Annotated in this window: 187 protein-coding genes and 8 tRNA genes (1 of these 195 cut by a window edge); 110 read left to right on the plus strand and 85 right to left on the minus strand. The window is 36.4% G+C overall.

What is annotated here, in order from left to right:
- The 13 genes from ACHZAX_RS18140 to ACHZAX_RS18200 form a co-directional block, all read right to left on the minus strand.
- A protein-coding gene (locus ACHZAX_RS18140; protein WP_320020071.1) for a pectinesterase family protein crosses the window boundary here: on the minus strand, positions 1 to 796 show its 5' portion. It extends 158 nt beyond the left edge of the window; the window shows 796 of its 954 coding nt (coding positions 1-796); the start codon lies at positions 794 to 796; the stop codon falls past the left edge of the window.
- Entirely contained in the window at positions 793 to 1,779 is a 987-nt protein-coding gene (locus tag ACHZAX_RS18145) for a pectinesterase family protein (protein ID WP_320020072.1), read from the minus strand. Before ACHZAX_RS18145 ends, ACHZAX_RS18140 begins: the two co-directional genes overlap by 4 nt.
- A gap of 412 nt (positions 1,780 to 2,191) precedes the next feature.
- Complete coding sequence (locus ACHZAX_RS18150) at positions 2,192 to 3,883, minus strand: pectate lyase (protein ID WP_320020073.1); 1,692 nt, start codon at positions 3,881 to 3,883, stop codon at positions 2,192 to 2,194.
- Between the two features lie 271 nt (positions 3,884 to 4,154).
- Positions 4,155 to 5,777, minus strand: coding sequence for a DUF4957 domain-containing protein (locus tag ACHZAX_RS18155; RefSeq protein ID WP_320020074.1), 1,623 nt, complete (start codon positions 5,775 to 5,777; stop codon positions 4,155 to 4,157).
- A gap of 172 nt (positions 5,778 to 5,949) precedes the next feature.
- Complete coding sequence (locus ACHZAX_RS18160) at positions 5,950 to 7,902, minus strand: RagB/SusD family nutrient uptake outer membrane protein (RefSeq protein ID WP_320020075.1); 1,953 nt, start codon at positions 7,900 to 7,902, stop codon at positions 5,950 to 5,952.
- Positions 7,903 to 7,933: 31 nt separating this feature from the next.
- Positions 7,934 to 11,218 (minus strand): SusC/RagA family TonB-linked outer membrane protein, encoded by a 3,285-nt coding sequence (locus ACHZAX_RS18165; protein WP_320020076.1) that lies wholly within the window; start codon positions 11,216 to 11,218, stop codon positions 7,934 to 7,936.
- A 21-nt stretch (positions 11,219 to 11,239) separates the two neighbouring features.
- On the minus strand, positions 11,240 to 11,626 hold the full coding sequence (locus ACHZAX_RS18170; RefSeq protein ID WP_320020077.1) for a glycoside hydrolase family 88 protein: 387 nt from the start codon (positions 11,624 to 11,626) through the stop codon (positions 11,240 to 11,242).
- Positions 11,610 to 12,440, minus strand: a complete 831-nt coding sequence (locus ACHZAX_RS18175; RefSeq protein ID WP_320020078.1) for a glycoside hydrolase family 88/105 protein — start codon at positions 12,438 to 12,440, stop codon at positions 11,610 to 11,612. Before ACHZAX_RS18175 ends, ACHZAX_RS18170 begins: the two co-directional genes overlap by 17 nt.
- A 550-nt stretch (positions 12,441 to 12,990) precedes the next feature.
- On the minus strand, positions 12,991 to 17,016 hold the full coding sequence (locus ACHZAX_RS18180; protein ID WP_320020079.1) for a hybrid sensor histidine kinase/response regulator transcription factor: 4,026 nt from the start codon (positions 17,014 to 17,016) through the stop codon (positions 12,991 to 12,993).
- Between the two features lie 540 nt (positions 17,017 to 17,556).
- Positions 17,557 to 18,357: a hypothetical protein gene (locus ACHZAX_RS18185; protein ID WP_101310240.1), complete on the minus strand. Its 801-nt coding sequence runs from the start codon at positions 18,355 to 18,357 to the stop codon at positions 17,557 to 17,559.
- A gap of 1 nt (position 18,358) precedes the next feature.
- The gene (locus ACHZAX_RS18190) at positions 18,359 to 19,078 is read right to left on the minus strand and encodes a L,D-transpeptidase (protein WP_320020080.1); all 720 of its coding nucleotides are present in this window, start codon (positions 19,076 to 19,078) and stop codon (positions 18,359 to 18,361) included.
- Between the two features lie 9 nt (positions 19,079 to 19,087).
- The gene (locus ACHZAX_RS18195) at positions 19,088 to 20,206 is read right to left on the minus strand and encodes a L,D-transpeptidase family protein (RefSeq protein WP_320020081.1); all 1,119 of its coding nucleotides are present in this window, start codon (positions 20,204 to 20,206) and stop codon (positions 19,088 to 19,090) included.
- Between the two features lie 76 nt (positions 20,207 to 20,282).
- Positions 20,283 to 20,882: a hypothetical protein gene (locus ACHZAX_RS18200; protein ID WP_101310243.1), complete on the minus strand. Its 600-nt coding sequence runs from the start codon at positions 20,880 to 20,882 to the stop codon at positions 20,283 to 20,285.
- Positions 20,883 to 21,067: 185 nt separating this feature from the next.
- On the opposite strand from ACHZAX_RS18200, the gene ACHZAX_RS18205 reads away from it, so the two are divergent.
- On the plus strand, positions 21,068 to 21,637 hold the full coding sequence (locus ACHZAX_RS18205) for an RNA polymerase sigma factor (RefSeq protein WP_320020082.1): 570 nt from the start codon (positions 21,068 to 21,070) through the stop codon (positions 21,635 to 21,637).
- 63 nt (positions 21,638 to 21,700) lie between these two features.
- Entirely contained in the window at positions 21,701 to 22,108 is a 408-nt protein-coding gene (locus ACHZAX_RS18210) for a hypothetical protein (protein ID WP_320020083.1), read from the plus strand.
- Positions 22,109 to 22,175: 67 nt separating this feature from the next.
- Here the strand turns inward: ACHZAX_RS18210 and ACHZAX_RS18215 are convergent, their stop codons facing one another.
- Positions 22,176 to 24,398 carry an APC family permease gene (locus ACHZAX_RS18215; protein ID WP_320020084.1) on the minus strand — a complete coding sequence of 741 codons (2,223 nt, stop codon included), beginning with the start codon at positions 24,396 to 24,398 and terminating at the stop codon, positions 22,176 to 22,178.
- 200 nt (positions 24,399 to 24,598) lie between these two features.
- Here ACHZAX_RS18215 and ACHZAX_RS18220 point away from each other — a divergent pair, with 200 nt between their 5' ends.
- The 3 genes from ACHZAX_RS18220 (at position 24,599) to ACHZAX_RS18230 (ending at position 28,864) form a co-directional block, all read left to right on the plus strand.
- Entirely contained in the window at positions 24,599 to 25,423 is an 825-nt protein-coding gene (locus ACHZAX_RS18220) for an oxidoreductase (protein WP_320020085.1), read from the plus strand.
- Between the two features lie 130 nt (positions 25,424 to 25,553).
- Complete coding sequence (locus ACHZAX_RS18225; protein WP_320020086.1) at positions 25,554 to 26,624, plus strand: lysylphosphatidylglycerol synthase transmembrane domain-containing protein; 1,071 nt, start codon at positions 25,554 to 25,556, stop codon at positions 26,622 to 26,624.
- Positions 26,625 to 26,989: 365 nt separating this feature from the next.
- Positions 26,990 to 28,864, plus strand: coding sequence for a DUF4114 domain-containing protein (locus ACHZAX_RS18230; protein WP_101310249.1), 1,875 nt, complete (start codon positions 26,990 to 26,992; stop codon positions 28,862 to 28,864).
- 50 nt (positions 28,865 to 28,914) lie between these two features.
- Here ACHZAX_RS18230 and ACHZAX_RS18235 read toward each other — a convergent pair whose 3' ends face one another.
- The 5 genes from ACHZAX_RS18235 to ACHZAX_RS18255 all read right to left on the minus strand — a co-directional run bounded on the left by ACHZAX_RS18235 (position 28,915) and on the right by ACHZAX_RS18255 (position 38,433).
- A complete protein-coding gene (locus ACHZAX_RS18235) occupies positions 28,915 to 29,892 on the minus strand; it encodes a hypothetical protein (protein WP_320020087.1) in 978 nt (325 codons plus the stop codon).
- 91 nt (positions 29,893 to 29,983) lie between these two features.
- Positions 29,984 to 31,255, minus strand: coding sequence for a phosphoribosylamine--glycine ligase (gene purD / locus ACHZAX_RS18240; RefSeq protein WP_320020088.1), 1,272 nt, complete (start codon positions 31,253 to 31,255; stop codon positions 29,984 to 29,986).
- 158 nt (positions 31,256 to 31,413) lie between these two features.
- Positions 31,414 to 32,034, minus strand: coding sequence for a polysaccharide deacetylase family protein (locus tag ACHZAX_RS18245; RefSeq protein ID WP_101310252.1), 621 nt, complete (start codon positions 32,032 to 32,034; stop codon positions 31,414 to 31,416).
- A complete protein-coding gene (locus ACHZAX_RS18250; RefSeq protein ID WP_320020089.1) occupies positions 32,031 to 35,093 on the minus strand; it encodes a glycosyltransferase family 117 protein in 3,063 nt (1,020 codons plus the stop codon). Before ACHZAX_RS18250 ends, ACHZAX_RS18245 begins: the two co-directional genes overlap by 4 nt.
- Before the next feature lie 271 nt (positions 35,094 to 35,364).
- Positions 35,365 to 38,433: a glycosyltransferase family 117 protein gene (locus tag ACHZAX_RS18255; RefSeq protein WP_320020090.1), complete on the minus strand. Its 3,069-nt coding sequence runs from the start codon at positions 38,431 to 38,433 to the stop codon at positions 35,365 to 35,367.
- 171 nt (positions 38,434 to 38,604) lie between these two features.
- Here ACHZAX_RS18255 and ACHZAX_RS18260 point away from each other — a divergent pair.
- Positions 38,605 to 38,675 (plus strand) — tRNA-Gln (locus ACHZAX_RS18260).
- Positions 38,676 to 38,729: 54 nt separating this feature from the next.
- Here ACHZAX_RS18260 and ACHZAX_RS18265 read toward each other — a convergent pair.
- Complete coding sequence (locus ACHZAX_RS18265; protein WP_101310255.1) at positions 38,730 to 39,101, minus strand: hypothetical protein; 372 nt, start codon at positions 39,099 to 39,101, stop codon at positions 38,730 to 38,732.
- Between the two features lie 156 nt (positions 39,102 to 39,257).
- Between ACHZAX_RS18265 and ACHZAX_RS18270 the strand changes: the two genes are divergently transcribed.
- A tRNA-Gln gene (locus ACHZAX_RS18270) sits at positions 39,258 to 39,328 on the plus strand.
- 32 nt (positions 39,329 to 39,360) lie between these two features.
- On the opposite strand, the gene ACHZAX_RS18275 is transcribed toward ACHZAX_RS18270, so the two are convergent.
- Positions 39,361 to 39,633, minus strand: a complete 273-nt coding sequence (locus ACHZAX_RS18275; RefSeq protein ID WP_101310256.1) for an acylphosphatase — start codon at positions 39,631 to 39,633, stop codon at positions 39,361 to 39,363.
- A 236-nt stretch (positions 39,634 to 39,869) separates the two neighbouring features.
- On the opposite strand from ACHZAX_RS18275, the gene ACHZAX_RS18280 reads away from it, so the two are divergent.
- Positions 39,870 to 40,748: a radical SAM protein gene (locus tag ACHZAX_RS18280; RefSeq protein ID WP_320020091.1), complete on the plus strand. Its 879-nt coding sequence runs from the start codon at positions 39,870 to 39,872 to the stop codon at positions 40,746 to 40,748.
- A gap of 200 nt (positions 40,749 to 40,948) precedes the next feature.
- Here ACHZAX_RS18280 and ACHZAX_RS18285 read toward each other — a convergent pair whose 3' ends face one another.
- From ACHZAX_RS18285 to ACHZAX_RS18295, 3 genes are all read right to left on the minus strand, one after another.
- A complete protein-coding gene (locus ACHZAX_RS18285) occupies positions 40,949 to 41,101 on the minus strand; it encodes a hypothetical protein (protein ID WP_156195472.1) in 153 nt (50 codons plus the stop codon).
- A 162-nt stretch (positions 41,102 to 41,263) separates the two neighbouring features.
- The gene (locus tag ACHZAX_RS18290; RefSeq protein ID WP_143470910.1) at positions 41,264 to 41,788 is read right to left on the minus strand and encodes a hypothetical protein; all 525 of its coding nucleotides are present in this window, start codon (positions 41,786 to 41,788) and stop codon (positions 41,264 to 41,266) included.
- Between the two features lie 49 nt (positions 41,789 to 41,837).
- Positions 41,838 to 43,184, minus strand: a complete 1,347-nt coding sequence (locus ACHZAX_RS18295; RefSeq protein WP_320020092.1) for a deoxyguanosinetriphosphate triphosphohydrolase — start codon at positions 43,182 to 43,184, stop codon at positions 41,838 to 41,840.
- Between the two features lie 417 nt (positions 43,185 to 43,601).
- Here ACHZAX_RS18295 and ACHZAX_RS18300 point away from each other — a divergent pair, with 417 nt between their 5' ends.
- The 9 genes from ACHZAX_RS18300 to ACHZAX_RS18340 all read left to right on the plus strand — a co-directional run bounded on the left by ACHZAX_RS18300 (position 43,602) and on the right by ACHZAX_RS18340 (position 53,302).
- Positions 43,602 to 44,318 carry an ABC transporter ATP-binding protein gene (locus tag ACHZAX_RS18300; protein WP_324292982.1) on the plus strand — a complete coding sequence of 239 codons (717 nt, stop codon included), beginning with the start codon at positions 43,602 to 43,604 and terminating at the stop codon, positions 44,316 to 44,318.
- Between the two features lie 36 nt (positions 44,319 to 44,354).
- A complete protein-coding gene (locus tag ACHZAX_RS18305; protein ID WP_101310261.1) occupies positions 44,355 to 45,608 on the plus strand; it encodes an ABC transporter permease in 1,254 nt (417 codons plus the stop codon).
- Between the two features lie 27 nt (positions 45,609 to 45,635).
- Positions 45,636 to 46,886: an ABC transporter permease gene (locus ACHZAX_RS18310; RefSeq protein WP_320020093.1), complete on the plus strand. Its 1,251-nt coding sequence runs from the start codon at positions 45,636 to 45,638 to the stop codon at positions 46,884 to 46,886.
- Positions 46,887 to 46,921: 35 nt separating this feature from the next.
- Entirely contained in the window at positions 46,922 to 48,040 is a 1,119-nt protein-coding gene (locus tag ACHZAX_RS18315; RefSeq protein ID WP_101310263.1) for an efflux RND transporter periplasmic adaptor subunit, read from the plus strand.
- A gap of 108 nt (positions 48,041 to 48,148) precedes the next feature.
- Positions 48,149 to 49,510: a TolC family protein gene (locus tag ACHZAX_RS18320; RefSeq protein WP_320020094.1), complete on the plus strand. Its 1,362-nt coding sequence runs from the start codon at positions 48,149 to 48,151 to the stop codon at positions 49,508 to 49,510.
- Between the two features lie 227 nt (positions 49,511 to 49,737).
- A complete protein-coding gene (gene tsaB / locus ACHZAX_RS18325; protein WP_101310265.1) occupies positions 49,738 to 50,451 on the plus strand; it encodes a tRNA (adenosine(37)-N6)-threonylcarbamoyltransferase complex dimerization subunit type 1 TsaB in 714 nt (237 codons plus the stop codon).
- Between the two features lie 18 nt (positions 50,452 to 50,469).
- Positions 50,470 to 51,237 (plus strand): DUF3108 domain-containing protein, encoded by a 768-nt coding sequence (locus tag ACHZAX_RS18330; protein WP_101310266.1) that lies wholly within the window; start codon positions 50,470 to 50,472, stop codon positions 51,235 to 51,237.
- Between the two features lie 145 nt (positions 51,238 to 51,382).
- A complete protein-coding gene (gene efp / locus ACHZAX_RS18335; protein ID WP_101310267.1) occupies positions 51,383 to 51,952 on the plus strand; it encodes an elongation factor P in 570 nt (189 codons plus the stop codon).
- Between the two features lie 120 nt (positions 51,953 to 52,072).
- Positions 52,073 to 53,302, plus strand: a complete 1,230-nt coding sequence (locus ACHZAX_RS18340) for a GAF domain-containing SpoIIE family protein phosphatase (RefSeq protein ID WP_320020095.1) — start codon at positions 52,073 to 52,075, stop codon at positions 53,300 to 53,302.
- Positions 53,303 to 53,348: 46 nt separating this feature from the next.
- Here the strand turns inward: ACHZAX_RS18340 and ACHZAX_RS18345 are convergent, their stop codons facing one another.
- The 4 genes from ACHZAX_RS18345 to ACHZAX_RS18360 all read right to left on the minus strand — a co-directional run bounded on the left by ACHZAX_RS18345 (position 53,349) and on the right by ACHZAX_RS18360 (position 56,819).
- Positions 53,349 to 53,795, minus strand: coding sequence for a DUF4625 domain-containing protein (locus tag ACHZAX_RS18345; protein ID WP_320020096.1), 447 nt, complete (start codon positions 53,793 to 53,795; stop codon positions 53,349 to 53,351).
- Positions 53,796 to 53,856: 61 nt separating this feature from the next.
- The gene (tyrS, locus tag ACHZAX_RS18350) at positions 53,857 to 55,149 is read right to left on the minus strand and encodes a tyrosine--tRNA ligase (protein WP_101310270.1); all 1,293 of its coding nucleotides are present in this window, start codon (positions 55,147 to 55,149) and stop codon (positions 53,857 to 53,859) included.
- A 99-nt stretch (positions 55,150 to 55,248) separates the two neighbouring features.
- Positions 55,249 to 56,277, minus strand: a complete 1,029-nt coding sequence (locus tag ACHZAX_RS18355) for a DUF3667 domain-containing protein (RefSeq protein ID WP_101310271.1) — start codon at positions 56,275 to 56,277, stop codon at positions 55,249 to 55,251.
- On the minus strand, positions 56,277 to 56,819 hold the full coding sequence (locus ACHZAX_RS18360; RefSeq protein WP_320020097.1) for a CvpA family protein: 543 nt from the start codon (positions 56,817 to 56,819) through the stop codon (positions 56,277 to 56,279). Before ACHZAX_RS18360 ends, ACHZAX_RS18355 begins: the two co-directional genes overlap by 1 nt.
- Before the next feature lie 134 nt (positions 56,820 to 56,953).
- Between ACHZAX_RS18360 and ACHZAX_RS18365 the strand changes: the two genes are divergently transcribed.
- The 4 genes from ACHZAX_RS18365 to ACHZAX_RS18380 all read left to right on the plus strand — a co-directional run bounded on the left by ACHZAX_RS18365 (position 56,954) and on the right by ACHZAX_RS18380 (position 60,650).
- A complete protein-coding gene (locus ACHZAX_RS18365; RefSeq protein ID WP_320020098.1) occupies positions 56,954 to 58,465 on the plus strand; it encodes a GH3 auxin-responsive promoter family protein in 1,512 nt (503 codons plus the stop codon).
- Positions 58,466 to 58,471: 6 nt separating this feature from the next.
- Complete coding sequence (locus ACHZAX_RS18370; protein WP_320020099.1) at positions 58,472 to 59,242, plus strand: hypothetical protein; 771 nt, start codon at positions 58,472 to 58,474, stop codon at positions 59,240 to 59,242.
- Between the two features lie 98 nt (positions 59,243 to 59,340).
- Complete coding sequence (locus ACHZAX_RS18375; protein WP_320020100.1) at positions 59,341 to 59,955, plus strand: deoxynucleoside kinase; 615 nt, start codon at positions 59,341 to 59,343, stop codon at positions 59,953 to 59,955.
- A gap of 80 nt (positions 59,956 to 60,035) precedes the next feature.
- On the plus strand, positions 60,036 to 60,650 hold the full coding sequence (locus tag ACHZAX_RS18380) for a deoxynucleoside kinase (RefSeq protein WP_101310276.1): 615 nt from the start codon (positions 60,036 to 60,038) through the stop codon (positions 60,648 to 60,650).
- Here ACHZAX_RS18380 and ACHZAX_RS18385 read toward each other — a convergent pair.
- Together ACHZAX_RS18385 and kbl are read right to left on the minus strand one after the other, a co-directional pair.
- On the minus strand, positions 60,647 to 61,306 hold the full coding sequence (locus ACHZAX_RS18385) for an outer membrane beta-barrel protein (protein WP_320020101.1): 660 nt from the start codon (positions 61,304 to 61,306) through the stop codon (positions 60,647 to 60,649). The genes ACHZAX_RS18380 and ACHZAX_RS18385 overlap by 4 nt on opposite strands.
- A gap of 86 nt (positions 61,307 to 61,392) precedes the next feature.
- Positions 61,393 to 62,583 (minus strand): glycine C-acetyltransferase, encoded by a 1,191-nt coding sequence (gene kbl / locus ACHZAX_RS18390; RefSeq protein WP_320020102.1) that lies wholly within the window; start codon positions 62,581 to 62,583, stop codon positions 61,393 to 61,395.
- A gap of 371 nt (positions 62,584 to 62,954) precedes the next feature.
- On the opposite strand from kbl, the gene ACHZAX_RS18395 reads away from it, so the two are divergent.
- The 8 genes from ACHZAX_RS18395 to ACHZAX_RS18430 all read left to right on the plus strand — a co-directional run bounded on the left by ACHZAX_RS18395 (position 62,955) and on the right by ACHZAX_RS18430 (position 66,284).
- Positions 62,955 to 63,028: transfer RNA gene (locus ACHZAX_RS18395), tRNA-Asn, on the plus strand.
- Between the two features lie 46 nt (positions 63,029 to 63,074).
- Positions 63,075 to 63,148: transfer RNA gene (locus ACHZAX_RS18400), tRNA-Asn, on the plus strand.
- A gap of 47 nt (positions 63,149 to 63,195) precedes the next feature.
- Positions 63,196 to 63,278, plus strand: a tRNA-Asn gene (locus tag ACHZAX_RS18405).
- A gap of 47 nt (positions 63,279 to 63,325) precedes the next feature.
- Positions 63,326 to 63,408 (plus strand) — tRNA-Asn (locus ACHZAX_RS18410).
- Positions 63,409 to 63,454: 46 nt separating this feature from the next.
- Positions 63,455 to 63,528: transfer RNA gene (locus ACHZAX_RS18415), tRNA-Asn, on the plus strand.
- Between the two features lie 96 nt (positions 63,529 to 63,624).
- Complete coding sequence (locus ACHZAX_RS18420; protein ID WP_101310279.1) at positions 63,625 to 63,927, plus strand: GIY-YIG nuclease family protein; 303 nt, start codon at positions 63,625 to 63,627, stop codon at positions 63,925 to 63,927.
- Between the two features lie 139 nt (positions 63,928 to 64,066).
- Complete coding sequence (locus tag ACHZAX_RS18425; RefSeq protein WP_320020103.1) at positions 64,067 to 64,810, plus strand: phosphatase PAP2 family protein; 744 nt, start codon at positions 64,067 to 64,069, stop codon at positions 64,808 to 64,810.
- A gap of 34 nt (positions 64,811 to 64,844) precedes the next feature.
- Entirely contained in the window at positions 64,845 to 66,284 is a 1,440-nt protein-coding gene (locus tag ACHZAX_RS18430) for an MFS transporter (protein WP_320020104.1), read from the plus strand.
- A gap of 31 nt (positions 66,285 to 66,315) precedes the next feature.
- Here ACHZAX_RS18430 and ACHZAX_RS18435 read toward each other — a convergent pair whose 3' ends face one another.
- The gene (locus tag ACHZAX_RS18435) at positions 66,316 to 66,477 is read right to left on the minus strand and encodes a hypothetical protein (RefSeq protein ID WP_320020105.1); all 162 of its coding nucleotides are present in this window, start codon (positions 66,475 to 66,477) and stop codon (positions 66,316 to 66,318) included.
- Between the two features lie 53 nt (positions 66,478 to 66,530).
- Between ACHZAX_RS18435 and ACHZAX_RS18440 the strand changes: the two genes are divergently transcribed.
- Positions 66,531 to 68,273: an endonuclease gene (locus ACHZAX_RS18440; RefSeq protein ID WP_320020106.1), complete on the plus strand. Its 1,743-nt coding sequence runs from the start codon at positions 66,531 to 66,533 to the stop codon at positions 68,271 to 68,273.
- 271 nt (positions 68,274 to 68,544) lie between these two features.
- Here the strand turns inward: ACHZAX_RS18440 and ACHZAX_RS18445 are convergent, their stop codons facing one another.
- The 3 genes from ACHZAX_RS18445 to ACHZAX_RS18455 all read right to left on the minus strand — a co-directional run bounded on the left by ACHZAX_RS18445 (position 68,545) and on the right by ACHZAX_RS18455 (position 73,455).
- Positions 68,545 to 69,258 (minus strand): DNA-binding domain-containing protein, encoded by a 714-nt coding sequence (locus ACHZAX_RS18445; protein WP_124993571.1) that lies wholly within the window; start codon positions 69,256 to 69,258, stop codon positions 68,545 to 68,547.
- A gap of 211 nt (positions 69,259 to 69,469) precedes the next feature.
- Positions 69,470 to 70,819: a hypothetical protein gene (locus tag ACHZAX_RS18450; protein WP_320020107.1), complete on the minus strand. Its 1,350-nt coding sequence runs from the start codon at positions 70,817 to 70,819 to the stop codon at positions 69,470 to 69,472.
- Positions 70,820 to 70,872: 53 nt separating this feature from the next.
- Entirely contained in the window at positions 70,873 to 73,455 is a 2,583-nt protein-coding gene (locus tag ACHZAX_RS18455) for a TonB-dependent receptor (protein ID WP_320020108.1), read from the minus strand.
- A 756-nt stretch (positions 73,456 to 74,211) separates the two neighbouring features.
- On the opposite strand from ACHZAX_RS18455, the gene typA reads away from it, so the two are divergent.
- Complete coding sequence (typA, locus tag ACHZAX_RS18460; protein WP_101310287.1) at positions 74,212 to 76,008, plus strand: translational GTPase TypA; 1,797 nt, start codon at positions 74,212 to 74,214, stop codon at positions 76,006 to 76,008.
- A 207-nt stretch (positions 76,009 to 76,215) separates the two neighbouring features.
- Here the strand turns inward: typA and ACHZAX_RS18465 are convergent, their stop codons facing one another.
- Positions 76,216 to 76,443, minus strand: a complete 228-nt coding sequence (locus tag ACHZAX_RS18465) for a ferredoxin (RefSeq protein WP_394698293.1) — start codon at positions 76,441 to 76,443, stop codon at positions 76,216 to 76,218.
- Positions 76,444 to 76,660: 217 nt separating this feature from the next.
- On the opposite strand from ACHZAX_RS18465, the gene ACHZAX_RS18470 reads away from it, so the two are divergent.
- From ACHZAX_RS18470 to ACHZAX_RS18495, 6 genes are all read left to right on the plus strand, one after another.
- Entirely contained in the window at positions 76,661 to 77,074 is a 414-nt protein-coding gene (locus ACHZAX_RS18470; RefSeq protein WP_320020109.1) for a hypothetical protein, read from the plus strand.
- Between the two features lie 12 nt (positions 77,075 to 77,086).
- Positions 77,087 to 77,410, plus strand: coding sequence for a PadR family transcriptional regulator (locus tag ACHZAX_RS18475; RefSeq protein ID WP_101310290.1), 324 nt, complete (start codon positions 77,087 to 77,089; stop codon positions 77,408 to 77,410).
- 21 nt (positions 77,411 to 77,431) lie between these two features.
- Positions 77,432 to 79,027, plus strand: a complete 1,596-nt coding sequence (locus ACHZAX_RS18480) for a PspC domain-containing protein (RefSeq protein ID WP_320020110.1) — start codon at positions 77,432 to 77,434, stop codon at positions 79,025 to 79,027.
- Positions 79,028 to 79,104: 77 nt separating this feature from the next.
- Positions 79,105 to 79,605 (plus strand): DUF4252 domain-containing protein, encoded by a 501-nt coding sequence (locus tag ACHZAX_RS18485; RefSeq protein WP_320020111.1) that lies wholly within the window; start codon positions 79,105 to 79,107, stop codon positions 79,603 to 79,605.
- Positions 79,606 to 79,629: 24 nt separating this feature from the next.
- Complete coding sequence (locus ACHZAX_RS18490; protein WP_124993579.1) at positions 79,630 to 79,827, plus strand: PspC domain-containing protein; 198 nt, start codon at positions 79,630 to 79,632, stop codon at positions 79,825 to 79,827.
- Positions 79,828 to 80,049: 222 nt separating this feature from the next.
- The gene (locus tag ACHZAX_RS18495) at positions 80,050 to 81,192 is read left to right on the plus strand and encodes a hypothetical protein (protein WP_320020112.1); all 1,143 of its coding nucleotides are present in this window, start codon (positions 80,050 to 80,052) and stop codon (positions 81,190 to 81,192) included.
- On the opposite strand, the gene ACHZAX_RS18500 is transcribed toward ACHZAX_RS18495, so the two are convergent.
- Positions 81,189 to 81,713, minus strand: coding sequence for a DNA-3-methyladenine glycosylase (locus tag ACHZAX_RS18500; RefSeq protein WP_101310295.1), 525 nt, complete (start codon positions 81,711 to 81,713; stop codon positions 81,189 to 81,191). The two genes, ACHZAX_RS18495 and ACHZAX_RS18500, sit on opposite strands and share 4 nt — an antisense overlap.
- Before the next feature lie 404 nt (positions 81,714 to 82,117).
- On the opposite strand from ACHZAX_RS18500, the gene rplM reads away from it, so the two are divergent.
- From rplM to frr, 6 genes are all read left to right on the plus strand, one after another.
- Positions 82,118 to 82,573 (plus strand): 50S ribosomal protein L13, encoded by a 456-nt coding sequence (rplM, locus tag ACHZAX_RS18505; RefSeq protein WP_101310297.1) that lies wholly within the window; start codon positions 82,118 to 82,120, stop codon positions 82,571 to 82,573.
- A 6-nt stretch (positions 82,574 to 82,579) separates the two neighbouring features.
- Complete coding sequence (gene rpsI / locus ACHZAX_RS18510) at positions 82,580 to 82,966, plus strand: 30S ribosomal protein S9 (RefSeq protein WP_101310298.1); 387 nt, start codon at positions 82,580 to 82,582, stop codon at positions 82,964 to 82,966.
- 101 nt (positions 82,967 to 83,067) lie between these two features.
- Entirely contained in the window at positions 83,068 to 83,946 is an 879-nt protein-coding gene (rpsB, locus tag ACHZAX_RS18515; RefSeq protein WP_101310299.1) for a 30S ribosomal protein S2, read from the plus strand.
- 26 nt (positions 83,947 to 83,972) lie between these two features.
- Complete coding sequence (gene tsf, locus ACHZAX_RS18520; RefSeq protein WP_101310300.1) at positions 83,973 to 84,797, plus strand: translation elongation factor Ts; 825 nt, start codon at positions 83,973 to 83,975, stop codon at positions 84,795 to 84,797.
- 99 nt (positions 84,798 to 84,896) lie between these two features.
- The gene (gene pyrH / locus ACHZAX_RS18525) at positions 84,897 to 85,607 is read left to right on the plus strand and encodes a UMP kinase (RefSeq protein ID WP_101310301.1); all 711 of its coding nucleotides are present in this window, start codon (positions 84,897 to 84,899) and stop codon (positions 85,605 to 85,607) included.
- Positions 85,608 to 85,740: 133 nt separating this feature from the next.
- On the plus strand, positions 85,741 to 86,304 hold the full coding sequence (frr, locus tag ACHZAX_RS18530) for a ribosome recycling factor (protein ID WP_101310302.1): 564 nt from the start codon (positions 85,741 to 85,743) through the stop codon (positions 86,302 to 86,304).
- 43 nt (positions 86,305 to 86,347) lie between these two features.
- Here the strand turns inward: frr and ACHZAX_RS18535 are convergent, their stop codons facing one another.
- Entirely contained in the window at positions 86,348 to 87,136 is a 789-nt protein-coding gene (locus ACHZAX_RS18535; RefSeq protein WP_320020113.1) for a BtpA/SgcQ family protein, read from the minus strand.
- A gap of 53 nt (positions 87,137 to 87,189) precedes the next feature.
- Positions 87,190 to 88,074: an OmpA family protein gene (locus ACHZAX_RS18540; protein ID WP_180327312.1), complete on the minus strand. Its 885-nt coding sequence runs from the start codon at positions 88,072 to 88,074 to the stop codon at positions 87,190 to 87,192.
- A gap of 350 nt (positions 88,075 to 88,424) precedes the next feature.
- On the opposite strand from ACHZAX_RS18540, the gene dxs reads away from it, so the two are divergent.
- Positions 88,425 to 90,338 carry a 1-deoxy-D-xylulose-5-phosphate synthase gene (gene dxs / locus ACHZAX_RS18545; RefSeq protein ID WP_320020114.1) on the plus strand — a complete coding sequence of 638 codons (1,914 nt, stop codon included), beginning with the start codon at positions 88,425 to 88,427 and terminating at the stop codon, positions 90,336 to 90,338.
- Here dxs and ACHZAX_RS18550 read toward each other — a convergent pair.
- Entirely contained in the window at positions 90,335 to 90,601 is a 267-nt protein-coding gene (locus tag ACHZAX_RS18550) for a hypothetical protein (protein WP_320020115.1), read from the minus strand. The two genes, dxs and ACHZAX_RS18550, sit on opposite strands and share 4 nt — an antisense overlap.
- 346 nt (positions 90,602 to 90,947) lie before the next feature.
- Between ACHZAX_RS18550 and ACHZAX_RS18555 the strand changes: the two genes are divergently transcribed.
- A complete protein-coding gene (locus tag ACHZAX_RS18555) occupies positions 90,948 to 92,600 on the plus strand; it encodes a SulP family inorganic anion transporter (RefSeq protein WP_320020116.1) in 1,653 nt (550 codons plus the stop codon).
- A gap of 133 nt (positions 92,601 to 92,733) precedes the next feature.
- On the opposite strand, the gene ACHZAX_RS18560 is transcribed toward ACHZAX_RS18555, so the two are convergent.
- Complete coding sequence (locus tag ACHZAX_RS18560) at positions 92,734 to 93,930, minus strand: C1 family peptidase (RefSeq protein WP_320020117.1); 1,197 nt, start codon at positions 93,928 to 93,930, stop codon at positions 92,734 to 92,736.
- A 178-nt stretch (positions 93,931 to 94,108) separates the two neighbouring features.
- Here ACHZAX_RS18560 and ACHZAX_RS18565 point away from each other — a divergent pair, with 178 nt between their 5' ends.
- The gene (locus ACHZAX_RS18565) at positions 94,109 to 95,749 is read left to right on the plus strand and encodes a dipeptidyl-peptidase 3 family protein (protein ID WP_320020118.1); all 1,641 of its coding nucleotides are present in this window, start codon (positions 94,109 to 94,111) and stop codon (positions 95,747 to 95,749) included.
- Positions 95,750 to 95,939: 190 nt separating this feature from the next.
- Here the strand turns inward: ACHZAX_RS18565 and ACHZAX_RS18570 are convergent, their stop codons facing one another.
- On the minus strand, positions 95,940 to 98,186 hold the full coding sequence (locus ACHZAX_RS18570; protein WP_320020119.1) for a nitric-oxide reductase large subunit: 2,247 nt from the start codon (positions 98,184 to 98,186) through the stop codon (positions 95,940 to 95,942).
- 138 nt (positions 98,187 to 98,324) lie between these two features.
- On the opposite strand from ACHZAX_RS18570, the gene ric reads away from it, so the two are divergent.
- Together ric and ACHZAX_RS18580 are read left to right on the plus strand one after the other, a co-directional pair.
- Complete coding sequence (gene ric / locus ACHZAX_RS18575) at positions 98,325 to 99,050, plus strand: iron-sulfur cluster repair di-iron protein (protein WP_320020120.1); 726 nt, start codon at positions 98,325 to 98,327, stop codon at positions 99,048 to 99,050.
- Positions 99,051 to 99,071: 21 nt separating this feature from the next.
- Positions 99,072 to 99,512 carry an RrF2 family transcriptional regulator gene (locus ACHZAX_RS18580; RefSeq protein WP_101310309.1) on the plus strand — a complete coding sequence of 147 codons (441 nt, stop codon included), beginning with the start codon at positions 99,072 to 99,074 and terminating at the stop codon, positions 99,510 to 99,512.
- A gap of 39 nt (positions 99,513 to 99,551) precedes the next feature.
- Here ACHZAX_RS18580 and ACHZAX_RS18585 read toward each other — a convergent pair whose 3' ends face one another.
- Positions 99,552 to 99,980, minus strand: coding sequence for a hypothetical protein (locus tag ACHZAX_RS18585; protein ID WP_320020121.1), 429 nt, complete (start codon positions 99,978 to 99,980; stop codon positions 99,552 to 99,554).
- The gene (locus tag ACHZAX_RS18590; RefSeq protein WP_320020122.1) at positions 99,956 to 100,276 is read right to left on the minus strand and encodes a hypothetical protein; all 321 of its coding nucleotides are present in this window, start codon (positions 100,274 to 100,276) and stop codon (positions 99,956 to 99,958) included. The genes ACHZAX_RS18585 and ACHZAX_RS18590 overlap by 25 nt, the downstream gene beginning before the upstream one ends.
- Before the next feature lie 233 nt (positions 100,277 to 100,509).
- On the opposite strand from ACHZAX_RS18590, the gene ACHZAX_RS18595 reads away from it, so the two are divergent.
- The 14 genes from ACHZAX_RS18595 to fabF all read left to right on the plus strand — a co-directional run bounded on the left by ACHZAX_RS18595 (position 100,510) and on the right by fabF (position 115,638).
- On the plus strand, positions 100,510 to 101,091 hold the full coding sequence (locus tag ACHZAX_RS18595) for a rubredoxin-like domain-containing protein (RefSeq protein WP_320020123.1): 582 nt from the start codon (positions 100,510 to 100,512) through the stop codon (positions 101,089 to 101,091).
- Between the two features lie 94 nt (positions 101,092 to 101,185).
- Complete coding sequence (locus ACHZAX_RS18600; protein WP_320020124.1) at positions 101,186 to 103,930, plus strand: sensor histidine kinase; 2,745 nt, start codon at positions 101,186 to 101,188, stop codon at positions 103,928 to 103,930.
- A gap of 11 nt (positions 103,931 to 103,941) precedes the next feature.
- Positions 103,942 to 104,586, plus strand: coding sequence for a response regulator transcription factor (locus ACHZAX_RS18605; protein ID WP_101310313.1), 645 nt, complete (start codon positions 103,942 to 103,944; stop codon positions 104,584 to 104,586).
- 98 nt (positions 104,587 to 104,684) lie between these two features.
- Positions 104,685 to 107,162: a helix-turn-helix domain-containing protein gene (locus tag ACHZAX_RS18610; protein WP_320020125.1), complete on the plus strand. Its 2,478-nt coding sequence runs from the start codon at positions 104,685 to 104,687 to the stop codon at positions 107,160 to 107,162.
- A 277-nt stretch (positions 107,163 to 107,439) separates the two neighbouring features.
- The gene (locus ACHZAX_RS18615) at positions 107,440 to 107,886 is read left to right on the plus strand and encodes a MarR family winged helix-turn-helix transcriptional regulator (RefSeq protein ID WP_320020126.1); all 447 of its coding nucleotides are present in this window, start codon (positions 107,440 to 107,442) and stop codon (positions 107,884 to 107,886) included.
- Positions 107,887 to 107,891: 5 nt separating this feature from the next.
- Complete coding sequence (locus tag ACHZAX_RS18620; protein ID WP_320020127.1) at positions 107,892 to 108,401, plus strand: hypothetical protein; 510 nt, start codon at positions 107,892 to 107,894, stop codon at positions 108,399 to 108,401.
- A gap of 453 nt (positions 108,402 to 108,854) precedes the next feature.
- Positions 108,855 to 109,049 (plus strand): DUF1289 domain-containing protein, encoded by a 195-nt coding sequence (locus ACHZAX_RS18625; RefSeq protein ID WP_320020128.1) that lies wholly within the window; start codon positions 108,855 to 108,857, stop codon positions 109,047 to 109,049.
- A 199-nt stretch (positions 109,050 to 109,248) separates the two neighbouring features.
- On the plus strand, positions 109,249 to 109,536 hold the full coding sequence (locus tag ACHZAX_RS18630; RefSeq protein WP_320020129.1) for a hypothetical protein: 288 nt from the start codon (positions 109,249 to 109,251) through the stop codon (positions 109,534 to 109,536).
- A gap of 225 nt (positions 109,537 to 109,761) precedes the next feature.
- The gene (locus tag ACHZAX_RS18635; RefSeq protein ID WP_320020130.1) at positions 109,762 to 110,379 is read left to right on the plus strand and encodes a Crp/Fnr family transcriptional regulator; all 618 of its coding nucleotides are present in this window, start codon (positions 109,762 to 109,764) and stop codon (positions 110,377 to 110,379) included.
- A 66-nt stretch (positions 110,380 to 110,445) separates the two neighbouring features.
- Positions 110,446 to 111,108 carry a hypothetical protein gene (locus ACHZAX_RS18640; RefSeq protein WP_320020131.1) on the plus strand — a complete coding sequence of 221 codons (663 nt, stop codon included), beginning with the start codon at positions 110,446 to 110,448 and terminating at the stop codon, positions 111,106 to 111,108.
- Between the two features lie 109 nt (positions 111,109 to 111,217).
- Positions 111,218 to 112,315, plus strand: a complete 1,098-nt coding sequence (locus tag ACHZAX_RS18645) for an IS4 family transposase (RefSeq protein ID WP_320017662.1) — start codon at positions 111,218 to 111,220, stop codon at positions 112,313 to 112,315.
- Positions 112,306 to 113,013 carry a T9SS type A sorting domain-containing protein gene (locus tag ACHZAX_RS18650; protein ID WP_320020132.1) on the plus strand — a complete coding sequence of 236 codons (708 nt, stop codon included), beginning with the start codon at positions 112,306 to 112,308 and terminating at the stop codon, positions 113,011 to 113,013. The genes ACHZAX_RS18645 and ACHZAX_RS18650 overlap by 10 nt, the downstream gene beginning before the upstream one ends.
- A gap of 823 nt (positions 113,014 to 113,836) precedes the next feature.
- Complete coding sequence (locus ACHZAX_RS18655; RefSeq protein WP_320020431.1) at positions 113,837 to 114,391, plus strand: TetR/AcrR family transcriptional regulator; 555 nt, start codon at positions 113,837 to 113,839, stop codon at positions 114,389 to 114,391.
- Between the two features lie 26 nt (positions 114,392 to 114,417).
- Entirely contained in the window at positions 114,418 to 115,638 is a 1,221-nt protein-coding gene (gene fabF, locus ACHZAX_RS18660; RefSeq protein ID WP_462677417.1) for a beta-ketoacyl-ACP synthase II, read from the plus strand.
- Positions 115,639 to 115,920: 282 nt separating this feature from the next.
- Here fabF and ACHZAX_RS18665 read toward each other — a convergent pair whose 3' ends face one another.
- Positions 115,921 to 116,058, minus strand: coding sequence for a hypothetical protein (locus ACHZAX_RS18665; protein ID WP_320020134.1), 138 nt, complete (start codon positions 116,056 to 116,058; stop codon positions 115,921 to 115,923).
- 259 nt (positions 116,059 to 116,317) lie between these two features.
- On the opposite strand from ACHZAX_RS18665, the gene ACHZAX_RS18670 reads away from it, so the two are divergent.
- Complete coding sequence (locus ACHZAX_RS18670; protein WP_320020135.1) at positions 116,318 to 117,253, plus strand: proline dehydrogenase family protein; 936 nt, start codon at positions 116,318 to 116,320, stop codon at positions 117,251 to 117,253.
- Between the two features lie 170 nt (positions 117,254 to 117,423).
- Here ACHZAX_RS18670 and lhgO read toward each other — a convergent pair whose 3' ends face one another.
- The gene (lhgO, locus tag ACHZAX_RS18675; RefSeq protein ID WP_320020136.1) at positions 117,424 to 118,623 is read right to left on the minus strand and encodes an L-2-hydroxyglutarate oxidase; all 1,200 of its coding nucleotides are present in this window, start codon (positions 118,621 to 118,623) and stop codon (positions 117,424 to 117,426) included.
- 420 nt (positions 118,624 to 119,043) lie between these two features.
- Between lhgO and ACHZAX_RS18680 the strand changes: the two genes are divergently transcribed.
- The 3 genes from ACHZAX_RS18680 (at position 119,044) to ACHZAX_RS18690 (ending at position 122,538) form a co-directional block, all read left to right on the plus strand.
- Positions 119,044 to 119,979: a hypothetical protein gene (locus tag ACHZAX_RS18680; RefSeq protein ID WP_320020137.1), complete on the plus strand. Its 936-nt coding sequence runs from the start codon at positions 119,044 to 119,046 to the stop codon at positions 119,977 to 119,979.
- A 204-nt stretch (positions 119,980 to 120,183) separates the two neighbouring features.
- The gene (locus tag ACHZAX_RS18685) at positions 120,184 to 121,452 is read left to right on the plus strand and encodes a pepsin/retropepsin-like aspartic protease family protein (protein ID WP_320020138.1); all 1,269 of its coding nucleotides are present in this window, start codon (positions 120,184 to 120,186) and stop codon (positions 121,450 to 121,452) included.
- Between the two features lie 378 nt (positions 121,453 to 121,830).
- Positions 121,831 to 122,538, plus strand: a complete 708-nt coding sequence (locus ACHZAX_RS18690; RefSeq protein ID WP_320020139.1) for a DUF5715 family protein — start codon at positions 121,831 to 121,833, stop codon at positions 122,536 to 122,538.
- Positions 122,539 to 122,598: 60 nt separating this feature from the next.
- On the opposite strand, the gene hemN is transcribed toward ACHZAX_RS18690, so the two are convergent.
- On the minus strand, positions 122,599 to 123,963 hold the full coding sequence (gene hemN, locus ACHZAX_RS18695; protein WP_320020140.1) for an oxygen-independent coproporphyrinogen III oxidase: 1,365 nt from the start codon (positions 123,961 to 123,963) through the stop codon (positions 122,599 to 122,601).
- 521 nt (positions 123,964 to 124,484) lie between these two features.
- Between hemN and buk the strand changes: the two genes are divergently transcribed.
- Together buk and ACHZAX_RS18705 are read left to right on the plus strand one after the other, a co-directional pair.
- A complete protein-coding gene (buk, locus tag ACHZAX_RS18700; protein WP_320020141.1) occupies positions 124,485 to 125,618 on the plus strand; it encodes a butyrate kinase in 1,134 nt (377 codons plus the stop codon).
- A gap of 160 nt (positions 125,619 to 125,778) precedes the next feature.
- Positions 125,779 to 128,559 (plus strand): PAS domain S-box protein, encoded by a 2,781-nt coding sequence (locus ACHZAX_RS18705; RefSeq protein WP_320020142.1) that lies wholly within the window; start codon positions 125,779 to 125,781, stop codon positions 128,557 to 128,559.
- On the opposite strand, the gene ACHZAX_RS18710 is transcribed toward ACHZAX_RS18705, so the two are convergent.
- Positions 128,556 to 129,308, minus strand: a complete 753-nt coding sequence (locus ACHZAX_RS18710) for a lysophospholipid acyltransferase family protein (protein ID WP_320020143.1) — start codon at positions 129,306 to 129,308, stop codon at positions 128,556 to 128,558. The genes ACHZAX_RS18705 and ACHZAX_RS18710 overlap by 4 nt on opposite strands.
- A 704-nt stretch (positions 129,309 to 130,012) precedes the next feature.
- Between ACHZAX_RS18710 and ACHZAX_RS18715 the strand changes: the two genes are divergently transcribed.
- A complete protein-coding gene (locus ACHZAX_RS18715) occupies positions 130,013 to 130,471 on the plus strand; it encodes a hypothetical protein (protein ID WP_320020144.1) in 459 nt (152 codons plus the stop codon).
- A gap of 197 nt (positions 130,472 to 130,668) precedes the next feature.
- Here ACHZAX_RS18715 and trpS read toward each other — a convergent pair whose 3' ends face one another.
- On the minus strand, positions 130,669 to 131,658 hold the full coding sequence (trpS, locus tag ACHZAX_RS18720; protein ID WP_320020145.1) for a tryptophan--tRNA ligase: 990 nt from the start codon (positions 131,656 to 131,658) through the stop codon (positions 130,669 to 130,671).
- A gap of 155 nt (positions 131,659 to 131,813) precedes the next feature.
- Complete coding sequence (locus ACHZAX_RS18725; RefSeq protein WP_320020146.1) at positions 131,814 to 132,260, minus strand: YqaA family protein; 447 nt, start codon at positions 132,258 to 132,260, stop codon at positions 131,814 to 131,816.
- A gap of 166 nt (positions 132,261 to 132,426) precedes the next feature.
- Between ACHZAX_RS18725 and rbfA the strand changes: the two genes are divergently transcribed.
- The 4 genes from rbfA to ACHZAX_RS18745 all read left to right on the plus strand — a co-directional run bounded on the left by rbfA (position 132,427) and on the right by ACHZAX_RS18745 (position 135,455).
- Positions 132,427 to 132,762 carry a 30S ribosome-binding factor RbfA gene (gene rbfA, locus ACHZAX_RS18730; RefSeq protein ID WP_101311699.1) on the plus strand — a complete coding sequence of 112 codons (336 nt, stop codon included), beginning with the start codon at positions 132,427 to 132,429 and terminating at the stop codon, positions 132,760 to 132,762.
- Positions 132,763 to 132,808: 46 nt separating this feature from the next.
- Positions 132,809 to 134,026, plus strand: a complete 1,218-nt coding sequence (locus ACHZAX_RS18735) for an FtsX-like permease family protein (protein ID WP_101311700.1) — start codon at positions 132,809 to 132,811, stop codon at positions 134,024 to 134,026.
- Between the two features lie 97 nt (positions 134,027 to 134,123).
- Positions 134,124 to 134,798 (plus strand): hypothetical protein, encoded by a 675-nt coding sequence (locus ACHZAX_RS18740; RefSeq protein ID WP_320020147.1) that lies wholly within the window; start codon positions 134,124 to 134,126, stop codon positions 134,796 to 134,798.
- A 9-nt stretch (positions 134,799 to 134,807) separates the two neighbouring features.
- Positions 134,808 to 135,455, plus strand: coding sequence for a hypothetical protein (locus ACHZAX_RS18745; protein WP_101311702.1), 648 nt, complete (start codon positions 134,808 to 134,810; stop codon positions 135,453 to 135,455).
- A 24-nt stretch (positions 135,456 to 135,479) separates the two neighbouring features.
- Here the strand turns inward: ACHZAX_RS18745 and dusB are convergent, their stop codons facing one another.
- Positions 135,480 to 136,475, minus strand: a complete 996-nt coding sequence (gene dusB / locus ACHZAX_RS18750; protein WP_101311706.1) for a tRNA dihydrouridine synthase DusB — start codon at positions 136,473 to 136,475, stop codon at positions 135,480 to 135,482.
- A 266-nt stretch (positions 136,476 to 136,741) separates the two neighbouring features.
- On the opposite strand from dusB, the gene ACHZAX_RS18755 reads away from it, so the two are divergent.
- Positions 136,742 to 137,668 carry a CPBP family intramembrane glutamic endopeptidase gene (locus ACHZAX_RS18755; RefSeq protein WP_320020148.1) on the plus strand — a complete coding sequence of 309 codons (927 nt, stop codon included), beginning with the start codon at positions 136,742 to 136,744 and terminating at the stop codon, positions 137,666 to 137,668.
- On the opposite strand, the gene ACHZAX_RS18760 is transcribed toward ACHZAX_RS18755, so the two are convergent.
- Positions 137,627 to 138,391 carry a hypothetical protein gene (locus tag ACHZAX_RS18760; RefSeq protein ID WP_320020149.1) on the minus strand — a complete coding sequence of 255 codons (765 nt, stop codon included), beginning with the start codon at positions 138,389 to 138,391 and terminating at the stop codon, positions 137,627 to 137,629. The two genes, ACHZAX_RS18755 and ACHZAX_RS18760, sit on opposite strands and share 42 nt — an antisense overlap.
- Before the next feature lie 221 nt (positions 138,392 to 138,612).
- Here ACHZAX_RS18760 and ACHZAX_RS18765 point away from each other — a divergent pair, with 221 nt between their 5' ends.
- From ACHZAX_RS18765 to ACHZAX_RS18795, 7 genes are all read left to right on the plus strand, one after another.
- Complete coding sequence (locus ACHZAX_RS18765; RefSeq protein WP_320020150.1) at positions 138,613 to 139,419, plus strand: energy transducer TonB; 807 nt, start codon at positions 138,613 to 138,615, stop codon at positions 139,417 to 139,419.
- Positions 139,420 to 139,458: 39 nt separating this feature from the next.
- Positions 139,459 to 140,928: a hypothetical protein gene (locus ACHZAX_RS18770; protein WP_320020151.1), complete on the plus strand. Its 1,470-nt coding sequence runs from the start codon at positions 139,459 to 139,461 to the stop codon at positions 140,926 to 140,928.
- A gap of 213 nt (positions 140,929 to 141,141) precedes the next feature.
- Entirely contained in the window at positions 141,142 to 141,273 is a 132-nt protein-coding gene (locus tag ACHZAX_RS18775) for a hypothetical protein (protein ID WP_281256460.1), read from the plus strand.
- Between the two features lie 271 nt (positions 141,274 to 141,544).
- Complete coding sequence (locus ACHZAX_RS18780; protein WP_320020152.1) at positions 141,545 to 142,285, plus strand: DUF6261 family protein; 741 nt, start codon at positions 141,545 to 141,547, stop codon at positions 142,283 to 142,285.
- A gap of 70 nt (positions 142,286 to 142,355) precedes the next feature.
- Positions 142,356 to 142,919, plus strand: a complete 564-nt coding sequence (locus ACHZAX_RS18785) for a uracil-DNA glycosylase (protein ID WP_320020153.1) — start codon at positions 142,356 to 142,358, stop codon at positions 142,917 to 142,919.
- 347 nt (positions 142,920 to 143,266) lie between these two features.
- Positions 143,267 to 144,379, plus strand: coding sequence for a hypothetical protein (locus tag ACHZAX_RS18790; RefSeq protein ID WP_320020154.1), 1,113 nt, complete (start codon positions 143,267 to 143,269; stop codon positions 144,377 to 144,379).
- 73 nt (positions 144,380 to 144,452) lie between these two features.
- Positions 144,453 to 144,893: a septal ring lytic transglycosylase RlpA family protein gene (locus tag ACHZAX_RS18795; RefSeq protein ID WP_320020155.1), complete on the plus strand. Its 441-nt coding sequence runs from the start codon at positions 144,453 to 144,455 to the stop codon at positions 144,891 to 144,893.
- A 1,053-nt stretch (positions 144,894 to 145,946) separates the two neighbouring features.
- On the opposite strand, the gene ACHZAX_RS18800 is transcribed toward ACHZAX_RS18795, so the two are convergent.
- From ACHZAX_RS18800 to ACHZAX_RS18815, 4 genes are all read right to left on the minus strand, one after another.
- Positions 145,947 to 146,708, minus strand: coding sequence for a succinate dehydrogenase/fumarate reductase iron-sulfur subunit (locus ACHZAX_RS18800; protein WP_101309702.1), 762 nt, complete (start codon positions 146,706 to 146,708; stop codon positions 145,947 to 145,949).
- Positions 146,709 to 146,767: 59 nt separating this feature from the next.
- On the minus strand, positions 146,768 to 147,118 hold the full coding sequence (locus tag ACHZAX_RS18805) for a four helix bundle protein (protein ID WP_320020156.1): 351 nt from the start codon (positions 147,116 to 147,118) through the stop codon (positions 146,768 to 146,770).
- A gap of 71 nt (positions 147,119 to 147,189) precedes the next feature.
- Complete coding sequence (locus tag ACHZAX_RS18810; protein WP_101309704.1) at positions 147,190 to 149,130, minus strand: fumarate reductase/succinate dehydrogenase flavoprotein subunit; 1,941 nt, start codon at positions 149,128 to 149,130, stop codon at positions 147,190 to 147,192.
- Between the two features lie 22 nt (positions 149,131 to 149,152).
- A complete protein-coding gene (locus ACHZAX_RS18815) occupies positions 149,153 to 149,809 on the minus strand; it encodes a succinate dehydrogenase cytochrome b subunit (RefSeq protein ID WP_101309705.1) in 657 nt (218 codons plus the stop codon).
- A gap of 448 nt (positions 149,810 to 150,257) precedes the next feature.
- Here ACHZAX_RS18815 and ACHZAX_RS18820 point away from each other — a divergent pair, with 448 nt between their 5' ends.
- Complete coding sequence (locus ACHZAX_RS18820; protein WP_320020157.1) at positions 150,258 to 151,049, plus strand: alpha/beta fold hydrolase; 792 nt, start codon at positions 150,258 to 150,260, stop codon at positions 151,047 to 151,049.
- Between the two features lie 160 nt (positions 151,050 to 151,209).
- On the opposite strand, the gene ACHZAX_RS18825 is transcribed toward ACHZAX_RS18820, so the two are convergent.
- The 5 genes from ACHZAX_RS18825 to ACHZAX_RS18845 form a co-directional block, all read right to left on the minus strand.
- On the minus strand, positions 151,210 to 151,788 hold the full coding sequence (locus tag ACHZAX_RS18825) for an outer membrane beta-barrel protein (RefSeq protein WP_101309707.1): 579 nt from the start codon (positions 151,786 to 151,788) through the stop codon (positions 151,210 to 151,212).
- Positions 151,789 to 152,020: 232 nt separating this feature from the next.
- A complete protein-coding gene (locus ACHZAX_RS18830) occupies positions 152,021 to 153,760 on the minus strand; it encodes a bifunctional metallophosphatase/5'-nucleotidase (protein ID WP_320020158.1) in 1,740 nt (579 codons plus the stop codon).
- Positions 153,761 to 153,879: 119 nt separating this feature from the next.
- Positions 153,880 to 154,752, minus strand: coding sequence for a hypothetical protein (locus tag ACHZAX_RS18835; protein ID WP_320020159.1), 873 nt, complete (start codon positions 154,750 to 154,752; stop codon positions 153,880 to 153,882).
- Positions 154,753 to 154,939: 187 nt separating this feature from the next.
- Positions 154,940 to 156,544 (minus strand): S41 family peptidase, encoded by a 1,605-nt coding sequence (locus ACHZAX_RS18840; RefSeq protein ID WP_320020160.1) that lies wholly within the window; start codon positions 156,542 to 156,544, stop codon positions 154,940 to 154,942.
- Between the two features lie 10 nt (positions 156,545 to 156,554).
- Positions 156,555 to 157,010: a dCMP deaminase family protein gene (locus tag ACHZAX_RS18845; protein ID WP_320020161.1), complete on the minus strand. Its 456-nt coding sequence runs from the start codon at positions 157,008 to 157,010 to the stop codon at positions 156,555 to 156,557.
- A 449-nt stretch (positions 157,011 to 157,459) separates the two neighbouring features.
- On the opposite strand from ACHZAX_RS18845, the gene ACHZAX_RS18850 reads away from it, so the two are divergent.
- Both ACHZAX_RS18850 and ACHZAX_RS18855 read left to right on the plus strand, forming a co-directional pair.
- A complete protein-coding gene (locus tag ACHZAX_RS18850) occupies positions 157,460 to 159,466 on the plus strand; it encodes a gliding motility-associated C-terminal domain-containing protein (protein WP_320020162.1) in 2,007 nt (668 codons plus the stop codon).
- Positions 159,467 to 159,484: 18 nt separating this feature from the next.
- A complete protein-coding gene (locus tag ACHZAX_RS18855; RefSeq protein ID WP_320020163.1) occupies positions 159,485 to 161,062 on the plus strand; it encodes a PorP/SprF family type IX secretion system membrane protein in 1,578 nt (525 codons plus the stop codon).
- Between the two features lie 120 nt (positions 161,063 to 161,182).
- Here the strand turns inward: ACHZAX_RS18855 and ACHZAX_RS18860 are convergent, their stop codons facing one another.
- Complete coding sequence (locus tag ACHZAX_RS18860) at positions 161,183 to 161,629, minus strand: hypothetical protein (protein WP_101309713.1); 447 nt, start codon at positions 161,627 to 161,629, stop codon at positions 161,183 to 161,185.
- Between the two features lie 573 nt (positions 161,630 to 162,202).
- Positions 162,203 to 163,318, minus strand: coding sequence for a glycoside hydrolase family 130 protein (locus ACHZAX_RS18865; RefSeq protein WP_320020164.1), 1,116 nt, complete (start codon positions 163,316 to 163,318; stop codon positions 162,203 to 162,205).
- A 196-nt stretch (positions 163,319 to 163,514) separates the two neighbouring features.
- Between ACHZAX_RS18865 and ACHZAX_RS18870 the strand changes: the two genes are divergently transcribed.
- Positions 163,515 to 167,654: a hybrid sensor histidine kinase/response regulator transcription factor gene (locus ACHZAX_RS18870; protein ID WP_320020165.1), complete on the plus strand. Its 4,140-nt coding sequence runs from the start codon at positions 163,515 to 163,517 to the stop codon at positions 167,652 to 167,654.
- Between the two features lie 81 nt (positions 167,655 to 167,735).
- Here ACHZAX_RS18870 and ACHZAX_RS18875 read toward each other — a convergent pair whose 3' ends face one another.
- From ACHZAX_RS18875 to ACHZAX_RS18900, 6 genes are all read right to left on the minus strand, one after another.
- Positions 167,736 to 169,208: a RagB/SusD family nutrient uptake outer membrane protein gene (locus ACHZAX_RS18875; protein ID WP_320020166.1), complete on the minus strand. Its 1,473-nt coding sequence runs from the start codon at positions 169,206 to 169,208 to the stop codon at positions 167,736 to 167,738.
- Between the two features lie 18 nt (positions 169,209 to 169,226).
- Positions 169,227 to 172,286, minus strand: a complete 3,060-nt coding sequence (locus tag ACHZAX_RS18880; RefSeq protein WP_320020167.1) for a SusC/RagA family TonB-linked outer membrane protein — start codon at positions 172,284 to 172,286, stop codon at positions 169,227 to 169,229.
- Between the two features lie 247 nt (positions 172,287 to 172,533).
- The gene (locus ACHZAX_RS18885; protein ID WP_320020168.1) at positions 172,534 to 174,249 is read right to left on the minus strand and encodes a hypothetical protein; all 1,716 of its coding nucleotides are present in this window, start codon (positions 174,247 to 174,249) and stop codon (positions 172,534 to 172,536) included.
- 161 nt (positions 174,250 to 174,410) lie between these two features.
- Positions 174,411 to 175,742: an MFS transporter gene (locus ACHZAX_RS18890; protein ID WP_320020169.1), complete on the minus strand. Its 1,332-nt coding sequence runs from the start codon at positions 175,740 to 175,742 to the stop codon at positions 174,411 to 174,413.
- Positions 175,743 to 175,745: 3 nt separating this feature from the next.
- A complete protein-coding gene (locus ACHZAX_RS18895; protein WP_320020170.1) occupies positions 175,746 to 176,792 on the minus strand; it encodes a glycoside hydrolase family 130 protein in 1,047 nt (348 codons plus the stop codon).
- Positions 176,793 to 177,196: 404 nt separating this feature from the next.
- The gene (locus ACHZAX_RS18900) at positions 177,197 to 177,997 is read right to left on the minus strand and encodes an AraC family transcriptional regulator (RefSeq protein WP_320020171.1); all 801 of its coding nucleotides are present in this window, start codon (positions 177,995 to 177,997) and stop codon (positions 177,197 to 177,199) included.
- Positions 177,998 to 178,097: 100 nt separating this feature from the next.
- On the opposite strand from ACHZAX_RS18900, the gene ACHZAX_RS18905 reads away from it, so the two are divergent.
- From ACHZAX_RS18905 to ACHZAX_RS18915, 3 genes are read left to right on the plus strand one after another with little or no spacing between them, the layout of a single operon-like run.
- Complete coding sequence (locus ACHZAX_RS18905) at positions 178,098 to 179,432, plus strand: TolC family protein (protein ID WP_320020172.1); 1,335 nt, start codon at positions 178,098 to 178,100, stop codon at positions 179,430 to 179,432.
- Entirely contained in the window at positions 179,432 to 180,493 is a 1,062-nt protein-coding gene (locus tag ACHZAX_RS18910; protein WP_320020173.1) for an HlyD family secretion protein, read from the plus strand. The genes ACHZAX_RS18905 and ACHZAX_RS18910 overlap by 1 nt, the downstream gene beginning before the upstream one ends.
- A 3-nt stretch (positions 180,494 to 180,496) precedes the next feature.
- The gene (locus ACHZAX_RS18915; RefSeq protein WP_320020174.1) at positions 180,497 to 182,098 is read left to right on the plus strand and encodes a hypothetical protein; all 1,602 of its coding nucleotides are present in this window, start codon (positions 180,497 to 180,499) and stop codon (positions 182,096 to 182,098) included.
- 543 nt (positions 182,099 to 182,641) lie between these two features.
- On the opposite strand, the gene ACHZAX_RS18920 is transcribed toward ACHZAX_RS18915, so the two are convergent.
- The 3 genes from ACHZAX_RS18920 to ACHZAX_RS18930 form a co-directional block, all read right to left on the minus strand.
- Positions 182,642 to 183,880, minus strand: a complete 1,239-nt coding sequence (locus ACHZAX_RS18920) for a type II toxin-antitoxin system HipA family toxin (protein ID WP_320020175.1) — start codon at positions 183,878 to 183,880, stop codon at positions 182,642 to 182,644.
- Positions 183,881 to 183,883: 3 nt separating this feature from the next.
- Complete coding sequence (locus ACHZAX_RS18925) at positions 183,884 to 184,162, minus strand: helix-turn-helix domain-containing protein (RefSeq protein WP_320020176.1); 279 nt, start codon at positions 184,160 to 184,162, stop codon at positions 183,884 to 183,886.
- A gap of 144 nt (positions 184,163 to 184,306) precedes the next feature.
- Positions 184,307 to 184,388, minus strand: a tRNA-Leu gene (locus ACHZAX_RS18930).
- A 373-nt stretch (positions 184,389 to 184,761) separates the two neighbouring features.
- Here ACHZAX_RS18930 and ACHZAX_RS18935 point away from each other — a divergent pair.
- The 5 genes from ACHZAX_RS18935 to ACHZAX_RS18955 all read left to right on the plus strand — a co-directional run bounded on the left by ACHZAX_RS18935 (position 184,762) and on the right by ACHZAX_RS18955 (position 194,146).
- A complete protein-coding gene (locus ACHZAX_RS18935; protein ID WP_320020177.1) occupies positions 184,762 to 185,754 on the plus strand; it encodes a dihydroorotate dehydrogenase-like protein in 993 nt (330 codons plus the stop codon).
- Positions 185,755 to 186,061: 307 nt separating this feature from the next.
- A complete protein-coding gene (gene amaB, locus ACHZAX_RS18940) occupies positions 186,062 to 187,594 on the plus strand; it encodes an L-piperidine-6-carboxylate dehydrogenase (RefSeq protein ID WP_320020178.1) in 1,533 nt (510 codons plus the stop codon).
- A 454-nt stretch (positions 187,595 to 188,048) separates the two neighbouring features.
- Positions 188,049 to 190,811, plus strand: a complete 2,763-nt coding sequence (locus tag ACHZAX_RS18945; protein ID WP_320020179.1) for a hypothetical protein — start codon at positions 188,049 to 188,051, stop codon at positions 190,809 to 190,811.
- A 170-nt stretch (positions 190,812 to 190,981) separates the two neighbouring features.
- Positions 190,982 to 192,655: a hypothetical protein gene (locus ACHZAX_RS18950; protein WP_320020180.1), complete on the plus strand. Its 1,674-nt coding sequence runs from the start codon at positions 190,982 to 190,984 to the stop codon at positions 192,653 to 192,655.
- Between the two features lie 18 nt (positions 192,656 to 192,673).
- Positions 192,674 to 194,146: a DUF5723 family protein gene (locus tag ACHZAX_RS18955; RefSeq protein ID WP_320020181.1), complete on the plus strand. Its 1,473-nt coding sequence runs from the start codon at positions 192,674 to 192,676 to the stop codon at positions 194,144 to 194,146.
- Positions 194,147 to 195,106: 960 nt separating this feature from the next.
- On the opposite strand, the gene ACHZAX_RS18960 is transcribed toward ACHZAX_RS18955, so the two are convergent.
- On the minus strand, positions 195,107 to 195,547 hold the full coding sequence (locus ACHZAX_RS18960; RefSeq protein ID WP_320020182.1) for a hypothetical protein: 441 nt from the start codon (positions 195,545 to 195,547) through the stop codon (positions 195,107 to 195,109).
- Between the two features lie 993 nt (positions 195,548 to 196,540).
- Positions 196,541 to 197,551 (minus strand): hypothetical protein, encoded by a 1,011-nt coding sequence (locus tag ACHZAX_RS18965; RefSeq protein ID WP_320020184.1) that lies wholly within the window; start codon positions 197,549 to 197,551, stop codon positions 196,541 to 196,543.
- 316 nt (positions 197,552 to 197,867) lie between these two features.
- Here ACHZAX_RS18965 and ACHZAX_RS18970 point away from each other — a divergent pair, with 316 nt between their 5' ends.
- Positions 197,868 to 198,116, plus strand: coding sequence for a DUF4834 family protein (locus ACHZAX_RS18970; RefSeq protein WP_101309736.1), 249 nt, complete (start codon positions 197,868 to 197,870; stop codon positions 198,114 to 198,116).
- A 216-nt stretch (positions 198,117 to 198,332) separates the two neighbouring features.
- The gene (locus ACHZAX_RS18975; protein WP_320020185.1) at positions 198,333 to 199,886 is read left to right on the plus strand and encodes a glycine--tRNA ligase; all 1,554 of its coding nucleotides are present in this window, start codon (positions 198,333 to 198,335) and stop codon (positions 199,884 to 199,886) included.
- A 178-nt stretch (positions 199,887 to 200,064) separates the two neighbouring features.
- On the opposite strand, the gene ACHZAX_RS18980 is transcribed toward ACHZAX_RS18975, so the two are convergent.
- Both ACHZAX_RS18980 and ACHZAX_RS18985 read right to left on the minus strand, forming a co-directional pair.
- Complete coding sequence (locus ACHZAX_RS18980) at positions 200,065 to 200,871, minus strand: hypothetical protein (RefSeq protein ID WP_320020186.1); 807 nt, start codon at positions 200,869 to 200,871, stop codon at positions 200,065 to 200,067.
- 10 nt (positions 200,872 to 200,881) lie between these two features.
- A complete protein-coding gene (locus ACHZAX_RS18985; RefSeq protein WP_394698294.1) occupies positions 200,882 to 201,454 on the minus strand; it encodes a hypothetical protein in 573 nt (190 codons plus the stop codon).
- 433 nt (positions 201,455 to 201,887) lie between these two features.
- Here ACHZAX_RS18985 and ACHZAX_RS18990 point away from each other — a divergent pair, with 433 nt between their 5' ends.
- Genes ACHZAX_RS18990 through ACHZAX_RS19005 form a run of 4 tightly spaced genes read left to right on the plus strand, consistent with a single transcriptional unit; the run spans position 201,888 to position 207,359 of the window.
- On the plus strand, positions 201,888 to 204,500 hold the full coding sequence (locus ACHZAX_RS18990; RefSeq protein WP_320020188.1) for a YfhO family protein: 2,613 nt from the start codon (positions 201,888 to 201,890) through the stop codon (positions 204,498 to 204,500).
- A gap of 1 nt (position 204,501) precedes the next feature.
- Positions 204,502 to 205,725, plus strand: a complete 1,224-nt coding sequence (locus ACHZAX_RS18995; RefSeq protein ID WP_320020189.1) for a CDP-glycerol glycerophosphotransferase family protein — start codon at positions 204,502 to 204,504, stop codon at positions 205,723 to 205,725.
- On the plus strand, positions 205,725 to 206,960 hold the full coding sequence (locus ACHZAX_RS19000) for a CDP-glycerol glycerophosphotransferase family protein (RefSeq protein WP_320020190.1): 1,236 nt from the start codon (positions 205,725 to 205,727) through the stop codon (positions 206,958 to 206,960). Before ACHZAX_RS18995 ends, ACHZAX_RS19000 begins: the two co-directional genes overlap by 1 nt.
- A gap of 9 nt (positions 206,961 to 206,969) precedes the next feature.
- Entirely contained in the window at positions 206,970 to 207,359 is a 390-nt protein-coding gene (locus ACHZAX_RS19005) for an adenylyltransferase/cytidyltransferase family protein (protein ID WP_101309747.1), read from the plus strand.
- Positions 207,360 to 207,390: 31 nt separating this feature from the next.
- Here the strand turns inward: ACHZAX_RS19005 and ACHZAX_RS19010 are convergent, their stop codons facing one another.
- Complete coding sequence (locus ACHZAX_RS19010; RefSeq protein WP_320020191.1) at positions 207,391 to 208,863, minus strand: oligosaccharide flippase family protein; 1,473 nt, start codon at positions 208,861 to 208,863, stop codon at positions 207,391 to 207,393.
- A gap of 189 nt (positions 208,864 to 209,052) precedes the next feature.
- Between ACHZAX_RS19010 and ACHZAX_RS19015 the strand changes: the two genes are divergently transcribed.
- From ACHZAX_RS19015 to queA, 5 genes are all read left to right on the plus strand, one after another.
- A complete protein-coding gene (locus ACHZAX_RS19015) occupies positions 209,053 to 209,925 on the plus strand; it encodes a cell division protein FtsX (protein WP_101309749.1) in 873 nt (290 codons plus the stop codon).
- A 131-nt stretch (positions 209,926 to 210,056) separates the two neighbouring features.
- Positions 210,057 to 210,299 (plus strand): DUF3098 domain-containing protein, encoded by a 243-nt coding sequence (locus ACHZAX_RS19020; protein WP_101309750.1) that lies wholly within the window; start codon positions 210,057 to 210,059, stop codon positions 210,297 to 210,299.
- 58 nt (positions 210,300 to 210,357) lie between these two features.
- On the plus strand, positions 210,358 to 211,146 hold the full coding sequence (locus ACHZAX_RS19025; protein ID WP_320020192.1) for an undecaprenyl-diphosphate phosphatase: 789 nt from the start codon (positions 210,358 to 210,360) through the stop codon (positions 211,144 to 211,146).
- 37 nt (positions 211,147 to 211,183) lie between these two features.
- Positions 211,184 to 211,888, plus strand: coding sequence for a tRNA pseudouridine(55) synthase TruB (gene truB, locus ACHZAX_RS19030; RefSeq protein WP_101309752.1), 705 nt, complete (start codon positions 211,184 to 211,186; stop codon positions 211,886 to 211,888).
- Between the two features lie 81 nt (positions 211,889 to 211,969).
- Entirely contained in the window at positions 211,970 to 213,019 is a 1,050-nt protein-coding gene (queA, locus tag ACHZAX_RS19035) for a tRNA preQ1(34) S-adenosylmethionine ribosyltransferase-isomerase QueA (protein ID WP_320020193.1), read from the plus strand.
- Between the two features lie 115 nt (positions 213,020 to 213,134).
- On the opposite strand, the gene ACHZAX_RS19040 is transcribed toward queA, so the two are convergent.
- Positions 213,135 to 213,566: a globin domain-containing protein gene (locus tag ACHZAX_RS19040; RefSeq protein WP_101309754.1), complete on the minus strand. Its 432-nt coding sequence runs from the start codon at positions 213,564 to 213,566 to the stop codon at positions 213,135 to 213,137.
- 241 nt (positions 213,567 to 213,807) lie between these two features.
- Between ACHZAX_RS19040 and ACHZAX_RS19045 the strand changes: the two genes are divergently transcribed.
- The gene (locus ACHZAX_RS19045; RefSeq protein ID WP_320020194.1) at positions 213,808 to 214,503 is read left to right on the plus strand and encodes a TapB family protein; all 696 of its coding nucleotides are present in this window, start codon (positions 213,808 to 213,810) and stop codon (positions 214,501 to 214,503) included.
- 75 nt (positions 214,504 to 214,578) lie between these two features.
- Here the strand turns inward: ACHZAX_RS19045 and ACHZAX_RS19050 are convergent, their stop codons facing one another.
- Complete coding sequence (locus ACHZAX_RS19050) at positions 214,579 to 215,523, minus strand: NAD(P)-dependent oxidoreductase (RefSeq protein ID WP_320020195.1); 945 nt, start codon at positions 215,521 to 215,523, stop codon at positions 214,579 to 214,581.
- 359 nt (positions 215,524 to 215,882) lie between these two features.
- On the opposite strand from ACHZAX_RS19050, the gene ACHZAX_RS19055 reads away from it, so the two are divergent.
- Positions 215,883 to 217,106: a class 1 isoprenoid biosynthesis enzyme gene (locus tag ACHZAX_RS19055; protein ID WP_320020196.1), complete on the plus strand. Its 1,224-nt coding sequence runs from the start codon at positions 215,883 to 215,885 to the stop codon at positions 217,104 to 217,106.
- 53 nt (positions 217,107 to 217,159) lie between these two features.
- Here ACHZAX_RS19055 and ACHZAX_RS19060 read toward each other — a convergent pair whose 3' ends face one another.
- From ACHZAX_RS19060 to ACHZAX_RS19080, 5 genes are all read right to left on the minus strand, one after another.
- On the minus strand, positions 217,160 to 217,672 hold the full coding sequence (locus ACHZAX_RS19060) for a MarR family winged helix-turn-helix transcriptional regulator (protein ID WP_101309758.1): 513 nt from the start codon (positions 217,670 to 217,672) through the stop codon (positions 217,160 to 217,162).
- Positions 217,673 to 217,817: 145 nt separating this feature from the next.
- Complete coding sequence (locus ACHZAX_RS19065; RefSeq protein WP_101309759.1) at positions 217,818 to 218,918, minus strand: alanine racemase; 1,101 nt, start codon at positions 218,916 to 218,918, stop codon at positions 217,818 to 217,820.
- Between the two features lie 12 nt (positions 218,919 to 218,930).
- The gene (gene alr / locus ACHZAX_RS19070) at positions 218,931 to 220,082 is read right to left on the minus strand and encodes an alanine racemase (protein ID WP_320020197.1); all 1,152 of its coding nucleotides are present in this window, start codon (positions 220,080 to 220,082) and stop codon (positions 218,931 to 218,933) included.
- Between the two features lie 2 nt (positions 220,083 to 220,084).
- Entirely contained in the window at positions 220,085 to 221,209 is a 1,125-nt protein-coding gene (locus tag ACHZAX_RS19075) for an amidohydrolase (protein ID WP_320020198.1), read from the minus strand.
- A gap of 62 nt (positions 221,210 to 221,271) precedes the next feature.
- Positions 221,272 to 221,712, minus strand: coding sequence for a GNAT family N-acetyltransferase (locus tag ACHZAX_RS19080; protein ID WP_101309762.1), 441 nt, complete (start codon positions 221,710 to 221,712; stop codon positions 221,272 to 221,274).
- Positions 221,713 to 222,224: 512 nt separating this feature from the next.
- On the opposite strand from ACHZAX_RS19080, the gene ACHZAX_RS19085 reads away from it, so the two are divergent.
- Entirely contained in the window at positions 222,225 to 222,485 is a 261-nt protein-coding gene (locus ACHZAX_RS19085) for a cysteine-rich small domain-containing protein (protein ID WP_101309804.1), read from the plus strand.
- A gap of 46 nt (positions 222,486 to 222,531) precedes the next feature.
- On the opposite strand, the gene ACHZAX_RS19090 is transcribed toward ACHZAX_RS19085, so the two are convergent.
- Positions 222,532 to 223,740, minus strand: coding sequence for a winged helix-turn-helix domain-containing protein (locus ACHZAX_RS19090; protein WP_320020199.1), 1,209 nt, complete (start codon positions 223,738 to 223,740; stop codon positions 222,532 to 222,534).
- Between the two features lie 361 nt (positions 223,741 to 224,101).
- Here ACHZAX_RS19090 and ACHZAX_RS19095 point away from each other — a divergent pair, with 361 nt between their 5' ends.
- The 3 genes from ACHZAX_RS19095 (at position 224,102) to ACHZAX_RS19105 (ending at position 228,339) form a co-directional block, all read left to right on the plus strand.
- The gene (locus ACHZAX_RS19095; RefSeq protein ID WP_320020200.1) at positions 224,102 to 226,369 is read left to right on the plus strand and encodes a glycosyltransferase family 4 protein; all 2,268 of its coding nucleotides are present in this window, start codon (positions 224,102 to 224,104) and stop codon (positions 226,367 to 226,369) included.
- Positions 226,370 to 226,453: 84 nt separating this feature from the next.
- A complete protein-coding gene (locus tag ACHZAX_RS19100) occupies positions 226,454 to 226,642 on the plus strand; it encodes a hypothetical protein (RefSeq protein WP_218973076.1) in 189 nt (62 codons plus the stop codon).
- A gap of 209 nt (positions 226,643 to 226,851) precedes the next feature.
- The gene (locus ACHZAX_RS19105; RefSeq protein ID WP_320020201.1) at positions 226,852 to 228,339 is read left to right on the plus strand and encodes a glycoside hydrolase family 130 protein; all 1,488 of its coding nucleotides are present in this window, start codon (positions 226,852 to 226,854) and stop codon (positions 228,337 to 228,339) included.
- Between the two features lie 742 nt (positions 228,340 to 229,081).
- Here the strand turns inward: ACHZAX_RS19105 and ACHZAX_RS19110 are convergent.
- Entirely contained in the window at positions 229,082 to 230,251 is a 1,170-nt protein-coding gene (locus tag ACHZAX_RS19110; RefSeq protein WP_320020202.1) for a hypothetical protein, read from the minus strand.
- Between the last annotated feature and the right edge of the window lie 435 nt (positions 230,252 to 230,686).

A 230,686-nucleotide genomic window follows, 5' to 3' on the forward strand; every position in this document is an offset into this window, starting at 1 on the left:
CAGGCTTCGACCAGTTGTGCCATCCTTCAGGGCGAATATGTGCACCCAACTCACAATTCAAGAAAACCACATTTGCGTAATCACGCCAAGGTCTTCCTAAAAATACCTTAGAAATTTCGGGCGTTGCTTCTATTTTGCAATTCATAAATACGTATCCAAACTCACTCTCTTTTGGTGTTGATGCCGCAGTGATATAAGAATTTTTTTTACATAGAATTACACAATCCTGAAAGACAGCTGTTGACGAGCCAAAAATAAAATCGGTTGTTCCTTCTATATAACATTCCTGAAAATACTGACGGCTATTTTTTCCTGAGGCATAAACAGTGTCCTGATTTCCCAAAATCCGGCATTTTTTAAACGAACAGCCATCTCCTTCTACATGCAAAGCTACTGCTTGTCCTTGCATACCTTCCGAATTTTCAATCGTTAAGTTTTCAACACAAATATTATTTCCTAAAATCTGCATGGTAAAAGATGTAAATGTATTGATATCGCCTTTCCCAGAATAATCATCCCAGGTTATGATCGTTTTTGCAACGTCTTCGCCCACAAAATGAATATTCTCCTTATCTACAGGAACAACAAGCTTTTCTTTATAGATTCCTGATTTAATAAAAATAAGCTTTGTTTCCTCAGATGACCTTACGGCATTAATTGCTTCCTGAATACTTTTGTAATCACCTGATCCATCTGCTGCAACTACAATCTGATTTTCTATTGCTGATGAACAGGAAAAAAGAATTGTACTCCCCAATAAATAAAGGAGTATGAGTATGTTTAATTTTTTTCTCATGGTGTTTGAATGTTTGCGGCTGATTCAGGAATCCAGCCATTAAAAATATTTTCCAATGTATAAGTTTCTCTTTCTTCTTTTGTTAATTGATGCGACCATGAAACTCTATTCGCAGATTTGGCTCCTGAACCCGTATTTTTATATTCTGAATAATTAACAGTTCGTTCAGCATCTTTTTTATTCCAATTGTGCCAACCTTCGGCTTTAATAACCTCTCCTAATTCGCAGTTTATAAATGCGGTTTTAGCATATGGCCTCCACGGACGTCCTAAATAAACCGATCCAGCAGGAGCATTTCCTGTGATCTTACAGTTGATAAACACAAAACCAAAAGGTGTTTTTTCCAAGGTAGAAGCCGCTGTTACGTAACCTGGCCCTTTGCAGAAGATCTCGCATTTTTCAAAAACCGCTGTCGACCATCCAAAAATAAAATCAACTGTTCCCTCGATAAAGCAGTTTTTGTAATATTGACGACTATTTTCGCCATGAGGATAAAGAGTATCCTGATTTCCTAAAAAACGACAGTTGTTAAAAAAAATACGATCGCCCTCAATACGCACAGCAACTGCCTGCCCAACCGGCCCTGAGGAATTCTCGAAAGTAATATTCTCTGCTTTAAAATCATCTCCGAAAATGTAAAATCCGGAAGAGCCTGTTGTTCCTTTTTCTTCTCCGAAACAATTTTTCTTCGATGCATAATCATCAAAAGTAATTATCGTATTCTCCAAACTCTCACCAATAAATAAAACCTGATTTTTAGAAGCAGGAAGAATCAATTTTTCCTTGTAAACTCCATTTTTGATATAAATAGAAGTCCTGTTTTTTCTGAAGTCAGGAACCGCATTAATCGCATCCTGAATGCATGTAAAGTCTCCGTCACCATCCTTGGACACAATAAAATCGTAATTTGAACCTGTATTTCCTTTTGAAAATTGACTAAAACAGGTAATAAAAACAATAAGAATAAGATATTTCCATTTCATACACATTAATTTTATTTTCAACATACATCTATATTTTTACAACACACTTAACAACATCCTGACTCAGGTTAATGATTACATTTGATCCGTTCACTCCAATTCTCAATTCTACAATCCAGGTATTACGAAACACATCTCATCCGGATCGTAAAGTAATAGTTGCTGCTTCAGGCAATAAAATTAAAGCAACAGATGAAGTTAACTGCCTTTACTATTCCCAAAGAAGACAGTCTGTATTCCCTGACAGGAAATTATTTCCCAAACAAGAGGGGTATTCTTCCCAAAGACTGCAAAAAATAAAATTCAAAAAAGCACAATATACTACTATAGAGATGCTTATAAAGGCAAAACGCTGAATATTCTTCTTCCAATTCACTTTTCAAAACTCTCTGTTTTTAGTGATATAGTATAGCTATTCAGCGATAACTTTTGTGCATTTAACTTCTTTTTCAGAAACAGCTCTTACAATATAAAAGCCATGCTTGATTGTAAAATTAATGTCACTATTTATTTGCAGCTGTTTTACAAGTACCCCTTTTATATCAAAAACAGAAACATTAGTACTCAAATCAATACCTTTTATATAAATTCTGTGCCTTCCCCCAAATATTTGTATTTTCGGTTGTTGAATTTCACCCACCTCAGTAACTACATCAACAACTGCATCTTTGTTTTGGTTATTAACAATGTCTGAAACTAAACTATTAAGATAGGTTTCCAGGTTAGAATATTCGGCATCTACAGTCGTCTGCAGGGCATCATCAGCATTATTGCTGTTCAATCCATTATTTTTCTCCCAACTATCTGGCATGCCATCTTCATCAGTATCTACAGGCGCTTCTGCCGACATCAGATTCGGCCAACCACCAACGGCACTTTGTGTATCAATAATACCATTTGTACTCCCATTCCCTCCATCCATAACTGAGGCTGTTCCGTTTCGTACATCATCAATAATTCTTTTATCAACGGCATCTCTCATCAGGCTGGCACCTGCGTAGTCTAATACCCTTTTATAAGCTTCATCTGCGGTATGGGTAGTAATTTCGCCAGAATCGAATGATATATTTGCTTTAATTGCGTCTTTTTCTTCGTCAGACAAACTGCCATACTTACTGGCAAATTGATTATAAACACCATATGTCCAATTGTCTTCTGATGCTTCTTCCACCCCTTCAATAATATTTCCATCGATATAAAAATGCCCCCAAATATCATAAATTTCAGAAGTGTTGTTTTTTGTGTATTTATCAATTGATACAATACGTGTTGATTTTGATGATGAGGTTGCTAAACCCGGTTTGTAATAACAATTTACAATATTCACATTCATACCTTCTCCACCATAACAGCTGTTTCCACCCCAGTTATAAATTACATTATTCCGCAAATCAACCAAATCGATTAATGCGAATTTATCTCCGGCATATTCCCCTAAGCGGGGATTTCGGCTATCGTGATCTGCAAGAAGATTGTGGTGAAAAGAAGCATTTTTACCTCCCCAAACTCCCCCGTATCCATGAGCTCCTTTTTCATGTACCGAATTGCGAAGACTTTCAGAGATAATACTCCATTGCAACGTGAAATTTTCATTTGCGTAAAAGGAAACACATTCATCTGTAGACCAACTCATAGAACAATGGTCTACAATAATATTTTCACGAAAACGACCTCCCAAAACATCATTTTCTTGTTTGGCAGCATCTCCCATGCGGAATCTCATAAAACGGATAATCACATTATCACAGGAAATAATTACTGGATAATCTCTTAGGCAAATGCCATCGCCCGGAGCTGTTTGTCCTGCTATGGTAATATTGTTGCTGGTTATTTTTAGATTGGATTTCAACTGGATTGTTCCGGAAATTTTAAATAATATAATTCTGGCACCAGTTTGATTTATTGCATAGCGCAATGACCCTTTTTGATCATTATCACTCAAATTAGTTACATAAATCACCTTTCCACCACGGCCTCCTGTAACATATTTCCCATGTCCTTCAGCACCAGGAAAAGCTGGCAATTCACTCCTTTGTGCCAATGCACTACACATAACTGTAAACAGTATAAATATAGTATTGAATAATTTCATCTTCTTATTCATATTTTAATTCTATTAGAAAATAAATAGTTCAAACAATACCAAATTAACATTAAAACATAGCCTGCGAAATGTTTCTCTTCAACTGTATCTCAGTTAAAAAAGATGCAAGCTAAATTGGCTGTGCTTACCTTTTTTACCTCGATCTACTAAAAATTAATTCATTTTGAGTAAAATCTCTTTTTAAATTAAACAGGTATAATTTTAATGAAAAAAAATATTGCAAAGAATACTGGTTCTTCTTTGCAATATTTTATTGTAGATTAATTGATGTTTACCACCAACGAGAATCACCAACTTTATCTTTCAAACGATCATCAGAAAAAGAAAAGTCATTATTATCCGGGTCAGCAAAAACAGAATAAATGTCACCACTTAACTGATTTATGTCCATTGGTGCAACTACTGTAACAGCACCTGCCTCATCAGTAACGAAAGTCCATACCAAATCACTTGTTCTATAATTATCTTTTATAGTAACGCTTGCAGCACTGCTTCGATAACCATTAATCATGTCGGTATTCCATCCCATTCCAAATAATGATTTGGTAATTGAAAAACCATTTTCCAATAATTGCCCTTTAAGATCGAATAAATAATAATTGCTCGTACCAGGAACAAAACATGCTGTGAGGTTTTTAATGGTAAATGATTTTAAAGTAGGAGCCTTAGTTGCCTCAACAAACTTTTGTGCATGTGTTATTGTTGAGTTTGTAATACGAATATCTTCTATTACCGCTGAACTGTTATCTTGTTTTATCACACCGTAACCTCCAATGGAATCTATAAGGCAATTGTTCATTGTAATTGCACTAATTGTTGCCGCAGTTTTAATTCGTATTACTCCACGTTTGTATCTTATTTCACAGTCTTCAAATGTAAGTGAATCAACAGCAGCTCCCGAATTTGAAACATTAAATATATATGTGCCACCAAAATTACTGTCAGTAGTTTTTGGTTTATCCGGATGGTCGGTGAATGAAATACCTTCAAAATACAATTTCTGAATATTTGCCGCTCCATCAACATCGAAGTTACCCGATACTGCAATAACAGCTTTCCCATTCAAGCTGTATCCTGTAACAATACTAACATTGGATGACAATGTTGGTCCGGTTAATTCGTAAGTCATTCCTCCTGCCAATACAAGTGTTACACCATTTGGATGATCGATCGCTAACTGATCAAAATATTCCTGAGATAATAAAGAATAACTTTCTTCTTCACTATAACTTCTAAGATCAATTACATCTCCTTCAAAAGTTTGTGCTGGCATAGTAGTAAAACTTTTTTTTCCCAAATAATTTCCCTCACTATATGCTTTTACAACGTAAGATGATTCTTCCACCAAATTCTTAATTATTCTCTCTTTCTTTTCATTCTCACTATCTGTTAAAGCAACTGTTGTTATAAGGGTATCATTTTTAAACAACCTCAAACTATCGTAAACAACACTCTCCCATGAAACCCGAACCTGATTATCGATTACATCGCTGGATGAAATTGAGTTGAGTTGAGTTGGATAATCTGAAGTCGTAATAACTTTATTTACGTAAGGTCTCGACTCCAGCGTTTCTCCAACTGATTTAATCTGCAGGTAATAATCTGTATCATATTCCAAATTTTCAAAAATATAAAAAGAGGTATCGGTAGTTACTTCCTGTACAAATGTTTTTAAAGAATCATCGGAAATTTTCAGTTCATAATATTCTACATTTTCGTATTGATCCCATTCTGCTTTAATCCATGTTCCACCATAACTGGTTTCACTAATAGTTGGGCGAAATAAGCGGTCTGCAACAGCTAAATCGTCATCGTCCTGACATGCGGAAAAAATAACGATAAATAACATTGCTACCAATAAAGGCAATTTCATTTTGAGGTTATTATATTTCATTTGTTTGCAATTTTTATTTATAATAAACATATAAAACAAGCCATAAGAGTCTATTCTTTGTGCAGGAAAGTATCCCTTACAACACGTTTCATATAACCAGATTTTAAATTTATATTATGGGATTATTATTCTTAAATAATCCATTTGATACTATAATTCACTCTTATAGCTTTTATAAATCAAGTCCATATCCATTATTATCTAAATACATACTGGCACTAATGGTTGTTGTTGAAATTGGGAGTAAATAAGGTACTGCAGAAATACCGCTATCATCAGTATATCCCCGCCAGCATCTGGTTGTATAATCAGCACTTTCATAAATACGTTCGCCAGTTTCTAAATTATCAGTGTAACTATATAATGATTTTGCCCAGTTTGTTGATGCATAAGCATTCTCATTTCCATCATTCTCAAGATCATCTTCATCCACTGTTGTTTCAGGAATTTCTTCAGGCACATATTTGGTATTTAAAAACCGAATTGCACCATTTGTTTTCTGATAATATAATTTAGCTGCATAATCAACATATTGTGCAACATCAGGATCTGAGAGATCCAGTTCATAAGCTGCTTTCCCAATATTGTTTAATGTGTTTTTAGTTTCAATAATTTTCCTCCCGTAAATATTCCATCTTACCAAGTCAAATTTACGCAAACACTCTCCACCAAACTCCCATGCACGTTCGTTAACAATAGCATCAAAAAAATCTTCTTTTGAAGAAAGACCGGAAATATAGGTATCAACTTTTGTACTGTAATCTTCTTCTGCAAATGCTCGTTTCCGCACTCTTGCCAAAGCATTTTTCGCAAGTGAATTAGGGCCATTCAACTCATTTTCAGCTTCAGACAACATCAGAAGAATATCAGAATACCGCATTAAAGGCCAATTAATTCCTGTTCCTTTAGAAGACTCGGATCCCGGATCGATTGTTAGCCATAAACGATTCCATTTTCCCGTTGATAAACTGGTAATATTTGACACATATTCATCATTATCATCTTTGTAATAAACTTTTGAAACAGTCACGTCTCTTCTACTGTCTTTATCATCAAATGAAAAATAGTAAGTTGGTGTCAGGTTTACCTGAATTGTTGATTTCCCTTTAGAACCTCCGGTAACAGTTGTTCCAATACACCAACCAACATCGCCTCCATTTTCTGCTAAATTTGCAACCTCATATAGAACATCATCGTTAACAGGCTTTTTAAATACACATTCATTATAAAACACCTCTTTAAAGCTAGGATTTAGCGAACGATCCTTTAAGCCAATTAATTTCTGGCAATAATCAGAAGCAAGCTGATAATACTCATCGGAAGTTCTTGCAATTTTCTTTACACCATCAATAGTATACGTCACAGCCAAACTATCATTAGCTGCAACAGGAAGGTATTCATCAGCTTTTTTCATGACTCCTTCTTTTGTCATCCCATAACCAGCTCGAAACAAAGCCAAACGGGAAATCATCCCCATGACAAATTCCCGATTCATACGTTCAATTCCATCGGCATATTCATCGGCAAAATACATTTCTCCTTCACAATCTACTAAATCTTGAATGCACCCGGTATAAATGTAATTCTTATCTGTTTTAGGAATATCTAATTTCAGACCTGCTTTTGCGGCATAAGTAAAATATGGAACATCACCCCAAAAATTAGTAAGAAGAAAATAGCGATATGCTCGTAAACAATATGCTTCTCCCAACATCATTTTCATATCCTTATCCTCTGCGATACTGCTTGATTTAATTCCCTCGATACATTGGTTTGCTCTATCAATCGCCAGATAATTATTCTGCCAAGCTTTATTGATATCACCAAAACCAGTTAAATTGCTTCCCTGCAAAGACCAAATATCCCGGCGTGAGCCATCTGGGTTTGCAGATGGCTGTATTGCTTCAACATCTGAATTTTGCATCCATACGCATGACATCCGTGAAGAATAGGGATCCTGAGCAAAAAGAGAATATACGCCAAGAAGCGCTTTTTTTGTGTCTGCTGTATTTGAAAATACATAATCTGCATCAAAAGAAGATGGAGACTCGACTTCTAGATGGTCTTCGCATGATGACATTAAAATCACCATCAAATAGAAGATTGGTATAATATATTTTTTCATTTTTTCTGCTTTTGTTTTAGTTCACTAAAATTTAGAATGTAACATTAACACCAAATGTCCAGGATAAACTCTTTGGATACGATGAATAATCTACTCCTGGAGTAAGCCCTGATGTAGAAGAACTGCGCACCGGAGAGCTAACTTCCGGATCATATCCTGTATAATTGGTCCACGTCCACAGGTTATTCACAGTACAGTAGACTCTAAATCTGCTGCAGGAAACTCTTTGGCTTATTGCTTCGGGAAGTGTATATCCTAATGTAATATTTTGTAAACGCAGAAAAGAACCATCTTCAACTGCCCATGAATGTGGTAAAACTACAGCGTTGCCAAAAGAGTATGGAGACCATAATTCTTTCTTATTATTCCCCTCATTCATTGTTTTTAATGTTTGCAAATCAGTAACTACTTCCCCTGTTTCGCGATTCAGATAAGAGTAACTGTTTTCTGCATCCATTATGGCTAAGAGATTCGCATCATTTGTACGATATTTTTGTGTTGATGCAATTTTATTGGCATTGTAAATATCATTACCGTATACGAAACTAAACATCACAGAAGCATCAAACCCATGATACATTGCATTCATACTAAATCCGCCTGTAAAATCAGGATTTGTATTTCCAATAACTTTTCGATCTTCTCTATCTACAGTTCCTGAATTATCAAGATCTTTTAATTTTATGGTTCCAGGTCTAACACCTATAACACCCCCCAGTAAGCCAGTGCCGGCAACACCATCTTTTAGTACATATTGTTCAGAAGATTCATCATAGCTTTCAAAATCATCAGTTGTATAATATCCATCAGTAACCCATCCATAAATAAGACCTACCGGTTCTCCTACTTTTACTCTGTAATCATCATTACCTTTATTATCTGTTCCTGCCCAACCCGAACTGTAAACCTGCTCACTAATTCCATCAGCCAATTTGTCAACATTCGATTTATTGAATCCAATATTAAAGTTTGTAGACAGGGTGAAATCTTTTTTATTTATAATAGTAGCATTAAGCGACAACTCTATTCCTTTATTGGATATGGCTCCTACGTTCTCTACAGTTGTTTCATAACCGGGCGCTACAATAGATCTCTCTATTAAAAGATCCTTAGAAGAATTATTATAAGCTTCCAGTGTTCCTGAAAGTTTCTCATTAAAAAACCCAAAATCCAAACCAATATTGCGTGTTACAGTCGTCTCCCATTTTAGATTAGGATTGGCTAATTGCTTATTTTTTGCACCGTAATAGCCTGAGAATTTATCACCTATACCGTAAGCTTTTGAATCTTGAATGCTATAATTTTGTTTGTACATGGTACTCTTAATCCGGTTGTTTCCTACTTCTCCGTAACTTACTCTCAGTTTTAGATTTGATAACCAGTTTTCAGTAGACTCCATAAAAGGCTCCTGCGTAATACGCCATGCAAAAGCTGCTGCTGGAAAAATCCCCCAATGATTTTTCGATGGAAATTTAGACGAACCATCTGCCCGCGCAGTTAATGTCAGCAAGTATTTTTCATTATAATTATACCCAATACGACCAAAGAATGATTCCAAATTATCATTATCATAAACCGCACTTGTTACTTTTGGTATTCCTTCTCCCAAACCCAGGTTGGCAAATATTTTATCTGGAGTTAGGTCTGTACTATAACCAGTAGCATAAATATTACTTTCATCACCTTGCCCCGACACAAGCTCCTGCCCAAGCATTATATTGAAATTATGAAGTGTGCTAATATTAAAATTATATGCAAGCGTTTGCACTTCACGGTAATTTTTAGCTGTGCTTTTTGTCCAGTCTACTAAAGGTTTACCTCCAACATAAGAAGCATTACTTGTATATTGTCCCCAATAGTTTTGTGTTTCGTTAAAACCAATTGTATATCCACCATCTAAACGATAAGTAAGCCCTTTTACAATCTCCCAGGTTAATCCTCCTGTAAAACTGTATTTTTTATTATATTTCCTTTTCCAGTACTGAGCTGCTCGTTCTGACAGTGTCAAATTACTTTTAATCCATTCACTATATTCATCATCTGTTAATGTACCTGGATTAATCTGAATAAATTCCTGCAATCCATTAACAGGACCTTTTGTAACTGCATCGGATGTACGAACCTTATAAGAACCACCTGATGTTCCTGAACCATTTGTTCTGCCATCAGAAACACGTACATTAGCATCAAACTTCAAGTTCTCAGCTAATTTATGGTTTACCTTTAAATTAAGATAATATCGTGTATAATCATTATCCTTCATTAAGCCACCATCATGATTATAGGAAGTACTTAACGAAAACTTCGTTTTTTCATTTCCTCCGGTGATAGAAATGTTATGTTGTTGTGAAAGAACATCAGCCCCAAACATATCATCTTGCCAATTTGTTCCTTTCTGAAACTTATAAAGATCCAAATCATCGAAAACCCCGAATTTGTTTTCGAAATTTTTCAAATCGTCTTCTCCTCCCAACGCGGCCAGTTCATAATTCCTCATCGCGTACTCATATGGATCCAAAACATCCAGCCTGTTGCGAAGCTTTTTTGTTTGGAAAAAACCATTGTAAGAAACCTGAGTTTTTCCTGCTTTTGCACTTTTGGTTGTAATAATCACAACTCCATTTGCTCCTTGCGAACCATAAATTGCAGTAGATGAAGCATCTTTTAAGACATCAATGGTTTCAATATCATTTGAAGATACATCACTCATACTTGATACCGGAAAACCATCCACAATATAAAGCGGCGAATTATCCCCAGTAACAGAACCTCCTCCACGAACTCTAATAATCATCTCAGCATCAGGAGATCCGTCTGCAGTTGTGATTTGTACTCCGGCCAATCTACCTGTTAAAGCTTGAGCTACACTGCTAACCGGAATGTTAGCCAATGCTTTTCCTTGTACTGATGATACAGCCCCTGTTAAGTCTCTCTTCTTAACTGTACCGTAACCAATAGCAACAACTTCGTCCAGCTGTTCTGAATCTACCTCCAGAGATACATTAAGTATGCGTTTCCCTTTCAAAGGAATTTCCTGTGATTCATACCCTATGAATGAAAAAACGAGGATTGCTTCTGATGATGCCTCTAATTTATATGCCCCATCAATATTCGTAATCGTTCCAATTGTAGTTCCCTTCACAAAAACATTAGTTCCTGGAATACTTTCCTTCGTTTGGGCATCAATTACTTTACCACTAACAGTAATGTCCTGAGCGAACACACTGGAAGTGCTACAAAATAATAAAACAAGAACTCCTATGCGAAAACAAATCGGACATAGTTGTTTTTGTTTTACTTTAGAAAAGTTTGTCATAGTTTTTAATTTAGATTTTTATTAGTTATTCATTTCTATACTTGCCAGAATAAAAGGGCCAATTCCTTTAGGATCATTATCCCGGACAGGTTCTTTAATATAATAATCATAAGATCCATCCCGGTATGGAGTTCCACCCAAACCAGCTACCGAGCAAACACTCGTAATACTGATGGTTTCATCAACATTTTCTTTAATGAAATTTTTCAATATGCCATCGTATCCTTTTTCAGCAACCAAACGGTATCTTTTATCGATATAATTTAAGCGAGAAGCTTTTAATAACGAATACACAAACATACACGAGCAAGAGGATTCCAAATAGTTACCTTCCTTATTCCCTAAATCTAAGACCTGATACCAAAGCCCTGTTTTTGGATTCTGAACTTCTTCAATTCCTGCTGCCACCTGCTTTACAATCCCTATTAATTCTTCTCTTTTTCGGATGATTTTCAGGAATAAAATCAAGAATATCAACCACTGCCATAGCATACCATCCCATAGCACGGCCCCAGAAATGAAGAGAACAACCATTCTCAGGATTAGCCCAAGCTTGCTCTTTACTTTCATCCCATCCATGATAGTTCAATCCCACCTCAGAATTATATGTGTGTTTATGAACAACTACAAATTGATTAATAACATCGTCGAAAGCTTCAGGCTCATTAAATTCAGATCCAAATCGAGCATAAAAAGGCTCCCCCATATACAAACCATCCAACCACATTTGGTGTGCATATCTCTTCTTATGCCAAAATCCTCCTTCGGTAGTTCTTGGATGATCGTTCAATTGATCACGAAGTATGAAAATGGCTTTCTTATAACGATCATCGTGAGTATTCTGATAAAGATCAAACAAGAAGTTACCCGAATTCACATTATCAATATTAAAATCACTCCTTTTGTACCCTTTAATCTCGCCATTGGCATTAATAAATTGATCAGCATAAGATTTTGCATAATCGTAATATTTAATTTCGCCGGTTTGTTTCCACAATTCAACCATCGACTTCGCAACAAGACCGGCAGTATAGCCCCATTTTCCTTTGGGGTTAAAATCAACGGTTGAAGAGTTAGGGAAGTGAATCATTTCTGAATCTGCCATTCGAACAGCCAGATGCAAACCTTTGCATTCCACGTCTGATTTAATTGTTCTTTTGCAAGAAATACACTGACTATATCCAATCCCAACAATAACTATAAGTAGGATTTTTCTATTCATTTTAAACACATTTATAACCTATTCTAATTAAAATAAACAAAATGAGGTTTCAACTATAGTAAATGCAATTCACAAGAACCATCAATTACCTGTTCCATGCATTATGAAAATATTCCTCAGGAATATTAAAACCTTCAATTTTACAATCAGCTAAATTATGGTAAAATAATGAACTGTTAGCCTTAATTATTCCCAAAGAAGATAGTCTGGATTCCCTTGGGGGTAAATATTTCCCAAAAAAGAGGGGCATTTTTCCCGAAAAAAATCACAAACGCACCCAAACACTAGAAATACAAGCGATTAACAAATAAATAAAAAAGGGAATTTTAAGAAAGGTGAAACGAAAAGGAGAAGAAATCAGCCCTAATATTTTTTACTTAAAACCAATTAAGTACAAAAAAGTACACATCGCAACAAGTCATCAACCTTTTTTCTTAGGGCTAATAAGGAATTGAACTAAAAGCAAATTACTAGAACAAGATCATATACTTCAACAAACTATTGATTTGCAATTATGATTGAAATAAAGTTTTTACAACTAATTTAAACTTCATTTTTTCTGTTTGTACTCTGTTGCATTCATACCATACATTTGCCGGAAACATTTTCGGAAGTGTGACAAATCTTTAAACCCAACAGCATAAGCAATTTCACTAATACTCATGCTTTCCTGCTCTAACAACTGCGAAGCTCTTTTTAAGCGAATACTGCGAATGAATTCTTTTACAGTCATATCTGTTAAAGCATCAAGCTTACGATAAAGCTGCATTCTACTCACACCTACTTCCCGGGAAAATCGTTCAATATCGAGATCCGTATCTGCAATATTGTTTTCCACGACCTCTACCGCTTTTTGCAAGAATTTTTCATCGGGCGAAGAAATAATAATATTTTTCGGCAGCAATACCATTTCGTTCGAAAATTTTTCTTTTAACGAATCCCGAATTAACAACATATTGTCAATCTTGGTCTGTAAAACAGCAAGATCGAAGGGTTTTGTAATGTAATCGTCAGCACCACATAATAAACCTTTTATTTCGGATTCTTTTGAATGAAGAGCCGTCAAAAATAACACCGGAATATGTGATGTGCGTTCATCTTTTTTTACTCTTTTACAAAACTCGTAACCATCCACATCGGGCATTAATACATCACTAATAATAATATCAGGAATATTAATAAGCGCCAGTTTCCACCCTTCTTTACCATCATTCGCTTCCAAAACCTGATATTTTGAAGTGAAATGACTTTTAATTATCGCTCTAACATCAAGATTATCCTCAACAATCAGCATAATTTTTGAATGAAAAGAATTTTTCGTCCCGCCCTTTTCTTTAACAAACTTTGCATTTGGTTCGATTGATGGAATTGCTGTTTTATTTCCCGAAACAACTTCAGAGACTTCTTTTTCATAGGGAATCCGGATTGTAAATTTACTCCCTTTTCCGGGTTTACTCACAACAAAAATTTCACCTTTATGTAGCTTAACCAATTCTTTTACAAACGCTAAACCAATACCTGTACCTGTTTGCACATCTTCTTTATTGGCCTGAAAGAACCGATTAAATATTTTAGGAACATTTATCTCAGATATTCCTTGTCCAGTATCACGAACGACTATTTCTATAAATTCTCCGTCAGTATTCTCTTCGTTCGTATCAAAAACCAAGGAAAGATTGACAGTAATTTCCTCTTCTTTTTCTGTAAATTTAAATGCATTGGAAAGTAAATTATTCAATATCTTTTCAATTTTGTCAGCATCAAACCGAGTCACTAACCTCTCCTTCAAAGTATTGAATCTTAAATCTATTCCTTTCTCCGCAGCATAGCTTTCAAAAGATTGTACAACACCCGAAATAAACCTTACAATATCTCCCTCCGCAAGTTCCAATTTTAAATTGCCTGATTCTAATTTTCTAAAATCTAATAATTGACTTATCAAACGATCGAGCTTTGTTGTATTGCGATACATAACATCCAAATACGAATTTACTTCATGAGGAGGCATTTTTTGAGAAATCAATTTCTCCAAAGGAGTTAGTATTAGTGTTAAAGGGGTTCGTATTTCATGCGATATATTTGTAAAAAACTTTAATTTTAACGTATCAAGTTCATGAAGTTTTCGGGCTTTCATTCGCTCCAAAACCAATTCATTTTTCATTTTTCCCCGATAAATAAAAAATTGAATCAGAAAGTATATTACTGTTCCTAAAATAATTAACCCAATAAAACGAAACCACAATGTTTTCCAGAATGGAGGAAGTATCGTTATCAAAAATCTCAGTTCATTATTATTTTCAGGATTCCCTATAACAACTCTTTTAATATGCAGAACATAATCACCTGGATTTAAATTAGTATAAGTTGCTGTTCTGTCTGCGCTAGGTTCATTCCAACCTTTATCAAACCCCTCCAAATAATAACTATATAAATTGCTGGTACTTTTAATGTAGTTAAGAGCAGCAAATTCAAGAGTGAAAACATTCTGGTCGTAATTTAACACCAAATGATTGGTTTCCGAAATGCTTTTTTTCAGAACAGAGTTCTTACCTGAACCAATTCCAATTTTTTTATTAAAAATTCTTAATTCAGTAAGTACCAAAGGAACTTGATTCTCTTCGCATTTAACTTCAGAAGGATCAAAAATAGTAAAGCCTGAAATACTGCAAAAAAGCAAATCACCTTTACTTGATTTATAAGCTGCTCCGTAAGTAAATTGATTATTCCCAAGACCATCGTGACTTGTAAAATTACAGAATGTATTACTTTCCACATTAAATTTTGACAAACCATTGGATGTACTTATCCATAAAAAATGCTTGCCGTCCTCTAAAATACGTAAGGCCTGATTATTGGCTAATCCATCAGTTTTATTATAATACTTAACAGGTCCGTTTAAATCTGAATACTGAACAATCCCCTTGTCAAGTGTTGCAATCCAACATCTACCTTGAGTATCTTCTGTAAATGATCTGGAATGCTCTTTGAAACGTGTTATTTTTTTTGTCCTTTGATTGTGTACAATAATTTCATCAGAAGTACCCAACCAAATATTATTCTGTGAGTCCATATCAACCCAGGTAACAAGTTTCTGCCCAGCCAACTGCGGATAATGAATAAATTCTTTTGTTTTAGAATCGAACCGATCGATTCCTAATGAAGTACACACCCAAACATCTCCTTCTCTATCAAGAAGAAGATCCCATACTCTATTATCTGCCAAAGTGCGGGAATCAAAAGGATCATTTATATAGTGTTTAATTTTGTTTGTTTTAAGATTTAAAACATCTATTCCTCCCCCAAAGGTTCCAATCCAAAGATTTCCTTCCTGATCTTCCTGAAACGCTTTAATGCAATTTTTCGAAATAGAATTTGGATTAGCAGCATCTGCTTTTAAGTAGGTATATGATTTGGTTTCAGGATGATAAATATTTACACCTCCATCTTCTGTCCCAAGCCAGATATTATTCTCATCATCCACCCACAAGGCATAAACGAAACTACTGTTTAGGTATTTATTATCTGAGAGATGTGCTTTAAAATTATGAAAGACTTGTTTGTTTTTTGCCAATAGGTTTAAACCTCCGCGTGTACCAATCCATGCTTCACCTTGTTTATCATGTATAATATCAAGCACCGAATTGTTGATTAAGCTGCTAGGTTCACGATCATCATTCCGGTAAAAATCTGACGTAGCTTTTGTTTTATTGTATAGATATAAACCTCCACGCGTGCCAATCCAATAATTACCAAAAGCTCCAACTGAAATAGTACGCACTGTTTCTGTCCGTTCAATAGATGGATTCAAAATCACCGGCTTTACCGACATAGAAACAGGATCGACGATAAAAGCCCCGTTGAAATAGGTGCCAATCCACATACTTCCATCCAAATCGAGGAAAATCTCCCAAATCTCATCTGTATCACCATTTTCAAATGGCAAATCAACATGATCCACTTTTTTACTTTCAGTATCAATAATAAAAACACCATTATTAGTCCCGGCCCATAAGCGCCCCAAATTATCAAACTGAAGAACACGAACAAATTCCCCATTAAATTCGTTGGTGGCATCATCATTTCCCAAGGATACAACACTGACTGTTCCCAAGGAATCGATCTTTAAAATATTAGTATTCGTTCCCAACCAGATATTTCCCGCATCATCTTCCCGAATATCATTTACTGAGACATCTTTTGATTTTAACAGTGGGTTATTGTTATAGGGATGATGAAAAAGTTCTAATTCCCTATCGAATACATTTAATCCCCCGTTTTCTGTTCCAACCAGTAAATTTCCTTTCCGGTCTTCAAAAATTACCCGAACCAGTATTCCGCTTAGGCTCAAGCTATCTTCAGGCGAGTTCAGGTAATTAACAAAACGATACCCATCAAAACGACTCAGCCCCTGACTGGTACCAAACCACATCCACCCTTTTTGATCTTGATGAATACATTGAATTTGATTACTTGGAAATCCATCATCCTGAGAAAAACTATCGAAGCTCATTTCATTCTGAGCCGACACACTCAAAATAAACAGAGACAATATTATTTGTAGATATAAAAACTTCAATCCTATTTTTTTAATTCAACTTACTGTAGAAAATAGTTGTAAACCACGGATTTCCTTCAACTTAATTTCCGATTTAAAACCAAAGACAAATATCATATAAAAAACATCTTGGACAAAATGTATATAATGAATTATTGATAATATTGTTTTACGCCCAAAATTCTAATCTTGCTTCCATTTTGAAAAGAATAAATTAATCCTATGCCACAAATACTTTAGTAACCAGAGCGATACATTATTTCACTTTCTCCATAACACCAAAACAACAAAGCTATAACGCACAACAATTAAGCATATTAGATGTTTACGTAAAATTTTCAGCTTAAAAATACCGGTTAAGTTGTTTAACCTTAATTAACATCTTTTAGCATTTTCAATCCAGATAGTTTTCATAAGTTTGTACTATCCTTTCCGAGAGGATTAGGTTTTCATAGATTAAAATGGGTTAGATTAAAGTCCGGGGTGGTTCCCGGACTTTTTATTTTATATGAATTGCTCACAAATAAAAAACCGGCTATTCTACAACCGGCTCTTACTTAGCTACAATCTGATACCTACAAAAGGTTTTGCAGGCAATGCACGGTATATGGCTTTGGCCTCCGATTCTGAGATCACCAATCGAATTACGGGATAATATTCAGGCACTTTAAACCTAATGGTCTCCTTTAAATTTTTAAGACTATTCATATCCTCCTTAAACCAAAACTTTCTTCCGATCCACCAATCCGATCGGGAATATTGATCGCTTCCTTCAATTTTCAGAACAATTTCCTTATCCAGCGTAAGCATCCAATGTACGACTTCTGGTTTTAATGATTCAATTTTTACATTTGAAGCCTGAGCTTCTGTTGTATCTTTGGGTGCTTTTTTCACGATAACTGGAGCCTTGCTAATTGTCGACAAATAGCTCTTCACCCGTGATTGCGTACCAAACAAATGCTGGTAGGTTGCCGGTTTTAACTGATAAAAAAATTGATCAACTTCAAAATCTGTAATTTTAGTTGATTTTATAACAACTCCTTTCAGTTCCAACTGAAGAATGCTGTCTTTCAGATTTACGGACAGACTGATTGAATCGGCTTTCGACATTTGGAAACGAGTTTCCAGAAATACTTTTTTCTTAAATAAATCTGCAAGCACCGAATCCATGTGCCTTTCGTTTATCGGCAACAATGCTGCATCAATTTGTTGATCAAACATTTTCATTTTTTGCCTTACAGCCATCACTGAAAAAACTCCGTATTGCAAAGCGATTCCAATAATTACAAGCAAAATACTATAAGTGATGTAATTCCTGAATAAATGAAAACTTCTGGAATTGTAATTTCTTTCCTTACTCATATTAGTAGATAAAAACCTTTGCCCCAATTGGCAAAGATTGATAAACAGTCTTTAAATCGTCATCGTTCATTCGAATACATCCATGAGTAACAGGCTGTCCTAAAAACCTTTTATAAAGTGTACCATGAATCAAATATCCCTTACCCAGACTAAGTGCATAGTCACCCAAAACACCATACTCAAAACGGGATGATGAATTGGAGCCAGGAATTGGTAAGCCTTCCTCAACAAAAGCCCAATCGGGTTTTCGCCAAACGGGTGACGTGATTTTCCCTTGAATGGAAAACACACCTTTGGGAGTTTGAAATATCCAGTTCTTATTATCTTCTGCCTCGAGTTTAATGTAACTGCCTGTAGAACACAAACCGTCCCGAATAAGAGCTTTATTTCTATAAAGAGAAAATGTATTATCAGAGGTATTTACAATTAAATAAGCACCTCCGGGAGTTAATCGATCCATCTTTTTTTGTGCTTGCGCGATTCCTGCCTCCAATTCTTTCCCGAACTTACTGTTATTCTCATTCTCCTGAATTGCACTTATAGTCTTCTCAAATATGAAAGGCCTGTTTTCCAAATAAGGTACTCCAACTAAAATAAACAGAATAATAAACCAAAAAATAACCGGCATTAAGAGCCAAAAAATAAACTTGATCAGCTTACTTTTTTTGCCAGAATATGTATTATTCAATTCTCCTTGTAAATTGCTTTCATCATTTATCATGATTCTTCCTTAATTTTTTCCGCAAATCTCGTTTAAAGGCTCTAACGACCCAACAATAATTACTGATATTCCAGTATCTATAAGACAAAACAGAACGTCCATATCTTTGTTTTTTAAGGCAATACAACCATCTGTCCAATCAATTCCTTTTCCCCCAAGACCATGAATTTCAATTAAATTCCCGATGTGAGTCCGAAAAGGCAGAGCACCCTTTTTCTTTTCAGAATCAAAGCGTTGTTTGTCTTCCTCGTTTGGATAATTAATTAAAAGTGCCCTATAGAATTTTGTGCGCGATCCTTCTTTTTTTTGAATGACCCTGTACATTCCTTCCGGAGTAGCTTTATCACCCTTTTGTCGTTTATCTCCCATCCAATTCACACCCAGCTCTGCCTTAAAGCTTCTAAGGATTTTCCCATTCTGATAAACAAACAACTGATGAGCCATCTTATCCACCAAAATAATTTTATGTCCGCTCTTTGATAAGCGTATTGCATCGGCTCCCATTTTTTCCCAATGTGGATAATCTGAAAACCATTCTTTCAAAATCTGTTCTGCCTTATCATTTGAAGAATTTAGCAAACCGTCAGCTTCTTTATAACTTACAAATGCTTCATTATACCGTTCACTATCGTAGGCAATTTTTGCCTCGCTAAGCTTCATCACACCTAAATTATGTGCTTTACTTACAGTCTTAGATAAAGGTATCTGCTTATAAATACGATTGTAAAGCAATATTTTTCCCTCCAGATCCTCAATACCGCGCTTAGCAATAACATTTGTATTTTTAATCTGCTGCAGAGAATTCTGTTCTGCATGAATTGCTTTTGCTATCGTTAAATTAACGAAGCTCAACACCTCCCTATAGTCTCTTCTTGGGAAAAATCGCTCGTTCTGAGCAGTCCATGAGCTCATGGCTGAATCGTATAACTGCTTTGCCTCTTTATACAAAGGTTTTGCGTACTCCTCGGCCCCTGCTTTCTGAGCTGAATTAATTGCCTCCCGGGCAAGTTTCAATTCAGTTTGAGGAGACTTCGGCTTCAACCAAATAAGCACTATGCCTAAAACAAACAATAAGCCAACTACCGCAATAACAATCCTAATAAAAGGCTTGTTCTTCCCTTTCCCCATACTCTAAGCGTTTATAAAAAATCCCTGAAGAAGACTCTTCAGGGAAATAGTATTTGATTATAAATTATACTTGATACTATTTTCTTTTATTTTTGGCATATTTTGCAATCACCTCGTTTAATTCGGTATTAATTTCCAATGCTTTTTCTTTTGCAGCTTTAACCTTATCCAAGGCAGCAATAAGTTGATCTTGAGACACAAGACCTGCAACGTCGATTAAAGAAGCTTCGATTAAGCTGATATCACCTTTGATTGCTTCCAATGCAGCAACACCTTCTTTTCCTTTTGGTGCTTGAGTTGTTAATTCCTTGTTTTGCATTACAATTGAATCAACTTCTGCCTGAAGGCTTTCAATCTCTAATTTCACCTCTTCTTTTCGAGCTTCAGCATTATCTTTAACTTCTACAGCCATTGCATTTACAACAACTAATTGAGCTTTCACCTGGTCGAAATTTTTAAAAAATTTGGCATTTTGAACTTCAACATTCTCGTTTACCGATCTCATTGAATCCTGAAGTGCTGCAAAATCTTCTGCAACGTAAACATTAGCTCCTACAGATTTAGCAACTTCGATTGCAGCATTTGCACCATCTATTTCTACTTGTGGTACTTTTCCACAGCTGCTAAATAATACAGTAGTACCTACTGCCAATACGAACAACAACTTTTTTTTCATCTTTAAATTAGTAAAATTTATTTTTCTTGTTTTTATTTCAATTTCAATGACTATTTTCGTTTGAGTAATTTAAATCACGATTGAAATTTCCATTTAGACGAAAGATTTTAACGAAGTAACGCTGAAGAATAAAAAAATATTGAAAAAAAAACACCACAACCGAATCAAACTATCAACACTCTGATATGCAGAGAGAAAACTACAGCAAGACCAGCGACGAAGAACTTATTCGTATGATCATTCATGAGAACAAAACAAGCCTTTTTGAACTTCTGTATCATCGGTACTTCAATAAAGTAATGGACAAATGTTACAGTTTCATTAAAGACAAACAACAGGCTGAAGATTTCGCCAACGATATTTTGTCTAAAGCCTACGAAAAACTGTCTGGCTTTAAAGGAAATTCGTCCTTTTCATCGTGGCTGTACTCCATTACCTATAATTACTCTATTGACTACCTGAGGCTAAAGAAAAAACTACATTATCCAAACTGGAACAAACGGAATGAAATACCTGATATAGTAGACGAATCTGAAACAGATCTGGAAGATTTCAATTACGAAAATCTGTTGGCAATTTTGGAGATGATTCACCCGGAAGAAAAAGCCTTGCTGTTAATGAAATATCAGGACAATCTTTCTGGAAAACTAATTGGCCAAACTCTGAGAATAACCGAAGATGCGGTGAAAATGAGACTTAAACGAGCAAGAACAAGAGTTATCTATCTTTATAAAAAAACATATCCTAAAGAATAGAAAATTGCGTTACTATTTTGGCAGTTCCCGTCAAAATGGGACGATTGAACTAACAGTAAAAAAATGGATTTCAAAAATTTATTTCGCAAAATATTTAATGATTCGCAGGAATCAGTGACCCCGCAGACCATAATTGACACCTTCAATAATCAATTCGATTCACCATTAAATACCGAATGGCATAAAACAGATCAATTTTACGAGGCTATTTTCTACAAAAACGAATTGGAACATATTGCCGTTTATCGTGCAAACGGAACGTATGTATGTCTGAAAATCAATCTTCAGCTGGAGTCGATTCCTGATGCTATTTATCAGGCAACTAAATCACACGGCGAGGTTATGAATGCAATTAAAATTAATTATGCGGACTTGCAAAATTTTGAAATTATTGTTCGTGACCAAAACCTTATCCGCTACTCTTTACTACTGGATGCTCAGGGAGAAATACTGGATAAAAAAATTGTTTAGCCCCAAACAACTTAGTTTTAATTCCTCTAAGCAAGAATATTTTCCAATATCATTGTTTGTTTTCTTGCTACTCGATAAGCTTTCGACTATTTGCATTGATAAAAAGAATATTCCCAAGTTTGTCGTATCCCTTAAAAAGTTCCGCCTTCTCGTGCTTAAGCGATTCACCTCTAAATCCAATTATTGTTATGCCTGCGTCGGCCGACCGCTGATTAATAACTTCTTTCGATGATACATTTTCCTGCTCATGGATGATTTCAATATTAGAGGTTGTAATCGGTAGTCGGCCCGAAACTACCAAATCATCCAATTGCTTTCTGGTTTCTTCAGCCTGCTCCTTTTTACAGATGTTAAATATCTTAATATCCGCCTTTTTCCAATCAGAATGACCTGCAATAATGAAACTGAGCAGAATCATTAAATTCGCATTATAAGTATCCGAAGATTTAATCCAGACATGGATATTGCTCTTGAAATTTAATGTCCGCGAAGAACTTCCCAAAATACAGAAATCAAAATTACCTGCACGCGCCAGCGAATAATTATCAATGATCAAATTCAAACGATCAGGATTTCCCTTATCATACTCGAATATCACCATATTATTTTCCATTCCTGCAACACCAGGCAACTGAATTGCTTGTGCAATAGCCGAAGTATAGGATGGAGAGATGATGGTATCAACGTAAACGTGATTCTCTATTTTATCAAAACTTTTAATTAACCGATCCAATTCTTCTTTTGATTGCTGATAAGTAGCTTTTGAATAATATCCCTCAATTCTATGTAAATACGTTCCAAACCCATATTTGTAGGATATCCAGTTCAAAAGTTTAAAAGCGGTATCTCTCTCAAAAGATTCTTTCGAAATACAAATAGCACTTGGTCTCCATTCCCGGGCTTTTCCTTTTCCTGTTTTCTGCAAAAATACCTGCATGTTTCTGTTTAGCTGATAAAGAGCATTTAGAAAGATTGACTCTATTCCATTCCTGTTTTTATGATATCGGTTAATGAACAAATAAATTATCGACATAACCACTACGGCGGCAAAAGCATATAAAAAGCTAATCTTAAACATCACCCAAACCGAGGTTATAAATCCAATAAGAGATAATACCCACTTTGATTTAAAGGAAGGACGATAACTTGGCGATGACCCAAAATGATTTAAAAAAGATATCAGACACAAAGATCCATAGGTTACCATAAAAAACATAGAAATAATTTGTGCTACCGCATTCACATCACCTAAAACAACAAACACCATTGCAATTATGCATGTAATTAATGACGCATTTATGGGTTCATTATCAGATTTCCGGCCTTTTGCCAACCATCTGTTTACCTTTTTGGAGGGAAAAGAACGATCGGCCGATAGTGCCTGAAGAGTTCGTGGAGCAACCATTACTGAACCCAGCGCTGATGAAATTGTTGAAGCCGCAAGCCCTAAAGGAATCACCAGACTTCCTCCAATGGCAATTTTTGCCATTATCAGCTGATTTTCCATCAAATCGGCACTACTAACCGAAAATGCCAGCTTGTAAACTACAAAAAAGTAAACAATCATTCCCAATAACGTTGCAGTGCTGGTACCTAAAGGAATTGATTTAGATGGATTTTTAAGATCTCCCGACAGACCAACACCAGCAGTCATTCCTGTAAAGGCAGGAAATATAATTGCAAATACAATAAAAAACTGATCTGCATTTCTAAATTCTGCATTCATTAAACCAAAGTCTGAAACGGATGCATGATCGGTTGAACCGAGGAAAAACAGTACAAGTGAAACCATTAAAACAGCAACTACAAAATACAAAGCCTTTACCCCCAGATTGGCTCCTTTTTTCAGAATCAATATCGATAAAAAGAGCATTGCAGGAACACTAACTATCTGACGCGGAAACTCATACCCATAGGTACTGAAAGCCAAATTAAATAATGGTTCGAAGGCCTCAGTAAAAGCAATTACGTAAAATGCAACACTTATTGCCTGAGAAAAAAACAAGGCAATACCAATAGTCGCACCAATATTTAAACCAAACGAACGTGAAATAATAAAATACTCTCCACCACCTTCAACACGCTTATTTGTCGCCAGTTCAGAAATAGCCATAGCCGTTGGTATCGTAACCAAATGCCCTAAAAGAATAATTAAAATTACTCCCCAAAAACCCAAACTCCCAACCGCAAAACCAAAGCGGAGAAATAAAATTGCACCTAAAATGGTAGAAATTGCAGTAAAAAAGACAGGTGCTGTCCCAAATTTTTTATCAGAAGTAGTTGTGGGCATAGATTCGGTTGTAAAAGTTTGTGTACTAAAAATAGCAAAAAACTACCACTATAAATGTGTATAGTAAGCTGATAAAAGAAATAAAGTTAAGATCTTAGGAGGTATCGCACCTATCCCATTGAAATAAACTCAGATTCTATGTATCTTCTGATATTTATAATGATGCATTATAAACATTAACAGGCATACGATTCATTTTCATGAAAGAAAAAATTGTTTTAATCACTGGAGCTTATTCGGGAATAGGTAAAGCTTCCGCCTTACTTTTTCTTAAAAAAGGATACACCGTATATGCAACAGCTCCTTCAACCATTGCTATGATAGATTTGGAGAAAAAAGGGGCACGAATTTTACAGATGGACGTCACTAACTCTGAAAATTGCAGGCAAGTTGTAAATCGCATCTATAAAGAATCCAAACGCATTGATATTTTAGTGAATAATGCAGGATTTGGTCTTTACGGTGCAATTGAAGATGTTTCGCCGGAGGATGCCCGCCAACAATTCGAGGTTAATCTTTTCGGTTTGGTACAATTAACTCAGATGGTTCTGCCCATAATGAGAGCAAATTGTGAAGGGAAAATTATTAACATTAGCTCCATTCTTGGCAGAATGACACTCCCAATGGGCGGATGGTATCATGCTTCAAAATATGCATTGGAAGGAATTTCTGATTGCCTGCGCCAAGAAGTAAAATCATTTGGAATAAAAGTAATCCTAATTAATCCCGGTGTTATTGAATCAGATTGGGCAAATATCGCCTTATCTAAGGCGAAAGAAAATTCAAAGAATTCAGTTTATGGCACAATGACTATCCAACTTGAAAATCTTCTTATAAAATCGAGGAAAATTCAAGTAAAAGCAGAAAAAGCTGCAGAAGTAATTGTGAAAGCAAGCCTCTCAAACAATCCAAAAATAAGATATATTGTACCAACACATGCAAAACTAATTTGGTTCCTCAGGAAACTAATCAGTGAAAAGAGTTTTGATTATTTTAAGGAAAAACTATTTAAATTTCATTCATAAAATGGAATCTAAATGATCCTAATTTAAAATTTCTTCATTTCAATTTTAGAGTATTTTAACAAAATCTTAATTAAAATTTGATCAAACAAACTCTTTAAATCCGTAAGTTTAACATCCTTAAGTGTTAAAAATGAACAAAAACCAACCTGACAGTCAAAAAAAATTACTTAACGGGGTTCGCCCTGGAAGAATTGTATATCCAATTCTGATTGGCGTTGCTGTTGTTGTTTACATGTTGATGAATGAGGTTGATGGCGAAACTCTTTCCTCAATTGAATTTTCGTGGTATTCGTTTTTTTGGCTTTGTGTTGCATTAATCATGATGATTGTCCGCGATTTAGGTTACATGGCTCGTTTGCGGATCCTTACCGACAATACATTTTCATGGATCAAAGCTTTTCGTATTATTATGCTGTGGGAATTTACATCGGCAATAACTCCTTCTGCAATAGGAGGAACATCCGTTGCAATTCTATATCTTAATAAAGAAGGCTTAAAAGTCGGAAAAAGTTCGGCAGTAGTAATGTCCACTTCTTTTCTCGACGAACTGTATTTTATTCTCATGTTCCCAATCCTTATCTTGTTTCTGGATATCAACCAATTATTCATGATGGATATTCAGGAACATTCTATTTGGCTGGATTCTCTTTTATATTTTGCTTTAGTTGGTTACCTTGTAAAAACGGGTTATTTTATTGTTTTAACTTATGGATTATTTTGGAACCCAAGAGGATTAAAGTGGTTGCTGCTTTGGATATTCAAACTTCCGGTTCTTAGAAAATGGAAACAAGGAGCAAATCAGGCTGGCACCGACATAATTGAAAGTTCCAAAGAACTGCGAAGAAAACCGTTCTGGTTTTGGTTTAAAGCATTCATGGCAACTTTTTTTTCCTGGACAGCCAGATATTGGGTCGTAAATGTGATTCTTCTTGCATTCATGTTTCAAGGATACAGCTTTACAGAGCATATCATGATATTTGCAAGGCAATTAGTTATGTGGATCATGATGCTTGTCAGTCCGACTCCTGGCGGAAGTGGATTTTCGGAATGGGTATTCACAAAATATCTAGGTGAATTTCTTCCATCGGTAGGAGTCGCGGCAGCCATGGCATTAATTTGGCGGCTAATTTCATACTATCCCTATCTCCTAATTGGAGTCTTTATTCTTCCTAAATGGATCAAAAAACATTTTAAAAAATAAATACCACACATATTTCAACATGTTTTTGCATTCGAAATAACTTCGGAGAATATCAAATCAAACAGATAACAATAAACCGCAAATTATCGTATAACCCGTATTAATTAACGCGAAAAACAAGAATTACCCAACATTTTAAAGGGATTCAGACAGTATTCATCTACTGATCGAACACAGATAGAATCGTGATTATCAATTGATAGAACATCATCCTGAACAAGTTTTTATAATTATTCACCAATGAAAAGAAGCAGTTCATCAAATCTTTAGGTCGCTTAACAATAATTAAACTTATCATTTAAAACAAACAACGTAACTTGCAACAGTAAACTAAATTTGCAATTCAGTAAAAATAAAAAATACTTATGAGAAAATATCTACTAGTAATGATTGGGCTTTTCATAATTGTTTCTTCTTGCTCGGACAATAATGATGACAATCAGCAAACCGATCAAAAGAAAACAATTCAAGAAGGCATTTCTATCAACAATAACCCTGCGGATCTTTCCAGTAGGGTTAAAACAATGAATGATTTAGTTATTATCAACAATCTTCCAGCTGGAACTACAAAAGAAGGAACAACGGAAATTGAAATTGATTTGACTAAAAATTATGCTTTTAAACTAAAAGCTGAAGTTGAAGCACCTAAAGTAAAAGGTGAAGCAGTTCAGGCTACTCACGTCAAAATTATCGACAACATGGCATTTGTTTCCTACAATACAAAGGGAAGTAAATATAGTGGTGGTGTTGAATTATTTGACATTTCAGATCAAGACAATCCAGTATTACAAGCTCAGGCGTTATTTCCTGATGTTGACGTTAGTGCCGTTGACTATTATGACGGAGTAATTTATCTGGCAGGTGCAGTAGATCCGGAAAGTGCTGGTTATGTTCTTGCATCTCCTGCTGTTTTAATTAGTTTGGAGTTAAGTAATTCTAAAAAAATCATGTCTGTTTCAGGACTGGTTGATCTTCCTTCTTATGTTGCTACAGATGTTGAAATTGATGAAAATTACATTTATGCCACTAGTGGATCTGATGGAAAATTAAGCATTCTTAAACGCAGCGACTACTCTTTAGTAACTGGAATTGATATTAATGATGCCAGATCATTAAGTAGTAATGCTGAAAATATTTATGTGTTGAATGCAACCAATGAAAAAATACAGTCTTTCAAAAAAGCTGATTTTACAGAATTAGAGGCAATTGAGGTTCAAGGACCAATAACAGACGAGTCAAAAACTGAAATTGATGTTACCGACAACTATATTCTTGCTGCATTAAACGTATCAGGATTAGATATTCGTAATTTGGACGGAAGTCTAAAAGAACGTTTCAATCGCCCTGAAACTCCTGAAGGTGGTCTTGAGGAGGATTACGTAACCAATTCGGTATGCTTAAATGAAGAACTATTGCTGATTGGTAACGGTGGTGCTGGTGTATACGTTGGTGCAATGATTCCTGAAAATGATAATAATGTTACTCTGTTGGGAAGTATGGATTTTGGTTCATCGGTAAATTTTGTTGAATCGAGAGGAAACTACATTTTTGTTGCTGCCGGAACCGGCGGACTTAAAATTATTACCATCGAAATGGACGAAGGGGTTCCGGATGATATCATTCAAACAAAACCTTGCGAAACACTTGTTGAAAATATTAAAGCAATGTTCCTTGAAAATAAGGATAACCGCGCAGCGAATTCTGAATTATTCTCAGATGAAAACAACTTGATTCTAAAATTAACCGAAGAATCTCCTGTTTATTTAACTTTCGTTGATGAAGGCGCTGGATGGAAAAATTCATTGGCATACTACACCTATAATAGTGAAAATCCACCTGCAAGTGCTGACGAAATAGAGCTTCATATGCTTTTCCCTAATGTTTCAAAAGAAGGTGAAGGAGGAGGATTAAAAACTGGTGATCGTGTTCAGTTAGGTGATGCTCCTTTTGCACAAAACACAGTAATTGGATTTTGTCTAATCGCCCAAGGTTGGAAAAACGGTGCTACCGTTGATGGTGTTTATCGTCATTATACCAACATTGAATGGAACAAAGACGCAACACAACAACATGTATTGTTCAAAGAGAAAAACTGTAAAGATATTGTATTGTGTTTCGAAGATATTCAACTACCTGGTGGAGACAAAGATTTTAACGACATTATTTTCACAGTTAATGATAACAAGGAAGATGCTAATATAGCAACAGCCTTCGACATGACTAATATTGTAGAAAAATAAAATCGAACTTAATTATATGGAGTGCCATTTCTTAGGAGATGGCACTTTTTTTATCCAATAAAGTGGATGAGAATACTTGAGATCACAAGAATATAAAACAAAAACTCTCCAATCCAAGAGTGTTTTTGAAATACAAAATAGTGGCTTGCAATGTAGGTTACCGGAATAATACTGATAAAGTACTGTTCAACACCAGCCCCTTTAAAAAATACAAAGCTAAAAGCCGAAACAAGAAAGAAACTCAACAAAATAATAAAATATTTACGCGAACTAATTTTTTTCTCCTCATAAACATTCAGCATGTACAAAGAAGAGAGAATAACCAAAAAGCCAAGTATTCCCCAGTATGAATATTGGAAAACTGATACAATTCCCAAACTATTTTTAGATGAAAAGAGATTCCTAATTGTATTTAAGAGTTCAGCCAAATTATCGTTCCAAATGTACCAAACAACAACTAAAAAAACAGGGACTATAAAGCCTGTTAATCCTGCCAGAATTTCTTTACCGCGCAAATATCCTAAAACTGCAAGAGCCATCCAAAACCAAAAGATATATACTCCTGCAAACAAATAGAACAAACTTGCCAAACCTACTAAAAATCCGGCATCAAAAGAGTTCGAAAGGGTTGCTGTTCCCTGATAAATTTTAAATACCCGATCTACAGACAGAAATAATAAAAATGCGGCAAATAGTGAAGGATGCATGCCTCCTAATGAGACAGTTCCCGTGGCAATAAGAGCAAATACGAATGCAGGTAAATCTGTTCGTTGCCGAATAAAAATATACTGCTCATTTAAGCGCACCATTCCGTAAGCGATCAATATTAAAAGCAGGCAGGCAATTAAACTTAGAACGAAATTATTACCTCCCGTAAGAAATAACAACAATTCATACAATGGCATTTGGTTCTGTCCAGCCGTTAAGGATTCCGAATGCAGTAACGTACCCATCCAAAGCAATACGATAACAACCGGCATTAGTATCAGTAAAATGGAATGGCGTCCTTTAATTGTCTTTAAGAGCATGAATTTAAGCTTTTAGCGAACCAGAAGTGCAAAATAACAACTACCACTCAATTTTCAAATAAAAAAAAGAGCAGTAGTTTTTATAAATCAATTACTTTAAATCGAAACCAATATCTTTTCTGTAATATTTCCCTTCAAAATTAATCAGTTCAGCATTTCTAAAGGATTTATCCAAGGCCGACTGCATCGTATCACCGTATGAGCTTACCGAAATAACACGCCCCCCGTTAGTTACAACATCATTACCCGAAAAAGTTGTTCCCGCATGAAATACAATACTTCCTTCTACCTCATCTAATTTAGTAATGGTTTTGCCTTTTTCATACGCTTCCGGGTAACCTCCCGCAACTAACATTACAGTAGTTACCGTTCTGTCATCCATCTCAAAAGGAGCTTTATCCAATTCCTGCTTCGAAACGGCTTCCATCAATTCCAGTAAATCTGATTTGATTCTTGGAATGATTACCTCCGTTTCCGGATCGCCCATTCGAACATTGTATTCAATAACATAAGGATCGCCTCCAATGTTCATCAATCCAATGAAAATAAAACCTTTGTAAGGAATATTATCTTTCTGAAGACCTTCAATTGTTGGAACAATCACGCGATCTTCTACTTTTTGCATGAAATCCGCAGTTGCAAAAGGAACCGGAGAAATTGCACCCATACCACCTGTATTTAAACCGGTATCTCCTACTCCAATTCGCTTATAATCTTTTGCCTCGGCAAGTGTTTTATAATTTTTGCCATCGGTTAATACAAAAACTGACAACTCAATACCTGCCAAAAACTCTTCAATAACAACAGTACTGCTTGCGTCACCAAACATTCCACCGATCATCTCTTTTAGAGATTGTTTTGCCTCCTCTAAGTCAGAAATAATTAAAACACCTTTTCCTGCAGCAAGACCGTCTGCTTTTAAAACGTATGGAGCTTTTAAGCTTTCCAGAAAAGTTAATCCTTCTTCTAAATTTTCAGAGGTGATACTTTTATATTTTGCGGTAGGAATATTATGCCGGAACATAAATTCCTTTGAAAAATCTTTGCTTCCTTCTAATTGAGCACCTGATTTTTCAGGACCAATGACTGGAATGCTCTTGATAGCCTCATCGGCAAGAAAGAAATCGTGAATTCCATTTACCAACGGATCTTCCGGACCAACAACAACCATGTTAATTCCTTTTTCAAGAACAAAATCTTTTATTTTTGCAAAATCGTTAGGATTAATATCTATGTTTTCTGCAATTGCAGCAGTTCCGGCATTTCCCGGAGCAACATACAATTTTTCCAATTTTTCACTTTTAACAAATTTCCATGCAAATGCATGTTCACGGCCTCCGGAACCCAAAAGAAGTACTTTCATCTAATAGTATTAATTAGCAACCACTCCCAATTTGCTGTCTGCAAACGGGAATTATCAAATGGTTTTGGTTATAAAATGGTATTAATAGTTTGATCGAGAGCAAATTTACGTATTCAATTGCAGTTTACCTGATGGAAAAGAAATGTTTTTTTGATTTCTTATTGGCAAACATCAAACTCGTAACCCTGAAGCTTTAATTCATCGATCAGCCGAGGTACTGTAAAACGCATATTCACCTCCGATTTCTGATGATTGTGGAACAATATTATGGATCCCGGACGAACCGTTTTAAGAACATCTTTCAAACACTCTTCGGGAGTTATATCCTTCCGGTAATCCCCACTCAAAACATCCCACATAACAATCTTATACTCTGGTAGTAAATGTTTTGCCTGAGATCGTTTTATTTGGCCGTAAGGTGGCCGAAATAATTTTGAATTAATTAAATCGGAAGCCATTATTACATTCTCAAGATATAGTTGTGTATCAACAGACCAACCTTTTAAGTGATTGTAAGTGTGATTTCCAACAGCGTGACCTGAAGACAGAATTTTCTGAAACAGCTCAGGATATTTATGCACATTCTCACCTACGCAAAAAAAAGTAGCTTTTACACTCTTCTCCTTCAGCATATTCAATGTCCACAAAGTAGATTCCGGAATAGGTCCGTCATCAAATGTCAGATAAACCTTTTTTGCTCCCGAATTATATCGCCAAATAAAGTCCGGAAATAAGATTTTAAATATCCCCGGCGCTCTCATCCATCTCAACTTCATCATCCCTTTTTATAGCTTTCTAATAATCTTTTAAATTCCAATTCAATTTTCCGATTCAATTCCTTTTGATTGTACTGGTTTGTAATGCGGTACAATTCCTGCAATAAAGCCAGATCCCTACTCCTTAACCGAGGAAATTCCGAAGTTGAAACCGGAGTTAGAGTCATATAATAATCTAATTCCTGTACCAATCGATCCGATATGGTTTGAATCATCTGATTGCCTTTTTCATCCTCCGCTGCACGATAGTAGGACTGAGCCATAAGAATGGCTAAATAATCAAAGGGTACCTTCTCATTAGGCACCAGCTCAACACATTTATCAAGTACCTGAACAGCAGAATCTCTTTTTCCCTCATCCAGTAAACTTTCTGACAGCCTCAGAAAATTATTTCTCATGTTGGTACACAAACGGGAAGTTGTTTCATCAATATAAACATCCGGATGGTTCATATTTCCCCATTTGAACTTATTCATCAGATTGGTATACATTACATCCGTATTTACACCCCCAATCTGCATTTCCTCATTTTCAAATTTGATCGGTACCAGTCGATAAGCAAAACCTTCCAAACGAAAATAGTCTTCTAAGCCATAATATCCGCTTGACGGCACTGTTATGGAAAAATAAACAGGTCGTTTCCAATTGTTTTGCACCAGCATATCATAAAGAATTAAACCACCTTTATCTATATAGTTTGTTTTCACTTCCCATTCCATTTGATTCACAATTTTTGCAGAATCTTTTTCGGAAAGAGTATTGGTCTTTACGACTTGCTCCTTATCAATTACAAGGCGAAATTTATTTGCCGGGAAATGATCAATCCGCTCATCGTATCCGTATATTTTTTTGGTACTTTCCTTTTCACTCGCAACATATTCTATCGCGTCTTTCAGATCCAATCCTCCGTTTTTCTCAACGTAAGCCTTCAAACGCGGATCATCAAGAACATAAACCACATCTCGTTTCCCCATCAGGTATTTATCCTGAGTAAGAGATATTGGTAACGGATCTGAGTCGTAGTTTTTTTGCTTCATCTGATCGATGTACCAATCGGTTGACAGATAACTTAAATTACAAACGCGAACATCGGTTCGAATACCCTCTACCTCCTGCAAATACCACAATGGGAAAGTATCATTATCGCCCATGGTAAATAAGATTGCGTTTGGCTCGCAGGAATTCAGATAATCGTAAGCCAAATCCCTTGCCACATATCGATCTGACCGATCATGATCGTCCCAATTTTGTTGCACCAACAAAGCGGGAACTGCCAAAAAGCAAAGCGTGAATGCTACAGGAATAGCGACCTTATCTTTTCGAAGCAATTTTTTAGAAACCTGCAGTACTGCAAGAAATCCCAAACCGATCCAAACAGCAAAGGCATAAAATGATCCCACATAGGCATAATCCCTTTCCCGAGGCTGCAATGGAGGCTGATTCAGATAGACCACAATAGCCAAACCCGTCAGTAAAAACAGCAGAAAAACCACATAAAAATCCTTTTTCCCCTGATTACTTTTTCGGTACTGATAAAGTAATCCTGCCAAGCCTAGCAAAAGCGGTAAAAAGTAGTATGTATTGTTTCCCTTATTTTTAGTCATGTGCTCAGGCCTCAGACTCTGATCACCCAAACGATAATTATCTAAGAATGGTATTCCGGAAATCCAGTTTCCATCAACAACACCACTATAGGATTGCCGGTCGGATTGCCGACCGGAAAAATTCCACATAAAGTAGCGGATGTACATGTAATTAACCTGATAACTAATAAAGAAGTCCAGATTCTGCACAAAGCTCGGTTTTGTTTTCTGATCAGCCTTGAGTCCTGTCCACTTGGCATATTCTTCGGGGTTCCTACCTGTCATTCCCTTTGTATACATTCTGGGAAACACTGTTTTGTGAGAACTGCTATAGTTTGGTTTCTTTGGCGTGTAAGAAACTACATATTTCCCGTCCTTTTTAATGTAAACATCTTTGCCATCTACATAACTCTCCTTTTCATCATACGGAGCATTAAAATATTCGCCGTACAACAAAGGATTATCGCCATACTGCTCTCTGTTTAAATAATAAAGTAAAGAAAACAGATCCTCAGGATTATTCTGATCCAAACCAGGATTTGCCGCCGAACGAATCATGATAAGCGAATAGGACGAATATCCAATTAGAACAACGGTTAGTGCAGTAAGTAATGTATTCAAGACCACTTTACCATGAGAAATTGTATATCGAATACCGAATACAAGGCCTGAAATCAGCAGAATAATAAATACATATGCGCCTGAATTAAAAGGCAAACCAATTACATTTACAAAGAACAAATCAAAAACAAAAGCAAGTTTTACAACACCTGGAATGATTACATACATTGCACCACCCAAAAGAAGCAAAGCAACACCCAAAGCTTTTAAAACTCCATTTCTGCTTGGTTCGTACTTCTTAAAATAGTAAACCATTACAATGGCCGGAATTGCCAATAAATTCAGAAGATGAACACCAATAGACAAACCCATTAGGTAAGCAATCAAAATCAACCATCTGTTTGCATAAGCCTTGCCTTCTTCGTTTTCCCATTTTAAAACGCACCAGAAAACAACTGCCGTAAACAGCGAAGATGTAGCATAAACTTCTCCTTCGACAGCTGAAAACCAAAATGTATCGGTAAAAGCATAAGCCATGGCTCCAATAAATCCGCTGCCAATAATTGTCCATATCTGAGATTCTGATATTTTATCTCCTGCAACAACCAACTTTTTAGCCAAATGGGTGATTGTCCAGAATAAAAACAGAATGGTAAAAGCACTTGCCAAACCAGACATGGAATTTATCATGAGAGCCACATTTTCGGTACCCGAAGCAAACATAGAGAAAAAACGAGCCAACAGCAGAAAAAACGGAGCTCCCGGAGCGTGTCCAATTTCTAATTTATAAGCAGAAGTTATAAATTCTCCGCAATCCCAAAAACTAACTGTAGGTTCAAGAGTTAAAAAATAGACAACTGCAGCTATTGCAAATGATATCCATCCGACAATAATATTTGTTTTTTGGTACTTACTCATATATTATCAAAATAAAGGTTAGATTTTATGGTACAGACAGCGAAGTTACCACTTTTGGCAAAAAGAATTGATTTGTATTATGTGAAAAAACCTTAACAGACTTTCCATATTTCAAGACCAATATAACCATCATTATTCTTTTTTGCAGATGAACTCTTTGCATTAGTTTGTAGAAAGATGAATTACTTTGATTTAGGAAATCAAAAAAAAGACATAAAAGAAATGGCTGTCTCTACATAAAGACAGCCATTTAAAGTATATTATAAATCTTTTACTCCCCTGAAGCAGATTTAAATAGCAGTTCGAATTTTAATTGCAAATCTTCCCTCAACTTAGTTTGCTCACCCATATCAGCTAAACCTAAAAGCATCTGCACAACCCGCACTTCACGCTCCTGTTCTGATCTAAAAGCATTTGAATATTGAGGATCCAAACTTAAGAAGTAATTCATTTTGTCGTATGATTGTTGTGCCACCTCCATCAATAAAGCATTTGCTTTATCTACTGCATTTGCTCTGTAATACTCCTGAATAAATCCAATCAGTGTATTATCAACCGGTATTTTATTGGTTGGCAGTTCTTCCATACATCTATCCAAAATATCAATGGCTTTTTCTTTCTTTCCCTCGTCATTTAAAGCACTGGCCAATCGGCTGTAATTTGCTCTGAATGACATGATATTCACAGTTAATATATGAAATTGATCAACATATACATCCGGATCTTTTATCCCGCCAAAAGTGAATTTATTCATGTAATTATCATACAATAATTCTGTATTCACATGGCCAATACCATTTCGCTCCGGTTTTGTTTCAATTGGAACCAAACGATAGGCAGCACCTTCCAACTGAAAATATTTCTCTAAGCCAAGAAAGCTTTCAGTCCCCATTCCTACAGAAAAATAAACAGGGCGTTCCCAATTGTTATTTGCAATGATATCATAAACCATAATGTCATTTTTATACAAATAACTTCTTTTGATCTTCCACTCTAACTTGTCTACAATTAAATGAGCATCTTCGGGCTGAACAGTACCATTTGCAAGCACCTTAGCCGAATCAACAGGAATATAAACGTTTCTCCCAGGGAAATAATTAAGTTTTTTACCCGATTGGGTTTCTACTTTTGCAGCATCATTATCGCTTCCTACGAATTTTATCATCTCACTCAAAAGCTCTTGTCCTTTCAATCGCTCAACAACAGGAACCTGATCGCGAATACCTGGTTCCACTTTATCCGCGGTAAGCGACATAGGAATCAAATCTGAATCGTAGGCTTTTCGTCTCATCTGATTGATGTACCAATCGCCGGCAAGTAAACTCAAATTTACAATCCGGATATCTCTTCGAATCCCTTCCACTTCCTGCGCATACCAAAGCGGGAAAGTATCGTTATCGCCATAGGTAAATAAAATAGCATCAGGTGCACAAGAATTTAGATAATCTTTTGCATAGGCCAAAGTAGCATGTCTTCCCGAACGATCGTGATCATCGAAATTCTGCTGAGCCAATAATCCGGGAACGGCAATTAAACAAACAGCAGTAACTGCTCCTGCGGTAACAACAGATGGTCCTTTTTTACTCAACCATTGATACAAACCCATTACTCCAAAACCTATCCAAATGGCAAACGCGTAGAATGAACCGGCATATGCATAATCACGTTCACGTGGTTGATAAGGTGATTGATTCAGGTAAACAACAATTGCCAAACCCGTAAAAATAAAAAGCAACATCACCACAAAGAAATCCTGTTTGCCTTTTTTGCTCGATTTATAATGATAGAACAAACCTATTAAACCAAGTATAAAAGGTAAAAAGAAGTAAGTATTTCTTGATTTTTTATTTGCCATTTCAGGATATAACTTATCCTGATTTCCAATTTTCATTTCATCGATAAAAGGAATCCCCGAAATCCAGTTTCCATTCAGGATATCACCATGCCCCTGAATATCGTTCTGACGGCCTACAAAATTCCACATAAAATACCGCCAATACATGTGATTCACCTGATAGGTCAAGAAAAACCTAAGATTTGATCCAAAACTTGGTTTGTAAAGAGTCTCATCGCCAACCTGAATTGGATTGTTCTTTTTTACATCTCCCCAGTATTCATATTCATGAACATGATTTGCCCGGGAACTATACATTCTTGGAAATAAGGTATTGAAACGCGAATCGAATTTATATTTCTGTTTGTGCGATGCAATAACATACTTATCTTTATTGTTTTTATCCTTTTTTTGAATGTAAACAGGACTGGTTTCAATCAGGTCAACTGCAGGAGCATTGTAATACTCTCCGTACACAAGAGGTCTGTCGCCGTATTGCTCCCGATTCAAATAGGAAAGCAAAGCAAATACGTTATCCGGATTATTTTCATCCATTGGGGGATTAGCCGAAGAGCGGATCACGATCATGGCAAAAGAAGAATAGCCAATCATGATCACCACAAAAGCTGTTACAATCGTATTCAAAACCACCATTCCACGTTTAATGGAGAAGTTGATCAACCAAACTACAAGAGCAATAAGTGATGCTGCATAAAAAATTACACCAGTGTTGTAAGGCAAACCAAATTGATTTACAAATAACAACTCGAACCATGATGCAATAGTAATTACGCCAGGAATAACCCCATACATAACCACTCCCAAAATAAGAACCGAAAGTAAAAATGCTCCTATTATTCCATTTCGGGTAGGTGTATATTTTTTAAAATAGTAAACAAATATAATTGCAGGAATAGCCAAAAGATTCAGCAGGTGAACACCGATCGACAATCCCATTAAATACGCAATTAAAATAATCCATCGGTTTGCATACTTCTCATCTGCAACATTTTCCCATTTCAGAATTGCCCAAAAAACAACTGCCGTAAACAGTGATGACAAAGCATATACTTCCCCTTCAACAGCCGAAAACCAGAATGTATCAGAAAAAGTATAAGCTAGCGCTCCCACCATTCCGGTTCCCATTACGGCAATTAAATTTCCTTTTGAGATTTCACCATTAGTTATCACCAGTTTTTTGGCAAGATGTGTAATTGTCCAAAACAAAAATAGGATTGTGAAAGCCGAAGCTAAAGCCGACATGGAATTCACTAACAGGGCTACTTGAGATGGATTGGGTGCGAAAAGAGAGAAAAACCTCGCCATAATCATGAACAAAGGTGCTCCCGGCGGATGTCCAACCTCTAATCCGTAGGCGGTAGTAATAAATTCTCCACAATCCCACAAACTGGCTGTAGGCTCAATAGTAAACAAGTAGGTAAGTACAGCAATGACAAAAGCCATCCAGCCTAACACATTATTAACCACATTGTAATTAGATTTCATCTTGTGTGTATTTTTGTTTATTATATTCGATATGCAGGATAATATTTTGAACGAAAATAGTCAATTTTAATAGTTCCCCCGAATTCTATCTGAAAATTTTACACTTTTTGTTTGAGCAAATAAAAAAAGTATTACATTTGCAGAGTTCTTTGCAAAAAGGACAATTATGATTGACCCGTGGTGTAATGGTAACACACCTGGTTTTGGTCCAGGCATTTAAGGTTCGAGTCCTTACGGGTCAACAATAAAAAAGCTTCGAAATATTTCGAAGCTTTTTTTTATTTTATCCTTTATGTTTATTTTTCAACAATCCTCTCAAACTTAAAGCTACCCGAAATTCCCTGATCATCTAAACTATCTCCCTCAATTGTTGTCTCATTAATCAACATGCCATCCCAGGAATCCAATTCGTAGCAAATATCAAAATCGGAGTGAATAACATCATATTCTATAGCTTTTAGCTGAATTCGATTAAGATTTATCTCTCCTTCCAATTTTTCCTGGATCATGAACGTCTCCTCATCCTCTACATTTTCAGAAAAAATGATTTTACCACTCAATTTTCTCCCGTTTTGAGTCAATAAAAGCTCTCCTTTAGCGCTTCCATAACCGTAATCTTCCTCGTAAAGCCACTTTCCTGTTAATGATTCTATTTTTTTTTGCTCCATATTTTCTACCCTTTCAAATTGACAATCAGAATAATTACAAATATATAACAACAACAACGAATAAAAGTCTGCAATATTTTTGCATTTTTTGGTTTTGCCTAACAAATATTTCTACTATATTTGCACCGTCTTAGTCAGATATGACTGAACGGGAATTGACCCGTGGTGTAATGGTAACACACCTGGTTTTGGTCCAGGCATTTAAGGTTCGAGTCCTTACGGGTCAACACAAGCTTCTGATTTTATCAGAAGCTTTTTTTTATTTTATGACGAAATCAGTAAAATCCTGATCCGGCAAATTACAAATAAAAACATCCTTCACTTTGGCCCAATCAGGTCCCTTTCTGCACCACTCACAAAATAGTTCAACTCCCAAATTTGTTCCAATAATTTCAGCATAAACCGTACCATCCGGCTGATTTCTGACGAACCCCTTAACACCAAAACGCTTTGCAGCCTCTTTGGCATGATACCGAAATCCAACATTCTGTACCCTACCTGACACTTTTATGCTTACCGATCTCCCTTCCATTTTGCTGCGATTTAAATGCAATATAGAATTTTAAATGATGAATTAAGAGTTAAAAATTAATAATTAAAACACTCCTCAGTCTATCATCTCCGGTAAAAAGGGAGAATTTCATTCAAAAATTTTAAGTCTTGCTTGATATTTCTACTTGGCCCCTTTTACTTTATCCTTAAACCTTGTTACTTCTTCCTCGACACTTGGAACTTGATACTTGATACTTCTTTTTCTACTTTTGCACCATGATCAATTATCACGAACCGTTATTTAGACCGCCAAGCGAGGCTCACTCCCTAATTATCCAGGCAACATTAGGTTGTGCATGGAACAAATGTGCTTTTTGCGAAATGTATACCAGTAAACAATTTCAGGCTCGCAAAGAGGAAGATATTTTTGCTGATATCCAGAGCATGTCTCCCTATTCAAATCATTACCGTAAGGTATTTTTGGCAGATGGAAACGCTATGGTACTTTCTTTCGATAAACTTTCGCGGATATTGGATCAGCTAAATGCAACTTTTCCCCGACTAACTCGTGTTTCGGCCTATGCAATACCAAAAGACATAGAAGCAAAAACAGATAAAGAACTTCAAATTCTTGCTGAAAAAGGACTAAAACTACTTTATGTTGGTATAGAATCAGGAGATGATGAGCTTTTGAAGGCAATTGATAAAGGTGAAAATTTTGAAAGCACGAGTCACGCCCTGCAGCGGGCCCGAAAAGCTGGCATTAAACTTTCGGTGATGATACTAAATGGTTTGGGTGGTAAAAAGTATTCTCGGCAACATGCCCTTAACTCAGCCAAAGTCGTGAACAAAATTCAGCCGGAATTTCTCTCTACTCTTGTTCTTAGTTACCCATTCGGAGAAGAACATTTTATGAAAAAATTCAAGGGTGAATTTATTCCTCTCAATACTGTTGAGCTGATTGCAGAAATGAAAGTATTTATCGGGAATCTGGAATTAAATCAGTCTATTTTTCGAAGCGATCATGCTTCCAATTATTTGATTCTGCGCGGAAACTTCCCCCGCGACAAGCAGGAAATGCTGAATCGTATTAATGGTGTTTTGGATGATCCGGCCAACGCACAATTGAGACCGGAATGGATGAGGGGATTGTAATTCTCCTCAATTTGCCTCGTAATCAGACTATTAAAAGCCTAAGAGAATTAATAAAGCTTGTAGAAATCAATTTCGTTTTACTTATTAGTTCAGTAATATATTTTAAGGGAACTAAAAAGGTTTATAAATGCACACAGAAATACCTTATAAAACACTCTTGCTGTGTTTTATAAAAGAAAGAGTTGGCAATAATTCAAAGATTACTTTATCACCATATAATTCTTCTTATTCTGCAATCTGCCCCAGTCTTTAGTATTCATCGACTGAATCATTTTTGTTGTTAAATCAACCACAACAAAATCCTCATCTCTCGAGAAAGAAAACAACTCTTTAATCATTCTTAAAATCTTCATGCCCCTAATTTTTTTTGTTTTTCTGATATTCTAAATTTAAGAGGATTAAAGGATAAATTCAAGGCATTCTGGTACGATTTAATAATTACGTAATATAGGTTTTTAAAAGCGTATTTTCAGTTCACACTTGCGTAATGTGAAATTACAATCTGATTCGTTTTACTAATCTTTAAACTCTACGGTATCAAAAAAGAGATTCTTTTTATCAACTAAAAATTGCTTCATTCTTGAAGGACCTCCAATTGCAATCTGATAAATAAACTTCCCACGAAAGAAAAATCGTTTGTAATAGGTATACTCATGTTCACCAACCAATTGTGTATAAACAATTTCTTTCCCCAGCATTTTCTGATACGCTACAGAGTTTTCCGAAATTAAAATCGCATTTCCGGTTACCAAACTCCCCTCTTTCATTTCCTGATAATATTCCGAGGGATCGGAATACGTAAAATCCAAACCTACCTCTGAAAAATCGGAGGCTACAACACCAAAAACCGTTGCCGCATCTTTATAACTAAAAACCTCTATTTTTATTCCATTCAGCTCCTTATCCTGAATAATCGGATTTTCGGGTAATTCAAAGCTAATCTTTGATTTTTCCGATCCGGATCTTACCCAATCGTTTTGTGCGTATACAGCAGGTGCTGCAAGATTAAGCAACACTAGTAAAACAACTATTTTTCTCATTTGATACATTTAAATCGAATTTAGAATCTCAATTTTGCAGATAAATTCATTAATTAATTCCGGGCAGTTCTATTCCTTTTATAGTTCTGTACAAATCCAAAGCAAAAACATCTGTCATTCCAGAAATAAAATCAAGAACAGACATAATTTTCTCGTAATCAGATTCGCCGTTTACATTATACTGCTCAGGAATTAATGACAGCAGGTTTCTGGAATAAAAATTTTCTGGTTCCAAAACGGCAGTAACAAACTCATCAAGCAAAGTTCCTAAAATTTTGTAACCGGCAAGTTCTATTTCCACAACCGAACGATGACGATAGATTCGTGAAACAGCAACCTGAGTGCATTTTTTATAGGCAAACAGCAAAATTTCATTGATCTCTTTAATTAAGCTTGATTGAAATTTACCTTCCATTATTAACTCATAATGATCAACAAACACACCTACACATTCCGAAATTAATTTCCCAATAACTCCTGCCCGTATGTATGCAATTTGCTCATTAATATCGGTAACCTCCTTACAAGTTTCATCAATTCGGTTCAGAATAGTTTTGTCCTTGTCCGGATGGTAAAAACTCAACAACAAATCCTTGGTTTCTTCGGTGCTTAGTATCTTTAGCTTATGAGCATCTTCAATATCCATAATTTGATAGCAAATATCATCAGCAGCCTCAACCAAGTAAACCAATGGGAAACGGGCAAATATTCCTGATGACAATTCAGGAATCCCCAGCTCTTGGGCAATCACAAGGTAATCTGCCTTTTCAGCTTGAAAAAAACCATATTTTTTTTTCTTTACTACCTCAATCTTATTACTTTCCCAGGGATATTTAATAATAGATGCAATACTCGAATAAGTTAAAGCAAACCCGCCGTTTCTTCTTCCGTGAAATGCATGAGTCAACAATCGAAGAGCATTTGCATTTCCTTCAAAGTTGGTCAAATCACACCATTCCTCCTTCGTGAATCTGCCTTGCAGTTCTTTCCCTTTTCCATCCGAGAAAAAATGAGATAATGCCTTCTCACCCGAATGCCCAAATGGTGGATTGCCCAAATCGTGAGCCAAACAAGCTCCGGCAACAATACTCCCAATTTCTTTAATTAATTGAGAATCATCAACCAAACCAAGCTGAATAAGATTGTCGGCAAGTGCATTTCCCAGTGATCGTCCTACGCTGGAAACCTCAAGGCTGTGAGTTAAGCGGTTGTGTACAAAAATACTTCCGGGCAACGGAAATACCTGTGTTTTATTCTGTAAGCGACGAAAAGGAGATGAAAATATTAATCGATCATAATCGCGCTGAAACTGAGATCTGATATCTTTCTGCTGAACAGAAGAAAATTGGTCTTCCTGACCAAACCTTTTTGCTGATAGTAAGCTATTCCACTTCATTTTTTCAATTTATAGAACCTAAAATTACACTAATATTTGGCTTTGCTCTTATCCCTTGGTATTTATTCACATTTATTAAGACAACGCACACTAAATTACTCACATAATACCAAAATTACCGTACATTATCGTACACTCAATGTAATATAAGTGGACACAAAACACAAAATTCTGCAAACCATTTTGCATGTAAAAAGCTAAATATCAGAATAATTAACCCTATGGCACGCCAATTGATAAACTAACAATAATTTGAGGTGAATATTTTCTTTGGTTATTTTATCGATTAAAACAAGACATTATCAGTTATAATTGCTGGTTTGTCGATAGGTAAACATGTTTGTCTAATTTTGTTTGCAATAAAATGTAATAACATTAATATTGTATACAGATTTATTTTTAATACCAATAGCTATTATGATTCGATTACAAAACATTCACAAATCGTATATTACCGGTACTAATAAACTTCACGTTTTAAAGGGGATCGATTTGCATATAAAAGAAGGCGAATTAGTTTCCATAATGGGGTCGTCAGGATCAGGTAAATCTACACTTCTTAATATACTTGGCCTTTTAGACAATCATGATGAAGGAGTTTACACTCTTAATCAGGAAGAAATAAAAGCCATGAGTGAAACAAAAGCTGCAAAGCTTCGAAACAATCTACTCGGTTTTGTATTCCAGTCCTTTAACCTGATCTCTTTTAAAAATGCGATGGAAAATGTGGCACTTCCATTGTATTATCAAAAGGTTGCCAGAAAAAAGAGGAATAAAACAGCTTTGGAGTATCTGGATAAAATGGGACTAAAAGATTGGGCTGAGCACATGCCAAATGAGCTTTCAGGTGGTCAGAAGCAAAGAGTTGCAATAGCCCGGTCAATAATCACGCAACCAAAAATTATTTTAGCAGACGAACCAACTGGTGCATTAGATTCTGCAACCTCCGTTGAAGTTATGAATCTTTTAAAAGAAATTAATCAATCCGGTATCACAGTTATTATCGTAACACACGAAAATGATATCGCCCATATGACAGACCGGATTATTAATCTAAAAGATGGTAGAATCGAATCCATTATTGAGAATAATAAAATCAATAGTAAGGAAACTATCAAAATTCCTCAGGAATAAACAAACTATCTAAACCTAAACACCTGGAATAAAGCTATGTTCGACAGAGATAAATGGCAGGAAATATTTAGTACCATTAGTAAAAATAAAACCAGAACCGTTCTGACCGGTTTTTCGGTAGCAACAGGAATTTTCATGTTGATTTTTCTTTTGGGTGCAGGACGAGGTCTTAGAAATGGAATGACTTCAGTTTTTGCACAAGATGCAACCAACAGCATGCAAATATATGGTGGCAGAACAACCAAAGCATACAAAGGAACTCCCGAAGGAAAACGAATTCAAATGGTTAATGAAGACTATCTTGGGTTTAAAAAATCAATTGAAAAATTGGATGTAATTTCTGCAATGTCTTACATTCCCGGAGCTGAAATAATATCCTATAAAAACAATTACGGAAATTTTAATGTATCTCCTGTTCATGAAACTTATAAAGAGATTAAAAATTTTGAAATACTTGAAGGACGGTTTCTAAATGAAAAGGACATTAAGGAAAACCGAAAAGTTGTTGCCATTCAGGATGTTGTTAAGGAGGTTCTCTTCCCTAAAGAAACGGCTATTAATAAATTAATTAATATCAACAACATCAAATTTAAGGTAGTTGGTGTTTTTAATCAGCCAAGTTTCGATGATAATTCCAGAGAAATTTACATCCCGATTACTGTTGCTCAAAATATTTTTAACAACAACGATCACCTTCAAAGAATATCCTTTACACTAAACGATATTTCAGTAGATGAGAGTAAAAAAGTTGAGCAATTTATTACTTATCAAATGGCTAAACGACATGAATTTAGTCCCGAAGATAAGAATGCTCTTTGGATACAGAACAACATCGAAAATTCGCAGCAATTTGCTGGTCTTTTTAGTGCAATTGAAATGTTTGTGTGGATTATTGGAATTTTCACTATTGCATTAGGAGTAATTGGTGTTTTTAATATTATGATGATTGTTGTTAAGGAAAGAACCAAGGAAATTGGAATTCGAAAAGCAATTGGGGCTTCTCCAAGCTCTGTAGTTGGACTGATATTAATGGAAGCAATATTTATAACAGCAGCCTCGGGATATGTTGGACTAATTGCCGGGGTGGGCTTACTTGAAGTAATCACCAAATTTGACCTTATTAACAAAATATACCCACCTGCAGCAATTTACTTTTTAAATCCACAGGTTGATTTAGGAATAGCTATAGGTGCAACCATTGTTTTGGTTGTAACCGGTGCTCTTGCGGGTTTTTTCCCGGCAAGAAAAGCCGCTTCAATCAGACCCATTGAAGCTTTAAGAGACGAATAATAAACCAGACTAATAAACGATCAGCTAATGTTCGATTTGGATAAATGGCAGGAAATTACTGCCGCACTAAAAAAGAATAAACTACGGACCATACTTACCGGTCTCGGGGTAATGTTTGGAATCTTAATTCTGGTAACCTTACTGGGTATTGGAAGAGGTTTTCAAAATAATATACAATCCTCATTAGGTAATTTCGCAACAAATTCAACAGTTTTTTGGGTAGAAAAAACTACCAAAGCTTACAAAGGTTTGCCACGAAACAGATCGTATCTGTTTACCAATGATGATCTGGAAGTACTTAAAAGATCGATACCTGAATTACAGGATATTGCTCCTGATATAAATGGATGGAGCGGAAATGCCACCAACAATACATTTCGGGAAGATAAAAAAGGAAATTTCAGAATCAAAGGGACTTCACCGGAAATGAACAATGTAAATCCGGTTGAAGTTACTGCCGGTCGTTTTATCAATCAGAATGATTTAAAAGAATTTCGAAAGGTAATTACAATTGGACCAAGAGTTCAGGAACTAATGTTCGAAAAAGATGAAGATCCAATTGGTCAGTACCTTAAAGTAAATGGAATTTATTTTAGAATTATTGGTACAATTAAACCATTAAGTAGAAATATGGGAATGCGCGATGACGTACTTCAAATGCCATTTACTACGTTGCAGCAATTGTATAACCAAGGAGACAAATTCCGTGTCTTCTTAGCAACGGCTAAGGTTGGAGAATCGGTAGCCGACTTGGAAGACAAAATATTTGAAATTCTGGCCAGAAGGCATTCCATTCATCCTGATGACAGACAAGCCATTGGTAATTTTAATATCGCCAAGATGTTCAACAAAATATTTGGCCTTTTTAACAGCATTGGATTCTTATTTTGGGTAATAGGCTTTGGAGTTCTTCTAACCGGTATTATTGGAGTTAGCAATATTATGCATGTAGTTGTAAAAGAAAGAACAAAAGAATTGGGAATTAAACGTGCCATTGGTGCACGTCCTCGTGAAGTTGTTGGTCAAATCATAAATGAAGCCGTTTTCCTTACCACCTTTGCGGGATTCTGGGGACTGGTTTTAGGTGTTTTAATTGTAGAAGGAATCGGTAAAATGACAGAAGGTGATCCTAATCCACAAATTTTAAATCCTTATGTTGATATAAATGTTGCATTTATAGCACTCGGTGTTTTGGTTTTATTTGGTGTTTTGGCTGGACTGCTTCCAGCACAAAGAGCCATCAGAATTAAACCCGTAGATGCATTGAGATACGAATAAAAAAAATAATTCATAATCCGAAAATAATACTAGTCATGAAAAAAGTTTTTAGAATTGTATTGGTTGTATTTTTTATCCTCCTTTTTGTAGGAACCATTGTATTCCTATATCAAAAGTCGCAGGATAAACCTGTGGTTTACAACACAAAATCACCTGAAATAACAGATATTATTAAAAAGACGGTTGCAACCGGATCTGTTGTTCCAAGAAAAGAAATCGCAATTAAACCTCAGGGAGTTTCCGGAATTATTGAAACTTTATATGTTGAGGCTGGGGATATGCTAAAAAAAGGTGATCCTATTGCTAAAATAAAGATCATTCCTGATATGATTAATTTGAATAGTGCTGAATCGAGAGTAAAAGTAGCCCAAATTAATTACGAGGATAAAGAAATTAACTACAACCGGGATAAGGCTTTGTTTGACAAAAAAGTTATTTCAGAATCTGATTTCCAAAAGACACAATTGTCTTTCCGAAATTCTACAGAAGAGTTGCAATCAGCAAAAGATAATCTGCAGTTGATTAAAGAAGGTGTAACTAAAAGCTCTGCAAAAGCTACAAATACCATTATTCGTTCAACAATTGAAGGAATGATACTTGATATTCCGGTAAAAGAAGGAAATTCAGTAATTCAAAGCAATACTTTTAATGATGGAACCACAGTTGCTATTGTTGCTGACATGGGTGAAATGATTTTTCAAGGTAAAGTTGATGAAACAGAAGTTGGAAAGATTGTTCAGGGAATGAACCTTGAATTAACCATTGGTGCAATTGAAGATGTGAAGTTTGACGCTCATCTGGAATACATATCTCCAAAAGGTGTGGAAGAGAATGGCGCCATTCAATTCGAAATAAAAGCCTCTGTTAAGCTTAAAAAAGACTTCTTTATTCGTTCGGGATACAGTGCTAATGCTGAAATTGTGCTTGATAAAAGAGAAAAAGTATTGGCTGTAAACGAAAGTCTTTTAGAGTTTAAAAATGATTCAACTTTTGTAGAGGTAGAAACTTCTGAGCAAAAGTTTGAAAAGAGATTTATTAAAACTGGTCTTTCGGATGGTATCAACATAGAAGTTTTAGAAGGTATTACAAAAGACGATAAGCTTAAAGGAGAAAAAAGGAAAAAAATTGAAGAAATAAAAGAGAAGAAAGACTAGGAAAAACTTCCATTGAGGTGGAAAGGTTAAATAAGCATCATTAATTTATCCTTGTTAAATTAATGACGAAAGAACTAGTTTTATCGGATCAAAAAAATACATACACACATGAAAAAAATATTATTACTTGTCCTTGTTTTTGCCTTTTCCTTTTCTGGTATTTATGCTCAGGAATTATGGAATTTGGAGAGATGCATAACACATGCAAAGGAACACAATATCAACCTTAAGTTACAAAAACTGGATGCTGACGTTCAGGCAAACAATACCAGGCAATCAAAATTGGATCTTTTACCAGACTTAAATGGTAATACAGGATACAACTTTAACTATGGACGTTCGTTAAGCGCTGACAATACCTATGTAAACGAAAACAGTCAAACTGGTTCTCTTGGCCTTTCATCCAGAGTTACTCTATTCAGTGGTTTTCAAAAATGGAATTCAGTTAAACAAAACGAATTGGATCTTAAAGCAAATTTGCAGGATGTTGAAAAAGCAAAAGAAGATCTAGCATTGAATATAACATCCTACTATTTAGATATTTTATTTAAAAAAGAACTTCTTCAGGTAGCACAAGAACAATTAAAAGTTACTGAGCTTCAGATTAAAAGAACAGAAGTTTTGGTAGAAGCAGGAACTTTACCAAAAGGAACTTTGATGGAACAAAAAGCTCAGGCCGCACGCGAAGATCTTGCTGTAGTTAATGCGCAAAATTCTCTTGATATCGCTTTGCTCGATTTGGCGCAGTTATTGGACTTAGAAGACACGAAAAATTTTGATATCCAGACACCTGAACTACCTGTTTTAAATGCAACCAAATCAATGGTTGATCCTGAATCAGTTTTTATTAATGCATTAACCTTCCGTCCGGAAATGAAAGCGGCACAATACCGTTTGGAAAGTTCTGAGAAAGGTTTGATTATTGCTAAAGGTCAACGTACTCCAACTTTATCTATGTCGGGATCATGGAATTCGGGTTATCGCAGAAATCAACCTGAATATGGATTCGCCACAGACGGAAGCCCTATTGTTATCAGAAAAGAAATGAAATTGAATGATCAATTAAGATTGTTTGAATCTAAAAGCTTTGGTTTCAATTTAAGCATTCCAATTTTTAATGGAGGAGTTGTTAACCGAAACATTAGTAACGCAAAAATCAATATTGATCGTTATCGCTTAAATATGGACAACTCTAAAAATGTCCTGCGAAAAGAAATTGAACAAGCACATGCCAATGCCAAGGCTGCCATGAAAAAGTTTTTCTCTAGTGAAACTGCAGTTTCTTCAACCGAAGAAGCCTTCCGTTACACCGAAGAAAAATTCAATCTTGGCTTGGTTAATTCTGTGGATTACAATCAGGAAAAAAACAATCTTTTCAAATCTAAATCAGATTTACTGCAAGCGAAATACGAATACATATTCCGCACCAAAATTCTTGATTTCTATAATGGCATCGAAATAAATTTATAATCAAGTTTCAAATTCAAAAAAGCTCTCAGCCCATTTCGGGTTGAGAGTTTTTTTTATCAAGTAAGTGTTTCCTTCCAATTATTTGTCTTAGTAATAGAACCGTTTTAAAACCATATCATTTACCCATTTTAATAAATTTGGATAGTGAACTGGTCATATATTTGAACTGTTATCGTTCACAATTAGTATTTTATCCTTTATTTTGCATTGATTTTAAATTTTATCAAATGGCATTACTATTACATATAGAGACATCAACAGCGGTTTGTTCTGTTGCATTAGGAAAAGATGGTGATTTACTGGCTCTTAAGGAAACAAAAGAAGGAATGAAACACGCAACTCACCTAACCATTTTTATTCAAAACATTTTAAAGGAGAATAATTTAACTCCAACCGATTTAGACGGTGTTGTAATTAGTATGGGCCCTGGATCGTATACTGGCTTACGCATTGGTGTATCAACAGCGAAAGGGATTTGTTACGGAGCTAACCTGCCTCTAATCTCAATAAATACTTTGCAGGCAATGACAAAGCCATTACTTGAAAATAAAGATATTACGTCTCTATTGACTAATCCTGAAAAAGCCTATTACTGTCCGATGATTGATGCAAGAAGGATGGAAGTTTACACTGCCTTTTTCAATAGCAAAAATGAATTGGCCGGAGATATTTCTGCTGATATTATTGATGAAAACTCCTACTCGAAAGAACTTTCGGAAAGAGAAATTATTTTCTTTGGTGATGGCTCTTCAAAATGCAAGGAAGTAATCAAAAGTAAAAATGGCATCTTTCTTGATAATATAACACCATCGGCAGTAGGAATGATAGAACTGGCTGAAATAAAATTTCAGAATCAGGAATTTGAAGATGTGGCTTATTTTGAGCCCTTTTATCTGAAAGATTTTGTTGCAACTACTCCTAAAAAGAATATCTTTAATTAAGAATCAACAATAATCCATATGTATAAATTATCTCTTAGCATTCTTCTAATTTTTCTAAGCCATACACTTTTATTGGCCGATTCTCCTATTAAGAATACCGAAAAAGGGGAAAATCTAAGATATGTTATACATTATGGAATTATTCGAGGTGGAAAAGCAAGCCTAAAAATCAGAAGTGAAAAAATAGATGGCAAAGATCTGTATCATGCAACTCTAACTGGGAAAACCATCGGATTATTCAATTCGCTTTATAAAGTAAAAGATACATACGAGAGTTTTATTAATACAGAAACCCTGTTGCCTGAAAAAGCAATTCGAGATATTCGCGAAGGAAATTACAAAAGATATACTGAAATTGTTTTTAACCGGGAAAAGAATGAAGTGAACTCCACACGTTCCGGAATTCATAAAGTACCGGAAGGAACACATGATATTTTATCGGCTTTTTACTTTGCAAGAGCCAATCATTTCAATTCAAATTTAAAAGTTGGAGAAGTCGTGAAAATCCAAACTCATTTCTCCGATGAATTGTTTCTTCTTCAATTCCGATTTATGGGATATGAAACAATTAACAGCAAAATTGGAGATGTGAACTGTTATAAATTTATACCAATTGTAGCAACAGGTAGAGCATTTAAAGATGAAGATGATATGACCATCTGGATATCTGCTGATGCAAACCGGATTCCGGTTCGCGTACAATTCGATCTTTTTATCGGTTCATTGCGCTGTGATTTGATTAATTTTTCAGATTTTTCCTATGACTCCCTCTTGGATAACGACTAATTTTTTACCATTTCAAGGGTATCTATTTCAAACAAAGCCTCATAATATTTCAGAATATTAATTGTTTACCCTATTTTTGCAAAACTCAAAAAGAGACGAAGCTTTTCTTTTCTTAGAAATGATTATTAAAAATTAATATTATATCATGGCATCTACTACAGATTTTAAAAATGGAATGTGTATCCACTATAAAGGAGATTTATATACAATTGTACAATTCCAACACGTAAAACCAGGTAAAGGTCCAGCCTTTGTTAGAACAAAACTTAAAAATGTTAAAACAGGTAAAGTTATTGACAATACTTTTAACTCTGGTGTGAAAATTGACATCGCCCGTATCGAGAGACGTCCGCATCAATTCCTTTATAAAGATGATATGGGATATAATTTGATGCACACCGAAACATACGAACAAATTGTTTTACCTGAAGAATTGTTTAATGCCGCTGACCTTTTAAAAGAAGGTGAAATGGTTGAGGCGGTTTTCCACGCCGACACAGAAACTCCATTGTATGTCGATCTTCCTGCTCATGTTGTTATGGAAGTTACTTACACAGAACCTGGTTTAAGAGGCGATAGTTCATCGACCTCATCGCTAAAAGCAGCAACTGTAGAAAGTGGTGCTACCATAATGGTACCTTTATTTATCAACACAGGCGATTTAATTAAAATTGACACACGTGACCACTCTTATTCAGAGCGTGTAAAAGCATAATTTTTATAAACTCATCATCAAAAAAGGATTCTTTATGGAATCCTTTTTTTTTTTCATATTTCCGATTGACTGATGATTTGATATTTCTTAAATTAGCATGGAACATAAACCCTCCCTATCGTGATCAAGCAACAATCTGTTAACAGCAAATTTAAGCTCAACCTAATCCTTAAAATTACTCAGGCGATTAATGAAAACTTATCAATTGATGAGCTTTTGCAGCAGTATAAGCATATTTTATTTAATGATCTTAAGATTGGGAAAATTGCAGTTTACAAATTTAGTTCCCGCTGGGAAAAATTATTGGTATCCGGTATTTCAAAAGAATGCATTGATAAGATTAAAATTGGAAAACACCTAAGCAGTATTTCTGAAATTACTTATGTATCACGAGATTTACCCGAAGTGTTCTGGTCTTTTGATTTTATTATTCCGGTCATCCACAAAAATTCAGTACTTGCATACATCCTAATTGGTGATATCGATGAAGAAATGGAAGGAATGAGCCCGGCAATCAGACACCTTAGCTTCATACAAACCATTTCCAATATTATCATTGTGGCCATGGAGAACAAACGTCTGTACAAACAATTATTGATTCAGGAAGCTTTTAAGAAGGAAATGGAATTGGCTTCAAAAATCCAAAACCTTCTCATTCCCAATCAAAGCTCACTGCCACAAAATCAATATATTTCTACCTGCGGATATTATCAGCCACACTTTGAAATTGGCGGCGATTATTACGATTTTATCAACTTTAACGATCAGGAGTTAGGATTTTGTATTGGTGATGTTTCAGGAAAAGGAATTCCGGCAGCCTTAATCATGTCTAATTTTCAAGCTACATTACGGGCGCTTTTCAGGCCTGAAACACCGCTGGATGAACTCATGGTTCAATTGAACCAAAAAGTATGCGACAACTCAAGCAGTGAGAAATTCCTGACCTTTTTTATTGGGATTTACAATTACACCACCAGAAAGCTGAAATATGTGAATGCCAGTCATCACCCTCCACTTCTTTACAATTTTGTAAATGGAGAAACTACCTTACTAAAAAAAGGATGTATTGGTTTGGGTATGCTTAATGAGATCCCAGCCATATCAATTGGAGAAATTACAATTAATGAGCATTCAAAGCTGCTTTGCTATACCGATGGATTAATAGAACTCGAAAGAGATGATCAAATGGAGGTAGGCGTTCAGTTCCTAACCAAAACGTTCGCAACACAAAAAAATATCTCAGATACCTTTACAGATCTGATACATCACATCGACATCGGAAAAAAGAACAAGGCCGTAATAGACGATATCTCTTTGTTCGGCATCGAGTTCAAAACTACACAAATGTAAAAAGGAACGGCTGATGCCGTTCCTTTTTTATTTAAATAAGATTTCCTTATTGTATTTCGAAAGCGACATCTTTTGAGACTGATTTTCCAGCAGTATCTTTAACTATTACAGAAAATTTGTAGGCTCCGGGCTTTGTATTATCAGGAGTTGCAATACTAAAGCTAATTAGTTTTGATGCACCAGAAATAGGAGGTACCGCATTTCCAGCCGCGTCAGTATCCGAAAGACTATTAAAACTAAACTCTTCAACAGTTTTTGCAGACTTAACTCCAGTATACGATACCGTTACAGTATAAGATGCTAATGCAACATTATCCGTGGCAGTAAAGTTGACACTTAAATTTGAACCTGCTGTAACTACTGTGCTTGTTGTTGGGCTAGCAATTGTAACTGTAGGATCAACAGTATCTTCTTTGTCATCACCACCACTACTGCCACAACTCATCATACCTATTGAGAAAAGAACGATAAGGGCATACTTTAAGAATTTCATATAATCTGATTTTAGTTTGTGATTTAGTTTTATCTAATAAAAATAGTTGATAGCTAGCAAACTAGCAAGCAACTACAAGGAAATAATTCTTTTTACCTTTTTGAACCAAAAAATATTTATCTGCAATTAAATGTTCTTTTGTAATTAACATCTCCGGATTATCTACTTTTTCCTTATTAATACTGATTGCATTGCCTTTAAAAAGTCGTCTTAATTCTCCTTTCGATGGAAATACATCTGTTTTAACAGCCAATAATTCTAAAATATCAATGCCATTGTCAAATTCAGATTTGCTAACAGTAAACTGAGGTACTCCTTCAAAAACAGATAAGAATGTCTCTTCATCCAATTTTTTCAAAACATCAGCTGTGGCTTTTCCAAATAAAATTTGAGATGCTTCAACTGCTGTATTGTAATCTTCTTCGGAGTGGATCATGATAGTTACCTCTTTAGCCAACCGTTGCTGCAATTTTCTCATATGAGGAGCTTCCTGATGTTCTTCTATCAGAGCAAAAATTTCTTCTTTCGGAAGAAGTGTGAATATTTTAAGGTATTTCGCGGCATCTTCATCAGAGGTATTCAGCCAAAATTGGTAGAATTTATAAGGCGAAGTACGTTTAGGATCTAACCAAATATTTCCTGATTCTGTTTTTCCAAACTTTCCACCATCTGCTTTAGTAATCAGCGGACAAGTTATCGCAAAAGCAGTACCACTTTCTTTTCGGCGAATTAATTCTGTTCCGGTAGTAATGTTTCCCCACTGATCGGAACCACCCATCTGCAATTTGCAGTTCTTAGTTCGGTAAAGTTCCAAAAAGTCAGTTCCCTGCACTAATTGGTAAGTAAATTCGGTAAAAGACATTCCTGATTTAGAATCAGCACTTAATCTTTTCTTTACAGAATCCTTACTCATCATGTAATTCACAGTAAGGTGTTTGCCAATATCACGAATAAAATCAAGAAAGGTAAAGTCCTTCATCCAATCGTAATTGTTCACCATTTCGGCAGCATTTACGGCGTCTGAATCGAAATCCATGAACTTGGAAAGTTGCGCACGCAAACATTCCTGATTGTGACGAAGAGTTTTTTCATCCAGTAAATTTCTTTCCTGAGATTTACCAGAAGGATCTCCGATCATGCCGGTTGCTCCTCCTACCAATACAATTGGCTTGTGTCCCGATACCTGAAAATGTTTTAACATCATTACACCAACAAGGTGTCCGATGTGCAGTGAATCTGCCGTAGGATCAATTCCTACATAAGCTGATGTTAGTTCTTTTGCAAGTTGTTCTTCTATTCCAGGCATCATATCGTGAATCATGCCCCGCCACTGGAGTTCCTCAATAAAATTCATTTGTTCTGTATTTAATTTCCTGATAGGAATCTAATTATCAATTTTCTATTTGAATGGCAAAGATAAGAATTTTACCATTTTATTATGCTGTAATTTTTTCTATTCAACAACTAGTGAAATCAAGCTGTATAAAATCCCCGATATCAGTAAAATATTATAGATAAAAGAAAGCATAAAAAATTTCACAATTGTTTTTATCCATGATTGCTGATAATAAAATTTCAAGGCCAGAAAAAGTTGTATGGGAATCAATAAATACAAATAAAAAGCAAACTGATGAACAAATTCTAATTTCGTCATTATCAACAGTTCACTAACAATCACAATCACAAAAATAAAAGAATGAAAATTAAGTGATATTAATAAATGTTCTAACAAATAATGCTTTCTTCGGATGTAGAACAGTGCCAAAAACAAAGCAAATACCGGAAGTATAATCAGCAAAGTTTGTGATAACTTTTTAAAGACATTATCCATCATCAAGGTAGGATTTAACTTCCACATGTCAATCACACGTTTTACATCTGAATTTCCGAACTTGTTATTCTTCCCTCCCTTTCCGCCAAAAGTAATTGATTGCGCCGTTTGTGCAGTATCCTGACTAATATTTAAGTTAAACAATCCTTTTTTTAATTTTGAATTGGTCAAAGAATCTGACTCCAAGCTATCTACCTGGTTTTTATTTTCATCAACCATATCCTCGAAATAGGATAATACATCAACATCTTTTCCTTCCTCTGTTGTAAAAGTAAAGTTTTTTTCTGCCTGGGTTTCGGGCATGTGATTATGGGAAAGCAGTAAAAATGCAAAAAAAGTAAGAAATAGATACAGTCGAAAAGGTGGCGTATATCTGGCTCTTTTCCCTCTCATAAACTCTTTGGTAAGATAACCAGGCCGAACAAACAGAGGCACTATCGTATGAAGAAATTTATTATCAAGCGATAGAGCATCTCCAAGGGATTCGGACAAGACACTAAAAAAAGGTCTGTGAAAATCTTTTACCGACTGACCACAATTGGAACAAAAACTACCATTAACCGGATGTTCGCAATTGGCACAAAACCCCTCAAAATGAAAAACTTTCCTTTTGGGAAGTTTTTGGATGCATTTCTTAATTATTTCTTTCATCAGACTTCAAGAGGGAGTTCTTTTTTCACTTTTTCCTTAATCTTTTCTTTCGTATCACTAAAATCTGAATCAAACAATTCAAACATCTTTTCCGAAACAGTTGTCATTGGCTTATATAAGTAGCTTCCATCTTTTTTTTCATCTGAAATAAATTCAAATTTCCGATCTAAATAATCAACAAAATATACAATAATACCGATTATAATAATGCCCTTCATTAAACCAAATACCATTCCCAAAATTCGGTTAAACATCCCTAAAGCAACAGCTTCAACAAGTGAATTGAGAAGCTTGCCAATGATATGAACAATAATTACAATGACAATAAATGTGATTCCAAATGAAATGTATCCCATATATTCGGAGTCGTAATTAAAACGATCCCTTATGAATTGCGCTGTAAAATCGGAGAAATGAATGGCTCCATAGATCCCTAATACTAAAGCAATCAAGGTAGCAATTTCAAAGATGAAACCATTCTTAAAACCTTTAACCATTACCCAAAGCAATGGAATACCTATCAATATATCGAGAATATTCATTTGTAATGCGTTTCTAATTTGACAATGATCACCAAATATAAGTAAAAACCAACATAACCTGAGCATAATATTTAGATAAGAAACAAGACCTCAATTAAAATTTCTTTATATTTAAATCAGTAAACTATTCAAATATGGCTTTAATAAACTCTCTTGTTAGTTGGCTGAATACGAAAAGATTCTCTCAGATCGATTTTTTTAAAAATCATCCGATTGAAACTCAGAAAGAAACCCTTACGCAATTAATCGAACAAGCTTCGAATACTGAATGGGGAAAAAAGTATGACTTTAAAAGTATTCGCACACTTTCTGAATTTAAAGATAGATTGCCGGTTCAAACCTATGAAGATATTGAACCTTACATTAACAGACTTAGGAATGGTGAGCAAAATATTTTTTGGCCTTCCGAAATAAAATGGTTTGCCAAATCGTCAGGCACCACCAATTCGAAAAGCAAATTTATTCCGGTAAGTAAAGAAGCTTTGGAAGACTGTCACTTTCGAGGAGGAAAAGACATTTTAGCCATCTATACTTCTCTGTTCCCCGAAACCGGTATTTTTAAAGGGAAAGGATTAACACTTGGTGGAAGTCATCAGATTAACAATATCAAAAATGATTCTTATTATGGTGATTTGTCAGCTATTCTAATTCAAAATCTTCCATTTTGGGCTGATTTTATAAGAACACCTGATACATCTATCGTATTAATGGATGAGTGGGAAGAAAAACTGAATAAAATGACAGAAGCAACACTGAATGAGAATGTAACCAGTTTATCTGGTGTACCTTCCTGGTTTTTGGTTCTGTTAAAACATATTTTAAATGCTTCAGGCAAAAACAACATTCACGAAATATGGCCTAATCTTGAACTTTTTGTTCATGGAGGTGTTAGTTTCGACCCTTACCGTGAACAATTTAAAGGATTGTTACCATCTCAAAATATGAACTATCTGGAGACCTATAACGCCTCCGAAGGTTTTTTCGGAATTCAGGATAATCCTTTAGATGATTCACTGCTTTTGATGTTGGATTACGGTATTTATTATGAATTTATTCCTATTGAATGTTTGGCCAATGATCATCCAGGAGCCATCAGTCTGGAAGAGGTAAAACTTCATACAAACTACGCAATCGTTATTACAACCAACGGAGGATTGTGGCGTTATCAAATTGGAGACACCATCCGGTTTACATCAAAAGCCCCGTTTAAATTTAAGATTTCGGGCAGAACCAAACTATTCATCAATGCCTTTGGTGAGGAATTAATTATTGACAATGCCGAAAAGGCAATTCAAACAGCCTGCGTAAAAACCAATTCAATCATTAAAGAGTATACAGCCGCTCCTGTGTTTATGGCATCGAATCAAAAAGGGGCTCACCAATGGTTAATTGAATTTGAAAAAGCACCCGGCAACATTGACGAATTCAATTTCATATTAGACAATGCCTTAATGAGTGCAAACTCTGATTATGAGGCAAAAAGATACAAAAACATTACCCTTGAGAAACCACACATTACCATCGCTAAACCTGGTTTATTTTATCAGTGGCTGAAAGAAAAAGGAAAATTGGGCGGTCAGAATAAAGTGCCCCGACTTTCAAATAATCGTGATTTAATTGAGGAACTACTACAAAAAAACAACTAATCATTTATGCTGCAATTCCTTCTTTGGATATCTCTTTTGTTTCCATCTCAAAATAATGTTCAGATCAATCAGGTTCATGATTTTATTTCGGTTGATCACCTGGGCAATATATTTGTCGTGAATAAGTCCGAACTAATGGAATTCAATTCGAAGGGAGAGAAATTGGCCGTTTTCTCTAATTCCATGCTGGGTTCTATCTGTCATATTGATGTCTCGAACCCCCTTCGAATACTGATTTTTTACAATGATTTTAATCAAATATTATTTCTGGACCGTAATCTGGCAGAAATTGGCGGCGAAATTGATTTATTTGAATTTTCGGATAACGAAACCGAATTGGTTTGCACTTCTGCAAATGGCGGGTTTTGGATGTATAACTCAAATGACAATCAGGCAATTCATATTTCGGACATTGGCAAAATAATAAATCAAAGCAGCTTACTGAACTCCTTTTATCAGGATTGTATTCCTGATAAAATGCTGGAATACAACAACGATTTGTACCTCCTTTATCCGAAAATGGGAATTCTGAATCTGGATCGGAACGGCCAATTCAAGAAAAAAATTCCACAACCGGGCATCAAAAACTTCCAAATATCCAAGAACACACTTCTATACACAACTGAATCAGGAATTTATTCCTTTCAGCCAATGTCCAGAGAAGACAAATTAATTTTCAGTTTAGAAGATTTAAAAGATTCTCAACTTATCATCCGAAACAACAATTTGTATGTTTCTAATAAAAAATCAATATCAATTAAAGCATTAACCCTCTGATTAAAAACAGACTGCAGCTTATTGGTATTTTTTCCAATTGAATTCCTGAAAAATATTCTTAATTTTAGTTGCCTTTTTTACACAAAGTAAACATAAATATGCACATTGCTGTTGCAGGAAATATTGGAGCTGGTAAAACTACACTAGCGGGATTATTAGCTAAACACTACGGATGGGAAGCTCATTTCGAAGATGTTGATGAAAATCCATATTTAAATGATTTTTACGATGATATGAAGCGATGGTCGTTTGCTCTTCAGATTCATTTTTTAAATAGTCGTTTCAATCAGGTTTTGGCCTTACGCAAATCCGGGAAAGACATCATTCAGGACAGAACCATCTACGAGGATGCCTATATTTTCGCTCCTAATCTGGAATCGATGAGTTTAATGCCCAGAAGAGATTTTGACAACTATCTGTCTCTTTTCAATATCATGAGTTCATTAATTCAGCCACCGGATCTGCTTATTTATTTGCGTGCAAGCATTCCTACGCTGGTAAGTCATATTCAGGAGCGTGGCCGTAATTATGAGGAAACCATTCGCTTAGACTATCTGAAGCGTTTAAACGAGCGTTATGAGGCATGGATATCGGGCTATGCAAATGGCAAGCTTCTGATTATTGATGTGGACAACATTAATTTCCTGAAAAACCCTAAAGACTTAAGTGAAGTAATCAACAAAATTGATGCTCAGCTAAACGGACTCTTTTAAATTATAAATGATGAATTATCAATTTATGAGTTCATATCCGTAATTGTTAATTCTTAATTCATAACTCATAATTACTAAACATGCATATCGCAATAGCTGGAAACATTGGCTCCGGTAAAACTACCCTTACCGAACTGCTTGCAAAACAATATGGCTGGGAGGCTCATTATGAAGATGTAGATGAAAATCCTTATTTAAATGATTTTTACGACGACATGAAACGATGGTCGTTCAATCTTCAAATCTATTTTTTAAAAAGTCGGTTCAACCAAATTATGGAAATCCGTAAAGCGGGAAAAAATGTAATTCAGGATCGTACCATTTATGAAGATGCCATGATTTTTGCTCCTAATTTATTTGATATGGGTTTGATGTCGCAACGCGATTTTAAAAATTACAACAACCTGTTCGAATTAATGGGATCAATGGTTCAAGCTCCTGATCTGCTAATCTATTTGCGGTCGTCTGTTCCTACATTGGTGAATCAAATTCAGAAAAGAGGCCGCGATTACGAAGAAACCATCCGTCTGGATTACTTAAAAAACCTGAACACCAGATACGAAACATGGATTCAGAATTACAATCGTGGCAAACTATTGATTGTTGATGCCGACAATATTGATTTTCTGGATAATCCTGAAGATTTAAACAACATTATGGATAAGGTAGAGGCTCAAATTCACGGATTGTTTTAAAAACGGTAAAACAATCCGATTGATAATTCTGGAAGAGAGATCTTATCAAATCCAAGAAAATATTGATACGGATCTCCATTTTCATCTTTTGCAGTTACAGTTTCCGGGAAATCCGGAATATAAGTGTATCTCAAATTCATATCAAAACTCCAATCCTCGGAAAGATGATACAAAAAGCCAATAATTGGTGTTAAGCCAACTTTGTTTTCTTTAATTGTTCTCTTCTGATTTAAGTTCCCAACCGATGTCGAAATAAAGCTAATGCTGTTTTGATAATGGAAATAACCAAAAGCAAGCGATGTGTACGGTCGAAAATCCCGATCCCAACTATCAAAAAAATATGATCCTTTAAACTGTACCGATGCAATATTGTAATTCACATCGTAGTTTCCAAAATGATTGCCATTCCAAAAATTATCCTGTCCTAATATACTGTAAGCAATCTCGGCACCTACGCCTATTTTTTTATTCAGCATCATCTGACCGGTTACCCTAAATGCTGGTCCTCCTTTTGCTTGATCTCCAAAATCACCCAAAGGATACTGATAGCCTGCTGAAGCCCCTACTAACAATTCCTTTTCCTTGTAATATTGAGCTTTCCCTGCAAAACAAATACCAATTGCCAAAAGGGAAAATATAATAGATTTAAACCTCATCAATTCTATTTTTTTAATTTATCAGCCACTAAAATACAAAAAAATGGGAACCAAATTGGCTCCCATTTCCTTATCTTAAATTGAATTTACTCAATTACTTTTAATTCTTTTCCAATTTTAATGAAAGCAGCCAAAGCTTTATCCAAATGCTCTTTTGTGTGCGCAGCAGAAAGTTGAATTCTTATTCTTGCTTGTCCTTTCGCTACAACCGGATAATAAAATCCGATCACATAAATACCTTCTTCCAATAATTTAGCTGCAAATTGTTGCGACAGTACTGCATCGTACAACATCAAAGCATTAATAGCCGACTCGGATGGTTTTACATCAAAACCTGCAGCCAATAATCTTTCCCTGAAATATTTAGAATTTGAAATTACCTTATCACGCAATTCTGTAGATTCGGTTAACATTTCGAATACTGCTAAAGAAGCTCCTACAATTACAGGAGAAAGCGAGTTCGAGAATAAATACGGACGGGATCTTTGACGTAAAAGATCGATAATTTCTGCTTTACCAGTTGTAAATCCGCCTAAAGCTCCACCCAATGCTTTTCCTAATGTACTTGTGATAATATCAACACGATCCATACAATTATGGTATTCGTGAGTTCCCCGGCCGGTATCACCAATAAAACCGGAAGCATGACTATCATCAACCATTACTAATGCATTGTACTTATCCGCCAAATCACAAATTTCATTCAATTTCGCAATATCTCCGTCCATTGAGAAAACTCCGTCGGTAACAATTATACGAAAACGCTGCGCCTGAGAGATCTTTAACTGAGCCTCCAAATCTTCCATATCAGCATGCTTGTAACGATATCTGGCCGCTTTACACAAACGAACCCCGTCAATAATCGAAGCATGATTCAACTCATCAGAAATAATCGCATCTTCCTTGTCGAATAATGGTTCAAAAACACCGCCGTTTGCATCAAAAGCTGCTGCGTACAATATAGTATCTTCAGTTCCGAAGAAAGCCGCAACCTTTTCTTCCAATTCTTTATGAATATCGGTTGTACCACAAATAAAACGAACAGACGACATTCCATATCCATGCGATTTTAACGCTTTTGAAGCTCCCTCCATAACCCGGGGATTGGAAGACAAACCTAAATAGTTATTCGCACAAAAATTTAATACTGTTTTACCTGTATTTACTTTAATTTCTGCACCTTGTGGGGTTGTTATAACTCTTTCGTTTTTATACAAGCCGGCATCTTTAATAGACTGAATTTCCTCTGCCAAGTAATCTTTGAATTTTCCGTACATGAGTGTTTGTTGTTTATATGTGTTAGGTGTTTAATATGTTCCTAAATTCCAAGCCAAAATTACAATAAAATTTCGCTTCTGAGTTTTTCAAAAACTGTTTTTTTGTTGCTGCTTATTATCCAATTCCGTTTTTAACCAAATAATTTTCCTTTCAGACCAACTCATCCTGCAAAACTCAATCCTTGAAAAACAATCATATAGCCATTACGTACAGATAGCAACAAGTCAAATTCAGATTAAAAAATCATTTTTTTGAAAAAATATTCCGGCAGATGTTGTATTATTGAACAAATCCTATTAGTTTTGCATCGCAATTTTCCTCCAGAATGTACGTCATTCGTGCAACTCAGAAGAAAATTTGGAAGTTATACTCCTTCTTAGCTCAGTTGGTTAGAGCATCTGACTGTTAATCAGAGGGTCCTAGGTTCAAGTCCTAGAGAGGGAGCAAAAAAAGCAAGCTAAATGCTTTCAAAACAATTTTAGCAGAGTATTCCTTCTTAGCTCAGTTGGTTAGAGCATCTGACTGTTAATCAGAGGGTCCTAGGTTCAAGTCCTAGAGAGGGAGCAAAAAAAGCAAGCTAAATGCTTTCAAAAACAATTTTAGCAGAGTATTCCTTCTTAGCTCAGTTGGTTAGAGCATCTGACTGTTAATCAGTCCCGACGAGTCGGGATAGGTTCAAGTCCTGGAGAGGGAGCAAAAAAAAGCAAGCTAAATGCTTTCAAAACAATTTTAGCAGAGTATTCCTTCTTAGCTCAGTTGGTTAGAGCATCTGACTGTTAATCAGTCCCGACGAGTCGGGATAGGTTCAAGTCCTGGAGAGGGAACAAAAAAAGCAAGCTAAATGCTTTCAAAACAATTTTAGCAGAGTATTCCTTCTTAGCTCAGTTGGTTAGAGCATCTGACTGTTAATCAGAGGGTCCTAGGTTCAAGTCCTAGAGAGGGAGCCGAAAGCCATCCATTGCGGGTGGCTTTTTTCGTATCCTTAATTTTTCTTCCCTGCAAAAGTGACTCCAGATCCAAAATTTCCTTAATTTAGTTATATGTTTTTCATATATATTTTATACTCTCCTTCATCAGACAAATACTATCTAGGATATACCGAAGATGTTTCCAAGCGGATTTTCATGCATAACAACCCCATACGAACAAGTTACACTTCTAAACACAGACCATGGATTCTTAAAAAAGCATTTAAAGTTGGTAACAACAAAACTCTTGCTTTAAAAATTGAACGAAAAATTAAGAAAATGAAAAGCCGAAAATATCTCGAACAATTACTGGATCCGCAGATAGGCGAACAAATGTTTGGTGATCTTTTAATATCATCAACACCTGACTGTTAATCAGTCCCGACGAGTCGGGATAGGTTCAAGTCCTGGAGAGGGAGCAGAAAGCCATCCATTGCGGGTGGCTTTTTCTTTTTTTAGGTACTCCGATCCAAAATTTTCATCTATTTTTGTTGGAATTGAAAAATTCTACGCTTTGAAACACTATTCATTACCGATATGTCTTTTTTTGATCCTGCTTTTAAGTATCCCAATTTATGGATATGCTCAGGTAAAAATTGATACAACAGTTACATTTCCTAAAACCCGGCTAAATCCTGGATTAGGCAAAAAGGTTTTTAATAAAGAAAATCTATTGGTGTTTGGTGGATTATTAGGCACCTCATTTTTACTCGACGAATGGGCGAACAAGCGCTTAAAATTAAATCAAAATTCCTTTTTAGATTCCTACACCAATATCTTTAATGAATTTGGTGAGAAGAAATACATTGCACCTGCCACATTTGCGACCTGGATTATTGGCACAGCAATTAAGGATGAAAGGCTGTCAACTACTGCGCTCAACTCGGGAAAAGCTTTAATCACTGCTGCAATTTTAACCGAAGGTACAAAAATAATAGCCGGTCGATCCAGACCATCATTAAACAGAGGAAATATGCATTTTGATGCTTTTGGAGGAACCAGCAACGAAACAAAATCATTCCCTTCCGGACACGCTTTTGTATCCTGGGCAGTATTCACTCCTTTCGCCGAAGAATACAGCAAATGGATTTACGTGATTCCAGCCTCCGTGAGCTTTGCAAGAATGTACCGGAACAAGCATTGGTTTTCCGATGTTGTTTTAGGAGGAGGAATTGGCTATTTTGCAGGCCTTTATTTTCACAAAAGAAAAAACCAATCTGTCATTTTCGACGGAAATGGAATTGTAATCAAATTTTAACCAAACAAATTTATACAACCCAAAACCCAATATTATGAGCTTAACAAGTGTCTTTAAAAAATTCCCGAAAACCTTTTGGGTTGCAAACTCCATAGAACTATTCGAAAGATGGGCATGGTATGGTTTTTTCATGCTTTTTGCAAATTACCTTACCGGATCAACCGACATCGGCGCACTGGGATTATCTCAGGCTGAAAAAGGAACTATTATGGGGGTGGGAACAGGAATTCTTTACTTCCTTCCTGTAATTACAGGTGCAATTGCCGATAAATACGGATACAAGCTGGTTTTAGGTATTTCGTTTGTTATTTACAGCACTGCATTTATAGCGCTTCCACTTTTTGATACATTTGCCGGAGTATTTGCCATGTACCTTTACTTAGCATTGGGTGCCGCACTTTTCAAACCAATTATTTCAGCGACGGTTGCAAAAACTACCAACGAAGAAACCTCATCGATTGGCTTTGGAATTTTTTATATGATGGTTAACATTGGCGCATTTATTGGGCCATTAGTTACTCTTGCTTACAAAGACAGTGGATACACAACTGTTTTTTACATATCTGCTGGTATCATTTTAATCAATTTTATTTTAATATTATTCTACAAAGAACCCGAGCGTGAAGTTAAAAATGAATCCATTGGAGCTGCAATCGCTACTGTATTCAGCAATATCGGCAAAGCTCTCAGCGATATTAAATTCGTAATTTTCCTTCTTTTGGTTGCTGCATTTTGGAGTATGTACTATCAACTATTCTTCACACTGCCAGTATTTATTGCCCAATGGGTAGATACTTCAAGCGTTTATCACTTCTTCGAAAGTTTTATACCTGCTGTAACAGAAACTTATGGCACGAATGGACAAATAGATGCAGAATTCATCACGAATTTCGATGCCATGTTTATTATCATCTTCCAAATTGTCATCTCTACAATCGTGATGAGATGGAAGCCTCTGCAGGCAATGATGGGCGGAATCCTTATCTGTACAATTGGAATGGGACTCACCCTACTTACACAAAACGTTCTTTTCGTGATTCTTGCAATCTTCATCTTCTCGGTTGGAGAAATGGCCAGTTCGCCAAAAATCACAGAATACATTGGAAGAATAGCTCCTAAAGATAAAGTTGGACTTTACATGGGTTGTTCATTCTTACCAGTATTTGCGGGCAGTACTTTAGGTGGTGTTATATCAGGAAATGTATATGGAAACATGTCCGACAAAGTAACTTTACTAATTCGTGAAGTTGCTGCAAGAGGGCTGCAAATTCCTGAAATATCGAAGGATTTTAGTGCAACTGATTATTTCAACAAAGCAGGTGAACTTATGGGAATGGATCAAAATCAGCTCACTCAATATCTTTGGAATACTTATAACCCTTCAAATATATGGTATGTGATACTGGCTATCGGATTTTTCTCTGTTATCGCTCTCTATTTTTACGATAGATTACTGCTGAACAAGAAAGCATAATAGATCACAATTAAGGTCATCATATTGCTGATTACAAAACAACAAATCCCACTCCGGTGGGATTTTTTTTGTCTTCTTCATCAAAACTATTGAGATTAGCAAGGACTTCTGCATTATATTTTTTAATTTGCAGACGAAATAAATCAACAAATAAAGTCACTTTTTGCTGATTTATTCGTACTAAAAAAACCACTCAACCATTTTTATGCTACCCAACCAAATTAATAACATGTTAAGGCATATTATATGATAAGAACTCTACACGTAAAAATTTTATTTTTCCTCTCTGTTTTTGTTGCTTTTGCAGTTGCAGCAACAGCTCAGATTTCTATTGAAGAATACTACCAAAACGCTGCCGGAAAAACAGGTGGTGAATTGAAGACTGCATTGCATTCAATTATTAGAAATCACACCGAACTGCCCTATACAACTAAAGATGCCGGTGACCAATACAATGTTTGGGAAGCGCTTAAGATTACTGATGAAGATCCAAATAATACAGACAATGTACTTCTAATTTATACCGGAAGAAGTGAAGTGAAAACAAGACAAGATGATGGAGTAAGTAATGATCCTGATTCATGGAACAGAGAACACATCTGGGCAAAATCTCACGGGGACTTTGGAACCGATCGGGGTGCAGGAACCGATATTCACCATCTTAGAGCCTGCGACCGAAGTGTAAATACAGATCGAAGCAATAAGTTTTTTGACAATGGTGGAACAGCTCATTCTGAAGCTGCAGAATGTAAATTTGACGGAGACTCCTGGGAACCCCGCGATGCTGTGAAAGGCGACATAGCCCGAATGATATTATACATGGCTGTGTGTTACGAAGGAGAAAATGGTGATCCTGATTTGGAAATGACCAATGACATGACTTACAGCATGGATAATTACTCTGCTCCTTTCTTTGGCAAACTATCCACCTTATTAGTCTGGAATACACAGGATCCGGTTGACGATACAGAAAAAGAAAGAAACGAAAAAGTTTATACGATTCAAGGCAATAGAAATCCATTTATTGATCATCCCGAATGGGCTGACGAAGTTTGGCCACCCGATACAGATAGCCCTGCTATCGCCGAACTATCTCCTGTTAATGAGTCTTCTGGAGTTTCTTTAACAACAAATCTCATTATCAAATTTAATGAAGATATAAAAGAAGGGACAGGCAGTGTAACTATCAAAAGATACAATGACGAAACAATTTTTGAAACACTAACGATTCCAAGTGCCAGATTAACTTATTCAGGCAACCAGCTGTTAATAAACTCTGAAGCTAAATACGAAGAAGGAGTTAGATACTATGTTGTAATTGAGAACGGTGTAATTACAGATGCTTCCTCGAATTCTTTTGATGGAATTTCGGATAAAACGGTATGGAATTTCACTGCAACCTACACTCCTCCTGCAATTACCGGATTTACTCCGGCTGACGACAGCGAAAATGTTCCCGTAAGCACTGATCTGGAAATTACTTTTGATAAAAATGTACAAGCTGGAAATGGTAAAATTTATATTAAAACCAATGGCACTGCAGTAGAGGAAATATTTGCTTCAGATGCATCTGTCACTTATAGTGGGACTCAAGTAAGTATTGATTTATCCGATGATCTGGAAACAGGAACCGAATATTACATTAACATTGATAATAATGCATTTGTAAGTTCAAACAGCATAGCTTTTGCAGGTATCAGTTCCATTACAGACTGGTCTTTCACTACCGAAAACCCTACCGGAATTGATGATTTACATACCGATGGAATTCCATCATTCTACCCGAACCCAGCCGTGAATGAAATCCGGTTGAAAAATATGGATGATGTGGAATCGATGTATATTTCGAACTTAACCGGGCGAAATATCATGGAAATAAAATCTCCTGATACAAGAATATTCATTAGTAAATTGCCAAAAGGGATGTATTTTGTGACCTTTGTTACTTTCGACGGAAAACGAATTACCAAAAAATTACTAAAACAATAAGTTGTAAAATTCTAATTAATTAAGACTGTTCTCGTATGGAACAGTCTTTTTTTTTTGGGTAGAGGACTCTAAATATCTTTAAGATCCGAAACAACCACCCCTCCTGATGGCGAACCGCCACCTGTACAGGTGGGAGACCACCACTCTCATACGTGGAAGGTCACCACCTGTACACATGGCAGACTACCACAACGAAAGGTTTGAGTTAGTCATCAATAAAAATCCGGACAGATGGTTCTGTCCGGATAAAATGTATTCAATCTCAGTTGGTCTATTCTACAATCAGAACATGCTCAAAGGGTGTAGTTCTGGGCTCTTTTAGGGTAGAGTTATTAGATGAATATTGTGTCACAATCTCTAAAATGTAATTACCTGCCGGCAGATCAGGAAGCATTACCATCAATTGTTTTGGCTCATTGGTTACGATTTGTTCACATTTGCAACGCGTATTGGTACCCTGATCTACCAGATAAACACCTACACCAGAATCGTCTCCTGCAATCTTAATTCTGTTTCCTTTAATAACAATTACATTATTGGGCGTAATCGTGCTATCCTCTGCTTTAGTTAAATTGTCGATTACTTTCCCGATAACGGGCTCGGTAGTGGCTGCTCCAATAATCTCTACTTGTGTTTTCTTTAACTCTTCGCGCAAAGCAGTACTGCTGGTAAAAGATGCTGTAATGCGGTGCTCATTAGGATCGAAACGATCTGTTGCTCCGTGAAAAGCACCATTTATACCAATATGGCTGTAACATACGCCTGTATTAATGCTATATCCCTCAACCAATTTAGAGACTTTAATCCGGTCGCTTCGATCGAGGATATTTAAAATGGTTTCCTTTTGGTATTCGGTGCCTTCCTTTATCATAGCATCGGCGATATCGTTATTGCGGAGTGTACCCTGAGGCTTAACTTTTCCGTAGAAATCATTGGGGTCGGGAGTCAACAGGTTATCGTATAACCATACATTTACTTTACTCATAATAATGTGATTTAATTAATATAATTAACAAGTTAAAAGTTCCGATTCTTCTTAAACAAAACCAAGACAGGAACAGTTAAATTATTATGTTATTGAACACCTATATCAGTCCTCCAATCAAAACATGTACTCTGCATACAATCTAAGCAATGGAGATAAAAAAAACCCGAATCCAATGGATTCGGGCCTTCTATTTATATTTGTATACTCTTTATTTAAGAGTCGGTCCTTCAACATACTCAAACTCTGGACTTGGGCCTGATTTGGTACATTTAAAAGTGATTGTATAGTCAACCATAGAACTTACATATCCTGCAAAGGTAATTATGTAGTTCACATCTACACCATCAACCTGAGCAACTGCACTAGGAAATTTTAAAGGAAGATAAACCGCAACACCTGCTTTAACGGCATCCTGCCATGTATCAAATTTTGTTGCTTCAAACTTTCCATCAGCAATAGCGAACTCCTTATAATGCGCATCAACGCCAAAATATGACTCACCGGTACCATAGGTATTGATATAATCGCCCTCAATGTTGTTTTTCACATAATCAACAATCATTTGATAATCTTCTTCTCCCATAGTATACAATACTGAAGGATCGAATACCCACCCGGCAGTAGATCTAACATACTGATCTGTTTTTGCGATTGTTGATTGATATTCTAACCAAATACCATCGGTTAAAGTATATTCTTTAGCCCTCGTTTCGGTAACGCCACCACCTGCATAGTATTTGTAAAGTAAAGCAAACTTGTCTCCGTTACTAGCATATGGAAACTTAACACCAAGGAAAATTGATAGATAATTTTCAGGAACAATAGAACTTGAAAAATTATTGTATTGACCAGGTTGGCTAGAACCCGTTCCCATAGCATCATAATCATCTGAAGTTAATTCATACAGCTCAACATCATCAGGAATTGATGGAGCAACCTTATTAGATTTCGCCCAAACAGAACCGTCAAATGTCCAAAACTCAGTAACCATAGAAGTTGTTGAACCATTGTAAAATTTGTAGGTTACTGCTAACTCGTCACCATCTGCAGCGGCAGGATATTTTGCCAATAAGAAATCCGGCAAATAATCCGAAGCTTTAACTGTAGCATCAAAATTATTGTACTTACCAGGCTCCCCTGCAGCAGTTCCCATACTGTCATAATCTGCTGTAGTCAGTGTATAAGAATCAATAGCTGCTAGCACTTCCAGATAATCAAGGTAATCATTCAAATAATCAATACCTCCACGATAATAATCATAGGTTACCTTAATGGTTGAAGGCACATCTAAAGTAGGGTATTTATCATTTAAGAATGCAGGTAAAAATTCTGTAGCAACAATATCTTCAGAGAAATTATTGTACTTCCCAGGTTGACCGCTTTCTTTACCCATTGAATCGTAATCATCGGATGTTAGAGTGTATGACGTATCAATTACAAATTGAAACCCGTCATGTTTATCCAGCTGATCGTAGAATTCGTTATTAACTTCACAAGATGCTAATAATCCCAATCCACAAAATGCAATAAATGCATATAATATATTAGAAAATTTCATATCTAAATTTTTTAAATTTTAACGATTAGTTTATAAGTACAAATCTGAAATCATTAGAATTTCACTTGCAGACCAGCAGACCAAGTCCTGCCAAATCCATAAAATACAGTTACTTTTTCCCAATCATCATTATTTCCATAAGCATCTGCAATATAAGTCTGATTCAATAAGTTCATTACTTTAGCCGTAGCAATTGCAGTAAAAGGTCCAACTTTAAAGGTATATTTTAAATTTGCATCTACTACCCCATAATCAGGAACTTCCCAACTATCAGATCCATTAATACTGTTGAAATCAGGCTTCGCAAATAAACGTGCGTAATAGTTGTAATCAGCACCTACTTTTAAATCTTTGGTTAAGTAGTAATCAACTCCTAATGCCGCGGTTGTTTGTGCAGCATCCCCTACGTGTACACCACCAATATTCGCAACAATCTTTCTTTGATCCGGAGAGCCAACAGGAACAGCTTTTCCCTTACTGTCAACTGGTTGTCCTGTTTTATCATAAACTAAAGCTTCTGCATCATCCTGCCATTTCCAACTTCCCAGAGAAAACATTCCTGTAATAGTTAATCCCTTAGCCGGTTTGGCTTTAACATCAAGTTCAATTCCTTCGTGAATGGCATTCGCTCCTGTAACGTTGTAACTACCTAAATCAGGATTTTGCTTATCAATAGCTCCAGTAATAGGTTTATTTTTCCATTCGGTATGGTAAACATTCAAGTTTGCAGATACAATTGATGTTTTAAAACCATAACCCAACTCCAAAGAGTAAATCTCTTGATTCACGGCATCTTCATTCGCAACATTACTTACATCTTTAGCAGTAAACACATCGCTGAAAAACGGAGCACGGGAAATTACACCCAAATTCACAAAGACATTCTGATACTCATCCAGATTATAGTTCGCTCCCCCTTTAACACTACCACCTAAGAAATTATAACCTGAAGACATTACGTCATTATAATAAAAATGACCTTTACGTTTGTAATTGGTATTGGTTCCTGCAATAGCTATAAAAGAACTTAAGTTCCCTGTTGTGTATTCTAACTGACTGAAAAAACCTAAGGACTTGGTTATACCATCGTAATCACGACTAATCACATCATCCTCTTTAAGTTTTTCATTGTTATCCAACACCTTAGATTTTTCTCTCTCCGGGTCAATAAAAAATTGTCCTCCCATCAAATTCACAACGGTACGATTATGGAATCCAATATAGTAGCGACCATCAACCCCGAAAGTTAAATTCAGCTTATCACTTAAATCCTTAGTTAAAGTAGATAACAAACCATACCATTGGTGATCATTGTTTGAACTCGCAATAATCGCCTGAGATCCATTTATATTAGCTGCATTATCACGCTGAATAGCACCATAATCACGATAACCATCTATAGTTCTGTCCTCATCATTTGAACCATACAAGCGAGAAGATTCATTTCCTTTAGCTGTCCAACCTCCACCTGATGAGATCGATCCGTAAAGAGCTGTTGATAGAGATGTTGTTTCATTAATTGTCCAATAATGGTTTAACGAAACCTGAGGTTTGTGGTAAAAGTTATGAGATGTATTCATCTCCTGCCCATTACTGTCAAACCCATAAGCAGCATTAAACTTGTATCCATCTCTATAATCTCTCCATTCTGCAATAGTACGAGCATCATATGTACTACGTTGATCGTGCCATTGAGGAGCACCAAATGCAGTAAAAGACAGTTGATGTTTATCATTAATTCTTTTGGAAACATTTAAGAAATAAGAGTATCCTTCAAATCCGGTTCCTAAAATATATCCATCACCCGCTGTTTTTGAGCCAGAAAAGGTGATCGCATACCCATTATCCATTAAACCTGTTGAAAGGGTAACTGATTTCTTTTGATATCCACTATTTCCAACACCAGAAAATACAGATCCACCTTTTTCCATATCTGTAGTTTTAGTAAGAATATTGATAGATCCTCCTACAGATGGCGAAGAAATTTTTCCAGCACCTAAACCACGTTGTGTTTGCATTGTACGGGTAACATCAGAAAGTCCGGCCCAATTAGACCAATAAATTCCTCCCCATTCCATATCATTAACCGGGATACCATTAATCATTACCGCGATATTACTTGATTCAAAACCGCGCATATTAATACGGGAATCACCAAATCCTCCTCCTTGCTTGGTTACATAAACCCCTGGAGTTGATTTCAATATTTCAGGAAATTCTTGGGTTCCCAACTTTTCCTGAATAATCTCAGGCGAAATAGTAGAAACAGCAACCGGTGTTTTACGTTGAATTGCCACCGAAGCCATAACACTAACTTCTTTCAATCCAACAGCATCAGATTCCAACTTAATAGTCCCTAAATCCTGAGCACCTTTTAAGGCAATTTCTTTGTCAAGAAATCCCACGAAACTTACAACAAGCTTTGTCGCTCCTTTTGGCAATTCAAAAGCAAACGAGCCATCAAAACCTGAAACGGTACCGGAAGTTGTTCCGGCAACAACAATAGAAGCACCCGGCAAACTTTCGTTGGTACTACCATCCACGACTACACCTTTTACGGTGGTTTGAGCAATAGCTGCAATGGACAACATCATAATTGCTGCCATTGTCAAAATACTTCTCATAGCATTTTTCATAAAACAATTTGTTAGGTTAGTAATTGTGTGGCAATGTCGCCACAAAATCATCTCACATTTCCCGGAGAAAAGGATCACAAAAATGGTTGCTTTTTAACTATTTAACAAAAAATCGACGGACTAATAATACCCGTTCGTCTTCCTTTTTTAGCTCTTCATCGAAAAAGTTCATTTCAAACCTGAAACAGGGACAGTTTTTCAACAATCACGCAAAAAAAAGAACAAAAGTTTTAACCAAAAAGGTCAGTTAAAAAATGGATACGGAAGATAATATTTTTCTTTCGAAATCCATAATCGCAAAACTAACCAAAAACTTAGTTTAAACCTTATTTTAATATCCTGATAAAAAAGTTATTATTTACAATTTAGAATATATAAGGACTGTAAAGTTTTTACACAGATACTATACTTGCTACTTATTTCTATTCTAAATTAGATAATCACTAAATATCGTTGACGTCACAAAGAAACAATTTCATCTGCAACGGTCTGTTAATTTAACATTAAAAAAAAGGAAAGAATTAAATTAATATCTAAAACAAAATTAAATCTGCCTGAAAAGAAAATTTTCAAAAATAAAGCGTACTTTTGCAGCCGCATTTTGAGCACCGCAATCGATTCACTCACAACAATTTCAACGAATGTGATGATTAGATGAATGATCAATTTGACTAGTACAATAAAAAGAAAGAGAATACAGTATCCCATTTCATTAGCTTTCAGCGGATATTTTTTCTCAAATTAATAAAATACAAGATGAGGAAATTGAGAAACATTGCGATTATCGCCCACGTTGACCATGGAAAAACCACTTTGGTTGACAAAATGATAATGCATAGTAACATTTTTAGAAAAAATGAGAACCCAGGTGATTTAATCCTTGATAATAACGACCTGGAAAGAGAGAGAGGAATCACCATCTTGTCGAAGAACGTTTCTCTTGAATACAATGGTGTAAAGATTAATATCATAGACACTCCCGGTCACTCGGATTTTGGTGGAGAAGTTGAGCGTGTTTTGAATATGGCTGATGGTGTATTACTACTAGTAGACGCCTTTGAAGGAACTATGCCTCAAACTCGTTTTGTACTGCAAAAAGCGTTAGCTCTAGGTCTTAAACCTGTTGTGGTTGTTAATAAAGTTGACAAACCAAACTGCAGACCTGAAGAAGTTCAGGAGCAGGTTTTCGAATTGATGTTTAATTTAGAGGCTACTGAAGAGCAATTGGATTTCCCAACCATCTACGGCTCGGCCAAACAAGGCTGGATGTCGAAAGACTGGCAAAAGCCAACAACCGATATTACAGCAATTTTAGATGCGGTAATCGAGTTCATCCCTGAACCAAAAACCATTAACGGTACGCCACAAATGCTTATCACATCTCTTGACTACTCGGCTTATGTTGGACGTATCGCCGTAGGGCGCGTTCACCGGGGAGAAATTCGTGAAGGAATGGATGTTAGTTTGGTTAAACCTGATGGAAGCATCAAAAAACAACGCATTAAAGAATTGCATATCTTTACTGGTCTGGGCAAAGAAAGAGTTCAATCTGTTGCCTCAGGAGAAATATGTGCTTTAGTAGGTATTGAGGGTTTTGATATTGGAGATTCTATTTGTAGTGTTGAAAACCCGGAACCTCTAAAACCAATTGCCATTGATGAACCTACAATGAGTATGTTATTTACGATCAACAATTCTCCTTTTTATGGAAAAGATGGTAAATTCGTTACTTCCCGTCACTTAATTGACCGGCTAAATAAAGAATTGGAAAAGAATTTAGCCCTTAGAGTTGAAAAAACTGATTCTGCTGATTCATATATTGTATACGGACGTGGTGTTCTTCACTTGTCTGTACTGATCGAAACTATGCGTCGTGAAGGATACGAGATTCAAGTTGGTCAGCCACAGGTTATCATCAAAGAAATTGGTGGTGAAAAATGTGAGCCAGTTGAGTTCCTATTCATAGATCTTCCGGAAGATGTTTCAGGAAAAGCAATTGAGATCGTAACTCAACGTAAAGGAGAAATGCTGACTATGGAACGTAAGGCGGATCGTATTCACCTTGAATTCCATATCCCATCAAGAGGTATTATTGGTTTAAGAAATCAACTGCTGACTGCTACTGCCGGAGAAGCGGTAATTTCTCATCGTTTCCTGGAATACCAACCACACAAAGGCACTATTCCCGGACGTATTAACGGTTCATTAATTGCTATGGAAACCGGATTGACTTTTGCTTACGCTTTAAACAAATTACAAGATCGTGGTACATTTTTCGTTGCCCCAACGGTTGAGATTTATGAGGGTCAGGTAATTGGAGAAAACAATCGTGCCGGCGACCTGGTTATTAACGTTACTAAAACTAAGAAGCTAACCAATATGCGTACTTCTGGTACTGATGACAAGGTAAGATTATCTCCTCCAATCACTCACTCTCTTGAAGAAGCATTGGAATACATACAAGGTGACGAGTATGTTGAGGTTACTCCTAACTCAATCCGTTTAAGAAAAATACTTCTTAAAGAAACCGATCGTAAAAGATCAGGCAAATAAATTTTGAATTTCATGTGACTGCAATTAATTAAAGATGTCACATGGAACTCGCCAAATAGTCATTCTATTGTGTGAGAATTTTTTCTCATGGCTCGTTTCAACTGAAATTTAAAAACGCAATATTTTAAAAGAGCGATTTCCTTGTTGGGAAATCGCTCTTTTTACATTCTAAATACCAGGTTCTCCCCTGTTAATTCCATTATTACATCAATTGGTTTCCAACCGAATACATTTGCCTGGACAAATATCGGCCGCTTTCCTATTTTTCTGAACCTCATCATTAAAAATTTCTAATTCGTAACAATCTCTCTTCCTTATCGAACCAATTAGGTCACACCTGCCATCTTCAGAGCACATCTCCCAAAATTCAGGTGCTGCTCCTACACAATAAGCACAACCTATACACCTATCTCTAAAATGCTTTATTCTTGTCATTTTTTTAATAACGCCCCCTGCTTAATATTGATTTTTTTAGAATCTTCAAATATAAGACAATTTTAAATTAAATTTATATTGCTCATTTACAACCGCTTAGATATTTTATTGAAATATTTTTAGTACTATGCTTTGCATATTACCTTTTTTTGTACGTATATTTGTATAACAAGCTTGCGTGCTTGTAATAGTAGTATACGATATAAATACAATCACCATGAACAAGAGAAACAATTCACTATGCAAACTCAGCCTGATTCTAATTGTTCTATTTTCGTGGACAACAGAATCCAATGCTCAATTTGTTTCTACTGCGAAACAATCGAAAATACTATCTCCTATTGTGAAAATTATATCTGATGCAATTTTAGGATGTGAATCAAAAATCGACGGAGAAAAAAGCTATTTCAACTCAAGCCTTTTCTTTTTTGAAGAAAATATACAAGTATGTAAAGATATTTTAGCCGGCAATAGTGACAGCACTGACACTGTAAATATTTCATCTCAAACGAGAGAACAGATCCTAATTGAAAAAGATACTGTTCTAACAAAGGAGGAAACGAAGGTAGTTGAGAAGAAAAAACACAAAAGCATCTGGAACAATCCGGGAAACACAAAATCAAGAATTTAATTTATTCCAACCATGAAGATCGAAAATACTAAAGCCCAAATGCGAAAAGGAGTGCTGGAATATTGTATTCTATCCATTTTATCAAGAAATGATGCTTACGCTTCAGATATAATCAAGGAGCTAAAAGAGGCAAAAATGATTGTTGTGGAAGGAACATTATATCCACTTCTAACCCGATTAAAAAACGACGGACTGCTAAGTTACCGTTGGGAGGAATCAACTCAAGGTCCACCTCGGAAATACTATACAATTGCCGAACTTGGAAGTGGATTTCTTAAAGAATTGGATCAATCCTGGCAAGATTTAGTTGATGCTGTAAACACAATTAAAAAGTAAGACCCTTAAACCGATATACAAATGAAAAAGACATTAACAATTAATATAAGCGGAAGTATTTTCCATATCGATGAGGATGCTTTTGAAAAACTACAGGCTTACTTACGTACTATCAATTCCCACTATGGTCCGAGCGAAGAAGGCCGGGAAATCATATCTGATATTGAAGCTCGAATTTCAGAAATTTTCCATGAAAAACTGAGCACAAAAGATCAGGTGGTAAATGTTGATATGATCGAAGAAACCATATCGATTATGGGGAAACCCGAAGAAATATTTGCTATCGACGAGGAAAGTATTGAAGACGAGTCGAATCAGGAAACTGACACAAAACAAACTTCCGAAAAGAAAAAGCGCAGATTATTCCGCGATCCCGACCATAGAGTTTTGGGTGGTGTCGCAAGTGGTTTAGCTGCTTACTTTGGAATTGATGTGGTTGTAATCCGTCTCCTTTTTGCACTTTTCTTTTTCCTGGGATATGGATTTTCATTTCTTCTTTACGTGATTTTATGGATTGCTGTTCCTAAAGCAATCACCACAACCCAAAAATTGGAAATGAAGGGGAAAAAAGTCAATATTTCGAATATCGAAGAAACCATTAAAGATGAATACAAGGAAGTTAAGGAAAGCTTCGAGAAAATAAGAGATAAAAACGGACCACAAGTTCGGGATGGTTTCGACAGAGTAATTGATTTTCTGGGCACAGCACTTCGACTCATCCTTAAAGTGATTATTATTTTGCTTGGTATTGGATTCGTATTTGCAGGATTTGTTACCCTTATCAGCTTTATTGGCTCAATGATTTTTGTAAATAGCTTTTTTGGTCCATTTTCTGATTTCCATTTTCCCGGCACAGTACTTCCACACCTATTTCTTGACGGAAGCAGTATCACTCTATTCACAATTGGCGTAATTGTGGTGATTGGAATCCCATTACTCCTTCTGATTTTTGCAGGATTAAAACTCTTGTTCAATTTCAAAACCAACAATAAAATAATAGGATTCTCAGCACTTGCATTTTGGATACTGGGAATTATTCTTTTGGTTAGTCTAAGTTTTTCTCAAATAAAGGGATACATGCAAAGCAGCACCCGTTATTCAGAAAACATTGAAATACAGCCTACCCAAACAGATACACTATATTTAAAATCAACTGACAATATCGATTTTGACTGGCATAATGGACACATCGGTCTGGACAATATAAAAATCATAGTCAAAGATGATAAGGAAATTATAGTTGGAGAACCTACTCTTGATATCGAAAAGAGCAATAGCGGCAAATTTGAAATTAAATTGAAAAAGAAATCCAGAGGAAGGTCAAACGAACAGGCAAGTGAAAATGCTGAAAGCATTGAATACAACTGGAAACAAACTGATTCCCTAATTGTCTTCAATCAATTTTTCACACTACCAACAGATAGTAAATGGAGAAATCAAAAACTACACATTACAATTAAGGTGCCCGAAGGAAAAGTGATTTATCTGGACAAGTCGATGCGAAAAATCATTCACGACATTGATAATGTAGATAATGCATGGGACTACGACATGCTTGACAAGATGTGGATCATGAAAAAAGAAGGTCTAAGCAAATTAAAATATCATAACAAATAAATCCATGCTTTACACCGGCTCCTTTTTCAACACACGCTTTGCCGGTGTAAACATGGTAAACTAAAAAATAAAATATCATGAAGAAATTAGTAGTAATAATTGCCGCAATAGTATTTCCAATCCTGATGCAAGCTCAAACCAAAGGTGAGCAAATACATGCTAAATATTCAAATTTAGATGGTTTTAGCAGTTTTAGTTTTGCAGGTAGTTTCCTAAAAAACCTCGACTTTGATGTTGATGAAGACGAATTGGAGAAAAATATCACCGGAGAATGTAAAAACATCAAATTCCTAACTTTTAAACATGTAAACGGAGACGAAACCAAATTCAAAAAGATTGTCTCTTCACAACTATCAAAAGGAAATGCCTATAAAGAAGTATTAACTGACAGGGATGATAAAAATTCTGATGATGTTCATTTCTTCGCAAAAGGAAATGGGAAAAAATTTAGTGAATTTCATGTCTTGCACTATAATGAAAACAGAACTTCATTGGTTTCCTTTTTTGGAGATTTTCGTGTTGACGAATTAAAAACCCTATCGCATTTTACGTTTGATGACGAAGATGAAGAGCAGTAGTAATAAAACCAAAAATCCAGAAATATGAAACGCTTAATAAGATCAAAGGAGAAAAAAATAGCTGGTGTTTGCGGAGGTATTTCTCAATACATAAATCCGGAACTCGACCCAATAATTATAAGAACTGCGTGGCTGATACTAACTTTATTCAATCCACTAATGCTTCTTGCATACTTTATATTAGCTTTGGTTTTGCCTGATTCTTCATACGAAACAGCATAAAACAGCACATAACCATATAGTCTGATTTGAATGCAATATTTATCCCAAATTTGGTTCTAAAGGTATTTAGTCTTTTTCACCGAAAAACAACCAAAGCATTCATTAAATTAGGGTTTCTCTTCAATCAGAGAAACCCTTTTTCTAAATAAAAAATAATTATTTACCTCTTCTTTTAAAATATTTCTTCAGATAATTGTACATTGGCTACCGTAAAATTAAAATATGGCTAGACTCTCTACACAGGTATTCATCATATTATTATTGCTGTTGACAAGTCAATATTCATCATTGGCACAAGATTTCAACACGCCGTTTTTACATTATAAAGAATTTCAAACAGCTGACAGCAATAAATTATTTTTAAGATTTGAGAATTTCAATTTTGTAAAAAACAATGAGTATTCCGGCACTTTTTCTAATGGAACAACCTGGATCGGCTACTCAGCAGCACCAAAATTGGTTTATTATCCATCTTCTAAAATTCGAATTGAAGCTGGAGTGCGGTTTCAGCAATATTCAGGACGAACAAACTTTAATGAAACACAAGCAATATTCTCTGTAAACTATCAAGCCTCAAGCAAAGTCAATTTAATTTTAGGAGGCTTAAACCAAAACAACAACCATATGCTTTCGGAGCCCATGTTCGAACCGGAAAAGTTTTTTACGGATAAAGCAGAAAGTGGAATTCAACTTTTGTATCATACAAAACGATTAAAACTTGACACATGGATTAATTGGGAACAATTCATCTTAAAAGGGGATCCTTTTCAGGAAAAATTCACTTTCGGAATTTCAAGCAGCTATCAGTTAAATAATACATCTTCACAAAACAGACTGTCCATTCCGGTTCAGGTTCTTTTCGCACACAGAGGCGGTGAAATTGACTCTTCTGACGAATCCGTTCAAACCATTGGCAACTTTTCATCCGGCCTTGATTTTTTAAGAAAAGTTGAAAATTCCAGATTTACTTCATGGTATATCCGAGCTTTAGCATATTACGTCAGCGACAACTCCTCTGTTAGCGAATTCCTTTTTAATAAAGGACATGCTTTTTACCCGCAGATAGGCATTAACACGAAACATTCTCAATTTAGACTAGGATATTGGTATGCGTATCATTTCATTGCCTCAAGAGGTTCAGAATTATTTCAATCAATATCCTATAGCAAACCCGGTTCATATCAAAACAGAAGAGAACTTGTTACATTTAAGTATTTCTATGAGCGGAAAATAAGTAAAGGGATCCATTTCGGAGGAAAAATAGATCTTTATTACAATCCAACAGATTCAAACGCGAATTACGCCACAGCAATCTATCTAAGAATCAATGGAGATTTCTTTCTAAGAAAAATTAGCTGGAATTAAAGCTTTGCTTTCTCAATTTTATAACGATACAACTTGTTTTTCCATATATCACCCGCATATTCCACATTAATTCTGGGATGAAGGGTATAATTGCATAACATGCCATCATCTTCCACCCAAATTCGATTCGAGCTCTCCAGATTCTCTCCATAAAAACTCTTATCCAATTTTAATTGCTGTCCGATTCTGCCTGGCCCATCAATTCCTTCAACACCACGAACTAATATTGCCTGAGCTTGATCCTTTTTACCGGTTACAATATTCAGCAGCCAATACATCCCGTAAATTAAATAAACATAGACGCAACCACCGCAAGAATACATAACCTCTGTTCTTTTGGTACGCCCTTTTGATGCGTGAGATGCCAAATCCATCTCCCCCACGTACATTTCAATTTCCGTTATTCGAAACCGTTCTTCTTTCATTGCATCAAATTTTCTAACAATAATTTTTCCGACCAACTGATGGGCAACAATATGGATATCCTTCAGAAAAAAATCTCTTTTTAATCGAACACTCATTCGTTTCAATATTTTTAATTACCAAATGTAAAACTCCTTAGTTCCTGCATATCAAATCTTCCAATTGCATTTCTTTCTAAAAAAATACTAAAAAGAGACTTCAAAAATAAATTTATTTCATACTTTTGCAGAGAAATTGTGACGATGGGCTTACTTACCAGGACTCCCGCCCCCAACAACTTGATTCTACTACCCTTAGCAAGTAAAGGATTCATTATTGGGAAATATATCAATTTGATTTTTTGACAGACTTAACTCCTCCACATTACCCGATTATCCACATCAGGTTAAGTTCTTCATCAATAAATCGTTAAAAAAATTGGTGTATTTATAGGATTCTTGTACTTTTGCAAGCCAAATTGGAATAATTGTATTAAAAGTATTATTTATTAAAAGTTTTTAACGTGGATACATTAAGTTACAAAACAGTTTCTGCAAACAAAGCAACTGCTACTAAAGAGTGGATTGTTATTGATGCAGCAGACCAAGTGTTAGGTAGACTTAGCTCTAAAGTAGCAAAGCTGATTAGAGGTAAATACAAACCTAATTACACTCCTCATGTTGACTGTGGAGACAACGTGATTATTATCAATGCTGAGAAAATACGTATGACTGGAAATAAAATGACAGACAGAAAGTATTTTTCTTACACCGGACACCCAGGTGGACAAAGAATTAAAACTCCAGCTGATCTTATGGCGAAACACCCAGAAAGATTAATTGAGAAGGCTGTAAAAGGTATGCTTCCAAAAAATCGTTTAGGAAGAACTCTTTACTCAAACCTATATGTAGTTGTAGGTTCTGAGCACAAACACGAAGCTCAGCAGCCAAAGAAATTAGATTTAAACACAATTAAATAAGTAGGTATGGAAGTTATTAATGCTATTGGACGTAGAAAAGCAGCTGTTGCCCGTGTATACGTTAGCGAAGGTAAAGGTCAGATTACCATCAACAAAAAAGAGCTTAAAGAGTACTTTACTACCGGAACTCTGCAGTACATCGTAAAGCAACCTTTAAACCTTTTAGAGGTAGCCGATAAATACGACATCAAAGTAAATCTTGATGGTGGTGGAGTTACAGGTCAAGCAGAAGCTCTTCGTTTGGCAATCTCCAGAGCACTTGTTAAAATTGATGCAGAATCAAAATCAGCACTAAGAACTGCAGGTTTCATGACTCGCGATCCTCGTGAGGTTGAACGTAAAAAACCAGGTCAACCTAAAGCACGTAAGAAATTTCAATTTAGCAAGCGTTAGAATTTTTGTGGCAAGTTTAGTATCTAAATTGGTAAGACTTCGATTTTCGAACTACTTAGCAATTGCCATAAAACGAATGTAAACGATTAAAAAAAACAAAAATGTCAAATACAACATTTGAAGAATTATTAGAAGCAGGTTGCCACTTTGGTCACTTGACTAGAAAATGGAATCCAAAAATGGCTCCTTATATTTTCATGGAGCGCAATGGAATTCACATTATCGACTTGCACAAAACAGCTGTAAAGCTGGATGATGCCGCCGCAGCATTGAAACAAATCGCTAAATCAGGAAGAAAAATTCTTTTTGTTGCTACTAAAAAGCAAGCAAAATCAATCGTTTCTGAAAAAGTAGCAGCAGTAAATATGCCATATGTAACTGAGCGTTGGCCAGGTGGTATGTTAACTAACTTCCCTACTATCAGAAAGGCTGTTAAGAAAATGTCTACCATTGACAAAATGGAAGGTGACGGAACTCTTAACCACCTGTCTAAAAGAGAAAGACTACAAGTATCTCGTCAAAGAGCTAAGTTGGAAAAAAACTTAGGTAGTATTGTTGATCTGACCAGATTACCGGCAGCTCTATTTGTAGTTGATGTAATGAAAGAATATATCGCTGTTAAAGAAGCAAACCGTTTGGGTATTCCTGTTTTCGCAATGGTTGATACAAACTCAAGCCCTGATGGTATTGATTTCGTAGTTCCTTGTAATGATGACGCTTCCAGCTCTGTTTCTATCATTCTTGACATTGTAACCGCCTCTATTAAAGAAGGTTTATCGGAAAGAAAAGTAGAAAAAGATACTGAATCGACTGAAAAGAAAGCTTCTAAGCCAAAAAAAGCTAAGAAAGCAGATGCTCCTGTAGAAGAAGCACCAGTTGCTGAAGTTGCTCCGGCTGTAGAAGTAGCACCAGAAGCACCAGTTGCAGAAACAACTCCAGAAGCTCCAGCTACTGAAGAAGAAAAGAATGATAAGGAATAATTAACTAACAAAAAATTAGATATATCATGTCTATTAAAGCAGCAGACGTAGCCAAATTGCGCAAAGCAACTGGCGCAGGAATGATGGATTGTAAAAATGCTCTTACTGAAGCTGAAGGGGATTTTGACGCAGCGGTAAGCATTATTCGTAAAAAAGGAATGGCGATTGCTAACAAACGTGCCGACAGAGAAGCAACTGAAGGTGTTGTATTAGCAAAAGTTTCTGAAGATAAGAAAAGTGGTGTAATGATCACTCTAAACTGTGAAACTGACTTCGTTGCGAAGAATGATAGTTTCGTAGAATTTGCAACTAAAATTCTTGATTTAGCATTGGCAAACATGCCTGCAGATCTTGAAGCTTTGAAAGCTTTAGAGCTTGAAGGAAGAAAAGTTGAAGAACACGTTACTGAGCAAACCGGTGTTATCGGTGAGAAAATCGATTTAAGTTTCTTTGGTAAAATGGAAGCAGAATATTCTGTTGCCTATATTCATGCAGGAAACAAATTATCTACTATGATTGGTTTTAACAAATCAATGGATGAGCAAATGGCCAGAGACGTTGCTATGCAAGCTGCAGCTATGGCTCCAATTAGTATTGATAAGGATGATGTTGCTGCTGATGTAGTTGCTAAAGAACTTGAAATCGCAAAAGAAAAAGCTCGTTTAGAAGGAAAACCTGAGGCTATGCTTGATAAAATTGCAGAAGGCCGATTGGTTAAATTCTTTAAAGAATCAACATTATTGAACCAGGACTTTGTTAAAAACAACAAGCAAACTGTTAAGCAGTATCTTGCTGAATCTGACAAAGATTTAACTGTGACTAAAATGATGCGTTTCACATTAAATGCTTAATACAATTATTATTACATATAAAAAGAGTTCCTTTCCGGAACTCTTTTTTTTTATCTTATCGTAGAATTTTCTCAACTTTGGGTATAAAAATCTGAAAGAATGGTTAAATACAAACGTGTACTACTGAAATTAAGCGGCGAATCTTTAATGGGTGATCAACAATATGGAATTGATTCACAAAGATTAAACGACTATGCCGAACAAATTAAAGAAATAACAGATCTTGGTGTTCAAGTTGGAATCGTAATTGGCGGCGGTAATATTTTTCGCGGATTAAGCGGTGCTGCTAAAGGTTTCGACCGTGTTAAAGGCGATTCGATGGGAATGCTTGCTACCGTAATTAACAGCCTTGCACTTAACTCAGCATTGGAAGCCATTCAATGTAAATCACGGGTTTTAACAGCCATTCGAATGGAGCCAATTGGTGAATTCTATTCGAAACAAAAAGCGGTAGACTACCTTTCTGAAGGTTGTGTTACGATCTTCTCTGCCGGAACAGGAAATCCATATTTTACAACAGATACTGGTTCTTCGCTTCGTGGAATTGAAATAGAAGCTGATGTAATGCTTAAGGGAACCCGCGTTGACGGCATATATACTGCTGATCCTGAAAAAGACAGTAGCGCTGTAAAATTTGAAACCATTACTTTCGATGAAATCTACAACAAAGATTTGAGAGTTATGGATTTAACGGCAACAACAATGTGTAAAGAAAACAATTTACCAATAATTGTTTTTGATATGGATACAAAAGGAAATTTAAAGCAAGTGATTGAAGGTGAAAATATTGGGACATTAGTTCACAATTAACAGCCACAAGCTCTTTACTACTGATACATTTTAGTTTTAGTAAAAAAGGACTATCTTTATTTGATTATAGATTTTTGCTATTTTTGTAAACACTATACATTGATCAATAAAAACATATAAAAATCTTTCTCCGATGACTGAAGAAGTTCAAATGTATCTGGATGATACGCAGGAAAAGATGGAAGCTGCTGTTGACCATCTTGAAAAAGAATTAGTGAAAATTCGTGCTGGAAGAGCAAATCCAAGCATGTTGAATGGTGTGATGGTGGATTACTACGGAAACATGACTCCACTGGCTCAGGTTGCCAATCTAAGTGTACCCGATCCAAGAACTATTGCAATTCAACCATGGGAAAAACCAATGATTGTACAGATTGAAAAAGCGATTATGAATTCCAATTTGGGTTTTAACCCGGATAATAATGGAGAATTAATCCGTATTCATATTCCTCCTTTGACCGAAGAACGCAGAAATGACTTGGTTAAACAAGCTAAATCGGAATGCGAACATGCAAAAGTAAGCATCCGAAATGCCAGAAGAGATACCAATGTTGAATTAAAAAAACTGGTAAAAGATGGTTTATCAGAAGACATCGAAAAAGATGCAGAAGCTTTTGTTCAAAAGCTTACCGACAAATTCAGCAAGAAAATTGATGACTTGCTGGTTGAAAAAGAGAAAGATATCATGACCATATAATAATTGAAAAAAGCTGCCGGTTGGCAGCTTTTTTTTACAATTATTAGTTTCTTAATTTCTTAACTATCTGCATAAACATTTTCAATCGCTCATCAGAAATTTCATTCTCCCAATATCCATCTTCCTTAAAGTGTGAACCAACTATAAAAGCAGAAGCATAATCCCAATACTCCGAAAGATTCTCAGCAGTAATACCTGATCCAATTAATACTGGAATATGAATTTTATCCTTCAGACTTTTTAATTCGTGCAAATAAACAGTTTTCCCAGTTGAAGAGCCCGTAATAATAACTCCATCACTTAAGAAAAATTCGGCAGCCTCCGCTGTTTCTGCAATATCAACATCCGCAGTAATGGCATGTGAGCTGTGCTTCTTTTTAATGTCTGTAAACACAAAAACATTTTCTGCTCCAATTGCTTTTCGATAACGCATCAGCTCCCCGGCACAAGAATCTATATAACCCTCGTCGGCAAGATGCCCAAATACAAAACCTTCCGCACGGATAAATTGAAAATTAGCCGCTTTTGCCACCGCCAGAGCTTCTTTATTCGCTCCTGCCAATATTTGAATTCCTAAAGGTAATTTTACTGCATCACGCACTGCTTTTGCAACAACTGCCATAGCTGCTGTTATTTCCGGCCCTACCGAACCTTTTAGGTAGGGAACGTCGTGCATGTTTTCTATCATAACTGCATCCAAACCGGCTGTTTCATACTGCCTGGCTTCTTTTACAGCAAGTTCACAAATCTTTGCCAAGGAATATTTATTCTTCGGCGTTCCAGGCAATGCCTGAATATGCACCATTCCTATGATGGATTTATTAAGCTTCATATTTTAAGGATTTGAGATATCTAAATTAAGATATGAGATCATTAAAACACTATTTAGTTACTTTCAAGAATCTTAAACAACTCATCCAATTTTGGGGTGAGAATGATCTCAGTTCTACGATTTTTACTACGACCTTCGGCGGTTGCATTAGTACCAATCGGCACGTATTTACTTCTACCTGCAACGGTAAGTCTTTCAGCATCAATTCCAGTATTTAAAATTAATATCCGAACAATAGATGTTGCTCTTTTCACACTTAAATCCCAGTTGTCTTTTAACTCACCACTGCCCTTGTAAGGAACATTGTCGGTATGTCCTTCAATCATTACATTAATATCTTTGTTTTGAGCCAATACACCTGCCAAATGCCCTAATGCTTCCACACCTCTTTGATCCACCTGATAACTTCCAGATTTAAAAAGGAGTTTTTCATCCATAGAGACATAAACCTTTCCATTTTTGGTAGTGATCGACAAACCATTGCCGTCAAATCCGGTAAGGGCATTCATTACCTTTTGTTTTAAAGCCTTTACGGCCTCATCTTTTCTGTTTAAAGCCGATTCCAACTCCTGCAATCGCTTATCTCTCCGATTCAATTCAGCCTGTAAAGTATCGAGGGTTCGTTTGCGGGCATCCATTTCTTTTTCCAAAGAAAGAACTTCATCTTCACGCAGTCTCAATTCATTTTGAGCCTTTTTAATCTGACCTAATAAAGCTTTGGTTTCCTTTTCGTTGCCTGCCTGCATTCCTGCCAATTGATTTAGTAAATCCTGATTGCTCTTTTCTATTCTGCTTAATCGTTCCCGTGCAGACTGAAGATGTCGTGATATTTGCAATGTATCGGCAAGAATATTTTTATATTTTTCATCCAAAACCTCAAGTTTTCCACTCAATTCATTATTCAATTCGCTTAGCGTAAGATTTTTTTCCTTTTCCATCTCCAATTCGTCCTGGCAGTTTTGCTGCTTAGATTGGAGCTCTTGAAATTGTCTTGTAGGAACACAAGAAAAGCATAGAAAAACTGATGCTAAAATAAATACCAGCTGACTCGTTTTTTTGAACATGTTTAAATTGTACTTTTGTTAGTATTGAAACTTGCAATTACACAAGCAAATATAAGAATCTGACATGGTATCGTCATCACCAGACAGAAGAATACTTTAGTTTTTATTATTATCTTCGTCAATATTTTTCTTCCAGAATAATCTGTTTATCCGCTATCAGTTGAAAAAAATGATTGGGAAACAAATTCTTATTCTGTTAAACGATTAAAAAGGGGATTTCGTACATGGCTAAGTCTGAAAAAGAATTTTTAGATAAAATCAATTTTCCATCTGATCTGAAAAAGGTATCTGAAGACGACCTTATTCAGGTTTGTGAAGAATTGCGCCAGGAAATTATTGAAGAAGTTTCATGTAATCCAGGGCATTTTGGTGCCAGTTTGGGTGTGGTAGAACTTACCGTTGCACTTCACTACGTACTAAATACTCCCTACGACAACCTGATTTGGGATGTAGGCCATCAGGCATACGGACATAAAATTCTTACCGGAAGAAAAGATATTTTTCATACGAACAGAAAATACAAAGGAATAAGTGGTTTCCCTAACAGAAACGAAAGCGAATACGATGCTTTTACTGTTGGACACTCCTCTACTTCTATATCCGCAGCCTTGGGAATGGCTACTGCGGCTCAATTAAGCGGAGAGACCGATCGAAAAACAGTTGCCGTAATTGGTGATGGATCGATGACTGCCGGTTTGGCCTTTGAAGGACTAAACAATGCTGCCAACAACAATGCTGATTTACTGGTTATCCTAAACGATAACAATATGGCTATCGATCCTAATGTTGGAGGTTTGAACAACTACTTGCTGGATATTACCACTTCGCAGACCTATAACAAAGTAAAGAATGATATTTGGCGGTTTCTGGGGAAATTAAACCGGTTAAATCCAAACACTCAAAAAATATTTCAGAAAGTAGAACAAGGAATCAAAACCATTCTGCTAAAACAAAGTAATATTTTTGAGGCTTTTAACTTTAGATATTTTGGACCTGTTGATGGTCATGATGTGAATCACATGGTAAAAGTTTTGAGTGATTTACAAAAAATTTCAGGCCCAAAGCTTTTGCATGTTATTACAAAAAAAGGAAAAGGCTTTAAACTGGCCGAACAGAATCAGACTTACTGGCACGCTCCAGGAATGTTCGACAAGGTAACAGGTGAAATTTTACAACCTGAATCAACGAGTCCGCAAGCACCAAAATTCCAAGAAGTTTTTGGCAATACTTTGGTTGAACTGGCCGAAATGAATGATAAAATTGTTGGTATTACACCAGCAATGCCAACAGGCAGTTCATTAAATATCATGATGGAAAAAATGCCCGATCGTGCATTTGATGTTGGGATTGCGGAACAGCACGCCGTTACTTTCTCGGGAGGATTGGCTGCAAAAGGCAAATTACCATTCTGTGCCATTTACTCATCATTTATGCAAAGAGCTTACGATCAGGTGATTCATGATGTAGCTCTGCAAAATGTAAATGTTGTTTTCTGTCTGGATCGTGGTGGTGTTGTTGGTGCCGATGGTGCAACTCATCATGGTGTTTACGATCTTGCATTTTTCAGATGCATTCCAAATATGATAATTGCTTCTCCTCTTGATGCTGTTGAGTTGAGAAATTTGATGTTTACTGCCCAACAAGAAAATATGGGTCCTTTTTCCATTCGTTACCCACGCGGTAAAGGTCGTATTCTTGACTGGCAAAAACCTTTTGAGATTCTTCCTGTTGGCAAAGGCCAAAAGTTGAAAGACGGAAAAGATCTTGCAATATTATCGATTGGTGCCATTGGTGTGGAAGCTGTGGATGCCATTGAAGAACTGGAAAAAGACGGCTACTCGATTGCCCATTACGACATGCGTTATCTGAAACCTATTGATACCGAATTGCTGCATGAAGTTCTTGGAAAACACGATCAGGTTATCACTCTTGAAGATGGTTGTATTATTGGCGGATTAGGTTCAGCAGTCATCGAGTTTGCGAATGACAATCATTATCAGGCCAGGGTAAAACGATTGGGTGTACCCGATAAATGGGTAGAACAAGGTACTCAGCAGGAATTGTATCGTGAATGTGGATACGACAAATTGGGAATCATAGAATCGGCAACCGCAATTTTAGCCAAAACAGAAGGTTAAGGATTATCTCTGTATCCATCAGAATAAGGATCAAGCCCTTCGAAATCTCCTGTAAAAGAATCAATTCGGGACTGAAGTTCCTGATTCATTTTAATTAGATAGATTGTGTCTTCGGTACGCAACTCCACAACATTTATTTTATCACCATTTGGTTTCGTAATGCTGATCAAGTCATCTTCATAAATTCCATCGGGAAAGGTTTTTATCAGACGTTGAATCAACTCAATACCAATGCTTTTAAAGTCCTTAATTACTCTTTTCATCACACACTGATTAATAATCGATATCAATCTTTTTTCACATTCCCCTAAAACTGGTTCGGGCAGATAAGAGTTTCAAACAAGATCATTCTTTCTTTATTGTTACTGATCTCAATTTAAGGAATTTAAGAGAATGAAAAAAAATATTCTCCCATATGGACTCTATTTATATTTTCAATTTAATGGTGCAAAATTGAAAATAAGAAGGAAATCAAGCTTTCCGAAACATCTTAAGCTGCACATAAATCGTTTTCGCTCAAATAAAAGTGAATTCTATACACCAATACCAGCATTCCTAAATATTAAAAGCCTAGTTTTGCCGACTTATTCAAAATTTTGATGATTACATATGGTAGATTTTTTTAGAAAGAAAGCAGCAAATTCAAAAGATGATATATTATCCGGATTAACCGTAGCTCTTGCGTTGGTACCAGAAGCGGTTGCCTTTGCCTTTGTGGCTGGTGTTGATCCTTTAGTTGGACTTTACGCCGCCTTTATGGTTGGTTTAATTACTTCTGTTTTTGGTGGTCGCCCGGGAATGATATCCGGAGCTACAGGTGCCATGGCAGTTGTTTTGGTCAGCCTTGTAAAAGAAGGAAATGATCTGGGAATGGCGATGGCTAATCCCGTTCAGGATATGGGTTTGAACTATTTGTTCGCAACAATAATTCTGGCAGGTGTTCTACAATTTTTAGCCGGTGTTTTCAAGTTTGGTAAATTCGTCAGACTCATTCCCCACCCTGTTATGATGGGGTTTGTAAATGGTTTGGCAATTGTTATTTTTATGTCGCAGCTAGGAATGTTTCCACAGGTAATTAATTGGGATGCAATTTCTTTCTCAGACTACACCCTACATATAAACCGTGAAGCTTTTTGGGTAGCAGATAAAGTTCTATATCCGATGGTTGGTTTGGTTATTCTCACCATGAGTATCATGTATCTTCTTCCAAAGATTACAAGTAAAATACCTGCAGCCCTTGTTGCTATTTTAACTGTATCGGCCATTGTGATATTTGGGAATCTTGATGTCAGCACTGTTGGATCCTTTATTCGGGATGGCGGCGGTACTGGTCTTAAAGGTGGCTTGCCTTCTTTCCAGAGCCAATTGTTTGCAATGGTTCCTTTCAACTGGACTACCGTTGCATTTATTCTTCCTTATGCGGTAATTTTAGCTGCCATTGGTCTTATTGAGTCGCTAATGACTTTGAATTTACTGGATGAAATTACCAACAGCCGTGGAAACGGGAACCGCGAATGTATGGCTCAGGGAGCTGCAAATATCGTTACCGGATTTTTCGGTGGAATGGGTGGATGCGCCATGATTGGTCAATCGCTGATTAATGTAAAATCGGGCGGACGAGGTAGACTATCGGGTATTATTGCGGCATCTACCTTATTGGTATTTATTCTTTTTGCCTCTCCTTATATCGAAATGGTGCCAATCGCTGCACTTGTTGGAGTAATGTTTATGGTGGTTATCGGAACATTTGCCTGGTCAACCTTTAATGTATTACTTAAAATACCAAAAGCCGATGCCTTTGTATTGGTTCTTGTATCCGGACTAACCGTTATCTTCGATCTTGCCATTGCGGTACTGGTTGGTGTTATCGTAAGTGCCCTTGCCTTTTCCTGGGAAAATGCCCGTAGAATCCGTGCAAGAAGATCGTTTCGGGAAGATGGTACTAAAATATATGAAATCTGGGGACCTCTGTTTTTTGGTTCCATTACCACCTTCAATAACAAATTTGATGTCGAAAATGATCCTGAATCGGTAGAAATTGATTTTATCGAATCGCGTGTAGCCGACCATTCGGGAATTGAAGCAATCAGCAATTTGGTTCAGAAGTATGAAAATGCAGGAAAAACCATTAAATTGAAACACTTAAGTGAAGACTGTATTACTTTACTGCAACGTGCCGATGATCACTTTAGAACCGTTATTTTGAGAGATATTGATGATCCGAGATACTATGTAGTGACCGATAAAGCGAAAATTGGATAAGCTCAAAAGACATTTGTGATGGAAATTTGTTTCCATTGCTTTTTTTTCACCTCCTTCCCATGTGGGAGGAGGTGTTTTGCGTAAAAAAAGGCTTGAATTTTCATCCAAGCCCACTTCGTTTAGTATTTGGATTTTATTTCAATCCCAATTTCCTGGCAATCTCGGCAGGAATCGCATCTTTATGCAATAGTAAACCAACGGTTTTGTACTGTACAAATGCCTTCGATGCATAAAAATATCCATCGTAAGGATTGTTGTCGGTTCCCCACGAGTTTTTGATCAGGTAATACCTGTTGCCGTTTTGATCTTTCGCAGTACCCACCATGTGCATCAAATGATCTTCGGTCGATTCGTAATCATCAAACGCAATTTGACGCATTTCCTGAGTTATTTCTTTTTCTTTCACAGGATATTCTGTTCCGTATGCCGCTTTCTGATCCTTGCTCATTTTCTCCCATTTGGAGATTTCGGCATTGTCCATGCTTTTTTCTTCGGTTTCGGGAACTACAGCCACACCTTTACGATATGCAAATCCATCTTCACTAACATCGCTTCCCCAGGCAAGACTGTATCCATTCTCAATGGCATTATCAACAACCTGCATCATTTCATCCATTGGTAAATTGTACACCTTCCCCAACGACCAGTTATCCGGTCCTTCGAAAATAAAGCTTTCGTAAAACGGATGATGTGTATAGGAAGTAATTGTTACGTAATCGTCCATATTAAGGCCTTGCGCTTTTGCGAAAGACTTTGGCGTGTATTCTTTAGTATTGTAAATAAAAGTCTCAGGAATCTCTCCTAAATAAGCATCCAGAATTCCATCAAACCCTTTCATCCAAACCGGAGTAATTTTTTTGTTCTTATTTTTTACAACAGCATCAACATATGCTTTTAAAACCTCATCCATCTCACCATGTACGGGCATTGTTTCATCAAAAGTATTTCCTGAGTAAGCCGATTGCGGAATCAGACCATATTTCTTCACCACATTTAAAGCATCCCAGCCTTCAGCACCGGAAGAAAAACTTTTCATCCCGTGAAAACGGACATAATCTGCTGCACGCAAATGATAGTTGCGGTTCACAATAAACATCTCCGAAAGATCCAATTCTCCTTTTCCCAACCGAATAATTTCCGATTCCAAAAATGAAATGCTTGCAAAAGACCAACAAGTTCCGGATCGGTACTGATTTTTCACCGGTGTTGCTTTCAATTGCTTTTCGATAGTAAACTGATAGCTTTTCTTTACCTCTTCCTTTTTTTTAGCAGAAGATGTTTGAAACAGGCCAAATACAAGAATGGCCGCAATTAAAAATCTGTTCTTCATTTTTATAATTGTTAGGTTGTTTAAGTTAATTATTATCAGGTAAATCTTGATAAAACAATTCTTTGCTGTATTTTTGATTATTAACAAAAAGATCATGCAATGTAAAAATAATTCAACAATTTTATTGTTGAAAAAATCAAAACCAAACAACATTTTCTAACTTAAATATCACACAAAAATGAAAAAAATCGCTTCAATTACACTGTTGCTGGCCATTAGTATAGGCTTTGTTGCTTGTAATGAGAAACCAGCCAAAAAAACTGAGGTTTCTCCAATACAAAAATTAGCAGATCAGTACGCTGAATTTGAACTTACAACAGACATCAGTAAACTGACCAAAAACGAAAAACAAATGCTTCCTGTTTTAATGGAAGCTGCTGATATTATGGAAGAGTTATTCTGGAAAGATGCAATTGGAGACAAAGCAGAATTTTTAGGAACGCTTACTGATCCTGCAGCTGTTGCTTATTCAAAAATAAATTACGGCCCTTGGGATCGTCTGAACGACAACCTGCCTTTTATAGACGGATTTGGAGTAAAACCTAAAGGTGCAAACTTCTATCCATGCGACATGACTCAAGAAGAATTTGATGCCATTCCGGACGAAATGAAAACCGATTGGTATACAAAAATTGAACGTGACGAGAGCGGAGAACTGAAAGTAGTTCCTTATCATGTTGTTTACAAAGAACAAATTAAAAAAGCTGCTGATTTGTTACTAAAAGCTTCTGAATTGGCTGAAGATGCTGGTCTGAAAAAATATCTTGAGCTACGTTCTACGGCTCTTCTTACTGATGATTATCTGGCTTCTGATTTGGCTTGGATGGATATGAAAACCAACACTCTGGATTTTGTTGTTGGTCCTATCGAAACCTACGAAGATGCTCTTTACGGATACAAAGCTTCTCATTCGGGTCAGATTTTGGTGAAAGACAAAGTTTGGAGCGAAAAATTATCAAAATTCGCTTCATTACTGCCCCGCCTGCAGAAAGGTCTTCCTGTTCCTGCCGAGTACAAAGCAGAAAAAGCGAACGCCAACGCGGATATGAATGTTTACGATGTGATTTACTATGCCGGCGATTGCAACGCGGGCAGCAAGAACATTGCTATTAACCTGCCAAACGATCCTCGTGTTCACGCTCAAAAAGGATCAAGAAAACTGCAGTTAAAAAATGCAATGAAGGCTAAATTCGATAAAATTTTAGTTCCTATTTCTGATTTACTAATGGACGAAAGTCAACGCAGGAATGTAACTTTTGATGCTTTCTTCGAGAATGTAATGTTTCACGAAGTAGCTCACGGTTTGGGTATTAAATACACTTTAAAAGATCATGAAAGCGTCCGCAAAGCATTGAAGGATACTTATACCTCTATTGAAGAAGGAAAAGCAGATATTCTTGGTTTGTACATGATTACACAAATGGCTGAATGGGGCGAACTGGATGCCGATAAACTGATGGATAACTATGTTACTTTTATGGCCGGTATTTTCCGTTCGGTACGTTTTGGTGCTGCCAGTGCTCACGGAAAAGCGAATATGATTCGTTTCTATTTCTTCGAAGAGCAAGGTGCCTTTACAAGAAATGCAGAAACAGGAACTTACAAAGTTGATTTCGGGAAAATGAAAGCCGCTATGAATGAATTGGGAAAACAAATTCTAATTGTTCAGGGTGATGGTGACTATGAAGCAGCAAAACAAATGATTGCCGAAAGAGGTTTTATTCGTGAAGATCTTCAGAAAGATTTAGATCGTATTAACAGTGCCGGTATTCCAAAAGATGTTGTATTTAAGCAGGGAATGAACGTATTGGGATTGTAAAAAAACAGTATCAAGTAGTGAGTAATTAGTATTGAGACTATTTACAGCTACGAAAAAATAAAAAAGGAGGCAGAATCAAATTGATTCTGCTTTTTTTGTTTTCATTGTTTAATCCTGAATTGAAGAGCAAAAAAAATCGCCTCAAAAGAGGCGATTTAAGGTGTGTTAATCCCTGTTGGTAAACTATTTATTATTTTTTCTTTTCTATGGTCCAGCCAAACTTCAAGCCAAAAATATGATAGGCCAGCACAAACATTCCGGCAGCAAATATCGTATCCCCAAATACCCGCATCCATTTTAGCGTAGATATATAATCCTGCTGCATAAATTCAGCAGAACGTGCATACCACAGTCCGACTTTTACACTTGCCCAAGTCTGTGCCAAACCAATTGGCAGTACACTAATTAAAACCATTAGCAACAGACCAATATTAATCGACCAGAAAGCAAATTTAATCGGACCGTCTTTCCATTTTACTGTCAGGTCCATATCGCGCAACACGAACAGCATCAGGCCAATTCCAAGAAATCCATACACGCCAAACAATGCCGTGTGACCGTGAACTGCTGTTGTATTCAATCCTTGCATGTAATAAAGTGCGACGGGAGGATTAATTAAAAATCCAAAAATTCCAGCTCCCAGAAAATTCCAAAAAGCAACCGCCACAAAGCAGTAAATCGGCCATTTATAGTCTTCGATCCATTTGCCGGATTTTGTTAAATTAATGTTATGGTAAGCCTCAAATCCCATGAATACCAGCGGGACAACTTCCAAAGCACTAAAACTTGCTCCTAAAGCCAATACTGCTACCGGTGTTCCCGAAAAATAAAGGTGATGGAAAGTTCCTAAAATACCGCCACTCAAGAAAATAATGGTTGAAAATATAACCGTTGTTGTTGCAATTTGTGCTCCAAGCAATTTCATTCTTACAAATAGAAAAGCAATAATCACAGTGGCAAATACTTCAAAGAAGCCTTCTACCCAAAGGTGAACAACCCACCATCTCCAATACTCGGCTATGGCTAAGTGAGTTTGTTGTCCCCACATTAATCCTGCTCCATAAAAAGAAGCAATTGCCAAGGAAGCAATCAAAAACATAATCAGAAGATTTCTATTTTCGGTACGCGCCCGTAAGGCAGGAAGCAATGCTCTGGCCATTAAACCCAGCCAGATAAATAAGCCTGCAAATAAAAAGATTTGCCAGAACCGGCCCAAATCAACATACTCGTATCCTTGGTGACCAAACCAGAAATTTTCTGCATAACCTAACTTTTGCATGATTCCCATCCATTGACCAACAATTGATCCCACAACAATAACCAAAAGAGAAAGGAACAATACATTAACACCTAACTTTTGATATTTAGGCTCTTTGCCTGCAATTGCCGGGGCAAAGAATAATCCTGTTGCCAACCATGAAGTGGCAATCCAGAAAATACCAATTTGAACATGCCAGGTTCTGGTAACGGAATACGGCAGCCATTGATCCAAAGGAATTCCATAGAATGCACTGCCTTCTACGCCGTAGTGAGCCGTTATTACCCCAGCCGTTATCTGAACTAACATTAAGAGGGTAACGACCCAAAAATATTTTAAAGTTGCCTTCATCGATGGAAACATTTTGCTTCCCATTACTGGATTTTCAAGGGGCATATCATTGTGTTCCTCCTTACCTCTATTACTAGCATAAAACCAACCCATCCAGCCAATTCCTGCCAAAAGAATAATAACACTGAATCCTGTCCACAACAGCAAGGAACTCGTAGGCCTGTTCCCAACCAATTCTTCAGCCGGCCAATTGTTTGTATATGTAATTTCCTGACCAGGACGATTTGTTACTGTTGCCCATGTAGCCCAAAAGAAAAAGGCATTCATCTTATCCATTCTCTCCTGATCCTTAACTGTATTAACAGGAATAGCATATGCTTCGCGCAGATGAGCTTGCGCTTCTCCGTCCATAAATACGCCGGTAAAATGGTCTCCAATTGCTTTGAAAGCCTTTGCTCTTAAATCTGATATGACAAGATTGCTTGAGCCAACATCATATGTATTGGTACGCATTTCTTTTTGTAAACGGGCCTCCAACATTCCTTTCTGCTCATTATTCAAGTCCTTGTAATCGTGGTCAAATTCAGCATTTCCCCAATAATCAAGCAAAAACACTGCCTCGCGGTGCAACCAATCAGCCGTCCAGTCGGGAGCTTGGTATGCTCCATGACCCCAAATTGAACCAACTTCTTGTCCACCTATTGATTGCCAAACATTTTGACCATCCTTAATGTCCTGACCACTCACAATTACTTCTCCCGAAGTAGTGATAATTTGATCTGGAATGGGTGGCTTTTCACGATAAATTTCGCGCCCAAAATAAAGAAGAACTGCAAATGACAAAACCATCACCGCAATAAATCCATACCATAATCTCTTGGTTTTCATACGATCTAAATTTTAATGGATATTTTACTCTTTTATTCTTTTGTTGCAAAAATAAAAATAAAATTCTATTTTTGGCGATCAGAAGATCTTTTTATCCTCTTATTTAAAAATTTATTCAATTACTTAATTTGGAATGCCATGATTAGTCAGGAAACACATATTGGAGATATTGTAAGGAGTCATTTTCAGACAGTTAAAATATTCGATGATCATCAAATTGATTTTTGTTGTGGTGGAAAACAGAGTATATTGGAAGCATGTATAAAGAGATCTATTGATCCGAACAAGGTGATTCAACAACTTGAAGAGGCCATTAAAGAACCTGCAAACACGCCGGAATTTGATAAGATGCCACTTGCAAAACTAATTCTCTATATTAAAGAGAATCATCACGCTTATGTTCGCGAACAAATACCAATACTTTCTAAGTTTTTAAATAAAATAGAACAAGTTCACGGGAGCAAGCATCCCGAAATTGAAGTGGTCAACGCTCATTTTAAAGAATCGGTGAAACAACTGACCGAGCACATGGGAAAAGAAGAAACAGAACTATTTCCACTCATTGAAAAATTATTAAAATTAAAAAATGGTAGGCAATCAGACTCTTCTTCACATAAAATTACAGCCGAAAAATCCATCTCTCTATTAATTCAGGAACATGAAAATGAGGGAGCCAGATTCGAAGAAATTTCGCGGCTAACACTTAATTATCAGCCTCCAAAAGGAGCTTGTAATACTTTTTGTGCGACATATGAAAGTCTCCTGGCTTTTGAAAAAGATTTGCACAGACATGTTCATTTGGAAAACAACATCCTGTTTCCAAAGGCAATCAAATTAGAACAGGATATAAGGAAAATTGATTAATTTGCATTTCAAAAAATAGATATGCTCTCAAAAACTGCCGAATATGCAATTCGTGCACTGGTTTATGTCCAGTTGCAAAACTGGGAAGAAAAACGTCCGGGATTTAAGGAAATAGCAAAAAATATAGAATCACCTGAACATTTCACTGCAAAAATATTGCAGGTACTAACACGCTTCGATCTAATAAAAAGCTTGAAAGGAAGAAATGGCGGGTTTTTCTTTGATAAAGAGCATGAAGATCTTCAACTCTATAAAATTATTACAGCAATTGATGGAGAAAAATCTTTTATCAGCTGTAATTTTGGTTTTAAGGGTTGTGATCATGAAAACAAATGCCCTTTGCATGATGATTTTTCAGAATTAAGAAAAAATTATACTGTTCTTGTAAAAAAGCGAACCATACAAAGTCTTGCAAAAAAAATCCTAAGCGGAGAAGCTGTACTAACACAGAAACTGCAGTAAAATAGGCAGGATTCTATATAATCCAGCCTCTTTCATTATTTAGGATTTTGATGTCTCTGCTACTTGCAAAATTAGCTTTGGATCAATGCCGTTGGCAATGAGTTCTTTTTCCATTTCGAGCTTTAAATCTTCCTGTAAGGGAATTAATTTTTTATTGATGTACTGATTGAATTCATACATTCTAACCCAATAATTTATAACTCTTTTGTCTGAAGGATTATTTCTCAGAAGAAGGTAATTACTATAGGGCATTTCAAAGAAGTTCTCACAATATTTTATCGAAAGAGGCATGATATAGTTATCTCCAAACTCAGATTGACTCTCTCGTTGACGATTCAACTGATTTAATCCGGATTCATAATATTCAAACAATTTAATTTTTAAACGGCTATTTTTCATTAATGCTATCCCCTGATGTTTAAAACTCTCGTAGGCTCCAATATTCATAGACATAGAAGAACGTCCCATTGTAATTTATCCTTCAGATCAGATTGATTCACTGGTTGGATTGTTGTAAGACAGCTATCTAAGTATTTTAAAGAACGTAAAAATGATTTTTCTGTTGTTATTATATTCTTTTGGATGTCATTATAATCCTCTGTTACATCAACATACAGATCACTAATTAACTCCAATTCCAATTGTTTTAATTTTCTTTCTTCATTCCAGTTATTGAATTGCATCGAGAAGGTAATCCCAATAAAGATCATAAATAATTCAAATAGTTTCGAACTCTTCAGAAAACGCGTTAGTAGGTTTTTCATATAATGGGCTGGTTTGTTTATGATTTTAACCAAAAATAATCAAACCAAATTTTATGGACAATAGTATTGTTTATTAGTATTTATTTTTAGTGCAAATAGATGCAAAGTATTTTTTATGGTTTTATAATATACTGTAACTTGTTGCAAAAACAATCATGAAACGTCCATAATTAAAGCTTCCTGTACACTGGGAAATAACTGTATGGATTCATAAAGACAAAAACTTTAAAATTATGAAAGAATTGGTACGTTGTCGTCCTTGCGGATATGTAATGGAAAAAGACAAATTAAACGGTGTTTGTCCGGCCTGCGGCTTGCCCGACAAGGTATTCGAATCCTATCGGGAACGGGTATCACCAAATCGGCTTTTCATCCTAAATCTGGATTTACATCCCATTGCAATTCACATCTCCCAAACTTTTATCGCACTTATTCCTCTTCTGCTGGCAATTCTATGGTTGTTTCCCGGCTGCTATCCCGAAAAAGTCCGCATCATTGCTGAATTTTTAATCCTCTTTTTACCTCTTGCTCTGATGCTGGCCTTTGTCACAGGAATTATCGATGGAATTACCCGGTTTAAAAGTCTGAAACCTCCGCTGTTAAGAAATAAAATCATTTACAGTGTACTCCTGCTGCTTACATCAGGAATATTGCTGTTTACAATGAAGCACTCGCAAGCTCTTCTCCTTTTACTTCTGGTTAGTCTGATTGGGCTTGGGTTTGCTGTTGCTCTGGGCTTAATCGGAAAAAGCCTGCTAAATGTAATATTACCAGGAAAATACCCTCAGAAGAAAACACAAAAAAATCAGGTTTAGGGACTAAAATTGGGTATTTTACAACATAGCATATCATATTTAGCCTTTGTATCTTACCCTTCCTTTGAAACTGACCCGATATAACCATTTTATGATGGAGAAGTATAAACTGAATATGAGTAATAGAAGTAACCTTCGTTGGAAGACTCTCCTTCTGATTTTTTTCGTTTTCCTTTTTGCATTTCAGACTTCTGCAAGAAAACAAAGAGTACTTGTTTTGCATTCTTACCATCAGGGATTGAATTGGACCGATAATGTAAGTGCCGGGATACAATCTGTTTTGGGTCGTGAAGACGATGTTGAGCTGATGTTTGAATACATGGATACAAAACGGAATTCAAATCCAGAATATCTGAAAGAATTCGCGAATCTTTATGGCCTCAAGCATCTAAAAAATAAATTTGATGCCATCATTGTTTCTGACAACAATGCCTTGGATTTTGTAAGAGATTATTATACTGATTTCTTTAAAAACACACCAATAATTTTCTGTTCTATCAATCAATTCTCCGATCAGCTGGTGAAAGGGATCGAACACATTTCGGGTGTTACCGAAGAAATTGACTCCAGAAAAACAATTGAAGTTGCCTTGCGTTTGCATCCTAAGGCAACAAAATTAGTTGTGATTAACGACAATCAGACTCAATCGGCAATCTTGAACAGAAATAACATTAAATCTTTTTGGCCTGACTTACATACCGATGTTGAACTTGTTTTTTTGGAGAATTTACTCATTGATGAACTGGTTGATCAGGTTAAACACCTTGACCCCAACAGCATTATTTACCTCCTGAATTTTAGCCGCGATAAAGAAGGCAATTTTATTTCCTATCAGGAAAATATTGAAATTATACGAGAGGCAACAAAATTACCAATCTATAGCAGTTGGGAATTCTATTTTAACGAGGGTATTGTTGGAGGAATGCTCACAAGCGGATATAAAGAAGGAGAATTAGCCGCTAAAATTGCTCTTCAGGTATTGAATGGGAAAGAGATCAATAAAATTCCAATTGTACAATCAGGATACAACAATTTCAAATTCGATTTTGAACAAATGAAACGTTTTGGGATTCTCCCCAAACAACTTCCAAAAGGCAGTATCATCAGCAATCAACCACCTCCTATTGTTCCCCAGTACCAAACATCACTATTTGTAATCATTATATTCGGCTTAATCATTGCAATCATTTTACGGTATTCGAAATTGAAAAGGGAGCAGAATGAAAAGAAACTGATTCAGGAAAATGAAGAATTGGACCGAAGAGTAGCCGACAGAACAAAAGAAGTTGTGTTTGCGAACGAAAAACTGGAGCTGCAAACCGAACAAATTATCAAGCAAAATCAGGAGCTGGAGGATCACCGGCACAATCTTCTGGAACTGGTTAAAGTACGTACCGAAAATTTAGAAGAAGCAAATCTGGAATTGAAAAGCAGCCGGGACAGGCTTCTTCGAATGCTGGATGCAAATTCGGATGGTGTTTGGGAGCATAATTTCGCAAACGATCAAACCTACATTAGTAAGATCATCTGGGATAAACTGGGTTATAAATCTGTCACCATTTCAAACACAAAAGATCTTCTCTGCAAAATTATTCATCCGGAGGATTTAATCATCATCAAACAAAAACACCGGCAAAACAAATTGGGCTATAGCGCATTGTTTATTGTCGAATTCAGAATTTTCACAAGCACTAAAGACTGGATGTGGTTCAAAGCTAAAGGACAAATTCTTGATTATGACCAAAATGGAAAACCTTTAAATATTGTTGGTACACTTATTAATATCACCCAACGAAAAGAAGCCGAAGAAACAATAAAAAGCGAAGAACGAAAGTTGAGAGTATCAGAAAAAAGATGGCGTTCCTTAATTGAGCAGGCATCAGATGGAATATTAATTTACAATACTGACGGCCATATTCTGGATGCCAACTCAGCTGCCTGCAATTGGCTGGGCTATTCTGCTGACGAAATCCTAACACTAAATTACAGCGAAATAGATTCCATGCACAGCAGTTCCGAACTTCATACTTATTGGAGAAAATTAAATGCCTCCTACCCTTCTCTTTCTTTTGAGTCGGTGCAAAAAAGAAAAGACGGCAGCAGCTTTCCTGTCGAAATTCACTTAAGCTTAATTGAACTGGAAGACAGTAAACTGATTTTATCTTTGATAAATGATATTAGTGAACGCCAGAAGACCGAACGAAAAATTCTAAATGCAGTAATCAACACAGAAGAAAGTGAACGAAAACGATTCGCTACCGATTTGCATGATTCTATTGGGCCACTGCTTTCCAGCATCAACCTGTATCTGTCATCCATAAATAAATTTGAATCGGAAGCAGAGAAAAAGAACATTATAAAAGCTTCTGTTGAAGCGGTAAATGAAGCCTTGGTAAGCATCAAAGAAATTTCGAACAACCTGAGCCCGCATATTTTGAACGATTTCGGATTGGAAAAAGCCATCCGTTCTTTTACCAACAAAATCAATTTATCGCAGGCCATCAGCATTAGTTTTTATGCTGAAAATATGAACGAGAGAATCAACCATCAGGTTGAAGTCGTTATTTTTAGGGTAGTAAGCGAATTAATTAACAATACAATTAAACACGCTAAGGCAACAAATATTGAAATAAACTTGTCAAGAGAAGAAAATTTAGTTTCTCTTATTTATATTGACGACGGAATTGGTTTTGATGCCAAGGAGATCAATGCCGGAACATCAGCGGGAATGGGATTGTATAATGTATTTAGCAGGATTAAGTCGTTAAATGGTTCGCACAAAATAAAAAGCCACCCAAAACGTGGCGGCATGATGGCAGTAGTAGAAATTAATCTGTAAAATTAAAGAGCATGAGTGAGTACAGGGTAATGATTGTAGACGACCACAAAATGTTTAGAAGTGGATTGCGGTTTCTTTTGAATAGTGTTCCCAACATCAACATTGTAGGGGAAGCTTCGAACGGAAAAGAATTTCTTGAAATGGCAGATACTATTCCAATCGACATTGCCTTAATGGACATTAACATGCCGGAAATGAATGGAATTGAAGCCACACGAATAGCTCTTGAAAAATTTCCTGACATGAAAATAATTGTTCTGTCCATGCATGGAGAAGAGGAATACTACGATCAGATGTTAGATGCCGGCGTTAAAGGTTTCCTACTTAAAAACTCCGATGCCGATGAACTGATATCAGCACTTGAGGCAGTTATGGCTGGGAAAAGTTACTTCTCTCAAGAACTTTTGGTTGATATTCTTGATCAGAAAAGACTGCACAAATTAAGAACTGAAACCGTAAAATTATCCCAACGGGAATTGGAAGTTTTAAAACTAATTTGTGATGGATGCAGCAATGCTGAAATTGCTGAGGTATTATTTATCAGCCAAAGAACGGTTGACCGCCACCGATCTAACTTACTGAGTAAAACTGCTTGTAAAAATTCAACTTCACTGGTAATGTATGCAGTAAAAAACAGAATTATTGAAATAAGTTAACCGCCAGATAGTATAATTATCGGATCTTACATAAATTTCCATTCGTATCCCGTTAACATTTCGTATTTTTAGTTTCTCAAAAAACAGATGTTTACAAAATGGAAAGCAATTCACAACTGGATCTGGCTCACAAGTTTGTACGATTCACAAACACTACAATTTTTTTAACGGGTAAAGCCGGTACCGGAAAAACTACCTTTTTGCGCCAGTTAAAAGAGGAACTGCCCAAACGAATGGTGGTTGTTGCACCCACCGGTGTGGCGGCCATTAATGCAGGTGGTGTAACCATTCATTCCTTTTTTCAGCTGCCTTTTGGCCCCATAATGCCAGGGCAAATCCTAAACGAAGATAAAAACCCCAAAACCGAATCCAATTCGCCCATCCGGAAATACCGAAAAGAAAAAATCGATATTATAAAATCTCTCGACCTGCTGATTATTGATGAAATTAGTATGGTTCGCGCCGATTTGCTGGATGGCATTGATGAAGTGCTTCGCAAATTTAAAAACAGAAATCTGCCTTTTGGTGGTGTTCAGGTTTTAATGATCGGCGATTTGCAGCAATTGCCTCCTGTGGTAAAAAATGAAGAATGGAGTCTGCTTCGGAATCATTACGAAACACCTTTCTTTTTTAGCAGTCGTGCATTTCTGCAATCGCAGCACATTAGTATCGAACTCACACATGTTTACCGTCAAAAAGACGAAAGCTTCATTAAAATTCTGAATGAAATAAGGAACAACCAACTCTCGCAGGAATCCTATACCGAATTGGAAAAGAGATATTTGCCCGATTTTAAACCTACCGACAAGGATGGTTATATCACTTTAACAACACACAATGCCCGAGCTCAGAAAATAAACGAAGAAAAACTAAAGCAGCTAAAGGGAAAACCGCAGCAATTTATGGCGAACATTACAGGCATATTTCCCGAATACTCCTTTCCTACCGAAGAGCAGCTGCAGCTTAAAACAGGTGCACAGGTGATGTTTGTAAAAAACGACAGCTCGCCCGAAAAGCTCTATTTTAACGGCAAAATAGGAACGGTTACCGGTTTTGGCGATGATGTAATTCATGTAAAATGTGAGACAGACAATTTCGAAATTGATGTGTATCCCGAAGACTGGCACAACATCAATTACAGCATCAACCCGGAAAGCAAAGAAATTGAAGAAACAATTTCGGGTGGTTTTTCGCAGTTCCCATTGAAGCTGGCCTGGGCAATTACCATTCATAAAAGTCAGGGACTGACTTTTGAAAGAGCGGTAATTGATGCCAATGCAGCCTTTGCACACGGACAGGTTTACGTGGCCTTGAGTCGATGCAAGTCGCTGGAAGGATTGGTTCTTAAATCAACGTTAAGTAAATCGGGAATCATCTGCGACAACGCCGTATCTAAATTCACTCAAAATATGGAAGCCAATCCTCCGGGGGAAGAAAATCTGGAGAATTCCATTCGTAAATATCAGTTTCAGCTTCTCGAAGAACTGTTTTCTTTTCATGATATCTACCGAATCTGCAATTACTGCAACAAGCATTTGCAGGAAAACAGAAACAGTATTCAGGGCAATTTAGCTGATAAAATGAATGCTGCCCTTCCATTTCTTGGCCCTGAAATTCTGGTGGTTGGTGAAAAATTTATTCCATCGGTAAAACGGTATTGTACCGATAATCAGAACCTGCATGAAAACAAAGAGGCGCAGGAAAGAATCAGCAAAGCTTCGGCCTATTTCGTGGGAAAACTGGAGGAACACCTGCAATCCATTCTGAAAGATTTTAGTTTCGATACCGATAATCAAAGTATAAAGAAAGTAATTGAGGGGCATTTGAAACAGTTGAATGAAAAGCTAAGCGTTAAGCTTGTTAGTTTAAAATCGTGTTTGAAAAAATTCGATACTGCCAACTACCAAACTGTGCGTGCCAAAGCTCATTTCGAAAAACAAAACTTCCGTTTAAAGAGCCCTAAGGAAGTGGTTGATGAGAATGTAAAACATCCCAATTTGTTTCGAACACTAAAGAAATGGAGAAAGAATATGGCCGATAAAATAAACGCTCCGGTTTATTACATCGCCTCGCAGCAAAGTCTGGTTGATATTGCCAATAATCTGCCCTACACTACAGATCAATTAAAGGATGTGAAAGGCTTTGGAAAGAAGAAAATTGAACATTACGGCGCAGATGTAATCAAAATGGTTACAGAATACCGCCAGGGGCAAAATCTGGGTCTGTTGAATTTCACATCGGCTGAACCAAAAAAAATAATAAAACCCGGTAACAAACAAGATACGAAAGAGATAAGTCTGGAATTGTATAAAGATGGCCGAACAGTGCGTGAAATTTCGGCTTTCAGAGATCTTACCGTTGCAACAATAGATAAACACCTGGCGCATTACGTTGGCTTGGGAATGCTGCCTCTCGATAAATTTGTGGAGAAAAAAAAGATCAAAAAAATTAAAAAACAACTTGAAAGAGAGGATGTTGAAAGCCTGAATGAATGCAAACAAGAACTTGGTTCTGATTACTCCTACTCCGAAATACGATACGTTCAGGCTTATCTGAAAAATGCAAATACAAAATAAATCAATAACTTTTTAAGTTTAATTAACTTTAATTCAATCCTTTTTGCATTCCTATGCCCTACATTTGTAGTGTACAAAACAGAAAATGTTTTTTCATATAGATTAGATTTAGGTTAGTAATTAGGGTTAGAGAAAATCCCGGACTTCGCGGTTCGGGATTTTTCTTTGACCCTATCCGACTCCTACCATTCCTAACATTTAAAATGGAACAAATTCTCACACAAAATACTTGTCGTGACAATTAATTTATATATTTGTCATGACAAATACATTTGCTATGAACAAAATAGACTTAGAAAAATCTGTTAACCACCATATTGCCATTGGCGCAATCATGATAAAGAGAGTCTTCTTTAAAATATTAAGCCGAAACAAACTCAGTATTACCCCTGAACAATGGACTATTTTATATCATTTGACAGAATCGGATGGGATGACAATAGGTGAATTAAGCGAACTCACATACAAAGATTTCGCCAATATGAGCAGAATGACTCAAAAGCTTGAAGCTGCAGGTTTTGTAGAAAAACGAAGAGATGATATTGACAAAAGAATATTCAAACTTTTCATTACTCCTGAAGGCAAAGATTTAACCAAACAACTTCATCAATGTGCCTTTGAATCAACCAGTATTGCTTTAGAAGGAATTGATGATTCAACGAAAAAGATAATGATAGAAAATCTTAAAAAAATCATTCTAAACACAGATAAATTTCTAAAGTAAAGAATATGCAGCAATTATCAATCACCCAAAAGAAATGGCTTAAATCTATTCATCTTTTAGCCGCAGGAATATGGGTAACAACCGGATTAACCATGTTCCTTTTACATTTTATGCGCAAAGAATTACAAACCGGAGATCAATTGCATTTAATCAATAAAATCATCCATTTTATTGATATGAAGATTCTGGTTCCATCAGCAATCGTAAGCTTACTTACCGGATGGATTTATTCCCAATTTACAAAATGGGGCTACTTTCAACACGGCTGGTTGATATTTAAATGGATAATCACTTTGCTGATAATCATACTGGGTACTCTATATTCCGGTCCATGGATTGCCGAAATGGTGAGAATATCAGGTGAGCTTGGCCTGACTGCGCTTAGCAATACCGAATACCAATGGTATGATAAATCGCAAACATTAATGGGCATTTGCATGAATGGCACACTGATTCTTACCATTTTTATTTCAGTGTTTAAACCGGGGAAATCAAAAAAGAAAATAAACAAATGAATTTTTAAGCTTCCTTAACTTTAATTCAATCCTTTTAGCATTCCTACACACTACATTTGTAATGTAGAAAACAGATAATTTTTTTTCATAGATTAGATTTAGGTTAGTAATTAGGGTTAGAGAAAATCCCGGACTTCGCAGTTCGGGATTTTTCATTTGATAAAAATTCACAGATTTCCACGAAGTAAAATCATCTGCAGAAATCATAAAAAATCACAATCATCTTTGTCTCCATTTTGAAAAACAGATAACTTTATCTTTATTTGTATTCAATTTAAATAGCATGTGCGATTTTTACTTTCTTTTTGGATGAATCGCATTCCAAATTTATATTTCCTGCTGTTTTAAATAGCTTTTAGCCAAGGGCTATTAGCTAAAAACTTCTAATTTTTGGTATGGAAGTTTATTAAACAAGTAATAGTTATTAAATAACAATAAATTGATTTAACGAATATGGAAGATATACAATCACCATGCATTAGCATTTGCCGGCAAGACAGCAACGGCGTGTGCTTTGGATGCAGAAGAACAACTGAAGAAATAGGAAACTGGTCGCTGTACACCAACCAAGAAAAAGAAGAGGTAATTAAAAAAGCTGCCAACCGGCGAAATGCTCCCGACACAGCGACAGGAACTTTTTTCAGATAAAAAGATTACAGCCAAATTGAAATAACAATTCAAGAAACATATCGGAAATATCCCGGGCTTCTGCCCTGGATTTTTTCTTTACAAACACCCCATAAAAGCAATAAAAGAAGCTGGATTTAACAAAATCTGATATTTTCAGAAAACCACAGCAGGTTTCGATGTAAACCACGTGTGGTTTCATCCAAAAGCACGTGTGGTTTTGAGTAATACCATAGCAGGTTTTGACGAAAAGCACAGCAGGTTTCGAGTAAAACCACAGCTGCATGCTAAAAGCGTGAAGAAAGATTTGGCTTCAGCCAGTAGGTTGAAGAGAGAAAGCATTAAAGAAATCAACGAAAACTTGGTGGGCTATATAAATACCATGGCAAAAGTAAATCCAGCTACCTACGAAGCTACTGCCAAAACCATTGCCGAATTAATCGATAAAAACAACGAATTGGTAAAACGCCGCCGCAAAACAAAGGAGGCAGATACCGAATTGGTGTAAAAACCACCTGCTAAGGGTTTCACAAGTTGTGAAACCTTTTGTTTTTGAATAAAAGCCTCAAACACCTGCAAACAAGACCTTTCTTTACTATTTATACTGATACCGGATAAGCGGGACTGGTTTCTGTTTTTATTTTATGCTTACTTTTAAGGGGCGACAGTAAAAAACAAATGGATAAAACACTTTTACGTGTGCTTCATGCACCAAAAGAGAATTATAGAAAGTATGAATAACCTAAGTTCACATGATATTGAATTATTGCATGCATTTTTTAAGCCGGCCAGCCATCTTACCGATGAAACATTTGAGGAAATGAGTAAATATTTTACAAAATACTCTTACAAAAAAGGAGAATCCATTTTGAAAATCGGAGAGCTTGAAACTAAGGCCAGTATTGTGTTAAAGGGTGTCGTACACCAATATATTTTTGACGAAGGTGAGTCTAAGACCATAAATATTACACCAAAAGGATTGAGTTTTAATAGTCTTAAAAGTTACATTGACGGATCGCCATCACTTGAAGTGCATGAAGCTATAACCGATCTGGAAATTGTCTCTATTGACAAGCGTGATTTAGAAATTCTGACAAAAAACAGCCATGAATTCAGTTATCTCATGTTTAAAGTATATGAAAGAATTCTTCTCGATCGCGAAAATAGAATGATTGTGTTACAATATCGAAACCCGTCAAAACGCTTCTCACTTTTTCATGAAATAGTAGAAAGGGCTAACTGGATTCTGAAAGATACACCAGATAAATACATAGCCAGCTACTTAAATATGACACCACAACAATACAGTAAGGAAAAGAATATTTTTTTTAGAAACAAAAAATCGGAATAAGTTATCCTGAGGCAACTTCACTTCGTACAACATTCTATTATTTTGTGAATGCATAAAAATATTAGAATGAAAAGACAGTATTTATTTTTAATTATTATTTCTTGTTTCGGTTTATCAGCTTTAGGGCAAGAAATGCCTAATTCAGTGTTAAATCAATATTCAATTCAAGAGTTTGGAGAGTTCTATAATCCTACAAGTAGAGTCGGTCGACAAAACTTAAAAACAAACCATCTCTATAAAGAAAAATTAGATAGTATTATTGAGTACAATTACGATGAAGGGACAGGCACGTGGAATAAGAAATTCATAAAAACGACTTATGTATACGATGAAAATTTCAATCAGATATTATGGGTTTACTCGGCTTGGAATGCTGGTGACAGCAATTGGACAAACCTCATAAAAGAGGAATCGCAATACGATGAGATAGGAAACAGTGTGGTGAATACCCAATTTATTTGGTCAAATGACCACTGGAAGGAAGAAAGAAAATGGGTCTATTCGTACAACCAAAACAATGAATTGATTCAGAAGATCAGTTATCAATGGAAATATGATTTAGAAGATTGGTTATTAACAGAAAGATGTGATTATAGTTATAATGCTCAAGGAAAACCTTTAACAGACAGTTTATATTGGTGGTATGCCAATTCGCAGGAATGGAAATTACAAGAGAAGGTTGATTACGAGTATATAAATGACAAAGAACTACATTATATTTTTTCTTAGTACATGACAATAATACAAATCATTGATTTTCAACAAAATAAGCCTCTGTATATTTAGATAAGACGTTGATTTTCATTATCTTAGAAGAATAATACCACTCATTTTTCTAATGAAGAAAATCAACGTCGAGAATAAAAGTAAGGAATTCATATCAATATTGAATACCCATTTTGAAGGAAAAGTTAATTTATCACGTCTGAAATTTATTTCCATGTTTGTGTTTGCCCTATGCAAAGTCCAGACTGTAGGTTTCGAAAAATTAGCTAACGCATTTGATAGTAAGGCTCAGGCAGAATCATGTTTAAGGCGTGTTCAACGTTTTATCGCGCAGTTCATGTTAGATTCTGATTTGGTTGCAAAACTCATTTTTGGATTATTACCCCAAAAAGAAAACTTGAGACTTAGTATTGACAGAACAAATTGGAAATTTGGGAAAACTAATATCAATATCTTCATGCTTGGTGTAACTTATAAAGGAGTGGCTTTCCCTCTGCTGTTTTCTATGCTGGATAAACGTGGCAATTCCAATTGCCGGGAGAGAATTGATTTAGTGAACCGATTCATACGGCTTTTCGGAACGGAATGTATTGACTGTTTGATGGCTGACCGTGAATTTGTTGGAGATAAATGGATCGAATATCTAAATGAAAATCGTATTCGATATTATATCCGAATCAGGAATAATTTCAAAATTTACGTGCCTCATAAAAATGAGGAAATTAAAGCAGCATGGTTGTTTAAATCGCTTAAGTTTGGGGAGTTTGTTCATTATAAACGAATTGTTAGAATGGGATCACAGCTTTGCTATATCTCTGGATGTAAACAAAAAGGCAAAAAAAAAGATGAAGAATTATTGATGATCGTATCGTTCAATAAACCAGAGCAGGCTCAAATAAATTATAAAGAGCGTTGGCAAATAGAAACTTGCTTCAGAGCAATGAAATCAAGTGGCTTTGACATTGAGAAAACACATTTACAAGCCATTGATCGAATTGAGAAACTGACTCTTCTTGTTATGATAGCTTTCGTCTGGTGTTATAAAATCGGAATATTCATACATGAAAATGTGAAGAAAATTAAAATAAAAAAACATGGACGAAAAGCTAAAAGTATATTCAAATGTGGATTATCTTATATTGCAAACGTCTTGTTAAATTCAGAAAATCAGAACAATATAAATGTGTTCAAGTTTTTGTCATGTACTTAGATATTTTTTATTCAAATTGGGATAGCAATGCAAATCAGTGGATACCGAGCAAAAAAAAATGGTACTTATATGATTTGCAATGGCGCTTAATCAATTTATCAAGCTACGAATGGGACATTTCAAGTGAAGATAATTGGAAATTGACAAATAGAAAGGGGTATAGTTATGATGACGATGATTATTTGAAAAAATATGCTAATGTGGTTATTAAACCTCGTAAGGAGGATGGCTTTCTTCAACATGAGATTATGTGGGAAACATATGAATTCGATTTTTCTTTAATGTTTAGTGATATTTTATTGCCTAATTATTTCAATCATCAGGAGTTAAAGTTTCATCATAAGCTTTTAAATACAAGCCTAAGCCAATACAATTATGATACAAAACAAGAAGAACAATACAGAGAGATGGAATTTTATTATTCCCCAATAGTTGTAACAGGAATCGAAAGTCATGACATTTTATCGGAAAACATAAGCATATATCCGAATCCAGCTAAGGAAAGCATACACATAAATTACCCAAGTGAATTTATCCAGGCATTGTTTGAATTATATGATATTAACGGAAAAAAAATAATCTCGTCGACCATAAATAAAGATGAAAGTATAGATATAAGAGCATTAATAAAAGGGGTTTATATTTATCGCATTAAGTTTGATCAATATGAAAACGTAGGCAAGTTAATCAAAGAATAAGCCTTTTTTAGCAACTATTACTGCTTGTCCTATATCAGCTTCTACCACTTATACCTATTAATTGTAGCAGGTTGACAGCCATATAACACAAAAAACAGTGGAAGTAAAATTAGCCACAGTGCTTTTAATAAAGCAAAAATGAAAGTCACTATTGCAATTCACCAACCAAGAATCTCTATAAATTTATCAATCTTATATTTGCAAGAGATCGAGATAATATAGCACGAAAGCACAGTCGAGTAAGCCAGGGGAATTTGACTTCGTCGATTTTCAATTCACCCCTGACTTCTCACAGAACCGTATCCTGAAAAAAATCGGGACAGGCCGCAAATCTCTCAATTCCTGCGGCTCTTATTATGCAGTCAATTCAATTTTAGGTTAACTGATAGCCTAATGCCCAATGATAAAATAGATTGGGATAACATAAACCAGCTTGTGACTTACTAATGCTTCTGAGAGTCACCCCAATGCATAAGGGACTTGCACCCTCTGGGAAAAAAATCGCCCATCAAATAATCTTTGTTTATGCTAAATTTGTATATTTAACATTTTAACGACCTTTCTGTGGGTGTGGTCATGCTCATGCAGGGCACACACAATGTGTATAATTCATAAGGGTTTCAGTGGAATTCGAAGGCTTGTAGCCCGCTTCGTCCTTTAGTGTCCGTGATAGGAAATCGCCCGCAATCCCTTACCGGCCATATTGTCAAACGTTACCTGTAGCTTTAAAACGTATTCGAGAAAAACAAAATTTATTTTTCCGTTTGAAAATTTGCCTATCAATTAATAGGTAAGTATATTTGCAAACAAAACACAATTGATAATGTCAAAACGAGAAGAAATTATCCAGCTTGCAGATAGCTTAATAAAACAAAAAGGCTACAATGCTTTTAGCTTCTATGAAATTTCAGATAAAGTCGGAATAAAAACCGCTTCTATTCATTACCATTTTCCAACAAAATCAGATTTAGGAGTTGCGGTAATTGAGCTGTACATTGCAAATCTCAATGGATTAAATGAAAGCCTTAGACGAAAATCTCCGATAGAAAAACTCGACAAATTCTTTTCCATTTATTCTAACATACAAAAAGAAAAAAAAGTGTGTTTAATCGGCTCATTGGCAACCGATTTCAACACATTAGACTGTAAAGTACAAGATAAATTAAAAGAATTTACAGCGTTGATGTTGGATTGGGTAAGCGGATTTTTAGTAGATGGAAGAAATGAAAATTTCTTTGTATTTGAAGGAGAACCGAGAAATAAAGCATTGGTGATTATTTCCAATATGCTTGCCATTGTACAACTTACACGACTTACAAATGACAATAATTTTGAAGTTGTGAAAACAGCAATTAAAAACGATTTGTTAAGAAAATAGATATGAAGAGAGTAGTTATAACTGGAATGGGAGCTTTAACTCCTATAGGCAACAACTTAGATGATTTTTGGCAATCGCTTGTCAATGGAGTGAGCGGAGCAGCACCCATTACAAAATTTGACACATCAAAATTCAAAACAAAATTTGCCTGCGAGCTCAAAAACTTTGATCCTTTAGATTTTATTCCAAAAGCAGAAGCACGTAAATATGACCTGTTTACACAATATGCATTGATTGCCGTAGAAGAAGCCATAAAAAACAGCAATATAAATTTCGACATCTTGAACAAAAACCGAATTGGTGTTATTTGGGGCTCGGGAAACGGTGGTATTGGTACATTTCAACAACAAGTAACCGAATTTGTACAAGGAGACGGTACACCACGGTTTAATCCTTTCTTTATTCCCAAAATGATTGTAGATATCGCTTCTGGTATTATTTCAATAAGATACGGACTTCGGGGTATAAATTTTACAACTGTTTCGGCTTGCGCTACTTCCAATACTGCAATAATTGACGCTTTTAATTACATCAGGTGGGGCAAAGCAGATATGATAATCACAGGTGGTTCAGAAGCACCAATAACAGAAAGTAGTGTTGGTGGTTTTAATGCATCTAAAGCATTATCAACACTCAATGAAATCCCTCAAATAGCTTCAAGACCTTTTGATATAAATAGGGACGGTTTTGTAATGGGCGAAGGTGCGGGAGCAATTATTTTAGAAGATTTGGAAAGCGCAAAAAAACGGGGTGCAACTATTATTGCAGAAATAGTTGGTGGTGGTATGGCTGCAGACGCATATCATTTGACAAGTACACACCCAGAAGGAGAAGGCGCATATTTGGGAATGCTTGCGGCTTTGAAAGATGCATATATTCCTGCCGAATACATTGACTATTTGAATGCTCACGCCACATCTACACCGTCAGGCGACATGAGTGAAATGAAAGCAGTAGAAAGAGTTTTTGGGAGACAAAGTAAGCTAAATATTAGTGCAACTAAGTCAATGACAGGACATTTACTGGGAGCGGCGGGAGCCGTAGAAGCGATTACCTGCATAAAGGCTATTCAAAACAATGTTGTTCCGCCAACAATTAATGCAGTCGACATCGAACCTGAATTTAAAGATAGTTTTAATCTAACATTAGGATCGGCACAAAAAAGACAAATAAATTATGCTATGAGTAACACCTTTGGATTTGGTGGACATATAGCTACAACAATTTTTAAAAAGTACTCTGAATAAAAAGGCAGCAAGGTGACGGTCTATTGACCGCCACTGTGCCTCTCACACCAGATACTTCGCAAGCTCAGCATAAACCAAGCGGGTTTACTCATAACATAATTTCGCAATAAGGTATTCATTAAGACTTCGCCGTACGTATACGTTTCCGAAGAATCGGGATTAAGTTATGGGAAATAAAGAATCACATCTATTTGGCGTGATTTGTTTGTCAATGTCGAGCATCGATTCATAACCGCGTTTTTCCAAACGTTTAAGGCCAATGGTTGTTCTCAGAATTAGACTTTATTCACCATGTGTGTTCTTTCTGGCGTTCATGGTGGCTTCGCCGTAGCCCAACCACCTGCTCGAGGCCTCGGGACTAATGCTTTCAGGAGTCAACTCAGTGCATAAGGGACTTGCACCCTCTGGGCTTTCTTTCATAAAAATTAACTACATAAAAGAACTTTTACTAAATTTATCATTCAAGGCACACACAAAAAATAAAGGGCATAGGCTGTCAGCATGAATTCGGGAGTTTAGCACATTAAATAAAATTGCCGAAACTTTTGTATCGGTTTGTGAAAAGAATAAATTATAACCAAAACAAAAGCTTCGGCTAAGTGGAATTTTAGAGGTTTGGTTTTTCAAATCAGCCCACGCCTCTTATTATCAACGTTAGGCATTATTGAAAGGAAAGTTTATGGACGAATTATTATTAATGGGATCTGGTGCTTTAAAAAAAATAGCTCTTGATAAGAATGCAAAAGAGTATCTTTTGAACAACAAACCCTTATATCAAATTTTGAGAAAAGCGGCAAATCGATATATAGGTGGTGAAACATTGGAAGAAACGATTCCAAAAGTTTTAAAAGAAAATAACAATGGATTCAAGTGTTCCATAGAATTTATGGGAGAGAATATTAAAACAGAAGATGAAGTTAATCAAGCTACTCAAGAGTTTATAAGAATTGTGCAAGGAATTAGAACGCAAAATCTGAATTCAACAATCTCCTTAGATTTATCACATATTGGTTTAGCTATTTCATCAGATCTTTGTCTAAATAAATTGTACCAAATATGCGAAGCTGCTCAGAATGATATCGAAATTATTATCAGTGCAGAAGGGGTTGAAAGAACTGATATGGTGATAGAAACTTATAAAAAAGCTTCCAAAAAGCACCCTAATTTAGCGATTACACTACAAGCTTATTTATACAGATCAAAAGATGATTTTCAAGACTTAATCCGAGAGGACGGACGGATTAGAATCGTCAAAGGTGCCTTCTATACTCCGGAAGGACATTCGATTCCAAGAGGAAAAAAGCTAGATGACAGATATTTGGACTATGTTGACCAGCTTTTATCTAAGAACCATAAATGCTCTATAGCTACGCATCATCACGAAATCCAACAAGAAGCAAAAATATTGATAGATAAGTATAATCCAGATAACGAATTATATGAATTTGAGAGTCTGTATGGAATCCAAACAGAACAACTTGTCAAATTGAAAAAAGAGGGCTATATGACGAAATTGTATTTTGTATATGGTCATGAATGGTATTTATACTTATGCAATAGAATAGCTGAATATCCTCTAAATATATTTAGAGCACTTACTGATATCGTTGAATAAACGATACCAGTCGAGTAAGCCAGGGGAAAAAGAGGTATTCGAGCGAGTACGGAAGACGAAAACACACAAAAAATAATAATGAAACCGAAACATCTGTTGTTCAAGGAATAAAGATTTTTCGGCAAGCTCAAAATGACCATGAATTTTACTCTTTGGACAGCCTCATTTTTTTACGCCAGTTTTTCGCTGATGATGTAACGGGCAAAGGCAAAACTACAGGTAAAAGCGGGCGAAACCGCATTCAGAATGTGCAGTGAATGTTCATCACCTTCGAGCAGAAAATCCATCTCCAGTTTCAGGGTTTCGGTGTTCAGCAGTTGAGCCCTGATGCCTGGAGCCAGCCATTCGTTGAAAGCATTTGCTTTGCAGTTGTGCGTGAGATCTTTGGCCAGACCAACGAAATGCTTTCGGTTGTATTTTCTGATTTCGTGGATGGCCAGTTTTCTGAAATTGAACGAATTGAACAGGAACAATTTGGCTTCGTAGTAAAGTATTTGCAGGAACTCTCCCCATTTGAAACCTTCGAAACCGCTGTAGTTTTCCCTCCAAAAGGCTGGGATGGAAGTTGGACCCAAATTCACCCGGTTGTGTACGCTAAGGGTGTAGTGTACTCCCAAAAAGGGATTCAGTAGATTTGGTACCGGATAGATGTGAGTTTGGCAGGGCAAATCGTTTCCGTTGTATTGCAGATAAATTCCCTTAAATGGGATGATCACCCGATGTTTTGAAAAGCCAAAATCGCGGGCAATTTTATCGGCATACAAACCCGCTGCGTTGATGAGTCGTTTCGCCTGGTAGGCCGAACGATTGGTAAGGATCAAATCGCCTTTGCGCCTCAGGTATCGCACAGCAAAATGAATGCGCACCCCTTTCTTCTGCAGCACCTCGCTCAGCTTTTCGCACACCAAAGCCGGATCAACGCTCGCGGTGGAGGGCGAATAGAGTGCTTGTTTGTGCGTTTTTGCATTGGGCTCAATGCGTGCAAGTTCATCGGTACCGATCAAGCTGACCTCCACACCATTTCTTTTTCCGCGCCGCTCCAGCTCGCGCAAACCTTCCAGTTCAGCCTCATTTGCCACAACCACAACTTTTCCGCAGAGTTTCACAGCAATCTCATGCTCCCTGCAAAATTCCTTCATCAGGCGATTGCCCTCCACGCACAGGCGGGCTTTCAGGGAATCGGAAGAGTAGTAGAACCCGGCATGCAACACCCCGCTGTTGCGTCCACTTGCATGGCAGGCCACCCGGTCTTCCTTCTCGATGAGGACAATGTGTTTTTTGGGAAAGCGGTTTGTTAGCTCGTAAGCCAGGCTTAATCCGACGATTCCGGCACCTATGATCAGGTAGTCGCAAACAATGGGTTCTTTCATGACAAGTTTTTTTCGATTCGCGAATGATTCCATCAAGTTAAGTCAATCCTGACAGTTCGCGAAACAATTTTTGCAAAGAAAATCAACAGAAGCAACCCATGGGATTATTTTCCCGGTGAATTGAAGCTAAGTCCGGGTTAAAAGCTTCCGATAGCTAATGCTTCCGGGAGTCACCCCAGTGGATAAGGGACTTGCACCCTCCGGACTTTCTTTTACAAAACTTAACATTATAAAAGAACTTTTATTAAATTTATCATTCAAGGCACACACAATAAATATAGGTCATTTGGCGGATAGTGCTAAATTTGAAAATGAATACATTTAATAAAACATATAGCGGTTTGATACTATGGAGCTTTGAAATGCCAAACACCCCATATTTGAGCCGTTGTGTGTAAAACAAAAAAGGAAATAACAATAATGAAGTATTTATCGAAAAAAATATTTGTCTACATATTGTTGATAATTGCGCTATCAATAATTCTTCCTTCAATAAAAATATTAGAACAGATGATTTCTAATGGAAATTATAGATTTGAGCAGTATTGGGAAGAACTTAAACGGTTTGATTTTAGGATTGGGGCTCTTTATGCGTTCATTTCTATATCTATAACGATTATACTTGAAAGATTTAATGGACATAACTTCTTCAAGACTCCTATAAATTCAGGAATAAATATTGGAAAGAGTAAATACGATTACTGGCACTTAGCAAAAAAAGCAAATAAACAAATTATTTTATGTGGTCAAAACCATTACTATCTTTCAATTAAAAAGATTAATGAGTTTACAGAATCAATAAAAGAACTCCAAAGTAAAGAAGTTGAAGTTATCATGCTGATGGACGATGTGAGATTTATTGAAACATCTATAGCATGGCTTACGGTTAATGCTCCTAATTTCAATTATTTAAAGAATTATAAAGCTTTTGACAAAGAAAAACTAAAGCAAAATGAATATTTTAATCAACTAATTAAAGCGACTAGTAATCTCTATGAACTTCAAAGTAAGTGTCCAAATTTTAAGGTGTTGACTAAACCCCATGTTCCGATAAGTATGACTTTTGTTGACCCAGAAGAACATGATGGTTTCATTGTCATCCCACAAAACTTTTTTAATTATAAACACATTAATAGACCATATTTCCTTGTTCATAAAAAATGGTCTAAAGAGGTTTTTGATAGTTACTGGGATATTTTTAGCCAAGATGTAAACTTGGAAGAAACTTTACCAATTATTACAGAAAAGAAGACGGACAATGGTAAACTTATATCATTTGGTAAAGATCTAAGTATAATTATAGGACCAGATGATAATATAATAGATGATATTATTTTTAAAGGAAATGACTTGTGAAAAATGAAGTTCTACACATAGTCGAGTAAGCTAGGGGAATTTCACCCCTAACTTCTCACAGAACCGTATCCCGAAAAAAATCGGGACAGGCAGCAAATCTCTCAATTCATACGGCTCTTATTATGCAGTCAATTCAATATTAGGTCAACTGATAATCCAATGTCCAATGATAAAATAAATTGGGATAACAAATAAAATGACGAAATGAAACAATTAAAAGAAATCTCAATCCTATTATGGATTTTATTGAGCTTAAATGCTTGTGTTAGAAATAATGAAACTGTATTTAATGAGATTTATGAATTAACTGAGCAAAATAATTTTTTCAAAGCCAAAAAACAGTTTGAATTAAACAAAAATGCTTTGTCAAAGCCTTATCAAAAATTTATAACAGCAGTTTTAGACAACGCTTTTAACAAACTTGGAGCATCAGAACAAACTATTGACGATTTAATAAAAATTGAGAATTCTATTCCAGATTCACTTCAATTTAAATTGTACGAAACAAAGTACGACAATGCCTTGAAACTATATAATTATAAGGAAGCAAGAAATACGGTTCTAACCATATTGAATGAATATAAAAAGTATTTAGACAATGAGAAAACAGACGACTATGAAAATAGTCTTAAAATATGGACTGCACTAGAAAACGCTCCCGTACAAAAAGTTGATGTTAAAAAAATGACAAACATTAAAATGGAGAAAGATATTGCAGGCTTGAATACGTTAAAAATGTTTGCTGATAACGATTCTCTTAATTTTATTTTTGATACAGGAGCTAATTTATCAACCACATCTCTGTCGATTGCAAAACAGCTAAATATGAATATAATTCCTGTTGATATAAAAGTCGGGACAATCACAGGAGATGAAGTTTTGGCAAAGCTAGCCATATGTAACAAGTTAAGCATGGGAAATATTGACCTATTTAATGTAATTTTTCTGGTTTTACCAGATGAAGCACTTTCTTTCCCAAAAATTAATTATCAGATATATGGTATATTGGGTTTTCCTGTGATTGAAGCTCTAAAGGAAATCAGGATAACCCCAAAGGGCGACTTTATCGTTCCACTTGTAGAGTCCACATCTTCAGAATGTTCTAATATGGCAATGAAAGGATTAAATCCATTAATCTATATCAACGACAAACATTTTACCTTTGATACAGGTGCTGACCAAACCATTTTATATCAAAGATTTTATACGGAGAATCAAAAGGAAATAGATGAAAATTACCAACCTGAAAAAATCAGTTTTGGAGGTGCAGGCGGAAGAAAGGAATTTGACGGGTACAGTATTGATTACACCTTAAATATTGGAGGAGAGCAAGTAAAACTTGAGAATATAAATTTGTTAAAAGAAATGATAAAAGAAAATGAAACTGTTTATGGAAATATTGGACAGGACTTGATTCAAAAATTTGACACAATGATTATTAATTTTGACAAGATGCTTATCAGATTTGAATAAGTACCGCTAAGCCATTAGGTTATAGTCTATCGGAAAAGCTCTCACATCAACCAGCGTAAGAGTAACGTACTGATCGGTTCGTTAGCCCAGGGGAATAAAGAATCACGTCTAACAGGCGTGATTTGTTTGTAAATGTCAGGCGTAGATTCATAATCGCGTTTATTCAATCTTTCAAGAGTAATAGTAGTTCCCAAAAGGAACTATCCACAACAAGTGCAACTCCTGAAAACTGTCCTTTTCCCTAAACATTAAAAGTTAAACACATAAACCTTCATTAAAAAAATAGTCGGCTTATGGTACTTATAAAACAAAATAAAGGACAGTCCGTAAATTAAATAAAGTTTGTTTTTTTTAGCTTTGTGAGCGTAAAACCAAGAGATGACTAAAAGAAAATTAAAACCTAAAGTTCCTAAAGCACTGCTGCTTGCTGTGCTGGCGACAGGCATTATATTGTTACTGTTTATTGCCAAAAGCTTAAGCCCTAAAGGCAAAACGGAGGCTCAGGTATCTGTTCCAGTGCTAACAAAAAATGAAAGCAGAGCCTTGCGTCGCTATAACAATACATACCATCTTGATCTGGCTCAGGAAAAGGGATTGGAAAAACCTTTAATTTCGAAAGCCGAATACAAAGAAAACCCTGACGATTTTGGGGATCGATATGATCTCGAAAAAATAAACGATAACGAATTCTATGAAATACCCCATTTAACTAATTCACTACCTTACCTGCAGGAACCTGCCGTGGAATTCTTAGACCTGCTTGGCAAAAGGTTTTGCGGCCAACTCGAAGAATTGGGAATGAGAAAATACCGGTTTTCGGTTACCTCCATATTACGCACCCTTGCAGATCAAAAATCGCTGCGTAGAAGCAATGTAAATGCTACGCCAAATAAATCATCGCATTATTACGGCCGAACCTTTGATATTTCACAAACACGTTTTTTTGAGAGAGGGAATAGTAAACCCGTTTATTCCTACCGCCTTCGAAATGTATTACTGCGTGTATTAATTAAAATGCAGGATGAAGGTAAATGCTACGTTCTTTTGGAAGGTCAAACAAAGTGCATTCATATCACGGTAAAGTAAACCCATAAAAAAATCCGGTAGTCAGAAATGAGTACCGGATTTTTTTATTCTATTCCTATTCTATATCGACTTCGAAAACATGTTGTCTCCGCCACTTTTGGCAGCACGCAGTTTGTTATCGAAGAGCCTGGCAATATTTCTCAAAAAAATCATCCCTAAATCCGTAACTACTAATTTCTCATCGTTCCAGATAATAATTCCCTCATCGGCTAAAACCTGCAGTTCTTCATTAATACTTGCGGGCAAATAAGCTTTTAAATCATCTGTAAAAAACAATTCGCGACGACAGGTAATATCCAATATTGCACGCTTTACAATCACATCCTCATCGCTTAAGAAGTATCCCTTTTCCAAATCAAGCTCATTCTTCACAGAAGCCTCTTCGTAAGCCTTAATCAGCTTTACATTTTGTGCATAGGCATATTTAGCATCTGATATGGAAGAAGCTCCCAAACCAATCAGCAACTCGGTGTGCGAAGTATTGTATCCCATAAAATTACGGTGCAATCGCTTGGCTTCGCGGGCAATATACAATTCGTCGTGAGGCAATGAAAAATGATCCATTCCCACATCGCTGTAACCCAGTTCAGCCAGTTTCTCATTTCCCAAATCGTACAAAGCACGTTTTTCGGCACTATCCGGAATATCGGCATCGGTAAAAATACGCTGTCCTTTTGTTTTCCATGGCACATGAGCGTATGAATAGTAAGCAATCCGATCGGGCTTCAGCTCCGCTACCTTCTCAAAAGTATCACTCACCGAAGTCAATTTCTGCTTAGGCAGTCCGTAAATTAAATCGAAGTTTACCGAATGATATCCTATCTCGCGTGCAGCTAAAGTTACTTCCTTAACGGTTTCGAAACTTTGCGGGCGATTAATTACCCGTTGTACCTCGGGATCGAAATCCTGAACCCCAAAGCTCACTCTTCGAAATCCAACATCATACAAAGCCTGCAAATGCTCACGAGTGGTATTATTCGGATGCCCCTCAAAGCTAAATTCATGTTCAGGATGTAGTTTTGCATTCTTTTTCAGGCCAATAATTAACTTTTGCAGATTTTCAGGATTGAAAAAAGTTGGCGTCCCACCTCCCAAATGAAGCTCGCGAATAATTGGCTGCTCCTGAAAAGTATTCAGATAAATTTGCCATTCCTTCAATAAAGCATCTATGTATTGATCTTCTACCCCGTGATTACGGGTAATCACTTTTGTGCAGGCACAATAAGTACAAAGCTTTTCACAGTAAGGCAAATGAACGTAAATACTAATTCCTTTCGAAGCATTCGACTCATCAAAAGTCCTTTTCACAACTTTTAGCCAATCTCCCGCTTCCGGGCGCTGATCTCCCCAAAAAGGAACAGTAGGGTAACTTGTGTACCGAGGCACCGGCACATTATATTTTTCAATTAATAATTCTCTGTCCATAACTAAACCATCTTTCGGATTAATACCATACAAATATATCTTTTTTTATAAGATAACGCTCCCGAAGGCCTTTACAAATGCATGAAAGCTTTGTAATTATGCGAGTTGATCGATTTTTATCGTGTTTCGGATATGGAAGCATTTATCCTTAAAAAATCCATTGATTTCAGTTGCCATTCCATCAAACAAGTCTGATTTTTGTATAAAAACCAATCTGCTAAAGCAATGAAAAAAGAACTTCAAGAAGAATTTACCGAAAAATAGGCGAAATATTTCGGAAGCGAAACCGAAATGCCTATCTGCTTTTGGTACAGCAATGAAAAGGTTCAGGATCAGGAAATAGTTGCCAAATCGTGAAACTGTATCATTGCCCTTATGCACAAAATTCAAAAATATGATACAGAATATGGACGAAAGTTTTTTGACTACTGAGGATTGGATGAAGGTAAAAAAAACGAATTTAAGGCAAAATAAGCTTATTGACTACAATTTAAGTTCCGAAAAATACTTTGCATGATTTCATGATTAAGTTTCTTTTCGTACTTTCAGTAATTACATCTTACACTCAACTCTCCTACTCTATGAATCCAAAGGAAATTGTCATCGTAATCAACCCGGGATCAACATCTACTAAAATCGCATTATACAACAGATCAGAGCTTGTTAATGAACATATTATCCGCCATTCGCAAAAGGAGCTCGATCAATTTCATAAAGTTACCGATCAGTTTGAATACCGCTACCAAATGGTAGAAGCCGGATTGGATCAAATGTTATCAGAAAAGGATGCAATTGTGATTGGCATAGTAGGTCGGGGCGGCATTGTAAAACCTCTTGAAGGCGGCACTTACAAAATCAGCAACAAGTTCCTTGAAGACGCAAGAACAGGTAGTTATGGCGATCATGCCTCGAATTTGGGAAGTATGCTTGCCAATAAACTGGCTAAACATTTTAATCTTGATGAGAGTTTTACTGTTGATCCTGTTTCTGCCGGCAACATCTGGGAAAAAGCACGTATATCAGGTGTACCGGGCATTGAACGAAACCGAAGAGGGCATCCTTTAAATATGAAAATGACTGCCCGCAAAATTGCAAAACAACAAAATATCCCTTTCGAAAAGGCCAAATATGTAATTGCTCATTTGGGTGGCGGAATTTCCATTGCAGCAGTTGACGGCGGCAAAATTGTAGATGTAAACGATGCCTTGATGGGAATGGGGCCTTTTTCGCCTAACCGGGCCGGAGCTTTGCCTACTCGTGGTGTAATGGATTTGTGTTACTCCATGCCTCGAAAAGATGTTGAAACACTGCTAAGTAAAAATAGTGGACTAAAAGCTTACTTAGGTGTTGATGATTTACGTGATGTTTTCAAATTAATTGATGAAGGCAATGAAAAAGCACAACTGGTTTACGATGCTTTTGTTTATCAAATAGCCAAAGAGATTGGTGCTTACCATGTTGCTCTAAAATGCAAAGCGAATGGAGTTATCATAACTGGTGGGATAGCCTATTCGGAGCGCTTTATTTCTGATTTAAAAGAATATGTTTCAGACCTTACTAATTTCTTTGTTTATCCGGGAGAAAACGAAATGGAAGCTCTGGCCGAAGGTGCTTTTCGGGTAATCGACGGAATAGAGTTAGCCTTGAAATATTAATACCGCAATGTCGCTTTACTTAATAGGCTTCTTTTATGTATGATCAGCTCTGCATAACAAAAAGTCAATTGCATTGAATGCAATTAAATAAGCTGGAAGGCAACAGATTAGCAGGGTATTTTTTGTATATTAGTAAGGATTCAACCAAAATAATTGTGCAATGACCATCCCCAACCAAAAGCACGCCAATTTATACCGATCCTTAGTCCTTAATTCAGGAGACGCAATGTATTTGTTCAATCTTGATGGAAAGTTGGTTGAGGTAAACAAACAGGCTTGTGCTAATTTGGGATACACAAGAGAAGAGCTTCTTGCTCTATCTTTATATGATGTTGATGCTGAGCACAAAACCAAAGAAAACCTTCTCGAATTTTTCTCAATCCCAGATCGTGAAAAACACTGCAAACTAACTACTTCTCACAAACGAAAAGATGGTTCAACATTTCCGGTTGAAGTTAGTATCTCTTTGTTAAATGAAAACGGAGACAAACTTATACTTGGTATTTCCAGGGATATATCTGAACATGTTGAGGCGAAACAAAATCTTTTCTCCTATATTGATACACTTGAGAAAATACATCAGATTACCCTTATTTCAGAAAATATTGAAAAAATGATTTCCGATGTACTGAATGTAGTGCAGGAAGTATTTAACACAGACCGAACTTTTTTTATTTCTTCTGACAAAACAAAGAATAGTTTTCAGTTTCCACCTCTTGAAATTGTAAAAACCGGTGCATCATATATTTCAATATTTGATGAAAACGAGATAGCAAAAAATTACCGACAAGAACTTCTTGAAAAAAGAAAATATCCCGGCAATGATACTTTCACCTCAGCTTATTTTAAATCAGAAAAAAACAAATCTTATATTGATGAGCTTCATATTAAATCGGAAATGATTACTGCCATAACAATTACAAATAACACTAATTATTTAATGGGGGTTCATCAGTGTACAAAAATACGGGAGTGGACTCAACTTGAGAAAAAATTATTTATTGAAATCAGCAGACGATTAGGGGATACAATAAATCGCTTGCATTATTATCACAACTTAAAGCAAAGTGAGAAAAAATACAAAACCCTTTTCGAAAATGCGCCTCTTTCCTACCACTCTTTAAACAGCGATGGCAATATAGTTGATGTTAATAATACCTGGTTAAAGTTTTTAGGCTACAAAAAGAAAGATGTAATTGGCAAGAACTACGGTGATTTCCTTCATCCTGATTGGAAACATGTTTTTGATACAAATTTTCCGAAATTTAAGGCTTGTGGTTATGTGAATGATGTTCATTTTAAAATCAGACATCAAAAAGGGCACTACAAATACATCTCTCTGCAGGGTTGCACAGGTTGTCACCCTGATGGGACATTTAAAAAAACATATTGTGTATTTCAAGACATTACTTCGAGAAAAAAAGCGGAAGATGAACTAAAAGAGAGTGAAGAAAGATACAGACTGTTAATGGAACAATCTCCATTTACTGTGGAAGTATACGATTTAAATGGATTGCAAATTTCTGTTAATAAAGCATACGAGGAACTTTGGCAATTCCCTAAAAAAATAACTTTATTCAAATTTAATATTCTTAAAAGTCCTCAGGTTCGCTCATCAGGCATGTTAAACTATATCAAGCGTGCTTATGCCGGAGAAACACTGGATATTCCTGATTATCAGTTTAAATCAGAAATTGAAGCAGGTTCTGTTTATAAAAGCCAAAGTCGCTGGCTAAGAACCCGTGTGTATCCTATAAAAAATGAATTTGAGAAAGTCACCCACATTGTATTGGTTCATCGGGACATAACCGATCAAAAGGAAGCACAAAAGGCATTAAGAAAGAGTGAAAGTCAATTTAAAACTTTTGTTCAGCGGGTTCCAATACCTCTTAGTCTTGTAAACATCACAAGCGGTAAAATTAAATATCTGAACGATCGTTTTTTTAATACTTTCGGCTATACTCTGGAAGATATTTCTCATCTGGATGATTGGTGGCAATTGGCGTATCCTGATCCTAAATACAGGGAATGGGTAATGGACAACTGGGAAAAAGCCGTTGACTATGGAATAAAACATGAAACGGACATTATTCCGGATATATACAATATAACCTGTAAGGATGGAAGCAGAAAGCAAATTTTAATATCCGGAATTGTATTGGGTGATGACTTCCTTGCAAATTTTATCGATTTAACTGCACAAAAAAGCATAGAAAACGAGCTGATTGCTGCTAAAGAAAAAGCGGAAGAAAGCGAGAAATTGAAAACCGCGTTTCTAGCCAATATGAGTCATGAGATCCGGACTCCAATGAATGGCATCCTTGGGTTTGCCGATTTGTTAAGCACACCAAAATTAAGTGACGAAAAACGCGAAAAATATATTAAAATAATATCGCAGAGCGGCGAGCGAATGCTTGCAACAATCAATGCTATTATTGAAATTTCGAAAATTGAAACCAATCAAATAGTTAAATGCATCTCGCAAGTTAATGTAACAGAATTACTCAAAAATCAACTGCTTTTCTTCGTGCCCGAGGCTGATAAGAAAGAAATTAAGCTAAGAGTCAAATCAATACTGCCGGTTCAAGAATCTCTTATCTTTACTGATCACACAATGTTGACCTCCATTCTTACCAACTTAATTAATAATGCCATAAAATATACAAATTACGGTTCAATTACATTTGGCTGCACAAAAAAGAACGATTTACTCGAGTTCTCTGTAAAAGATACCGGAATCGGAATACCACAAAACGTACAAAAAAGCATCTTTGAACGATTCACTCGGGTAGATCATGAAAACACAAAAGCAATTGAAGGATCTGGTCTTGGCTTATCAATAACCAAAGCTTACGTAGAATTACTCGGTGGCAAGATATGGATAGAATCGAAAGTAGGTATTGGTTCTCAGTTCTTTTTCACGATTCCTATTAAAGGTTAAATACCGTATTTTTCCTGCAAAGGCTTATTAATTACATTCCGAAGTTTTTCCGATAATGCTTCGGCATCTTGTTTGGTTAATCCTGTAGTTGGAATTAGCGGATGAATAATTACCTCTGCAATACCAGGACTCGCATTGCCTTTAAACATAGTTCCCCGTTGTAATCTTTTCCAATTGGTAGTTTGCGTAATTGGCAATATCGGAATCCCCGTTTGAATGGCGATGGACACAGCCCCAGGTTTAAATTCTCCCAAATTAGGAGCATTTTGAGGAATCGTTCCTTCAGGCAAAATTACCAATGGATAGCCCTCCGCAATTACATCCATCATTTTCTTGAAACTTTTTAGCGCTCCCAAACGATTGTGTCTGTCTACCAAAATATTCATCCCTGAAGTATAAAAAATGTGAAACAAAGGCCATTTTTCAATCTCTTTTTTACCTGTAAACACAAAGTGCTGATCGAAAATAATATACAATGTTGCAGGATCGATAAAAGAGCTGTGATTGGAGCAGATTAGAAATGGCTGACCGGTAATTATATTCTCTCTTCCCTTCACCCGAAGAAATATTCCTGATCCGTAAAGCCAGACCTTTGCATATACTTTTATTACCTTAAAAGCCCTTGGGAAACGTTCTTTTTTGGATAACAAATACTTAAATACCGGATAAAAAAGCAATAATGTTATTACAAAATAAAGAAAGAAATACAGTTTGTATAAGAATCTGATTGGAAATATCAATATATTCATTTTAAAAATCGAAGTTTGATTGTAATTACACACATTAATCAGGCAAAATTACTTGAATGTATCTAGTAACCCAAAAATTCTGCCTACTGTTTAATGAAGCAAAATTAAGCTTTATTATCTTGAATCGCTAAAACAGTATTAAATTCTAAGTTATTTCATTCTTTTTAAGAAATACAGTTTCGTTAATCCACTAAATTCCAGCCCTGTTTTAGTTTGGCACTAAACCTCCTATTTATATTCGCTATTCTGCCAATATCAATCAAAATGATCAAAAATCTAAAATTTCGCATGATGTCCGAATTTAAAAGGCGAACGGATACTAAAGAATTTTAGGCATATGCAAACGCATATAAATAGCGCTCTCTGAAAAACAATAATTTCATAATCATAAAAAATTACATCTGCCCAGTTCCAGAAAATTAAATCTGTGATATATTTCACATAAAAATTAAGCTTTACCTATAAACCTATTTTCAAATGTCCCGTAACACGGAACTCATGCAATACCATAAAATTAAAATAACCTGCATACCCATTATCAATAGAAGGCAAAACAATTTTCCACTTATTAAGAATAACAAAATAACTAATTAACTTATTACTGATGAAAAAAAACACTTGGTCTTATAATCATTTGCACCCTCTTTACTGGAATAGCACAGGCACAATATGGCTATGACTCTTTTAGATCTTTTCGTATTGATATGGGAGCAACTTTTGCAAATCCCGGGGGCAATGAACTTGATGCTGGTATCGGGTTTTATGTAAATCCAAAATTTCACATGGATGACAACCTGCTGTTAGGTATAAAATATGAACGTACTGCGATAGGTGCTGCCAATGATGATTTTCTGGATGTATCAGCAATAAACTGCTATGCGTCAACTATAGACTACTATGTAAGCACCAGTAATTTACGCCCTTTTGCCGGTGTAGATATTGGAATTTATGAGTTAGGATCCATTAGCAAAACAATAATGAGCAATACTACGGAAATTGAGCTGGGGTCGAAGTTTGGAATTGCACCAAAAATTGGTGTTAGTTTTGGACATTTGGATTTGACTCTGCAGTACAACATGATTTTTGACCAGAACGAACGTTTTAACGATTTCAACCACACATCTATTAAACTGGGATTCCACCTTGGCGGTGGTGAAAATTAAAATTTAGATGTACATGCCAGCGCGTTAGAGTCCCTAATAGCTATCGGGAGAAGTGATACTCCACAGCTTTCTGTTTGCGAAGCAATAAAATTAGCGAGGAGTAAAAACGGAAAGCCCGCCCTAAAGAGAAACGCCCTGGAAAAGAAATGCCACTCCTTACGGAATGGCATTTTTTTATATCTGTATAATCGTACTTTTTAGAATTTACGGAAACCAATTAACCTGCGAACCTCTTCAAGAGTTTTAGCCGCGCTTTCGCGGGCTTTTTCTGCTCCTTGCTGAGTTACTTTCCTTAGGTAAGCATCATCCTGAGAGATATCCAGAAAACGCTCTCTGATTGGCGCTGTAAAGTTGATGATATCTTCGGCCAACTGCTTTTTTAAATCGCCGTAACGAATCTCACAATTGTTGTATTTATCGTTAAAAAAATCGTAAGTATCTTTGGTCGAAACCACATCCATTAGGGTAAATAAGTTTTGAATTGCTTCCGGTTTTTCCTGATTCCTAGCCGTTGGCCCACTATCCGAAACTGCTTTCATTACCTTTTTACGAATCTCTTTAGGATCTTCGACCAGACCGATTGCATTCCCTTCCGATTTTCCCATTTTCCCGGATCCATCCAATCCAGGAATTTTCACAAATTCTCCGGTGAACGAATAAGGCTGAGGAATTGGAAAGGTTTCTTCGCCATATGTGTTATTGAATCTTTTTGCAAATTTACGGGCCATCTCCAAATTCTGCTCCTGATCTTTCCCCACCGGTACTCTTTGAGCTTTGTGAATTAAAATATCTGCCGCCATTAAAACCGGATAGGTTAACAAACCGGCATTCACATTCTCAGGGCTTTTACGTGCTTTATCTTTAAAAGAAGTGGTTCGTTCCAATTCTCCCAGATATGCATTCATGTTCATCAGCAAATACAGCTCAGGAATTTCAGGAATATCACTCTGCACATAAATAGTTGCCTTTTCAGGATCGATTCCGCAAGCTAAATATTCAGCCAATACGCTTCTAACATTTGAGTGAAGATCAGCAGGAGTAGGATGTGTAGTCAAGGAATGCCAGTCAGCTATAAAGAAAAAACAATTGTTATCGTTCTGCATTTGAACAAAATTCTTTATCGCTCCGAAATAGTTCCCCAGGTGTAAATTTCCTGTAGATCGAATTCCACTAACTACTGTATTCATGATCTGATTTTATTAATAGCCCAAGCATTGAGCCGTTTATATTTAAAAAAATTATCCAGCAAAATTATGAAACGAATCGAACAAAAAAAATATTGAAGGCCTGAAAATAGTGGTAATCTGCTAATATGAAGAAGATTTGTTCTTATTTGTCTTGCTTAGGCATTAATTATTTGCAGTGTAATCCACGCCCAGACTATGTACCTGCACAATTTCCCGGCGGCCATAAAAAGGGCGACCCAAACAGGCTTACTTCTCAATAAGCCCAATCCCAAAGGAATAATATCTCCAACAAAAGGCAGGAAAGCAAAAAAGGCCAGTGCGCTTCCTTTATTCTGAAGAAACAGTTTAGTTTTTTCGGCCTTCGCCTGATTTATGCGAAGAAATTTTTCGATCCATTCCCACTTTCCCAAATAACCCAAATAGTAGGTTAACATTCCTCCCAGCCAATTCCCAAGGCTGGCAACAGCAATGGTTACAGATATATCGTAACCAGAATAAACAAAAAGGCTTAAAATTGCTTCGGAACTAAACGGCAATATAGTAGCTGCCAAAAAACTGGCCACAAACAATCCCCAATATCCATATTCAAACAAATCTGCCATAAGGCGCAAAGGTAGCTATTCAATTATAAATTAAGAATGATGAATTAATAATAGAGGAAAGTGCACTAATTTAATTCCATCCACATTTTACTATTCAAGACTTTTACTACTTTCCCACTCTTCCAGACTTTTATTCTATCTTTGTAAAAAAATTAGAACATTATTTATGGAAACTACAAGACAAAGCAAAGTTTCAAGATTGCTGCTAAAGGATTTAAGTGAGATATTTCAGATGGAATCGAGAAATCTTTTTGGTGGTAAAATGATTTCGGTTACTACTGTTCGTATTAGTCCGGATTTAGGACTTGCAAAAGTATATCTTAGCATTTTCCCTTCGAGTGAAACTGAAGAGACGATGAAATTAATTAAGATGAATACGAAGAATGTTCGCAGAATTCTTGGAAATAAGGTTGGGAAACAACTTAGAATAGTTCCTGAATTGGCATTTTTTGTTGATGATTCGTTAGATTATATCGAAAACATAAGCAACTTGCTTTCATAATGCAACTCACAAACAGCAATACTTCTCTTAAGTCAATGTAAATTACTTGAACCTTCCCTTCCATATTGCCAAACGTTATCTGTTTTCGAAAAAGAAACAGAATGTAATCAATGTCATTTCGATGATATCGGTTATTGGGGTTGCAATTGGAACTATGGCTCTGGTAATTGTTCTTTCGGTATTTAATGGTTTTGATGGATTGATTCGTGACCTTTTTGGCAGCTTCGATCCTGATTTAAAAATTCTTCCAAAAACAGGCAAAACCTTTGTTCCTGATTCTACTTTTGAGCAAATCAGGAAAATGGAAAATGTGGTTTTCTACTCCGAAGTGCTGGAAGAAAATGCCCTTCTTAAATACGGAAACAAACAACGCCCTGCAATCATAAAAGGTGTAGATGAGGAGTTTACCTTAATGACGGGAATCGACACCATGATGGTTGAGGGGAATTTTTTGCTGAATAGTGGCAAGCATCAGTTTGCTGTACTTGGCTACGGCGTTGCCCTGGATCTGGGTGTGGGACTCACTTTTACCGATTACATTAAGTTTTACGTGCCCAAACGCAATGCAAAATTGGGATTGAATCCAATGGATGCATTTTCAACTGAATATCTGTATCCTTCGGGATATTTTACCATTCAACAAGATTTTGACTCTCAATATGTATTGGTTCCTCTGGATTTTGCCAGAAAATTATTTGACTACACCAATGAGGTGAGTGGTATTGAACTCTCCATTAAAAATCAGGATGAAGTAGAAAATGTTAAGGAACAAATTCAAGCTCTTTTAGGTGACGGTTTTGTGGTGAAAAACCGATTCGAACTGCACGATGTTTTGTTTAAAATGATGCAATCAGAAAAAATGGCCATTTTCTTTATTTTAGCTTTTATTCTTGTCATTGCATCTTTTAATGTAATTGGTTCGCTAACCATGCTTATTTTGGATAAAAAACATGACATTGCCACACTAAGAAGCATGGGTGCCGAAGAAAAAACAATTCAAAAAATATTTCTGCTTGAAGGTTGGCTTATCTCTCTGTTAGGTGCAGCTATTGGCGTAGGATTAGGTCTTGCCATCTGCTTTTTACAGATAAAATTTGGCTTGATAACCCTATCAGGAAACGGAGCTTTTATAATGGATTCCTATCCCGTTGATATTCATTTTACCGATATTTTTATCATCTTTACAACTGTTGTTTCAATTGGATATGCTGCATCGCGCTATCCGGTTCGCTACATCACCAAACGTTTTCTGCAATTCAATTAATTTGGATTGTCAGGATACCAAACTACCTGCTATACCGTTTTAAATTTCTGAATGGACAAATTGTCCATTTCAAGAAGAACTTTTTAATACAATTATAATGAGAAAGATTATTGTTATTTGCTTTTTAGCATTTGGATTTTCCTTACTTGCCAACGCACAGGAAACAGCTCTTACATCGAAAGGAAAAGTTGTAATTCTATACGAAAACGGCACATGGAAGTATGCTGATGTAAGTGTTTCAGGAGAAAACTCAGCTCTGCAAACCGGAAATACAGTACAAACTGCAATTGAGGAAACAAGAATTTCAAATGAACCTCTTGTACTAAAAGAAGCTGATGTTGAGAAAATCACTTTTATTGAAGGTCCAAGTGCAAAACTTCTAAAGTATTTTAAGGATAAAAACATTGTCCGATGCGATTTTACCCTTCACTCTAAGGATGGAAAAGCTACTCTTCAAACCGATTGGAAAATTATGACCGGCGAAGCATACTCGTACTTTGGCTTTATTAAAAAAGAGACCAAACTAAGTCTGGAATTACTTGGAGGACAAATTATTGATTTGGTTTACAGGAACGAATTTGAACCTAAGGAATTTAGTCAATATGGATTTTCCACCTATTCTGCTCAACTGGATTTAACCGAAGATCAGCTTAAATTGCTTCAAAACAAAATTGTAATGAAAGCGACAATGAACTGGAGCCGCAGAGCTGAAGAGTATAAGGTTGTGAATCCTTCTTATTTCATTAAAGCAATCCCACAAATCACTGAATAATTCAATTCCATGAAAAATATTTTAATTCTGTCCATTCTGCTCTTAGGCACAATCAGCCAGACAAATGCACAGCTAAAATTAAGAACTCCGGAAGGAAAAATCGTTCTTTTGTTTGATAATGGCACCTGGAAATACGAGGAAATTAAGAACGTGGAAAAACCTGTTGCACAAATAAAATCTGCTGAAGAAATTGCCAAGCCTTTAGTAATTATTGATACTGAATTGGAGTCTCAAACTGTTATTAAAGGCATTAGCGAAAAATTAAATAAATTCTCGGATACCAATAATCAGGTCAAAGCTGATTTTCAGATCATCTCTATAGAGGGAAAAGTAATTCTGAAAACCAACTGGAAGATTATGGATGCGGAAGGATTTCGTTTTTTTGGATTCATCACCAAAAAATCGAAAATGCTGTTTAGCCTTTCGAACGGTGAGAGTATAGAACTGCAATATGCTGAAGATTTTGAGCCGAAAGAATATCCAAAATACAAATTCACAACCTTTGCAGCAGAACTTGAATTGAATGAAGATCAGATTCGGAAATTACAGAATGCATATCTCGAAAAAGTGGAGATGTACTGGAGCAGGCGAACTGAAAGTTATGAAATTTTCAATCCTGACTATTTCGTAAAAGAACTTCCCAAAATAATCAAATAAAAAAAGACGCTTTAGCGTCTTTTTTTATTCATCATCTATTTGGAGATTTCCCCATTCCATCGAAATCCGATCCAATATCGGCATTAAATCGGCATAATGATTGGCTCTAAGCATATCGATTCGGGTTTGCTTAAAATTCACCAAACCTTTAAACATACCTGCCATATGTCTTCTCATGTGCAAAATACCGCGTTTTTCGTCAATCCACTCAATGGCAGCATCAATTTGCTCTTTTAGCATTTCCACCTGCTGAGCTACTGTTGCAGGAGGCAACAATTCACCGGTATTAAAATAGTGCTTTATATCTCTAAAAATCCATGGTTTTCCTACCGAAGCACGACCAATCATGATTGCATCAACTCCGTACTTATCGAAAGCTTCCTTTGCTTTCACAGGATTTGTAATATCGCCGTTTCCAATAATGGGAATGTGCATGCGCTGATTATTTTTCACATCTCCAATCAAAGTCCAGTCTGCTTCCCCTTTGTACATCTGGCACCGGGTTCTGCCGTGAATGGTTAAGCCTTGAATACCCACATCCTGCAATTGTTCTGCCAGCTCAACAATAATCTTTGAATCCTCATCCCAACCCAAACGGGTTTTTACCGTTACCGGGATATTTACCGCCTTAACAACTGCTTCGGTAATTTTCAGCATCTGCGGTACATTTCTCATCATGCCCGAGCCAGCTCCTTTAGTTGCCACTTTACGCACAGGGCAGCCAAAATTCAAATCTAAAAATTCCGGATTGGCAGCTTCAACAATCTTGGCGGCCTCAACCATTGGATCAACATCTTTACCATAAATTTGAATAGCAACAGGGCGCTCCTCGTCCAAAATGGTCAGCTTTTTCATGGTCCGGTTTACCGAACGAATCAATGCATCCGCCGAAATAAATTCAGTGTACATCAAATCCGCTCCATAACGCTTGCACAAAACCCTAAAAGGCGGATTGGTAACATCCTCCATTGGTGCCAACAATACCGGCCGTTCTCCTAAATCCAGATTTCCTATCTTCACTTTCTTTTCTTTTTTATCAGGCAACAAAGATAATAGAAAGTCTTAATAGTCGTGAAAAGTCGAAAAACCAAATCGTTTTACAAACAACAGTACACTTGAATGATGAACTCTTAAAATGCAATCTATTGGCTCTTTCCCTATTTGCAGCTAATACTTAACACTTTAAACTTGACACTTTGTACTTGACACTTTGTACTTGACACTTTATACTTAAATCTTAATACTATTTGCTACTTTTGTTCATCAAACTAAAAAACAGAAGGTATATGCTAAAAGGATCGTTGAGCCATTATTCCCCGCTATCACAATTGATGATGAGTCTGCTTGTAGTAGTTGGTTCTTTTATGTTGTGCATGTTTGCAGGCAGTGTATTGGCCTATCTTATTTTTGATGTCAATATCTTCACAGACGCGACAAGCCTGGATATAAATGGTGCTTCTGTGAACATTTCTGTTCTTAAATTTTATCAGTCGATCTACTCTACCGGAATGTTCATTATTCCGCCTTTTATCATCGCCTGGCTTCTGAATAACAAAGTGTTGACCTATCTTTTTTTAGACAAAAAATCTTCACCTCCTCAATACCTGTTAGCAATACTAACAATTATTGTCGCCTTACCGGCGATCAATCTGCTTGCAGATATCAACTCTCATTTGCAACTGCCTGAATTTCTTTCGGGAGTTGAAGAATGGATGAGACATAGCGAAGATCAGGCTGAAATCATCACCAAGAAATTTTTAGTGATGGAAACACCTTTTGACCTGTTTGTAAATTTGATTTTAATTGCGGTAATTCCGGCCTTGGGAGAAGAACTTTTGTTCCGGGGAGTTATTCAGCGGATCTTCTCCAACATGACTAAAAACGTGCATTGGGGAATCATTATAACAGCTTTTCTTTTCGCAGCTCTGCACATGCAATTCTTTGGTTTGATACCAAGAATGGCGATGGGAATTCTGTTTGGCTATCTTCTGGTATGGACAAAAAGTTTATGGGTTCCTATTTTAGCGCATTTAATCAATAACGGAATGGCCGTTTGCATGTCTTACTTCATCAATAAAGGGAAATTACCAGAAGACATTGAAAAATTTGGTGGTAATGATGCAAGCATCTGGATTAGTGGATTTATCTCAATGATAATCCTTACACTTTTGCTATTCAACCTTTATAGATCGAGAGAAAGGCAAAGTGAGTAAGTCTTCCTCAGCCTGCTTTGCTTGCTCTAGTTTCTCTTTTTCACCTTTACGCCAAACATAAACAATTCCATATTCAGATGATTTCTCCCTTTTCTTTTCATCCGGAAGATCAGCAAATTTAGCTTCCACCTCGTTCCAAAGAGAAAGAATCAAACTATCTGCCTCATCACGATATTCAGCCACTTTTTCCGAAAATCGCTGTGTATTGCTCTGTAATGTTTTTTGATTGTTAAATGCCTGTTTAAAGTTCTCACAATTTACTCTTACCAACGCAATAGAAGGGCTGTAAATTGGATTCCCTCCCATTCTCATTCGCTCTTGTTCTCCTTTTATCAATTTCTCTCCCCACTCAATTACTTTTACATCCTGCAATAAGGACGGAGCTGCTTTCGAACTGGTTTTTAATCCATAAAATTCCCTAATCTCAGGTTTCATTTCACCTCTGATAATTGTGAAATTCAATACCTGAATAAAATGAGAAACATACAAGCGTGCCTTTCGCAATTTCTCATTGTACTCTTTACTTCTGATGGATTGCTGACTAAGTGCCTGACGCTGATTTCTAATTGCCAATTCGTAATGAGGTAAAAACGTCTCTATTTTCTGCAAAAGCAGAAAAGAAAAAGCCAGTTCAAAACGATTTATTCTGTAACTAATATCGAGGGCAGATTTTAAAGCACGTACACGTGCAGAATCAGTGTTTGGTAGTCTTCTGTAAGGCATCTAAGTAAATATTTAACAAATAATGTGGCAATGGTTACTACGAAGATACAAAAAATTAGGATATCCATTTTGGCATTCGCACTCAGACCCTTTCATTTTTTACCAAATTCTATTTAACGGATATCAATAATCGTTTAAATAGGGCTTCTTTCCTTAAATAATCTGAAATATGTAAATAAATATTATATTCGTACCCTATTATTAATAGGAAATACAAATTCATGAAAAACATTCTTACCATTCTTATACTGTTTATCGGAGCTCAGTGCGCACTTGCACAACAGGACACTACTGTTTACTTTAGAAAACATCAACCAGTGCCAACAATTGAAGAGGCCGATTTTCAAGTAATTGTTAAGAGAAAAAATGAGAAAAGCTCAATTATGAGCGAGTTAAGCTTACAAAATGGAGTCTGGAAACTGGTAGTTGATCGTACCATCAAACTAAAAAGTGAGAACTCCTATATCGTGAAATACGAGAATAAGTCGTTTACACGAAGCTTTACAGAAATACCCGGCGGATATCAAGTTGAAGATTATGACCACAAAAGAAAATTCTCGCAAAAAGGAATTGCAACCAACTTGTTCCCCTTACTAAAGCACGGACAATGGATGATTTATACCGATGGAATTCTTACCGGCGTAGATTCCTATAAACTCGGAGTCTTAACTAAATCATATATTACGGATGGGGAAAATCATTTTTGGCCAAACAACTCTTATGCTAATGCAGATACTTTAGCTCAGTATAAAGATCAACCATCTGATTTACCAAACGACATAGCCAAATTTGTAGAGTATCCGAAAGCTTGTTCTAAAAATGGAATTGGGGGTCGTGTTCTGATCCTTTTTGCTGTCTCGGAACAGGGAGAGCCTTCCGACATTCATATTTTCAGAGGTGTTGAGCCAAACTTGAACCAGGCTGCAGCCAAGGCTGTACAAAAATGCACAGGTTGGAAACCAGCCATAAAAAATGGAAAGCCTGTTAAAGTATATATGATCGTTCCAATTAATTTTAAGTTGAAATAACAGATAAAACTATTGCTTAGCCAACAAGAAAACAATCCAATGAAAACATACGCCATCCTCTTCCTTCTATTGCTATTAACTGTCAACTCCTACTCTCAGGATATTTTAATGGAACAGGACATTTGCCTGCGCTCCTACCTTTCCGACAGAAGAGATGTATATCCTGTTTTAGATGATTTGTCGGGTAAAATAGCCTTATTCTTAATTGACAACGATACGATAAACGCTCTGACTTACAGCAAAAATTATGAACCTTTAAATTCCTGTAAGTGCTCAAGACCAAACGGAAAGTTTAAAATTTTAATCGGAAATACAGTTGTCCAAAATGAGTGCAATCTGTTTTTCACCAACAACAGGAAAACAGAGTTTCTGGTTAAAACCATTGATTTAAATAACAATACAAGCAAAGAATACAGAATCCCTCTCAAGCTTCATAAAGAAGAATATCTTGAATCTGTTTCTTACAAAAACAAACTCTATATTTTGAGTCGTATCTATTACTCTTCCATTTACAAATTACGTGTGTTTGAGGGATGCGAACCTGCTGTTTGTATTGAGCATGATTTTACAAAAATTCTTTCGCCAAATTCTCAACCCGATCGAATTGCCGATGATCTTTATGATACTCCCAGTACAACAACCACTACCAACATTAAAAGAATTGAATGCAGCAATCCTAATTCATTGGATATTACATCCGAAGAAAACAAACTCTACTGCTACGATGATAAAATAGTATTGAGCTTTGACGGTGAGAAGGACAAAACGACTCTAATTACGATTGACCTTAACGATTACAGCTATGCAACAAAAAACTACAAGCAGGGAGAACTTGAAAAAACAAACAGGCTGGCAACTTTATCGAATTCTTACATCCATGATAATAAGCTTTATCAGCTAATGGTAAATAAAACCGGTTTGTGTTTTACGGTTCACAGCCTTAAAACGGACAGCTTACTTAAAACATACAGCGTAAAAAGCGAAGAGGAAATCTATTTCAAAAACTCTGCTTTACTTCAAAAAATTGACGGAAATGGATTTAGCACTTCCGAAAGGGAATTAGACAAAACAAAACAGGTTTTGAGAAAGCTGCTTACGGGATATTTAGGCATTAGTGTGTACGAAACCGGCGACAAACTGGAAGTGTTATTGGGTGGAATTAAGGAATCTCCTTCAACGGGAAGTTTGATTGCCATGGGACTTGTGGGAGCTGTTGCGGTTCCTCTGGTATCCGGCGGTGCATATTATGCTGTTCCAAATTATACTATGAATTCTTATTCATCCTACGCAAATAGTCGTTCGGTTTATTTCAAATGCCTTTTTGACAAACAAAGTCTGGAACATGTGACCGGCAGTTCAAGCCCAAATCCTTTTGACAAAATAAAAGAGTTCGTCAGCACTATTAAAACGCCTCAATCAACTCAAACCATATTTAAGGTAAACGATTACTTCATTTTAGGCTATTACTCTTCCGACGAAAAAAAATATTATCTCCGTAGATTTGAGTAAACAATTAAATCCAAATCTTTTAAACTACAAAAGCCGGTTAAAATATGTCGGCAGCGGCATTTTTAACGGATAAAGAGTTCCTCAACAATTCCAGCCAATTATGCATTCCTGTTGATATTCTTTTAATGAGAATACGAGAACTCCCAACCTTTTCTCATATTCTGAAAGTAGAAAAGCCATCTTATCTGAAAAATGAAGCATTCTGATTTATGAATGGCAAACCCAAGCAATAAAATAGAACATTCTATTGCCAGAAAAGCTTATCGGGTGAAACAAATTGGCAATTCTGATGCCAGAATGATGAATTCTTTGGTGCAAATTGCCATTTCTACAAGCAGAAAGTAAAATCCCGCAGACTGATTACTAAATCTAGTATCCGAATGCTCACTATTGTTTACGGATTGCCGAATTCCAGTCTCAGAGAGCACAATTAGAATAGACTTACAAATCGCATCAACATAAAGTAGTTACGAAAAACTAACAGCACCCGTTATATTGAATAACTAACACATAACAAATGGTAAATCATCATAAAGTAGTAAATGTATTTACTCTATTTTAATATTTTTATGTAATTTAGGTTTTTAATTATCAAAAATTAATCGTTTCCCTACTTATGAAAATAAATTCTAACTCCTCTACAAAGCATTGTGCCGAAATTGGTAAAAAGCTTATCTCTTTATTTCAACAATATCCTATAAGCGAGGATCCCTATTACACTGATATTTTAAAAAAATTATCAGCAATAACCGAAGATCTGATCGACTCGATTAACCGTGGGGGTGTGCACAATGACAGGAAGGAGAAAGATGCGATACGCGACGCCGATGTGCGTGCCGTTTTTTATGAAGTTATGGCCAGGTGCAACCGCAGGGCAAGTGAAGATCAAAAAAAAGCTTTGCGGATAAAAAAAATACTGGATCGGTTTGGAATAGAGATTACTGATTACACCTACATCAACGAAAGTGCGAGCATTAACGCCATGTTGATCGATTTAATGGCTCCTGAATTGGCTGAAGAAAGAGCTTCGATACCCGATTTAAATGAATTACTTGCCAACCTGGAAGGCTCACAGGCCGATTTTAACTTATCGAATATACAATTGCTTGAAGATAGTATTGATCGTAAGAAAACAAAATCGGCAACAGTTCTGGCTAAAAACGTAAGAGATTTAATCAACAATGAACTTTCGGTTTACCTTCAATCAATGGCAATGGCAAAACCAAGCCAATACAAAGAATTTGCAGAATTGCTGCATACAATTATTAAGGACAATAACAATTCAGTTGCAGATCATTTGGCTGCAGTAAAGCGCAAAAAGGAAAAGTTGCAGGCTCAAATAATACAAAAAGAGTAAAACTATCTTCCTGCTCTAGTCTTATTTTTAAATATTTGTATCAGAATCAAACCTCTTAATATAAATACATATGCTTGAATGGGAAGAATTAATTCAGGAATGTGAAAATTGCACCAAATGTGAGCTCGGCAAAACGAGACAAAAAGTAGTAATTGGTACAGGCAACCGAAATGCCCGGCTAATGTTCATTGGCGAAGGCCCAGGACAACAGGAAGATGAAACTGGTGTACCCTTTGTAGGAAAAGCCGGACAACTCTTTGATAAAATATTACAGGCAATAGATCTAAAAAGAGAAGATGTTTATATTGCCAATGTTGTTAAATGCCGGCCTCCCAATAACCGGGATCCGGAAGAAAATGAGAAAAAAACATGTCTCCCTTACCTGCGAAATCAAGTACGGCTGATTCGTCCGAAAATTGTCGTTTGCTTAGGGAGAATTGCAGCTCAGGAAATCATTGATTCATCCTTCAGAATTACACGTGAAAGAGGAGTCTGGTTCGAACGAAAAGGCTTCTTGATTACTGCTGTTTATCATCCTTCGGCTCTTCTTAGAGATCCCGCGAAAAAACAAGTCACCTGGAAAGATTTTAAAGAAATAAAGCGCAGATACGATCTACTTGCCACCATAAAATAATTCACATGATTCACAATTTTAATTTCACTGTCAAAACTTCTTGAATCAAAAAATCTGCTGTTGGGTTCCTTACTTTCTTGTGTAGACTTATTCTACACAACTGTCTCCAATTCTACACAAAATGAATTTAAATTTTTCTTTAAAATAATTTTACCCCATCCAAAACAAAGAATCTTATTTCTTAATTTTCAAGTTATTACACCTCATGCTTTAGGAGTAACAAACCAAATAAAGTGAATTGGTATCCTATTTGCATAAGTAACTAACGTTAATTTAAAATGATTCTTTAAATCAATCTAAGTTGGTTTTATATTGATTTCAAAAACTTATAATTTAAATTTTTAGATATGAAACGAAACATTATTGCCGTTGGTGCATTATTATTTTTTTCTGCAGTTCTTTTTAGCTGTTCAGACAATTCAGATAATAATCCGGAGAAAGGACTTTCTTTAGAGCAATCTTTAAAAGAAAAGACTGTTAGTTTAAGTACTGCTGTTGATGAAATTACCAGCTCGAAAGGATTTGATATCATCACAATGAACGATCCAACTACCAAAACTGGTGTAGAAGGAGAAGACGATACCAGATTTTCTGCAAACATCACTCTTGATGATGTAAAAGGTGTTTACGAATACAGTGCCGCAATACCTGCTGCAACCACCGAAACAAAAATGGGTTATAACTCAAAGTTTGAGAAAACAGGCGACAGTGAAAATTTCGTTGTTAAATTGCCTAAAGAAAAAGCCGGTAATCCTTGGAAACTGTACATGGCAGAAGATGGTGACAGCGCATTGGTAAACGATTTTGTTATCACTACAACTCAGTACAACTATTCATTTTCTGCAGGAGAAGGATTTAGCTTTGATTATCTTTTAAATTCAGCTATTGAGGTGGATAGTGTTCCTGCTGGTGAATTATTCGTTGATTGGTCTATAAACAACAATCTAAACTTTGAGTACGAATCTAAATTTTCATTTACTGATGATTACTCTGTAGGTATTAAATTCTCACACGGAGATACTGTTTCTTATGCCTACAACCTTAAAAACGGGGAAGATGTTCTTTTTAAAGAAGAAATGCAATTCACAAAAGGAGATAGTACAAACAGCAGTGCCTACGAATACAAACTGACAATCGGAATTATCGAGATTGTTAAGAATTCAACCAGCGATTCGTACATGGTATACCGAGATGGTGTTTTAGAGGAAGGTGCTGTTATTGAAGTAATCAACAACAGCGGCGAATCAACCGAAGCTGACGCTGTATTCTGTAGAAAAGGCCGTGATTTAAAGATTACTTTTGCTGATGATTCAGTTGTTGTTCTTTCGGAACTATTAGGACAGGATACCCGCGATAAAATGGCTGAGATTTTCAGCTCGATGTACGACATGTATTTCGTGAATCACGTGGTTAATAAAGTAGCTCACGAAGCATATTATATGAATCAGGCAGGCAGCTAATACCTTTTTAAACAATATTTGAATCCGGTCTAACGACCGGATTTTTTTGTATGAACTCAATAAATTCACCAGCATGATGTTCCGATTGTCTATACTAATTTGCTTCACCCTATTACAATTCAATTTGCATGCACAAAAAACACAAACAAGCATCGAAAAAGGGAAAGCGAGTTTCTATGCAGACAAATTTGAAGGAAAACGAACATCCTGCGGGGAAAGATATCATCACAAAAACTATACTGCAGCTCACAGAAGCCTTCCTTTTGGCACCTGGGTGAAAGTGGTTAATATGGACAATAAAAAGGCTGTAATCGTCAGAATTACCGACCGGGGGCCATTTATCAAAGGCAGAATCATAGATCTATCCAAATCGGCAATTAAAGAGATAGGCAATATCAATCAGGGAGTATTTTCCGTTTCGGTAGAAGTTTATCAAAAGGATCTGGATATGATTCCAATACAGTATATTTTTAATCCAATACCAGCAAAGGAACAAATGCAGTTCGGCTTTTGAATAAAGCCACGGTGCGATGCACCTTAAAAAGATAAACTCGCGATATAACTACAAAAACTGCGCGACTCTGTCGCTTAAAAACTTCAATCAGCCTATAAATCTACCGTAAGCATTTTGGTGCAAAGCACCGAAGCAAGCTTAGCTTACCTATTATCATCGCAAAAAAAAACAATCAAATCAAAAACCTCGGTGCTCTGCACCTTAAAAAATCAAACTTACGATATGCTGCAAAGACTGCGCGACTCTGTCGCTTAAAAAAACCAATTACACAATTTTGTTATTAAAGTGCAAAGCATTTTGGTATTTGTAGTATAAAGCGGTTGATGAAATGAAACAGGTGCAGAGCACCATCGTATTTATAGAATTTACAGCACAATGTATATGTAATGATTTAGGTACAGCGTACCGTAGTATTTGTAGAATTACTCGCGTGTAACTATTTTAGGTGCAGAGCACCGAAGCCAAACTGCGTTGCACATTTAAACCTAATTCCCAAATTTACGACACAAACTGCGCGACTCTGCCGCTTAAAAAACCAATTACACAATTTTGTTGTTAAAGTTCAAAGCACTTTGGTGTTTGTAGTATAAAGCGGTTGATGAAATGAAACAGGTGCAGAGCACCATAGTATTTGTAGAATTTACAGCACAATGCATATGTAATAATTTAGGTACAGCGTACCGTAGTATTTGTAGAATTATCCGCGTGTAACTATTTTAGGTGCAGAGCACCGAAGCCAAACTGCGTTGCACATTTAAACCTAATTCCCAAATTTACGACACAAACTGCGCGCCCCTTTCGCTTAAAAAACCCAATTACACAATTTTGTTGTTAAAGTGCAAAGCACTTTGGTATTTGTAGTATAAAGCGGTTGATGAAATGAAACAGGTGCAGAGCACCATAGTATTTGTAGAATTTACAGCACAATGTATATGTAATGATTTAGGTACAGCATACCGAAGTCTTAGATTTAATATCCTCCCGCTAATTCTAAATACAAAAAAAGAGCGTCACCCTTAGGTAACGCTCTCTATATTTGGATTACAGTCTAAATTAATCCTTAATTTTTGCTGTTAAGAACTCACGGTTCAAACGAGCAATATTTGCAATAGAAATTCCCTTAGGACATTCTACCTCACAAGCTCCGGTATTGGTACAGTTACCAAATCCCATCTCATCCATTTTTGCAACCATGCTTTTTGCACGACGAGCTGCTTCAACACGACCTTGTGGAAGTTTTGCAAGGTGAGATACCTTAGCAGAAACAAACAACATTGCCGATGAGTTTTTACAAGTTGCAACACAAGCACCACAACCAATACAAGCAGCAGCATCCATTGCTTCCTCAGCATCATCCTGAGAAATTAAAATTGCATTACCATCAGGTACACCACCAGTATTAACTGAAATGTATCCACCCGACTGAAGAATTTTCTCGAATGCAGTACGGTCTACAATTAAATCTTTGATTACCGGAAATGCTCCGGCTCTCCAAGGCTCTATTGTAATGGTTGCGCCATCTTCGAATTTACGCATGTGCAACTGACAAGTAGTAATGTCATCATCTGGTCCGTGAGCACGTCCATCAATGAACAAGCTGCACATTCCGCAGATACCTTCTCTACAATCGTGATCAAAAGCAATTGGCTCTGTACCACCATTAACCAACTCTTCATTCAGGATGTCAAGCATCTCCAAAAATGAAGTTCCGGTTGAAATATCATTAATTTTGTAAGTCTCAAACTTACCTTGGGCTTTAGCATTCTTCTGACGCCAAACCTTTATTGTTAATTCTTTTAATATCTTGTCTGCCATTTTTTTTGGTATTGAGTAATTAGATTTTAGTAGATAGTACGTTAGTCAATTAGAACAGCTTATTTAAGACTTTCTTTTAATTTGAAAATCATTTTTTGAATCTCTTGAATTAATAGATTAACCGCATCAAACTGCCCTCTTTGAATATAATTTAAATCGATAGATAGTATCAACAAGCTTTCCAGTTCATAAGAACTTCCGTTCGAAATATCCAGAAAACGTGCAAAGTCTGCATTTGTATTTCTCCCACAGCCTTCGGCAATGTTGGAGGGAATAGAAACAGCACATCTTCTTATTTGTGACACCATTCCAAATCGTTCATCAGAAGGTAATTCATTTGTTAAAATGTAGACTTCTTTTACCAAAGTTCTACTTTTTTGCCAAACAATTAAATCTTTAAAACGATTCATTTTTATTCAGTTTATATTTATTAGACTATGTACTAGTTACTAATTACTATCTACAAGTTACTATCTGCTGATTACTTATATGACCTTTGAGTCAACTTAACGTTTTCAAAAACGAGCTCTTCCTTATGCAAGATTGGATCTTTACCTTCGCCTTGGAATTCCCATGCCGAAACATATGCAAAGTTCTCATCATTACGTTTAGCTTCACCATCTTCAGTAGTTGATTCCTCACGATAGTGACCTCCACAAGATTCTTTACGATCCAGAGCATCGCGGGCCATCAATTCACCTAAATCGATAAAATCTTCTACACGACCGGCTTTTTCCAATTCAATGTTCATTGCATTGTAATCGCCTGTAATACGTAAATCTTTGTAGAAGTCTTCACGAAGCTTCTGAATTTCCTTAATCGCTAATTTCAGACCATCTTCGTTACGAGCCATTCCAACATACTCCCACATGATGTTCCCCAAACGCTTGTGGAAAGAATCTACAGACTTGCTTCCTTTGATATTGTACAAACGAGTCATACGATCGGTAACCGCCTTTTCTTTCTTAACAAACTCCTGATGATTTACATCGATACGTGGAACCTGAATCTCATCAGCTAGGTAATCTCCAATAGTGTATGGCAATACGAAATATCCGTCAGCCAAACCTTGCATCAAAGCAGAAGCTCCCAAACGGTTGGCTCCGTGATCAGAGAAGTTAGCCTCACCAATTGCGTAAAGACCCGGGATGTTAGTCATCAAGTTGTAATCAACCCAAACACCACCCATAGTGTAGTGAATAGCAGGGTAAATCTGCATTGGTAATTCGTAAGGATTCTGATCAGTAATCTTCTCATACATCTGAAACAAGTTACCATAACGAGCTTCAATAACATCCTTACCTAATCTTTCGATAGAATATTTAAAATCAAGGTAAACCGCTTTACCTGTTTCGTTTACACCGAAACCTTCATCACATCTTTCTTTTGCTGCACGCGATGCAACATCACGGGGAACCAGGTTACCATATGATGGATATCTTCTTTCCAAGTAGAAATCACGATCTTCTTCAGCAATATCGTTAGCTGTAATCTGACCTTTTTGCAACTTAACTGCATCTTCCTTTTTCTTAGGAGTCCAAACACGACCATCATTACGCAAAGATTCCGACATCAATGTCAGTTTTGATTGCTGTTCGCCGTGAATTGGAATACAGGTTGGGTGAATCTGCACATAACAAGGATTCGCGAAGCAAGCACCATTTTTGTAAGCCTGCCATGCAGCACCACCGTTACATCCCATAGCATTTGTCGACAAGAAGAATACATTACCGTATCCACCTGTTGCAATTACTACAGCATGAGCACCATGACGTTCGATTTCACCGGTAACCAAGTTACGGGTAATAATACCACGGGCTTTTCCTTCGATAATTACGATATCCAACAGCTCATTACGTTCGTGCATTTCAATTTTTCCTTGTCCGATCATACGATTCATAGAAGCGTAACAACCCAGCAACAACTGCTGTCCGGTTTGACCACGGGCATAGAAAGTACGGCTTACCAATACACCACCAAATGAACGGTTAGATAATGTTCCGCCATATTCGCGTGCAAAAGGTACCCCTTGAGCAACACACTGATCGATGATATCACCACTTACCTCAGCCAAACGATGAACGTTTGCCTCACGTGCACGGTAGTCTCCACCTTTAATTGTATCGTAAAATAAACGATGAACTGAATCGTTATCGTTCTGATAATTCTTTGCAGCGTTAATACCACCCTGAGCAGCAATAGAGTGAGCTCTACGACCTGAATCCTGATAGCAAAATGCTTTTACATTGTATCCCATCTCTGCCATAGAAGCGGCAGCAGATCCACCGGCTAAACCAGTTCCTACAACGATAATATCTAATTTTCTCTTATTCGCAGGACTAACCACCTTGATGGCAGCTTTGTGGCTTGACCACTTTTCAGCTAATGGTCCGGCTGGAATTTTTGAGTTTAATACTGTCATAACCGTTTTTTATTATTAGCAATTAAGCAAAAAAGTGTAAATACAAAGGAATGATTGTGAATCCGGCTGCAACAAAAATTGCATAGATATAACCCACTTTTTCCAATCTTGATCTCCAAAGCTTATTGCTTAAACCAACCGACTGAAAAGCTGACCAAAATCCGTGAGCCAGATGCATTCCCAACAAAATAGCACCTACAACATAAAGTCCGGTATAAACCATTCCCAGCGAGCCATTTGTAAATAGATTTTTCACCAACTGATAATCATCGTGAACATTCCCTTCGATCTGAATAGGAATAAAGAAATGCATTAAGTGCATTGCGATGAAAACCAAAACAAGACCACCCAAAACAAACATGTTTCGTGAAGACCAGGTACTGCTTTCTCCCAAATTTTGAGAAGCATACTTCTGTGGACGAGCTTTCATGTTTTGGATGGTTAATATCATCGCATAAATAATATGGATAATGAAACCACCAAACAATACCGGCTGTAAACCAAAACGAATCACCGGCAAAGACATAAAATGTGCTCCGGCATTAAACAACTCTCCTGTGCTGTCAAACATTAAAAAGGAGTTCAATATCAGGTGTACTAAAATAAATAGCACAAGAAAAAGACCTGATAAACTCATTACCAACTTCTTCCCAATAGATGAACTTAAAAAACTGCTCATAAGTTTAAAGATTTAATTAGACTGTTTCTTTGTAAGCTTTACTATATTAATTTGCAAATGTAAATGCTCCTGATTGATGAAACGATATTTAGGAACATGTATAAATTATTTAGACTGATTCTACAACAAATTGATTTCTTAGGTTCATTATAAATTTCAAGATTTGAATCTATATATAATTCTAATTTAAAACCAATTACAGAATTAATTCATTAATTATTTTCCGCTAAAGTCCGCAAGTTATCAAATATTTGTATGTTATAGAACAAGGTTTTGAGATATTGTTTTAATTTAGAATCCAGGATTTGTTCAGATGCTTAAATTTTAGTTCATAAAAAACACCTGATTTACAGTATCATTGAAAATAAAAAGACTAAAATTGTCTCATCTGCAAAACACACTTTAATAATCGAATAACTAATATATCTAATAAGTACAGAGTTATAACATGGATCAATTTTTACAACTTAAAAACTACAACTTACGATACCGCGACAAAGGAAAAGGGAACACAGTACTGTTACTGCATGGATATTTGGAATCACTGGAAACATTCGAAAGTTTTGCCAATGATCTGTCCAGATTAGCACGGGTAATTACAGTTGATTTACCCGGACATGGATTATCTGATTTAAAGATAAAATCGTGCAGCGTGGAAGATATGGCTGAAGCTGTGAATGAACTGGCACAACATCTTCAACTCAAAAAAATCAATATCATTGGTCACTCAATGGGTGGTTATGTAGCTCTGGCTTTCGCTGATAAATACAAAGAGAAGCTCGAAAGTTTCTGCTTATTCCATTCCTCGCCAAATGCTGATACCGAAGAGAAAAAGAAAAATAGAAAACGGGAAATTGAATTGGTAATTCAAGGTAAAAAGGAGCAAATTTGTAAAACCAGCATCCCAAATACGTTCTCAAATAAGAATTTGGATAAATTTGCTCATGAAATAGAGCGTGTTACACAAATTGCCTGCAAAACTCCCGATCATGGTATTATTGCCGCCTTGGAAGCTATGATGAACCGACCAGACCGTAATCATGTTCTGAAAAGCTTAGATATGCCAAAAGTGAGCATGATGGGCAAAGAGGATAATTTTATTCCTATGAAAGTGGCTGGTGAAATTGCCAGAGAAAACGGCCTGACGCCTTTTGTATTGCAAACTTCAGGACATATGGGCTTTATTGAGCAACGGCAGGAATGCCTGCGGGAGGTTTTTCGGATTATTTATGAGTGCTAAAGGATAAAATAAATTTAACAACAAAGAGCACGAAGTAAAAAATATTTTAGATATAAAAACCCTGTAAACCAGCGCATAAAATTTCCTGCAAAATATTTTACAAATAAAAAAGGATGCTGTAAACAGCATCCTTCCCATTTTTGTATCTAACAATACAGTCTTATTTTTTTCCACCACCAAAATGGAAACCAACTTTAACAGACATATAGTTATACTCATCATATCCTTTTTCTTGACCGAAAATCAAGTTGTACTGAAGAGCCATATCGAAATGACCGTAAGAAAAACCTACTTTTGGAGCAATACCAAATTTAGATCCTAAATCATGATCTTCATTAATCTCTAAGGTACTTCCACCAGCAAAATTTTGATTAGAATCAAATTCGATTGAACCCAATGAATAAATACCTGCATCCATACCAACAAACGGACGGAAAGAATTTGTATTAAAATAGTAATCGAAAGTTGCTGCATATGACACTACTGCAGAAACATCAAATGCATCTTCATCAGCTGATCCCATAACAGCACCTTCAACTTTGGCTCCTAATAATATGTTATCAGTAATTTGATACTTAGGATTCAAATAATATCCAACACCAGCATCTAAAGCATCTCCACCTGGAATGGCATACAATAAACCAGCATCAACACGAAATGATTTAAAAGAATCAGACTGAGCTGACGCAACTCCTGCAAACACAACGCAGGCAACAATTAGAGTTAAAATTTTTCTCATATTACAATAGTTTAATTAAAATTAAGCTCAAATAAATACATAAACTATTATAATAACAAGATGAAAAACAACACATTCTTAACTTAAGAATATAAATGCATGTAAAACAGAAGATTGCATTAAATATTAAATTCCTGCTTTTGATTAACAACACAAAACCTTATGTCAGCGCATAAAAAAACTGGCGTTATATTTCAATAATAACACCAGTTAATTAACAAATAATATTTGGTTAGTCTTTTAAACCATAAAGCAATTCATATTCCCTTTTGGTCGCTTCGGCATGCCACTCTTCAGGAATTACTTTCCAGTTATTATTACACTGAATATCAACAGTCCCCTTTTCTTCAATCCATTTCATAAGATAATAACGTAGATCTTTGGTGGTAGAGTTGATCAAACGAGTCGTCAATTCCTCTTTTGTGAGCCCGGCACCTTCGGTTAAGTGATTGCCACCGCCATTTCCCCGATAGGAATTTAAGGCTACCCGATACATTTTTGCCTCATCGAAAGGATCGCCATTGCTCATCTTCAAAATTTTTACTCTTTCTCCATATGGTTTTCTAAGATCTACGACATAATCGATTCCTTCAGCCGAGCTGTAATTAAAAAACATCGTACTAAGCTTGCTGCCCTTCTCAGTGGTTTTAATAAATAACATAGGATCACTTGCTTTTTCCATCTGATGAAACCAATCTTTATAACTGAATTCCAGAAATCCATGAATTTCTTTTCCTGTAAGATTTATGGTGTACAACAAATTTTCAAACCGATATAAATTAAATAAATCGCGCACCTGAAGTTCTCCTGAATCAATAATCGCATTAAAAGAGAGTGGTGATGCGAAAGAGATATCGGCATCAGCCAAATCCAATTGAATGTTCTGCACCAAATCAATAAAAGGGGAATCACCAAACATAGCATCTTTTGTAGAAATGCTATGTTTAAAAGTGCCAACCGGGCGCGAAACATATTTACTCACCTCATCAAATAAAGGCTGAAAACGATCAATATATTCTTTCGACGCCGGTAAATCCCGAACCTCAATTAATTTTGGATTCAGAATTTTTTGATACTTTTTTGTTTCCTGATTCCAGCTGAAATCTACATCAACTTCAGCCAAAAAATGAGCTCTGCTTTGCGGATTTATCACCAAAACCTTCTCCTTGTCAGGATTTTCCACCCAAATAATATTCTCCTGATGATCGTGTCCGCAAATAACCATATCGATACCCGAAACTTTCTCTGCCACAAGAACAGATGCATTTTCAGGATTTATCTCTGTTTTATCATGTTCTACTCCAGCTCCTGAATGAAACAAACCGATTACAAAATCAGGATTCTCTTTCTCCTGAATAATTTTCATCCATTTCTGCGCCGACTCAATCATTGGCTCAAAATGCATTCCCGACCAAATTTTTTCCGGTAACCATTTCGGAATTGCCGGAGTTATCAACCCCAGAACAACAATCTTAACACCCTTCTTCTCAATTATAGAATAAGGCTGAAAGTAAGGCTTGCCGTCTGAGTTACGAACTGCATTGGCAGCCAGCCATGGAAATTGAAATTCTTTCACCAATTTATCGTAAACATCATGACCTGGTTCAATATCATGATTTCCAACCGTCGCCGCATCATACTGCATAAAGTTCATTACTTCAGCACAAATATGTTTGGTTTCAGTCTTTTCAAAATTAGAATAGTAAACCAAAGGGTCACCTTGAAGAATATCGCCGTTATCAAGTAAAATAACCTCAGCCCCTTCTTTCTTTCGCTCCTGATCAACATAGGAGTATACCTGCGCAAGAGAAGAAGTTGTCTCTTTATCGCCAACTAAATCGTATGGAAAAAGTGCTCCGTGAACATCACTTGTTCCAAACACTTTCACCTTAACATGTTCTGCCTTATGGCCATTACAAGAAGAAAGAACAAAAGCTGTAAAAAACAGGAAATAAATATAGAATCTTTTCATTTTTATTTTTTTTGGGCTGATAAGATACTACAAAAATGAATACGGAATTACATAAAAATCTATTTCATAAAAAAAGGGAGCCAAATTACCTGGATCCCTCAATCAAAAATCTATAAAATCTAATTATTAAAGCGTCTATGTCTGTTTCCATTCCCAAAATCCTGTCCCTTTCCCGAATGACTTAAAAACAGAGTCAGTTGATCTTCAGCTAAAAGCTTACGAACCTCCATATTGTGGTCCACTTTCATCTTTGCCAATTTATTTTGAATTTCCGATAAGCGATCCATATTTTCAATGATCATTTTCTCGTCAATATTTTCTGAAGTCATGATTTGTTTTTGTCTTAACTGCAACATTTCCACCTGATCTCTTAACTCTTTTGATGCATTAAAATGAGCAATACGAAGATCTTTCATCTGCTCCTTCTGCTCGTCCGAAAGATTCAGCCGGTTTTTATCTTGTCTGTCCTTTTGCATTCCCTGATGCTCAAAACCTCGGCCTCCTGCCACAACTCGCCTATCGCGAACACCCTCTCTCTGCATTTTACCTTCTCCGTTTTGCATCATGTCTTTTCCGCCCCGTTTCATTCTCTGATTTCCCATCACACAATTCGACCTCATTTCTTTTTGCTCCTCAGTAATCACAGATTTTATATCCATTCTCATAGCAAACTGTTCCTTTTTCAAGCGGTTTTTTAAATCAGATGCTTTGTCAATATTGGCGTAAATAGCTTTTAAATTTGGTTTATCCGCCGACATCAATGTGTTTTGCCGAGCGCGAAGTTCATTCAATTCATTTTTCAAATCTTTTGTTGCCTTGGCAAACTTTATTTTAGCCTTTTTTATTTGTTCTTTTTGCTGATCACTATACTCAATCCCTTTGGGACAATCCTTATTCAAACGCATATTTCTTTGCGCATTCAGATTTAAACCTGCACACATCAATAAACCTGCAACTCCAATTACTGCGATGTTTTTCTTTATATTTTTCATGCTATTTCGTTTTATGGTATTATCAAATTGATTTATATTAAGAACTTAATATTCTCACTACTGCACCATTGTAAAATCGATTTCAGATTTTAGACCTAATCTTTTTAAAAAGGTTTAAATCACCCTATCAGAAATAAAAAAGACCCGCAAAATGCGAGCCTTCCTATGAAATATATTTTTTGAAAAACTACTTAAACAAAACTTCAGCTTCGAGTAAGGTTTTATCAAGATCTTTAATAATTGGGTAAAAACCTTCGTCGTCAATTACATCTCTTGCAATATAGGCCTTCAACTGAATCTCAATTACATTTAACGATTGAGCCAATCCGTGAGGGTCTGGTTTTACTCCTTTATTTTTAGCGTAAGCAACCAATTCTTTAACCACAGGCTGATGTTTAATAAATGCAAGCACAGACTTATAATCTTTCAATTCAAGCATTTCAGCCCGATGATCATCAACAAAAGAAAATGCATACTGATAGATTATCCCTTTACTTCTTAGTTCTCTAAAGTAATTTGAATAACCGGAAGTGTCAACAGGAATAAATACATCAGGCATAATACCTCCGCCACCATAAACAATATTTCCTCCCGGGGTTTCAAACTTTAATGAATCATCAAAATGAATTGAATCTTGTTTCTCAAATTCTCCATGCAAAAAGCGGTGATTCAAATCATTATAATAATCTTCCTTACCATTCTTGTATGATTTCTGAATGCATCTGCCTGTTGGGGTATAATATCTGGCAACTGTTAATCTTAGTGCTGATCCGTCAGGAAGACTTCTCTGTTCCTGCACCAATCCTTTACCAAATGACCTGCGCCCAACAATCCTTCCTCTATCGTTATCCTGAATGGCTCCCGCAAAAATTTCACTCGCCGATGCAGAAGCTTCATCAATTAAAACCATAAGAGGAAGATCCTGAAACTGCCCGGTTCCGTTTGACAAGTAATCCGCTTTAGGCTGAGATTTGCCCTGCGTGTATACTATCATTTTACCTTCAGTCAAAAACTCATTGATCATGTTTGTTGCTTCGGAAAGATACCCGCCTGTATTCCCCCGCAAATCAACAATCAGCTTTTTCATTCCTTGAGCTGCCAATTTTTGCAATCCTTCGGAGAACTCAAAATAAGTAGTGGCTGCAAATCGACTGACTTTAATATATCCGATGGAGTCCGAAAGCATATAAGCAACATCAACACTGGCTACAGGTATTGATCCTCTCAATAATTCTTTATCAATGATCGTTTTCTCACCTCTTCGATAAATTCCAATTTTAACAGGAGTTCCTTTCGGTCCTTTCAAACGATCAATAATATCATTATCCGACATTTTAACGCCGGCAACAAGCGAATCATCAACCATAACAATTCTGTCACCAGCTTTTATTCCTGCAATTTCCGACGGACCACCAGGAATAACCCGTACAATAGCAACAGTATCCTGATAGCGTATGAACTGAACTCCAATTCCGCCAAAATTACCTTTCAAATCTTCGTTTACACGCTGCAGGTCTTTAGCCGGAATATATACAGTATGAGGATCCAAATCTTTCAATATAGCAGGAATAGCCTTTTCAACCAGCTCCCCCGATGACACAGTATCCACATAATCTTTCTCAATCATATCCAATACAACATCCAACTTACTACCTGAACCAGGTAAATTAAAAATGCCTGGCTCAACACCTGCTCCTTTTTGAAAAACGGAATTCAACACCATACCCAATACCACAGCAAAAGCCAAAAGTATTGGAAATAATATTGTGCTTCTCTTGTTATTAATTCCCATGAAAAATATTTTAAATCGGTTCTTTTACATTTACATATTTCACTTCAATCCCTGCTCTTTCCAACAAGTCTTTTCCATCCGTGCTATGATATTCTTCCGAATAAACAACCCGAACAATCCCAGCCTGAATTATTAATTTTGCACACTCAATACATGGTGTAGCAGTTACATAAAGCGTTGCATTTTCACTGCTGTTACTTGATTTTGCAACTTTGGTTATTGCATTTGCCTCTGCGTGCAAAACGTATGGCTTAGTCTGAAAGTTTTCATCCTCACAAACATTCTCAAAACCGGAAGGCGTTCCATTGTATCCATCCGATATAATCATTTGATCCTTCACAATTAATGCTCCAACCTGTCTTCTTACACAATATGAATTTTCAGCCCAAATCAAAGCCATTCTCACATATCTTCTGTCTAATTTATCTTGTTTTTGGTCAAAATCCAACTGTTTAGCATTTTGCATATATACTCTCTTATTTAAAATGGTTCAAACAAATGTATAAAAATATATTGGGAGAACTTCTTCCACTGCATATAGATTCAAATAATTTTGAACCCACTTCCTTGCCATTAAATAAATGCTTATTTGTCATTGTTTTTACATTGTTAGTCAAAATAAAGCAGAGGCGAAATTAACCCAGTACAAACAATTGGCAATCATGACAATACAACAAACACTTAATTCAGGAAGAATTTGCAAACATAAATTAAACGAGGGGATTTCCTAAGATTTACAGCCACATAAATATACAAACCGGAAACCAATGATTTGCTCCAAATTTCTTAAAATATCAAAAACACCAATCTTAAATTGTTAATATTTCTTAAAAGAACATATTTTACATGCCCCTTTTACAGATATAAATAAAACAACAAATACATTTTAAGAATACTGTAATCAAAAATAAATTAATGAGCCGGATTTACAAACAACTGCGATATATCTTACTTATTATTTATTTACTATCAGCAAGCTTTGTAAAAGAAGGATATTCATTACATCATAACAAGCTTAATCTTTTAACTTCAATTCCGGATAATTCACTTACAGTTACTATTGATAAGGAAATAATCTGTGAAGGAGAACTTACTCAAATCCATATCACACAAAGTGAGATTGGTGTAAACTACCAACTCAAATCTGAAGATACAAATATTGGCAGTCCGCAGGCAGGAAATGGTTCAACAATCCACTTTACCATAACTCCTAATTGCTCAACCTTATACCATATTGCTGCAATTAATGCAATAACATCAGAAAGTATTAGCCTGTCTCAAACTGTAAGCATCGAAGTTATCAGCAAGCCAGTTGACAATATCGCCGTAAGCATATCCGAAGATCAAATCTGCATTGGGGAAAAAACAATCATTTCACTAAACAGCAGTCAATTAGGAGTTAGCTACCAGTTATATGATGGCACATACATGCAGCAAAGTCCAATTCAAGGTAACAATTCAAGCATTTCTTTCCCTGAATTCTCTCCTTTTCGATCTGTAATTTATCATATCGTTGCAACGAACAACACCTGCGCTTCTACCTCAACACTTCAACAAACAGCTAAAGTTTTAGTTGGCCTTCCTCCGGAGGATCATTTACACCCGACTATTGACAAACATACCATTTGCAAAGACGAGGAAGTAATTATTTCTTTGACACCAACCGACCCGGCTGTTAGTTATCAGCTTTTTGCCGGAGATACTCCAATTGGATCACCTTTAACTGGAAATAGTGAGGATATAAACTTTGAACCAACTATCCCCTCTTCTTCAACTACCTATCGAATTGAAGCACTGGGAAACAAATGCATAAACCCGGTAAATATTAGATATACTGTTGACGTTGACGTTCACAATCCACCTCAAACCGATCGGGAGCTTATAGCCAGTCGCGAAAAAATTTGCGTCGGCGAAGAGGTCGTTTTATCTATTAAGAATAGTGAAGAAAGCATTTATTACCAAATTCACGATGGAAGTAATTTTCTGGAAGCAAACATTATAGGCAATGGAAATACAATCACCTTTCCTTCATTAAAGCCATTAAAACCGACCAAATATCAGGTTTACGCCTATGAATCTGTTTGTACAGATAAAAAGATTTTAAGCAGCAGTAAACAAATTGACCTTTTTGATATTACCCCTCTCTCGCTGGAAAGTTTCGTAACTCCTTCGGAAATTTGTCTGGGTGAACTTGTAGATGTTGAGCTGCCCACGTCAATTGATGGAATAGAATATATTTTGCACGATGGAAATGAGGAGATTGGCAGCATAACCGGTTCGGGAGAAGCAATTGTTTTCGAAGAAATTCTGCCAAGCGAACAATCCAGCTACAAAATAACAATTGGCAATTGTGTAGATGAGTTTATTGGCTCCAAACCCGAAATTGTGGTTCATAAAAATCCAAAACTGCAGATTCTTAGCAAAGATGTTCAATTTAAGAATGATGGACAGCTCACAATTAGTACTACTGACGGAATGCCTCCTTACAAATTTATTATCGATCCGGGCGATACCTACTCGACCGACGAGAATGTACTGGAGTTAGATAATTTAGCCATAGGAACCTATCAAATACTTGTTGTTGATGCAAATTATTGCCGATCTTCAGATGCTGGTCAGCTAACCGAAATACATTTAGAGGATGGTAAAAAGGTTGTTGTCGGCAATGCTCTCACTCCAAATGGTGACGGAATAAATGACAAATGGCTGATTCAATACGAATCGGATTTAAATGCTCCTGAGGTATCCATTTTCAATATCTACGGACAGGAAATTTATCATGCCAAATCTTATCAAAATAATTGGAAAGGAAGTTATAACGGATCGATTCTGCCTAATGGTGCTTACTACTATCTGATCGATTTTAACTCAGAAAAAATAAACCCAATCAGGGGAACGATATCCATTCTTGGCAAGAATTAAGCTGAATATACGCATATTATGAGAATCCAAGTAAGGCTTACAACAATCATTTTAATACTAATAGCTTTTGCTGATTTTTCTGCAAAAGCACAACAGGTCCCATTACTTGATCAGTATTACATTAATCCGGTTGTATACAACCCGGCAGCTTCAGGAGCAAATGGATTATTCAATTCATACCTTATCCGCAATCAAAAATTCATGGGTTTTGATGGTGGCCAGGTTACCCATGCTTTCACAGCAGATGCTGCATTAAATGATGGGAAATATGGTGTTGGATTAAACCTGACGAACGATGATGTAGGTATTTTTAGTAACACACAAGCATTACTTAGCTATTCGTACCGTTTAAAATTCGCCGACAAGCACAACCTTCGATTCGGCATTTCTGCCGGAATTTCAGATTTCAGAATGGATATGTCAGGAATTATAGCAGACTCAAGCGATCCATACTTACTTAACAACAACATCAAAAACACTGAGTTTATGGCCAACTTAGGTGTTTATTACTCTTATAATAATCTATTACTGGGCATCACAGTACCTCAACTACTCAACAACTCAATATCCGAATCGAGTGACGGTAAACAAAGTTCCTACCAATTAAACCGACAATTGCTGGTAACCGGTGGCTACAGGTTTCCAATCAATATGGTTAAAAACCTTAGCATTTCTCCGTTCCTGCTTCTTAGATATGCCGATAGCTCTCCTTTTCAATACGATGTGAATGTTATTGCTGATTTAAAAGACAAAGGATGGTTTGCAGTTAATTATCGTGATGATTTCTCACTGGGACTAAATTTAGGTGTTAAGATTCTTAAAAACTTTACGATTGGATATTCTTATGATCTTGGTATCAAAAAAACCGGACGATACGCATCCAACAATCATGAATTCCTTCTTGGCTTTAGTCTCCCACTATCTTCCGATAAAAAACCAGACAGAATTTTGGACAACGACAGCAGTATCCTTAAAACCCTATTGGCCGAGAAATACAAAAAAATAGATTATTTAAGAAAGGCTTTGGAGGAAATGGAAAAAAGAGATAAACAGTCTGACCAGGACAGAGATGGCGTGGCCGACGATATTGATCAATGTCCTAATACTCCTTCCTATTACATTGTTGACGAAACCGGTTGTCCGGTAGATTCTGATGGAGATGGAATCGTTGACAGTGAGGATCTTTGTCCGGAAATAGCAGGAAGTTTCGAAAACAAAGGATGCCCGGAACAGAAAGAAGAAAAAATAGATATGGAAGATCATCTTGAAAACATCTATTTCTCGTTTGGAAACTATACCCTTACCGAATATTCCAGAAATAAGTTGGCAACCTTAATAAAAATCCTGAAAAAGAACCAGAACTACACGCTTAAAATGCACGGACATACAGATGACATAGGTTCTGACAGCTCTAACATAGAATTGGCTTACAAACGTTTGTTAACTGTAAAAAATTATTTGGTTCTAAACGGTATTCCCGATAATCAAATAATTGTTGTACCTCACGGAGAAAGCTTACCTGTTGTGGCAAATACAGACAACAAAAGCCGCGCTAACAACCGAAGAGTTTCCTTTGAAATATACAATTACCAGTAAGAATATAAATTTGCCTTCGATACAAAAATTAAAAAAACAAGACTTATTAACGGGTCAATTAAAGAAAGTCCTGCCGATTTGTATCAGCAGGACTTTCTTTATTTATTCTATTGCAAATTTTTATTTAAACAGAAACACTTTTCTCTCCTGAGAACCTGGTCGTCCAATGATATTTTTAAGGTAATCATTTACTTCAGATAAAACACCCGCCTTTTGAATATAGCCTTTCCCCATTGGCATGCATGCACCCCATGCGCCACTAGGACTGCAATCTTCAAAATCGGTAACCTTAACAATTGTGTGCACTCCTACAGTGATAATGCATGTAGAATAGTTTTTTGCTTCAGCTAAAACTTCAGTAACATTTTCCTTTGTTAAATCCGCTACTTTATCAGCTTTACTGGCTGCCAACTCGTTAATGGTAAAGATTGGTTGTTCTAAATCAATATTGCCTTCATCCAATTGAATAGTTCCTTTTAGAAACTCTTTCAGCACTTCAACTTTGGTATTTTGTGCGCTAAGAGCGAACCCGACAAATACAAAAAGTATTAAAATAGATTTTTTCATGGTCTAATTTTTCAGATTAAAATTGATAGTATTCAATTAAGTTATGATATCAAATCTACGAAATATGTTCACTAATTCCACCATGTTTGATTAATAAAAGTTAAATAGTTATTCACTATGTTCTCCAAATGCAAATAAATTAAACAAGTACATCAAAAATAACCGGCTGAAAAACGAATATTATAAAATGAAAAAAGCCCGGGCATCACACCAGGCTTTTTCACTAACCACTAATTACTAACCTAAATCTTTAATCTATGAAAAAAACCACTTACTAGTTTTATTCTCTTTTAAAGGTAAATCATTAAAATGTTAATTGCCTGAAAAAGAAGTTAAAGAAGCTTAAATTAATTGGAGTAATTGGTCTGGTAAGATGAACTGTAGTTAAAAAAAAGAAACCCGGTGTTCGGCCGGGTATCAATTTATCTAAAATCCTAAATCTATGAAAAACCTAATCTTTAATCTCTATGAAGCAAATGTACTTCAAAATGTAGTTAACAGATTGGAACAAGTGTTAAAGAATACTAAAATTGCAATTCTTAAAAGGAATCTCCCTTTCCGTTTTTTTTTAATCTAAAATGGATACGCCGGAATTCCATTCATAGGATTTTGAGGGTATTTAAGGCAAAGTTCAACCAGCACATCTTCGTGTGTAACTCCAACATTCATTACGGTATCATTTCCCCCGTAATAAATAAATATTGTACCATCATCCTTACGATGAGCACCACAACAAAATAAGACATTGGGAACATGAACATACTCTTCGTCTTTCGTTCTGCAGTCTGCTTTAGCAGGAAATAGAATCGGAATATTAGATACCTGAACTTTCTCCGGTTTTTTCAAATCATGAAGAGCGACACCCAAAGTATAAGGATTACCATCCATAGTGCCTCTCACCCCATGAAAAATATTAATCCACCCATATTTTGTTTTAATGGGAGTTGCTCCCGGTCCTATTTTACTGCCAAATGTGCTTGGTCCTCCAGCCTGTCTCATAATTGGTTCCTTTGTTAAAATCCAATTATGATTAAAAATATCTTTATTGCAACCAATTTGAATCTCTTTAAAAACGCCTCCGGTATGATCTTCAGTATGATCATTAGGCCGGAAAAGAGCATAATACCTGCCATTAATTTTCTCAGGAAAAATTACGACATTCCGCATATCCACATCCATTAACGGACCATGCCTTACAAACGACTTAAAATCCCGAGTTGTAATCAACGAAACCCGAACCTTATCTTTTTCCAGTGCATGATAAGCGCTGTAAGTAATAAAATAAGTGTTTCCTATACAGGAAATCCTTGGATCTTCAACTCCTCCGGCTTCATTTTCAATCAAGTTATTCTTATTTGTTTCTTCAGCAAACACATCCTTATCATTACAGGGTTTTATACTTGGTTCAGGATCAATCGCCCAATTGCTTATTCCATTGCGGCTACGAGCAGTACCAATCACAGAAATTCCATTTCGAAGATGCGATCGAAACAACATAATCACCTCATCGTTATAGAATGTAATACCCGCATTGTGAACAGTAATTACCTGGTATATAGGATCTTTCCAAACACAGTTAACATCGGCACGTGTGATAATTGGATTCCCCGGATATCTGGCAACAGGTTTATTTAGATCAACTTCAGTCTCCCAATCAGTAATGTGTAATTTTCTTTTGCAAATCTCCATAAGTCTATCTTTTTTAATGGCTCAAGCCATATTAATTGTCCTACAAATAAAATCCTTACAGCTCACCGGCAAGTATACTCTACTTCCTTATCTGTATACTTTATTCCCTAATTTACTAAAAACGAATCTAACAGATAAAATTAGAATGACTTCACCTTGTCAGCGTATTCGTATTTTGTTACTTTTCCTAAAAAAAATGTTAAGGGTTTTTACTTGGGGATTAATACTGTTTTTATTTCTTACTGGTTTTAAAGCCAGCAACTGGAGACACAATCAAATAGGAAGTACAGAAGGACTATCCAATAGTGCCGTAACTTCATCTTATTTAGATTCGAAAGGATACATGTGGTTTGGGACATGGGATGGACTAAATCGATTCGATGGAAGCAATATAAGAGTATTCAAGCCCAATGCCTTTCGCAAAAACACAATCAACAACAACATCATTAGGAATATTCTTGAAGACCGGTTCAATAATTTATGGATCGTGACCGAAAATGGCCTCAATACATATGATTACGAACAAAATATTTTTACATCCTACCTAAACAACACTGATTTTATAGAATATCGTGAAGAAAGTTACCGTACCAGTTTAGATTCTGACTCGATAATTTGGTGCAGTAAATACAATTACGGCATTTGCAAATTTGACTATGAAAACAGACAATTTTCTGAACCAATTCAAATCTCAAATCAGGAAGACATTACCAAAAAAACAGTTGGTTTTGCATTTGCATCCAATGAACAGTTGTGGTGTTTATCGGAAGAAGGAAATGCTTATAAACTGGAGCACAAAGACACATGGAAAATTACAGAAACAATTTATCTAAGCAGTAAATACAAGTTCGATTCTGATAAAAACTGGTTTTACACCTACCATAAACAGCTCTTTCTTTTTGTAAGCTTAACCAATGGAGGACTTCTATCCATTAATCTTGAAGACGGAACAATTCAAGAAACCAAACCTCAGCCCACTCCCTTTTCTGTTACTTCTTTATCGGTAAGCTTAGATGGTGAATTTTTGTGGGGAGGTACCGATGAAGGGGAAATATTTAAATTAAATTTGTGTGAACCCCGCCAAATTAAACTTTTAGAGAACTCTGAAAACAAAAAGGTTAAGATCTGGTCGATCACCCAAACCGAACCAGATCTTTTATGGATTGGCACCGATGGAGATGGAGTACACGAATACATCATGGAGGGCAATTTCTTTGAATTGATAAAAAAAGGAGACCTTTCGGAAGGCAATTTAAACCACAACATTGTTAGAGCCGCGCATGAAGATGAAAATGGAAATTTATGGATAGGTACCAGAGGAAACGGATTAAATTTAATCACTAAAACTAATACGCCCACCAAGGTTTTTGACACCCAAAACGGACTTTCGAACAATGCAGTATTATCCTTAGGCAATGATTCTTTTAAAAATATTTGGATTGGTGTTGATGGCGAAGGAATTGACATGTTTGAATCTAAAACCGGAAATATTTTGCATTTTCCCAATGATTTTGAAAATACATCAGACATTAAATTGGGATCTGTTTATTCCATTTGTTTGGATGCATTTAACGATTTATGGATAGGTACCAGTGGTTATGGTTTGTTTCGTTTGACAATTGTGCGCAAAAAAGATGGGAAATACCGTCTGGCAGATTACAGCCACTACAAAAGTGATCCTCTCAATAAAAAAGGACTAAACAGCAATATAATCTATTCGATAGTAGAGGGTGAACCCAATATAATGTGGATAGGTACCCGTGGTGGCGGTCTTTACCGCTTAAATACAATTTCAGAAAAATTTGAGGCTTTCAGAAGCAACTCAAACGATCTTAATTCCTTACTGAATGATGATGTTTTAAGCCTGTGCAAATCGAATAATGAGAACCTGTGGATAGGCACCAGCGGAGGACTTGACAGATTAAACCTAACCACTTTTCCTTATCAGTTTACTCACTACACAGAGCAAAATGGATTGCCAAACAATACAATTCACGCTATTCAGACTGATCAAAACCACAATATCTGGGTAAGTACAAATAATGGATTGGCAAAACTAAATTACAGGAACGGACAAATACGGAACTATTTTTATTCTGACGGACTGCAGAGTAATGAATTTACTGATGGTGCATCGTGTTTTGGAAAACAGACCGGCAAATTATATTTTGGAGGTGTTAACGGTCTTACTTATTTTGATCCGAATAAGGTTGCAGACATAGAATATTTCCCAAGGCTTGCCATCACTAATTTTTCGGTATTTAACGAACCTGAGAAAGAAAAGAACCCTGTTCCTTTCTACATTGATATGTCTGATTCGTTAAAACTAAACTACGACCAAAATTTTTTCCGATTCGAATTCACCACCCTAAACTTCCATAACAAGCAAAAATGCATGTATGCTTTTAAGCTGGAGAATTTTAACACTGATTATACATTAATTAAAAAAGAAGGTGAAGCCACTTACACCAATGTTCCGCCCGGAGATTATATTTTCAAAGTAAAATGTACGAATGAAGACGGTATTTGGAATCCGGACACACGTGAAATCAAACTCACAATTTATCCCCCTTTCTGGAAAACAACCTGGGCATATATTTCATATGTCTTCATTGCATTTATGGCCATTTTTCTATTCATCTTTTTACTTCTTCGCAGAACAAAAATGAGAAACAAGTTGGAAATTGAGAGGTTGGAAATTCAAAAAACCAAAGAAATAAACCATTATAAATTTCAATTTTTCACCAATATTGCTCATGAGTTTAGAACTCCCCTTACCTTAATTATGGCGCCCGCAGCTCAACTCATGGATCTGCACCCCAACGACAAAGAAATTTCTCCATACGTAAAATCCATTTACAACAATTCAACCCGTTTATTGCATCTTATTCGCGAATTGATCGATTTTAGAAAAGTTGAGACTGGTCATTTTGAATTACGGGTTCAAAATTACAACCTTACTGATTTCACAAGAACAATAACAGAGGCATTTACTCAATATGCTCAGGAAAAGGACATTGAATTAAAACTGATCGACAACTCGCAAGATATCATTGGCTGGTTCGATAATAATATCATGGAAAAGATATTGCTGAATCTGATATCTAACGCATTAAAATATACGCCGCAAAAAGGAAGTGTTAGTATTGAATTACTACGCCAACAAAAAAATGCAGTCATAAAAATAACTGATAACGGAATTGGAATCCCAACAAAATATCAGGATAAAATATTTGACCGTTTCTTTCAAAACGCAAACTCTTTGCCTAAAGAAAAAAGATTTTCGGAAAGTGCCGGGGTTGGTTTGTCATTAACCAAGAGTCTGATTGAACTTCACAAAGGAAGTATTCAATTGGAGAGTAAGCCCAATATCGGCAGTTGTTTTACAATCTCAATCCCTATATCTAAAAATCAATACTCAGACAGTGAAAAACAAAATGAAATTGTAATTGATGAGAGTAGAATAAAAGACAGAGCAATTGAAGAAATAATGGGATTAGAACCTGTCTCTTTTGTAAACAAAGACACAGAAACTTCTGATGGAGAGAACCCTAAATACAATATTCTGGTTGTAGATGATAATGAACAGCTTCGAAATTTAATCGACGACATTTTACATCAGGACTATAATGTTTTACTTGCAAAAAATGGTCTTGAAGCACTCGATAAAATAAATTCAAATGATGTTTCGGTCATTGTAAGTGACATTATTATGCCGGAAATGGATGGACTGGAATTGTGCAATGCCATAAAAGAAAACATTAACACCTGTCATATTCCGGTTATTTTATTGACTGCAAAGGGAGAATTAGAACATCGGATTCAAGGAATTGAATCGGGTGCAGACAGTTACATTCCAAAACCATTTGATCCCCGTCATCTTAAAGTGCGAATTCGAAAATTAATCGAAATGCGAAATCAAATTCGGGATGCTTTTCAATCGGTTCAAACGGTTTTGGTAAAAGATGTATCGGGACTTTACAAACGAGATGTGAAATTTGTGGACAATTTGCAGAAATTTGTCGATGACAATCTGGATAAAACCGAATTAAACGCCGACCTATTGGCAGATCAACTGGCAATGAGTAAAACCCAATTGTACCGTAAAATAAAAGCGGTTACCGGATTTACGCCTCATGGATTCATTCGTAATTTTCGATTGAAGAAAGCGGCATCTCTTCTACTGGAATCTTCTTACACGGTCTCTGAGATTATTTATGAAACAGGATTTAATAACCGAACCTATTTTTACCGTTGTTTTAAAGAGCTTTATGGTGAATCGCCTACTGATTACAAGAAAAATATCATCGGGAAAGCCAAACAGGAAAACTCTTGAAGACCATTGGTTATGGTACCAAAAAGATGTCCCCAATATCACATTTGATATTGAGAACATTTCATTAAAAGAATATATATGCTAATATCCCGAGTTTTGTGTAATTGATCCGCCAGACTTATCAATATCTTTTTGAGGAATTGGATAGAGAGCATTGTGATCCCGGTAATTTCTTCCAAGTGCTGCTAATACCTCTTTGGCTATTCCCCATCTTTTCAAGTCATTAAATCTTTGTGATTCAAAACCTAACTCAACTCTTCTTTCAGACATTAACCAAGCTTTTATTTCTTCCGGATTTGTTGAATTTCCTCTGTTTGCAAGTGTTCCTGCAGGCACCACAGAACCATCAGCTGTTGGACTGGTTCTGGCTCTGGTTCTTATCTGGTTAATGATTGCAACAGCTCCAGAATAGTCTCCTGTTTCGTTAAGAGCTTCTGCTTTCCAAAGTAATACATCAGCATAGCGTATGTATACTTTATTTCCATAATCAATTAGCTCAGTTGTTGATCCCACTATTTTTGATGCACGCTTGTTGGGAACATCAATGGTATACAGCAATCTGGGATCGTTGGCTTCAAAAGCATTGATAAAATCATCAGTAGGAGAAAAGAATCCCCACCCAATTACATCGCCAAGTCCATTCGTATTATTGGGAGTTTCACCTGAACGATGATCGTACGCAAAAATAACCTCATCTTCCGTAAATTCCTTACTTGCATCGAAGCTATCAAAATAATTTCCATTCAAACTGTAAAAGCCAAGTGCGTCCAATTCTGTAATTAAACTAAGTACTGCAGCCCAATCATTACTGTACAAAGCTACTTTAGCCTGTAATGCAATAATAGCTCCTTTTGAAGCTCGCCATGGTTCTGCAGCATCAGGATATTTGGCATTCGGAGCGATCGCTTTCGCTGCTGTTAAATCTAAATTTATCTGTGTTCTGACTTCATCTGCAGATGCTCTGACCGAAACAGCAAAAGCTTCTTCAAATGAATCCGGAGACTTAAGCACCAATGGCACACCGCCAAAATTATTTACCAAATCAAAATAGTAGAAAGCTCTTAAAAAATAAGCTTCTGCCAGCAATTGATTTTTGCGGGCATCATCAATTCCTGTTTTCTGAACTATCTCAGCATCAGTTAAAAAGTTAATGGCCAGGTTTACTCTGCTAATTCCTTCATAATCGTACACCCATATTCCATTAAACGCCTGATTTTCGGGTGTAAAGGTAAAGCTTGCCAGTTCATCCATCCAAGCTTGGTCACCATCTGGATTCCATTTCTTATTCATATCATTGGCTGCAATATCCTGCAAAACAATATCATTTCTAAATACGGTTCCCAAATCCCATCTCCAATCAGGAATAATCCCATTTAAAGTGTTTTTAAGAGGTAAGTATGATGAGCTCACCGAAGACTCAATTGTAGTAATTGTAGGATCTGAATCGACCTGATCTTTGGTTAAAAGGCCAATTGGGTCATTGTTTAATTCATCTGTACAACTCGTAAGACCTGCAAAGAAGAAAATAATGATTATACTATATATGTATTTCATAATTTATACTTTTTACGATTAAAACTTCACATTTACGCCAAACAAAACTGATTTTGACTGAGGATAAGTTCCTAAATCCATTAAATCGGTAGATTCCGGATCTAAACCGGTATAGTCAGTTATTGTCAATAAATTTTGCCCGGATACATAGAAGCGTATATTATCAATGCCTTTTAGTGCCGTTACTGTGTATCCAATTTCAATATTCTTTAGTCGGAAATAGGAAGCGTCTTCAACGAAAATGCTCGATACCTTACTGCTTCCATTGTCTTCAAAAGCAACTCTTGGTATGCTATTGCTGCTGCCTTCCCCATCCCAAGCACCTAATATTGCTGTGGTATAATTAAACGGGCGTGTATCATAGTCTACAATTTGTTTCCCTTGATTGTATCTGTCAACACCCGCTACTCCCTGAAAAAGCATTGAAAAATCAAATCCTTTATAGGTAGATGAGAATGAAAAACCATACGTAAATTCGGGAATAGGACTTCCAATAAATTCTCTGTCATAATCTGCACTAATTTTCCCATCACCATTTACATCCTTGAATTTAATATCTCCTGGTTTTGCATTTCCTTCAGTAAACAAATGGCTATCTATTTCAGCCTGATTTTGATAAATACCAACCATTTTGTATCCGTAGTAGGAATTTAATGCATGTCCAACTTCAGTTTTTGTTACATCCGTTACGATATTGGGAACGTTTGGATGCAGCTTTTCAACCTTATTGGTTAATGTCGCAATGTTCGCGTTTACATTGTATTTGAATTCTTTGCCTGAATTGCGGTAATCGATAGAGAATTCGAATCCTTTATTACTCACTTCACCTGCATTTACAATTGTAGGAGATACATCACCAACAACAGATGGTAATCCAATCGGCAATAAAATATCTGTCGTATTCTTTTCAAAATATTCTCCCGTTAGTACCAGTTTACTATTAAGAAAACCAACATCAACACCAATATTTGATTGGGTAGAACTCTCCCACTTCAAATCAGAATTACCAAAACGATTCGTCTTAACAATGCCATCTACCTGACTAACCAAAGTTAAATACGCATAATTGTCAATCTCCTGATTTCCTAATTTACCCCAACTTGCCCTTAATTTTAAGTTAGACAACCAATCAACATCCTTCATAAAATCTTCCTTGGAAATTGTCCATCCGGCAGAAACAGAAGGGAAATACCCCCAACGATTGCTTTCAGAAAACCTTGATGAAGCATCAGCTCTCAGATTAGCAGTTACCATGTATTTATCATCATACGCATAAGATGTTGATCCAAACAAAGAGAACAATGCCCACTCTGAAGCAGATCCGCTATTCCAAAGATCAAGATCCGATCCTCCATAATCCAAATACCGGTATTCATCAGTTGTAAAAGGGAAACGAGCTCTGCTGGCTCCTATTGATGATTCATAATTGTCAATATATTCGGTACCTGCCATTGCACTAAAATCATGCTTTTCGTTGAAGGTTTTCGCGTAATTTAATGTATTATTAAAGGTAATTGTACGTGCTTCTCCTCTTTCTTCACTCAAACTATTAGGTCTGTTCTGTCTGCCCAATCCTTGATCAACTGCAGATCCACCACCATCATCATCACCATAATTCTCATTAAAAGCTTTGTTGTGAAACATTGATAAATCAACCCCGATATTTGTTCTGAATTTTAGTTCTTTATTACCCAAAAAAGCAAATTCACCATAAACATTTCCAAATGTTTTATAAATCTTTCGCTGATCATCTGTAAAATAGGCTTTGGCAACAGGGTTTCCTACCATTTCATACATCGATCTTTGTAATCCCTGATCATAGCCTGTTGGCGTGAAAAACGGCATATCCGTAAAAGGATCTCTTTCAGAGAAAGTAGGGTCATTCACATCTTTACGAACAGCTAATACGGGAGCTCTTAACAAAGCATATCGAATTAGACTTTCACCTTTTGATGCTGTTTTATCTTGTGTTGAATAGGACAACTGCAGATTTGTTCCAATTTTAATTCGATCCGTTACATCAATATTGAGATTGGTTCTGTAATTTAATCTTTGGTATTTATCATTATCAAATACAACAATTCCATCCTGTCCATAATAACCCAAAGACATTAAATATTGCATTTTTTCAGTTCCTCCACTAGCTGTCATCTGCAAATTTTGTGATCTTCCTGTTTCAAACAATTCATCAAGCCAGTCTGTGTCAGCAAAATCAGATCTGCCTTTATCAGCGGTATAAGGATTTGCTCCTGTTCTGTCTGAATTGTCCCAGGCTTTCTCGAGGGTATTCATGTACTGCTCAGTATTCAGCATATTAGGAAGATTCGCTGCCTTATGAATTCCAGTATAATAGTTTACATCGAAACTTGTTTTCCCTTTCGATCCGCTTTTAGTGGTAATTAATACCACACCACCCGACGCTCTGGAACCGTAAATTGCCGCAGCGGCCGCATCTTTTAAAACAGTCATTGTTTTAACATCAGCCTGATTTAAAAAGGTGATATCCCGTGAAGGAATTCCATCTACTACATACAACGGATTGTTATCTCCAATCGTTCCTTCTCCACGAATACGTATCTGAATAGGATCTCCCGGCGCTCCTGTACTCGATGTTACCAATACCCCGGCTATTTGACCCTGCAAAGCCTGAGAAACATTCGGCACCCGCGTTTTCTCCATATCTGAAAGATTAACAACCGATACAGCTCCTGTTAATGTAGATTTTTTTCTTGCTGTATAACCAACAATAACAACCTCATCCAAACCAGTTACATCTTCCTGCAAAATAACATTGATACTTGTTTGTCCGGTAAATTCAACTTCCTGATTTTTCATTCCAATGAAAGAAAAAACCAAAAATTGTGCATTTTTAGGCACTTCTAAACTGTAATCTCCATCAACATCTGTAATGGAACCAACACTTGTGCCTTTTACAAAAACACTAACACCTGGTAATGATTCTCCACTTACGTCGGTAACTTTTCCTGATACAAGAACCTGCCCAAAGACAGCACTTGTCAAAAAGATAAATACAAAGCTCAGTATTCCTCTTTTTAAATTTAAAAACATAGTTTTCATAGATTTTATTTTAATTAACAACAGTGAATTAAAAGCGTAATTTTTCTATAAATAACAATTCATCCAGGATCCTATTTGAAGAAATTGCTATCGTTTCCGTAATCGTTTAATTAAATGATACTATATCTAAAGCACTTGAGATCTTATTATTTCCAGCTGAATTGAACCGTTTAAACAATCCAATTCAATCAGATATTTATTTTGTCATTTTACCAATAGAGCCGCCCATTTCAAAAACCAGTGTTTCTTAATAAAATGATATAACAATTCCATTTGCGGTCACTTTCTCTTTTGATCGTTCTATTTTTGATCCCGCAGGAATTTCAACAACTACCATCGCTTTGTTTCCTTCAATTGAAAAACTTCCTTTGCCAAAAATTTTTTCCGCAACAAGCTTCCCCGAAACAATATCATAGAGACCAACTCCTTGTTCTGAAGAATAGTCGATTTTCTTTACCTCATCGTAAGGATTGAAGTATAAATAAGTAGGATAGGATTCATTTTTATAGAAATCAGTCGCAAGACAATCCAATTGCAGAATCTTCTCCACATTAGTTTTCCTGATGATAGAACCAAAGATTCCGGCATGTGCCGATCCGTAAATACTAAACATGGATAGTTTTGGCTGACTAACCACCCAATTTGGTCCATCGCCCAGTGCTACCGGCGAAACTCCTTTAAACTCCTTGGTGTTATAAGCATCAACCTTCTTTAATCCCTCGTAGGCGATTACATTACGGGTTATGCTTTTATTTTCAGGCAAATACTGATTTCCGTCTGGAATTTCGTAGGGATAGAACAAACGAGAGGAATTTGCTGCATTCAACATCCATTTCCCGATCGAGCGCGCATACTTTTGATCGTATCGAACCATTGGTATCAGAGGCCAGGCCATGTCGAAGGTGTTCATTAAAAAACCGTAGCCACCATCCTGAATCAGGCTTCCCTGTATGCCCGAAACATCGTAATCTCCCCAGCGATCTGCAATAATTCCCCAGCCAGTGCGTCCCTTTTCTGCAGTACATCCGTCGAAAGTCCAATCAAGTATTTTCGAGACATCGTAATTTGTTCCCTGTTCCGCATTTAAGCGGGCTGCCACATAGGCTCCAAAAGGCATCAGTACTTCGTAAAACCGACTTTCTTTTTGGCTTAACAAAGCCTCAATTGCTGATTTTGCACCTTCCAGATAACGTGGATCTCCAAATTTTTGATAAGCCGAGTACAGCACATAAGCATGTCCTGCTGCTGCATCCTGCTGATAAGGAATCTGATTTCGTTTCCCTTTCATCTCAGCATAGTCGAAATAGGAATAATCGTAATTTCCATTCAAGGTAGAATCGGCCTTAAAGAACTGCTCGGCAATGGTTTTCTGAATCGCATCTGCACCTTCTACATTAGGCTGTAATTCCGAAACGGCATAATACAGCACATTTGGAAAAACATCGTACCACCAGTCGCGGCCATATCCTCCACCTAAAAGTGCAACTTCCGGACAAGTATTGTTCATCATGATATTCCAACCATTATCGGTGTTGAAATAGTTCTGAACCATTTTCACAAAATTGTATCCCTTCTGATCCCGCTTGTCAATTCCCACTAATCCGGCACTCATCAAAGCGCCCAAAGAATTGATTGCTTCGTGAAATTCACTCTTATTTTTATTTGGTCCTTGTCTCACATCACCTATAACAGTGTACAAACCAAATGTTGTCTGTGAAAGATTTCTCTTTGCATTATCCAACCAAATAAAAGGCCGGAATTCGCCTGTGGCATCAAAATCGAATATTGCTTCGTCGAAATTCACTGCCTTTTCATGCCAGTCAAGCATCTTATATGGCTGCGGCTGATTAGGCATACTTTCTACACGACTAATCTGCAGCTCTTTTACAGCTGTTTGCGGTTGTGTCGTGCACGAAGCAAAAACGAAACAACATAGTATCCAAAATAAATAGTTACGATTCATGTGTTATAATTTATTTTTTTAGTTGTCATATGGAACTCCCAAATTACACTCATCCACCTGTTTGTAATAGTGTTACATAGTCGTTTCATCTGTTAATGGATTTGTATCTTTTATATTTTCAGAATTGATCTTAAATTATTTTTTTCTCAAAGCTTGCAAAGCTATTGAACCAAAGGTTCTACTACTAATTTATCATCTACATCTCTTAATCTTACGTCTTGGCCATTTGATTTGAATTCCTCTTTACTGGTATGTTTAATCACCATTTTGGCAACAGGAATAGAGATTAATTGCAGCAGTGCAATAATCAGTAAAGAATACTTAAGAGCGAACACCTCCGAAACGTAGTGTGTAAGCAACAAAAACATTACTAATCCGAAAACCCGTCCAACAAAAAGTCCAAATTCATGATTAAAAATGTAAGCAAATTCATTTCGTTTCTCCTTTCGGGAAAGCACATCAATCACTCTCATCTGAATCGGAAAATAGGCAATATCGTGCAGGGGTCTGAATAATACCATCGCCAGCATAAACACCATTGCACCTGTTGCCGAAAACATAATTGCATTGGCCATTGTGCCTGCAACAAAAATGAGCAAACCCACTGCAAATATGTAAATGCGGTGTTCCGGTTTGGAAAATCGTCCCAGCAGATACAATACTATTGCCGTAACAATTCCACTTATAGCCTGAATGGTTCCCAAAGATCCTTCGTCACCAATTAAATACATGATCAGAATAGCCGGTGCTGTCACCAAATATCCTTGTGCAAGTCCTTTTAGTCCGGCTAAAAATAACATTTTGTGCCATAATCGGTCGAAGTGGAAATGCAGAAATTTCTTTTGCTTCGGATTTTTAAATTTTTCCCTGTGGATTACAATGGATGAAATAATCGTTAGAATGAATACGCAAAGCGTAATAACCTGATAAGCTCTGTGTTCGCCAAACCAACCCAATGTTTTTGACGATATAATAAACCATCCAACAATTAAAGGAATTATAATTGATGTTATTGTAAAAAAGAAGGTTTCCAAACCGTAATAGTAATTCCGGTTTTTATCATTTGTGGTATCCAAAGCCAAAAAATCACGGTTGGCCCAGAAAAACCCAAAAGATGCACCCATTATTAATCCGGAAAAAACAACTCCTGCAAAATTAAGATGATCAAGCGTCATCATAAACAACATGGAGATACCACTTAAAAGCATTCCAAAACTATATAGATTGGCTATTTTGATCTTTTTCAAGAGAAAACCATTAATAAAAAAGGTAAGCGGTATTCCGGTATAAATAGCCAGCTGATAATAGGCTACCAATGTAAAATCGTTATTGGTGAAACGCATGATATAGGCGCTTACAAAAATATCGACCACCGGAAGCACGAAGGCATAAATCATGTTGGTAATCAACAAAACCCTCATATCTCTTTGGTTACTGAGGAAAAAATAATACTCTGAGAGTGCTTTTTTCAATATTTTGGTAACAGCAGCCATAAATCAATAGTTTAACGATTGTAAAATTTCACTGATAGAGAATTCGGCCCCACAAATCACTTCATCCGAAGCTCCGTAGTAAATTGTAATCGTATCGCCGCTAACGATATGCCCATTGGTAAAAACCACATTGCCAAAAAATCCGGTTTTCTCATATTCCATAATGGGTTCCATAATGGGCTCCTCGCTTCGGGCAAGTACTATCGAGGGATCATTTAAATCCAATAGCAATGCACCCAAACAATACCTGTGTTCCTTTGTTGCTCCGTGGTATATTTCCAGCCAGCCCTTTTCAGTTCTAATGGGCGAAGCTCCTGCACCAAGCCGGGCACTGTCCCATTTTCCGACACGTGTTTTTGCCAGCAATTGATGATTCCCCCAATGAATACGATCGGGCGATTCAGCAATCCAAATGTAATTCCCGCCTAATTCGGGACTACTCGGACGATGAAGTGCATAATATTTACCGTTAATCTGTTCTTCGAAAACGGCACAATCCTTATTGTGTGGCGGGAAGATCATTCCGCAACGATCAAACTGTTTCCAATCCTTAGTCTGAATATATCCAACTCCAACCCCATCGGCAGAAACCTTTGTATAAGTCAAATGATATCCATCATCCATGGTTGCAACCCTGCAATCTTCTATTCCGAAAGTTTCCTGAGAACCAACTCCCATAATTGGAGCGTAACCTTCAGGCTCCGCGAAAGTAATCTGGTCATCACTGCAAACCAAGCGAAGATGTGAAAGAGTGGTTAAGTAATACTCCCCTTTATAAATCACGATCCTGGGATCAGACAAATCCAAATCTGCATCGTTTTCGTCGAAGCTTAAAATTTCGATGACTCCCTCTTTATTGTAAACAGGAAAACTAATTTTACCCTCTACTTGCTGAGGTCGTTCTGCCACCCGAAGCAATAACCAGGTTTTATTGTTGCAGCGAAACACACCCGGGTTTAACAAGCATTCAATTTCCATCCCTACCATACTTGGCAGGATGTCTTTTGGTGCGAGCAAGGGGTTTTGCTCAAATCTCTTTGCGATATCCATAGTTCTATTCTTTTTCTACTGCAAAGAACGACCATTTTTCACTCCATGCAGTTAACTATACTGCCATTTCTGTGTGTTATAGACTTAAAGTAAGCACATTGAAAGTATACCACACAGAATTGAAGCTATTGTGTACACACCCATGCCGGTGTACTAAAATAAATACCGCCAATCGAAATATTTATTTGATTGCCTCCATTGTATACAAATCTTTTTTTTTTAGACTTTGGAGCTCCCGTCTAATTTAAATGTGGAAATTTGGGGGCTACTTTTAGATGAAAAATAAATGCCCGGTAAACAAGCATTTGGGTAGAAGAATTGAGTAATTCCGACATTAGTCGATGAATAAGAAGTAAACCATTCCCGAAGATATTTAAATTCAATAAAACAGGAATCACGACTATTCACAGTAAGCTTTGCTTTCTAAATTCAGCAGGTGATTTGTGAACAACCTGCTGAAAGGTATAACTAAAGGCAGAAAGACTATTGTAACCACTCCTGTAGGCGATCTCACTTATTGAAAGATCTGTTTGGAGCAATTGCTCCATACTTTTAATGATTCTGACAAGCTTGACATATTGCAGAAATGAGATATCCATATTTTTCTGAAACAAACGGGATAATGTTCTGGAACTGCAGCCAAATTTTTCGGCAACATCATCCAGATTCAAGGGCTGATCGATATTCTGGTGGATGTATTTAAACACTCTCCTTAAATTTTCGTTTTTAGTAGTTGGAAGCACTACAGGCAAAGGAGTGGTGGATACATCTAAAACAATATTTTTTAAAGCAATCAGAAATTCATATTTAGAAACACTGTCCTTGCCAATTTCTTCCTGCCAGTTTACAGTATAATAAATCATCTCCATCAACAAATTTGTTACAGGATAAATACCCTCCCGCTCCCTTACCTGATGATCTTCGGGAAATAAATTTCTTGGAAAATAAATGTTATGCACCATTTTCACAGAAGTGCGTGAAACAACGTTATGCTCTATTCCCGCAGGAATCCACAGAAAATGACGCGCAGGAAGAAAATACGACTTATCGGGCGTATTCAAAAACGCAACACCACCTTCCACATAACACATCTGATGTTTGTTGTGACTGTGCATGGGAAGTTTCTCCTCGATTTTTGAATGCAGCACGTAAAACACATCCTCATTCCTGTTAACATCTTTAATAAAAGAATCAATTACCGACATAAACACAATTTTAAGTGGCCTAAATTATAAAACAATTGTCCAACTTTCGAAAACATGCCTAAATATTAAACGGGATATTTGCAAAATGAAATTTTTGAAAATGAATCGTAAATCAAAAAATGCAATTGCATTCATCCTCATACTACTAAGCTGCCACTGCATAACTAATGCTCAGGAGAGTGTATCGATAAGTTTGCAGGAAGCTTGGCAAAGAGCAAATACCTTTAGCAAAGAATTGCAGTTAAGAAAAATTGATACAAAAATAAGCGAAGAAAAAATTCTGGATGCAAAGAACAAATGGCTGCCAGAATTCGGTGCAGATGCGAGCTACGGCAAACTCGCCAACATTCCCATCTTTGAAAATGGAATTTTAAAAAGCCCTGAATACATTCCGCTGGAAGACCATAGTGTTTATGATGCAGGGATTGAAGCTTATTTTAATTTGTACAATGGACATAAAACTAGAATTCAGGTGAAGCAGGCAGAAACCAAGCAGGCTTTACTGCATTACCTGGAAGAAGCAGGCTTTTCGGATATCCACTACAAAGTAGCCCAAGATTATTTGGGGATACAAGCTTCGCTGGCCTTTAAAAAACTGATTGAACGAAACATCTACAAAAATAACAAACGGCTGAATCAGATTACAAAACTATACCATAACGGAGTGGTTTTAAAAAGCGATTTATTAAGGTCTCAATTGCAGCTTTCTCAGCAAAAAACAAACCTTCTTAAAATAGAAAACAATCTGGAACTATCTACGCAGCAATTGAATATTCTAATTGGATTTGACGATGATCAAGCCATTGAGCCCACAGACAGTATTGCAGTTGGTTCTGAATTTATTAAGACGGAACTGCTGTATCAGGATTACATAGGGCAGGCAATTCAGTTATCTCCACTTGAAAAAATTGCCCGGGCTCAAATTACAATGATGCAGCTTTACGAAAAAGATGTAAAAGCTGAAAAGCTTCCCAAAATCGGCTTTTTTGGAGAGTACACCTATTCGTACCCACAAATTAAATTGTATCCTTACTCAAATTCGCCCTATTTAATGGGCGTTGCAGGAATCAAAGTTTCGTACAACATCTCGGCCTTGTATCATGACAAACACAAAGAAAGGGCCGCTTCTATATCGATAAGAAAACAAGAGCTGGCGCAGAAACAGACCGAAGATCAGCTTCGCATAGATGTGAGAACAGCCTACAAAAGGTTTCACGAAAATTTAAAGGAAATAGAAACTGCAAAAATGAACATTCAACAGGCCGAAGAAAATTACAGAATTGTAAATCAAACCTATTTCAACCAATTGGCTCTGCTCACCGATTTACTGACTGCGGATACCCAGTTACTGCAAGCCAAATTTGAATTGGTGAACAGTCAGGTTTCGGCCAAATTACATTACTATCAATTACTTAAAATAACGGGGCAACTATAATGAGCGATAAATTAAAGAATTACGAAAAAATAGACCGTGCAGCTGTAAAAATAACCTACGGAGCAGCAGTAAGCATTTTAGCCGCCTTACTCGTTTGGGCACTATTTTTAATGGTGAATTTTTGGAAATACGAAGAAACCAACGATGCACAAGTAAAAGAGTATATCAATCCTATTTTGAGTCGTGCCACTGGTTACGTGCAGGAAATCAGATTTAATGATCATCAAAAAATTCAAAAAGGAGATACCTTGGTTGTTCTGGATATTGAAGAAGCCAATGTAAAGCTGCTCGAAGCCGAGGCTGCCTTAACAACTGCCGAAGCTCGTTTAAAAGTACTGCAAAGCAATGTGAAGACCTCATCAAGCAGTTCCAGTATCAGTCATGCAAAAATTAGTGCTGCGAAAGCCCAACTGTGGCAGCAGCAGCAAGAGTTTGCACGTTATCAGAAACTACTGGAAGGCGAAGCTGTTACCCAACAGCAATTTGAGAATGTAAAAACAAAACTGGAAGTGGCCGAATCAAATTATCAGGCCATTCAAAACTCCTTTAGTGTATCGCAAGACAAAACCCAGGATGTTACAGCTGAAGTTGCGGTAGCCAAAGCCAATATCGAACAGAAAAAAGCAGCTCTGGAACGCATTAATCTAGAGATTAAATATGCCGTAATTACCGCACCTTCTGATGGAACCATGGGAAACAGAAGTCTTCAGCAAGGACAATACATTCAGAAAGGACAAACCATTGGTTTTATGGTGGATAAAAAACAAGGCAAATGGATTGTGGCCAATTTTGAAGAAACGCAAATCGCGAAAATGGAAGAGGGACAGGAAGCCAAAATTACGATAGATGCTTTCCCGAACAAATCGTTTCATGGAAAAATAGAATCGTTCTCTCCTGCCACCGGATCGCAGTTTTCATTGCTTCCGACCGATAACGCAACCGGAAATTTCGTAAAAATTACGCAGCGGTTTCCTGTGCGCATTCAGTTCACCGATAATGATGCTTTGCTGGAAAAACTACGCGCCGGTATGAATGCGGAAGTATCAATACCCAAGAAATAGGCTATGCCAAACGAAAATAACAAACTCATTTTTAAAAGCCGGGTACCTTACTGGTTGGTATTGTTTACCATTTTTATAACACTAATGCCCATTGCCTTGGTATTGGGAATCTATCTGAGCGGAGCATCCAGCGCGGCAAGTTACTACGGCGTTGACATAATCGATGTTAAATATTCCACGGTAGTTTACTACCTTGCCATTGCCGCTTCGTTTCCTCTCGAGGCCAAATTTTTCAACTACTTTTCGTCCAAACCCTATTTAATAGGCTGCAGCATTATCTACGCAGCAATAAACCTTATTCTATACTGCAGTGATAGTTTTGCTTTGCTATTGGTGCTCCGATTTGCCGGCGGCATGCTTTCGCTGGGCTTTATTGGCATGATATTCTCTCTGGTTTTTAAGCAATTTCATGCACAACGCAGCCGGATTTTAGGCTATGCAACCATGTATGCAGCCTTATTTTCCAGTGCTCCTCTTGCCCAGTTACTGGACGCATTTATATTTACCAAATACGATTTTAACAGCATTTTTCTATTTAAAATTTATAGTGCCTTACCCGGAATTATATTGCTTTGCTGCATTCTTAAAAAAGGCACAGATTTAAGACGCGATGGAAAAATTCCCTTAAAATTAATTCGCTGGGAGAGCTTTGTTCTTTATGCATCATCCCTGTTATTGGCAGCCTATATTTTACTGTATGGGCAATATTACCATTGGTTTAGCAGCATACGGATTACGCTTTGCACAATTGCTTTAGTATTTTTTATGTGCTTGTTTTTCCTCCGGCAATTTAAACTCGAAGAACCCTATATCGATTTAAAGATTTACAAGTCGCGAAATTTTCGAATAGGCATGCTGCTGTTGGTGCTGTTTTACTTCAGCAAGGGCGACATGAATTTGCTCAATGGATTTTTTTCCAACAGTGTTCATTTAGATATGTATCACAAAGGCTATATCATGCTGATTAATTGCGCAGGAATTACCGCAGGATCGCTTATATCTGCCCGGTTTATTTTAGCCGGACGAAAAATACGGCTGATCTGGATGACTGGTTTTGGCGTGCTGTTGGCTTATCATGTTTATATTCTTTGCATTTTAAGCAATCAGGCTGAGATCGCAGATTTACTCATTCCCCTGTTTTTACAAGGATTTGGAAATGGAACTCTGATCATCTCTATTGTGATTTTCTATGTGACTTCAGTTCCTGCCGAAATAGCTTTTTCGGCTTCGGTTACGGGAGTAGCTTTTCGCGCCGTTACCTTTACCGCCAGCATGGCCTTAACTTCCTACATGGGTCTGCACCTTCAAAAAATTCATTACCAAAGTGCAGCCCAAGAAATTACTTCGCTCAATCCGTATGCTGTGCAGCGCATCGGTCAGTACAAACAAGCATTACTTAATGGCGGAGCAAGTATCCCTCAGAGCAATGCCGGTGCCATTAAACTTTTGGGAAAAGCAGTCGCAAATCAAAACAATCTCTTATTTGTCAGAGATTATTATTTATACATGAGTGCTTTCATCCTGCTTATCATCATGGGCATCGCTTTAATTCCTCATTTTCAGTATCACATTAAAAAAATTGGAGCCAAACTAATCCCAATGTAAAAGCAGTAACGGTTCCATTCTAAATAGAAACTACAACTGCAATAGCCTGAAAATGGTTTTTGGGTCAATGCCAAAATAGGTAAAGCCTGAAAAAATGATTTTTCACCATTCAATGCCCTCCTTCGCCATATATAGCTTCCCTGTGGCAAAAATAGATTGTCCTGTGGCACAATCAGTAAAATCTGCGGGTTTGCAATACGTTCTGCGGGCAATTCAATGCGTCCTGTGGCAAAATATCCAATTCTGCGGGGCAAACCCTGCTTCCTGCAGCATTTCACCCCTTCCTGCGCCATAATCACCTAGCCTGCGCGCGGGTTTCAGAGCTATTCACCTTGCTTCCGTGTCCTTCTCTTTCTGCTTTCGCAGATTACAAAAATACCTGAATGGAATCAAAATAAACACTCCTTAAATCTCCTTTATAATAGCTCTATTGTTTCCAAATAGAAACACATCGTTTCTTTGCTTAATATTCAGCTTATCCAGTTATTGAGATAACGACTTCTTTTAAATGTGGTTTAACGTATTTATTTCTCTCAAAAGAAATTAATTCCCAAGTGCATTTAGCTTGTTAAAAGTCTTTTCAATTTCTGAAATTACCGGTTTTGAGATGCCACAATCCTGAGCTATGTACTTCCACTTCGAGAGGGCTTCTTTTACCTGCTCAATTATTAATTCAGGTTTCTTAATTCCAAAATGATCTGCCAATTTCAACAAGTGTTTTTCGCCGGGATTCCTGCTCTCTCCTGCCACCATGGTACTGTGTATGCCATAAGCCGAAGTAGAGAATGTGAGATCGTAGGCAGGTGCCATTTTCCAGTTTCCTTTGCCATCCATTAAAAAGGAGAAGTTTTTACTGTGATCATCCCGGTTGTGAGCAAATACGTTAAATGCAGCAAGCCGAAGAACTTTTTCATAGGCATTTACATGCTTTTCGAGTCGAAATGCACAATCCATCAAATGACCGTAATCCATAGTGCTCATTCTAAAATTATCGTGCATTAAACCACTGGCAGTATGCACATGAAGTCTGCCCGTTTCTGTTCTGTCGAAACGCCTGGTACCAAAGTAGGTTTGATCTGTTTTGCCATGAAACAATTGACATTCACTCATTTCTATTCCTGCTTTCAGAGCCATTTGATAGTAAGCATATTCAATTTTGGCAATTTCCTGATTATCCTGAGATGATGGGAATTTAATCAACCATTCTTCAAAACCATCCTGCATTTGATCATATCCATGAACCAGTTCGTTGTTTTGTTTATTGAAGCCTGCTAAAATTTTAGGACGGGCTCCACCTGAAGATCCTCCCAAAGCGAAAAGCTCTTCTATCATCTCTGTACTCTCCCCTTTTAGAACATGCTTCATCTCCTGAGCAATTGCATCCAATTCCAATTGCTTATCAAAATCATGTTTACCTTCCTGTTGCGGCTGATAACACAAAGCTCCCAATCCGGTACTGCCCACATAAGCCAATCGATCCAAGGGTGTTAATCCATAAATATCAATTCCCTTGGAACTTAAACTTCTATCCAAGAGCAATCTGCCCCAGCCATCGGGTAATGAATCGTTAAAAACTCCGTAAAGTCCTTCAAATGGTTCTTTTTCAGCATTGTTTATTTCTCCGGTAAATGGAAGTTTTAGAGGTGAAATATTTAATCCTGTCTTTAAAAACTCCTGATGATATCGAAAATAAATCTGTCTGTTATTCACAACCAGCTCTCCTACCTCATAAGTTTTCCCTTCCAACTGAAGAGAGACCAATATGTTTCTTATCTCTTCCATTGTCTAAACTTTTGAAGTAAATAAATTCTCAATACCTGATTGATCTTCCTGAGCTTGAAACACCTTTTCAAAATCTTCAAGACGGTTCATTAAATGAGCCAATTTTAAAAGCGATTCCAATGAAATTTTCCCAGTGTTTTCAAAACGCTTCAGGCTTCCTAATGACACTCCTGAACGTTCAGCCATCTCAATCTGAGAAAGTTTTAAATGTTTGCGCAAAAGCTTATGGCGTTCTGCCAAGGCTCTGCTAACGTCTGATGGTGTTGTTGAGAGTGAATACATATAGTTAATATTTTAGCTAAAAATACACATTTAAAGCATAAATAGCTAATATATTAGTCCGGAACTTAATTGGATGTATAAATAAAATTGATCCATTTTTTGCCATAAAAAAATCCTTCCGAAAATATCGAAAGGATTATTTTGTACCCAGGGCCGGGATCGAACCGGCACGGGTTGCCCCACTGGTGTTTGAGACCAGCGCGTCTACCAATTCCGCCACCTGGGCATTGCTTTTGAATGCGATGCAAATATAGATGTTTGTTTCAATCCAGCAAAACAAAAGCGGTCTTTTTTTTCAAAAAAAACACACCTCTAAGATCTCTGCAAAACGGGCAAACATCAGATGTGCTGAGCTTCATTTAATTATCACATACAAACTCCTGCTGTTTTATTTCTTCCGGCAACAGCATCAAAGAACAAAAGTGAGTCCAATATCGAAAAAGAAAATGCAATTCTCACTTTGCACGCAAAAACAACTTGGCAATTCACATCAGGATTCTCTATATTAGCATAAAGATTATTGATTTGTTATAATCTGTTTGCAAAACTACATTTGAGTAAACAAAATCAACACAAAACATAAACTAAAATTTTCTGACATGCCAAACTTAGCCACCAATTATCTTGGATTGGATTTAAGCAGTCCTATCATAGCTGCAAGTTCGGGTCTTACCGACTCTATTGAGAAATTAATTGAATTGGAAGTTCATGGCGCCGGAGCTATCGTTCTAAAATCCCTTTTCGAGGAAGAAATAATCATGGAAATGGATGAGAAAATACACGCCATGACCAGTCGTCCGTATGTATATCCTGAAACTTTCGACTACATGGATGAAGATCCTCAGGAAGATACCGTTCGAAAATACCTGCGATTGATAAAAGAAGCCAAAGCAGCCGTTTCTGTTCCTATTATTGCGAGCATAAACTGTGTAAGTGCTCAAAAATGGACTTATTTTGCCCGTGAAATTGAAAAAGCCGGTGCCGATGCTTTGGAAATCAACTTATTTGTTCTTCCTACGGATATGAACAGAACCGGTGATGAAAACGAGCAGATTTACTACGATGTTCTTAAAACTGTAAAAGATCAGGTTGCCTTGCCTATTGCCTTAAAAATAAGCCCGTATCATTCCAATCTATCCAATTTAATTAAGCGGCTTGACGATATGAATGTAGATGGTATTGTGATGTTCAATCGCTTTTACAGTCCTGATTTTGACATTAAAGATTTAAGTGTAACCAACGGTCAAATTTTATCGGGTCCTGACGATTACAAGAACTCCTTACGCTGGACCGGAATCATGTCGGAACGGGTAAAATGCTCCATTGCCGCCACAACAGGCATTCACACATCCGAAAGCATAATAAAACACCTGCTTGCCGGAGCCGATGCGGTTCAATTGGCCTCGGTCCTGTACAAAAACGGCCCCGAATACATCGATGTTCTATCAAAAGAAATTTATGCATGGATGGAAGAACATGGATTTAAGAGCATTCGCGACTTTAAAGGCAAAATGAGCCAATCTAAATCGAATGATCCGGCGGCTTTCGAAAGAGTGCAGTTCATGAAACAATTCCGGAACTTCGTGATGTAATTAAACAACCTCAAATTTCAATTCTCAATATCACCTAAACCCGAATCAGATACGATCCGGGTTTATTTTTACTCTTATTTAAACGAATCACATGACATATATCATAAGGAAAAAGACTTACAAGTGTTATATTGTAGGTTCGATGTAAAAACACGATAGTGCTAACCCCTTTTGGGCGGATAATTATACTTCCAACAAAAGACAAATCATACAAAAACATGAAACGTCCATGTATAAAACTTTCTGCGCACAGGGGGATGATTATAATGGTAAGTTCCATGTGGCAAAAACTTAAAATCATAGACACATGAAAGATTTTGGAGTTCAGGAAACACTTAAACGCTTAGGCATTGAACCAATTAATCAAGGAGTTTCGACAGGTACACATTGGTTCGATTGCAACGGAGCCGTAACCGAATCGGTTTCTCCCATTGATGGATCTGTAATCGCAAAAGTGAAAAATGCCAATGCTGCTGATTACGAAAAAGTGCTGGAGACTGCACAGGAAGCCTTTAAAGTGTGGCGCAAAATGCCGGCTCCCAAACGAGGCGAAATTGTCCGGCAAATTGGCAATGCTCTTCGCGATTCCAAAGATGATCTGGGAAAATTGGTTAGCCTCGAAATGGGAAAAATTTATCAGGAAGGATTAGGCGAAGTTCAGGAAATGATAGATATCTGCGATTTTGCAGTGGGCCAATCAAGAATGCTTTACGGATTTACCATGCATTCCGAGCGTCCGGATCATAAAATGATGGATCAGTATCATCCGCTGGGAATTGTGGGGGTAATTTCTGCTTTCAACTTCCCGGTTGCTGTTTGGGCATGGAACGCGATGCTGGCAGCGGTTTGCGGCGATGTGATTATCTGGAAACCCAGTTCGAAAGTACCTCTGTGTGCTCTGGCTTGTCACAACATCATTCAAAAAGTACTAAAAGACAACGATGTGCCCGAAGGTGTTTTCAACCTGGTAGTTGCAAAATCATCAGTAATGGGTGATAATTTTATAGAAGACAAACGTGTTCCTTTGATTTCGGTTACCGGATCGACAGCCATAGGCAAACGGGTTGCCGAAAAAGTGGGTGCCCGTTTGGGAAGAACAATCGCCGAATTGGGTGGCAACAACGCAATAATCATGGCTCCTTCGGCCGATTTAGATATGGCCATTCCGGGAATTGTATTCGGATCGGTTGGTACTGCCGGACAGAGATGCACCTCTACCCGACGTCTGATTATCCACGAAAGTATTTACGAAGATGTAAAAACCCGTTTGCTGCATGCTTACAAACAGGTGGAAGGAAAAATTGGCAATCCGTTGGATGAAAAAACATTGGTTGGCCCCGTAATTGACAACGGTGCGGTAGAAGTATACAAACACGCCATTGCCGAAGTGAAAAAAGCAGGCGGTAAAATTGTTTACGGCGATAAAGTGCTGGATGGTAATTTTGTGGTTCCTACCTTCTGCGAGGTTGAAAATCACTGGCAAATTGTTCAGGATGAATCATTTGTTCCGGTTCTATACATCATGAAATACAAAACCCTCGACGAAGCCATTCATTTGCACAATGATGTGCCTCAAGGTTTATCCTCATCGATTTTCACCATGAACATGCGCGAAGCTCAAACCTTTATTTCTGCTGTTGGAAGCGATTGTGGAATTGCCAATGTGAACATTGGAACATCAGGAGCCGAAATTGGCGGTGCTTTTGGCGGCGAAAAGGAAACCGGCGGCGGACGTGAATCAGGTTCCGATTCCTGGAAAATATACATGAGAAGACAAACGAATACCATAAACTATGGCGTAGACCTGCCATTGGCGCAAGGAATTAAGTTCGATTTTTAGACACAACACACCAAACACTTACATTTTAACAAATGCAAATACCTCAACAATCGTTGGGGTATTTTTTATGAATAAAGCTGTAATAGATGAAAGCAAGCGCCTTTTATCCAGACAGTTAGTGGTATCGTACCACGACAATCAATGGTAAAGCACCTCGACAACCAATGGTAAAATACCACGACAGTGATTGTCGAAATACTGCCCTTGTCCTTGTAAGTATCACATTCCGAATCCGCTGGTTTTCAGAAATTCAGATATTAATTTTTATTTTTCCTGATACTTTTATCTTATTACTTAATGCTTTATCGGACAAAAAAATATAAATAACAGGACTACAACCAATTGCACGATACTTTAATTCGAATAAAGATGCAGAATATCCTACACATAATTTTTTAAACATTCGATAAATTGCTATTTTTGCTTCATTACTATTCCACGCAACCGACCAAATATGTTGAGAAAAATTTTAACCTACCTACTAATTCTTTTGCTTCTGACAATTACCGTTTTAGGCTATCTATACCTTCAAAAACAACGCGAATACAAAGGAATAGATCCTTTCTCGGCCATTCCGGTTAATTCCGAGATGATTATTCAATTTGAGAGTCTGGAAGATTTAATCACCAAATTGGAGAACAATACCGGTGCATGGAAAGAACTGAGCAAATTCGATAAAATTGCTGACATCAATAAAAATCTTCAATTTATAGACAGCCTGATCAGTCATTTTGATTCGGAAGGCACTTTATCTTTGGATCGGTCGTTTACCATGGCGAGCCATTTGCAGGGTAAAAATGAAATTGAATACCTGTACATTCTTCCGATTACTGATTATCTGGAAGAAAAGAAAATTAAAAATGCCATCATTAATTGGGTTGGTTTGGACAGATCGGTTTCGGAACGGAAATACCACAACACAACATTATATAGTATTCCGCCTCAAAACCCAAAGGATAAAGGAATTCACTTTACTTTTTCGAAAGGATTATTTATTGCCAGCAGATCGATGTTACTGGTTGAAAATTCGGTGTTGCAGCTAAGTACTGAAAACTCCATTTGCAATTCGAAGGGGTTTGAACAAATTCGTCGTACAATAGGTAAAAATGTGGATGCCAACATCTTCCTGAACCTAAAAACCTTTCCAAAACAAGTTTCCTTATCTCTCGATAAAGATTACAGCAAATTTATACGAAACTATACCAATTTGGCGAACTGGACAGAGCTTGATCTTAGTTTCAGAAATAAAATAATCTTACTAAACGGATTTACTTACAGCGATCCTCAGCAAGGCAACCTGATGAATCTGTTTCTTCAGCAGGAACCAGTTAAAATGGAAATGGAATCGATGATTCCATCGAGTACCAGTATTTTAGCCATACTGGGTATTGATGATGCTCCTTTACACAAAGGGAAATACCGGAAGTACCTTGATCAGATGGGGCAATTATCCGAATATCTGAAAAACATTAACGACGTAAAAAAGAAAACCGGAGTGGATTACGAAGAAGCAATCTATTCTATTATTTATAAAGAGGTTGGTATTGCTTTTACCGAAGGCCAAACCAACAAACGCTTTACCATTATACGAACTAAAAGTGCCAGCATTGCCAGGGAAAAAATGCTGGAAATGATTAATGGAAAGGCAAAAAAAGAACAACGCACTCTTGCCTACTACATGCGAACTTATCATCTCGACAAGGAAACCAGCTTCGATATTTTCAGATTGCCTGAAGACCAACTTCCGGAAAAGCTTTTTGGAACCTTCTTTGCCGGCGCCTCATCGGCCTACTTCACTTTTATCGATAATTACATGGTGATGGGATCTGATATCAGCTCTCTTTCCGAATTTATTAAAGAATCGGTTCTGGGTAAAACCCTGAATACCAATCAAACCTATATGGAAAACAAAGAGTTCCTTTCCAATAAGGCGAACTTTTATTTTTATGCTTCAACACCCAGAGCCAACGCCTTTATTTCAGGGTTCCTAAATGCCGGTTTGCAAAAGGAAATTCAAAACCACAGGCAGAGCGTAAATAAATTTCAGGCTGTCGGCCTGCAGTTAAGCTCGAACAGAAATCTGATTTACAATAACTTATTCATCGAATACGATCCGATACTAGAGTTGGCTCCTCAAACCGAATGGGAATCGAGGTTGGATACCTGCTTTGCTCACAAACCATATTTGGTTCAGAATCATTACACAAAAGAGAATGAAATTTTGGTTCAGGATATTAATAATCAGCTTTATCTTTTAAATCCTTCGGGACGTGTGTTATGGAAAAAAGCTTTGGAATCTAAAATCGTAGGGACGGTTCAGCAAATTGATCTATTTAAAAATGGCAAACTGCAGTATCTGTTTGCCACTAAAAACAAGCTTCATTTGGTAGATAGAAATGGCGACAACGTGGGAAATTACCCGATAAAACTAAAATCTGAGGCTGTTCAGGGTGTTTCTATCTTCGATTACGACAACAACAAAAATTATCGGTTTTTCATACCCTGCAAGGATAAAAATATTTATGCTTACACGAAAGATGGCAGGACTCTTACCGGTTGGAATCCGGCTAAAGCTGAAAATGAAATTAATTGCGAAATTCAGCACTTTCGGGTAAAAAACAAGGACTACATTGTTTATGCCGATCAATACCGCATTTACATTCTAAACCGCCGTGGCGAAGAAAGAATCAAATGCAAAGAACAGTTTTCAAAATCGAAGAACAATCCATTCTTTTTGGAGAAATCTGTTGGAAATATCAGCGACAGACTGGTGACAACAGACATAAATGGAAACATCTACTACTGCTATTTTGATGGAAACATTGAGAAAAAAACATTCACACAACTATCCGATTCTCATTTTTTTACAACTGCTGATATTGATACGGATGGCAGAAATGAATATCTGTTTGCTGATTACAATCTATTAAAGATATTTGACGATTCGGGAGAACAAATTCTCGAGAAAAAGTTCGATTCCAATATTAGCTTCCGACCAAATGTTTACAGCTTTTCGCGAAGAAACATTGAAATTGGAATTTGTCTGGAAGATGAGAACAAGATATTTCTGATTGATAAAGAGGGAAATAACCATGAAGGATTTCCTCTTAAAGGAAATACAGAATTCTCAATCGGATTTTCGAAAACCGGCGATAAATCCTTTAATCTTTATGTAGGAGATAACCGAAACTTCCTTCTCAACTATTCCGTACAATAATTTTTTGTCATCAATAACGAAATATTCATGCACCAAAATCAATGCTCTGCACAAACCATTGATTTTTTTAGAATTTACAATCAGAGCCTAATAATTTATCATAGCATTATTAGGGTTTCAAATGCTTTGTTCGGTGCATTCTATATAAACGCATATAAAATAAAACAACTATGATATTAAAACTTAGATCCCTAATTCTATTCTTGCTTGCCGGCATTTTAGCCATTTCAACGCAATCCTGTTTTAACGGAGACGACTACGACTTCGACAAGCTTTCCGATAAAATAGACTGGACACCCAATATGATCGTTCCGGTTGGTTACGGAACCTATTCATTGTGGTATTTACTGAATCAGCATGAGGCAAACCCTGCCGATCAAACCATTACTCTTGATGCGGAAGGTATGCTTCACATCAAATACATGGAAGAAGATATTTTTTCTTACAATGTTGATGAAGTCCTGAACTTTCCCAATCAAGATGCAATAGATCTATCTTATTCTTTATCAAGTTTTGGTATTGGTGTTCCTTATAGCCCATTGCTTACCTATTCAAAAACAGATCAAATTCAGATCATCACGGGTAACACTGGCAACATTGGCATTAAACTTTATGAGTTGGATTTAAATGCCGATATCCGATTTGTTTTATCAAACCCGTTAAACACAACTGTAGAACTTTCTGTTTCGATTCCTAACGGAACAGCAGGAGGAAATTTAATAAATGAAACCTATACCTTAACTCCATACGAAACAGATCACATTGAAACCTTAAATCTGGCAAACCTAAATTTAACTTTCAACACACCATTCACTACCAATAATGATATTGACATTACTTTTGATATTGATATTAAAGACAATGCCAGTCATATAATTAGCAGTACTGGTGATCTGGGAATTAATCTTACTGTTCAGAACATCGTTTTCCAATTGGCTCAAGGCGATTTTGGAAATCAAATCATTACTCTTGATGCCGGAAACTTTGACATGAATGTTGATTTTTGGGATGACATTGAAGGTGATTACCAATTTGCTGATCCCCGCATTAATCTTGTCATGGAAAACTCTGTTGGAGTTCCGTTCCAAATTAATGCCGACATTACCGGTTATGCAACAGATGGAACTACGGCCTCATTAAACCCTAATGCTTTGCAACCGGCCTATCCCGATAAAGTATCTGTTACAAATCCGTTAACGATCGATGCAATATCAGAAACAATAACCTACGACACAATCAATTCCAACATAAAATCCTTAATGGCCTTACCACCATCAGACAGACTGGAATATTTTGGAAATATTGCTTTAAACCCAGCTGGAGCCGTTGCTCCAACACCAACAACTCCAAACATCATCAGCAACAGTTCTGCTATTAATGTAGATATTGAAATTGATGTTCCTTTGGATTTTACAGCTACAAATTTGATGCTTAGAGATACAGTAAACGACATTGACATTAGCGATGCAGATAAAATTATGAATGCAGCCGTGGTTATCGTTACTGAAAACGGTTATCCGCTCGACGTAACAATCGATAAAATTTACTTTACTGATGCGGCTTACCATGTAATTGATTCCATTTCAGACAATCAAGTAATTGAGGCGGCAAGCGTATTTACATCTGGTGCCAATATCGGTGAAGTTGATCCTGACTCGGTAAAAGAGGTGGAGCATCAAATACAATTAAACCAAAGTCAGATAAAAAACCTGAACCAAACCAAAAATCTAATTATAAACGCTGGCGTAAGTACAGAAAATGATGGCGTTCCTGTAAAACTTAAGGGGGACTACGAACTCAAATTCACCTTATCTGTTCAGGCTCAAATCGATCTTAATAACTAAGTCCCCAGACACTCCGCTATGATTAAATTTATATACAAAACATCTTTAGCAGGATTGATATTCCTGTTTTTATCTGTTTCGGCTTCAGCCCAAAAAATGAACAACACTTTGTATTTAATGCAAAATGTTCCTCAGTCAAATCAGTTGAATCCGGCCATTCAACCCGAATGCAAAGTCTTCGTTGGCTTTCCGGCGCTGAGTTCAATTTATCTGAATTACAGCAACAGCAGCTTTGCTTACAGCGATATTATTAAAGATGGTACAGGAATCAGAAAAGATTCTTTAGTTGTTGATATCAATAGCTTTCACGATGCATTGCAAACAACCAATTTTGTGTCGCAGCAATTTGAACTGACTCTTTTTGCTCTTGGAATACGCGCAAAAGATTACTTTTTCACTCTGGATGTGATTGAAAAGGAAGATTCCCGTTTCAGTTTCGATCAGGAAATGGTGACATTTTTGAAAGACGGCAACGCCTCATACAGAGGAAAAACTGCAAATTGGGGCGGACTGGGATTGGATGCAAGTTACTATCACGAAGTTGCCCTTGGTGTATCGAAAAAAATAAACGACAAATGGACGGTTGGTATCAAAGGAAAAATGCTGTTTGGTATAGCCAACATGCACATGGAAGATTCCGACATGTCTGTATTCACCTCTGCTTCCGGTAACGAAATTGTTTTAAATTCGGAACACCGTCTTCGAGTTTCCATGCCAATTAATCAAATCGGTTTGGATGCTGACGGATATGTGAACGACATTGACATAGATGGTGATAATTACGATGCAGATTTCTTCGCAAACACCGATAATAAAGGTTTTGCCGTTGATTTGGGTATGACTTACCAAATGGATGAAAAAACCCGCTTATATGCCAGTATATTGGATATAGGATCGATTAACTGGAAAACAGATGGTCATGAATTCTACCAAAATGGTTCGTTTACCTGGACGGGAGCCGATTGGTCGCAATCGGGAAATTCAAAAGACCCAAACTACAAAGAAATTGAAGATGTATTTGATGATTTAACAGACTCAATTGTTGACGAATTTCGCGTAACAAACGGAATAGATTCATACAAAGTTGGACTGCCTGCCAAAATATATTTAGGCGGAACACACGACCTTAACAAAAGGGTAAACGTAGGAGCATTAAGCAGAACCGAAATTTTTAACGGTAAAATTCAATCGTCATTAACCTTTTCGGCCAACGCACGTTTTTTCAGAAATCTTAGTACTACATTGAGTTACTCGGTGGTAAACCATTCGTACAACAACCTTGGTTTTGGATTGGCCGCCAAATTGGGTCCAACACAGTTTTATGTGGTTAGTGACAATGTAATGGCAGCCATTAAACCAAACACAGCTCACCTGGCAAACATTCGTTTCGGAGTTAACTTTTTGTTTGGCTGTAAGGACAAAACAAAGAAAAAAGATTCCTGCTCTTTCGAGGATGAAGTTAAAAACAAGAAGAAGCCATTGTACAAATAAATAAAACGATTTTTTTACTCCATTACGGAGAGTTTACATCAATTTGAATTCGAGACTGCCTTGCGGGGCAGTCTTTTTTTTTGTTAACAACTCTGAAACCCGCGCGCAGGCTAGATGATTTTGTCGCAGGAAGAGATGAAATTCCGCAGGAAGGACAATTTCCCCGCAGGATGTATTAATTGATCCGCAGAACTGACAAAAACACCACAGAATAGAATGATTTGCCTGCAGAACGAACTTTTTTACCGCAGAAAAGCAATAATAGAGCAAGGATGTGTCTTCTCCTGAAATAGCTTGACAGATTTTTAGTGTTTATTCGGTATAATTGCATCACTTGTAAACTTATCCTATCTAGGATGGTTAATATAGTATTCTCGAAGTAGTGCTCCTAAAAGAAAAATAAACTTGCAGTTGCTTACGGATTCTGCAATCTTTTTCTATTGTAGATTTTACACTTTGCAATAAAACAATCATTATATTTTTTAAGTAAGTATCCCATATAAGATTGCAGTAACAAACGCTAAAATCGCAATTGTAAATGAATAAATAGGAGCGTACCTTAATTTAACATCTCTATACTTCTGGATTATTTTCTCGTATCGATTATTATAGAATACCAAGAAATAATTCAAAACACCAAAAGGCAATGCAAACATGATAGAAAATGCAATAAATTTATTTATCATATCACTTATAAAAATATTTATTGTTATAAGTGGAATATTCAGTAAGTCAAAATATTTTAACCAAATAAAGATTATCCACCAATTTAATGCGTGCATCCAAGTAATGTATACAAACAAAGTAAATTTCCAATTCGTCCTATCTGGCTGATGCTTTTTAAAACTTATAATTGCATCAGACCATATCATATAATAAATATTCCTCATAAAATTTTACTCAAACCATTTATTATCATTATCACCATACCAAGTACTCGGACCATAATGTATGCCCAAATTAAAAGATACATCCCAACAATGTACTGTATGCACCTTCCGTTGTTAAAGCTCCACCTAAGATATCTCCGCCTGTTATCCCTCCACTAGATGCATCCTCACCAGTTACTGAAAAGAAACTTCCCTCTGAAGATTTCAGAAATGGCTCTTCTATATATTCCACACTTAACGATCCATTTTCATTTAAAACAAGACATGACCCCTCGGGTAAGTTTTTACCCAATGCTTTAAAATTTTCTGGATTGGCAAAGTAATTCGTAAAATGATACCTCATTTGCCCATCTTTGTCTACTATCGCGCGTAATTCCAAAATCATTTCGGGTGCTTCAATAATCATGGGTTTTACGGGAGGATAATGATGAATGGCCAGTCGAACCTTTACACCCCAATCAGAAACTTCGCTCTCGCAGCTATAACTTATTGGCTGAATGGGAAAACCCAATACCCGATCGATATTTTAATATTTATTTGGTACAATTGCATAGCAAATCACAACTTATAAACTCATACTATTTTGGGATGGACAATATTATATTCCCTTATTAACGCTCCCAAAAGGAAAAAGGATACAAATAAGAAGAGTAGATAGATGATACTGTAAACTTTTAGTTTCTTCTTTCTCTTATTCGGAAGTTCTTTACAGGATTTTATAATTACCAGGTATCTTTTTTTATTATTAACGTACAACAGTGCTATCGCAAAAATTACAAGTGCAAAATACTTATAGTACTCTCCGTAATAATTAAACCTAATTGGCAACATTAAATACTCAATCAGAGATAATAGAATGTAAAAATTAGCGGTGATAGCAAATGTAAGCATCCCTGTTGCAAAATATTGCGGAAATTCCTTTTCCTTAAAAATGGTAATGCAAAAAAAGTATGCTTTTGTAAATATGTATCTGTACAAATCCTTCATGCTAATATTATTCAAAACAATTTCTCAATTATCACCATTAATAGGGTGAGAATAATAAACAATACAGGCAAAATAAAAACATGCCAAGTTTTTATTCTATTTTTCAAGTAAGTATCCCATATAAAATTGCAGTAACAAAAGCTCCTAATGCAATTCCTGTTGAATAAATAAATGCACATTTTTTCGGAGGTTTAGGATACTTTATAAGTATGAGTTTATATCTATCCTTATAGAAAATAAGAAAGTAATTGAGTAGTCCAAAAGGGAACGCAAATACGAGTGAAAAGGACACAAATTTATCCAACATATCACCTGGAAATAGCTCTACTCTTATCAGAGGAACATTTAGTAAGTTAAAGTATTTTAACCATATAAACAGAATCCATAGATTTAATGCGTTTATCCATGTATTAAAAAAAAAGATAGCCATTTTCCAGTCTTCCCTTTTAGGATGATACTTTTTAAAACTTAAAATTGCATCAGACCAAATTAAATAATAAATATTCCTCATAAGTTTTTACTCAAACCATTTATAATCATTATCACCATACCAAGTACTCGGACCATAATTTATACCCAAATTAAAAGATACATCCCAAGTTAATCTGAGTGTTCCATAAAGAGCGATAAATTCTCCTACATAAGGTATTTCTGCTCCAGAATAATAAGAAGCTATAGTAGTCATTAAACCTGCCGTACCAACACCTGCATCAACATAAGTGATCGGTTGTTGATTCCCTTTTGCAATATCATAATAAGCCATTCCTGTAGTTACAACACTTCCTGCAGTCCCAACACGTTTCAACGTTTTTGATACATTTGCATAGCCTCGTGCTCTAGCTGATCTAATCCGTCCATTTGCCTTATAGATATTCTTTGTCAAACCATTGGTTGTTGCATATGTAGTATGATTATGCAATAATGTACTGTATGCACCTTCCGTTGTTAAAGCTCCACCTAAGATATCTCCGCCTGTTATCCCTCCACTAGATGCATCCTCACCAGTTACTGAAAAGAAACTTCCCTCTGAAGATTTCAGAAATGGCTCTTCTATATATTCCACACTTAACGATCCATTTTCATTTAAAACAAGACATGACCCCTCGGGTAAGTTTTTACCCAATGCTTTAAAATTTTCTGGATTGGCAAAGTAATTCGTAAAATGATACCTCATTTGCCCATCTTTGTCTACTATCGCACGTAATTCCAAGATCATTTCAGGAGCTTCAATAATCATCGGTTTTACCGGAGGATAATGATGAATGGCCACCCGAATGCTTACACCTCGCTCAGAAACACGCGTTTCACTACTATAGTTCATAGGTTGAATGGGAAAACCCAATACCCGATCGATATTTAGGTAGGTATGCATATTGTGCACATACTGCTGCATTTTATAATTGAGCTCCGACTGAAATGCATTTTGCGGGTTTACACTGGAGCTGGTGCACTGCCTTTTGGCAGCTTCCTGGGTAAATTGTATGCTCCGGCCAAGCTCTTGTATGGTATTGTAAAGTTTGTTATCCATGGCTATGAATTAATTTTAAGTCATCCTGTTTTTATGACCTCTGCTAAAATCATAAAATAAATTATAGAGATCAAATTTATGAAAACAATATCACTAATCAAAATAGTTAATATTAGATTATATAGATTTTACCAATTCAAATTGTGATTAACAAAATTTCACCTTGCGTTAGGGATTGCAGTGGAAACCCCACAGCGAAAAATGAGCGAGGAGTTGCAGCGAAAAGCCCGCCCGCAGGGAACGCCCAAAAGCAAATGCCGAAGAACATCAAAAAAAAAAATGAAATGCTTATATTTGCCTTTCAAAACAAAAGAATATGGCATTTATTAGATTTATAATCATAGCTGTTGGGATCTACTACATATTAAAGTGGATTTTGAAGGCAATATTCCCGTTTTTAGTGAAGAAAACCTTCGATAAAATGCAGGAACAAGCCAAGCAGCAACAGCAGCAGCAAACAAGAAAAGAAGGTGAAGTAACCATTGATAAACCATCGGGCAAAACAGGCGATCCACACAAAAAAGATGTGGGCGACTATGTTGATTTCGAAGAAGTGGATGATTAAATCGTAAGCGAATAGCTATTGGTAGTTGGCCTTTAGCTTTTTAACATTACACTCACCTAAATTTATTATTCAAAATATCTATAAAAACGCTATAAATTAATTGGATGTAAATCCATTGAATCGTATTTTTGCCTTTCCGTTTGGAAATTATACAATGCTAACAGCCAATGGCTAAAAGCTAATAGCTTAAAAAATTAACCTCAAAATATAAGATTTATGGCTCAGGAAGATGTTTTCAAAAAACTGGTAGCTCATTGTAAAGAATACGGATTCGTGTTTCAATCATCGGAAATTTATGATGGATTGAGTGCCGTATATGACTATGCGCAGCTGGGTGTTGAATTGAAAAACAATATTAAAAAATACTGGTGGGATTCAATGGTGAAACTGCACGAAAATGTAGTGGGTATTGATTCGGCTATTTTTATGCATCCTACTATTTGGAAAGCTTCGGGCCACGTTGATGCTTTTAACGATCCGTTGATTGACAATAAAGATTCGAAGAAACGTTACAGAGCTGATGTTTTAATTGAGGATTTGCTGGCCAAATTCGAAGGCAAAATGGACAAGGAAGTTGAGAAGGCTAAGAAGAAATTTGGTGAAAGTTTCGACGAAGCTCAATTTCGTGCAACCAACCCGCGGGTATTAGCAAACAAAGAAAAAATGGATGCTGTGCATGCCCGTTTTGTTGAGGCTTTGGATAAGAATGACTTGGATGAATTGAAACAGATCATTATTGACAATGAAATTGTTTGTCCGATTTCGGGATCAAAAAACTGGACTGATGTTCGTCAGTTCAACCTAATGTTCTCGACCGATATGGGTTCTACCGCCGACGGAAGCAGTAAAATTTACCTTCGTCCGGAAACTGCACAGGGTATTTTCGTGAACTACCTAAACGTTCAGAAAACCGGTCGTATGAAGATTCCTTTCGGAATTGCCCAAATTGGTAAAGCATTCCGTAACGAGATTGTTGCCCGTCAGTTTATTTTCCGTATGCGTGAATTCGAACAAATGGAGCTTCAGTTCTTTGTTCGTCCGGGTGAGGAAATGAAATGGTTCGATGCCTGGAAAACAACCCGAATGAGCTGGCACAAGGCTCTTGGTTTTGGTGAAGAGAAATACCGTTTCCACGATCACGATAAATTGGCTCACTATGCCAATGCAGCTACCGATGTTGAATTTAAATTTCCATTCGGATTTAAAGAGGTAGAGGGAATTCACTCCCGTACCGATTTCGATTTAAGTCAGCATCAGGAATATTCAGGTAAGAAAATTCAGTATTTCGATCCTGAGTTGAACAAAAGCTATGTTCCTTACGTGGTTGAGACTTCGATTGGAGTTGACCGTATGTTCCTGCAGATTATGTCGGAAGCATACATCGAAGAAAAAATTGAAAAAGAAGATGGTAAGGTTGACGAGCGTGTGGTACTTAAATTGCCTCTTGCTTTGGCTCCGGTTAAGCTTTGTGTGATGCCTTTGGTGAAAAAAGACGGCCTTCCGGATAAAGCCCGTGCAATTATCAACGATCTGAAATTCGATTTCAACTGCCAGTACGACGAAAAAGATTCAATTGGTAAGCGTTACCGCCGTCAGGATGCCATTGGTACTCCTTTCTGTGTAACTGTTGACCATCAGTCGTTGGAAGACAATACAGTTACCATTCGTCATCGCGACAGTATGGAACAGGAACGTGTCGAGATCTCTAAACTGTTTGCTATCGTTGAGGATCATGTAAGCATGAAAAAATTGTTCAAACAATTGAAATAGAGAACTGAGATTTGAGCTTTTAGATTTGAGAAATGAGATGATTTGCAAGGTGTAAATTACAAACTCAGGATGAACGGAACGAATCAACTAAATAGATAGTAAAATGGCCATTCTTTTACAGAATGGCCATTTTATTATTTAAAACAAATCATTATATGACCACATCGCCAAAGAAATTCTATTTCTTTAAATATAACTTTATACCCATCCTAACATTCACATATACAAAATCATAAAGTCGATCATTCGGATTAATCTCCTCCTGATAAACAACATTACCTTCCACCCATTCCTCAATACTTACTTTCCTGTACGTCCTGCTTTTGTTAGTTCCGGTAATTTGAAGGGAAGCGAACGGAGCAATAGGACGCAGTCTGTTCTTCGATGGATTAGGCAACCATTCCAATTCAATTGAGCCACCATAAACAAAGGATGGTTCTAACTGATAGGTATCTGTTTTTCTTGCCCGAACATTGGAATCATTGCTTCTCAAAATTATACTTGATTCAGTATTCTTAGAACTAGTTATAACACCTCCAAGCATTGTTCCCTGACACTTTAAACGTCCAAAAATCGTTTTTTCATAACCAAATCCACCCAAGTAGCTGTAAACGTTAATATCATCAACATATGAACAATCAGAATAATTCTCACCATTATCAAATTCGTAGTTATGTCCATCCCAACTCCCTTTTAAGCTTACAAATACTTTATTCCACACAAAATACCGCAAGTCAACAGATGCTGACCTAGTCAAAAATTCAAACTTGACATCCAGATTTTTATATTGAACAAATACCCCCAAAGTTACTGATTCCTGATTATATGAATAAATGTCTTCTACTTTATTATTTTGTAAAATCTCCTGAATTTTTATCTGAGAGCTTAAACCCCATTTCAGATCCGTTTCCTGTGCACTTGAAACAAGAGTGTGTACCAACAACAACAATATCATGGCACTAATCCTTTTATATTTATTTAGCATGATAATCAATTTATGGGATAAGGGTTACACGAAGTTGATCACTGAAAGTTTTATTGTTTTTTACGGTCAAATCAACCTTAAAAGCAAGCGTGATGGTATCGCTTATTAAAGCCTCTGCTTTAGGAGCTAATTCAGTCTGATTGGTAAAATACAAATATGGTTCAGAAGATTTTGTAACACCTGCTTCAACATATTGTGCTATTGTTTGATATAAATCTTCAGTATAATAATGTTCTCCATCATCCATCAAAAAAAACCTGCTTACATCATCATTTTTTGCAATCCCGGCATACAATCCGTCACTAAGTACACTAACCTTTATATCAGTAATTTCACTTACCATTTGCGGATTAAGTCCATAATCCTGAGCATACTTATTGTCGGATTTCAGTTTCATCATTATAACAAATTTGTCAGCTGAAACCGTATCGCCACTATTTCTATAGTGATAATCATTCCTCAAAGACAGCTCAACCCCATCCACCTCATATTCCGGACCATAAGGTTCATTATCACCACCACTGCACGAGACACTTAATCCGTAAAGCAAAGTGATAACTACCAGTAAACTTCTCATTTTCATGTTTTAATAATTTGGTTTAGATTAATACCATGTCAATAACATACAACATAAAATATTATTGAAATATACTAAAAAAACATATAAAATACGACATGGTCGATTAAACAATTTCTAAATTATTATACAAAACAAATCACAATACTTACGATTACCTTAGAGATTTTTTAACAATAGATTGTTAGACTTTAGATGAGACTGCACTATTGTTTTAAACAACCTTTTAAAATCAATTCTGTTAATAAATAAAATACCTATCCAAGTCCAAATTGCTTTTCTCTTTGTTGAGGAAACAATTGAAAAATATTAAGTGAAGCACGGAGCAAAATATTCCGTGCTTTTTGTATTTTAGGGGCGGAATTAAATAATTAAAATTAAAAAATATGAATTATGAATTGATTCACTCCTAATTCATAACTCCTAATTCATAATTACCATGAGCTTCAAGTCGATTATCAAGTCCCTTATTCCCCATTTATCAGCCATCATCATTTTCTTAATTATTGGATTTGCATTTTTCCAGCCTGTACTGGATGGAAAACAGCTAAGAAAAGGAGATACCATAAATGCTCTTGGCTACAAAAAGGAAATCTCTGATTTTAGAAAATCCACCGGGGAAGATCCTTTGTGGACTAACTCGATGTTTGGAGGAATGCCGGCCTATCAGATTACCGTTGAATACAAATCACAGTTCATGCAATTCTTTAAAGAAGCAATGGAATTGCACACTCCAAGTCCGGTACGATACCTAATGATCTATTTGATTGGATTCTATATTCTGCTTCTATCTCTGCGGGTAAATCCCTGGCTCTCCATCGGAGGTGCCATTGCCTATGCTTTTTCAACCTATTTCATTATAATTATTGGTGCCGGCCATCTCTGGAAAGTAAATGCTTTGGCTTTTATTCCACCTGCCCTTGCCGGGATATTACTCACATTACGAGGCAAATACATATTAGGCGGGTTACTCGCCTCCTTCTTTCTGATACTCGAATTGTATTCCAATCACATACAAATGACCTACTATTTTCTGATTACGGTTCTTTGTATTGTTGCCTTTGAATTTTATTATCGCTGGAAACAAAAAGAGCTAAAGCAGTTTTTTACTGCCATTGGTGTTTTAGCCATTGCATCCATTCTGGCTGTTGGCGTAAACAGTTCCAATCTTTTCAATTCATACCAATACGGCAAACAAACCATTCGTGGAAAATCGGAACTGACATTAGGCAATAAAGACAATAAAACCAATGGTTTGGATAAGGATTACGCCACTCAGTGGAGTTATGGTGTTCAGGAAACTTTAACCTTGCTGATTCCAAATGCAAAAGGTGGTGCCGGCTCTCCTCAGGAAGCAACTCAGCTGGTGAGCTACCTAAGCGGGGGACAAATTGAAAATGTAGCCAAATACTACGATATTGAACCAATAAAAGATCACCACTACTGGGGAAATCAGCCTTTTACAGCCGGCCCTGTATATGTTGGTGCAGTTATTCTGTTCTTATTCTTTTTAGGATTGATTATTGTTCCCGGACGTTTTAAATGGGGACTCTTAACCGCCACTATTTTAGCCATTATGCTGTCGTGGGGACATAATTTCCAATTCCTTACCGATCTGTTTTTAGATTACTTTCCTCTGTACAACAAATTTAGAGTGGTTTCGTCCATTCTGGTTGTTGTTGAGTTGTGCGTTCCAATTTTGGCAATTTTAGCCGTTAAAAAAGTATTGGATGAACCAGAAGTCCTTCAGAAAAAAGTAAAATTATTTTCTGTGAAGTCAAACGTATTGGTTTTGCCATTACTCCTAACTGCCGGAATTTCATTGCTTTTGTATTTGCTTCCAAATCTTTTTCTTGATTTTATTACTCAGGCTGAAACAAGTTATTTTGCCCAGATAAAGTCAGGAAACCCAAATGCGGTTACTTACATCAATCAAATTCAATCGGACATTTTTAATGCCAGAGTTTCTATGTTTAGAGCCGATGCATTGCGAACCATTCTTTTTGTTGCTTTAATTGCTGTTCTCCTTTTCGGATATGGTAAAAAATGGTTTCAGGCTAATATTTTAATTGCCTGTATAGTTGTTTTGATTCTGGTAGATTTATGGCCGGTTAACAAACGCTTTTTAAATGCAGACAGCTTTGTTCCTAAAAAAGAACTGAAAATTGCATTCAATCCTACTCAAGCCGATTTTGAGATTCTGCAATCTGAGTTTTCGGCCCGACCGAAACTGCACGCATTGGCTCAAAAAGCTCAGGATGAATACAAAAAAGAGAACCGTAAAGCAAGCAAACTCGAATTGGCTATTGTCCCTTTCACCGTTCTTAATCAGCACAGCAATTACAGGGTTTTAAACACCTCTGTTCAAACCTGGCAAAACGCAAGTACTTCCTACTACCACAAATCAATTGGAGGTTATCATGGAGCCAAATTACGACGTTACCAAGAGTTGATTGATCATCACATCACAAAAAACAACATGAAGGTGATCAACATGCTAAATACCAAATACATCATCACACCCGATAAAGAGAAAGGAAATCAGGCGCAATTAAATCCTGATGCCTTGGGAGAAGCATGGATTGTTCCCAACTACAAAATTGTTGCCAATGCCGATGAAGAAATCATGGCTTTAAATACCTTCGATCCTGCAAAAGAGGCTTTAGTTGACAAGCGCTTTGCTCCTCAACTGCATGGATTTACAAGTCAAGCAGATTCTTCCGCAAGTATTTCAATGGAAACCTATGCTCCCAACAAAATCACTTATCTGTTCCAGGCTAAAAGCGATCAATTGGTGGTTTTCTCAGATATTTATTACCAGCCGGGCTGGAATGCTTATGTTGATGGGAAACTTGCTCCGCACTTTAGAGCCAACTACATATTACGGGCTATGAAAGTTCCAGGAGGAAAACACCAAATTGTATTTAAATTTGAGCCAAAAGCAATGGCCATAACAGAAGGTATTTCTGTTGCCAGCATGGTTTTATTCTTTCTTTTGCTAGCGGGAGGAATTGTATTTGGAATTAAAAATATCCGAAAAGAGACAATTTAAAATGAGAAGCAAGTATACACGAACCCAACAGTTTGTCAACTTCATGCAGAAAATTGTTTTTCTGCATATTGTCCTGTTTTTAATGCGTCGGTTTTATTTTCTATTGGAAAAATTGGTACCAAAAGATAAGCGGATTGCGCTCTTCTTTTTGACTGAAAAGGTATATTTCGACAATTCGAAGTACCTGTTTGAGTACATGCGCGAAAAAAATGATTTTAACAGCATTCTGTTCACGCCTTACAAATCTTTGTACCGTGAATTAAACACCAAATTTTCTGGCGAGGTAGTTTATTCTTGGTCGTTAAAAGGCTTTTTCCTCTTTTTAAGAACCAGACATGTCATTCTTTCATACGGAATTAGTGCAGCCGCTTTCAAGCCATACTACCTGCACGAAAAATGCAAAAACATCATCTATCTAGGACATGGTACGCCAATGAAAAAAATGGCCTTGCAAACCCCTCCCTGGCGCAGATATGCCAAACACAAGCAATTGCAAAAATACAGCTATATGGCAGGCTGTTCTCCTTTGGAACAAATTATTCATGCCGCAGGATTTAATATTGACATGAACAATGTTTGGGTGAGTGGCTTGCCCCGTAACGATTATTTGCTTCAGGATATCAATCTAAGTCCGTCTTTATTGGTTGCAAATCCATTTCTCGACCGTAAAATTATTCTATACGCTCCAACCTGGCGCGAAGAAGGTTACAAAACTCACTTTTTCCCTTTCGGGGATTTTGATGCAAAACGGCTTTCTCATTTTCTGGAAAAGGAAGACGCCTACATTCTGGTTCGAGGGCACAAAGAGGATATTAAACGAAAGTCTGTTGAAAAAACTCATGATTTCTTTTCTATTGACAGAGTACTAAAAGCTGATCAGGATCGATTCCCCGATGTGTATGAGTTATTGCCTTACGTAGATGTTTTGGTAACCGATTATTCATCACTTTGGATTGACTACCTGCTTTTGGATCGGCCAATTATTTATTTGCCATACGATTTAGACGAATACAAGCAATACAAAGGCTTTTTTATCGATTTCGATGAGAATACTCCTGGAGCAAAGTCAAGCACCCAAAAAGAATTTATAACGCATTTACAACGCTATTTCGAACAGCCTCAAACTCATGCCAAGTGGCGCAAAAAAATCAGGGATATGTATCACACTTATCAGGATACAGAGAGTTGCGAGAGAGTGTTTCAGGAAATTAAAAAATTGAATTAATGAATCTCAACAAATACTCCAAACCAATCATCTTCATTACCACCTTATTGGGCTGGATATTTATTGTTCCAATCACCTACCTTATTCCAAAAAAAAGGAATCTGATAGTGCTTATGGGAGCAAAAGATGGTTTTTTTATTGATAATGTAAAGTTCTTTTTCCTCTACATATCGGAAAAGGAAGGAGATCAGGAATTCTATTTCCTGACCGCAAATAAAGAGACCTATGAATCACTCAAACATCAATACAGCAACATATTGTACTACCCATCAGCCAAGGCCTATTGGATTTCGTTGAGATGTAAGGTTTTTGTAGTTGATAATTTTTCGTGGATGGACAATTGCCGGTTTCAGTTATTCTGGCGGGCAAAAATTGTTCAAATCTGGCACGGAATAGGCTTCAAAAAGATTCAGCGCGACAACAAATTCTTTATTCAGGAAACCAGCTCACTCTACCGCAGATTTATTTTGAATTTTGTAGGAAAACTACCTGTTTATGATGCACTTATCTCAACTGGGGAATTCTTTACTGAGTATTTTTTTAAGCCGGCATTTATTTCAGACCACTTTATTGATACGGGATATCCGCGTAACGACATCATTGTAAATCCAAAAAAATATAAGAATGTATTAATCAACTCGGATGAAAAAACCATTCGAAAAGTAATTGAATTGCGTAAAAAAGGAATCAAATCAATCTTGTATGCACCAACCTTTCGGGATACCGGAGGGGATGGTATTTCCGATGGAATTCTTGACCTTCAGAAATTGAATGAATTCGCCATTAAAAATGATTTTGTATTTATTTTTAAACTGCATCCACTGCCACAATATCAGTCTATAAGCAACGAATTCGAACGCATTCTTTGGTACGATAATGTGAAAGACGTATATCCTCTTCTTCCTGAAATTGATGGTATGGTGAGTGATTACTCTTCCATTTACATGGATTATATTTTACTGAACAGGCCAGTGTTTTTCCTGCTGTATGACCGCGAAAAGTACGAAACCAAAGATCGTGAATTACATTCCTTCTTCAACGATTTTATTATTGGACTTATTTCTACTACTCAAGAAAAACTGGAACAGGATTTACTCAGTACATTTACTGAAAATGACGATTTTGTTGAGGCTAGAACCCAAATTATCGGCAAATCATATTTAAATACAGATGATAACAGTTCTCAAAGAATTTTTAATTTCATTCAGGAACATTATCTTCGCAGGAATCAATAAAGCAAAACTATGAAGAGAGTAATCACCTTTGGAACATTTGACCTTTTTCACATCGGACATTTACGGATTTTAGAACGTGCCAAAGCACAAGGTGATTATCTTATTGTTGGTATTTCAACCGATGCTTTAAACTATTCCAAAAAGCAGAAAAATCCAATCTACTCAGAAAAAGACCGAAAGCGAATTATTGAATCGCTTAAAGTGGTTGATGAAGTATTTTACGAAGAATCATTGGAACTAAAAGGAGATTATATCAAACAATTTAATGCTGATGTTTTAGTGATGGGAAACGACTGGGAAGGCCGTTTTGATGAATTCAAATCACTTTGCGAGGTGGTTTATCTGGAAAGAACGCCATCTATCTCAACTACCGAAATAATTGAGATTATTAAAGAGTAATTTTATTCTTAGCCACTGATATCAAAAACGCTTACCTCAAGCCCAATTTCTCACGAACAAATTCGTTAAAATCATTCGAAATCTTAAGAAAAAAAGTGAGCAGCAAATAAGTACCTCCAACCAAAGTGCTTCGTACAAGAATATCAAATACAAACCAATCCATTTTTGGCAGTAAATAACCTAAATAAAAAGACGTAACAGTAATCCCTAAAACAAATAGATATTTCCTGTTTATTGGTTGAAATCCGTAGGTTTTCCAAAGAAATATGTATTTCATCAGATTAAAGATAAGGCTGGCAGTAAGTGAGGCTGCAGCTGCACCAACAATTCCCCAAACTGGTATCATAATTAAATTAGTAACAACTACCAAAGCACCAAAAATAAGCATAAACAGTGTTTGTATCCGATATTTAGGCGAAGCTTGAATTACCACACCACTAATACCCGACAGCATCTGTATAACATGCGAAATCCCAATGAAAAACATTACATATTTTCCTGCAATGTATTTATCCGGAACTATCTCAAATACATTTTCAACGTTCACCCAGACTCCAATAAACAGCAAACAACCTGTCATAAATTGATGCAAACCGCTTTGCGAATAAACTTTCCCGATGGTTGCAAGATCATCGCGTTTCCAAGCCTCAGCAATTACGGTACTTGCTATCTTCTTTAATGTGCGTGAAGGCATTGAAATTAGCATTCCAAAATTTGCCATTGTTGCATAAATACCATTTGCACCTAAACCGATAAAACTTACGATCATTATTCTGTCGATATTAGCCGTTAACTTATCGCTTAAACCATTCAGAATTCCAAATAAGGAAACATTAACCATAGATTTTCGAAGTTTGGGTGTTACGAACTTCAGATTAGATGCAAAAGAAATCTGACCTCGCTTTAGAAGAAGCAGAAATAGTAAAACAGTTGGTAAACAAAAAGCCACTACATATAAAAATACGAACTGCGAAAACTCCAATATATCTTTCCAGAAAAGGAGAATGATACAAAAGTTGATAAGTTTAAATACAATATCCCGATAAATTGTTCCCGAAACGGCATCGTACATCACTCTATTGTATCCTTCGAATAAATTAAAAAAGAGTGTGAAAAATACCAGAGGAATCAAATAAATCAGGTAATTTAAATAAAGTGGTGATTCGTTTGAATATAAACTGACAGCAACAGGATGCAAAAGAAAATAAGCAATCAAAGAAAGAATGAAGCCAATCATCCCAACCCAAAACAGAATGAACAAATATCCATTATGATTTCGATTTTCATTTCGAAAATAAGGGAACAATCTGGCTGTAACATTATTGAACCCGAAAGAAGAAAACTGCGTTGCAATTGTTGCAATTGCTACCAACCAATTCAACAAACCTATTTGGTCTGCTCCCAAAATCCTCGGAAACAAAATCCCAGTATTTATAAACCCTAAAATGGCTCCAAAATAGGAAACCACAGTTCCTTTAATGGTTTGTTGACGAATGATTCCCACCTTGCTTTTTTGTGTTAGGTTCTGATTTAATCACAAATTTAACAAAATTGATTTCTTGTGAAAGCATTTCAAATTCATATAAGTATGATATATTTTGATTGAAAAATTGTATTTTCGCATGTCATCCGGTCAAATCCGGATGAACATCTGATTAAATATATCGGGTAGAATTCTTTAATTTCATTTCAAATGGCATACAAAGAAAAAGGTACAAAACGAAGACTTCGCTCCTCTTACATCACTTCTGTAATTAGTATTTCACTGGTTTTATTCATGTTAGGATTAATGGGCTTACTAATTTTAAATGCCAATCAGATTTCCAATTACGTAAAAGAAAATATTGGAGTCACAGTGGTTTTAAAAGACAATATCAAAGAAGTTGAAATTCGTCGCTTACAAAAAATATTGGATGCCAGTGATTATGTGAAAGCTACAAAATATGTGGATAAAGAAACTGCTGCCAAAGAATTCGAGAAAGAGTTAGGCGAAGATTTTATCTCATTTTTAGGCTACAACCCACTTCGTGCCTCGATAGATGTAAAATTATATGCAGGATATGCAAATACAGATAGTATTGCGGTAATTGAAAAGCATTTATTAAAGCAATCGCAGGTTCAGGAAGTTGATTATCAAAAATCATTGGTGCATTTGGTAAACGAAAATGTGAAAAGAATCAGCTTAATCATATTAGCGTTTAGTGCTCTGCTTTTCACAATATCATTTACTCTAATCAACAACACCATACGCTTATCTATTTACTCTCAGCGCTTTATAATTAACACGATGCAATTGGTTGGTGCTACAAGAGGGTTTATACGCCGGCCATTTATGGCTAAAACCTTACTGCATGGCGTAATAGGAGCACTAATCGCCAACGCAATGCTTTCGGGTGTCATTTACTTGTCACAAAAAGAATTAAGTCAGGTAATCAATTTTAGTCATGTTGAAATGATTGGTGTCTTGTTCTTACTGATCTTATTAATCGGACTTTTCATTACCTGGATATCAACCTTATTTGCTGTAAACAAATACTTAAGGCTTGAGTCGCGTTCGTTGTATTAAGAACCGTTAACGTGTTAAAAAATCATAACACGAGACACTTCAGGAACTTTAGGCACATTTACCTCTAGGCACTTTAATTAGTTTATTGTAAATTTGGCATCTAATTGTCAAAACCGACAAAATTTGAGAACATGAACAAACAAGATAAAAAACTGGATTTTGCTCTTTCAAAAGAAAACTACAAACTTATCGTTATTGGGTTTGTTATTATTATAGTAGGATTCTTACTCATGATGGGCGGAGGATCGGATGATCCAAACGTATTCGATGAAAGTATCTTTAGTTTTCGAAGAATTACTTTAGCTCCAATGGTAGTGTTATTTGGTTTCGCTTTCGAAATCTACGCCATCATGAAAAAGCCAAAAGAACAATAAATATCCCCTTTTATGTATTTTTTCGGTTAGTTAACCGAAAATTTTTCTTTTTAATAATATGAACTGGATTGAAGCCTTACTTTTAGGCTTACTGCAAGGATTAACTGAATTTTTGCCGGTAAGCAGCAGTGGTCATTTAGAAATTGGCAAAGCCTTGCTAGGCATTCATGCCGAAAATAATTTAGTATTTACAGTGGTTGTGCACGGTGCAACAGTTTTAAGTACCATAATTGTATTTCGAAAAGATATTTTGGAACTTTTAAAAGGTCTTTTTAGTTTTCAGTGGAATGAATCGACACAGTATATTGCTAAAATTGCTGTCTCTATGATTCCAATCGGAATTGTAGGCGTGTTTTTTAAAGATCAGGTGGAAGAAATTTTCAATACTGATAAAATCCTGCTGATAGTAGGCTTTATGCTTTTAGTAACGGCTTCGTTTCTTGCATTTACATACTATGCAAAACAAAAAGAAAAAGATATTTCATTCAAAGATGCCTTTATTATAGGTATTGCTCAAACAGTTGCTGTACTTCCCGGAATTTCGAGGTCGGGAGCAACCATTGCAACCGGACTGCTTTTAAAAAATAAAAAAGCTGAAGTAGCCAAATTCTCGTTTTTAATGGTTTTAGTTCCTATTATCGGTGAAAACATATTAAGTGTTTTTAAAGGAACATATACTTCACAAGGATCAGTAGAATTAATGCCGTTGCTAGTCGGTTTTATTGCCGCTTTCCTTTCCGGATTACTGGCTTGCAGCTGGATGATTAAATTGGTGAAAAGAGGGAAATTAATCTATTTTGCAATTTATTGCCTGATTATCGGACTAATTGCTATTTTTGCAGCCTAATTACAAAATAAGGCATTCCCGTTAAATCCGATTCTAAATGATTCAATTTGAAACCGATAATGATTTTCAAGAAGGCGCTTTACTTCTTTTTAATAAGCCTTACGAATGGACTTCGTTTGATTTAGTAAACAAGATAAAGCATAAAATCAAGCACAAGTTTCATTACAAAAAAGTAAAAGTCGGACATGCAGGAACACTTGATCCTTTAGCCACAGGATTGTTGATTGTTTGCGTTGGGAAATACACAAAAAAAATAGACAGCTATCAATCGCAGGTTAAAGAATACATTGCCACACTAAAATTAGGAGAAACCACTCCTTCTTTTGATTTGGAGACGGAAATTGATCAGATTTACCCTACCGAACACATCACTAAAGATCTGATTGATGACAGCTTAAAAAGTTTTATTGGCGAAATACAACAAAGACCACCTGACTATTCAGCAGTAAAAGTAAACGGGAAAAGAGCTTACGAATATGCCCGAAAAGGACAGGAAATTGAGATAAAAAAGAAAACGCTGGCAATTGATGAAATAGAAGTTCTTGAATTTGAAAAGGACATCTTAAAAATAAGAGTTGTTTGCAGTAAAGGAACTTACATAAGAGCTCTTGCCCGCGATATTGGCCAAAAACTCAATAGCGGTGCACATTTAACCGCTCTTGAAAGAACTAGAATCGGCGATTTTCATATCAACGATGCCCTTGAAATTGAAGATTTTATAAAATTCTTAGAAAATTTATAACTATCTTGCGGTCTTTTCGTAAAAGGGAAAGCTTTGCTATCGCCTATCAACAAAAATCCAATATAAAAGTCATTCAGCATTATGAAGTTATCGAAGTTTAAGTACAAATTACCAACCGAACTTATTGCTTTACATCCAGCCTACAATAGAGATGAATCTCGCTTATTGGTGCTTCACAAAGATACAGGTAAAATCGAGCATAAAATCTTCAAAGATCTTATTGATTATTTTGATAATGAAGACGTTATGGTTTTCAACAACACAAAAGTTTTTCCTGCTCGTTTGTATGGCAACAAAGAAAAAACAGGCGCTGAAATCGAAGTGTTTTTGCTAAGAGAATTAAATCGCGAGCAGAGATTATGGGATGTTTTAGTTGATCCTGCCCGTAAAATCAGAATCGGTAACAAATTGTATTTTGGCGATGATGATTTATTGGTTGCTGAGGTAATCGACAATACAACTTCAAGGGGAAGAACTCTTCGTTTCCTATACGATGGCCCTTACGAAGATTTTAAAAAGGCACTTTACGGATTAGGAGAAACTCCTCTTCCTAAATTTATAGACCGTGCAGTAGAACCTGAAGATGCAGAACGTTACCAAACGATTTTTGCAAAACATGAAGGAGCTGTTGCCGCACCTACTGCAGGTATGCACTTTAGCCGTGAGCTAATGAAGCGTCTGGAAATTAAAGGAGTTGATTTTGCAGAGGTTACTTTGCATGTTGGTTTGGGTAACTTCAGAACTGTAGATGTTGAAGATTTAACCAAACACAAAATGGATTCGGAACAAATCGAAATTAACGATTTGGCCGTAAAAAAGGTAAACAGTGGTAAGAAAAAGAAGAAAAACATCTGTGCTGTTGGTACAACTGTTGTTCGTACTTTAGAAACCTCAGTATCAACCCAGGGAACATTAAAACCATTCGAAGGGTGGACCAATAAATTTATTTTTCCTCCTTACGATTTCAGTGTTCCTAACAGCATGGTTACCAATTTCCATTTGCCGCTTTCAACTTTACTGATGATGGTTTGTGCATTTGGAGGATACGATAAAGTAATGGTTGCTTATCAGGAAGCAATCAAAGAAAAATATCGTTTTGGAACTTATGGTGACGCAATGTTGATTATCTAAGATCAAAATATATATCCAAAAGTAAAGCTGTTGAATTCAATTTCAACAGCTTTTTTTTATCTCTAAACGACACATTAAAACGCATCTTAAAACTTTTTCCCTTGGTTCCTGATCCTTATTCCTCTGAGTTCACCATCCAGCTCGAAAATACATCCAGATAATTCCAGTAAGAAAGGATTAGTTCTTCAGGCACATCCAGCTCGGGCAAAAGCTTTTGGTAGCACTGCATCCAAACCTGACGTGCTTCTCTTGTTATTTTAAAATTTGCATGCCTTTTAACCAACATGGGGGCTCCCCTGTTCTGATTAAAATACTCCGGTCCACCTAAAACCTGAATAAAAAAATCGGATGAACGAAGTTTTGCCGCTTCAAACTCATCTTTATCCTGAGGAAACAAAGGACTAAACTTACTTTCTCTCAACATTTCATAATGATCGTCGACTAATTTTCGAATCCCGTCTTCACCCAGATATTTAAAAAAATCTTTATTTGGTCTGGTTACCTCGGGCCGTTCTCCAAAGGGATAATCTTTAATTTTCAATTCCATTGCAAGTCATTATTTAAGCAAATACTATATAAAATTATAAATATTCATTGGTTTTATTGCCTTCCATAATGGAAAAAAGACAAACCCATCTTATTTATTTTTTCCTTCGCACACAATTCTGTAATTTTAATTATCAATAGAAAGATCCTTTACCTCTCTAAATTTACCTTATCAAGATGAAAATCAAATGTCACTTTAAACAACTATTTGCTAAGCATCTGCAAATAACAATTCAGCTCTCATGAAAAAAATAATTAACTTTTTTATTGCATTGGTTTTTCTAAGTACACCGGCCTTCTCTCAAGATTGCGCCGTCTACATACCAAGCAATGTTGGCACCGAGCTCCATTATGAGATGAAAAATGCCAAAGGAAAAACTGAAGGCGTGTACACTCAAAAAATGATATCAGTAAAGGAACGCGGTGGAGAAACAACATTCGAATTGCTGCAAACCTATATGGATCCTAAAGATTCAAACAAAATAATTACACAAGACACAATTAGTTTCCGATGTAAAGACAATGTTTTTTACATCGATATGGAAAAATACCTGAATCAGAAACAGATGGAAGGCTTTAAAGATATGGAGGTTAAAATTACTACGGATGATCTGATTTATCCTCCTAAACTTTATCCTGGCTTGGAATTAAACGATGGCTCGATATCGCTTGAAATTGGAGCAGGAATGATGAATATGAACATGACCACCAATATTGTGAATCGAAAAGTTGAGGCTCTTGAAGACGTAACAACTCCTGCCGGTACATTTACATGCTTCAAAGTATCGGAAGATGTGAAAAGTAAAATGGGCATTGTAAATGTGCAACTGCACAACATTACCTGGATTGTAAAAGATATTGGAACCATCCGAAGTGAATCGTACAACAAAAAAGGAAAACTGAACAGCACTACAGAATTGATAAAAATTGTTCAATAAACTGGTAGAAATTAAAAGGAGAAAGCCCCAAACAACTTGGCACTTTCTCCTTTCACCTTTATGCTTTTAGCTTATTTAATTCATAATGTTTCTTGGTTTTCCTTGTAACCACAAACGGATGTTTTCCATCACAATATCAACCCGCTTGCCGAACGATTCGTTGGTGGCGAATGCCAAATGAGGCAACATGATTAAGTTAGGAGCTGTAAACAGAATGTGTTCTTTATCCAAAGGCGGCTCTTTTTCATAAACATCCACAGCAGCTCCTGCAATTTCACCATTTTCCAATGCTTCACAAAGAGCATCACTGTTAACAACCGGTCCGCGGGCTGTATTAATTAAAATGGCTGAAGGCTTCATTTGCTTGAATTCTTCTTTGCCAATAAATCCTTTGGTTTCATTTGTCAACGGAACATGAAGTGAAACAACATCCGATTCTTTTAATAAAGTAGGCATATCAACAAATTCAACGCCTTCTACGGTCTTTTCACTTCGGTTGTATGCAATTAGTCTGCAGTTAAAAACTTTTGCAATCTCGGCCACCCTAAGGCCAATTGCGCCGGCTCCAACAATACCAATAGTCTTGCCGTTCAATTCCGTTCCTAAAAAGCCGGCCCGGTCTCCACCAAAGCGGGTAATCGAATCGCCGGAAACAATCTTTCTGTACACCGATAAAATCATTCCAATGACTAATTCAGCAACCGATTCGGTTGAAAAACCTGCTGCATTGCTCACCAGAATATTTCTCTCCCGGCATATTTCCATATCGATATGATCGACACCGGTAAAAGCAACCGAAATCATTGAAAGATTAGGACAGGCATCCAAAAAAGCTTTTGTGATTGGGATATTACTGACAACAACAGCATCAGCACCTTCGGCACGCTTTATTAACTCCTGCTCATTCTCATTCCGATCGGTAAAAAAGATCAATTCGTGTCCAAGCGCTGCAAACTCCTGTTTTAACTGTTCATATTTACAAGCCGTAATTCCAATTGGTTCCAGTATAGAAAATTTCATCCGTTTATAATTTGTTTTTAAGTTGCTTCAAACCGAATATGATTTGAGTTAAGCAAAGTAAAAAAAACATACATCACTATCAATGCAATAGCATCTATTCTACAACATCAATACAAAAGTCTGTTTTGACGGGTAATAAGTTCGATTAAACGATTTTAATTTACAATCTCAGGTATTTTTTTCAACTTGTATTCACAATGGATCGCTAGATTTTAGATGTGAGATATTAGATTGATTTACAATATGCTTAATTTTTACACCTCTGCGTTGAGATATCTGCCAGCTAAATCACTCTGATTATCAGCCGTAAAAAAAAATAACGAACTCCTAATTCACAACAACTGATTTTCTCTTTCATCATGATCAATCAATCAGAACTTTATAACAAGATCCAAGACCAATTCATTATCACCTGGGAGAATTGTCCGGAGTATTTTCCTGGCACAGGAAAACGATTTTCCTATTTAGAAAAACGGATATGGGAATTAAAATTCGATCGCTTTATAAAGTTTGTACAAAGCGAAGCTAATTTTCAACAGCCCAACAAATTGGAAATACTGCGAAAAACACAACTATTTTTCAAAGAAGCTTTATCGTACTCCCCCGATCAACTTGAACTCATATTTTCCGATGAAATGCTCCATGCCACGAAAGATTTCATTCAAAAAGCATGGCTTTTCGATCCGGATTTGGGGAATACTGAAATTTTTCAGGCATTACGAAATGTGTGGATCATGCTTGGCCTGCAATCATTTTTCAGAAAAGAAATCAAAATTACACCTTCGCTTTTGGCCTACAGCCTTTTGTATCCATATACCGACAATCTGATTGATGATGCAAGCATTAATAAGGAAGAAAAAATCAATTTTTGCCAACGATTTGCTTTGCGGTTGGAAGGAGAATCTGTAAAATCGGAATCCGGCACTGAACAGCAAATTTACGATTTAGTAGAAATGATCGAATCTGAGTTCGATCGGGAAAATTACCCTGAAGTATACCATAGTCTGCTTGCCATTCACGATGCCCAAACCCAAAGTCTTGCATTAGTGAGCCATAAACCTATGCTTTCTGAAGAAGAAACCTTCAAAATTTGTATCAACAAAGGTGCCAGCTCGGTAATTGCTGATGGTTATTTGGTGCTGGGCAATTTAGACGAAAAGCAATTGCATTTTTTATATGAATACGGCGCTTTTCTTCAGATTTTAGACGATTTACAGGATGCCCGACAAGATTATCTGGATGGAGTTATGACTTGTTTTTCAAGAAAGTTACCTTACGAAAATTTGGACAAACTACTTTGTAAAACTTATTTTCTAGGCAAAACATTTCAGCAAAGCGTAACCAATTTATATCCTGACGAAATATCTTTTCAAGGTTTGATTAAAAAGAGTTTTGCTTTGTTGTTTTTAGTCTCAATTTTCGAAAATCAGGAAGGTTTCAGTGATGATTTTATTCTGAAAATAGAAAAATATGCTCCTTTCCGTTTTTCCTTTCTTCGCAAACAAAAAACAGATTTGGAACCTTTTCGGGATTTAATGCTGCAAAAAATTGATGAATATCGACTAAGCGAGAGCAACGCTTAATCAAAAAAGACTTTCCATTTCGTAAAGCCCGTTTAGTCTTTAGCAGTTCCTAATTATGATATCTCTTCGTCTGGATTCTCCGATTTAACCTCTTCCAGAATAACATCCTCTGCCGTAAGTAAGGGAGAAGCTTCCAAATCTTCTATTTCGAGCATATTCACCAATACATCCAGCGACTTGCCGATCTGTTCCAGTTCTTCATCGGATATTTTCTTTAATTTTACGGCTAACCTTTGCTGCAGCAAATCGGGAGCTTCCTGTAAAAGATTATCACCCTTAGAGGTTAATGCAATCAAAGTCGTTCTTCGATCTCCAATTTTAGGCAATCGCGCCAGCATTCCCTTCTTTTCCAAACGACTTATTATACCTGTAATGGTGCTGGAATTAAGATTCAACTGATCTCTGATTGATTTCTGAGTCGCCTGATAGTTAGGAGAATTTTTAAGACATTCCAAGCATAGTATCTGCGGAATACTTACTCCGTGATCCTTTTGGATTTTCTTTGATTCTAAATTAATAGATCGAATAATCCTCCTGATTTTAACAATAATATTCTTATAGTCCATTCATTGTAAATCTAATCGACAAAACTCATTTTCAGGGCAAAAATAACTAATTTGTCTTTAATGCAAGCTTATTGAAGCGGGTATCTCCAATAATAATCAACGAACTGTAAACTCTTCAGATAATGGCTTAATCCATAGGGGAAGCTTATAGAACACAGGCTTTTTTGTTCGCAACGGTCTTCACCCTTTTTTCAATATATCTTGAATTTAGAATCCTCAGTATCCCCATGTAATCCATATCAAACTCAATCAAATCACCCACTTTGTATTTATTCTTGTTATCATCCAGATCAATTACAATCATATCGGAACTTGCTCCTGAAATTTTTAAGCTTTTATCAACCAATTCGAGATGACTCACCTCAACATCAAGCAATCCTAAATCAACTATTGCCCTGTACGAAGTTTCTCCAATATTCGTTTTATCAATTTCATAACTGTCCCCTTCTAAATTTGTCCCAAATTCACCCATGGGAACAGTCGGTTTTTCAATCAATTCTATTATTTCTGAGTACAGGCGAAATACATCAGAATGCATTTTTTTGAATTTTGTATTGTTGTACACATCAGTTCCCAAAAATAAGGTTTCTCCAACCCTAAAATGATTGATTCCTTTTGGCAGTAAATTTTGAAAAATAAGTGGTATCGTAACCGACGAACCTCCTGAAACATAAGGAATTTGTTTGTTGAATTTTGCTTCAATCAATTGTTCGTATAAGCTCAGCTGAATTAACTTATCGTGATTTGGTAAAACACCGTACAAACAAGACAGATTTGCACCAATTCCGATCACCTGAATGTTATCCAGCCTAAAAACACTTTCATAAAAGGCAATAAAATCTTCGCCCAAAACGCCTTCGCGAAGTTCTCCCAACTCAATCATTATGATGATTTTGTGAGTTTTTTTCTGCTTTTTAGCTTCTTCTGACAAAAGCTTAATAGTCTCAAACTCTGTATTTACACTAATATCGGCATACTTCACCACACTCGAAATTGAGCGTTTTGCCGGAGGCTTAATGTAAATGGTTTCAATGTTGGGATTGATCGACTTGATCACTTTTAAGTTGGAAACCCGGGAATCACATATCTGAGTAAAATCGAATTTTAATAATTCGGTTAAAAATTCCTTATTTCCACACAACATTTTCGACACAATTGACCATTCAATTCCATTTTTTCTAAAAAGAGAATCGAGATAATCAAAGTTTGATTTTAATTTCTTAATATCTAAAGTTACAAAAGCCATAATTTCTAAGTTTTATTTGATTACCCTACGGGTTATACTTTCTGATAAATGTGCCAATATTTCATAGTTAAGTTCATCACTGATTTCACTAAAAGCGCTTACCTTTATTTCTGATTTGCCCTGCTTGCCAATCAAAACCACTTTATCTCCTACTTCTACCTTTTTAAGATGAGTCACATCTACGATCATCATATTCATGTTTACTACACCAATTACACTGCATTGATGACCACGAATAAGAACACGACCTTTATTACTCAATGAACGACTATAACCAAAAGAATACCCAACAGGAACCAATGCCGTTTTAATTTTGGATTGAGCAAGATATGAAATCCCATAGCCCACAAATTCTCCGCTTTTAACTTCCTTAAGAGCCATTATCTGACTTTGCCAGCCAAGTATCCTATTTAATGGATCTACCCTATATTCCTGGTTATTAATATACTGCACAAACACTTCGGTACTCGACCAAAAACCATAAAGCATAATCCCCACTCTTACCAAATCCATTCTTGTTTCAGGATAAACAATACTTGCGGCCGAATTGGCGACATGTTTGTACTTTGGTGTCAAATTATTCGCTTCCAATTCACTTGCCATTTCCTGATATCTCTGCAACTGATTCTGTATCCTAAAATGATTTGAGACACTTTCGGCTCCAGCCAGATGTGTACAGAATCCTGTTAGCTCGATATACTCAATGTTTTCTTTCACAATAGCAATGGCCGCATTTAATTCTTCCCTGTTTAATCCTGAACGATTCATTCCGGTTTCAGTTTCGAGATGAATTTTGGCTTTTACACCCAACTCTTTGGCATACTTAACTGCCAATTGTAAACGCTCCATATTAAAAACAAAGAATTCTATTCCTTTTTCGATTGCATCTTTAATATCCTTTTCGCTCAACCAACCCATAACCATTATAGAGGCAGGTTTGGAAAGGCAATTGTACACACGAAGGGCTTCACTGTAATAAAATACAGAAAAATGATCGATGCCATATTTATTAAATACGGGTACAATTTGTTCGATCCCATGACCGTAGGCATTGGCTTTCACCACAGCTGATATTTTTACTTTATCACCAAGTTTCGATCGTAAAAATGAAATATTATTTTGGATTGATTTTTCACTTAGTGATATTATTGTATCGTCAATCATTACTATACAGTACTTTTATAAATAGAATAGAATAGATTTACTCCCGTCTCAATGATATCATCAGGAAAATTAAAATCGGGATTATGAAGTTGAGGCTGCTCAGTTCCAGCACCCAACCCAAAATAACAGGCATTGAACTTTTCGGTATAGTAACCAAAGTCTTCGGACCATTTATAGGGCGTTTTAATATGCTCCACATTCAAACCATTCTGTCTTGCCGCTTGTTCTACGATATCAACACAGCAATTATTATTCATTGTTGCAGGAAACACTTCGGTATAGCTAATTTCACAAGCTAGTTTTTCCGAGCTCGCAATTTCCTTCACTATTTTCTCACACAAAGAAGTTAGCAATCTTAAATCTTTATTTTCGAAAGCACGCAATGTAATTCTCATTTCGGCATACCCCGGAGAAGTTCCAAAAGATATCTCGCCCAATTGAATGTGGATGATAGTTAGTAGAATAAAATCGCTAAACAGCTTTTTATCTGCCTTTAGAACATGAAGTTTCTTAATTATTTGTGAGATGGCATCGGCAGGACTTATTCCATCCTGAGGTTCGGCCGCATGAGATGTTTTTCCGGTAAGCTGAACAGTCATGCCTTTTGATCCGGAAGCAAAACTTCCCTTTTTAAGAACTATTTTATGTTTCTTAAGTCCAGGAATATTGTGCAGCGCAAACAGATAATCGGGCTCATTGTTTTTGAAATTCACATTTTCCAATACATCACATGCCCCCTGCTCCACTTCTTCGGCTGGCTGAAAAAGTAAAATCACTTTCCCTTTGGTCGGCCGATCGTTCGAAATTTTCTCTGCCAAACCAGCAACAATGGCCATGTGCCCATCGTGCCCGCAAGCATGAGATACTCCCTCATTTACTGAAGTATATTCATGTTCTGAAATTTCCTGAATAGGAAGCGCATCCAATTCGCATCTAAACATCACGGTTTTTCCCTGTTCTGCTCCTTGGAAAACAAATAATACACCTTTATCTCCAAGTCTGATCACCTCATCGGGCTTGTACTCATTTACAAAGTTTACAATCCTGTCTGTGGTCTGATATTCACGATTTGAAACTTCGGGATATTTATGTAATTCTCGTCGAAGCGCAATTATTTTCTCGTTCATATACTCAGATATTATAGAATGCTGTTCAATTAAAAATATCAATTGCATGAATAGGCATGCCTCTACTTTTTCAGTCGCATTTCAACATACTTGCTGCTAAATCCTACTTTTTCGTATAAAAATCGGGCTGGATTCTCTGGCTCAACATGCAAAGCAATATCACCATTACTAATTTTAATCACCTCTTTCATTAAGCCTTTACCTAAACCTTTTCCTCTTTGAGATTCATGTACAGCTATGTATACTAAAATATTCTCAGGAATATAACCTTCCATTCCGGTTCGGTTAATCACAACAGCACCAACTATTTCATCATTTTCCTTAGCAACTAAAACAAAACCGCCACCTGCCGGTTCATCCTTAACTGCATAAATAATTGCCTTTTCGATATCTTCCTTAGCATCTCCGTATTCATCTAAATGAGTATACAAAAAGCTCACAATAGCTTCTCTTTCTATACTATCAGGTTTTGAAATTGAAGTGTACGTTTTATAATTTACCATAAAAACTGTGTTTATATTAATTGTTAGGATTGAACCCCGTTTACAACAATTTAAGTATGCTGTCTTCAAACCATAAAGCTTAAAACATTTTTAAGTCTTAAATTGTTTCTACACCACAAAAGTAGTTTAATAAATACAAAAAGCCAATAAAAGCACCCACTATCGCCATCAATACAGCAATAAAACACTCGCTGATTGATTTTTAGAAGATCCTTACAGAAAGGTGTTTTTCTTCATTTTTGTAAATTAGTTGGATGTTATACATATTTGTTGTGTAGAACCTATTTAGATATTTTAAACAATTCTGCTAACCTGAAATTTAATGAGAATTTACCTTTAAAGCCCATTAAATACTTCCACAACCAAATATCAAATGAGCAAAAAAACAACCTGTATGAAAATCAATAATTTCAGTAAAAAAGATATTTGATTGGAATAAATAATTCCAGTGGTTAGCTTTGTATGAAATTGATCCAATGGATCAAGAATTCAGAGAAAAAAGCAGTAAAGATATGTCAGAAAATTACAAGTTTTTCCAGAATAAAAAATGCGAGTATTTCCCTTGTCACAAAGTAGAAAACGAAGAAGAATTTAATTGTTTGTTTTGCTATTGCCCATTATACATGCTAAAAGATAAGTGTGGAGGTAATTTTAAATATACAAACGGGTTTAAAAATTGCTCTGATTGTACCCTACCACATACCAAAAACTCACATGAATATATGATGAGCAAAATGAGCGTCGTTTCTAAAATAGGAAGTGAACGGGAGTAACTGCATTCTATTTCTTGCTACGGCAGCAATTTGTTTTCCGAATTTGTCACCTGATTAAACTGTTAATAACAGCTTGAAATACAGGTTTAAAGTTGCTTGGTGTGGTTTTGTGTAACTTAAGATTACTGCAATTATTAAATTGCATAAAAAATTCCAGTTCTTTACAAAGTGCAAGGGTGAAAGCTTCAGTTTTCACCAACCCAGACTCCAATACAAGGTGCTGAATATGAAAGAGTGATTCTTTTCGGTTCGCTTTACAATCCATTCGTGCAACCAAGCGGCCGTTCCATAAAATGGGGAGAGAAAAATAACCATATTGGCGTTTGGGCTCGGGCACATAACACTCAATCTGATAATTAAAATCAAAAATTGTTTGCATGCGCTTGCGTTGAATCAACAAGTTATCAAATGGTGACAGTATTTTTAGTTTACTGCGGGACAAAGGCTTTTTCAACAATTCAAGCGAATCCTGCAAAGCGTAGTAGTTATTTTCACCAACAGCAACCTGAACCAATTCACCATTCGAATGCATTTCCTGCAAAGTGGAAGAAATAAGTGCCTTGGTGTTTTTCAGTAAATAGACCATTTCAGAGGCTTGTCCCAGTCCGTTGGCCTGCAGGTAGCTTGTGATTAGAAAGCGTGCGTACTCATCCTGCAAAGGCGCTGAAGTGTCAATACCCTCAGGCAGTACTCTTTCAGTAAGATCATAAACTTTGTGGAAATTTTGCCGGTAAGGAATCATCAAATCGCCCTGCATAAACAGATATTCCAAAGCACGTTTGGAGGGTTTACTTGCCCAATCCATTTTCTTTTTACCGGTATACTCAAAATCCTTCGCCATTAAGGGACCTTCGCTGGTAATGCGATGCAGCACCAATTTCATCATCTTCTCATCGCGATCGTACCAATGCTTCTGCCTGCCGCTTGCAATCTCCTGTTTACGAACCAAACTAAAACGGTAATCGCACATGGGCAAATAAGCGGCTGCATGAGACCAATATTCAAAAACTTTTTTGTCAGCAATCAGTTTCTCAAGGTGGGAAGTTTCATAACCGGGATTCCGATTCCACAATGTATGATGATGAGCCCGCTGAATCACCGAAATGGTGTCAATTTGAATATAACCAAGATGCTCAATAGCCGACAGGGTAGCTTCAAGCGTTGTACCTTTCTGCTTTACCGGAGGCAGCTTTTGTGATAGTAACACCAGTTTTCTGGCTTCTTGAATGGAAAGTGTTTCTGTTATTTTGGTCATGTATATCTTCCTTATTACTGCTGCGGTTCAAAACCCAGTCCGAACTATTCTATCATTTGACACCAGCAATATAGCAAACAGAATGCTAAGCAAAAATTATCGAAACCATTTTTATAAGATATAGAACAGCGAAACTAATTTAGATCATTAACCCGCAACAAGCTGCTGCAATGCAAAAGGAACATGTCCAACATAGCATAAATCCCCTTTTTACAAATCCTTTTGCGCCCTCTACACACCTTAAAATTCATGATATTTCACTATCTTTAGTAGTATTCTCTCTTACTCTTAAAACTCCTGTAAAACAGGACAACCTCTTGAAATAGTAACGCTGTTTTAATATTCTTAAAAATTACGAATTATGAAATTTGCCTGCATAGGAACATATCCCCCACGGGAATGTGGAATTGGCAGCTTCACAAGTGACCTGTATCATTCTATGGTGGGCGATATTACTCAGAATGAGAACGAAGGATTTATTATTGCCATGAAGAATTCGGATGAAGAATACTCATATCCGAAAGAAGTAAAACTAACTATTCAGCAGGAAAACAGAAATGAGTATATCGCTGCGGCAAAAAACATTAACAACAGCGGAGCTGATGTTTGTATTCTTCAACATGAATTTGGCATTTTTGGCGGACAAAGCGGTATATACATCCTTTCCCTGCTGTACAGACTTAAAATACATTTGGTGGTTACCCTTCATACCATTAGTAATACTCCGTCGTACACCCAAAAAGCCATTCTAAAGGAAATATGCAAAATGGCTAATGTGGTGGTGGTTATGAATCTAAAAGCGATTGATTTTCTCACGGATATATATGATGTTCCCAGAGAAAAAATTGCATTTATTGAACATGGAGTGCCGGACTTTCATTTTGATCAGAAAAAAGTAAAAAAAGAGTTCAAACTCGAAGAGAAAAAAATCCTTTTAACATTTGGTTTTTTGAGTCGAAATAAGGGCATTGAGGTAGCCATAAAAGCATTGCCAAAACTCGTTAAAAAGCATCCAAATATTATCTATCTGGTATTGGGAAAAATTCATCCAGGTGTTATGCGCTCTTCGGGCGATGAGTATTTGGTATATCTAAGGCAACTTATTAAAGATCTTATGCTTGAAGATCACGTAATAATACCAAACGAGTATGTTCCTCAGGAAGATTTATTTAAATATTTATATGCTTCTGATATTTATATAACACCCTATAACAACGAAGCTCAAATTACAAGCGGCACCTTGTCTTATGCAGTGGGTGCAGGTTCGGCCGTTATCTCGACCCCATACTGGCACGCCACCGAATTATTAGCCAACGGAGTAGGCCGCCTGTTTGATTTTCACAACTCGAACCAACTGACAGATATTTTGATTGAGCTGCTGGATGAGCCCGAGACCTTACATGCTTTGCGGAAAAATGCTTATGAGTTCGGGAGAAATCTAACGTGGCCTAAAACAGGAATTAAATACAATAACCTGATGTTTGATACACTGCAAGATGATATAGCAATAAAGGAGCAGTCATTTGATATTTTGAATATGCCCCCATTTTCGCTTAAACACATACACCGATTAACTGATGATACCGGAATTATACAACATGCTAAATTTAGTATCCCAAATTTAAAAGATGGTTACTGTTTAGATGATAACGCCAGAGCATTGTTAATGGCTTTGCTGGCCAACAAGGAAAAAAATAATTACAAGGCTCTCGAATTGTGCCCGATCTATTTGAGTTATATACAATATATGCAAAACGATGATGGAACATTTCGGAATTTCCTTGGCTTCGATCGTAATTTTCTTGATGAAGTTGGATCAGAAGATTCTTTTGGAAGAACCATTTGGGCTCTAGGTTATTTGCTTGGCAATGCCCCCGATTATTCATATTATCAATCCGGTGAATCCATTTTAAAAAAAGCAGTTCCTGTTTTCGATAAACTAAAATCAATTAGAAGTATTGCCAACACAATAATTGGAATCAGCTATTATTTGAAAAGAAATCCTGGCGATGATTCAATGACTGAGCTGTTAAGCCGTCTTTCAAATAAGCTGGTTGAAAGTTATGAAGCAAACAGTTCGGATGACTGGAGATGGTTTGAACCATTCTTAACCTATGACAATGCCATGTTGCCGCTTGCGTTGCTTCATGCTTCAGAAATACATAATGACGATAAAATTCGCAAAACGGCTTTCACTTCAATGGAATTTTTAATCAGTAAAACATTTACCAATGGATATTTATCGATAATTGGAAATGACGGCTGGTACAAAAAAAATGGGAAACGAGCTGTTTTTGCTCAGCAGCCACTTGATGCTATGGCAATGATATTACTATTTCAGCAAGCTTTTAAATTGACCAAAAACATAGAATATCTGAAAAAATTATTCAAAGCATACATGTGGTTTCACGGTGAGAATGATTTACGGATAAGTTTGTATGATGTTGAAACGAACGGTTGCTGCGATGGATTGGAAAGTTATGGTGTTAACCGCAATCAAGGTGCAGAAAGCACACTGGCTTATTTAATTTCACACCTAACTGTTCTGCAGGCGCATAAAGATTTCAAAAAGGCAAACTTCATAAAAAAAAGATCACATGGAAAAATTCAGCAGAATTTAATTAATTGAGGTGTTGCCGATAAAGTAATGTGTGCAGGCACCGCTGTTTTAGATCAACCAGTTACCCATTGTTTACACAAACCCAATAAGCACATGAAAACAGCTGTATTTATTGCATGGAGAACACCGCCAACAAAATACGGCCCGTGGGAACAGGTGGCTTCAAATATTGCCGAAGGACTTGTTGAAAAGGGAATTGATGTTAGCCTGTTTGCAACAGGAAACTCCAAAAACAAAAGGCAAATTGGAATTCGTATCGGCAACCGCTTGTTCCGGAATTAAAACAGTCCGGCAAATCAGTTTTTTTGGTGAATACAATTGATGAAGCTGAGCTTGCCGTTGGTTCGATAAAATGGATAAGCAGGGTGTATTGCAAAGAATAGGCAGAATCGAAATTTACTCAGGAAAAAATGATAGAAGGATATTTAGAAGTTTATCGAAAAATTTTAGAGAAGTAACCGCATTTTATTAAAAGCAATAAGGCAATACAAATGAAAAGAACAGAGGAAATCAGCAGACTCATTAGTCGGAAAACGATTAAAATCATGCGTGATTCGTCACGGGTAATTACCCGTGCACATGTACCAGGTGGCTTATCGCGTATCGATCATATCATCGACCGGGTTTTGAAGCTTAGCGATGATGAAGCAGGGAAATTAATGCAAACCATTTGTCATAAATTCAGCGACAGACACAAAGATATCGAACGGCAAATAACGGAACACTTTGATAATGTTTCGGAATTTTTGCCTCACGGCATCACAATAAGTAAAACGAAAAAAAAGATCATTGGAGCCTGTTTTACAATGGAGTACTCCATTGAATCGGCGGCTCTTTTCAATCCTTCAATGGTTCCTCATCCGGATCAAAGCAATTTACCCAAAGGCAGTCTCCGTTTTATAATGAGCCTGCGTGCAACAGGCGAAGGACATATTTCATCAATCGTTTTTCGAAGTGGTGTCATCAACAAAGACGATTCAATTCTTTTCGATCCGATCAGCGAGTTTGTTGAGACATCGAAAATGCGCCACAACCCGTTTTATGACAGCCATCTGTTTCGACTTAAATTGGAAGACTTAAATGCATGGGACGAAACAAGCAGCCGGGTAATGGAACAAATACCCGACCGGTTTACTTTTCAGGAGTTAAAAGTAAGTATTGGTGTACTTCACATGGATCCGGACTTTAGCTGTAACGATAAAGTAATTAACACTTTATTTTGGTTGGCTAATTCGAACTACAACATACAGTTTGATAAAAGCTGCGGAATTTCGGAGCGTGTAATATTTCCCTATTCTGAAAATGAAAACAGAGGTATTGAGGATGCCCGTTTTGTTCAATTTCACAACGACACAGACGAAAGCATATACTATGCAACCTACACGGCTTATAATGGAGTGAGTATCCTTCCGCAACTAATAGAAACAAAAGATTTTCTCAATTTTAATGTTATCACTTTAAATGGTAAGGCTGTGCAAAACAAAGGAATGGCATTATTTCCCCGCAAAATAAAAGGCAGATATGTAATGCTGTCACGTCAGGACGGAGAAAACAATCACATCATGTTTTCGGATCATCTGCATTTTTGGCAGGAGTCTAAAATTATACAAGAACCTTCAAAACCATGGGAATTTATACAAATAGGAAATTGCGGATCGCCCATTGAAATTGATGAAGGCTGGCTTGTGCTTACTCATGGTGTGGGGCCTATGCGTCAATACTCCATAGGTGCCATTCTACTCGATCTGGATGATCCTGCAAAAGTAATTGCACAACTTGAAGAACCATTGCTCACACCCAACGAAGAGGAACGTGAAGGTTATGTACCGAATGTTATCTATTCGTGCGGAGGCTTATTACGCAATCATAAATTAATTATTCCATATGCCATGTCTGATATATCATCGGGCATTGCAACTATCGATTTAAGCGACCTGCTCTCCTGCATGAAATTTCAAAAGCAAGAGGATAAACCCTAAATTCCTGAAGGGACGAGGCAATTAACATTCAGCGCTTTGATTCTCTTCTACCCCTAAATCCCTTAAAGGGGACTTCAAAAAAAACAGCGGCCTCTAACTTCTTCCTAAACCTCCTGCCGGTAAGCCCCTTTAGGAGTTTGGAGCAATTGACCTTCGGTTTGAAGTATTTACCACGTGGTTTTACTCAAGTTTGGTCGTCGGGAGCAGTTTGCCAACGGAAAAAATTACCTATTGGTGATCGAGAGGACATTGCCGCATGGTTTTGTTCAAATTTGATCGTCGGGAGCATTTTGCCGCGTGGTTTTACCCAAGTCTACTCGTCGGGAGCATTTTGCCGCATGGTTTCAGCCAATTTTAATCACTGAGAGTAGTTTTGCCAACAGAAATTCCTGTTTCCAATTTGCATGATGACAGTTTGCCAGCAAATTTTATGAAACCGATACAATCGTGCACAAGCGGGAGTATCTTTATCATCGATCCTCAAATTCCAATTTAACAAACCTATAATAATCAACTAAACAGACATTTTAATCTTTGAAATAACAAACACAAAAGCGCTTTGAGATCCAAAAATAAAAATCCTCGTAAGCTATGAACTTACAAGGATTTTATCGGTAGCCCCAACAGAACCCAAACTAAAAACATTTAAGACTTGAATATTAGCTATTTATGGGCTTTAAAATCTTTTAATGTACCCTTATTTGTCCCCCTTGAAAATTTTCATTGATTTAGGGCTTAAATTTTATTTTGAATACTTTCTGAATGATCTAACAATTTGATAATAACCATATCCAATAAATATACGTCCCAACAAATCAAATATACTTGCATAGGAATTTGGATTAAATCCAGCCATAAAATCAAATCGATGACCAGGGTATAAGAATTTACAAAAATGGGGTAAATATTCTTCTATAACATTACCGAACTCTGAGAAGCCAGACCATCCCCATTGAAAACTAATGCCAGAGAGGTTATATACATACAACATGAAAAACATCAAACCAATCCCCAAAGTAAATAGCACACCCCTTAGAGGATTTAAACCATGGTTATTTGAATAACCATTGAGATAAAAAATACATTTATCAACGCTATGAAAACCATTATTCTTATGAAAAATTAAATAGAAATCTCTAAAAGGATTTATAATCCATTTAAGTTTTTTGAATCTCCAATTATTCCATTTAGAACCTCTAATTCTATCAGTAATTGAAGAAAATTCGAGTTGTTGAAAATTTATTTTGCAGAATACATCTTCTAATTTTATCGCATTTTGTTTTAATAATCGTAATGTGTCTAATGGATCATATGCAGTATCTTCTTCGTTTTTAAAGTATTTTATATTTGAAGCCCATTTTACATGATGCCATCTAAAATTATTTAGAAAACTATCAAGCAGAATAAATCTCGTTCTACTTAAATCTAAATTTGATAAAATCAATTGTGAGACTTCACACCTTTTAAATATAATTGAATCCCGAATAGATGATGTTGAAATAAAAACAATACTGCTATCAAAGTTATTTTCAAATATAATTTCATGAAAAACACATTTTCGAACTGTTATATTAGACTTTGACCTGTTAGCAACAAAAATAAATTTTTTAAAATCTGCATCATGTAGAGTAAATTCCGTGTTATTTTTCTCTATAATACTCAATTCTCCAATTTCACAACTTACAATTTTTAAATTTCTATAATTAGTTTTAGTAATTAGAAACGTGTTTATTTCTGCTTGAGAGTGTATTTTCGCTATTGATACATTCCCCCAGAATTCACATTTTTTAATTACTCCTGACAATATAATTTCATTGATTTTATTCTCAAAAAAAAACAATCGATCTATATTAATAATTGAACTTTGACTTGAGAATATTCTAACATTATTAATCTCTGATTCATTAAACATTAAAAAGTTAATATTTCCACATTCTATATTTATAGACTCACATTTCTCAAGATTATCGATATATAGTTCATTAATGTTACCTTCAATTGTAAAATTCTCAAATGTGCAATTATCTATCCGTATATTCTTTTTAACACTACAACTAATAACCAGATCCTTAAAACTGCAATTATCGAATGATATATTTGACGGATAATCATCATCAATAACACAAAAATCAGTGATATTGAGATCTACTTTACGATCGCGTTTTTTTTAAATTATAACTTGTAATATCTTCTTTTGTCATCTTAATATTTATCGACTTATGAGCAACGGGTATATCTATAGTTGTGTTGCAGGTTACTAGTTATTTCCTGTCCAGTTTTTTTGAACCTAAAGAGGATTACAAGCCCTGATTTTAAGGTGAAAAGAGCAACTATCACGAGAGTATCT

The organism is Labilibaculum manganireducens, from assembly GCF_963665805.2.
In the GTDB taxonomy this organism is placed as follows: Bacteria; Bacteroidota; Bacteroidia; order Bacteroidales; family Marinifilaceae; genus Labilibaculum; species Labilibaculum manganireducens.

Coding starts and splice junctions, on each gene's coding strand:
- ACHZAX_RS18205 (WP_320020082.1), top strand. CDS start 21,068: ATGCAGAGAGAAAACTACAGCAAGACCAGCGACGAAGAACTTATTCGT.
- ACHZAX_RS18210 (WP_320020083.1), top strand. CDS start 21,701: ATGGATTTCAAAAATTTATTTCGCAAAATATTTAATGATTCGCAGGAA.
- pyrH (WP_101310301.1), top strand. CDS start 84,897: ATGGTTAAATACAAACGTGTACTACTGAAATTAAGCGGCGAATCTTTA.
- ACHZAX_RS18155 (WP_320020074.1), bottom strand. CDS start 5,777: ATGAAATATAATAACCTCAAAATGAAATTGCCTTTATTGGTAGCAATG.
- rpsI (WP_101310298.1), top strand. CDS start 82,580: ATGGAAGTTATTAATGCTATTGGACGTAGAAAAGCAGCTGTTGCCCGT.
- ACHZAX_RS18615 (WP_320020126.1), top strand. CDS start 107,440: ATGAACAAAATAGACTTAGAAAAATCTGTTAACCACCATATTGCCATT.
- ACHZAX_RS19050 (WP_320020195.1), bottom strand. CDS start 215,523: ATGAAATTTTCTATACTGGAACCAATTGGAATTACGGCTTGTAAATAT.
- ACHZAX_RS18285 (WP_156195472.1), bottom strand. CDS start 41,101: ATGAAGATTTTAAGAATGATTAAAGAGTTGTTTTCTTTCTCGAGAGAT.
- ACHZAX_RS18945 (WP_320020179.1), top strand. CDS start 188,049: ATGTTGAGAAAAATTTTAACCTACCTACTAATTCTTTTGCTTCTGACA.
- ACHZAX_RS18755 (WP_320020148.1), top strand. CDS start 136,742: ATGCTAAAAGGATCGTTGAGCCATTATTCCCCGCTATCACAATTGATG.
- ACHZAX_RS18790 (WP_320020154.1), top strand. CDS start 143,267: ATGAAACGAAACATTATTGCCGTTGGTGCATTATTATTTTTTTCTGCA.
- kbl (WP_320020102.1), bottom strand. CDS start 62,583: ATGTACGGAAAATTCAAAGATTACTTGGCAGAGGAAATTCAGTCTATT.
- ACHZAX_RS18800 (WP_101309702.1), bottom strand. CDS start 146,708: ATGGCAGACAAGATATTAAAAGAATTAACAATAAAGGTTTGGCGTCAG.
- ACHZAX_RS19080 (WP_101309762.1), bottom strand. CDS start 221,712: ATGGTAAATTATAAAACGTACACTTCAATTTCAAAACCTGATAGTATA.
- ACHZAX_RS18970 (WP_101309736.1), top strand. CDS start 197,868: ATGGCATTTATTAGATTTATAATCATAGCTGTTGGGATCTACTACATA.
- ACHZAX_RS18570 (WP_320020119.1), bottom strand. CDS start 98,186: ATGAAAACCAAGAGATTATGGTATGGATTTATTGCGGTGATGGTTTTG.
- ACHZAX_RS18825 (WP_101309707.1), bottom strand. CDS start 151,788: ATGAGAAAAATTTTAACTCTAATTGTTGCCTGCGTTGTGTTTGCAGGA.
- ACHZAX_RS18870 (WP_320020165.1), top strand. CDS start 163,515: ATGTTAAGGGTTTTTACTTGGGGATTAATACTGTTTTTATTTCTTACT.
- ACHZAX_RS18455 (WP_320020108.1), bottom strand. CDS start 73,455: ATGAAAAATGCTATGAGAAGTATTTTGACAATGGCAGCAATTATGATG.
- ACHZAX_RS18585 (WP_320020121.1), bottom strand. CDS start 99,980: ATGGGACGTTCTTCTATGTCTATGAATATTGGAGCCTACGAGAGTTTT.
- ACHZAX_RS18975 (WP_320020185.1), top strand. CDS start 198,333: ATGGCTCAGGAAGATGTTTTCAAAAAACTGGTAGCTCATTGTAAAGAA.
- trpS (WP_320020145.1), bottom strand. CDS start 131,658: ATGAATACAGTAGTTAGTGGAATTCGATCTACAGGAAATTTACACCTG.
- ACHZAX_RS18265 (WP_101310255.1), bottom strand. CDS start 39,101: ATGGAGCAAAAAAAAATAGAATCATTAACAGGAAAGTGGCTTTACGAG.
- ACHZAX_RS18535 (WP_320020113.1), bottom strand. CDS start 87,136: ATGAAGCTTAATAAATCCATCATAGGAATGGTGCATATTCAGGCATTG.
- ACHZAX_RS18915 (WP_320020174.1), top strand. CDS start 180,497: ATGCCAAACGAAAATAACAAACTCATTTTTAAAAGCCGGGTACCTTAC.
- ACHZAX_RS18295 (WP_320020092.1), bottom strand. CDS start 43,184: ATGAAGTGGAATAGCTTACTATCAGCAAAAAGGTTTGGTCAGGAAGAC.
- typA (WP_101310287.1), top strand. CDS start 74,212: ATGAGGAAATTGAGAAACATTGCGATTATCGCCCACGTTGACCATGGA.
- ACHZAX_RS18990 (WP_320020188.1), top strand. CDS start 201,888: ATGAGCTTCAAGTCGATTATCAAGTCCCTTATTCCCCATTTATCAGCC.
- ACHZAX_RS18200 (WP_101310243.1), bottom strand. CDS start 20,882: ATGAAAAAAAAGTTGTTGTTCGTATTGGCAGTAGGTACTACTGTATTA.
- ACHZAX_RS18300 (WP_324292982.1), top strand. CDS start 43,602: ATGATTCGATTACAAAACATTCACAAATCGTATATTACCGGTACTAAT.
- ACHZAX_RS18565 (WP_320020118.1), top strand. CDS start 94,109: ATGAAAAAAATCGCTTCAATTACACTGTTGCTGGCCATTAGTATAGGC.
- ACHZAX_RS18550 (WP_320020115.1), bottom strand. CDS start 90,601: ATGAAAAGAGTAATTAAGGACTTTAAAAGCATTGGTATTGAGTTGATT.
- ACHZAX_RS18815 (WP_101309705.1), bottom strand. CDS start 149,809: ATGAGCAGTTTTTTAAGTTCATCTATTGGGAAGAAGTTGGTAATGAGT.
- ACHZAX_RS18175 (WP_320020078.1), bottom strand. CDS start 12,440: ATGAATAGAAAAATCCTACTTATAGTTATTGTTGGGATTGGATATAGT.
- ACHZAX_RS18345 (WP_320020096.1), bottom strand. CDS start 53,795: ATGAAATTCTTAAAGTATGCCCTTATCGTTCTTTTCTCAATAGGTATG.
- ACHZAX_RS18365 (WP_320020098.1), top strand. CDS start 56,954: ATGGCTTTAATAAACTCTCTTGTTAGTTGGCTGAATACGAAAAGATTC.
- ACHZAX_RS18560 (WP_320020117.1), bottom strand. CDS start 93,930: ATGAAGAACAGATTTTTAATTGCGGCCATTCTTGTATTTGGCCTGTTT.
- ACHZAX_RS19110 (WP_320020202.1), bottom strand. CDS start 230,251: ATGTTTAATGAATCAGAGATTAATAATGTTAGAATATTCTCAAGTCAA.
- alr (WP_320020197.1), bottom strand. CDS start 220,082: ATGATTGACGATACAATAATATCACTAAGTGAAAAATCAATCCAAAAT.
- ACHZAX_RS19015 (WP_101309749.1), top strand. CDS start 209,053: ATGGCATACAAAGAAAAAGGTACAAAACGAAGACTTCGCTCCTCTTAC.
- ACHZAX_RS18280 (WP_320020091.1), top strand. CDS start 39,870: ATGATCAATTATCACGAACCGTTATTTAGACCGCCAAGCGAGGCTCAC.
- amaB (WP_320020178.1), top strand. CDS start 186,062: ATGAAAGATTTTGGAGTTCAGGAAACACTTAAACGCTTAGGCATTGAA.
- queA (WP_320020193.1), top strand. CDS start 211,970: ATGAAGTTATCGAAGTTTAAGTACAAATTACCAACCGAACTTATTGCT.
- ACHZAX_RS18925 (WP_320020176.1), bottom strand. CDS start 184,162: ATGTATTCACTCTCAACAACACCATCAGACGTTAGCAGAGCCTTGGCA.
- ACHZAX_RS18195 (WP_320020081.1), bottom strand. CDS start 20,206: ATGGGGAAAGGGAAGAACAAGCCTTTTATTAGGATTGTTATTGCGGTA.
- tsaB (WP_101310265.1), top strand. CDS start 49,738: ATGGCATTACTATTACATATAGAGACATCAACAGCGGTTTGTTCTGTT.
- ACHZAX_RS18220 (WP_320020085.1), top strand. CDS start 24,599: ATGAAAGAAAAAATTGTTTTAATCACTGGAGCTTATTCGGGAATAGGT.
- ACHZAX_RS18645 (WP_320017662.1), top strand. CDS start 111,218: ATGAAGAAAATCAACGTCGAGAATAAAAGTAAGGAATTCATATCAATA.
- ACHZAX_RS18150 (WP_320020073.1), bottom strand. CDS start 3,883: ATGAATAAGAAGATGAAATTATTCAATACTATATTTATACTGTTTACA.
- rpsB (WP_101310299.1), top strand. CDS start 83,068: ATGTCAAATACAACATTTGAAGAATTATTAGAAGCAGGTTGCCACTTT.
- ACHZAX_RS18685 (WP_320020138.1), top strand. CDS start 120,184: ATGAAACAATTAAAAGAAATCTCAATCCTATTATGGATTTTATTGAGC.
- ACHZAX_RS18710 (WP_320020143.1), bottom strand. CDS start 129,308: ATGAATATATTGATATTTCCAATCAGATTCTTATACAAACTGTATTTC.
- ACHZAX_RS18620 (WP_320020127.1), top strand. CDS start 107,892: ATGCAGCAATTATCAATCACCCAAAAGAAATGGCTTAAATCTATTCAT.
- ACHZAX_RS18540 (WP_180327312.1), bottom strand. CDS start 88,074: ATGGAAAAGGAAAAAAATCTTACGCTAAGCGAATTGAATAATGAATTG.
- ACHZAX_RS18330 (WP_101310266.1), top strand. CDS start 50,470: ATGTATAAATTATCTCTTAGCATTCTTCTAATTTTTCTAAGCCATACA.
- ACHZAX_RS18680 (WP_320020137.1), top strand. CDS start 119,044: ATGAAGTATTTATCGAAAAAAATATTTGTCTACATATTGTTGATAATT.
- ACHZAX_RS18830 (WP_320020158.1), bottom strand. CDS start 153,760: ATGAAAAGATTCTATATTTATTTCCTGTTTTTTACAGCTTTTGTTCTT.
- ACHZAX_RS18880 (WP_320020167.1), bottom strand. CDS start 172,286: ATGAAAACTATGTTTTTAAATTTAAAAAGAGGAATACTGAGCTTTGTA.
- ACHZAX_RS18305 (WP_101310261.1), top strand. CDS start 44,355: ATGTTCGACAGAGATAAATGGCAGGAAATATTTAGTACCATTAGTAAA.
- ACHZAX_RS19020 (WP_101309750.1), top strand. CDS start 210,057: ATGAACAAACAAGATAAAAAACTGGATTTTGCTCTTTCAAAAGAAAAC.
- ACHZAX_RS18500 (WP_101310295.1), bottom strand. CDS start 81,713: ATGAGTGTTCGATTAAAAAGAGATTTTTTTCTGAAGGATATCCATATT.
- ACHZAX_RS18375 (WP_320020100.1), top strand. CDS start 59,341: ATGCACATTGCTGTTGCAGGAAATATTGGAGCTGGTAAAACTACACTA.
- ACHZAX_RS19085 (WP_101309804.1), top strand. CDS start 222,225: ATGTCAGAAAATTACAAGTTTTTCCAGAATAAAAAATGCGAGTATTTC.
- ACHZAX_RS18385 (WP_320020101.1), bottom strand. CDS start 61,306: ATGAGGTTTAAATCTATTATATTTTCCCTTTTGGCAATTGGTATTTGT.
- ACHZAX_RS19040 (WP_101309754.1), bottom strand. CDS start 213,566: ATGGAATTGAAAATTAAAGATTATCCCTTTGGAGAACGGCCCGAGGTA.
- ACHZAX_RS18225 (WP_320020086.1), top strand. CDS start 25,554: ATGAACAAAAACCAACCTGACAGTCAAAAAAAATTACTTAACGGGGTT.
- ACHZAX_RS18900 (WP_320020171.1), bottom strand. CDS start 177,997: ATGTCGGTAATTGATTCTTTTATTAAAGATGTTAACAGGAATGAGGAT.
- ACHZAX_RS18635 (WP_320020130.1), top strand. CDS start 109,762: ATGAATAACCTAAGTTCACATGATATTGAATTATTGCATGCATTTTTT.
- ACHZAX_RS18705 (WP_320020142.1), top strand. CDS start 125,779: ATGACCATCCCCAACCAAAAGCACGCCAATTTATACCGATCCTTAGTC.
- ACHZAX_RS19060 (WP_101309758.1), bottom strand. CDS start 217,672: ATGGACTATAAGAATATTATTGTTAAAATCAGGAGGATTATTCGATCT.
- ACHZAX_RS18890 (WP_320020169.1), bottom strand. CDS start 175,742: ATGGCTGCTGTTACCAAAATATTGAAAAAAGCACTCTCAGAGTATTAT.
- ACHZAX_RS19065 (WP_101309759.1), bottom strand. CDS start 218,918: ATGGCTTTTGTAACTTTAGATATTAAGAAATTAAAATCAAACTTTGAT.
- ACHZAX_RS18905 (WP_320020172.1), top strand. CDS start 178,098: ATGAATCGTAAATCAAAAAATGCAATTGCATTCATCCTCATACTACTA.
- dxs (WP_320020114.1), top strand. CDS start 88,425: ATGGCTAAGTCTGAAAAAGAATTTTTAGATAAAATCAATTTTCCATCT.
- ACHZAX_RS18820 (WP_320020157.1), top strand. CDS start 150,258: ATGGATCAATTTTTACAACTTAAAAACTACAACTTACGATACCGCGAC.
- ACHZAX_RS18160 (WP_320020075.1), bottom strand. CDS start 7,902: ATGAAAAAATATATTATACCAATCTTCTATTTGATGGTGATTTTAATG.
- ACHZAX_RS18290 (WP_143470910.1), bottom strand. CDS start 41,788: ATGAGAAAAATAGTTGTTTTACTAGTGTTGCTTAATCTTGCAGCACCT.
- ACHZAX_RS18875 (WP_320020166.1), bottom strand. CDS start 169,208: ATGAAATACATATATAGTATAATCATTATTTTCTTCTTTGCAGGTCTT.
- tsf (WP_101310300.1), top strand. CDS start 83,973: ATGTCTATTAAAGCAGCAGACGTAGCCAAATTGCGCAAAGCAACTGGC.
- ACHZAX_RS18995 (WP_320020189.1), top strand. CDS start 204,502: ATGAGAAGCAAGTATACACGAACCCAACAGTTTGTCAACTTCATGCAG.
- ACHZAX_RS18670 (WP_320020135.1), top strand. CDS start 116,318: ATGGACGAATTATTATTAATGGGATCTGGTGCTTTAAAAAAAATAGCT.
- ACHZAX_RS18250 (WP_320020089.1), bottom strand. CDS start 35,093: ATGAGTAAGTACCAAAAAACAAATATTATTGTCGGATGGATATCATTT.
- ACHZAX_RS18855 (WP_320020163.1), top strand. CDS start 159,485: ATGAGAATCCAAGTAAGGCTTACAACAATCATTTTAATACTAATAGCT.
- ACHZAX_RS18475 (WP_101310290.1), top strand. CDS start 77,087: ATGAAGATCGAAAATACTAAAGCCCAAATGCGAAAAGGAGTGCTGGAA.
- ACHZAX_RS18835 (WP_320020159.1), bottom strand. CDS start 154,752: ATGAAAAATATAAAGAAAAACATCGCAGTAATTGGAGTTGCAGGTTTA.
- ACHZAX_RS18805 (WP_320020156.1), bottom strand. CDS start 147,118: ATGAATCGTTTTAAAGATTTAATTGTTTGGCAAAAAAGTAGAACTTTG.
- ACHZAX_RS18590 (WP_320020122.1), bottom strand. CDS start 100,276: ATGAAAAACCTACTAACGCGTTTTCTGAAGAGTTCGAAACTATTTGAA.
- ACHZAX_RS18795 (WP_320020155.1), top strand. CDS start 144,453: ATGATGTTCCGATTGTCTATACTAATTTGCTTCACCCTATTACAATTC.
- ACHZAX_RS18770 (WP_320020151.1), top strand. CDS start 139,459: ATGAAAACATACGCCATCCTCTTCCTTCTATTGCTATTAACTGTCAAC.
- ACHZAX_RS18430 (WP_320020104.1), top strand. CDS start 64,845: ATGAGCTTAACAAGTGTCTTTAAAAAATTCCCGAAAACCTTTTGGGTT.
- ACHZAX_RS18610 (WP_320020125.1), top strand. CDS start 104,685: ATGGAAAGCAATTCACAACTGGATCTGGCTCACAAGTTTGTACGATTC.
- ACHZAX_RS19105 (WP_320020201.1), top strand. CDS start 226,852: ATGAAAAGAACAGAGGAAATCAGCAGACTCATTAGTCGGAAAACGATT.
- ACHZAX_RS18865 (WP_320020164.1), bottom strand. CDS start 163,318: ATGGAGATTTGCAAAAGAAAATTACACATTACTGATTGGGAGACTGAA.
- ACHZAX_RS18440 (WP_320020106.1), top strand. CDS start 66,531: ATGATAAGAACTCTACACGTAAAAATTTTATTTTTCCTCTCTGTTTTT.
- lhgO (WP_320020136.1), bottom strand. CDS start 118,623: ATGAAAGAACCCATTGTTTGCGACTACCTGATCATAGGTGCCGGAATC.
- ACHZAX_RS18850 (WP_320020162.1), top strand. CDS start 157,460: ATGAGCCGGATTTACAAACAACTGCGATATATCTTACTTATTATTTAT.
- ACHZAX_RS18320 (WP_320020094.1), top strand. CDS start 48,149: ATGAAAAAAATATTATTACTTGTCCTTGTTTTTGCCTTTTCCTTTTCT.
- ACHZAX_RS18760 (WP_320020149.1), bottom strand. CDS start 138,391: ATGCCTTACAGAAGACTACCAAACACTGATTCTGCACGTGTACGTGCT.
- frr (WP_101310302.1), top strand. CDS start 85,741: ATGACTGAAGAAGTTCAAATGTATCTGGATGATACGCAGGAAAAGATG.
- ACHZAX_RS18360 (WP_320020097.1), bottom strand. CDS start 56,819: ATGAATATTCTCGATATATTGATAGGTATTCCATTGCTTTGGGTAATG.
- ACHZAX_RS18230 (WP_101310249.1), top strand. CDS start 26,990: ATGAGAAAATATCTACTAGTAATGATTGGGCTTTTCATAATTGTTTCT.
- ACHZAX_RS18450 (WP_320020107.1), bottom strand. CDS start 70,819: ATGAAATTTTCTAATATATTATATGCATTTATTGCATTTTGTGGATTG.
- ACHZAX_RS18420 (WP_101310279.1), top strand. CDS start 63,625: ATGTTTTTCATATATATTTTATACTCTCCTTCATCAGACAAATACTAT.
- ACHZAX_RS18920 (WP_320020175.1), bottom strand. CDS start 183,880: ATGGAAGAGATAAGAAACATATTGGTCTCTCTTCAGTTGGAAGGGAAA.
- purD (WP_320020088.1), bottom strand. CDS start 31,255: ATGAAAGTACTTCTTTTGGGTTCCGGAGGCCGTGAACATGCATTTGCA.
- ACHZAX_RS18190 (WP_320020080.1), bottom strand. CDS start 19,078: ATGATAAATGATGAAAGCAATTTACAAGGAGAATTGAATAATACATAT.
- ACHZAX_RS18690 (WP_320020139.1), top strand. CDS start 121,831: ATGACTAAAAGAAAATTAAAACCTAAAGTTCCTAAAGCACTGCTGCTT.
- ACHZAX_RS18595 (WP_320020123.1), top strand. CDS start 100,510: ATGAAAGAATTGGTACGTTGTCGTCCTTGCGGATATGTAATGGAAAAA.
- ACHZAX_RS18780 (WP_320020152.1), top strand. CDS start 141,545: ATGAAAATAAATTCTAACTCCTCTACAAAGCATTGTGCCGAAATTGGT.
- ACHZAX_RS18845 (WP_320020161.1), bottom strand. CDS start 157,010: ATGCAAAATGCTAAACAGTTGGATTTTGACCAAAAACAAGATAAATTA.
- ACHZAX_RS18725 (WP_320020146.1), bottom strand. CDS start 132,260: ATGGCAGATTTGTTTGAATATGGATATTGGGGATTGTTTGTGGCCAGT.
- ACHZAX_RS19090 (WP_320020199.1), bottom strand. CDS start 223,740: ATGACCAAAATAACAGAAACACTTTCCATTCAAGAAGCCAGAAAACTG.
- ACHZAX_RS18650 (WP_320020132.1), top strand. CDS start 112,306: ATGTACTTAGATATTTTTTATTCAAATTGGGATAGCAATGCAAATCAG.
- ACHZAX_RS18235 (WP_320020087.1), bottom strand. CDS start 29,892: ATGCTCTTAAAGACAATTAAAGGACGCCATTCCATTTTACTGATACTA.
- ACHZAX_RS18245 (WP_101310252.1), bottom strand. CDS start 32,034: ATGATGAAGTTGAGATGGATGAGAGCGCCGGGGATATTTAAAATCTTA.
- ACHZAX_RS18555 (WP_320020116.1), top strand. CDS start 90,948: ATGGTAGATTTTTTTAGAAAGAAAGCAGCAAATTCAAAAGATGATATA.
- ACHZAX_RS18485 (WP_320020111.1), top strand. CDS start 79,105: ATGAAGAAATTAGTAGTAATAATTGCCGCAATAGTATTTCCAATCCTG.
- ACHZAX_RS18580 (WP_101310309.1), top strand. CDS start 99,072: ATGCTCTCAAAAACTGCCGAATATGCAATTCGTGCACTGGTTTATGTC.
- ACHZAX_RS18480 (WP_320020110.1), top strand. CDS start 77,432: ATGAAAAAGACATTAACAATTAATATAAGCGGAAGTATTTTCCATATC.
- ACHZAX_RS18465 (WP_394698293.1), bottom strand. CDS start 76,443: ATGACAAGAATAAAGCATTTTAGAGATAGGTGTATAGGTTGTGCTTAT.
- ACHZAX_RS18600 (WP_320020124.1), top strand. CDS start 101,186: ATGGAGAAGTATAAACTGAATATGAGTAATAGAAGTAACCTTCGTTGG.
- ACHZAX_RS18665 (WP_320020134.1), bottom strand. CDS start 116,058: ATGAAAGAAAGCCCAGAGGGTGCAAGTCCCTTATGCACTGAGTTGACT.
- ric (WP_320020120.1), top strand. CDS start 98,325: ATGATTAGTCAGGAAACACATATTGGAGATATTGTAAGGAGTCATTTT.
- ACHZAX_RS18255 (WP_320020090.1), bottom strand. CDS start 38,433: ATGAAATCTAATTACAATGTGGTTAATAATGTGTTAGGCTGGATGGCT.
- ACHZAX_RS18810 (WP_101309704.1), bottom strand. CDS start 149,130: ATGACAGTATTAAACTCAAAAATTCCAGCCGGACCATTAGCTGAAAAG.
- ACHZAX_RS19075 (WP_320020198.1), bottom strand. CDS start 221,209: ATGAACGAGAAAATAATTGCGCTTCGACGAGAATTACATAAATATCCC.
- ACHZAX_RS18625 (WP_320020128.1), top strand. CDS start 108,855: ATGGAAGATATACAATCACCATGCATTAGCATTTGCCGGCAAGACAGC.
- ACHZAX_RS18895 (WP_320020170.1), bottom strand. CDS start 176,792: ATGGATATCGCAAAGAGATTTGAGCAAAACCCCTTGCTCGCACCAAAA.
- ACHZAX_RS18950 (WP_320020180.1), top strand. CDS start 190,982: ATGATATTAAAACTTAGATCCCTAATTCTATTCTTGCTTGCCGGCATT.
- rbfA (WP_101311699.1), top strand. CDS start 132,427: ATGGAAACTACAAGACAAAGCAAAGTTTCAAGATTGCTGCTAAAGGAT.
- ACHZAX_RS18495 (WP_320020112.1), top strand. CDS start 80,050: ATGGCTAGACTCTCTACACAGGTATTCATCATATTATTATTGCTGTTG.
- hemN (WP_320020140.1), bottom strand. CDS start 123,963: ATGGACAGAGAATTATTAATTGAAAAATATAATGTGCCGGTGCCTCGG.
- ACHZAX_RS18980 (WP_320020186.1), bottom strand. CDS start 200,871: ATGCTAAATAAATATAAAAGGATTAGTGCCATGATATTGTTGTTGTTG.
- ACHZAX_RS18490 (WP_124993579.1), top strand. CDS start 79,630: ATGAAACGCTTAATAAGATCAAAGGAGAAAAAAATAGCTGGTGTTTGC.
- ACHZAX_RS18840 (WP_320020160.1), bottom strand. CDS start 156,544: ATGGGAATTAATAACAAGAGAAGCACAATATTATTTCCAATACTTTTG.
- ACHZAX_RS18445 (WP_124993571.1), bottom strand. CDS start 69,258: ATGAGTAAAGTAAATGTATGGTTATACGATAACCTGTTGACTCCCGAC.
- ACHZAX_RS18370 (WP_320020099.1), top strand. CDS start 58,472: ATGCTGCAATTCCTTCTTTGGATATCTCTTTTGTTTCCATCTCAAAAT.
- ACHZAX_RS18275 (WP_101310256.1), bottom strand. CDS start 39,633: ATGGAAGGGAGATCGGTAAGCATAAAAGTGTCAGGTAGGGTACAGAAT.
- ACHZAX_RS18765 (WP_320020150.1), top strand. CDS start 138,613: ATGAAAAACATTCTTACCATTCTTATACTGTTTATCGGAGCTCAGTGC.
- truB (WP_101309752.1), top strand. CDS start 211,184: ATGATTCAATTTGAAACCGATAATGATTTTCAAGAAGGCGCTTTACTT.
- ACHZAX_RS18310 (WP_320020093.1), top strand. CDS start 45,636: ATGTTCGATTTGGATAAATGGCAGGAAATTACTGCCGCACTAAAAAAG.
- ACHZAX_RS18215 (WP_320020084.1), bottom strand. CDS start 24,398: ATGCCCACAACTACTTCTGATAAAAAATTTGGGACAGCACCTGTCTTT.
- ACHZAX_RS18605 (WP_101310313.1), top strand. CDS start 103,942: ATGAGTGAGTACAGGGTAATGATTGTAGACGACCACAAAATGTTTAGA.
- ACHZAX_RS18910 (WP_320020173.1), top strand. CDS start 179,432: ATGAGCGATAAATTAAAGAATTACGAAAAAATAGACCGTGCAGCTGTA.
- ACHZAX_RS18860 (WP_101309713.1), bottom strand. CDS start 161,629: ATGAAAAAATCTATTTTAATACTTTTTGTATTTGTCGGGTTCGCTCTT.
- ACHZAX_RS18315 (WP_101310263.1), top strand. CDS start 46,922: ATGAAAAAAGTTTTTAGAATTGTATTGGTTGTATTTTTTATCCTCCTT.
- ACHZAX_RS19025 (WP_320020192.1), top strand. CDS start 210,358: ATGAACTGGATTGAAGCCTTACTTTTAGGCTTACTGCAAGGATTAACT.
- ACHZAX_RS18740 (WP_320020147.1), top strand. CDS start 134,124: ATGAGAAAGATTATTGTTATTTGCTTTTTAGCATTTGGATTTTCCTTA.
- ACHZAX_RS19045 (WP_320020194.1), top strand. CDS start 213,808: ATGAAAAAAATAATTAACTTTTTTATTGCATTGGTTTTTCTAAGTACA.
- ACHZAX_RS18775 (WP_281256460.1), top strand. CDS start 141,142: ATGGCAAACCCAAGCAATAAAATAGAACATTCTATTGCCAGAAAAGCT.
- ACHZAX_RS18145 (WP_320020072.1), bottom strand. CDS start 1,779: ATGAAATGGAAATATCTTATTCTTATTGTTTTTATTACCTGTTTTAGT.
- tyrS (WP_101310270.1), bottom strand. CDS start 55,149: ATGAATTTTATTGAGGAACTCCAGTGGCGGGGCATGATTCACGATATG.
- buk (WP_320020141.1), top strand. CDS start 124,485: ATGATTAAGTTTCTTTTCGTACTTTCAGTAATTACATCTTACACTCAA.
- ACHZAX_RS19005 (WP_101309747.1), top strand. CDS start 206,970: ATGAAGAGAGTAATCACCTTTGGAACATTTGACCTTTTTCACATCGGA.
- ACHZAX_RS18955 (WP_320020181.1), top strand. CDS start 192,674: ATGATTAAATTTATATACAAAACATCTTTAGCAGGATTGATATTCCTG.
- ACHZAX_RS18935 (WP_320020177.1), top strand. CDS start 184,762: ATGCCAAACTTAGCCACCAATTATCTTGGATTGGATTTAAGCAGTCCT.
- ACHZAX_RS19055 (WP_320020196.1), top strand. CDS start 215,883: ATGATCAATCAATCAGAACTTTATAACAAGATCCAAGACCAATTCATT.
- ACHZAX_RS18745 (WP_101311702.1), top strand. CDS start 134,808: ATGAAAAATATTTTAATTCTGTCCATTCTGCTCTTAGGCACAATCAGC.
- efp (WP_101310267.1), top strand. CDS start 51,383: ATGGCATCTACTACAGATTTTAAAAATGGAATGTGTATCCACTATAAA.
- ACHZAX_RS18965 (WP_320020184.1), bottom strand. CDS start 197,551: ATGGATAACAAACTTTACAATACCATACAAGAGCTTGGCCGGAGCATA.
- ACHZAX_RS18470 (WP_320020109.1), top strand. CDS start 76,661: ATGAACAAGAGAAACAATTCACTATGCAAACTCAGCCTGATTCTAATT.
- ACHZAX_RS18640 (WP_320020131.1), top strand. CDS start 110,446: ATGAAAAGACAGTATTTATTTTTAATTATTATTTCTTGTTTCGGTTTA.
- ACHZAX_RS18655 (WP_320020431.1), top strand. CDS start 113,837: ATGTCAAAACGAGAAGAAATTATCCAGCTTGCAGATAGCTTAATAAAA.
- ACHZAX_RS18715 (WP_320020144.1), top strand. CDS start 130,013: ATGGGAGCAACTTTTGCAAATCCCGGGGGCAATGAACTTGATGCTGGT.
- ACHZAX_RS18165 (WP_320020076.1), bottom strand. CDS start 11,218: ATGACAAACTTTTCTAAAGTAAAACAAAAACAACTATGTCCGATTTGT.
- ACHZAX_RS19000 (WP_320020190.1), top strand. CDS start 205,725: ATGAATCTCAACAAATACTCCAAACCAATCATCTTCATTACCACCTTA.
- ACHZAX_RS19100 (WP_218973076.1), top strand. CDS start 226,454: ATGAAAACAGCTGTATTTATTGCATGGAGAACACCGCCAACAAAATAC.
- ACHZAX_RS18185 (WP_101310240.1), bottom strand. CDS start 18,357: ATGAGTAAGGAAAGAAATTACAATTCCAGAAGTTTTCATTTATTCAGG.
- ACHZAX_RS18785 (WP_320020153.1), top strand. CDS start 142,356: ATGCTTGAATGGGAAGAATTAATTCAGGAATGTGAAAATTGCACCAAA.
- ACHZAX_RS18885 (WP_320020168.1), bottom strand. CDS start 174,249: ATGAATCGTAACTATTTATTTTGGATACTATGTTGTTTCGTTTTTGCT.
- ACHZAX_RS18355 (WP_101310271.1), bottom strand. CDS start 56,277: ATGAAAGAAATAATTAAGAAATGCATCCAAAAACTTCCCAAAAGGAAA.
- ACHZAX_RS19095 (WP_320020200.1), top strand. CDS start 224,102: ATGAAATTTGCCTGCATAGGAACATATCCCCCACGGGAATGTGGAATT.
- fabF (WP_462677417.1), top strand. CDS start 114,418: ATGGGAGCTTTAACTCCTATAGGCAACAACTTAGATGATTTTTGGCAA.
- ACHZAX_RS18380 (WP_101310276.1), top strand. CDS start 60,036: ATGCATATCGCAATAGCTGGAAACATTGGCTCCGGTAAAACTACCCTT.
- ACHZAX_RS18985 (WP_394698294.1), bottom strand. CDS start 201,454: ATGAAAATGAGAAGTTTACTGGTAGTTATCACTTTGCTTTACGGATTA.